This is a genomic window from Paenibacillus sp. URB8-2, assembly GCF_013393385.1.
GTDB lineage: Bacteria > Bacillota > Bacilli > Paenibacillales > Paenibacillaceae > Paenibacillus_AQ.
The window spans coordinates 3,227,410-3,458,095 of the sequence record NZ_AP023239.1; the positions used below are offsets into that span (position 1 = coordinate 3,227,410).

At 51.8% G+C, this 230,686-nt stretch carries 217 protein-coding genes, 1 tRNA gene and 4 pseudogenes; 25 read left to right on the top strand and 197 right to left on the bottom strand.

Translation table 11 applies throughout. The annotated features are described in order from the left end of the window. Positions 1–111: 111 nt before the first annotated feature. The 7 genes from PUR_RS14790 to pdhA form a co-directional block, all read right to left on the bottom strand. Complete coding sequence (locus tag PUR_RS14790; protein ID WP_179035908.1) at positions 112–1,599, bottom strand: glutamate synthase subunit beta; 1,488 nt, start codon at positions 1,597–1,599, stop codon at positions 112–114. A 253-nt stretch (positions 1,600–1,852) separates the two neighbouring features. Further along, positions 1,853–2,350 carry a dihydrofolate reductase gene (locus tag PUR_RS14795; protein WP_179035909.1) on the bottom strand — a complete coding sequence of 166 codons (498 nt, stop codon included), beginning with the start codon at positions 2,348–2,350 and terminating at the stop codon, positions 1,853–1,855. Positions 2,351–2,402: 52 nt separating this feature from the next. Further along, positions 2,403–3,197 carry a thymidylate synthase gene (gene thyA / locus PUR_RS14800; RefSeq protein ID WP_232101516.1) on the bottom strand — a complete coding sequence of 265 codons (795 nt, stop codon included), beginning with the start codon at positions 3,195–3,197 and terminating at the stop codon, positions 2,403–2,405. 261 nt (positions 3,198–3,458) lie between these two features. After that, the gene (gene lpdA / locus PUR_RS14805; RefSeq protein ID WP_179035911.1) at positions 3,459–4,874 is read right to left on the bottom strand and encodes a dihydrolipoyl dehydrogenase; all 1,416 of its coding nucleotides are present in this window, start codon (positions 4,872–4,874) and stop codon (positions 3,459–3,461) included. A 3-nt stretch (positions 4,875–4,877) separates the two neighbouring features. Further along, positions 4,878–6,209, bottom strand: a complete 1,332-nt coding sequence (locus tag PUR_RS14810) for a dihydrolipoamide acetyltransferase family protein (RefSeq protein ID WP_179035912.1) — start codon at positions 6,207–6,209, stop codon at positions 4,878–4,880. 79 nt (positions 6,210–6,288) lie between these two features. After that, complete coding sequence (locus tag PUR_RS14815) at positions 6,289–7,266, bottom strand: alpha-ketoacid dehydrogenase subunit beta (RefSeq protein ID WP_179035913.1); 978 nt, start codon at positions 7,264–7,266, stop codon at positions 6,289–6,291. A 15-nt stretch (positions 7,267–7,281) separates the two neighbouring features. Next, the gene (pdhA, locus tag PUR_RS14820; protein WP_179035914.1) at positions 7,282–8,349 is read right to left on the bottom strand and encodes a pyruvate dehydrogenase (acetyl-transferring) E1 component subunit alpha; all 1,068 of its coding nucleotides are present in this window, start codon (positions 8,347–8,349) and stop codon (positions 7,282–7,284) included. 267 nt (positions 8,350–8,616) lie between these two features. On the opposite strand from pdhA, the gene PUR_RS14825 reads away from it, so the two are divergent. Beyond that, complete coding sequence (locus PUR_RS14825; protein WP_179035915.1) at positions 8,617–9,348, top strand: alpha/beta hydrolase; 732 nt, start codon at positions 8,617–8,619, stop codon at positions 9,346–9,348. A gap of 110 nt (positions 9,349–9,458) precedes the next feature. Here the strand turns inward: PUR_RS14825 and PUR_RS14830 are convergent, their stop codons facing one another. Then, a complete protein-coding gene (locus PUR_RS14830) occupies positions 9,459–9,929 on the bottom strand; it encodes a low molecular weight protein-tyrosine-phosphatase (protein WP_179035916.1) in 471 nt (156 codons plus the stop codon). 175 nt (positions 9,930–10,104) lie between these two features. Here PUR_RS14830 and PUR_RS14835 point away from each other — a divergent pair, with 175 nt between their 5' ends. After that, positions 10,105–10,746 carry a thiamine diphosphokinase gene (locus tag PUR_RS14835; RefSeq protein WP_179035917.1) on the top strand — a complete coding sequence of 214 codons (642 nt, stop codon included), beginning with the start codon at positions 10,105–10,107 and terminating at the stop codon, positions 10,744–10,746. A 287-nt stretch (positions 10,747–11,033) separates the two neighbouring features. Next, complete coding sequence (locus tag PUR_RS14840) at positions 11,034–11,537, top strand: C40 family peptidase (protein WP_179035918.1); 504 nt, start codon at positions 11,034–11,036, stop codon at positions 11,535–11,537. A 33-nt stretch (positions 11,538–11,570) separates the two neighbouring features. Here PUR_RS14840 and PUR_RS14845 read toward each other — a convergent pair whose 3' ends face one another. From PUR_RS14845 to PUR_RS14930, 18 genes are all read right to left on the bottom strand, one after another. After that, positions 11,571–12,314, bottom strand: a complete 744-nt coding sequence (locus PUR_RS14845) for a winged helix-turn-helix domain-containing protein (RefSeq protein ID WP_179035919.1) — start codon at positions 12,312–12,314, stop codon at positions 11,571–11,573. Between the two features lie 139 nt (positions 12,315–12,453). After that, positions 12,454–13,524 (bottom strand): ThiF family adenylyltransferase, encoded by a 1,071-nt coding sequence (locus PUR_RS14850; protein ID WP_179035920.1) that lies wholly within the window; start codon positions 13,522–13,524, stop codon positions 12,454–12,456. A 165-nt stretch (positions 13,525–13,689) separates the two neighbouring features. Next, complete coding sequence (locus tag PUR_RS14855) at positions 13,690–15,243, bottom strand: ABC-F family ATP-binding cassette domain-containing protein (protein WP_124693934.1); 1,554 nt, start codon at positions 15,241–15,243, stop codon at positions 13,690–13,692. Between the two features lie 111 nt (positions 15,244–15,354). Further along, the gene (locus PUR_RS14860; protein WP_179035921.1) at positions 15,355–16,854 is read right to left on the bottom strand and encodes a serine/threonine protein kinase; all 1,500 of its coding nucleotides are present in this window, start codon (positions 16,852–16,854) and stop codon (positions 15,355–15,357) included. Positions 16,855–16,982: 128 nt separating this feature from the next. Further along, a complete protein-coding gene (locus PUR_RS14865) occupies positions 16,983–18,050 on the bottom strand; it encodes an SAM-dependent methyltransferase (protein ID WP_232101517.1) in 1,068 nt (355 codons plus the stop codon). After that, positions 18,047–18,829: an ABC transporter ATP-binding protein gene (locus PUR_RS14870; protein WP_179035922.1), complete on the bottom strand. Its 783-nt coding sequence runs from the start codon at positions 18,827–18,829 to the stop codon at positions 18,047–18,049. The genes PUR_RS14865 and PUR_RS14870 overlap by 4 nt, the downstream gene beginning before the upstream one ends. Further along, complete coding sequence (locus tag PUR_RS14875) at positions 18,829–19,152, bottom strand: thioredoxin family protein (protein WP_179035923.1); 324 nt, start codon at positions 19,150–19,152, stop codon at positions 18,829–18,831. Before PUR_RS14875 ends, PUR_RS14870 begins: the two co-directional genes overlap by 1 nt. Continuing rightward, on the bottom strand, positions 19,149–19,493 hold the full coding sequence (locus PUR_RS14880; protein ID WP_179035924.1) for a cyclic-phosphate processing receiver domain-containing protein: 345 nt from the start codon (positions 19,491–19,493) through the stop codon (positions 19,149–19,151). The genes PUR_RS14875 and PUR_RS14880 overlap by 4 nt, the downstream gene beginning before the upstream one ends. A gap of 13 nt (positions 19,494–19,506) precedes the next feature. Then, on the bottom strand, positions 19,507–20,358 hold the full coding sequence (locus PUR_RS14885) for a deoxyribonuclease IV (protein ID WP_179035925.1): 852 nt from the start codon (positions 20,356–20,358) through the stop codon (positions 19,507–19,509). Continuing rightward, entirely contained in the window at positions 20,348–21,163 is an 816-nt protein-coding gene (locus PUR_RS14890; protein ID WP_179035926.1) for an Fpg/Nei family DNA glycosylase, read from the bottom strand. Before PUR_RS14890 ends, PUR_RS14885 begins: the two co-directional genes overlap by 11 nt. Positions 21,164–21,218: 55 nt before the next feature. Beyond that, positions 21,219–22,025, bottom strand: coding sequence for an HAD-IIA family hydrolase (locus tag PUR_RS14895; RefSeq protein ID WP_179035927.1), 807 nt, complete (start codon positions 22,023–22,025; stop codon positions 21,219–21,221). Positions 22,026–22,290: 265 nt separating this feature from the next. Then, positions 22,291–23,226 carry a ribonuclease Z gene (gene rnz / locus PUR_RS14900; protein ID WP_179035928.1) on the bottom strand — a complete coding sequence of 312 codons (936 nt, stop codon included), beginning with the start codon at positions 23,224–23,226 and terminating at the stop codon, positions 22,291–22,293. Between the two features lie 129 nt (positions 23,227–23,355). Further along, positions 23,356–26,793 carry a methionine synthase gene (gene metH, locus PUR_RS14905; protein WP_179035929.1) on the bottom strand — a complete coding sequence of 1,146 codons (3,438 nt, stop codon included), beginning with the start codon at positions 26,791–26,793 and terminating at the stop codon, positions 23,356–23,358. Between the two features lie 113 nt (positions 26,794–26,906). After that, complete coding sequence (locus tag PUR_RS14910) at positions 26,907–27,329, bottom strand: FixH family protein (protein WP_179035930.1); 423 nt, start codon at positions 27,327–27,329, stop codon at positions 26,907–26,909. A 261-nt stretch (positions 27,330–27,590) separates the two neighbouring features. Beyond that, positions 27,591–28,376, bottom strand: a complete 786-nt coding sequence (locus tag PUR_RS14915; protein ID WP_179035931.1) for an HAD family hydrolase — start codon at positions 28,374–28,376, stop codon at positions 27,591–27,593. Positions 28,377–28,417: 41 nt separating this feature from the next. Continuing rightward, positions 28,418–28,942, bottom strand: a complete 525-nt coding sequence (locus PUR_RS14920) for a hypothetical protein (RefSeq protein ID WP_179035932.1) — start codon at positions 28,940–28,942, stop codon at positions 28,418–28,420. 47 nt (positions 28,943–28,989) lie between these two features. Beyond that, complete coding sequence (locus tag PUR_RS14925) at positions 28,990–29,199, bottom strand: DUF896 domain-containing protein (protein WP_179035933.1); 210 nt, start codon at positions 29,197–29,199, stop codon at positions 28,990–28,992. A gap of 174 nt (positions 29,200–29,373) precedes the next feature. Further along, positions 29,374–29,790, bottom strand: coding sequence for a LysM peptidoglycan-binding domain-containing protein (locus PUR_RS14930; protein WP_179035934.1), 417 nt, complete (start codon positions 29,788–29,790; stop codon positions 29,374–29,376). Positions 29,791–29,970: 180 nt separating this feature from the next. Between PUR_RS14930 and lexA the strand changes: the two genes are divergently transcribed. Next, on the top strand, positions 29,971–30,597 hold the full coding sequence (gene lexA, locus PUR_RS14935) for a transcriptional repressor LexA (RefSeq protein WP_179035935.1): 627 nt from the start codon (positions 29,971–29,973) through the stop codon (positions 30,595–30,597). Positions 30,598–30,757: 160 nt separating this feature from the next. Beyond that, complete coding sequence (locus PUR_RS14940; RefSeq protein ID WP_179035936.1) at positions 30,758–31,096, top strand: L,D-transpeptidase; 339 nt, start codon at positions 30,758–30,760, stop codon at positions 31,094–31,096. Positions 31,097–31,314: 218 nt separating this feature from the next. Here PUR_RS14940 and PUR_RS14945 read toward each other — a convergent pair whose 3' ends face one another. The 26 genes and pseudogenes from PUR_RS14945 to PUR_RS15065 all read right to left on the bottom strand — a co-directional run bounded on the left by PUR_RS14945 (position 31,315) and on the right by PUR_RS15065 (position 60,791). Next, positions 31,315–31,593: a holin gene (locus PUR_RS14945; protein ID WP_179037930.1), complete on the bottom strand. Its 279-nt coding sequence runs from the start codon at positions 31,591–31,593 to the stop codon at positions 31,315–31,317. After that, a complete protein-coding gene (locus PUR_RS14950) occupies positions 31,593–32,513 on the bottom strand; it encodes a glycoside hydrolase family 25 protein (protein WP_179035937.1) in 921 nt (306 codons plus the stop codon). Before PUR_RS14950 ends, PUR_RS14945 begins: the two co-directional genes overlap by 1 nt. 296 nt (positions 32,514–32,809) lie before the next feature. After that, a complete protein-coding gene (gene glnA, locus PUR_RS14955; RefSeq protein WP_179035938.1) occupies positions 32,810–34,138 on the bottom strand; it encodes a type I glutamate--ammonia ligase in 1,329 nt (442 codons plus the stop codon). A 30-nt stretch (positions 34,139–34,168) separates the two neighbouring features. Beyond that, positions 34,169–34,579: a MerR family transcriptional regulator gene (locus tag PUR_RS14960; protein ID WP_019910684.1), complete on the bottom strand. Its 411-nt coding sequence runs from the start codon at positions 34,577–34,579 to the stop codon at positions 34,169–34,171. A gap of 104 nt (positions 34,580–34,683) precedes the next feature. Further along, entirely contained in the window at positions 34,684–35,937 is a 1,254-nt protein-coding gene (locus PUR_RS14965; RefSeq protein ID WP_179035939.1) for a methionine gamma-lyase family protein, read from the bottom strand. Positions 35,938–36,089: 152 nt separating this feature from the next. After that, positions 36,090–37,388 (bottom strand): GTPase HflX, encoded by a 1,299-nt coding sequence (hflX, locus tag PUR_RS14970; protein ID WP_179035940.1) that lies wholly within the window; start codon positions 37,386–37,388, stop codon positions 36,090–36,092. A gap of 43 nt (positions 37,389–37,431) precedes the next feature. Continuing rightward, positions 37,432–38,397 carry an AAA family ATPase gene (locus tag PUR_RS14975; RefSeq protein ID WP_179035941.1) on the bottom strand — a complete coding sequence of 322 codons (966 nt, stop codon included), beginning with the start codon at positions 38,395–38,397 and terminating at the stop codon, positions 37,432–37,434. Positions 38,398–38,492: 95 nt separating this feature from the next. Next, positions 38,493–39,140, bottom strand: coding sequence for a YdcF family protein (locus tag PUR_RS14980; RefSeq protein WP_179035942.1), 648 nt, complete (start codon positions 39,138–39,140; stop codon positions 38,493–38,495). Next, complete coding sequence (locus PUR_RS14985; RefSeq protein ID WP_124693908.1) at positions 39,141–39,698, bottom strand: ribonuclease FAU-1 family protein; 558 nt, start codon at positions 39,696–39,698, stop codon at positions 39,141–39,143. Positions 39,699–39,870: 172 nt separating this feature from the next. After that, positions 39,871–41,163: a group II intron reverse transcriptase/maturase gene (gene ltrA / locus PUR_RS14990; protein WP_179035943.1), complete on the bottom strand. Its 1,293-nt coding sequence runs from the start codon at positions 41,161–41,163 to the stop codon at positions 39,871–39,873. Positions 41,164–41,784: 621 nt separating this feature from the next. After that, the gene (locus tag PUR_RS14995) at positions 41,785–44,397 is read right to left on the bottom strand and encodes a transglycosylase domain-containing protein (protein WP_179035944.1); all 2,613 of its coding nucleotides are present in this window, start codon (positions 44,395–44,397) and stop codon (positions 41,785–41,787) included. A gap of 209 nt (positions 44,398–44,606) precedes the next feature. Beyond that, positions 44,607–44,846 (bottom strand): RNA chaperone Hfq, encoded by a 240-nt coding sequence (hfq, locus tag PUR_RS15000; protein ID WP_025335243.1) that lies wholly within the window; start codon positions 44,844–44,846, stop codon positions 44,607–44,609. Positions 44,847–44,865: 19 nt separating this feature from the next. Next, the gene (gene miaA / locus PUR_RS15005; RefSeq protein ID WP_179035945.1) at positions 44,866–45,846 is read right to left on the bottom strand and encodes a tRNA (adenosine(37)-N6)-dimethylallyltransferase MiaA; all 981 of its coding nucleotides are present in this window, start codon (positions 45,844–45,846) and stop codon (positions 44,866–44,868) included. After that, positions 45,830–46,615 carry a class I SAM-dependent methyltransferase gene (locus tag PUR_RS15010; RefSeq protein WP_179035946.1) on the bottom strand — a complete coding sequence of 262 codons (786 nt, stop codon included), beginning with the start codon at positions 46,613–46,615 and terminating at the stop codon, positions 45,830–45,832. Before PUR_RS15010 ends, miaA begins: the two co-directional genes overlap by 17 nt. Before the next feature lie 66 nt (positions 46,616–46,681). Beyond that, the gene (gene mutL / locus PUR_RS15015; RefSeq protein ID WP_179035947.1) at positions 46,682–48,772 is read right to left on the bottom strand and encodes a DNA mismatch repair endonuclease MutL; all 2,091 of its coding nucleotides are present in this window, start codon (positions 48,770–48,772) and stop codon (positions 46,682–46,684) included. A 29-nt stretch (positions 48,773–48,801) separates the two neighbouring features. Continuing rightward, positions 48,802–51,648: a DNA mismatch repair protein MutS gene (gene mutS, locus PUR_RS15020; RefSeq protein WP_179035948.1), complete on the bottom strand. Its 2,847-nt coding sequence runs from the start codon at positions 51,646–51,648 to the stop codon at positions 48,802–48,804. A gap of 699 nt (positions 51,649–52,347) precedes the next feature. Then, complete coding sequence (locus PUR_RS26080; protein WP_232101518.1) at positions 52,348–52,599, bottom strand: hypothetical protein; 252 nt, start codon at positions 52,597–52,599, stop codon at positions 52,348–52,350. 29 nt (positions 52,600–52,628) lie between these two features. Continuing rightward, on the bottom strand, positions 52,629–53,369 hold the full coding sequence (locus PUR_RS15025; protein ID WP_232101519.1) for an IS110 family RNA-guided transposase: 741 nt from the start codon (positions 53,367–53,369) through the stop codon (positions 52,629–52,631). Positions 53,370–53,704: 335 nt separating this feature from the next. Beyond that, positions 53,705–53,929 carry a putative amidoligase domain-containing protein gene (locus PUR_RS15030; protein ID WP_179035949.1) on the bottom strand — a complete coding sequence of 75 codons (225 nt, stop codon included), beginning with the start codon at positions 53,927–53,929 and terminating at the stop codon, positions 53,705–53,707. 52 nt (positions 53,930–53,981) lie between these two features. After that, positions 53,982–55,009 (bottom strand): annotated as a pseudogene (locus PUR_RS26085) (putative amidoligase domain-containing protein); the annotation flags it as partial. Between the two features lie 225 nt (positions 55,010–55,234). Next, positions 55,235–55,792 carry an outer spore coat protein CotE gene (locus PUR_RS15040; RefSeq protein WP_179035950.1) on the bottom strand — a complete coding sequence of 186 codons (558 nt, stop codon included), beginning with the start codon at positions 55,790–55,792 and terminating at the stop codon, positions 55,235–55,237. A gap of 230 nt (positions 55,793–56,022) precedes the next feature. Further along, positions 56,023–57,015 carry an aromatic acid exporter family protein gene (locus PUR_RS15045; RefSeq protein WP_179035951.1) on the bottom strand — a complete coding sequence of 331 codons (993 nt, stop codon included), beginning with the start codon at positions 57,013–57,015 and terminating at the stop codon, positions 56,023–56,025. A 164-nt stretch (positions 57,016–57,179) separates the two neighbouring features. Continuing rightward, the gene (locus PUR_RS15050) at positions 57,180–57,968 is read right to left on the bottom strand and encodes an ABC transporter permease (RefSeq protein WP_179037931.1); all 789 of its coding nucleotides are present in this window, start codon (positions 57,966–57,968) and stop codon (positions 57,180–57,182) included. 75 nt (positions 57,969–58,043) lie between these two features. Then, complete coding sequence (locus PUR_RS15055) at positions 58,044–58,844, bottom strand: ABC transporter ATP-binding protein (RefSeq protein WP_179035952.1); 801 nt, start codon at positions 58,842–58,844, stop codon at positions 58,044–58,046. Between the two features lie 44 nt (positions 58,845–58,888). After that, positions 58,889–59,896, bottom strand: coding sequence for an ABC transporter substrate-binding protein (locus PUR_RS15060; RefSeq protein WP_179035953.1), 1,008 nt, complete (start codon positions 59,894–59,896; stop codon positions 58,889–58,891). Between the two features lie 226 nt (positions 59,897–60,122). Beyond that, on the bottom strand, positions 60,123–60,791 hold the full coding sequence (locus PUR_RS15065) for a hypothetical protein (RefSeq protein ID WP_232101521.1): 669 nt from the start codon (positions 60,789–60,791) through the stop codon (positions 60,123–60,125). Positions 60,792–60,953: 162 nt separating this feature from the next. On the opposite strand from PUR_RS15065, the gene PUR_RS15070 reads away from it, so the two are divergent. Beyond that, complete coding sequence (locus tag PUR_RS15070) at positions 60,954–61,193, top strand: hypothetical protein (RefSeq protein ID WP_124693894.1); 240 nt, start codon at positions 60,954–60,956, stop codon at positions 61,191–61,193. Positions 61,194–61,301: 108 nt separating this feature from the next. On the opposite strand, the gene PUR_RS26315 is transcribed toward PUR_RS15070, so the two are convergent. From PUR_RS26315 to PUR_RS15085, 4 genes are all read right to left on the bottom strand, one after another. Continuing rightward, positions 61,302–61,436, bottom strand: a complete 135-nt coding sequence (locus PUR_RS26315; protein WP_269474658.1) for a hypothetical protein — start codon at positions 61,434–61,436, stop codon at positions 61,302–61,304. Positions 61,437–61,793: 357 nt separating this feature from the next. After that, the gene (gene rsgA, locus PUR_RS15075; protein WP_179035955.1) at positions 61,794–62,885 is read right to left on the bottom strand and encodes a ribosome small subunit-dependent GTPase A; all 1,092 of its coding nucleotides are present in this window, start codon (positions 62,883–62,885) and stop codon (positions 61,794–61,796) included. A 512-nt stretch (positions 62,886–63,397) separates the two neighbouring features. Then, positions 63,398–64,069, bottom strand: coding sequence for an HAD family hydrolase (locus tag PUR_RS15080; RefSeq protein WP_179035956.1), 672 nt, complete (start codon positions 64,067–64,069; stop codon positions 63,398–63,400). Between the two features lie 124 nt (positions 64,070–64,193). Continuing rightward, positions 64,194–65,414, bottom strand: coding sequence for an MFS transporter (locus PUR_RS15085; RefSeq protein ID WP_179035957.1), 1,221 nt, complete (start codon positions 65,412–65,414; stop codon positions 64,194–64,196). Positions 65,415–65,531: 117 nt separating this feature from the next. Here PUR_RS15085 and PUR_RS15090 point away from each other — a divergent pair, with 117 nt between their 5' ends. Continuing rightward, complete coding sequence (locus tag PUR_RS15090) at positions 65,532–66,362, top strand: helix-turn-helix transcriptional regulator (protein ID WP_179035958.1); 831 nt, start codon at positions 65,532–65,534, stop codon at positions 66,360–66,362. Between the two features lie 227 nt (positions 66,363–66,589). Beyond that, the gene (locus PUR_RS15095) at positions 66,590–67,783 is read left to right on the top strand and encodes a transposase (protein ID WP_179035959.1); all 1,194 of its coding nucleotides are present in this window, start codon (positions 66,590–66,592) and stop codon (positions 67,781–67,783) included. Positions 67,784–68,011: 228 nt separating this feature from the next. On the opposite strand, the gene PUR_RS15100 is transcribed toward PUR_RS15095, so the two are convergent. After that, a complete protein-coding gene (locus PUR_RS15100; RefSeq protein WP_179035960.1) occupies positions 68,012–68,467 on the bottom strand; it encodes a DUF3939 domain-containing protein in 456 nt (151 codons plus the stop codon). 119 nt (positions 68,468–68,586) lie between these two features. After that, the gene (locus PUR_RS15105; RefSeq protein WP_179035961.1) at positions 68,587–69,183 is read right to left on the bottom strand and encodes a DUF2087 domain-containing protein; all 597 of its coding nucleotides are present in this window, start codon (positions 69,181–69,183) and stop codon (positions 68,587–68,589) included. 193 nt (positions 69,184–69,376) lie between these two features. Between PUR_RS15105 and PUR_RS15110 the strand changes: the two genes are divergently transcribed. The 3 genes from PUR_RS15110 to PUR_RS15120 all read left to right on the top strand — a co-directional run bounded on the left by PUR_RS15110 (position 69,377) and on the right by PUR_RS15120 (position 71,443). Next, on the top strand, positions 69,377–70,381 hold the full coding sequence (locus PUR_RS15110) for a YpdA family putative bacillithiol disulfide reductase (protein WP_179035962.1): 1,005 nt from the start codon (positions 69,377–69,379) through the stop codon (positions 70,379–70,381). Positions 70,382–70,383: 2 nt separating this feature from the next. Next, on the top strand, positions 70,384–70,827 hold the full coding sequence (locus tag PUR_RS15115; RefSeq protein ID WP_179035963.1) for a DUF441 domain-containing protein: 444 nt from the start codon (positions 70,384–70,386) through the stop codon (positions 70,825–70,827). Between the two features lie 100 nt (positions 70,828–70,927). Further along, positions 70,928–71,443 (top strand): ADP-heptose synthase, encoded by a 516-nt coding sequence (locus PUR_RS15120; protein ID WP_179035964.1) that lies wholly within the window; start codon positions 70,928–70,930, stop codon positions 71,441–71,443. A gap of 145 nt (positions 71,444–71,588) precedes the next feature. Here PUR_RS15120 and PUR_RS15125 read toward each other — a convergent pair whose 3' ends face one another. Beyond that, positions 71,589–71,927, bottom strand: coding sequence for a HesB/YadR/YfhF family protein (locus PUR_RS15125; protein WP_179035965.1), 339 nt, complete (start codon positions 71,925–71,927; stop codon positions 71,589–71,591). A 500-nt stretch (positions 71,928–72,427) separates the two neighbouring features. Here PUR_RS15125 and PUR_RS15130 point away from each other — a divergent pair, with 500 nt between their 5' ends. The 3 genes from PUR_RS15130 (at position 72,428) to PUR_RS15140 (ending at position 77,737) form a co-directional block, all read left to right on the top strand. Next, a complete protein-coding gene (locus PUR_RS15130) occupies positions 72,428–74,170 on the top strand; it encodes an ABC transporter ATP-binding protein (RefSeq protein WP_179035966.1) in 1,743 nt (580 codons plus the stop codon). A 62-nt stretch (positions 74,171–74,232) separates the two neighbouring features. Continuing rightward, complete coding sequence (locus PUR_RS15135) at positions 74,233–76,329, top strand: ABC transporter ATP-binding protein (protein WP_179035967.1); 2,097 nt, start codon at positions 74,233–74,235, stop codon at positions 76,327–76,329. A gap of 163 nt (positions 76,330–76,492) precedes the next feature. After that, positions 76,493–77,737: a DNA glycosylase AlkZ-like family protein gene (locus PUR_RS15140; protein WP_179035968.1), complete on the top strand. Its 1,245-nt coding sequence runs from the start codon at positions 76,493–76,495 to the stop codon at positions 77,735–77,737. A gap of 79 nt (positions 77,738–77,816) precedes the next feature. Here PUR_RS15140 and PUR_RS15145 read toward each other — a convergent pair whose 3' ends face one another. The 4 genes from PUR_RS15145 to PUR_RS15160 form a co-directional block, all read right to left on the bottom strand. Then, a complete protein-coding gene (locus PUR_RS15145) occupies positions 77,817–78,335 on the bottom strand; it encodes a hypothetical protein (RefSeq protein WP_179035969.1) in 519 nt (172 codons plus the stop codon). A gap of 248 nt (positions 78,336–78,583) precedes the next feature. Then, entirely contained in the window at positions 78,584–79,072 is a 489-nt protein-coding gene (gene tnpA / locus PUR_RS15150; RefSeq protein ID WP_179034640.1) for an IS200/IS605 family transposase, read from the bottom strand. Between the two features lie 198 nt (positions 79,073–79,270). After that, positions 79,271–79,618, bottom strand: a complete 348-nt coding sequence (locus PUR_RS15155; RefSeq protein ID WP_124693879.1) for a four-helix bundle copper-binding protein — start codon at positions 79,616–79,618, stop codon at positions 79,271–79,273. 134 nt (positions 79,619–79,752) lie between these two features. Continuing rightward, the gene (locus tag PUR_RS15160) at positions 79,753–80,802 is read right to left on the bottom strand and encodes a CobW family GTP-binding protein (protein WP_179035970.1); all 1,050 of its coding nucleotides are present in this window, start codon (positions 80,800–80,802) and stop codon (positions 79,753–79,755) included. 222 nt (positions 80,803–81,024) lie between these two features. On the opposite strand from PUR_RS15160, the gene PUR_RS15165 reads away from it, so the two are divergent. The 5 genes from PUR_RS15165 to PUR_RS15185 all read left to right on the top strand — a co-directional run bounded on the left by PUR_RS15165 (position 81,025) and on the right by PUR_RS15185 (position 85,466). Continuing rightward, complete coding sequence (locus PUR_RS15165) at positions 81,025–81,540, top strand: MogA/MoaB family molybdenum cofactor biosynthesis protein (RefSeq protein ID WP_179035971.1); 516 nt, start codon at positions 81,025–81,027, stop codon at positions 81,538–81,540. Between the two features lie 175 nt (positions 81,541–81,715). After that, positions 81,716–82,750: an ArsR/SmtB family transcription factor gene (locus PUR_RS15170; RefSeq protein WP_232101522.1), complete on the top strand. Its 1,035-nt coding sequence runs from the start codon at positions 81,716–81,718 to the stop codon at positions 82,748–82,750. A gap of 35 nt (positions 82,751–82,785) precedes the next feature. Further along, positions 82,786–83,583 (top strand): ABC transporter permease, encoded by a 798-nt coding sequence (locus tag PUR_RS15175; protein WP_179035973.1) that lies wholly within the window; start codon positions 82,786–82,788, stop codon positions 83,581–83,583. 39 nt (positions 83,584–83,622) lie between these two features. After that, entirely contained in the window at positions 83,623–84,651 is a 1,029-nt protein-coding gene (locus PUR_RS15180) for an ABC transporter ATP-binding protein (protein WP_179035974.1), read from the top strand. After that, positions 84,648–85,466 (top strand): ABC transporter permease, encoded by an 819-nt coding sequence (locus PUR_RS15185; protein WP_179035975.1) that lies wholly within the window; start codon positions 84,648–84,650, stop codon positions 85,464–85,466. Before PUR_RS15180 ends, PUR_RS15185 begins: the two co-directional genes overlap by 4 nt. An 82-nt stretch (positions 85,467–85,548) precedes the next feature. Here PUR_RS15185 and PUR_RS15190 read toward each other — a convergent pair whose 3' ends face one another. The 11 genes from PUR_RS15190 to miaB form a co-directional block, all read right to left on the bottom strand. After that, positions 85,549–86,874, bottom strand: a complete 1,326-nt coding sequence (locus PUR_RS15190; protein WP_179035976.1) for a nitrogenase component 1 — start codon at positions 86,872–86,874, stop codon at positions 85,549–85,551. Beyond that, positions 86,858–88,339 carry a nitrogenase component 1 gene (locus PUR_RS15195; protein ID WP_179035977.1) on the bottom strand — a complete coding sequence of 494 codons (1,482 nt, stop codon included), beginning with the start codon at positions 88,337–88,339 and terminating at the stop codon, positions 86,858–86,860. Before PUR_RS15195 ends, PUR_RS15190 begins: the two co-directional genes overlap by 17 nt. A gap of 57 nt (positions 88,340–88,396) precedes the next feature. Further along, a complete protein-coding gene (locus PUR_RS15200; RefSeq protein WP_179035978.1) occupies positions 88,397–89,716 on the bottom strand; it encodes an O-acetylhomoserine aminocarboxypropyltransferase/cysteine synthase family protein in 1,320 nt (439 codons plus the stop codon). 39 nt (positions 89,717–89,755) lie between these two features. Then, entirely contained in the window at positions 89,756–90,106 is a 351-nt protein-coding gene (locus PUR_RS15205; RefSeq protein ID WP_179035979.1) for a NifB/NifX family molybdenum-iron cluster-binding protein, read from the bottom strand. Between the two features lie 467 nt (positions 90,107–90,573). After that, a complete protein-coding gene (locus PUR_RS15210; protein ID WP_179035980.1) occupies positions 90,574–92,877 on the bottom strand; it encodes a thiamine pyrophosphate-dependent enzyme in 2,304 nt (767 codons plus the stop codon). Positions 92,878–92,902: 25 nt separating this feature from the next. Beyond that, on the bottom strand, positions 92,903–93,913 hold the full coding sequence (locus PUR_RS15215) for a 2-oxoacid:acceptor oxidoreductase family protein (RefSeq protein ID WP_179037932.1): 1,011 nt from the start codon (positions 93,911–93,913) through the stop codon (positions 92,903–92,905). Positions 93,914–94,424: 511 nt separating this feature from the next. Further along, positions 94,425–95,894, bottom strand: a complete 1,470-nt coding sequence (locus PUR_RS15220) for a nicotinate phosphoribosyltransferase (protein ID WP_179035981.1) — start codon at positions 95,892–95,894, stop codon at positions 94,425–94,427. Between the two features lie 75 nt (positions 95,895–95,969). Then, complete coding sequence (locus tag PUR_RS15225) at positions 95,970–96,521, bottom strand: cysteine hydrolase family protein (RefSeq protein WP_179035982.1); 552 nt, start codon at positions 96,519–96,521, stop codon at positions 95,970–95,972. A 62-nt stretch (positions 96,522–96,583) separates the two neighbouring features. Then, entirely contained in the window at positions 96,584–97,354 is a 771-nt protein-coding gene (locus PUR_RS15230) for an NUDIX domain-containing protein (protein WP_442953714.1), read from the bottom strand. Positions 97,355–97,599: 245 nt separating this feature from the next. Then, positions 97,600–98,031: a YlbF/YmcA family competence regulator gene (locus PUR_RS15235; protein WP_442953715.1), complete on the bottom strand. Its 432-nt coding sequence runs from the start codon at positions 98,029–98,031 to the stop codon at positions 97,600–97,602. A gap of 48 nt (positions 98,032–98,079) precedes the next feature. Further along, the gene (gene miaB / locus PUR_RS15240; protein WP_179035985.1) at positions 98,080–99,663 is read right to left on the bottom strand and encodes a tRNA (N6-isopentenyl adenosine(37)-C2)-methylthiotransferase MiaB; all 1,584 of its coding nucleotides are present in this window, start codon (positions 99,661–99,663) and stop codon (positions 98,080–98,082) included. A 302-nt stretch (positions 99,664–99,965) separates the two neighbouring features. Here miaB and PUR_RS15245 point away from each other — a divergent pair, with 302 nt between their 5' ends. Next, positions 99,966–101,882, top strand: coding sequence for an oxidoreductase (locus tag PUR_RS15245; RefSeq protein ID WP_179035986.1), 1,917 nt, complete (start codon positions 99,966–99,968; stop codon positions 101,880–101,882). A gap of 13 nt (positions 101,883–101,895) precedes the next feature. Here PUR_RS15245 and ybaK read toward each other — a convergent pair whose 3' ends face one another. Next, complete coding sequence (gene ybaK, locus PUR_RS15250) at positions 101,896–102,369, bottom strand: Cys-tRNA(Pro) deacylase (protein ID WP_179035987.1); 474 nt, start codon at positions 102,367–102,369, stop codon at positions 101,896–101,898. 201 nt (positions 102,370–102,570) lie between these two features. Here ybaK and PUR_RS15255 point away from each other — a divergent pair, with 201 nt between their 5' ends. Further along, entirely contained in the window at positions 102,571–103,554 is a 984-nt protein-coding gene (locus tag PUR_RS15255) for a zinc dependent phospholipase C family protein (protein ID WP_179035988.1), read from the top strand. A 168-nt stretch (positions 103,555–103,722) separates the two neighbouring features. Here the strand turns inward: PUR_RS15255 and PUR_RS15260 are convergent, their stop codons facing one another. The 102 genes and pseudogenes from PUR_RS15260 to PUR_RS15755 form a co-directional block, all read right to left on the bottom strand. After that, positions 103,723–105,042: an MFS transporter gene (locus PUR_RS15260; RefSeq protein WP_179035989.1), complete on the bottom strand. Its 1,320-nt coding sequence runs from the start codon at positions 105,040–105,042 to the stop codon at positions 103,723–103,725. 367 nt (positions 105,043–105,409) lie between these two features. Further along, positions 105,410–105,982: a phosphate propanoyltransferase gene (pduL, locus tag PUR_RS15265; protein ID WP_124693858.1), complete on the bottom strand. Its 573-nt coding sequence runs from the start codon at positions 105,980–105,982 to the stop codon at positions 105,410–105,412. Positions 105,983–106,140: 158 nt separating this feature from the next. After that, positions 106,141–107,139: a dipeptidase gene (locus PUR_RS15270; RefSeq protein ID WP_179035990.1), complete on the bottom strand. Its 999-nt coding sequence runs from the start codon at positions 107,137–107,139 to the stop codon at positions 106,141–106,143. An 80-nt stretch (positions 107,140–107,219) separates the two neighbouring features. Continuing rightward, on the bottom strand, positions 107,220–107,480 hold the full coding sequence (locus tag PUR_RS15275; RefSeq protein WP_025335291.1) for a stage V sporulation protein S: 261 nt from the start codon (positions 107,478–107,480) through the stop codon (positions 107,220–107,222). 202 nt (positions 107,481–107,682) lie between these two features. Beyond that, entirely contained in the window at positions 107,683–108,477 is a 795-nt protein-coding gene (locus PUR_RS15280) for a TIGR00282 family metallophosphoesterase (RefSeq protein WP_179037933.1), read from the bottom strand. Between the two features lie 160 nt (positions 108,478–108,637). Beyond that, on the bottom strand, positions 108,638–110,179 hold the full coding sequence (gene rny, locus PUR_RS15285) for a ribonuclease Y (RefSeq protein WP_179035991.1): 1,542 nt from the start codon (positions 110,177–110,179) through the stop codon (positions 108,638–108,640). A gap of 311 nt (positions 110,180–110,490) precedes the next feature. Beyond that, entirely contained in the window at positions 110,491–111,225 is a 735-nt protein-coding gene (locus tag PUR_RS15290; protein ID WP_179035992.1) for a regulatory protein RecX, read from the bottom strand. Positions 111,226–111,355: 130 nt separating this feature from the next. Next, positions 111,356–112,127, bottom strand: a pseudogene (gene recA / locus PUR_RS15295) (recombinase RecA). 133 nt (positions 112,128–112,260) lie between these two features. After that, positions 112,261–114,381 carry a group II intron reverse transcriptase/maturase gene (gene ltrA / locus PUR_RS15300; protein ID WP_197970092.1) on the bottom strand — a complete coding sequence of 707 codons (2,121 nt, stop codon included), beginning with the start codon at positions 114,379–114,381 and terminating at the stop codon, positions 112,261–112,263. A gap of 657 nt (positions 114,382–115,038) precedes the next feature. Then, positions 115,039–115,404 (bottom strand): annotated as a pseudogene (locus PUR_RS15305) (recombinase RecA); the annotation flags it as partial. 334 nt (positions 115,405–115,738) lie between these two features. Then, positions 115,739–117,025: a competence/damage-inducible protein A gene (locus PUR_RS15310; RefSeq protein ID WP_179035993.1), complete on the bottom strand. Its 1,287-nt coding sequence runs from the start codon at positions 117,023–117,025 to the stop codon at positions 115,739–115,741. Between the two features lie 130 nt (positions 117,026–117,155). Then, positions 117,156–117,743 carry a CDP-diacylglycerol--glycerol-3-phosphate 3-phosphatidyltransferase gene (gene pgsA / locus PUR_RS15315; protein ID WP_179035994.1) on the bottom strand — a complete coding sequence of 196 codons (588 nt, stop codon included), beginning with the start codon at positions 117,741–117,743 and terminating at the stop codon, positions 117,156–117,158. Then, the gene (rimO, locus tag PUR_RS15320) at positions 117,740–119,068 is read right to left on the bottom strand and encodes a 30S ribosomal protein S12 methylthiotransferase RimO (RefSeq protein WP_179035995.1); all 1,329 of its coding nucleotides are present in this window, start codon (positions 119,066–119,068) and stop codon (positions 117,740–117,742) included. The genes pgsA and rimO overlap by 4 nt, the downstream gene beginning before the upstream one ends. A gap of 131 nt (positions 119,069–119,199) precedes the next feature. Continuing rightward, the gene (locus PUR_RS15325) at positions 119,200–119,691 is read right to left on the bottom strand and encodes a YajQ family cyclic di-GMP-binding protein (protein WP_124693850.1); all 492 of its coding nucleotides are present in this window, start codon (positions 119,689–119,691) and stop codon (positions 119,200–119,202) included. A gap of 154 nt (positions 119,692–119,845) precedes the next feature. Beyond that, a complete protein-coding gene (locus PUR_RS15330) occupies positions 119,846–120,007 on the bottom strand; it encodes a hypothetical protein (RefSeq protein WP_179035996.1) in 162 nt (53 codons plus the stop codon). Between the two features lie 85 nt (positions 120,008–120,092). Next, positions 120,093–121,094 (bottom strand): helix-turn-helix domain-containing protein, encoded by a 1,002-nt coding sequence (locus PUR_RS15335; protein ID WP_179035997.1) that lies wholly within the window; start codon positions 121,092–121,094, stop codon positions 120,093–120,095. Positions 121,095–121,119: 25 nt separating this feature from the next. Then, entirely contained in the window at positions 121,120–121,887 is a 768-nt protein-coding gene (locus tag PUR_RS15340) for a DUF3388 domain-containing protein (protein WP_179035998.1), read from the bottom strand. Positions 121,888–122,069: 182 nt separating this feature from the next. Then, positions 122,070–122,333: a DUF3243 domain-containing protein gene (locus PUR_RS15345; protein WP_165093582.1), complete on the bottom strand. Its 264-nt coding sequence runs from the start codon at positions 122,331–122,333 to the stop codon at positions 122,070–122,072. A 90-nt stretch (positions 122,334–122,423) separates the two neighbouring features. Then, positions 122,424–123,182: an elongation factor P 5-aminopentanone reductase gene (ymfI, locus tag PUR_RS15350; RefSeq protein WP_442953840.1), complete on the bottom strand. Its 759-nt coding sequence runs from the start codon at positions 123,180–123,182 to the stop codon at positions 122,424–122,426. Positions 123,183–123,190: 8 nt separating this feature from the next. Then, positions 123,191–124,471 carry an EF-P 5-aminopentanol modification-associated protein YfmH gene (yfmH, locus tag PUR_RS15355; protein ID WP_179036000.1) on the bottom strand — a complete coding sequence of 427 codons (1,281 nt, stop codon included), beginning with the start codon at positions 124,469–124,471 and terminating at the stop codon, positions 123,191–123,193. Further along, complete coding sequence (gene yfmF, locus PUR_RS15360; RefSeq protein ID WP_232101523.1) at positions 124,471–125,754, bottom strand: EF-P 5-aminopentanol modification-associated protein YfmF; 1,284 nt, start codon at positions 125,752–125,754, stop codon at positions 124,471–124,473. Before yfmF ends, yfmH begins: the two co-directional genes overlap by 1 nt. Positions 125,755–125,925: 171 nt before the next feature. Beyond that, the gene (gene sleB, locus PUR_RS15365; protein ID WP_179036002.1) at positions 125,926–126,777 is read right to left on the bottom strand and encodes a spore cortex-lytic enzyme; all 852 of its coding nucleotides are present in this window, start codon (positions 126,775–126,777) and stop codon (positions 125,926–125,928) included. Between the two features lie 270 nt (positions 126,778–127,047). Beyond that, positions 127,048–129,690 (bottom strand): FtsK/SpoIIIE family DNA translocase, encoded by a 2,643-nt coding sequence (locus PUR_RS15370; RefSeq protein ID WP_232101524.1) that lies wholly within the window; start codon positions 129,688–129,690, stop codon positions 127,048–127,050. A 92-nt stretch (positions 129,691–129,782) separates the two neighbouring features. Then, on the bottom strand, positions 129,783–130,010 hold the full coding sequence (locus PUR_RS15375; protein ID WP_179036003.1) for a YlzJ-like family protein: 228 nt from the start codon (positions 130,008–130,010) through the stop codon (positions 129,783–129,785). Continuing rightward, positions 130,007–130,780, bottom strand: a complete 774-nt coding sequence (locus PUR_RS15380) for a ClpP family protease (RefSeq protein ID WP_179036004.1) — start codon at positions 130,778–130,780, stop codon at positions 130,007–130,009. The genes PUR_RS15375 and PUR_RS15380 overlap by 4 nt, the downstream gene beginning before the upstream one ends. 220 nt (positions 130,781–131,000) lie before the next feature. After that, positions 131,001–132,680, bottom strand: coding sequence for a ribonuclease J (locus PUR_RS15385; protein ID WP_179036005.1), 1,680 nt, complete (start codon positions 132,678–132,680; stop codon positions 131,001–131,003). 522 nt (positions 132,681–133,202) lie between these two features. Continuing rightward, entirely contained in the window at positions 133,203–134,078 is an 876-nt protein-coding gene (gene dapA / locus PUR_RS15390) for a 4-hydroxy-tetrahydrodipicolinate synthase (protein WP_179036006.1), read from the bottom strand. Positions 134,079–134,092: 14 nt separating this feature from the next. Continuing rightward, entirely contained in the window at positions 134,093–135,313 is a 1,221-nt protein-coding gene (gene dapG, locus PUR_RS15395; RefSeq protein ID WP_179036007.1) for an aspartate kinase, read from the bottom strand. Between the two features lie 200 nt (positions 135,314–135,513). Then, positions 135,514–136,110 carry a dipicolinate synthase subunit B gene (locus tag PUR_RS15400; RefSeq protein ID WP_179036008.1) on the bottom strand — a complete coding sequence of 199 codons (597 nt, stop codon included), beginning with the start codon at positions 136,108–136,110 and terminating at the stop codon, positions 135,514–135,516. Next, positions 136,107–137,006, bottom strand: coding sequence for a dipicolinate synthase subunit DpsA (gene dpsA / locus PUR_RS15405; protein WP_179036009.1), 900 nt, complete (start codon positions 137,004–137,006; stop codon positions 136,107–136,109). The genes PUR_RS15400 and dpsA overlap by 4 nt, the downstream gene beginning before the upstream one ends. A 144-nt stretch (positions 137,007–137,150) precedes the next feature. Next, the gene (gene dut, locus PUR_RS15410) at positions 137,151–137,597 is read right to left on the bottom strand and encodes a dUTP diphosphatase (protein WP_179036010.1); all 447 of its coding nucleotides are present in this window, start codon (positions 137,595–137,597) and stop codon (positions 137,151–137,153) included. After that, positions 137,557–138,840, bottom strand: a complete 1,284-nt coding sequence (locus PUR_RS15415; RefSeq protein WP_179036011.1) for a M16 family metallopeptidase — start codon at positions 138,838–138,840, stop codon at positions 137,557–137,559. The genes dut and PUR_RS15415 overlap by 41 nt, the downstream gene beginning before the upstream one ends. A gap of 81 nt (positions 138,841–138,921) precedes the next feature. Beyond that, complete coding sequence (locus PUR_RS15420) at positions 138,922–139,905, bottom strand: polysaccharide deacetylase family protein (RefSeq protein WP_179036012.1); 984 nt, start codon at positions 139,903–139,905, stop codon at positions 138,922–138,924. Between the two features lie 319 nt (positions 139,906–140,224). Next, on the bottom strand, positions 140,225–142,321 hold the full coding sequence (gene pnp / locus PUR_RS15425) for a polyribonucleotide nucleotidyltransferase (RefSeq protein WP_179036013.1): 2,097 nt from the start codon (positions 142,319–142,321) through the stop codon (positions 140,225–140,227). Positions 142,322–142,697: 376 nt separating this feature from the next. Then, positions 142,698–142,967: a 30S ribosomal protein S15 gene (rpsO, locus tag PUR_RS15430; protein ID WP_025690244.1), complete on the bottom strand. Its 270-nt coding sequence runs from the start codon at positions 142,965–142,967 to the stop codon at positions 142,698–142,700. A 205-nt stretch (positions 142,968–143,172) separates the two neighbouring features. Beyond that, entirely contained in the window at positions 143,173–144,117 is a 945-nt protein-coding gene (locus PUR_RS15435) for a bifunctional riboflavin kinase/FAD synthetase (protein ID WP_179036014.1), read from the bottom strand. A 119-nt stretch (positions 144,118–144,236) separates the two neighbouring features. Beyond that, a complete protein-coding gene (truB, locus tag PUR_RS15440; protein ID WP_179036015.1) occupies positions 144,237–145,154 on the bottom strand; it encodes a tRNA pseudouridine(55) synthase TruB in 918 nt (305 codons plus the stop codon). Next, complete coding sequence (locus PUR_RS15445; RefSeq protein WP_179036016.1) at positions 145,151–146,128, bottom strand: DHH family phosphoesterase; 978 nt, start codon at positions 146,126–146,128, stop codon at positions 145,151–145,153. The genes truB and PUR_RS15445 overlap by 4 nt, the downstream gene beginning before the upstream one ends. A 16-nt stretch (positions 146,129–146,144) precedes the next feature. After that, positions 146,145–146,504, bottom strand: a complete 360-nt coding sequence (gene rbfA / locus PUR_RS15450; RefSeq protein ID WP_179036017.1) for a 30S ribosome-binding factor RbfA — start codon at positions 146,502–146,504, stop codon at positions 146,145–146,147. A gap of 19 nt (positions 146,505–146,523) precedes the next feature. Then, positions 146,524–149,118: a translation initiation factor IF-2 gene (gene infB, locus PUR_RS15455; RefSeq protein ID WP_179036018.1), complete on the bottom strand. Its 2,595-nt coding sequence runs from the start codon at positions 149,116–149,118 to the stop codon at positions 146,524–146,526. Beyond that, a complete protein-coding gene (locus PUR_RS15460) occupies positions 149,111–149,434 on the bottom strand; it encodes a YlxQ family RNA-binding protein (RefSeq protein WP_179036019.1) in 324 nt (107 codons plus the stop codon). The genes infB and PUR_RS15460 overlap by 8 nt, the downstream gene beginning before the upstream one ends. Continuing rightward, on the bottom strand, positions 149,427–149,735 hold the full coding sequence (gene rnpM / locus PUR_RS15465; protein WP_124693825.1) for an RNase P modulator RnpM: 309 nt from the start codon (positions 149,733–149,735) through the stop codon (positions 149,427–149,429). Before rnpM ends, PUR_RS15460 begins: the two co-directional genes overlap by 8 nt. A 23-nt stretch (positions 149,736–149,758) precedes the next feature. Then, the gene (gene nusA / locus PUR_RS15470; protein ID WP_124693824.1) at positions 149,759–150,856 is read right to left on the bottom strand and encodes a transcription termination factor NusA; all 1,098 of its coding nucleotides are present in this window, start codon (positions 150,854–150,856) and stop codon (positions 149,759–149,761) included. Between the two features lie 27 nt (positions 150,857–150,883). Next, the gene (rimP, locus tag PUR_RS15475) at positions 150,884–151,345 is read right to left on the bottom strand and encodes a ribosome maturation factor RimP (RefSeq protein WP_179036020.1); all 462 of its coding nucleotides are present in this window, start codon (positions 151,343–151,345) and stop codon (positions 150,884–150,886) included. Between the two features lie 152 nt (positions 151,346–151,497). Further along, positions 151,498–151,656 (bottom strand): AraC family transcriptional regulator, encoded by a 159-nt coding sequence (locus tag PUR_RS26565; protein ID WP_442953717.1) that lies wholly within the window; start codon positions 151,654–151,656, stop codon positions 151,498–151,500. Beyond that, the gene (locus tag PUR_RS26570) at positions 151,604–151,810 is read right to left on the bottom strand and encodes an AraC family transcriptional regulator (RefSeq protein WP_442953841.1); all 207 of its coding nucleotides are present in this window, start codon (positions 151,808–151,810) and stop codon (positions 151,604–151,606) included. Before PUR_RS26570 ends, PUR_RS26565 begins: the two co-directional genes overlap by 53 nt. Positions 151,811–152,005: 195 nt before the next feature. Further along, entirely contained in the window at positions 152,006–152,245 is a 240-nt protein-coding gene (locus PUR_RS15480; protein ID WP_232101525.1) for a hypothetical protein, read from the bottom strand. A 53-nt stretch (positions 152,246–152,298) separates the two neighbouring features. After that, complete coding sequence (locus tag PUR_RS15485; protein WP_179036022.1) at positions 152,299–156,624, bottom strand: PolC-type DNA polymerase III; 4,326 nt, start codon at positions 156,622–156,624, stop codon at positions 152,299–152,301. A gap of 285 nt (positions 156,625–156,909) precedes the next feature. Then, entirely contained in the window at positions 156,910–158,358 is a 1,449-nt protein-coding gene (proS, locus tag PUR_RS15490; protein WP_179036023.1) for a proline--tRNA ligase, read from the bottom strand. A 66-nt stretch (positions 158,359–158,424) separates the two neighbouring features. After that, on the bottom strand, positions 158,425–159,699 hold the full coding sequence (gene rseP / locus PUR_RS15495) for an RIP metalloprotease RseP (RefSeq protein ID WP_179036024.1): 1,275 nt from the start codon (positions 159,697–159,699) through the stop codon (positions 158,425–158,427). A gap of 139 nt (positions 159,700–159,838) precedes the next feature. Then, on the bottom strand, positions 159,839–160,978 hold the full coding sequence (locus tag PUR_RS15500; protein WP_179036025.1) for a 1-deoxy-D-xylulose-5-phosphate reductoisomerase: 1,140 nt from the start codon (positions 160,976–160,978) through the stop codon (positions 159,839–159,841). 22 nt (positions 160,979–161,000) lie between these two features. Continuing rightward, a complete protein-coding gene (locus tag PUR_RS15505) occupies positions 161,001–161,804 on the bottom strand; it encodes a phosphatidate cytidylyltransferase (protein WP_179036026.1) in 804 nt (267 codons plus the stop codon). Positions 161,805–161,824: 20 nt separating this feature from the next. Continuing rightward, entirely contained in the window at positions 161,825–162,592 is a 768-nt protein-coding gene (locus PUR_RS15510; RefSeq protein WP_124693811.1) for an undecaprenyl pyrophosphate synthase, read from the bottom strand. Between the two features lie 78 nt (positions 162,593–162,670). Then, on the bottom strand, positions 162,671–163,225 hold the full coding sequence (gene frr / locus PUR_RS15515) for a ribosome recycling factor (protein WP_179036027.1): 555 nt from the start codon (positions 163,223–163,225) through the stop codon (positions 162,671–162,673). Further along, the gene (gene pyrH, locus PUR_RS15520) at positions 163,225–163,953 is read right to left on the bottom strand and encodes a UMP kinase (RefSeq protein WP_124693809.1); all 729 of its coding nucleotides are present in this window, start codon (positions 163,951–163,953) and stop codon (positions 163,225–163,227) included. Before pyrH ends, frr begins: the two co-directional genes overlap by 1 nt. A gap of 235 nt (positions 163,954–164,188) precedes the next feature. Next, positions 164,189–164,839, bottom strand: coding sequence for a translation elongation factor Ts (gene tsf, locus PUR_RS15525; RefSeq protein WP_179036028.1), 651 nt, complete (start codon positions 164,837–164,839; stop codon positions 164,189–164,191). Positions 164,840–165,049: 210 nt separating this feature from the next. Then, positions 165,050–165,751 (bottom strand): 30S ribosomal protein S2, encoded by a 702-nt coding sequence (rpsB, locus tag PUR_RS15530; RefSeq protein WP_124693807.1) that lies wholly within the window; start codon positions 165,749–165,751, stop codon positions 165,050–165,052. Positions 165,752–165,967: 216 nt separating this feature from the next. Next, complete coding sequence (locus PUR_RS15535; RefSeq protein WP_179036029.1) at positions 165,968–166,603, bottom strand: endolytic transglycosylase MltG; 636 nt, start codon at positions 166,601–166,603, stop codon at positions 165,968–165,970. Beyond that, positions 166,600–167,172, bottom strand: coding sequence for a hypothetical protein (locus PUR_RS15540; protein ID WP_179036030.1), 573 nt, complete (start codon positions 167,170–167,172; stop codon positions 166,600–166,602). Before PUR_RS15540 ends, PUR_RS15535 begins: the two co-directional genes overlap by 4 nt. 32 nt (positions 167,173–167,204) lie before the next feature. After that, a complete protein-coding gene (locus tag PUR_RS15545) occupies positions 167,205–167,510 on the bottom strand; it encodes a hypothetical protein (RefSeq protein ID WP_179036031.1) in 306 nt (101 codons plus the stop codon). 55 nt (positions 167,511–167,565) lie between these two features. Continuing rightward, positions 167,566–168,972 carry a flagellar assembly protein A gene (locus PUR_RS15550; RefSeq protein WP_179036032.1) on the bottom strand — a complete coding sequence of 469 codons (1,407 nt, stop codon included), beginning with the start codon at positions 168,970–168,972 and terminating at the stop codon, positions 167,566–167,568. A 27-nt stretch (positions 168,973–168,999) separates the two neighbouring features. Then, positions 169,000–169,788 (bottom strand): FliA/WhiG family RNA polymerase sigma factor, encoded by a 789-nt coding sequence (locus PUR_RS15555; RefSeq protein ID WP_179036033.1) that lies wholly within the window; start codon positions 169,786–169,788, stop codon positions 169,000–169,002. 85 nt (positions 169,789–169,873) lie between these two features. Further along, on the bottom strand, positions 169,874–170,290 hold the full coding sequence (locus tag PUR_RS15560) for a hypothetical protein (protein WP_179036034.1): 417 nt from the start codon (positions 170,288–170,290) through the stop codon (positions 169,874–169,876). Between the two features lies 1 nt (position 170,291). Beyond that, entirely contained in the window at positions 170,292–170,789 is a 498-nt protein-coding gene (locus PUR_RS15565; protein ID WP_179036035.1) for a chemotaxis protein CheD, read from the bottom strand. Beyond that, positions 170,782–171,375, bottom strand: coding sequence for a chemotaxis protein CheC (locus PUR_RS15570; RefSeq protein ID WP_442953842.1), 594 nt, complete (start codon positions 171,373–171,375; stop codon positions 170,782–170,784). The genes PUR_RS15565 and PUR_RS15570 overlap by 8 nt, the downstream gene beginning before the upstream one ends. 37 nt (positions 171,376–171,412) lie before the next feature. Then, the gene (locus tag PUR_RS15575) at positions 171,413–171,874 is read right to left on the bottom strand and encodes a chemotaxis protein CheW (protein WP_179036037.1); all 462 of its coding nucleotides are present in this window, start codon (positions 171,872–171,874) and stop codon (positions 171,413–171,415) included. 27 nt (positions 171,875–171,901) lie between these two features. After that, positions 171,902–173,962: a chemotaxis protein CheA gene (locus tag PUR_RS15580; RefSeq protein WP_179036038.1), complete on the bottom strand. Its 2,061-nt coding sequence runs from the start codon at positions 173,960–173,962 to the stop codon at positions 171,902–171,904. Between the two features lie 33 nt (positions 173,963–173,995). Next, entirely contained in the window at positions 173,996–175,399 is a 1,404-nt protein-coding gene (locus PUR_RS15585) for a protein-glutamate methylesterase/protein-glutamine glutaminase (RefSeq protein ID WP_179036039.1), read from the bottom strand. Between the two features lie 38 nt (positions 175,400–175,437). After that, the gene (locus tag PUR_RS15590; RefSeq protein WP_179036040.1) at positions 175,438–176,319 is read right to left on the bottom strand and encodes a MinD/ParA family protein; all 882 of its coding nucleotides are present in this window, start codon (positions 176,317–176,319) and stop codon (positions 175,438–175,440) included. Continuing rightward, positions 176,316–177,683, bottom strand: coding sequence for a flagellar biosynthesis GTPase FlhF (flhF, locus tag PUR_RS15595; RefSeq protein ID WP_179036041.1), 1,368 nt, complete (start codon positions 177,681–177,683; stop codon positions 176,316–176,318). The genes PUR_RS15590 and flhF overlap by 4 nt, the downstream gene beginning before the upstream one ends. Continuing rightward, entirely contained in the window at positions 177,680–179,713 is a 2,034-nt protein-coding gene (gene flhA / locus PUR_RS15600) for a flagellar biosynthesis protein FlhA (protein WP_179036042.1), read from the bottom strand. The genes flhF and flhA overlap by 4 nt, the downstream gene beginning before the upstream one ends. Positions 179,714–179,731: 18 nt before the next feature. Continuing rightward, on the bottom strand, positions 179,732–180,820 hold the full coding sequence (gene flhB, locus PUR_RS15605) for a flagellar biosynthesis protein FlhB (RefSeq protein WP_179036043.1): 1,089 nt from the start codon (positions 180,818–180,820) through the stop codon (positions 179,732–179,734). A 22-nt stretch (positions 180,821–180,842) separates the two neighbouring features. After that, positions 180,843–181,631, bottom strand: a complete 789-nt coding sequence (fliR, locus tag PUR_RS15610; RefSeq protein WP_179036044.1) for a flagellar biosynthetic protein FliR — start codon at positions 181,629–181,631, stop codon at positions 180,843–180,845. Between the two features lie 5 nt (positions 181,632–181,636). Further along, complete coding sequence (fliQ, locus tag PUR_RS15615; protein WP_179037936.1) at positions 181,637–181,906, bottom strand: flagellar biosynthesis protein FliQ; 270 nt, start codon at positions 181,904–181,906, stop codon at positions 181,637–181,639. 22 nt (positions 181,907–181,928) lie between these two features. Further along, a complete protein-coding gene (fliP, locus tag PUR_RS15620; protein ID WP_179036045.1) occupies positions 181,929–182,693 on the bottom strand; it encodes a flagellar type III secretion system pore protein FliP in 765 nt (254 codons plus the stop codon). Then, positions 182,690–183,196, bottom strand: coding sequence for a flagellar biosynthetic protein FliO (locus PUR_RS15625; protein WP_179036046.1), 507 nt, complete (start codon positions 183,194–183,196; stop codon positions 182,690–182,692). Before PUR_RS15625 ends, fliP begins: the two co-directional genes overlap by 4 nt. A 9-nt stretch (positions 183,197–183,205) precedes the next feature. Then, the gene (locus PUR_RS15630; protein WP_019910416.1) at positions 183,206–183,571 is read right to left on the bottom strand and encodes a response regulator; all 366 of its coding nucleotides are present in this window, start codon (positions 183,569–183,571) and stop codon (positions 183,206–183,208) included. 27 nt (positions 183,572–183,598) lie between these two features. Beyond that, on the bottom strand, positions 183,599–184,954 hold the full coding sequence (gene fliY / locus PUR_RS15635; protein ID WP_179036047.1) for a flagellar motor switch phosphatase FliY: 1,356 nt from the start codon (positions 184,952–184,954) through the stop codon (positions 183,599–183,601). Then, positions 184,944–185,942, bottom strand: coding sequence for a flagellar motor switch protein FliM (gene fliM, locus PUR_RS15640; RefSeq protein WP_179036048.1), 999 nt, complete (start codon positions 185,940–185,942; stop codon positions 184,944–184,946). The genes fliY and fliM overlap by 11 nt, the downstream gene beginning before the upstream one ends. A 37-nt stretch (positions 185,943–185,979) precedes the next feature. Then, positions 185,980–186,450, bottom strand: a complete 471-nt coding sequence (locus PUR_RS15645) for a flagellar basal body-associated FliL family protein (RefSeq protein WP_179036049.1) — start codon at positions 186,448–186,450, stop codon at positions 185,980–185,982. Beyond that, positions 186,447–186,671 (bottom strand): flagellar FlbD family protein, encoded by a 225-nt coding sequence (locus tag PUR_RS15650; RefSeq protein ID WP_179036050.1) that lies wholly within the window; start codon positions 186,669–186,671, stop codon positions 186,447–186,449. The genes PUR_RS15645 and PUR_RS15650 overlap by 4 nt, the downstream gene beginning before the upstream one ends. 243 nt (positions 186,672–186,914) lie before the next feature. Beyond that, entirely contained in the window at positions 186,915–187,733 is an 819-nt protein-coding gene (gene flgG / locus PUR_RS15655) for a flagellar basal body rod protein FlgG (RefSeq protein ID WP_179036051.1), read from the bottom strand. A gap of 115 nt (positions 187,734–187,848) precedes the next feature. Continuing rightward, positions 187,849–188,238 carry a TIGR02530 family flagellar biosynthesis protein gene (locus PUR_RS15660; protein WP_124693784.1) on the bottom strand — a complete coding sequence of 130 codons (390 nt, stop codon included), beginning with the start codon at positions 188,236–188,238 and terminating at the stop codon, positions 187,849–187,851. Next, entirely contained in the window at positions 188,235–188,717 is a 483-nt protein-coding gene (gene flgD, locus PUR_RS15665) for a flagellar hook assembly protein FlgD (RefSeq protein ID WP_179036052.1), read from the bottom strand. Before flgD ends, PUR_RS15660 begins: the two co-directional genes overlap by 4 nt. A 27-nt stretch (positions 188,718–188,744) precedes the next feature. Then, the gene (locus PUR_RS15670) at positions 188,745–190,217 is read right to left on the bottom strand and encodes a flagellar hook-length control protein FliK (protein ID WP_179036053.1); all 1,473 of its coding nucleotides are present in this window, start codon (positions 190,215–190,217) and stop codon (positions 188,745–188,747) included. A gap of 31 nt (positions 190,218–190,248) precedes the next feature. Then, positions 190,249–191,181: a MotE family protein gene (locus tag PUR_RS15675; RefSeq protein WP_179036054.1), complete on the bottom strand. Its 933-nt coding sequence runs from the start codon at positions 191,179–191,181 to the stop codon at positions 190,249–190,251. 20 nt (positions 191,182–191,201) lie between these two features. Further along, entirely contained in the window at positions 191,202–191,645 is a 444-nt protein-coding gene (gene fliJ / locus PUR_RS15680; RefSeq protein WP_179036055.1) for a flagellar export protein FliJ, read from the bottom strand. Positions 191,646–191,654: 9 nt separating this feature from the next. After that, entirely contained in the window at positions 191,655–192,980 is a 1,326-nt protein-coding gene (fliI, locus tag PUR_RS15685; protein ID WP_179036056.1) for a flagellar protein export ATPase FliI, read from the bottom strand. Then, positions 192,961–193,809 (bottom strand): FliH/SctL family protein, encoded by an 849-nt coding sequence (locus PUR_RS15690; protein ID WP_179036057.1) that lies wholly within the window; start codon positions 193,807–193,809, stop codon positions 192,961–192,963. Before PUR_RS15690 ends, fliI begins: the two co-directional genes overlap by 20 nt. Further along, positions 193,802–194,818, bottom strand: coding sequence for a flagellar motor switch protein FliG (fliG, locus tag PUR_RS15695; protein WP_179037937.1), 1,017 nt, complete (start codon positions 194,816–194,818; stop codon positions 193,802–193,804). The genes PUR_RS15690 and fliG overlap by 8 nt, the downstream gene beginning before the upstream one ends. Before the next feature lie 4 nt (positions 194,819–194,822). Further along, positions 194,823–196,409, bottom strand: coding sequence for a flagellar basal-body MS-ring/collar protein FliF (gene fliF, locus PUR_RS15700; protein WP_179036058.1), 1,587 nt, complete (start codon positions 196,407–196,409; stop codon positions 194,823–194,825). Between the two features lie 33 nt (positions 196,410–196,442). Then, a complete protein-coding gene (gene fliE, locus PUR_RS15705; protein ID WP_379309926.1) occupies positions 196,443–196,754 on the bottom strand; it encodes a flagellar hook-basal body complex protein FliE in 312 nt (103 codons plus the stop codon). 69 nt (positions 196,755–196,823) lie between these two features. Beyond that, positions 196,824–197,270, bottom strand: coding sequence for a flagellar basal body rod protein FlgC (gene flgC, locus PUR_RS15710; RefSeq protein WP_179036059.1), 447 nt, complete (start codon positions 197,268–197,270; stop codon positions 196,824–196,826). Between the two features lie 6 nt (positions 197,271–197,276). Further along, entirely contained in the window at positions 197,277–197,684 is a 408-nt protein-coding gene (gene flgB / locus PUR_RS15715; RefSeq protein WP_179036060.1) for a flagellar basal body rod protein FlgB, read from the bottom strand. 380 nt (positions 197,685–198,064) lie between these two features. Continuing rightward, positions 198,065–199,468 (bottom strand): ATP-dependent protease ATPase subunit HslU, encoded by a 1,404-nt coding sequence (hslU, locus tag PUR_RS15720; protein WP_179036061.1) that lies wholly within the window; start codon positions 199,466–199,468, stop codon positions 198,065–198,067. A 28-nt stretch (positions 199,469–199,496) separates the two neighbouring features. After that, positions 199,497–200,045, bottom strand: a complete 549-nt coding sequence (gene hslV, locus PUR_RS15725; RefSeq protein ID WP_124693772.1) for an ATP-dependent protease subunit HslV — start codon at positions 200,043–200,045, stop codon at positions 199,497–199,499. A 43-nt stretch (positions 200,046–200,088) separates the two neighbouring features. Next, the gene (gene trmFO / locus PUR_RS15730; protein WP_232101526.1) at positions 200,089–201,459 is read right to left on the bottom strand and encodes an FADH(2)-oxidizing methylenetetrahydrofolate--tRNA-(uracil(54)-C(5))-methyltransferase TrmFO; all 1,371 of its coding nucleotides are present in this window, start codon (positions 201,457–201,459) and stop codon (positions 200,089–200,091) included. Positions 201,460–201,566: 107 nt separating this feature from the next. Further along, positions 201,567–203,666 carry a type I DNA topoisomerase gene (gene topA / locus PUR_RS15735; protein ID WP_179036063.1) on the bottom strand — a complete coding sequence of 700 codons (2,100 nt, stop codon included), beginning with the start codon at positions 203,664–203,666 and terminating at the stop codon, positions 201,567–201,569. Positions 203,667–203,761: 95 nt separating this feature from the next. Next, on the bottom strand, positions 203,762–204,880 hold the full coding sequence (gene dprA, locus PUR_RS15740; protein ID WP_179036064.1) for a DNA-processing protein DprA: 1,119 nt from the start codon (positions 204,878–204,880) through the stop codon (positions 203,762–203,764). Between the two features lie 264 nt (positions 204,881–205,144). Further along, positions 205,145–206,074 (bottom strand): succinate--CoA ligase subunit alpha, encoded by a 930-nt coding sequence (gene sucD / locus PUR_RS15745; RefSeq protein ID WP_179036065.1) that lies wholly within the window; start codon positions 206,072–206,074, stop codon positions 205,145–205,147. Positions 206,075–206,131: 57 nt separating this feature from the next. Beyond that, entirely contained in the window at positions 206,132–207,292 is a 1,161-nt protein-coding gene (sucC, locus tag PUR_RS15750) for an ADP-forming succinate--CoA ligase subunit beta (protein ID WP_179036066.1), read from the bottom strand. A gap of 250 nt (positions 207,293–207,542) precedes the next feature. Beyond that, positions 207,543–208,004 (bottom strand): MarR family winged helix-turn-helix transcriptional regulator, encoded by a 462-nt coding sequence (locus tag PUR_RS15755; RefSeq protein WP_179036067.1) that lies wholly within the window; start codon positions 208,002–208,004, stop codon positions 207,543–207,545. A gap of 140 nt (positions 208,005–208,144) precedes the next feature. On the opposite strand from PUR_RS15755, the pseudogene PUR_RS15760 reads away from it, so the two are divergent. Further along, positions 208,145–208,483 (top strand): annotated as a pseudogene (locus PUR_RS15760) (Ohr family peroxiredoxin); the annotation flags it as partial. Between the two features lie 123 nt (positions 208,484–208,606). After that, entirely contained in the window at positions 208,607–210,349 is a 1,743-nt protein-coding gene (locus PUR_RS15765; protein WP_179036069.1) for a YifB family Mg chelatase-like AAA ATPase, read from the top strand. Positions 210,350–210,552: 203 nt separating this feature from the next. Here PUR_RS15765 and PUR_RS15770 read toward each other — a convergent pair whose 3' ends face one another. The 9 genes from PUR_RS15770 to rplS form a co-directional block, all read right to left on the bottom strand. Further along, a complete protein-coding gene (locus tag PUR_RS15770) occupies positions 210,553–211,086 on the bottom strand; it encodes a metallophosphoesterase (protein WP_179037939.1) in 534 nt (177 codons plus the stop codon). A 190-nt stretch (positions 211,087–211,276) separates the two neighbouring features. Further along, entirely contained in the window at positions 211,277–211,681 is a 405-nt protein-coding gene (locus PUR_RS15775) for a hypothetical protein (RefSeq protein WP_232101527.1), read from the bottom strand. Positions 211,682–211,824: 143 nt separating this feature from the next. Next, on the bottom strand, positions 211,825–212,250 hold the full coding sequence (locus PUR_RS15780; protein ID WP_179036070.1) for a YraN family protein: 426 nt from the start codon (positions 212,248–212,250) through the stop codon (positions 211,825–211,827). Then, complete coding sequence (locus PUR_RS15785; protein ID WP_179036071.1) at positions 212,247–212,549, bottom strand: EscU/YscU/HrcU family type III secretion system export apparatus switch protein; 303 nt, start codon at positions 212,547–212,549, stop codon at positions 212,247–212,249. Before PUR_RS15785 ends, PUR_RS15780 begins: the two co-directional genes overlap by 4 nt. Next, positions 212,546–214,804 (bottom strand): TrbL/VirB6 family protein, encoded by a 2,259-nt coding sequence (locus tag PUR_RS15790; protein WP_179036072.1) that lies wholly within the window; start codon positions 214,802–214,804, stop codon positions 212,546–212,548. Before PUR_RS15790 ends, PUR_RS15785 begins: the two co-directional genes overlap by 4 nt. Before the next feature lie 177 nt (positions 214,805–214,981). After that, complete coding sequence (locus PUR_RS15795) at positions 214,982–215,605, bottom strand: ribonuclease HII (RefSeq protein WP_179036073.1); 624 nt, start codon at positions 215,603–215,605, stop codon at positions 214,982–214,984. Between the two features lie 309 nt (positions 215,606–215,914). Next, positions 215,915–216,778, bottom strand: a complete 864-nt coding sequence (ylqF, locus tag PUR_RS15800) for a ribosome biogenesis GTPase YlqF (protein WP_179036074.1) — start codon at positions 216,776–216,778, stop codon at positions 215,915–215,917. A gap of 29 nt (positions 216,779–216,807) precedes the next feature. After that, on the bottom strand, positions 216,808–217,428 hold the full coding sequence (gene lepB / locus PUR_RS15805) for a signal peptidase I (protein ID WP_179036075.1): 621 nt from the start codon (positions 217,426–217,428) through the stop codon (positions 216,808–216,810). Between the two features lie 219 nt (positions 217,429–217,647). Next, positions 217,648–217,992 carry a 50S ribosomal protein L19 gene (gene rplS, locus PUR_RS15810; RefSeq protein ID WP_025335399.1) on the bottom strand — a complete coding sequence of 115 codons (345 nt, stop codon included), beginning with the start codon at positions 217,990–217,992 and terminating at the stop codon, positions 217,648–217,650. 703 nt (positions 217,993–218,695) lie between these two features. Between rplS and PUR_RS15815 the strand changes: the two genes are divergently transcribed. Beyond that, on the top strand, positions 218,696–219,628 hold the full coding sequence (locus tag PUR_RS15815; protein ID WP_179036076.1) for a DUF4097 family beta strand repeat-containing protein: 933 nt from the start codon (positions 218,696–218,698) through the stop codon (positions 219,626–219,628). Positions 219,629–219,702: 74 nt separating this feature from the next. Here the strand turns inward: PUR_RS15815 and PUR_RS15820 are convergent. The 10 genes from PUR_RS15820 to PUR_RS15865 all read right to left on the bottom strand — a co-directional run bounded on the left by PUR_RS15820 (position 219,703) and on the right by PUR_RS15865 (position 228,850). After that, positions 219,703–219,776: transfer RNA gene (locus PUR_RS15820), tRNA-Pro, on the bottom strand. Positions 219,777–220,287: 511 nt separating this feature from the next. Next, entirely contained in the window at positions 220,288–221,874 is a 1,587-nt protein-coding gene (locus PUR_RS15825; protein WP_232101528.1) for a copper amine oxidase N-terminal domain-containing protein, read from the bottom strand. A gap of 86 nt (positions 221,875–221,960) precedes the next feature. Then, the gene (locus PUR_RS15830) at positions 221,961–222,257 is read right to left on the bottom strand and encodes a hypothetical protein (RefSeq protein ID WP_179036078.1); all 297 of its coding nucleotides are present in this window, start codon (positions 222,255–222,257) and stop codon (positions 221,961–221,963) included. 1 nt (position 222,258) lies between these two features. After that, positions 222,259–222,570: a hypothetical protein gene (locus PUR_RS15835; RefSeq protein WP_179036079.1), complete on the bottom strand. Its 312-nt coding sequence runs from the start codon at positions 222,568–222,570 to the stop codon at positions 222,259–222,261. 235 nt (positions 222,571–222,805) lie between these two features. Next, positions 222,806–223,840, bottom strand: coding sequence for an IS630 family transposase (locus tag PUR_RS15840; protein ID WP_179034717.1), 1,035 nt, complete (start codon positions 223,838–223,840; stop codon positions 222,806–222,808). Between the two features lie 191 nt (positions 223,841–224,031). Then, positions 224,032–224,628 carry an outer membrane protein assembly factor BamE gene (locus PUR_RS15845; protein ID WP_179036080.1) on the bottom strand — a complete coding sequence of 199 codons (597 nt, stop codon included), beginning with the start codon at positions 224,626–224,628 and terminating at the stop codon, positions 224,032–224,034. Positions 224,629–224,686: 58 nt separating this feature from the next. Further along, positions 224,687–225,334 carry a hypothetical protein gene (locus PUR_RS15850; protein WP_232101529.1) on the bottom strand — a complete coding sequence of 216 codons (648 nt, stop codon included), beginning with the start codon at positions 225,332–225,334 and terminating at the stop codon, positions 224,687–224,689. A 53-nt stretch (positions 225,335–225,387) separates the two neighbouring features. Then, positions 225,388–226,917, bottom strand: a complete 1,530-nt coding sequence (locus PUR_RS15855) for an HNH endonuclease (RefSeq protein WP_179036081.1) — start codon at positions 226,915–226,917, stop codon at positions 225,388–225,390. 177 nt (positions 226,918–227,094) lie between these two features. Further along, positions 227,095–227,238, bottom strand: a complete 144-nt coding sequence (locus PUR_RS15860) for a hypothetical protein (RefSeq protein WP_179036082.1) — start codon at positions 227,236–227,238, stop codon at positions 227,095–227,097. A gap of 214 nt (positions 227,239–227,452) precedes the next feature. Beyond that, the gene (locus PUR_RS15865; protein WP_232101530.1) at positions 227,453–228,850 is read right to left on the bottom strand and encodes a hypothetical protein; all 1,398 of its coding nucleotides are present in this window, start codon (positions 228,848–228,850) and stop codon (positions 227,453–227,455) included. 335 nt (positions 228,851–229,185) lie between these two features. Between PUR_RS15865 and PUR_RS15870 the strand changes: the two genes are divergently transcribed. Beyond that, complete coding sequence (locus PUR_RS15870) at positions 229,186–229,887, top strand: helix-turn-helix domain-containing protein (protein ID WP_179036084.1); 702 nt, start codon at positions 229,186–229,188, stop codon at positions 229,885–229,887. Between the two features lie 268 nt (positions 229,888–230,155). Here the strand turns inward: PUR_RS15870 and tnpA (PUR_RS15875) are convergent, their stop codons facing one another. Next, positions 230,156–230,644 (bottom strand): IS200/IS605 family transposase, encoded by a 489-nt coding sequence (gene tnpA, locus PUR_RS15875; RefSeq protein ID WP_179034640.1) that lies wholly within the window; start codon positions 230,642–230,644, stop codon positions 230,156–230,158. Positions 230,645–230,686: the final 42 nt, after the last annotated feature.

The following is a 230,686-nucleotide window of genomic DNA, read 5'->3' on the forward strand; positions in this document are numbered from 1 at the left end:
CTCGGAGAATCTCTCAGCCGGTGGATTCTCTTTCTGTTCCAACGCGTATTCGCAATCAAGAGGGAGGAATTCGGAAATACTGGCTTCAGCGTTTCCGCCTGCTTCCATAACTTAAGGCAGAACCGTCGAACCCATCAAATATTTATCCACCTCGCGGGCGGCCGCGCGTCCTTCGTTGATCGCCCATACGACCAAGCTTTGTCCGCGGCGCATATCACCGGCGGCGAATACTTTTTCAACATTGGTATTAAATTGGTCGTACCGCGCCTTCACGTTCGTGCGGCGGTCGGTCTCCAGCTTCAATTCCTGAACCAGATCCTGCTCCGGTCCGTCGAAACCGATGGCGATCAGCGCAAGCTGCGCCGGATAAACCGCTTCGGTGCCGGGAATCGGCTGGTAAATTTTACGGCCCGTCTCATCCACCATCCGGCGAATGTTGACCGTATGCAGCTCCTTGAGGTTTCCGTTCTCGTCGCCGACGAATTTCGTCGTCATGATGGAGAACTCGCGCGGGTCGCTGCCGAATATGGCCTTCGCTTCCTGCTGGGCGTAGTCCAGCGTGTATACATTCGGGAACTGCGGCCAAGGATTCGCGATCGGATCGCGCTCCAGCGGCGCCTGCTCATGCGTACCGAACTGGGTAATGCTATTGCAGCCATGACGCAGCGACGTAGCTACGCAGTCGGAGCCGGTATCGCCGCCGCCAAGCACGATTACGTCCTTGCCTTCGGCAGATACGAAATTTCCGTCTTCAAGACCCGAAGCCAGGTAGCTCTTGATCGTGCCGTTCAAATAATCCATAGCGTACATTACGCCGTTCAGATCACTGCCTTCCGCGGTGAACTTGCGGGCTTTGGTCGCACCGCCGCACAGAACGACGGCATCGTACTCGTCAACCAGCTGCTGCGCCGGGATATCCTTGCCAATCTCCGTGCTTACGACAAAATTCACGCCTTCCGCCGCCAGCAGGTCAACCCGGCGCTGCACGACGCGCTTGTCGAGCTTCATCGTCGGAATACCGTAGGTCAGCAGTCCGCCGACCCGGTCGCTGCGCTCGTAAACGGTAACCGTATGGCCCGCTTTGTTAAGCTGCGCCGCCGCCGCGAGTCCGGCGGGTCCTGAGCCGACAATCGCGACTTTTTTGCCTGTGCGTTTCTCTGGAGGCTCCGGAACGACCCAGCCCTCTTCGAAGCCTTTGTCGATAATGGCCAGCTCGATCGTCTTGATCGTTACCGGTTGTCCGATCAGACCGACCGTACACGATCCCTCGCAGGGAGCCGGACAGATGCTGCCGGTAAACTCAGGGAAGTTGTTGGTCTTGTGCAGACGCTCCAGCGCCTCCCTCCACAGTCCGCGATATACAAGGTTGTTCCACTCGGGAATGAGGTTGTGCACCGGGCAGCCCGAAGTGCCGCCGGCCATATCGATTCCGGTATGGCAGTATGGCGTACCGCAGTCCATACAACGTGCCCCTTGCGTCCGCAGCTCCTCTTCGGACAGATGCTCATGGAACTCCTTCCAGTCCTTCACCCGCTGCTGCGGATCGCGGTCCCCCGGGAGTTGTCTTTTATATTCCATAAATCCAGTAGGTGTAGACATATCTTCGTATCCCCCATCCGTTCTCTTCATGTTGATTTCAGTACATTGGAACCTGATGCTGCAGTTCAAAAGAGCGCATACTGCGCAGTGAGGCTCCTGTACATGATGAGTCGCCCTAACGTAACTAATTTTTATTATATTAGCATTCCTAACTTTTGCACGTTAATGGACTAATTTGCTGATTGTTTGTACTTTTTTCACATGTTATGTCAGATAGTTGGGACGACAGGCTTCCGGTCGAAGAGTTTAGGGATTACAGTTTATCCGTACGTTCGTATACGACAAACCGATAATCATACGGATTCTTCTCATCGCGGATCCCCTGCGTGCTTGAAACCTCTTTCCACTTGCTCCAGTCCGTTTCAGGAAAAAAAGTATCGCCGTCAAAGGACTCATCGATTCGGGTAACGATCAGCTTGTCGGCAAAGGGAAGCGTCATCCGGTAGACTTCCGCTCCGCCGATCACCATCAGCTCGTCCTGGCCTCGGCCAAGCTCAAGAGCCTCCTCCAGACTGTGGACGGTTTCCGCTCCTTCTGGAGCGGCGCTTTCGTCCCGGGTCAGGATCACGCTCTTTCTTCCGGGAAGCGCCCTGCCTCCCAAGGAATCCCAGGTTTTGCGCCCCATCAGCATCGTCTTGCCCATCGTCTGCGACTTGAAGAACGCGAAATCCCGGGGCAGCCGCCAGGGCATGCCGCCGTCCTTGCCGATAACTCCCTTTTCGCCCATGGCCCAAATTAAGCTTATACTCATCGCTATGTCTTTCCTCCTTCCGGCATTGATAACCTCTATCGCGGGATGTCTCCTACACGGCGACAGGCGCTTTGATTCCCGGATGATAGCGGTAACCTTCGAACTCAAAATCCTCGTAAGTGTAGTCGAATATACTGTCCGGTTTTCGGCGGATGACAAGCTTTGGAAGCTCGTAGGGCTCCCTGGAAAGCTGCGTCGCAACCTGCTCCAGATGATTTGTATAAATATGCACATCCCCGCCGGACCAAATAAAATCTCCCGGCGCAAGCCCCGTCTGCTGAGCAACCATATGCGTCAGTAGGGCGTAGCTTGCAATATTGAACGGCAGCCCCAGAAACGTATCCACTGACCGCATCGTCAGCATGCAGGACAGCTTGCCGTCCGCTACATAGAACTGAAAGACGAAATGGCAAGGGGGCAGCTTCATTTGATCGATCTCGCCCACATTCCAGGCGCTTACGATATGTCTGCGGGAGTCCGGGTTCTTCTTGATCGACTCGATGACATTCGAGATCTGATCGATATGGAGTCCGTCCGCGCTTTCCCACGCTCGCCACTGCGAGCCGTATACCGGTCCCAATTCGCCGTTCTCGTCCGCCCATTCGTCCCATATTGTGACTCCGTTTTCTTTCAGATAAGCGATGTTCGTCTCGCCTTTCAGAAACCAGAGCAGCTCGTGCACCACCGATTTCAGATGAATCCGCTTGGTCGTCATCAGCGGGAATCCTTCCGACAGATCAAAACGCAGCTGGCGGCCGAATACGGATATTGTCCCCGTTCCCGTACGGTCGCTCTTGCGGGTTCCATGATCCAATACATCTTGCAGAAGATCTAAATATTTTTGCAAGCTTTCAACGCTCCTCCACTCATATTCTCTTCTAAGTTTACCATGACTAACGTCGCTATGTAACATGCCAAACTATAGAAAAGGACATGATTCGCGGCGCTCAAGAAGAAACGACTGCGCCATCCGTTAAGAGCAGCACCCGTTTCCGGAGAAATTTAAGGCAGTTTATACTTGATTATATGTTTTGAAAAAGGGCGAAAACGCCAATGCGTCTTCGCCCTATTCTGTCAGCCCGCCATAGCAGGCTTCTTGTTTGTATGATTAGCGGGTCAGAACGTGAATCGGATGTCCTTCAACCAGCTCGGCCGCTTCCATAACTACTTCGCCGAGTGTCGGATGGCCGTGAATGGTCAGAGAGATATCTTCAAGCGTAGCGCCCATTTCGATCGCAAGACCCAGCTCGGCGATCAGGTTGGAGGCTTCGATGCCGACGATTTGCGCGCCCAGCACGATATTGTTCTCTTCATTCGCGACAATCTTGATGAAGCCGTCCGCATTGTTCAGGGACAGAGCGCGTCCGTTGCCTGCAAACGGGAATTTGCCGGATTTGACTTTGTAGCCTTTGTCCTTGGCTTCTTTCTCTGTCAGACCGACGCTGGAGCATTCCGGATCGGTAAATACAACAGCCGGAATCACTTTGTAGTCGACAACGGATTTATGTCCCGCAATCGCTTCAGCGGCAATTTTGCCTTCGTAGGAAGCTTTGTGGGCCAGCGCAAGGCCAGGAACCACGTCGCCGATGGCGAAGATGTTCGAAACGTTGGTGCGCCCTTGATGGTCGACCTTGATCAGTCCGCGCTCATCCAGCTCAATGCCGATCAGATCGAGTCCCAGTTCGCCATCCGTGTTCGGACGGCGTCCTACCGTCACGAGCAGATATTCCGCCGTTACTTCCTTGGACTCGCCGCCCACGGAGTACTTCACGGTTACGTCTGTGTCGGTCTGCACTGCGCTTTCCGCTTTGGCGTTCGTTACGATATCGATGCCGGTCTTAGCCATGTTCTTCGCTACCAGACGCGTCATGTCTTTGTCAAAGCCCGGCAGCACGGTGTCCAAGCCTTCGATAATCGTTACTTTGGTGCCGAATTTGGAATACATTTGGCCGAGCTCCGCTCCGATATAGCCGCCGCCGATAACGATCAGGCTCTTCGGAATTTCCGGCAGCTCAAGCGCCTCGGTGGAGGACAGAATGCGTCCGCCGAATGGGAAAGGCTTAAGCTCGATCGGGCGGGAGCCCGTCGCGATGATGCAGTTCTTGAAGCGGTAGCGCGGCGATTCGTGATCGTTGAATACGCGGGCTTCCGTTGTGCTGATGAACATGCATTCTCCGTTGAATATCTCAACCTTGTTGCCTTTCAGCAAGCCGGCGACTCCGCCGGTCAGCTTCTTGACCACACTGGTCTTGAATTCCTGCGTCTTGGTAAAATCCACCTTCACGTTCTCGGCGGTGACGCCGAACGCTTCGCCGTGCTTAGCGGACTCATACTGGTGAGCAGCCGAGATTAGCGCTTTGGAAGGGATACAGCCGCGGTTCAGACATACGCCGCCGACTTCGGATTTGTCTACGATGAGTACCTTTTGTCCGAGCTGGGCGGCCCGGATAGCCGCAACATATCCGCCGGGACCTGCACCAATTACCAATGTATCAATATCGAGTGAAGCGTCTCCCACTACCATATGTTACACCTCCATAACCAGCAGCTCGGGATTGGCGAGCAGCGATTTAATGTAGTTCATAAAGTTCTGCGCGGTTGCGCCGTCAATCAGACGATGGTCGAAGCTGAGTGAAAGGGCCATTACCGGAGCGGCCACAATCTCGCCGTTCTTCACGACCGGCTTCTCGCTGATGCGGCCCGTACCGAGAATAGCCACTTCAGGATAGTTAATGATCGGAGTAAAGAACATGCCGCCGGCGGAACCGATGTTCGTAATCGAAATCGTGCTGCCCTTCATTTCATTCGGGCTCAGCTTGCCTTCGCGTCCGCGGGCTGCCAGATCGCTGATCGCCGATGCGATCATCCAGATGCTCTTGCGGTCGGCATCCTTAATTACCGGAACGATCAGGCCGTTGTCCGTATCAGTGGCGATACCGATGTTATAGTATTTCTTGTACACAATTTCATTCGCTTCTTCGTCAATGGTTGCATTGAGAGCCGGGAACTGACGGGAAGCCGCCACAAGCGCTTTGACGATGAACGGAAGGTAGGTTACCTTCACGCCCTTCTTCTCGGCGACAGGCTTCATTCGTGTACGGAAAGCGACCAGTTCGGTTACATCTACTTCGTCCATAATCGTCACGTGCGGAGCAGTATAAGCCGATTTTACCATGGCGTTCGCAATCGCTTTGCGGATGCCCTTGAACGGTACGCGCTCTTCTTCGAGGCTGACATTGCCCGAAGCCGCCGCTGCCGGAGCCGCAGATTTTTCTTCCGGTGCCGCTTCGGAAGCCGCTGCAGCTGCCGGAGCCGCAGCCTGCCCGCCGCTCAGGAAGGCTTCCACGTCTTCACGGGTGATTTTGCCGTTTTTACCGCTGCCGTTCACCTTGGAAATATCCACGCTGTTGTCGCGGGCGAATTTGCGCACGCTAGGCGTAGCCAGAACGTCGCGGTCCGGTGCCGGAACGGCTTCCGCGCCGCCTGCTTCGCCGGCTTTGGCGTCCGCAGGACTGGCTGCCGCCGGAGACGAAGCCGTGTCCGCGCTGCCTTTTGCCGAATCGGCTTCCTGCGCTCCCTGCTCCTCGGCGTGGCCACCTTCCTGCTCGGGAATATCTCCTTCCGCGTCGATTACCGCCACGGTTTGGCCTACGCGAAATACTTCGCCATCCTTGGCGAGCACTTCCAGAACGGTTCCGTTGACGGGACAAGGAACCTCGACGACCGCCTTGTCGTTCTGTACTTCCATAATGATGTCTTCATCGGTTACTTTATCCCCGGCCTTAATATGCATCTTGATGATTTCGCCTTCGTGCAGGCCTTCGCCCAGTTCGGGGAACGGGTAATTAAATTTTGCCACGATCGAAAACCTCCTCTTTCAAGTGTCTGGATTTAAACAAAACGCCCGTGTCTTGTGCCCGTGTCTTGTGTAAGTAGGATTAAAATTCCAAAACTTTCTTCACGCCGGCGATAATGCGGGCGGGATTTGGCAGCCAGGTATCTTCGATTTGGGCAAACGGATATACCGTATCCGGCCCTGCAATCCGCAGAACGGGAGCTTCGAGATGAAGAATGGCCTTTTCATTGATTTGCGCAATGACTTCGGCGGCAACGCCTGCGCTCTTTTGGGCTTCCTGCACCACAATGGCGCGGTTCGTTTTCTTCACGGATTCCACAATCGTGTCGATGTCAATCGGGCTGACCGTGCGCAGGTCGATAATCTCGGCCTTGATGCCGCTCTTTTCAAGCTCGTCGGCCGCCTTGGTGGCGGTATGTACCATCAGGCCGTAAGCGATGATCGTTACATCGGAACCTTCACGAACGACGTTGGCTTTGCCGATCTCGACCGTATAATCCTCTTCCGGCACTTCCGCTCGGAACGCATGGTACAAGTTCAGGTGCTCCATGAAAAATACCGGATCATTGTCGCGGATAGCCGCAATCAAAAGGCCTTTCGCATCATATGGATTGGATGGAATGACGACCTTGATGCCGGGGCTTTGGGCGATAAGTCCTTCCAGGGAGTCGGTATGCAGCTCGGCCGCTTTGACGCCGCCGCCAAACGGCGTGCGGAACACGACAGGAGACGTATATTTGCCGCCGGTGCGGTAGCGCAGACGGGCTGCCTGAATAACCATTTGGTCCAGTGCTTCAAAGATAAAGCCGACGAACTGGATCTCGGCAATCGGCCGGAAACCTTGAACGCCAAGGCCCACGGCAAGACCGCCGATAGCGGATTCCGCCAGCGGTGTATCAAATACGCGATCTTCGCCGAATTCCTTCTGAAGTCCCTCCGTCGCCCGGAACACGCCGCCGACATGGCCGACGTCTTCGCCGAAGATCAGGACGTTCGGATCGCGTTTTAATTCGACGCGCATCGCGTCGCGAATCGCTTCTTTCATATTCATTTGTGCCATAGCCAGAACTCCTCCTTATTCAAAATCCGCTTTTTGCGCTTCAAGATCCTTCGGCGTCGTTTCGAACATGCTGTCGATCAGGCCGGAGATCGTCATTTTTTCGGTTTTTTCCGCAATCTTGATTTCTTCGTTCACTTTCGCTTTCGCCTCATCCTTCACGCGCTGTGTGTCTTCATCGCTCCACAAGCCTTTCGACTCCAAATACTTGACCACGCGGGCGATCGGGTCTTTCTCATTCCATTGACCCTCTTCCTCTTTCGTGCGGTATTTGCTGGCGTCATCGGACAGGGAATGCGGACGGAACCGATACGTAACGGCTTCGATCAAGGTAGGTCCCTCTCCGTTACGGGCGCGCTCAGCGGCTTCCTTAACCGCTTGAATGACTGCAAAAATATCCATTCCGTCGACTTTCACACCGGTAATGCCCGCTGCAACCGCTTTATGGGCGATCGACTTGGCCGCAGTTTGCTTCGCGAACGGGGTCGTGATGGCGTAGCCGTTATTTTGAACAAAGAAAATAACCGGCAGCTTGAAACGGCCCGCAAAGTTAAGACCTTCGTAGAAATCGCCTTCGGAGGAACCTCCGTCACCGGTGTAGGTAATGGCGACATTCTTCTGATTCTTCAATTTAAAGCCCATTGCGATGCCGACGGCATGCAGAATTTGGGCGCCGATAATGATTTGCGGAGGCAGCACGCTTACATCCTCGGGGATTTCACCGCCGTGCTGGTGGCCGCGGGAATACAGAAACGCCTGGTGAAGAGGCAGGCCGTGCCAGACCAGCTGTGGAATGTCGCGGTAGCCCGGGCACACGAAGTCTTCCTTCTCAAGTGCAAATTCGCTGCCGACCATTGTCGCTTCCTGTCCGGAAGTCGGCGCGTAGAATCCAAGACGGCCTTGGCGGCCAAGGTTAACCGCACGGTCATCCCATGTACGGGTGAAAATCATGCGGTAAGCAATTTCTTTTAATTGATCATCAGTAAGCGCAGGCATTTTGTCCTTGTTGATCACTTCTCCAGCCGGAGAAAGAACCGTAAGAGCCTCCACGTCCTCTGTATAAACCTCATAAGGAACTTTACTCATTATCTTCACCTCAGTAAAAAAATTTGAATAACAATTTGAATATTGGCTGCCACTGTTATAGAATTATTATACACCTGTTTCGTCAATTTCGTCAAAGATATACGCATTTAATTTATAGCAGCGTATACTTTGTATGTATAACAGTCTAAATTTTTTCATATAACAGTTTTGGTGTTTTTCAAAATGTAAATGATTTTTGCCACAATGTCCATTTTAACTCATTGCCGGAAGCATTGCAAAATCCGACAAGAAAGGCGGCCGACAGCCATGAATGATTCTGTTTTTCTGAAACGTACAATTGTAAAACATACCCTGTGGAGCGATAGTCTTGGGGAGGACCGCAAGCTGCGGGTTTACCTTCCTCCTGGTTATAACGAGCTTCTCAGCTATCCTGTGGTCTATTGCCAGGACGGTGAGGAGTTCTTCAACTTTGGGCGTATCGCGACCATAGCTGGCAGGCTGATTCTCGAAGAAGGCGCCGAACCGTTCATTATTGTGGGGGTAGAAGTGAACGTTGCCGTCCGAACCCAGGAATATGCGCCTTTCGGCACCCGGTTCGATCAGTACCTGACATGCTTTGCCGAAGAAATTATCCCCTACATTGAGCAAAATTATCCGGCTCGCCGCACACCGTCCGAACGGATCATTGCCGGAGACTCGCTTGGGGGAAGCGTTTCGCTGCATCTTGCCCTCCGCTATCCTGATCTGTTCACCCGCGTGCTCAGTCTTTCCGGCGCATTCTACCCCCTTACTCTGGAATGGATTGAGGATGAGACCGATCTTTCCCGGCTGGAGATCAACATGGTCGTTGGGCTGCAGGAAAGGGATTACCAGACCGACACGGGTATTTACGACTTCGTTCAATTAAACCGTGATGCCAAGAAGCTGCTGGAAGAGCGAGGCGCCAAAGTGGATTACCGGGAAAAAGAAGGACGCCATATATGGGGCTTTTGGCAAAAGGAACTTCCCGAATCGCTCCTCTATTTCTTAAACGCTTGAACCGGGCTTGAACGCCCAAAATGGTGAACAATCTCTTACAAATGCGACTCACGGCCTATGATTGCGCTTACAAAAGAGGGGGAAAGAAAGAGAACCGCAGCCCTCTTTTTCTATTTTGACGCCAGGTCTTGTTTCAGCTTGTCCAGCAGAACCCCGCAGCCCGCATCGACCAGATCATAGACTTCCTCAAAATTCCCTGTAAAATAAGGGTCCGGCACTTCCTTATGCTCATCGTCCGGCAGCAAATCCATAAAGTACATAAGTTTCGCATCCTCGCCCCCGGGCAGTTTGCGCACATTGACTCCATTTGAGTTATCCATACAGATGATATAATCGAATTGGCCAAAGTCTTCGCCGCTTACTCTCCGCGCAGCCATGCCTTTATAACTGATTCCGTACTGGTCCAGCATACGCCTTGTTCCTTCGTGCGGCGGCTTTCCGATATGCCAGTCCCCGGTACCGGCTGAATCCACAGATATTTCTTGCCCAAGGCCTTCCTTAGCGATCTTGTCCCTAAGTACGGCTTCCGCCATTGGAGAGCGGCAAATATTCCCCAGGCACACAAACAGCACGTGCAGCACAACTTTTCCCCCTTGTTAAATCGACATTTCCCGGTGCCTCAAATCCTTGTCCCGACTGCACTTAAAGGCACCTTCCCCATTTTAGCCCGGACAATGTTAATTGTACAACATTTCATTGTGCTTTATACTAGGTCAGGATTACAAATGCTGCACCAAAACGGAAGGAGGACCCGCGATGCCAGCACGCAGATGCGTTATTTTTGCCGGCGGAGAGCTATCCGAGCTGTACTTGAAGGAACTGGATAAAGAAGATTACATTATCGGCGCCGATCGCGGAGCGCTGTTTCTCATTAAACATGGCGTTATTCCCGATATTGCCGTGGGCGATTTCGACTCGATTACTCAGGAAGAGTTCAAGTTAATAGAAGAACAATGCCCTAAGGTCATTGCCTGCGACCCCGTCGACAAGGATTTGACCGACAGCGAGCTTGCTCTGGATTTGGCAATAGAAACTCAACCGGAAGATATATTGCTCTTTGGCGTTACCGGTACCCGTATCGATCATACTCTCGCCTGCATCCAGATGATGGCCCGTGCGCTTCAGCGGCAGATCCGCTGCTCGGTGATGGATCTCAACAATTATGTTACGATTACCGGTTCCCACGCCCTTGTTCAGGAGCGCGGCTATACCTATGTATCTCTGCTGCCTGTTACTCCGGAAGTCACGGGGATTACGCTGCAGGGCTTTCAGTATCCATTATACGAAGCTACGCTTAAGCTGGGACAATCTCTGGGGATCAGCAACCGGCTGACCTCTCAGGCAGGAACCGTAACGATCCAGAGCGGTCTACTCCTGATTATTCAGAGCAAGGATTAATCGGAGTCTGATTAAATTAAGACATCTTTGTAACTTTGGTTTCATTCTCAAAAAGGCGGATTCCCCTTTATTAACAAGGGTTTATCCGTCTTTTTTTGTACCGGGTGACCTGTAAAAATTAATTTATTGTAACTTTTAATGTACTTTTAATAAAACGCATACACTCCTTGTCCGCCAAGTGTTTGAGCGTTTCCCGCCAAATTTTAGGGTGTTTCAGACCTGTTATACTACGTTCATGCCAGGACAACAACTGGACAAATATCTTACATCTTTGGAGGTTCTACAACATGAGAAAAACCACTTTCATTCATAAAGCACTGGTTGTCGGAGTATGTACTGCTATCGGCTTTGGCGGAATCATGGCAAGCGGCGAAGCGACACCGACCGCACAAGCGGCCTCGGTATCGACAACGGGCTCGAAAATTGTAAGCTTGGGCAAACATTTTTTGGGAAGACCTTATAAATTCGGTGCTTCCACATCGACAACTCGCAACTTCGACTGTTCTTCCTTTACCAAATATATTTTCAAAAAATACGGCGTAAATCTGCCACGCACTTCGGTTGCGCAATCCAAAGTGGGCAGAGCGGTATCTAAAGCCAACCTGCGTGTGGGCGATCTCGTATTCTTCTCCAGCGGCGCCCGCGCCAACGGCCGAAACGTAACCCATGTGGCAGTCTATGCCGGAGGCGGAAAAATCCTGCATACGTACGGCTCTCCGGGTGTTACGATTTCGAACCTGAACTCTGGTAACTGGAAAAGAACGTATCTGAAAGCACGCCGCGTTCTGTAATTTTTCTAGGCATCGGTTATTTACATTCCGAGCTTATGCATATGGCGCCATTTCTGGCGCCTTGACTACATAACCCGCGCCACGCACCGTGTGAATCAGCTTCTCACGGTAGCCTTTGTCCACCTTTAATCTCAGATGGCGGATGTACACATCCACCACATTGGTGCCAGCCTGAAAATGGTATCCCCATACATGACGCAAAATGTCATCGCGGGAACAAATCTCGCTGCGGTTCGCGGACAAATAATACAGCAGCGCGAATTCTTTGGGTGTAAGTTTCAGATCCCGGCCATCGCGGACAGCCCGCCTTTGGGACGGCTCCAGAACAAGGCCGTTGATCTTCAGCTTGCCGCCGGCGTGCCGACGGTGCGTCAGCGTCAGCAGATTCTCGATTCTGCATTTCAGCTCGCCGGCGTGAAGCGGATGAGTCATATAATCGTTGGCTCCCGCCTTGAAGGCGGATTCTGCCGAATCTCCGCCCTGTACGGCGGAAATAGCCAGAACCGGAAAGCTTTTACCGTTCTCCCGGGCTTCTGCCACCGCCTCCCAGCCTTCCCAAGGTTCGCCGCCCGGAATCTCCGCTACGAGCATAGCGGTGTCGTGCTGCGACAGGCCGTTCCGCAGGCTCTTTATATCCATGCTTTCCACAACCGTCAGGCCGGTCTCCCGGAGTATGCGGCCGATTGCGTCCCACCCTTTCCCCGGCTCTTCAAGACCGTTATGTAGAAGCCGGTCCTCCTTCCCTTCAGGGAAGAACCAAATTATAATCTCATCCACGGAAATCCCCCATATCCGCCGTCTGCGCAAGCAGTGTTACCGGCGCTGCATATGTGGTCTAGAGTTCCCTAAAATAAAACGGCCATTCCATAGCGGATGGCCGTTGTGCTTGAAATATCAGAAAGTATAAACTGCGCACTTATCCAAAATAACGATGATAGACGCTCCTCGCCGCCGATATGTCGTTCGTCCCGTGCACAAGGGCCCTGCCGTCCGCAAACACGACGACACGGTAATCTCCATCATTAAAGGAGACGAGATAAGGATTACTCTCGACCTTGCCCAGTCCCAGTCTGGACAGCCTGCCCGCAGTTTCAGGAAGCGATAACGAGCTGCGGACCGCCGGACGGATCTGCACTGTGTTCCGCCCGCATAGCACATCGCTGCGCTCTGTGTTCGCCGCGGTCAGATACGGATACACCGGATCTTTGCCGCATGAAGGGCAGTGCTCCTTGCGGGCGGCGCTTACGCCGATTTCCTGGTACTCGTTGCGCCAGATGTCAAACGTCATCAGCTTCCGGCGAAGCTGTTCCTTCTTCCCGCCAAGCAGCTTGAGCGCCTCAGCCGTAGCGTTCGAAGTCACCATCTGTACGGCTTGCGGCAGGATGCCCGCCGTGTCGCAGGTGTCGCCGCCCAGAGGGACGGTGCCAAGCAGACAGTTTAGACAGGGTGTTTCGCCCGGAATAAACGTATAGGTAACCCCATAGCTTGCCACGCAGGCGCCGTATATCCACGGAATGCCGTGCTTCTGCGCGATATCGTTGAGGATGAGCCGGGTATCGAAGTTATCCGTCCCATCCATAATGAGGTCGATGCCTGGTACCAGCGCCTCCAGCTCTTCCGCTCGTACGTCCATGATGTGGCTTTCAACCGCGACTTCAGAATTGATTGCCTCCAGCCTCGCTTTTGCAGCAGCTGCTTTCGGTATACGGCGCTCGGCGTCCTCCTCCGTATAGAGCTGCTGGCGCTGCAGATTGCTCCATTCCACATAGTCGCGGTCGGCAATGACAACTCGTCCGACACCGCAGCGGACCAGCGTCTCGGCGATGCCGGTTCCCAAAGCTCCCGCTCCCACGACAAGCACGCTCGATTGTCCAAGCCTGCGCTGGCCCTCCTCGCCGAACGGCCCAAACCTGACCTGACGCGAATATCGTCCGTCTCTTCCGGCGGCTGCGTAAGTCGTCTTCTCTATCTCCAGATCTTTCTCCATGCCGAAATCCCCCTCCATATTCAAAAGTCCGGGAATACGGCGCCTTTACCGCCGTCTCCCGGACTTATCTTTATATTTCTGGACCTGCACGATGTGCGCCCCCCGGGTGACCGGAGGCGTTGCTTGCGCTTATAAGCCATTATAAACGGCAAGCTCCGGTTCGCGTTATACGGATTGTGTGGACCACTGCTCAACATCCCAAGTTTTGGTCACCCAATCTTCATAAAAATCGGGTTCATGGGATACGAGCAGAACGGTGCCCTTGAACTCTTTGAGCGCCCGCTTCAACTCTTCCTTGGCCACGACGTCCAGATGGTTCGTAGGTTCGTCGAACAAGATCCAGTTGCTCTCGCGCATCAACAGCTTGCACAGCCGCACTTTCGCCTGCTCTCCCCCGCTCAGCATGTTCAGCGGACGGGTTATATGCTCGTTCTTCAGGCCGCAGCGCGCCAAATGCGCCCGGACTTCATGCTGATTCAGGCTGGAGAACTCATTCCAGACATCGTCGATCGGAGTGAGGTTGCCGGCTTTGACCTCCTGCTGAAAGTAAGCGGGGGACAGGAAGTCGCCCAGGTAAGTCTTTCCGCTGAGCGGCGGAATGGCGCCCAGAATCGTCTTCAGCAGCGTCGATTTGCCGACTCCGTTGCAGCCGACGATGGCGATCTTCTCGCCCCGCTCGATCGTCATGTTCAGCTTGGGGAGCAGCGGACGGTCGTAGCCGATCTCGAAGTCGATGCCCTCGAACACCGTCTTGCCGCTCGCCCGGCTCTCTTTGAACTGGAAAGTCGGCTTGGCGGCTTCTTCCGGCCGGTCGATCCGTTCCAAGCGATCAAGCTGCTTCTCGCGGCTCTTCGCCCGTCCCGAAGTCGAGTAACGGGCTTTGTTGCGCTGGATGAAATCTTCCTGCTTTTTAATAAATTCCTGCTGCTTCTCATACGCTTCGATGTGCTGTGTCTTATTGATGTAAGCCATGTCCAGGAACTTCTCGTAATTGGCCGTATAACGCGTCAGCTTCGCAAATTCCAAATGGTAGACGACATCCACGACCTTGTTCATAAACTCCGTATCATGGGAAATCAGCATGAACGCATACGGGTACTGCTTCAAATAATTAGTCAGCCAATCGATGTGCTCCACATCGAGATAGTTGGTCGGCTCATCGAGCAGCAGTACGTTCGGTTTCTCCAGCAGCAGCTTGGCCAGCAGAACTTTCGTACGTTGTCCGCCGCTCAGGGCGGCCACATCCCGGTCCAGTCCGATTGCGGACAGTCCGAGCCCGTTGCCCATCTCCTCCACCTTGACGTCAATCAAGTAGAAGTCGCCGAGATCAAGCTGTTCCTGGATCTCGCCCATCTGCTCAAGCAGAAGCTCGAGCTCTTCCGGCGAGGCGTCGGCCATTTTCTCGGTGATGCCCATCATTTCCTGTTCCAGCTCAAGCAGCGGCAAAAAAGCGTCCTTCAGCACATCGCGCACCGTCTTGCCCGGCGTGAGCACCGTGTGCTGGTCCAGGTAACCATAGCGGACCCTCGGAGTCCACTCCACTTTGCCGCTGTCCTTCAGCAGCTTTCCCGTCAAAATATTCATCAAGGTCGACTTGCCGACCCCGTTCGCTCCTACAAGCCCGACATGCTCTCCGGCAAGCAGCCGGAACGATACATTCTTGAACAGCTGACGGTCCCCAAAATTGTGGGAAACGTCTTCTACAGTAAGTAAACTCATAAATTCTCCGCAAGCTCCTATCTATATTTAAAATCATGGATATTCCGCAGGTTATACAACGACTAATTTTAGCATAAAAGACCCGCTTTCTGAAATAAAAAAGTTTACATTTCATCTTTTTTTTCGCTGTAGAAAGCTTCCCTTTTTCTGCCTGCTATCCTTTTTCAGTATTCCGGCGAACAAATCCCGCAGCGCCGATTCCAGGCTTCCTCCGGCTTCGAAAGGCTCAGGCTGATAGGGAAGTGTATACACTTCCCGGCTGCCCAGCGTCCCTTTCAACAATTCGGCGGCTTGGCGTCCAGCCAGCGGCAGGACAATCTTCCAGCCGCCGTCCTGCCGCCACCCGCTGCGGCGCAGCCACATTAGCGTCTCCTCCATACGCCAATCGGCCCCCGATGCCAACAGCAGGGGAATGTCGCCGCGGGCAAATTCCGCGGAAGCCCCCTCATACGCTCCAATGCCCATATCAAGGACAACGTATCGGTATTGGCCTGCCAGTTCCTCCAATCCGCCGTCCTCGGGTCGCTTCCAGCAATGAACGCCGTTAATCTCAATGGGACCACCCGTCCCCTCGGATGGAGTCCGCCTCCCGGCGGCTTCGGCCAAAACGCTGATTCTCCCGTAGACAGGCGATTCCGGCGCATAATCGACCCAGGCCGCCTTGCCATAGCGGCCCAGCACACTTGCAGCGGCCAGCGACGCATGCGTGGTGCCGATGCCGGATGCCGTACCCATCATTGTCACGATGCTTGCCTTGCCTGACGAAGGAAGGATTTCCGCCGCCGGCTCTTTCTTCCGTGTCCCGGCAGAACGGACAGCCTTCACCCCTTCCAGTATCCGAAGCACTTCTCCAGCACTCCCGAAACGGTCCTCAGGCCTGGGCCGAAGCAGCCGCCGCAGCACGGGAATGAGCGGCTCCGGAACACGGCCTTCAAGCCTGCGCTCCATCCCGGCAGACCACCAGCTGGACTTCCCGCCCGTGGCCAAGTACAGCAGCAGGGCTCCCAAACCATACAGATCGGACCGGTGATCGCTCTGGCCGCTTCCGTACTGCTCCGGGGCGGCGAATCCAACCGTTCCCAGCTTGACCGTATCTTCGCCCGCGCCGTCCCTGTGCCTGCGGGCAATCCCGAAATCGATCAGCATGAGTCCGTTCTCCGGAGTCAGCATAATATTCGAGGGTTTCAAATCGCGGTAAACGATAGGCGGGCGGTGCTCATGAAGATAATGCAGCACTTCCAGCAGCTGCCTCGCGAACAGAAGCAAAGTGTCTCCCGGAATCTTGCGGCCCACAGAATCCATATAGCGGTCCAGCGTCAACCCTTCGATATAGTCCATCACAAGATAGGAATAACCGTCTTCATCCGGTGGAAAGAAATCGGCAACCCTCGGAAGGCGCTGGTGATCCAAGGCGATCAGCAGCTCCGCCTCTGCCTGCACATTCCCGTAAAGATCCTCTGCCACGCATTCTTTAATGGCCCAGCGCTTGCCGACCAGCCGCAAATCCTCGGCCAGATGCACATGGCTGCTTCCCCCCGAACCGATGATGCCGGATACCAAGTACCTGCCGCCCAGAATTTGACCCCGTATTAGCTTTGATTTATACCGCATTCGCTTCCCCTCCTTCGTCAATTTCTCCATGAAAAAAAGCATCCCGCTGCAGGAAGCCGCATCGATTGCGGCTCGCCTTTAGCGGGATGCTTTCCGGAGCTAGTATGCCTTTGTATTCATTAATCTCTTTAATATTTAATCATATAAAGTGTTATCTCGTCCCGGTTATGGAACAGCTGCTTCGCCCGCTGGATCTGCATCCGCTCGCCTTCGAACATGGCCATTATCTCCTTGATCAGCGCAAGCGGCTTTTTGTAGAGCAGCTTTACCGTGACGACGGCGGTTCCTCCGGGCGCCAGGCTGTATAGGAGTCCAGTCACGAGCTTGGCCATCAGCTTGGGGCTCCAGCTCATGTCGCAGACGAGCAGATCAAATTCATTCTCTTTGAATTTGACTTCTCCGGCATTTTTGCGCAGCACTTTTAGGGCCGGATGATCCTTCAGCGATTCATGCATGCGCGCCGGATCAACCGCCGTCACTGCGAGGCCCCGTTCCAGCAGGAAAGACGTCCAGCCGCCGGGCGCCGCCCCGATGTCGAGAGCGCGGCGGAAGCTGCCGAACGAAACGCCGAATTCCTTCTCCGCTTCCATCAGCTTGAATTTCGCCCGCGAAATTTGGCCGTCCTCGCGCCGGAAACGGATCGCTCCGCCGTTCCAGTCGGATAAATTGTCCTCGGGCCGGGAAACGCCGGCGTACAGCGCGTTTGCGGCCGCATACACCGAGACAATCCATGCAGGGCTCTGCACGGTAAATTCGGCGGCGATGCCTTCAAGCTTGGCCTGCAGCCATTCACGTAGCTCGCCCGGACTTTCGCGCCAGAACGAATCATCGGTCTTGCGCACCTGTATGGCGATTCTCTCCCCTTGGAGCTCGCTTCTGCGGCCCAAATAGACCGCCAGCCGCTCCAGCGCTTCCTCTCCGCCTTCATCCTGCAGCTGAACCGGCTGAATATGGCGCAGAAAAATCGGCGGGTTCTCCGCCAGCCGCCTCGTTACTTCCTCCGGCTCCGCCTGAAGAGTAGCCAGAAATATCTCGCCGGGCAGCAGCAAGGAACTTTTGACCGAGCCGAACTGGCGCCGGAGCTCCTCCTGGGCGTATGGGGCAAAGCCGTGATTGGCGGTGCAAATATAACGGGAAACCGTCTCGTTCCCTTCCGGGGACGGATTTTGTTCAATGTGTGGGTTAAGCTCGTTCAAATGGATATTCCTCCACGTTTAATTTTTATCCAGGGTCGCTCTTCCTCCCATTCGATCTCAACAGGAAGCTCATAGGCAGCCAGCATCATCTCGCGGGTCAGCACCTCTTTCTTCGGACCCGCCCCGGCCAGCCTGCCTTCGCGGATCAGCGCCACATGGGTAAACAACGGCACAATCTCCTCGACATGATGGGTGACATACACGACGGTTACCTCCCGCCGGTTAAGCTTGTCCACCTCTGCCAACATTTTTTCCCGCTCGTAGAGATCCAGACCCGCGCATGGCTCGTCCATAATGAGAAGCTTCGGGTCTGCCATCAGGCAGCGCGCCAGCATCGCCTTTTTGCGTTCTCCCTGGGAGAGCGTGCCGAACGGATGATCCGCCAGCCGTCCCAAATTCATGTCCTCCAGCAGACTGATCGCCTTGGCCTTGATCTCCCCGGGAATCTGCTGATAAAAGCGCAGGTAGGCGTACGCCCCCGTGGCCACAACCTCCCAGACAGGGTCGCGCAGGGTTAGTTTCTCCATAAGCGACGGTCCGATGTAACCGATCTCCTTGCGCACTTCGCGCAAGTCGACTTGACCGTAGGTGTGCCCGAGCACATTGACCTTACCGCTGCTTGGGAACATATAGCCGGTCATCATCTCCAGCAGCGTCGTTTTGCCCGAACCGTTGCGTCCGAGGATTACCCAATTCTCGCCTGCATTGATATTAAGCGAAACATCATCCAGTATAAGATTCTGCTCTCTGCGCAGGGTAAGATGCTGTAAAGAAATCATTATGAATTCACACTCCTTATGTATTCCAGCACACGCTCCACCGAATAAAAAGCATAATGAATGTGCGGCGGCCGATTGCGTTCTGCGTCAAAAACAAGCAGTGCCGGAACGCTGGAAATACGGTACTGACTTACAATATTTGGAAGAAGATTAATATCGCCGGATATGACCTGGGCATCCTGTGGGAGCAGATGTCCGGCAACATCCAGCATCCGGCGGGCCGCTTTGCATGTGCCGCACAGCGGCGTCTCCAGGAAGACGGCAAGCGGAGCTCCGCTCCGGCCTATGGCTTCAAGCAGTTCGATTTCGTTCATTTCATTCATAAATCGGAGGCTCCCGAAACGATTTCCCGCAGCTTTTCCGGCGGCATCGGCCCGTTATGGACCATTGTTGCTTCCGGCCTCGCGGGGTATAGAAGCTCAAACATTTCTTTTCTGCCGGACGCGCTTGAGGTATGCAGATAAATTTCTCGGGGGAACAGCGCTTCAAGCACGATGCTTTTGGCAATGAACCCTCCGGTTTCGTCTTCCGGCCCCATGTCATAGTCGAGGGAAAGCACACCGACCTCGCATTCGCGAAGCAGCAGCAGACACTCCTCCGTCGTACGGGCAAGCGTAAATCCTTGCGGAACACGCCTGTAATCGTCCATATACACATGAATCATCCGCAAAGCCCCCTTACGCATCAAACCATGACCGCACCGCCGCAATTTCATTTTTATGCGTGCCGTCAGGACCCTTCTCCGTCTCCAGAACGGCTGGTTTGCCAAGAAAGGGCTCCGATGTCAGCAGCTCTTTCATACTTTTGGCGCCGATATGGCCTGTGCCGATCTGAGCATGCCTGTCCCGCTTGGAGGAAAACGGATACCGTGAATCGTTGAGATGAACGGCTGCCAAATGCGGCCAATAGTCCAGCCTATAACCCGACTCCAGCAGATCTCCGCTGCGCTCCGGATTCCATATTCCCGCGGCAAAAGCATGGCAGGTATCGAAGCAGAATCCGATTTTTTCCGGGTAACGGCTCAGTTCACGGATCTTGACCAGTTCTTCCAGGCTCGTTCCCTCGAAGCCGCCATTGCCCGCCTGGTTCTCAATCAGCAGCTTGACCGTTCCATTCCAGGACTGAAGCGTTTCATTTATACATTGTATAATATTTTGATAGCCTTGTAACGGCTGCAGCTTGTGAAAATGCCCAAAATGCACCACGATTCCCAGCGACCCGCAGGCTTCGGCGATCTCCAGGTCGTTAAGCAGCGACTTGACCATCACTTCCCTGCTAGGTACGTCCCCGTCTCCGGCGGCGAGATTCGTGGGATAGGGTGTATGGGCAATGGACAACAGTCCTTTTTCCCGGCAAAAAGACGCGCACTTTCCCGCATCCTTCGCGTTAAGTGCCTTAAGCTGGAGACTGCGCGGATTTTTCGGAAAATATTGAAAACAGCCCGCGCCGCTTTCCCGCGCCGCTCTGGCCGCCTGCGCGTATCCGCCGCGGATGCTGACATGCGCTCCGATATACGGCTCAGCGATCATGCTGGCATTCCGGACAATAGAACACTTTGCGCCCGGACAGCTCGGCCTTCACAATCGTTCCTCCGCAGCGTTCGCAGGTTTCCCCTCCGCGGTCATATACCTTGCATCTGTCATTGTAGCTGCCCGTGACCGTATCCCCCGTCATGAACGGCATCTCCATGTAACCGCCGATGTCCGCCGCCTCGCTCAGCACTTTGCAGACCGCGCGGTATAATCGGGCTATCGACTCCGGCGTTAATTCCTGTACGAGTGTTGATGGCAGCAGAGCCGCTTCGTACGCGATTTCGTCGGCATAGCAGTTCCCGATTCCGGCGAAGACTTGCTGGTTAACAAGCAAGCTTTTAAGCGCTCCCCGTCTTCCTTTCAGCAGTTCGGCAAAGCGTTTATCATTCATACGCTTGTCCAGCAGCTCGGGACCCAGCTTGGCGAGGGCCGCCTGCGTCTCCTTAACGGATAACAGATGCAGGTAGCCGAGGCGCAGACCCATAAAATACAAAATCCGGTCGCCGAAGGCAAGCTCCACCTGCGTGCTGCGGTCCGGACGCTCTTCCTCAGTCCCGAAGAACAACAGTCCGCCAAGCATCAGATGAAGCAACAGCCTGCGGCCGTCATGCAGATGGAACACCAAATGCTTCCCTCTGCGCTCCACAAAAACAACGCGCGCGCCGATTAGACTTTTTATGAATATATCCTGCTCCACATTTATTGATTTGTCCCTGTTAACCGTCACCCCGGTGATCGGTAAATTAACTATGTGCTTCGAAAGCAGCCTTCGGTAGTTTTCCATTTCCGGAAATTCCGGCATCGTTCATCGTCCTCTCCAACTGTACTCTCCTAATAATGAAAATGCAGCTCTGCCATTATACACCAAGCAGCACGCGTAAATCAGCCAAATTACGGCAAATATAATTCGGGGAAATCCCTGTCAGCTCCTTATGCCGCTCCAGATTGTCCTCCGTTGTTACTCCCGTCAGCAGCAGTACCGTACGGCAGCCCGCATTAGCTCCCGCGGAGATATCCGTCCTCATATTGTCGCCAACAACGACGGCCTCTTTGGGGTCGATGCCAAGCAGCGACGTTGCATAGTTCATCAAATGGCGGTGCGGCTTGCCTATAATCACCGGCGTCATGCCGCTGGCAGCTTCGATTGCCGCTCCCAGTGTGCCCGCACCCGGCACCATGCCATCGTCGGAGGGCAGCATCAAATCCGGATTGGTCAGCACAAAGGTCGCGCCCCCGGCGATCCAGCGCGCCGCCCTGGTCAGGGAATCATATGTAAAAGAACGGTCAATACCTTGGACGACGTACTGCGGCGAATCGGAAACGATGTTCAGGCCCGCTTCCTCGCACGCCCGGTGCAGCCCTTCTTCCCCCAGTATCGCCACGGACGCCCCGGGCGATTCCCCGGCGATATATCTTGCCGCCGCAAGTGAAGAGGTGCAAACCTCCTGCGCCTGGGCTTCAATCCCCATCGCGCGCAAATGGTCGGCAACGCTTTCCGGCGTACGAGACGAATTGTTCGTTACAAACAGAAACGGAATACCTTTTGCTCTAAGTCCCGCAATAAGCTCATCCGCTCCGGGGATCATGATGCCGCCGTGATACAGCGTACCATCCAAGTCCAAGAGCAGCCCTTTTATGTTATCGGTCAGTATGTTATCGGTCATTTTCTCCCATTTCCTCCCCATCTTATAATTAATGGCATAAATGAATAACGGGATAAATTTTAGGTTCGAAATCTATTTCCCGTGATCGCCGTTTTAAGTCTCAAAAAACGAAATTTCTCCTAAAATTTAAGACATTTTTCTCCATGCTTTTGGTGAAAGAAGCCCTCTAAAAGTCGAACGGCATCGAACGGGCAGTTGCGAAAGCATTTTTTGACGGTCGTCTGTCGCTTCCTGCGCTTTCCCGGAAAATAATTTAATTTCTCCTTCAATTTCCCGTCTTTCGTTCCACCGGATACAGCCGAAATTCCTCGGCGAGCAGCGTGTTTGAGAATATGGATCGCGCCTCTTCAAGCAGCGGAATAAGCTCGTCCAGAGAGCCGTATCTTGAACTGAAATGCGTAAGAATGAGCTGACGGGCGTGTGCTTCCTTGGCGATTTCCGCTGCCTGAACGGTCGTGCTGTGATGGTAGTCCCGAGCCATCTTGGCCAGATCATGGCTAAAGGTCGCCTCATGGACCAGCAGATCGGCTTCCCTTGCAAGCGGAATGGAATTCCCGCAAGGTCTGGTATCTCCCAGAACGGTGATGATCCGGCCGCGTTTAGGTTCGCTGAGCACATCGGCGGCGGCAATCGTTATTCCTTCGTCCGTGGTCACATTCCGGCCGCTCTTCAGCACGCCGTACAAAGGGCCGGGTTTCAGGCCGTAAGCTTTAAGCCGCTCGGTATTGAGGCTGCCAGGCCGGTCCTTTTCCGTGACACGGTAGCCGTAGCTGTCTATCCGGTGCTCCAGAAGAGCCGATTCCACTTTAAAACTTTCATCTTCAAAAATAAGCCCGCCGTTATGCTCGATCACTTCGAGCTTGTACGGAACCCTGGACTGGCTGACGGACAGCGAAATATCCAGAAACGCCTTGAGTCCGGGCGGACCGTATACGGTCAGAGGCGCGGTGCCTCCTTGATATCCCCTGCTGCTCAGCAGCCCGGGAAGTCCGAAGAGATGGTCGCCGTGAAGATGGGTAATGAACAGCTTTTCCAGCCTGCCAAGCCGCAGCGGCGAACGGAGGACCTGATGCTGTGTTCCTTCTCCGCAGTCGAACATCCATAGGCTTCGGCGCTCTTCGAGCAGCCGCAGGGCGACCGAGCTTACATTTCGCTGCAAAGTGGGAACGCCCGCATTGGTGCCCAAAAAATAGATCTCCATATCTGCCCTCCTTTCCTCCCTGTGATCTTATTCATCCCGCAAATCCTCCCGATCTTCCAGCAAAAAGCCTCCCGTAACCGGGAGGCTGGTACAACGGGAAGTTCCCTTAAGACTATTCTGTCCAAAAGCTTAGGCTTTCTCCACATTGAAATACTGCGCTTCAGGATGGGCGAAAACCATCGCAGACACGGACGCCTCAGGTTCCATCATAAAACCGTCCGTCAAGTGGACTCCGATATCCTCGGGCGACATCAGCTTGAACAGCGGCCCTTGGTCCTCCAGGTCCGGGCAAGCCGGGTAACCGAAGGATACGCGGATGCCTTGATAACGGGCGCCGTGTCTTTGTTTCATCGTCATATCCGCCGAGTCGGGGAAGCCCCAGGTGTCCCGCATCATATGATGGACGCGTTCGGCCAATCCTTCAGCGACTTCAAGAGCCAGGGCTTGCAGTGCATGGGAACGCAGGTAGTCGCCCTTGTTCTTCAGTTCCTCGGACAGTTCGCGTACTCCGTGTCCCGCTGTCACCACGAGGAAACCGACATAATCCATTACGCCGCTGTCCACAGGCTTCAGGAAGTCGGCCAGGCAAAGATACGGCTCAACCTGCTGTCTTGGGAAAGTAAAGGTATGCAGAACCTTTCCCGTATCCTCAGGATCATAGATCAGAATATCATTGCCCCTGGACTGAGCCGGGAAGAACCGGTACATCGCATGCGGGCTGATCGTTCCGTTTACCGTCGCCTCAAGCAGCAGATCGTCCACTGTCTCTTTCAATTCGACCGCGCGGGATTCTCCTGCGGCCAGCTGCGCCTCGACCGAGCCTCTTAGACCCAAATGATGGCCGAGCAGCATTTGCATGTTCACATAAGGGATTACGTGGCCAAGCGGATAATTGCGGAGCACATGCCGCTCCAGGTCCGGCGGAATATAGACCGGCGCATCCTGTGATATATTCGAGCGCACCGCTCTTGTAAGCTGGGGAAGCTCCGGTTTCTGCGGAGCAGCCGCAGCGGCCTCGTTCTCCTCCCGCATCTCCTCGGCCATCTTGGCCCGTTCCAGCGGGTTCATCAGCTTATTGGCTAGATCAAGCCCGTCCATGGCGTCCTTGGCGTACAGCACAAGTCCGTCGTATTCCGGACGGATACGTGTCTTGGTGAACTTGCGGGTCAGAGCCGCCCCGCCGACCATAATCGGCACGTCTATTCCCGCCGTACGCAAATCCTGCGCCGTCAGAACCATCTGCTGCGCCGACTTCACGAGCAGGCCGGACAAGCCGATGGCATCGGCTTTCTCCCGTCTATACGCTTCGATGATCGTCTCCGGTGGTACTTTTATACCCAAATTGACGATTTGATAACCATTGTTCGAGAGGATGATCTCGACGAGATTTTTGCCGATATCATGCACATCCCCCTTAACGGTGGCAAGCAGAATCTTGCCCTTGACCGAGCTCTCGTTCTTCTCCATGAACTGCTCAAGATGGGCTACCGACGCTTTCATCACTTCAGCGCTTTGCAGCACCTCCGCGACAATGAGCTCATTGTTGTTGAACAGCCGCCCGACCTCGGACATTCCGCTCATGAGCGGTCCGTTGATAATCTCCAGCGCGCCGTATTTCTTCAGCGCCTCGTCGAGATCAGGGATCAGCCCTTCTTTGCTGCCCTCCACCACATAGGAAGCCAGACGCTCTTCGAGAGTCAGGTTGGAGATCTTCTCCTTCTTCTCGACTTTCTTGCCACGGAAGGCGGCGACAAAGACGGCAAGCGTCTCGTCGTTCGTATTATAAATCAGATCTTCGGCCAAGCGGCGCTCTTCCTCCGGAATCGAGGCATAACGCTCCACCTTCTCCGTATTGACGATCGCATAATCCAGTCCCGCCTTGGTGCACTCGTAGAGGAACACGGAATTCAGCACTTCCCGGCCCGCTTCCGGCAGTCCGAACGATACGTTGCTGATTCCCAGCACGGTATGGACACCCGGCAGTGCTTCCTTGATCAGACGGATACCGTCGATCGTTTCCTTCGCCGAGCCGATATACTGTTCATCCCCTGTGCCGACAGGGAACACCAGCGTGTCGAAGATCAAATCTTCAGGCGACAAGCCGTACTTGCCTACGAGGAGATCATAGGAGCGTCTGGCCACCGCGAGCTTGTCTTCCGCCTTGATGGCCTGGCCGCTTTCGTCGATGGTCCCGACGACCACCGCCGCGCCGTACTTGTGAATGAGCGGCGTGACGTGCTCAAATTTTTCTTCACCATCTTCAAGATTAATGGAGTTAATTATCGCTTTGCCCTGGCAGTACTGCAGAGCAAGATCAATAACCTTGGGATCGGTCGTATCGATCATAAGCGGAACTTTGACCTTTTTCACGACCAGTTCCAGGAATTGCTCCATATCTTCCGTTTCATCCCGGTCGGGGTCCTGTACGCACACATCCACAACCTGAGCCCCGCTCTTCACCTGAGCGCGCGCGATTTCCGAAGCCTCTTCATACTTGCCTTCAACGATGAGCCGTTTGAATTTGCGGGAGCCAAGCACGTTGGTCCGCTCTCCGACCATATAAGGCCGGTTATCCTGCTCGATGTATACAGGTTCGATTCCGGACAATGCCGGCGGATGGCTTCCGTTCAAAGGGCGCGGAGGATATTCCGACAGGGTGTCCGCCATCGCGCGGATATGCTCCGGTGTAGTGCCACAGCAGCCGCCGGCGATGTTAAGCCAGCCCTTCTCAGCGAACGCCGCGACCTTGCGCGCCAGCGAATCCGGCGACTCGTGGTAGTTCCCGTTCTCGTCGGGCAGACCCGCGTTCGGATAGCAGCTGACCGCCGATTTGGCCATAGCGGACAACGAACGGATATGGTCCCGCATGAATTCCGGACCGGTCGCGCAGTTAAGGCCGATGGAGATCGGCTTCAAATGCTCCAACGAGATATAAAAGGCTTCGATGTTCTGGCCGGCCAGTGTCGTGCCCATCGGCTCGATCGTCCCGGAAATCATAACCGGCAAGGTGATGCCTGTCTTCTCGAATGCATTGCGAATGCCAATGCTGCCCGCTTTTACATTCAAGGTATCTTGAGAAGTTTCGAGCATCAGGGCGTCTACGCCGCCTTCGATCAGCGCGATCGCCTGCTCTTCGTAGCTTTCCGTCAGTTCGCTGAATGTCACGCCTCCGGTAACCGACAGCGTTTTGGTTGTCGGGCCCATTGCGCCCACAACGTAGCGCGGACGATCCGGAGTATCATATTTATTAACAGCTTCCCGGGCGATTGCAGCGGCGACAAGATTGATTTCGCGCGCTTTTTGAGGAATATCGTATTCCGCAAGCACAACCGAGGTTGCCCCGAACGTATTCGTCTCGATCAGATCGGCGCCTGCTTCCAGGTAGGCTTCATGAATATCCCGAATGACTTCGGGTCTGGTCAGCACAAGCATTTCGTTGCAGCCATCCAGCTCGTCTCCGCCAAAATCTTCCCCAGTCAAAGGAACCTGCTGAATCATGGTGCCCATAGCACCGTCTAGAATCAGTATGCGCTGCTCCAGCGCTTCTGCAAGTGTAGGTTTAGCCAACTTCCAATCCCCCCAGTAAAACATTAGAGTAAGTTTAGCAGAATAAAGGGAATTCGGAAAGTATCCCGGCCCACTCTGCAAGTCTGTCTTATTTCCAGCCGGTCTCCCGGCATTTATTGCGGCTTAACGGTCAACGATTTTGTCGGCATGGAGTGCTGCGTCCGCGCGGTTGCATGCGAGGTCACACTATAGGTTCCTGCTTCCTCCAGCGCCCCCACTGCCGTATATTTCCCCTCTCCGTCCGGCTGTCCCGTGAGCTCAAGCTTTTTTGACGGATCGGCGGTATTTACGACTTCAAATAATACTTCATTGGCATCGTCCACCACATCGCCGCCCTGGGTTATTCTGGCTTCAAAGGTTATCTCCTGATGGACTGTCGCCTCGGCTGGACTCCACGTTAGCTCGACCTTGATCGGTTCCATTGACATCTCGGACATATCCATGGCCGTGTGATTGTTCCCTCCGGTAGAGCAGCCTGTAAGCGTTGCGGCAATAACCATGGAGTACACAATCTTCTTCAGGATTAATCTCGACATACGCAGCCCCCCAGGTGGACTAAGTGTGGTATGGATGCTTGATTACATCTTGCGTTAATGCTGCGTTAAGTGTACCTATCCTATTATACATGGATTAACGTCTTTGGGGGATATCAAACGCCACCTTACCTATAAAAAAAGAGATATTTATCACACAACCGGCTTAACCATTCATATCGGCATTGTGCAAAATTCTCAAATAAAAACCGATATCCCTTATTACAGGAATACCGGTCCAAAAGAAGTAAATCACTGATAGTGTTAGAGACTCTCAACCAGCGGAAGCAGTTCCGACAAATGTTTAATTTCATAATGAGGGATAATTTCCGGGTCGGATGGTTTGCCGGTACGGTTGATCCATACCGTTGTAAGACCGGCCGCCAAACCGCCGCGGATATCTGTCGTGAGCTTGTCGCCGACCATGATTCCCTGCTCTGGAGCAATTTCCAGCCGCTTAAGCGCATGCTCGAAAATCGACGCATCCGGCTTGCCTTTTCCAAAGGTCCCTGATATGACGATGTGATCAAAAAAAGGAATCAGCTCAGGTACGCCATCCAACTTCTCCTGCTGCAGGGCCGGACAGCCGTTGGTCAGCAGCAGCAGCTTTACACGCCCGCGCAGCGCAGTCAGGATTTCCAGCGTCTCTTCATACATATAAGGACGGCCCCGCCGTTCCGAAGCAAAACGCGCAGCCAGCGTCTCAGCCAGGCTCTCATCGTCTATGCCCACAGCCGCAAGTCCGCGGCGCCAGGATTCCTTCCGGTAAATTGGGGCAAGCTGTTCCAGCTTCCGGAACTGTTCCTGTTCTCCGGCCGTAAAATTCGCCCACAGCGCTTCAAACGGGTTAATTCCGATCATCTGCGTAAAAGGAAAAGTTTCGTAAGACTCATAGAGACTTCTCGCTTCGCGTCTGACCGCAGCTTCAAGTTCCTTGGGGTCCACGGCTTCACCCGCCGCTTTACAAGCGTATTCAAAGGCTTCCTCAATGCTTCGCTCATCCCACAAAAGGGTATCATCCAAATCGAACAGTACGGCGGCAATCGGCATTCCATTACTCCCTCTCTATATTAAACTTTATAATTGCTTGTTTATTCGTTTTCCAACGGAATTTTGTTTAACTTGGCAAACTGATCCATCCGCTCTCCCATGGCCACCGTATCGTAACGGTTGATCAACCGGGAGAATATCCAATGACCCCGTTTGGCTTTGGGCTTAATGCTGACGGACTTCCGCGAAACGATAATCTTCTCGATGTCCGCCGCGTCCAGAAACTTTTGGCGGTTAAACTTAAAGGTGGATACCCGCGCCCGCTCCACTTTCAAATAAGGGCGACGGAAGAACATCATTGCCGCCAGCGCAAAATAGAGCACAACGCCAACCCAATTCATCACCAGGCTGTTTGGGCTGCCGGAAGAGGTATCAAACTGGCCGATCATCCAGTACAAAGCCCCAAGTCCCGCAAGAAGAACGGGAAATACGATATTCCGTCCTCTATACACGTCGGTTTGGCCTGCCTGGCTTGACCTATGGATCGAATCTTTACCTTCCTTTTTTCTTTTCTTATTGACCTGCTGCGAGTTACGTTGAACCATTCTTTCCCAAGAACGGGCCATTTCATTTCCCCCTAGTCTTCCTGAAATATCTATGAATAGACGGCTGATTAGTGCAAGGGTCCTTTGCCGCCTTGATCATTTCCATCGTTGTCCACAATTTCAATCGAATCCAGTTGAGCCCGGAAGTTGCGGCGGACATTGCCAAGGTATATTTCCCGGAGCTTCGCGCGTTCTGCCAGTTCTTCTTCATTAAGTCCTTCGTTCTTATGTTTGCGCGCCAGTTCATTAATGCGGTTAACCAGTTCATCTATATTCAAAATATGTTCCCTCCTAATGATGTTTGCTCTTCTTTCCGGTGGGCCTTATAGTCCTTAAACCGGTGCAACAAGCTTTAAATTCATTCTAACTTTGCCATGAGAAAAAGAGCTTGTCAAGGCAACTCCCCTGAAAGCTCTCTTGTATGTTAATAGGATAAAGAATCCACTGTTCAGTTATTTGTAAACGGGAACCGATAATACCACGCCGGCCTCAATATCCGACCCATTCATATCGTTATACCGTTTAATCGCTTCAATATATACGACGGTTCTCATATCGGAAGGTTTATTCTTGACCGCAATGCTCCACAATGTATCACCGGGCTCCACAACGACCCGTTTCTCCTGCTGCGGTGAAGATACCGAACTGGCAAAGACCTGACCCACGACGGTAAATCCGGAAATAATCAGAAGAAGGACAATAACAATTTTGAACAGATTTTGTACTGATGAAAAGGGATGGATTCTCGTACCGGCCACTTTGGAGAATTTTTCAGATGGATTCCTATGGTGAGAAACAGAACCTCGTTCCGCCGCCGCGGGTTCAGGAGTTTCATTATAAATGCTGCGGTATGTACTGTATTTTAACATAAATCATCGACCTCCAAACACTTGTTCTCGCTTGCAAAAATAATATAGCACGAACATGTGTTTCGATCAAGAGGTTTTTCGAACAATTGTTCGCTTATATCTTAGAACTTACGTTTGTGCGAACGGAGGTTCTGTGTTATAATTCTCCCAAACATTACTAGATAGATGGGGTGTATTCCAATGTCAAAAATTTCGAGTCGCCAGCTGGCGATCCTGGAATTTATACGTAACGAAGTCCGCAGCAAGGGGTATCCGCCCTCCGTCCGGGAAATTGGCGAAGCCGTCGGTCTGGCTTCCAGCTCCACCGTACACGGACATCTTGACCGGCTGGAGAAGAAAGGGCTTATCCGCCGCGATCCCACTAAACCACGAGCTATTGAGCTGCTGGGTCAGGAAGATTCCGAGAATGTTCATCAATTCGTCCAGACGATTGCACGAGTGCCGGTAGTCGGAAAAGTAACAGCGGGTGTGCCAATAACCGCGACGGAGAATATCGAGGATTATTTTCCTCTTCCCACCCATTATGTCGGAGATAACAAGGTCTTTATGCTTTCCGTCATCGGCGACAGCATGATTGAAGCCGGTATCATGAACGGCGATTACGTTATCGTCCGTCAGCAGCAGACCGCCGACAATGGTGATATCGTCGTCGCTATGACCGAAGACGATGAGGCTACCGTCAAGACTTTCTATAAGGAGCGCGATCATATTCGGCTCCAGCCCGAGAATCCGTCCTACGAGCCGCTTCGGCTTAACCGGGTGAGTATTTTGGGAAAAGTGATCGGATTATTTAGAGACATTCATTAATCATGTCACGAGAAAAAGGCGGGCTTTCGGTAAACGGAGCCGCTTTTTTTATGTTTTTCTACACATCACATTGTCCGGAGCAGCTCGGAGTTTTGCTGAAATTCTAAAGCACGGCGTATGTACTCCCCGCATACTTTATTCCGTAAAGGAGTGCTGTGATATGCCCAATTACCGGATCATTGTCGATTTGTCGGATCGCAAGCTGTATTTGTTGGATAACAATAAGGTCGTGAGGGGATTCCCCGTAGGAATCGGTAAGATGCTTACCCAGACACCCGTCGGCGAATATACGATTGTTAACAAACAGGCTAATCCGGGCGGACCGTTTGGCGTGCTCTGGATGGGTCTTTCCAAGCCCCATTATGGCATTCACGGAACCAATGATCCCAGTTCGATCGGCCATTTGGTCTCGCATGGCTGCATCCGGATGTACAATACAGACGTTCTCGCATTGTCCCGGATCGTTCCGCTGCATACGAGGGTCACGATACGGCAGTAGCCGGGTGTGCGTTTTTCAACGTTTCGGGCAGATTGAGTTGATGCGAGTCAGGAATACACCTTCGATCTAATTTGTCCCATATTAATTCGCCTCCATGGATTTATTATATGCGAACAATTGTTCTTTATTCAAAAAAAGACTCTTCCGCGAAAGAGGATTTTTATTGCTATAATCTATAGAAAGCTCCCACCGGTTACAACCGAAAGGGAGCCGATTTCTTATTCCTTCGTATTACCGGATCGATTATTAAACACCAACTCGAACAATCCTGTAGCCGACAGGCCCGCAAGCGCACCGGACCACAGCCGCAGCGCCAAATCTAGATCCGTAAACGGAAACGCCGCCCATCCGATGAGCAGGCCAATCCCGACGCCGATCAGCGGAATGGCTTTTTTCGGTAAGTTGATCGTCGTCTTGACAAGCTGCACGGCGGTCATCACAAATACGGACAAGACCGATGCAAAGGCCAGAACGTCTGTTAAGTTTTGATTATCCATCATTTGTCATCCTTCTCAATTTTGGACAGCCGCCGCTCAAGCGCTTCAATGTCGGCCACATTACCGGCAATCAACCGCAGGAAGTTGGTCCGCATCTTTTTAATTACCGCCGCCGTCTCTTCCCGCGTAATCGGCGCACCAGGGCGCGTGCCATCGAAATACCCGCTTGCCGTTGCCTCAGCCCATGCCTTTTCTGCCCAAGCGCTCACCTTGTCAATATCCCGTTCTGCCACTTTATCCTCAGTCTCCTTTGTTTTTGTGAATCTCTTTTTCAGCTCCTCAAGCGTGCCGGCATACTCGTTAAGGTCCGGGAAGCCACTGACACCGTCTACTCTGCGGCTGCCGCTCGATCGCAGCCCGCCGCTCTGCCCGTCACTGTACTGCCAGAAATCCCACCGGGACCAAGCCGTGGTTTCCATCGGCGCCGCCGTACTGTACCGGGCAATCCAGAGCGGATATTTTCCGATGGCAGCCACGAAGTTGGCCGCAAATGAATTGCCTGTATAAACAATCGGGCGCACGCCGGATAAACGCTCAATCTCCGCGAGAAACGCCGCGGCGACGGCGTTGATCTGCAGCTTGCTCAGGCTGCCGGGATTATTTTCATAATCCATCACAGGTGGCAGGTCCAATCTGCCGATACCACCGGCCGCCCGGATCGCGGCGTAGAAGTTCGCCGCCTCCGCCTTGGCATCTGCCTCACTCACCGCTCTGACAAAGTGATAAGCCCCTACCAATATGCCGGCTTGCCTTGCATTTTTGACATGATCTTCAAAAGTGTCGTCCTTATATGTCTGGCCCTCACTTGCCTTAAGAAACGCGAAGGAGATGCCATCCGCTTTGACTTTGGCCCAGTTGACGCTTCCATTATGGTGTGAAATATCGATCCCTTGGGCGTTTTTGCTGTTACGTGCTTTCATAAATTCACATCCTCTCTATCTATTAAATTCCGTTCACCGGCGTAATGCTTGGACTTCTATGCCGCCCTAAAACATAACGCACGAGTTAACCGTGTTCATCTAAATGAAAGCAATCGTCGCAAGCAGCCTGGTCATTGATGTAATTCTCAGAAAGATAGTCCCCGTGTATACAAGGGCAAAATAAAAACACGCCTGCATTCGGCGTGTTCACTTTGTCCCTCAAGTCAAGAAAAGAAAAAACATTTTCCCTCAATAGAAAAAACCCCCGGCGCTTAAAGCGCCAAGGGTTTCGTGTCTTAGTACAACGTGATGTATTGGTTTCTCTCCCAGTCATGAACCTGCGTCCGGTAGATATCCCATTCGATTTCCTTCAGCTCATAGAAATGGGCAAGGGCATGCTCGCCAAGCGCGTCGGTGATAACGGGGTTGCGGATCAGCTCGTTCAACGCTTCCTTCAGATCGGCTGGCAGACTCGGAATGCCTTCCTCGATCCGTTCTTCTTCGGACATAATGTAAATATTCCGGTCGATAGGTGCAGGAAGATCAAGCTGACGCTTGATGCCGTCGAGACCGGCTCTCAGCATAACCGCAAGCGCCAGATACGGATTGGCTGCTGGGTCCGGATTCCGGACTTCAACGCGTGTGCTCAGTCCTCTGGAAGCCGGTATGCGGATCATCGGGCTGCGGTTGCTGGCCGACCAGGCAACGTAGCAAGGCGCTTCATAGCCGGGCACCAGACGTTTGTAGGAATTCACCGTAGGGTTCGTGATTGCGGCGAACGCCCGTGCATGCTTCAGCAGACCCGCCATGTAGTTGCGCGCGGTGTCGCTGAGGCCAAGCTCATCGCTTTCATCGTAGAAGGTGTTCTCACTGCCTTTAAACAGGGACTGATGGCAGTGCATTCCCGAACCGTTCATTCCGAACAACGGCTTCGGCATAAACGTAGCATGCAGTCCGTGCTGGCGGGCAACCGTCTTCACAACCAGCTTGAAGGTTTGAATCTGGTCGGCGGCTTTGATCGCGTCTGCATATTTAAAGTCGATTTCATGCTGCCCGGAAGCGACCTCATGGTGGGAAGCTTCGATTTCAAAGCCCATTTCCTCCAGGGTCAGAACGATTTCGCGGCGGCAGTTCTCACCGAGATCCATCGGAGCCAGATCGAAATATCCACCTTGATCGTTCAGTTCCATCGTCGGATTGCCCTTCTCGTCAGTCTGGAACAGGAAAAATTCAGGTTCAGGTCCAACGTTCATAGCCGTAAAGCCCATTTCATTCGCTTCTTTAAGGCAGCGCTTCAAAATACCGCGGGGATCACCGGCAAACGGAGTTCCATCCGGCATATAGACATCACAAATAAGACGGGCTACGCGGTCTTCCGTCACCCAAGGAAAGATCACCCAAGTGTCGAGGTCGGGATATAAATACATATCGGATTCTTCGATGCGAACATAGCCTTCAATGGAAGAGCCGTCGAACATCATCTTGTTGTCCAGCGCCTTCTCCAGTTGGCTGATGGGAATTTCCACGTTCTTGATCGTACCGAGCAGGTCGGTGAACTGGAGCCGAATAAACCGGACGTTCTCTTCCTTGGCAATGCGCAAAATATCTTCTTTAGAAAAGCTCACTATACCCTCTCCCTTTCGCGCTTCTGTATGTTATTTATTGAAAAACCGGGATAACTCCCCTTGAATGAGAGATACTTGCCCCGGTCTTTTACCGGAAACCAACTCCTGCTTAAGCAGCCTGTGGAGCTGGGAATCGGACAGCTCGCGCCGCCGGACTTCCGTGTCGGGGGTAATGACGGTTGCTTCTTCGGATTCCTTGGATACCGGATTCATCACCTGTTTGATGCCGGCAATATTGACTCCTTTTTCAATCAATGCCTTGATTTCAAGCAAGCGCTCCACATCGTTAAAAGAGAATAATCGCTGGTTGCCCGAGGTGCGCGCCGGAACAATCAGACTATGCTGCTCATAATAGCGGATTTGCCGCGCGGACAAATCGGTAAGTTTCATTACAATTCCAATTGGAAATAACGCCATATTTCTGCGGATTTCATCACCCATGACTCATCCAACCTTCCAATGATCTTTTTCTCATCTCATTGTACATTTCCGGCTATGACGTGTCAATGGTATGTAAGATATACTCACAACTTATTATGATCCATTTACAGTAATTTGCGTTCGCGCATGCTCTGCAGGGCCATCAGCACACCGTACTTTACATGTGAGTAGGTCAATCCTCCCTGCATGTATCCGATGTAAGGCGCACGTATCGGGGCGTCCGCAGACAATTCCAGGCTGCCGCCCTGAATGAAGGTTCCCGCTGCCATAATGACCGGATGCTCATAGCCCGGCATATCCCACGGTTCAGGCACGGCATGGCTGTCCACAGCCGCGGCCCGCTGGATTCCCTGGACGAAAGCGATCAAATGCTCAGGTCCGTCAAAAGCGATCGCCTGGATAAGATCAGTCCGCTGCTCACGCCAAGCAGGCTTGGTGGTGAACCCGCAGCGTTCAAATACCGCTGCCGCAAAGATGCTGCCTTTAAGAGCCTGTCCTACCGTATGGGGCGCCATAAAGAGGCCCTGGTACAGCCCCCGGGTCGTCCCCAGCATTGCCCCGACTTCGCCGCCGATTCCCGGCGCAGTAAGCCGGAAGGCCGCAAGTTCGACCAGGTCTCTCTTGCCGCAAATATATCCGCCAGTCTCGGCAATGCCGCCGCCTGGATTTTTAATCAAGGAGCCGGCCATGAGATCCACGCCGGCCTGGGTCGGCTCCAGCTTCTCCGTGAATTCGCCGTAGCAGTTATCGACGAAGACGACAACGTCCGGGGCCATCTCCTTGATTTTGGCCGTCATTTCTCCGATTTGCCTAACCGTAAAGGACGAACGCCAGTCGTAGCCGCGCGACCGCTGGATGCCAATTACCTTTGTTCTTGGGGTAAGCTTCTGCGCAACCTCCGCCCAATCGATTTCCCCCTCTTCGGTCAGCGCCGCTTCCCGGTAGGTTATACCGAAATCCGCGAGGGAACCCGTACCGTCCCCAGGTTTGCCAATCACCTTGTGCAGCGTATCATAAGGCCGCCCGGTAATGTACAGCAGCTCGTCCCCCGGCCGGAGTACGCCGAACAGCGCCGTTGAAATCGTATGCGTTCCCGAAGCGAAATGGGGCCGCACCAGCGCGGCTTCCGCACCGAACACATCCGCATAGACTAGGTCCAGCACCTCCCGTCCTCTATCGTTGTATGCGTACCCAGTGGAGCCTGCAAAGTGAAAATCGCTGACCTGATGGCGCTGGAACGCCTCAATCACTTTCCATTGGTTGAAATCCACAATCCGGTCAAGAGTTCTGACCGCCTCCTGAATTTCCGCTTCGGCCGCTTCCGCCGCCTGTAAAATATCTTCTGCAAACAATGACATTTCCGCCTGTCTCTCCTTACATTCACTTCCCATAATCATAACAGGAAGCGACATATAGCTGTCACTTCCCAAATCATATAATAGGTTGCAATTGGTAAATAAGTAATACTACACCTGGTAATTTGCGCAATTTAAAAACCGCCATTCAGTCTCTAGTCCTGGTCTGTATGATTCACAAAGTCGGTCAGCATGTAGCCCCATTTTTCGTAATCGTCTTTGTTCACACGCACGCTGTATAAAGTGTCGTTCTCTTCAAAGGACTGATCCAGCACATCTCCGACTCTATACAGCAGGGAAGTCAAATCCCCCCGGCTGGAAGGGATCCGGAAGCTCAGCGTGTCTCCGGACAGCTCGTTTTGAATCGTATCGGCAATTCGGGCCAGATCCTCCGCGTTAAAAGCGCTGACCTTCAAATAGCCCGGCCCTCCGGGCAGCATTTCCAACTGCTCCGGTCGGCAAAGATCACTCTTGTTAAACAGGACAACCTGCGGCTTCCCGGCTGCGCCGAGATCCTCCAGAATAGACTGCACCACTTTCATTTGCTCTTCCCGCATTGGGGAAGAAGCATCGACCACATGAAGCACCAGATTCGCTTCGTTGACCTCCTCAAGCGTCGCGCGGAACGAAGCAACCAGATCATGCGGAAGATTCTGAATGAAACCGACCGTATCGGTCAGTACGACGCTCTTGCCGCCAGGCAGCTCAAGCAATCGCGATGTCGGATCAAGCGTAGCGAACAGCTGATTCTCGATATACACATCGGCATCGGTCAGCTGCTTGAGCAGTGTGGATTTGCCTGCATTCGTGTAGCCGACTAAAGCCACCTGCACCACCCCGCTCTTGCGCCGCCGCTCCCGGTGCAGACTCCGTGTCTTCACCACCTCGTCCAGTTGGCGCTTCAGTTCGCCGATCCGGTCCCGGATATGCCGGCGGTCCGTCTCCAGCTTGCTCTCCCCGGGGCCTCTAGTACCAATGCCGCCGCCCAGCCGGGACAGGTTCTTGCCATGTCCCGACAGGCGCGGCAGCAGGTAAGACAACTGGGCAAGCTCAACCTGGATAATGCCCTCGCGGGTCTTCGCCCGGCCGGCAAAAATATCAAGAATAAGCTGGGTGCGGTCGATGATCTTCAGGTCAAGGGCCTCCTCCAGATTTCGCACCTGTGCGCCCGACAGCTCCTGATCGAAGATTGCCGTATTGGCGCCCAGTCCATCAGCGGCCATCCGCAGTTCTTCAACCTTGCCCTTGCCGATGAACCATTTTGAATCGGGGGTTTCTTTGTTCTGGCGCAGCACTTCCAGCACTTCAACGCCGGCAGTCTCCGCCAATTGTACCAGTTCTTGAAGCGAATATTCGGGATCGATTCCCGTCCGTTTCACTTGATCGGTTACAAGACTGACCAATATGGCCCGGTCCTGTATTTCCGAATTTGTATCATGCGTCGTACTCGCCATGTTCATTCTCCTCTTGCGGTTGATCTGTTCACAGACGTCCGCCTTACAGTTTAAAATCCTCGGTCCGCAGTGTCATAAGTTCCTGCTTGCCGGGACTGTTATGCTCGTACTGATTAAGCAGCCTTACCGCCTGGCTGCGGATCGCTTTCTCGATCGAGTTGCGCACATAGCGCGCATTGCTGAAGGCATGCGGGCTTTCATCTTTCTCCAGCATCACATGCTGCTTTAATTTGAGTATCGCCTGCGGCATCAAAATGTAGTCCCGTTCCTTCGCCATCAGCTCGGCAATCTGCACAAGCTGGTCGATGGAGTAGTCGGGAAATTCGACCTGAATCGGAAAGCGGGATGGCAGACCCGGATTGCTCATGAGAAAATAATCGATTTCACTGGAATATCCGGCCAAGATCAGCACGAACTGGCTGCGGTGGTCTTCCATCGCTTTGACCAGCGTATCAATCGCTTCTTTGCCGAAGTCTTTATCTCCGCCCCGGGCAAGGCTGTACGCTTCATCAATGAACAGAATGCCGCCCAGTGCCTTTTTGACAAGATCCCGGGTCTTTTGTGCAGTATGTCCGATATATTCACCCACAAGATCGGCCCGCTCCACCTCGATAAGATGTCCTTTGGTCAGCACGCCCATACGCTGAAACAGTTTGGCTACGATCCGCGCAACCGTCGTCTTGCCGGTACCCGGATTTCCTTTAAACACCATGTGATACGCCTGGCCGCCGCTTGCCAGACCCGCTTCACTGCGCATTTGGGCAACCTGCAGCAGGGCGTATATCTCGAATACAAGCTCTTTAATATTGTCCAGACCTACCAGCGCGTCCAATTCGCTGCCGATCTCCTGAAAAAGGCCGATCTGGGCGCTATTCTTGGAAGCCGACGACTCGCTGATTGCCGATGTTCCGCTAACCGCCGGGGTATCGTGATTGCGAAGTACGATATTGATTTGCCGCGATGGTCTGCTTTCGTCCCGCCCGCTTGAAGCTGCGCTGCGTATGTTCATGGGTTCACCTCGTTACTTAGGGCTGAGTGTTCTACTCAAGTCTATTCCCATGTTCCGGGCGTTATTAGCAGATTCGCCATTTTCCCATTACAGACTCAGAATGCCTCCTGAAGCTTCCATTTGGTGTAGGCCAATATCTCCCTCGTCTTATACTTGGCCATCGACATCGTCTGTGAATCGGTCAGTCCCAATTCGGGATTAGCATATCCAAGCTCGGTGGCAATTTCCAGCGCTCTGCGCCCATGAAATGTATGAGTGATTACCACCGCAGTGGACCAGCCCTTTTGGCGCATGATTTCCCGGCTGTACAGCAAATTTTCGTAGGTGGATGTCGCTTTGTTCTCTACAGCAATCGCGCTGTCCGGAACTCCTCCGGCAAGCAGATAGTTGCGCATTCCCTGGCCTTCCGTATACGAATATCCCGGTTTATCAAGGCCGCCGGTTACGATAAAATGGGAAAATACGCCCTGTTTATACAGCTTCATCCCGTAGTCAAGCCGTTCCTTCAGCCCGGGACTTGGCTCGTCGCCCCACATCGCCATGCCAAGAATAATGCCTGTATCCGCCTTATTTATCGGAGAAGTCGTTTCGGCTCTATTGATTAGGGTCAGCACATAAGCGCTCCAGATCAGTCCGGCTGCCAGCAGTGCGACAAGCGTAAGGAGCAAAATCCGTCTGAACCGCCATTTTTGGCGGCCCGTTACTGCCCGTATCGGCGACGAGCCTCCTACATACCTTTCCATTTACGATTTCCTCCTGAATTCTCCATGATGAAACAATTCAGCGCGATGCTTCAGGGAAAGGGTGAAATAAGGAAAGGCATGGGCGTCAATCCCGCGCATAATATTTCTGGCGGTACTCCAGGCCAAATTGTAATCGCTATCCGAAATATCACCCCGTTCGAGTGCTTCCTCCAGCTCATCTTCATCCAGCAGAAACACTTCGCCGTTCCAGAGAACCACCACATCCAGATACAGATCATCGAACCAGGGAACCCCTTGATCGGTAACACCCTGAACCTTGCAGGTATCGATGTACCACTGGATAATATTTTGCCGTTCGTCAAACATCGCTGTAACAATATAATGACTGTCCTTGGGAAAATACTGCAGCCACGAATATCCCTTGTCCGCAATACGGTATGTATGCCGGCCATAGCTCTTCCACAGCGGCTCCTTCAATCCGTAAATCGTGTAAAGGGTGATGTATCCGCTGAATTCCCGGCTTTCCACATAGCGGCAGGCAAATTGGCGGCGCGTAATCCGGCGCCAGTTGGCCCGGTCTCCGAATTTACGTTTCATATAATAACCCTCTCCATTATGGTGTCTTCAGCTTACCACATTTAGGAGATGCACTCAAAATCTCATGTCTTCTAGAGTAAAAGGCTGGCTTGACCAGCCCCTCCTCATCAAACCGTACGTGAGGTTTTCCCTCATACGGCTTTCCGATGTTTGTCATTCATGGGCATGCAGATTACAATAGCGTTTTTAGTCCATATTGCTTGGCTAGGTATTTAACCTCCGGTCGTGATCCAATCCATCTCCTGCGCTGTCTCTTCTTTGCATACCACCGGGTTAATCTCTGCAAGATATACCAATCTAAAGAGGCTAATTTCTTCTGACTGTAGTTCGTGTAGTAATAATTTCTCCATCCTTGGATCTTCGGATTAAGCCATTCTACATGTTCCACGAACGATCTCGAACGCATACTCGGTGGGGACAGTCTTTCTTTGACTACCCCTCGAATACGTTCCTCCGCCTTTTTCGTTAGCCACTGCTGCGTGGTGTAATACACCTTGCCTTGAGAGGTTTCTGCCTTCATTTTCCGGTGGTGCATCCCTAAGAAGTCGAATCCTTCCTCTCCTGTCCATAGACCCACAATGCGGGTTTTAGTGGGGTGTAGGGTTAACTCCAGACGTTCCATTATTTTGCATATAAGCTCATATGCATGTTCGGCGTCCCTTTTGGTTTTACAGACCACTACAAAATCGTCTGCATACCTTGTCAGTTCTCCTACTCCATTTCCATGTCTCTCCCACAGTCGGTCAAAGTAGTTCAGATAGATATTCGCCAGAAGCGGTGAAATGACGCCTCCTTGCGGTGTCCCTAATTCGGAACGTCTTACGTTTCCTTCTTCCATAACTCCCGCGTGAAGCCACTTCCATATTAATTTCAGTATCCGTCTGTCATTGATACGCATCTGTACCAATTTCATGAGCTTCTCTTGATTAATGTTGTCGAAGTAACCTTGGATATCGACGTCGACTACCCAATTCCCTTTGCGGTTGCAGGCTTTTCGGATTCGATCTAGCGCTCCTTTCGCACTTCGTTTCGGACGGAATCCGAAGGATACCTCATTGAAATCCGCTTCAAAGATGGGTTCAATCACGAGTTTCGTTGCCATTTGTATGACTCGGTCGCGCACAGTGGGGATGCCCAGCGGCCTTGTCTTCCCATCTTTCTTTGGGATATAGTGTCGTCGCACGGACTGCGGGTGGTAGGAACCGTTTTTCAAGTCTTGCTCGCAGGACTTGAGGAACCTCATTTCTCCTTGTTCCTCGATATCTGCGAGCGTTACGGCATCTACTCCTGCAGCTCCCTTGTTCGCCTTTACTCGCTTCCAGGCTTCACACAGGATGTCCCACCGGTAGACTTTGTCATATAGTGCATGGAATTTACGCTTGTTGTTCTCCTTGGCCGCATGACCTAGCTTTTCTTGGAGTTGTTGAACTTTTTCCTTTGGTGTTGTTAGCCTTTTGGCATTCACTCACTCGTACCTCCTCCAAAAGCGTAAACAAAGCAGGGCTCCTTCCCTCCCTAAGGTTGTGTTGTCCTTAGGTTCTTCGGTACTATGAGCCCCTCGGACTCCCTTCCCACAGACCATTCATTTCATCTTCTGGATTTATAGAATGTCTCTTTACGGGTTCCTAAAAAAAAAAAAAAAATTCCCGTGTGGGGGAGGGTCTCCCCAGTTCACTGCATTATCTCTCAACCCATGCCGTTCCCTATACGCCGGAGGATTCTTCACTGCTGCTCCAAGTTCTGTACAGTTTCCTTGGCCTTCGTCTATTTTCACGAGACTCGGCACCCTCTTTTCCCCTTCGCAGGGCCTTTTTGACGGCGCGGCAGGATTCACTTGATGTTGCGGCCTGGATTGTTGCTCGCCCGCTCTCTGACCGGTACTTTCGTCGATGCGCTTTTACACACAGATTTCGCCATGCGCAAGCATCCTAGCTACAAGGGTGGCTTGGCCCCTCCCTTGGTTGGACTTTCACCAACTAGATAATGCGTGCCTCTGGGCACGCTAAAAAAGAAAAACTCCGGTGAGCCGGATCTTCCGTAGGCAACGGAAGGTCCGGCTCACCGGAGCGATTTTGCAAAAAAAGCATTAATCCGACTTGTCGTTACGCTTCTCCTTCTTATCCGATCCGGCGTCGGGGGCCGAAGCCGGTTCCGCCCCATTGTCAGGAACGACTGCACCGGCCGGGCTTATCTCCGGCAATGGAGACGATGGCGGTGTGGAGTCCTGCTGGGCCGGTGTTGGCGACGGTGCTGCCGGATTATCCTGGCCGCCCGGGTTGTCGCCTCCGTTCCCATTCCCGTTCCCATTGCCATTCCCGTTGCCGTTTCCGTTGCCCTGGCCTTGTTCACCTGGATTTCCTTCGGCGCCGTTGTCTCCGTTCCCGCCTTCGCCGGGCGAATCCGTAGGAAGACCGGGCTCAACCGATGGCGTCGGTTCGATCGAAGGCTCGGCACCCTCGATGAGCACCGATACCGTATTGGAAGGATCGCTTTCCACTCCCTGATTCGGATAGTATGCCTTCACGTAGTACTCATAGGTCAGGCCTGCCATCGCGCTAAGGTCAGCTGCGCCTGGCGTCAGCGTACTGATCAGCTGAGTGAAGTCTCCTTCCGAGGTCTCTTTGCGGTACACCCGGTATTCCGCTCCCTCAGTCTCAACAGGCGACCATGCAAGGTTGACGGTTCCGGTCGAGGAATCGTACTGGGCGGTCAGACCGCTGACAGCTTGAATCTGATTCGGCTCCTTGGAAGGCTCCGGAAGATCAATATTATCCGGTTTCGGGAACGATTTCTCCGGATAATTCTTCACGACTTCCTCCATGACCTTACCCCAAAACGCGGCGGCCAGCGGACTGCTGTTCTTCAGCAGATGCTTCCGGTCGGGATTGTCGTATCCCATCCAGACTGCTGCCGTAAGCTCCGGCGTGTAGCCGACGAACCAGACGTCCCGGTTGGAGTCGACGCCCTTGTATCCGCTCTGGGTCGTACCGGTTTTGCCGGCGACGGGACGGTCAATTCTCGCTTTTCTGCCTGTCCCGCTCTGCACGACCTCCTGCATCATCTCGGTCAATTGATAAGCGGTGCTCTCCTTCATGACGCGTTCGGGGTTCGTGTCCGCCTTATAAACCGTTTCGCCCGTGCTGTCTGTAATGGACTTGATCGCATAAGCCTGCCGTAATTCACCACCGTTGGCGAACGCGGTATAGGCCTGGGCCATCTCCAGAGTATTGGTGCCTTTGGACATGCCGCCAAGGGCGAGCGACAGGTTTTTGTCATCATCCTGGAGGCCGATGCCCATTTTTTTGGCAAAATTGAAGCCTGTGCGTATACCGATCTGGTCAAGGAGCCACACGGCCGGAATATTTTCCGATTTCGTCAGGGCTTCGGTCATGCTGATGGTTGACGAATACCCGTGTAGATTAGTCGGACAGTAATCGCCAAAGCACTGCTTTTCGTTGCTGATCTGCGAGTGAATCGAGAATTGGCCCGATTCCAGCGCCGGGGCGTACGATACGATCGGCTTGATCGACGATCCCGGCGAACGCCGGCTGCCGGTAATACGGCTGTAGCCTTTTTTCTCGTAATTACGTCCACCCATAAGAGCGACAATGCTGCCGTTCTCTTGGTTCATGATAACCATCGAACCCTGCACCGGCTCGTCGTCGACGCTTTTCTCGAAATTGTCGCTATCGGCAAAAGCGCTCTCAACCACCGTCTGCGCGTCCTTGTCCATGGTCGTGTAAATTTTGTAACCGCCTATGTTGAGATCGTCTTCGGTAAGTCCGAATTTGTCTTCGGCTTCGTCGATGGCGTAATCGATAAAAGCCTGATAGCGCTGCTTGCTTGCCGGCGGCTTGTAGTTGTAGTTGATATCCTTGGCCTCGTTCATTTCCTCCTGCGTAATATACCCCTGATCATTCATCAGCTGAAGGACAACCGCTCTGCGTTCCTTGGAAAGATCGGGATTGCGGAGAGGGTTGTAACGGGAAGGACCTTTAGGCATGGCCGCCAGCGTCGCGATCTGCCACAGTTTCAGCTTGCTCAGGTCGCTTACACCGAAATAATGCTCGGACGCGGCCTTAATGCCGTAAATTGTGCCTCCGAAGTTGATCCGGTTGAGATACAGCGTGATGATTTCATCCTTCGTATGCTGACGCTCAAGGGCCATGGCGATGGACATCTCCGTCGCTTTGCGGAAGAATGTTTTGTCCCGGGTCAAAAAAATGTTTTTGGCCAGCTGCTGCGTGATCGTGCTGCCGCCTTCGACCATACTGCGGGCGACGACGTCTTTGACGGCCGCCCGTCCGATAGACCATAGATCGACCCCTTTATGCTCATTAAACCGTTTGTCCTCCGTCGCGATAAAGGCGTCTTTGATGATTTTAGGAATCTGGTCACTGTCGACGGGTTCGCTTTTTTCCAAAGCCAGTTCCCCGATCAGGTTAGCGTTGCGGTCGTAAATCTTGGTCGTTTCGTTGACCGTCAGCTTGCCCTCGTTCTCATTAAGCAGCTTCTCTCCATTGATGGTGATAAACAGATAACCGCCCAGCGCGCAAAAGATAGCCAAAGCCGTTGTAAAAAACAGCGTCCACAGCACGCGCTTGCGGGTCAGCCTTTTCTTCTTCTTCGGCTTGGGCGGCTGGCTGCCGCCTCCCCCTTTTCTATGACGGTTCGACCGTAGTATTTCGTCATTCGACATGTTGCCTCCTGACCCCCCTGATAGCGGCCCCATTAAGCGGAGCCTTGCCTGCAAAGCGTTTTCTAAACACTTTGCGGGGACCCCATAATATATATTTTGTAATACCAATGAAAAAACAACCTTATTCAGGTTGCTCTCTCACCCTTCTATTCAAACGAATCATAAGCAAAAAAGTTTCGCTTCGAACACATTCTGGCGTATTGGCGGAATTATTCTTCGGAAGCGTTGTCCTGCATCAGGGATACGCTGCGCTGCGGCGTAAACGTTGAAATCGCATGCTTGTACACCATTTGCTGGCGTCCGTCGCTGTCGATCACGATCGTAAAGTTGTCAAACGCTTTAATAATTCCCCGGATTTGAAAGCCGTTGGTCAAATATACTGTAGCAGGGATATTTTCTTTGCGAAGTTGGTTCAAGAACGTATCTTGGATGTTAATGGACTTGTTCATATGCCGTACCCCCAATGGTTCAATTAGATTGTTCAGAAGTATATTCAAGACCTGAAAGAAACTTTCCTGCTATTATATCACGTAATTTCTCAAAATTCCCGGAAAAGTTTCCGCCGTCGCCTACATCAATCCACTGAATATCCTTCATGTGGCGAAACCACGACAGCTGTCTTTTGGCAAAACGCCGCGTATCGCGCTTAAGAAGCGTCACCGATTCTTCCAGCGTCATTTCTCCCTCGAGATAGGCGGCGATCTCCTTGTATCCGAGCCCCTGCATGGAAACGAGGTTCCGGCCAAAGCCGCGTTCCATCAGCCTCTTCACCTCTTCGATCAGCCCTTCCGCCAGCATTTCGTCGATTCGCTCTTCAATACGGTTATATAGTATTTGCCGGTCCATTGTCAAACCGATGAGGCAAAGGTCGTAGGGTGACTCCGGTTTTTGCGCTGCCGGAGACTCGGAAAGCGGCGTATCCGTCTGCCGGTAAATCTCCAAAGCCCGGATAATCCTCCGCCGGTCGTTCGGATGCAGCCGTGCGGCGCTGGCAGGGTCAACTTCGGCAAGTCTCGCGTGCAGCGCCAGCGCGCCGTGTTCCTCCGCAAACTTGTCCATCTCCGCACGGAACGCCTCGTCGGCAACGGCCTCGGAGAACCGGAAGCCGTAGCAGAGTGACTCGATATACAAGCCCGTCCCTCCCACAATGAACGGCAGCTTCCCTCTGGCGGAAATCTCGCCGATCAGTCTGCGGCCTTCAGTCTGGAATTCGGCTGCCGAGTAAGGCTCCGCAGGATCGAGGATATCGATCAGATGATGGGAGATGCCCTCCATCTCGGACGGCTTGATTTTGGCTGTGCCGATATCCATACCGCGGTATACCTGCATCGAATCGCCGGATATAATCTCCGCATGGTATGCGTCGGCTATCGAAAGGCTTAAACGGGTCTTGCCGACCGCGGTCGGACCAAGCAGCACCAGCACCTTCGGTTTAGCTTCTTTGGTCAATTGTGATCACCCCGTACGATGTTTTGGTCCCCGGGCGAAGCTGCTCCGCGAACCCGAGCCGGCTGAACTCGCCGCTGCCTCTTTTCTCTTTCAGCACCACTGCTTTACGCCCAGCCCGGACCGCTTCCGAAACGCTCTCCTGGGTCAGCGAGTCGCTGTTGGCATAGGCGCGGAGCGGAGATATGCCCGCCGAATCCTCCAGAGGCTCGCGGAACATCGGATCGAAATAGACGATATCCACGCTATTGTCCGGAAGGCTCCTCAGGTAGTCCAGGTGATTCCTGTGGACGACATTTATCCGGCGCAGCGCGGCATCTACTTCCCCGAGTCCTGAAGCATAGTGGGCCATTCCTTCCGTCAGCAGGGCATACAGCGGCAGGGAACTCTCCAGTGCGGTAACATTGGACCGCTCTCCCCCGTGGACGGCAAACAGCAGCGCATCGGCGCCAAGCCCCGCCGTGCAGTCGAGCACACTGTCGCCGGGAACCATTCCGGCAGCCTCCAGCATGGGGTCGCTTTCACCCTTTAATACCCGCTTGGCGCGGACAAATCCCATGCTGGGGTGAAACTGAAGCTGAGGCCGGTCCGGTCTCAGCAATCGCACGCCTTGAAGCAGCACAACGAGCGCCTCTTCGTCACCATAGCGCGAGAGAAGCTTGGACATAGATTGATTGCCGCGCGGCGCGTAGGGAACGCCTAAATGCTCCGCCAGACGTTCCGCACGCGCGGCAACCTCGGTTAGCGGGCGATCGCCCGTAGTTATAATCATGCTGCCTCCGTATATTTTACCAGAATACTTAAATCTGTATATTTAATTAATGGCATTTATTGTTCATCACATTACCCGCTTGAACAGCTTCTCCAAATCATAGGCTGAGAAGGAGATGACAATCGGTCGTCCGTGCGGGCAGGTATAAGGCTGGCGGCAGGCCGAAAGTCTGGACAGCAGGCTCTCGACTTCCTGCTCCGTCAGCTTCTGATTCGCCTTGATCGATGCTTTGCAAGAGCATAGAATCGACGATTTCTCGCGCAATTTGGCAAGGTCGATATTCCTCTCGCCAAGCACCCATTCCGCCATTTCCTCAACGATTTCCTTCTCCTCACCTTTCGGGAACCAGTAAGGAAGTGAACGGACCAGAAACGTCTGGCCGCCGAAATGCTCCAAATAGACGCCGGCCTGCTCAAACCATTGCAGTCGCTCGCCGAGCAGCCGGCTTTCCGAAGGGGTAAATTCCAGCGTAATCGGCAGCAGCAGCTCTTGTGAAGCTTCGGCCGGGCGGCCGAACTTCTCATAGTAATACTCGTAATTGATGCGTTCATGCGCCGCATGCTGATCGATCAAGTACAGCCCTTCATCGTTCTGGGCGATGATGTAGGTGCCGTGGTGCTGTCCGATATAGTTCAGCTCGGGGAACGGCGGCAGACCGGCCGCCTCGCTTCCGGCCGGAGCCCACAGTTCTTCGGTTCCAGGGAGAGACTGCCCCTGGCGTGCGGCTGTTCTGGCATCAGGACGGTATCCCCCGTATGCCGCGCCGTCGCGCAGCTGCGGCTGTAATGAGCCCGTATAAGATGCGCTCCGCTCTCCCCCGCGCGTCTTGCCGGGGGACCTATCATCATAAGCAGAGGAGGGTGAATATGCTCTTGAGGCGGCTGCTTCGGCCGCGCCGGTCGCGATTCCCGAAGCCGAATCCGTGCCACGGCGGGTTCCAGCTTGTCCCCCACTGTCCTCCGGTGCCGTTCGTCCTTCCCCCTTCGCTGCAAATTCGTCCTCTCCCGCTCTTGGGGCGGAAGAACCGGGAAGGCCGGTTGCGTTCTCCTTCACTCCATCTTCAGAACCCGGAAAATTCGGAGAAGCCTTTGGGAAGGCAAATTGCTCCTGAATGAAAGAGGCGCTGCCTTTCGGGCCGATCGTCTCCCTGCCGGGCCGGGGGATCAAATTTTCGCCGAGCAGAGTTTTGCGAATTTCCTGCTCCACAAGCTGATACAACTCGGGTTCCTTGCTGAACCGGACCTCCAGCTTGGCAGGATGCACATTGACGTCCACAAGCGAAGGGTGCATGTCCAGCTTCAGGACCAGCAGCGGATAGCGGTTGATCGGCAGCAGCGTATGGTATGCGCGCATAATGGCCGCGTTCAGTCCGTTGCTACGGATATACCGGCCGCCGACTATCGTTGTAATCGCGTTCCGATTGGACCGCGTCCATTCCGGACGGCTGACATAGCCTGAAATCCGGTAATCGGGATCTTCCGCCTGCACCGGCAGCATCGCTTTGGCGGCGGATGTGCCGTAAACGGCCGCAATAACCTGGAGCAGATCACCGTTGCCAAGCGTATGCAGCAGCTGGTTGCCGTTATGATGCAACGTAAAGGAAATCCCGGGATAGGCCAGCGCCATCCGGTACATGGCGTCGGAGATATGGCCGAGCTCCGTCTGGATGCTCTTCATGTATTTCAATCTGGCTGGCGTATTGTAGAACAATTCCCTGACGGACATCTCGGTTCCCCTGCCATGGGCGGTATCCTCATTCGCCGTCAATTTGCCGCCTTCAATCTCAAGCAGCCGTCCCCTGCCGTCGTCCGAGCTTGCCGTCATCAGGGACACTTTGGCTACGGCGGCGATACTGGGCAGCGCTTCACCCCGGAAGCCGAGGCTTGTGATTTGAAACAAGTCGCGGCCGTTATCGATTTTGCTCGTGGCATGGCGGTAGAAGGCGGTCTCGCAATCCTCGGGTTCGATGCCCGAACCGTTATCTTTAACCCGGATGCTCTGCAGCCCCCCCTCTTCTACGGCCACTTCGATCCGGGTGCTGCCCGCGTCGATGGCGTTCTCCACAAGCTCTTTCACCACCGAAGCCGGTCTTTCCACCACTTCCCCGGCGGCAATCTGGTTGGCAATATGCTCGTCCAGCACATGGATTTTGGCCATTTCCATTCACCTCCGATTCCGTAATAGCTCTATTTCAATTTGATCTTCATCTTCAAGTCATTCAATAATTGCATCGCCTGCAGCGGCGTCATATTCATCAAATCCGCTTCGCCGACCGCGGCCATAATATCGTCCGCCACCGAATGTTCACGCTGGCCCGCAGCCGATTTGCGTCCGCGCCGAGGCTCCTCGTCGCCGAAGATGGAGAGCTGCACTACTTCGCCGCCTTCTTCCAAGCGTTCGGCCAAATGCACTGCCGTCTCCCGGCGGGCAAGCTCGGAAGCGCCTAAGTTCCCTTCTTGATGGGATGGGGCTTCCGAGGCGGAACGGGCAACGGAGCGGGAACTCGGCTCGAAGAACGCTCCCAAGCCATCCCCGGACGCGGCGGCGACTTCTCTGACGCCTTCCGCTTTCGGGCCATCTGCCACCGGTCCGCCGCCGTGCTCTTCAGCAGTAGATACCAGTTTTGCCGGTTCATGGGCAGCAGCTGAATGCTCAATTTGCTGAAGCAGGCCGTAGGCTCGATCGATAATGCTGCCGGGCAGCCCGGCAAGGCGTGCACAGTAAATCCCGTAGCTGCTGTCCGCCGCGCCGGGGATCAGCTTACGGAGGAAATTGACCTTGTCTCCGCTCTCCTGCACTGCCATAGAATAATTGCGCAGGCCGTCCAGAGTGTCCTCCAGATGGGCCAGCTCATGAAAATGGGTGGAGACAAGCGCCTTGCAGCCAATGTGATGGTGCACATATTCGATGACCGCCTGGGCAATCGCCATGCCCTCGCCGGTCGAGGTACCCCGGCCCAGTTCATCGATGATGATCAGGCTGCGCGGCGTCGCTTTTTCGGTCATGAGCTGAATGTCGGCCATTTCGACCATAAAGGTGCTTTGGCCGCCGATCAGATCGTCAGCCGCTCCGATCCGGGTGAAAATCCGGTCGATGACCGGGATTTCGGCCTTGTCGGCCGGAACGAAGCATCCCACCTGCGCCATAATGCAGATTAAGGCTACCTGGCGCATATAGGTGCTTTTTCCCGCCATATTCGGTCCGGTTATCAGCAAGATCCTTCCGTCATCCTGAACAAGACTGCTGCCGTTGGCGATAAAGGAAGTGTCCTTCAGCACCGCCTCGACAACGGGGTGTCGCCCGCCTTCAATCTTCAGGTCATAGCCCTCGGTAAGCGTCGGTTTTACAAAACGCTGCTCCGCACTGACCGCGGCGAGGCTTTGGTATACGTCGATTTCGGCCACTTTTTCCGCCAGACTCTGAAGTCTCGGAATCTGAGAACTTAAACGGTCACGCAGCTCGCAGAACAGGCTGTATTCGAGATCGGTCATCTTGTCCTGCGCTTCCAGAATCAGGGCTTCCTTCTCCTTCAATTCGGGAGTCACGAAGCGCTCCGCGTTGGTAAGCGTCTGCTTGCGTTCATACCTTCCTTCCGGCAGAGACGCCAGATTGGAACGGGTAATCTCAATATAATAGCCGAACACCTTGTTGTATCCGATCTTCAGCGATTTGATTCCGGTAGCCAGTCGCTCCTTCGCCTCAAGCTCCGCGATCCAGCGTTTGCCGCTGCTGCTCGCTTCCCGAAGCTCGTCCAGCCGGGCGTGGCAGCCGGGCCGGATCAATCCGCCGTCGCGCACGGATATCGGAGGATCGTCGACAATCGCCGCTTCGATGTCCCCGCGGAGGTCGGCGCATTCGTCTAACGTTTCGCCGATTTCCCGCAGGGTGGACGAACCGGAAGCCTGGCACAGCTCCTTAAGCGCCGGGATCTGCGCCAGCGACAGCTTCAGGGCGTTCAGATCGCGGCCGTTCGCGCTCCCGTATGCCACCCGTCCGGTAAGCCGCTCCAGATCATAGATCTCTTTCAGAGCCAGCCGCAAATCTTCGCGCACAATGAACTGGTTGTACAAATAGTCGACGGCCTCCAGCCGCTGCTCGACTTTGGCGCGCTGCAGAAGCGGCTTGTCTATACGCCGCCGGAGGAGCCGGGCCCCCATCGATGTCTCCGTACGGTCGAGCAGCCAGAGCAGCGAGCCCTTCTTGGAGCGTTCCCGAACCGTCTCGGTCAGCTCCAGATTCCGCCGGGTGAACGGGTCCAGAATCATATAATTCCCCGGCTCATACGGGGAGATTTGACTGAGCTGTCCGAGCGACCGCCGCTGCGTTTCGCCAAGGTACGAAATCAGCAGCGCGAGGCACTGGGCCCGCTCGCTTTCCAGCCGCGTCCAGGCCGCTTCGCCGAATTGGCGCCGCGCACCGGCTTCATCCTTCTTCTCCCATGGAGTATAGACGACGGGCTTCGCTCCCGGCAGCGTCTCGGTCCGGACGCTCTCCAGCAGCGAGCCGTCCCCGATGACCTCAGCCGGCTCGTACAGGCCGATTTCGCCGCGCAGCGTATCCCCGCCCGAAGGCGATGAAGTCACATACAGCTCACCGGTCGACAGATCGCAGGCGGCAAGCGCCGTCATCCCTTTTAGTTCGGTGACACAGACCAGATAATTGTTGCTCTTGTCGGTCAGCGACTTGCCTTCCATTACCGTTCCGGGCGTCACGACGCGGACGATATCCCGCCGCACCATGCCCTTGGTTGTCGCCGGATCGTCAAGCTGCTCGCAGATCGCGACTTTGTAGCCTTTTTCAATCAGGCGCTGTATGTAGCCCTCGGCGGAATGGTAAGGGACCCCGCACATCGGAATGCGCTCATCGCCTCCGCCCTCCCGGCCGGTCAGCGTAATTTCCAGTTCCTTGGAAGCCAGCAGAGCGTCGTCAAAAAACATTTCGTAAAAATCGCCCAGCCGGAAAAAAAGGAAGGCATCCTTCGCCCCTTCCTTCACTTTCAAATATTGCTCGATCATCGGTGTATATTTTGCCATCGTAAACCTCCAGGCCTTATCATGCTTATCCTCTATTATAACAGAAACCGTCCCGGCAAGCTTAAGCCGAAAGACGGTCGCGAAACGGCGAGGTTCCGGCCGCAGCCGGTGATCCCCTGTTTGATGCGTGCAAAGTATCTTATCATAATTCCAAAGTGTTCGCCTAGAGCAAGTAGAATCGGCTCCGCCGTCTTCCTCAGAGGAGACAGACGAAAGTAGGTTCCTCAAAGTTATAGAAGTCGATTAATAAGCGTGAAACTAATAGATTCTTATCTTCCAAAAAAACATTTCAAGAGGAAACGGCTTCGCCGTCCTTTTAGGGAGCTTAAGCTTCCGAAGTAGCGATACGAGTATCGCTTTTAGGTACCGTTTCTCGTAGAAATATAAGACAAAATGATAAGCGCACAGCTTATACATTCTGCTATGAACAAATCTGTCAAGCACACAGTTACACACAGGGGCTAAATGGCTCGGCACGGGACAAAAATGCAGTCGTCGGCTTGCACACTGCTATTCGTGGGTTGGATACCACAGGGTAAGCCTTCGTATGGAGAGCTTCCGCAAACTTAGAACGCACGTCCTGGGATGAATCCCGGGTGCAAGAATGTATCGCGGATTCTCTCCAACCTTTTCTTTTGTCCCGGGCCCAGCCTTCCAGCCCGGACGTTCTGCTTCTGCCTGTTGCAGAGGGAGATGACTCTAGTGGGCCGCAGCGCTCTCCACTTCGCAGGCCACCGCCCACACAAACCCGCATAATTCACGCGCCACTGCGGCCACCGCCAGATTCTTCGCCTTACCTCGTTGTACCAGCTTCCGGTATTTCGTATGCAACCGTTCCTGGGCCTTCCATGAAATCAGCTGAATCTGCGGGTTTAATTCTTCCTGTCGCTTGGCGATTTCGCCCCGCACCGCCGGCTTGTGCCGGTAGCTCCACGCCGCTTCCACCAGCAAACGCCGCGCATGCCGGTTCCCCGTCTTTGTCAGTTTCCCCGCCGCACACTCTGCCCTGACGAATACTCCCTCGGCACCAGCCCCAGGTACGCCATCAGTTGCATCGGGCTGCGAAAACGCCGGAAACTGCCGATTTCGGCCACCAGCGACACCGCCGTCACGAATGCCACCCCTCGCAACCCTTGCAGCGCCTTGACCAACGCTCCGTTCGCGCCCTGGGCGGCCTGCTCCAAAAGTCCCGTTTCGATCCTCTTCAGCCGCTCTTCTCCTTCTTTCACGGCGTGCAAATATTCCCGAAACGTTATCGCTTGCGCTTCCTGCTCCAGCTTCAGCCCTTCCAGCCACAGCCGGTAGCGTTTCGTCCATCTACGTTTAATTCCCGCCGGCGGTGTGATTGAGTACCGCAACAGAAACTTCAGCAGCCGCTGCTTCGCCCGGTGCAGATCTTCCCGGGCGTCTTCCCGCGCCCGCACCAGGTCCCGCAGCGCTTCGTCTTCCGCGCTTGGCACGTAGACCCCGCTCAGTTCGCCGGCCCGAAGCAGCTCCGAAAGGCGCAAAGCATCCCGTCGGTCCGTCTTGACCTGATCTCCACGCCGTACCGGGATGAGCGATGGCGCCACTACCATGCAGCGCACGCCCAGGCTCGTCAGCAAACGGTGCAGTCCGTAGCCCGTCGGCCCGCCCTCGTAGCAAACCTCCAGCTCTTCCTTTTTTCCCAGTTGTTTCAGCAGTTTGCGGATCGCTCCAGCTTCGTGCTTGATCGCTCCCACATAGCGGGCGGCGTCTCTGCCGCTTTCCGCTACCGCCCCGCCACCGCTATTGTTTCTTTCGATACATCCAATCCTACATATTTTGTGGTATAATTCATTCCAACCAGCTCCTTTGCTTGTAGCTCTGAAATGGGGTTTCACGCTTCCATTTTAACCTACGTCCTGCAAACGTGAGCTGGCCTTTTTGTTCATCTTAACTTATATTTCAATAAATGCCGTTCACCCGGCATCTCAGCAGTTCGCCGGGTTGGAGCAAGCGCCGTTTCATGGCGCTTGCTCTCCGCACCACAACCCGCGGACATCGCGGGTTTCGTCCCAGGTTCGGCCCGCTTCGATCAGGCGCAGCAGCGGCTCGATGGCGTCTGCCGCGTCAGCGTAGCCCGCCAGCCCCGGAGCTGCGCCTTCAGCGGCTCGAACGCGGCGCGCAGCGGCGGCTTGTCGCCGCGGTAATACGCGGCGTGCAGGTCGTCGCGGTCGAGCGGGCGCAGCGGCAGGTCTTCGTAGCGGCTCACGATCAGGTGAGCCAGCGTGACCGCTCCCCGGGCGACGACCGGGGACACAAAGGAAGCTCGGCAGGGTCCGGTACTCGAAGCCGCCGTGCGGCTGGAGCCGGAAATCGCCGAGCACGCCGTAGCGCGGACGCCGGCCTCCGGCCCGGGCGTCCTCCAGCAGCGCGATGGGCAGCGCGAGGTAGCTGTCCAGCGCGCGCAGCAGCGGCGCCGTCAGCGTGACGCCGCTGAAGTGCAAGTGCCCGCCGAGGGCCCAGCCCCTCAGCGGCATGCCTCCCGCCCGCCAGCTTAAGGAGCGGTTGGCAATAAGCCGGTCCGCCTGCCTCGCGGCGGACCTCAGCTGCGCCAGCAGCGCGCGCGGTTCCCCGCGCGGCCGGGGGCGCAGCTCCGCCACCGGGAACGCGCCGCGCGTTCCCGGGGTCCGGCGTCGCAGCCGGCGACGCCGTCCGCGGGCAGGTACCGCGACGCGGGCACGACGCGGCCGGTGGAGGCCCGGAGCAGAAGGAACTCCGGGTCCATGCCCATGACGAGGTCCGGCCGTCCGGGCCGTTCCCTCTCCAGGGCGCGGCGCAGCGCCGCCTCGGCCGAGCGGTAGGGCTCGGGAATCCGGCCGCCGGAGCCGGCTTCCGGCGGCTGGATCCCCTCCACCGCATACCGCCGCTCTCCCCTGGCCGCAATCAGCACTTCCCCGCTGTCCAGGCCAAGGCAGTACAGCGCTTTGGCGGCCAGGCGGCCCAGCCGCTTCGGCAGGCTTCCCCGCGCGAGAAAGGGAACGGCTGCGTTTTCAGCCGGGGCTCCCGTAGGGTCGCCGTTGGTAGAGGATCGCGAGCGGGGACGGGCCGTGAGCAGCAGCGCCGCCGGCTTCATTCCAAGTCCAGCTCCAAGAGGCGTGATCTCCAGCGGAGCCAAATTATGAACCTTGACCCTGTAGCGCTGGCAATAATACTCCTCCCGGGCGTTGTCCGCCCGGGCTATAATTCCTTTGAGGCTTCCCGGCTTCCCGGAACGGGCGCCGGGCTCAACGCGGGCGTCTCCTCCGGAGGCAAGGAATGCTTCTATTCCGCTGCGCCGAAGCCGCCGTTCCCTGTCTTCGGGCGTCAACGCATGATAAACCTGGATACCCTCGTTCATATTCCGTCCTCCCGAAGCGCAAAGTAATGCAAACCGGCTTTCCCTCTTGGCGCTCACCCGGACGGCTGGCGCCTCTTTCGCCCGAAAAAAAACAAAAAAAGGAGGGCATCCGCCCTCTACGCCGCTGCCCCCGGTTCATATAATGGAACATATCCGCTCCCGCACATCCGCCAAGCCGGCGGGATCGGTGCAGCCACCCTTAAACCGGGCGGCGGCGTATCTTCCTTACAGTTCATCGTCCAGCGCGTCGGGGTCCAGGTCTTCGAAATCGAAGCCTTCGGCTTCAAAGTCGTAATCCTTGTCTTCGGGATCGCTCTCCTGATCGCTGACATATACGCGAACCTTGGTTTCAGCCACCAGCTCCGCCTCGAATTCGCGTTCGACCCGGATCGTTACGCTGCCCCCGCCCGGAGACACGCCCGCTTCCACACAGTTCGGCTCCTGCATTGCCTCCGCAGAAACCTCCACGGTGGAAGCCCGGTGTTTCGGGTCGAGATACGAAAGTGAAATCGGCTCCACATAGGAAACGGTCTCTTTCGCTACCTCCGTTTGCTTGTTTTTGTCGTACGAATACCAGATGTTGATATCGTAAGTACCGATTACCTCAATTCCGTTCCCTGCGGCAACCGCTTCGTATTGGTGGTTGATAATCCAAGCCCCCAAAATACTAGTCGGATGATGTGGCGGAGTTACGGTATGGGTTACGGTGGAGAACTTACGACCTTTGCCGCAAATCGCTTTCGTAATGATCTCCCTTGTTTGGCGTTTATGGCCTAATGACATCTTTGAACCTCCTCCATACAATCATTCACTATCAAGTGTATGCAGGGCGATGGCCCAGGGTGACAACTATTTTTGGATAAGTTAACGAATTCAAAAAATCATCAAAAATGCCTGTATTCGGCGCTTTTCGCTCGTTTAGCGCATAAAAAGAGACGGCCGTTTCCCGTAATGGGAGCACAGCCGTCTCTTTCGATTTTTCGGAAAATAGGAAATAAAGGATGAAGCGGACGCTATTCTCTTCCGGCCAGGAAAGACCGCGAAGCCATCTGCCGCCGGGCGACAATGGGCGCTTTATACTGTTTGGCGATTTTGAGATACAGTGCAAGCTCGCGGCACAGCTGGAGAATGGCCGAACGAACCTCGAACTCTTCCCTCGAAGACGGCAGCTTCATTTCCTGGAACTCCTGCTCCAGCGTGTTCAGCAGCTTCTCCGTTCTTCCCGTGTATTCTTCATTCAACACATCGTTGCTCAATTGCTCGAACAGCTCGGCGACCATTTCGCCATGGGGCAAATGCTGGTACACCTGAGAGAGGAGCTGAATCATATTCTGGATGGATTCAAGCTGCTCCTTACGCATGTAAAAGTAGACGTTCCAGGCCTCGTCCGGATGAATGACGCTGTTCTCCATCTCCCTTGCCGCGGCATTCAGGCCGCGCTGAACCGCGCTGCCCGCCTGGATCAGCTCTTTGCCGTCCCACACGTACTGCGGATCATGCAGCGTGTTTGACATTTGCTTGAAAATAATGGAGAAGAGCCCGTCCACCTCTCTGCGTATCCCGTACATCAGTTCACCGGTCTTCGGCATATAAATCAGGTTGACCAATCCGGCGGACCCGAGCCCGATCGCAAGCAGCTCCACCTGCTGGATCAGCACATGAATGCTCAGCTCGGCTTGTCCGAACACGCGAAAGACGATAACCGAGCTTGTGACGATCCCTTCCCTAAAGCCTGCACGCACGATCAGAGGGAAGCCGAACAGAACGAAGAGGCAGAGCACCCAGTAATGGAAGCCGAGCAGCCAGAACAGCCCGCAGCCAAAAAATAGGCCGACCAGCGATGCGAAAAAGCGCGCCGTGATCGTCTTGACGCTTCTTTTCCGGGTAACCTCAACCCCCAGAATGGCCAGCAGCCCGGCGCTTTGCGCATTCGGTATCCCCGCCGCGGCGGCCAGCAAAACAGACAGCAGCGTCGCCGCCGCCGTCTTGATGACGCGAAATCCCATGAAATTACCCCGCTTTAATAGTTTTGCGAAGCAAAGCTTGCCTCGAGGCTTATGCGCAAGTATTGCATAACAGCAACCTCCGAACGCTTGCGTTTGCCGATAAAATTCATGGTACTTGATTTTCTGTAAACACACAATACTTCCAGGACTTGCTTCCACGGCGTCTACCGCCGGGACAACAGCACTTTCTCAATATATACGACCAGCTGGTACATGGCTGTGGCGACAAAAGCGATAATGATCAGGCTCGACATCACGAGCGTGAAATTGAAGACCTGAAAGCCGTATATGATGAGATAACCGAGCCCCGATTTCGCGACAAGAAACTCGCCGACAATAACGCCCACCCACGACATGCCGACATTTACCTTGAGCGTGGAAACGATGGCGGGGAACGAAGAGGGAAGAATAACCTTGAAGAATACCTGTCTCCGGTTCGAGCCGAACGATCTGACCACTTTGACCAGATTGGGGTCCACCCCGCAAAAGCTGTTGTAAACGACCAGTGTCGTGACAATAATCGTTATCGACAGCGTCGTGACTACTATAGAAGTGAACCCGGCTCCGAACATGACAATAAAGATCGGGCCGAGGGCCACCTTCGGCATGCTGTTAAAAACAACCATATAAGGATCAAGCACCGCCGACAAAAAGGGAGACCACCAAATTGCGACGGCCAGCAGCGTGCCAAGCAGCGTGCCGAGCACAAAGCCGGCCGCCGTCTCTCCCAGGGTAATCCCCAAATGATGCCACAGACTGCCGTCGGCCATATTTACATAGATCTGCCGAAACACTTTGGACGGATAGCTGAACAGCAGCCGATCGATCCAGCCCAGTCTGGCGGCTGTTTCCCACGCCGCGAAGAACAGCACAAGCAGACCCCCCTGGACGGCAAAAACCGCTCTTTTCCGGAGCCGTTTCGCCCGCTTGAATTCCTCATGACGGCTGCTCAGCCATTCCGAACGGGAAGCCGCGGTTCCGGTGTTCTCCGTTCGCGCTTTATTCACAAGCCTTCCCCTCACTTTGCTCTAGCCTTCGATCTTCCCGGCTGCACCCTCAATCTTGCCCCCAAGCTCCATCTCCTTCCACAGCTCATGGAACAGTTCCGCAAATCCAGGCTGATCGCGTGCATAGAGAGGAGGGGTATTCGCGATTCGATCCGGAATCTCGAACACCCGGCGGATTCGGCCCGGGTTCCGTTCCAGCAGTATGACACGGGTGCTGACCGCGATCGCCTCCGACAGATCATGGGTAACGAGGACAGCTGTCTTTCCGCGCCTCCGCAACGTTTCGGCTACCAGATCCTCCAGCTGGAGCTTGATTTGATAGTCCAGCGCCGAGAACGGCTCATCCAGCAGCAGCAGACCCGGATCGGTTGCCAGCGTCCGCACGAGCGCGACCCGCTGGCGCATTCCGCCCGAGAGCTGGCCCGGGTAATAATGCTCCGTTCCTTTCAGCCCCATATCCGCGAGCAGCTCAAGCGTCTTCCTCCGGCCCGTTTCGTCTAGGCGGCCGGTCAGTTCGAGACCCAAAGCCGCATTGCCCAGTATGCTCCGCCAGGGTAACAGATAATCCTGCTGAAGCATATAGCCGACTTCCGGAGAAGGGCCGCTCACGGGACGGCCGTTCACATGCACTTCACCCCGGGAGGGCGGGAGCAGCCCGGCGATAATCGACAACAGCGTCGTTTTGCCGCAGCCGCTCGGTCCGACCAGACTGACGAATTCGCCGTCTCTAATCTCAAGATTCAGATCCTCCACCGCAAGGGAAGCTTCCCTGTCACCCAGATAAGCGTGCGTGACCGATTTTAATTCCACAACCGGCGGCATACAAGACCCTCCTTTAGGAATGGCGTTCAGGGTGCAAAAAACGATTATTCTCCGCTCCCCGCCTTCTCCGCAAACGTGTTATTCACAATTTTGGACGCCGGAACCCGTTCTTTCAGTTCTCCCGCGTTTTCCATCACATCAAGCAAATTATTCCATTCCTTGTCGTCGATGACCGGATTCAGTGCGTAGGTATCCTGTTCCTTATAGCGTTTAATCGCCGAGACGACGATGTCACGGTCCGTATTTTCGAAATAAGGCACGACCGCGCCGGCAATTTCCTCTGGACTGTGCTGTTTCACCCAAAGCTGGGCTTTTTGCAGCGCATTGGTGAACTTTTGCACGGTGTCGCTATTTTTCCCGATAAAGCTGCTCTTGGCCATAAATACCGTATACGGCAAATAACCGCTCTCTACCCCGAATGAAGCGATGACCTTGCCCCGGCCTTCCCGTTCAAAGATCGACGCCTGCGGTTCGAACAACTGCACGTAGTCCCCGGTTCCCGAAGCAAACGCGCTCGCAATATTCGCAAAATCGATATTCTGGATCAGCTTAAGATCGGCAGACGTATCGATCCCCTTCTTTTTAAGCGTGAACGCGCCGGCCATCTGAGGCATGCCGCCTTTTCTTTGTCCGAGGAATGTCGACCCTTTGAGTTCGCTCCAGTCGAAATTCGGATGGTCTTGGCGGGCGAACAGGAACGTGCCGTCTCTTTGCGTCAGCTGGGCGAAATTGATGACCGGATCATCCGATCCCTGCTGATACACGTAGATCGACGTTTCCGAGCCGACAAGCGCAACGTCGATTGCTCCAGAGAGCAGCGCCGTCATCGTCTTGTCTCCGCCGGGGATGGTCTGAAGCTCGACATCCAGCCCCTCCTCCTTGAAAAATCCCTGCGACAGCGCCACATATTCGGGTGCATAAAAGACGGAACGCGTGACCTCGCCAACCTTCACCTTGACCGTTTCCGATTTGCCGCCGCCGCAACCAGCAAGCAGCGAGACGGCAAGCCCGATCACCAGCAGCAGCGCTGCTGATCTTGTTGTTCTACCCATATTGCAAATCTCTCCTTTCTCCCATGGGTTACCCCTTCTTGATCTGAACCGCTTCGAAGCGAAAGCCCCGCTTGTAGTGGGATTATTTAAATATATGCGGGTGCCTATGGTTTGGTTAAAGAGGGTAAGGGAAAGGAGATCAGTAAGGAGGAAAGTTTAAGAAAAAGCATGAATATAGGGGGAGATACTGAAGCGATATTCAATCACGCCGATGTTGCTTCGCCGGTCATTTTGCGGCTACAAGCGGTTTCAATTGCAGTAACCATCGGAGAAAAGCGGCGCTGAACTGATCCTTGCCAACAGGCGCCGCCGACATCCAATCCTCTTCACTCCCGCAGCTCATGCGCAGCAGCCATCCGCATGAAAGGTCTGCAAGGAATGACGCATACTGAAAAGACCAGCCGCCGCAGCTTCTGGAGCATATCCGCAGCTCTCCTGTCAAATGCCGGCTTTTCACGCTTTGGGCAAACAGGGCGGACAGCCCGGAGTCGCCTGTCGCCGCCTCCATTTGCCGGCTCAGTTCGCTTAGGGAGCTGAAGGCCGCCTTCTTTCTGATTTCTTGGTACTCATGTCTGGACATCAGAAGGGCGGGACTGTCCCCGGAGCTTGTTTTCGGCAGGGAAATGCCGTCCAGCAGAAGGGTCCGAACGCCTTCCAGATTATCGGCTTCCTTCAGCTCATAGGAGGAGCTGGCCGATGTTTTATGGCAAACTACGAGTATTTTATCCTTGCTCACATATACAAACAGATCGTTCTCCGTACCACTGCTGATGTAATGCAGGCGGCACATCCGTTCCGTTTCTTCCGTCAGTTGGAGCAGCTCTCTTTCCCGGGGCTCCTTCCCGCCTTCAGGCATCAAAAAACGCGATAATTGCTTTGACTCATCTTCGTACACTGCGATCGGTTCCTTCCGGTTATCTGAAATAGAGACGCCAAACCTTTCAATTCCGGCGAAAATATAGCAATCTTTATGTTATCATAAGCTAATTTTAAGGTAAAATTAAGAAATAACGGGTAATATCTATATCATGAAATAACTGTAACGAGGTGATTTCAAATGAAAATGCTGATTACATTCCAGAACAAGCTCGTACCCGTATATTTTACTACGGAAAATAAGCAGCCGACACAAAAAGTGCTCAGACTGTTGACCAGCACGCTTGAACTCAAAATCAACAAAGGTAAAAATGCTCTCAAAAAATGTTTAAATTCTTTGATCAGTATCGAAATTAAAGGCTCCGAGGCCATTTTGCACAGTTATAGCGAAAACGATTCCCTGGCGCTTTCCCTCTATTAAATGGTGCTGGTCCCGGATGTTCTTTCCAGCAGCAAGAAAAGGCAACTTCCTTAAGGAAGTTGCTTTTTTATTTGGGCCCTTCGAGTCTCTGCGCGAGCACGGGCTGTATCATCCTATCTTATGGTTGTTGTTCTCCGCCTTTTCCGCCCGTTGAATCCGAAGCTGAAACAGCTTAACCAAATTGATTCTCGTCTGGTCGTGACAGTTGTCCAATTTTTTAATAATAAAACGGTCAATGGACATGTCAATCGCTCCTTTAATCGTTCTGCAGGGAGTGCAGGAGAACATTCCCTGCCCGCCTTGTATCCCCTATTTACCCGGCCTATCGCATTTTAAACGGGCCGTTTGGCGCCCAGAATGCGAATACGGCCTCCATTATACAGGTCCATTGGCCTGCTCCATTTGCCCGTCTTCTATATATTGACACCAGCCATGTCAAAAAAACGCTCACATTCAAATATGTTGAGGGGCCGATACGGAAGAAGTCAGAATGTAGGCCGGCAAAAAAAGTTTGAATTTTTTTTGTCTTTTTCTCACACTCGAACATCTGCCCCGCGATCGGTCCCAAAATGGAAAGACCCTGGGATAAACCCTATTGGGTCAATCCTCCGCTTCCCTCCGCCAACCGTATTTTCGGGAACGCGAGGAAGCCGTTTTTTGCACGGAGCCGGCCCCGCTTTTCCGCTTGGATTTGGCCTCCTTGGCGGTTTGATACTGAAGCTCGCGCTGAGTTTTGCGGTAGCTCTGCAGCCGTTTCTCCTCAAGCTCCCCGCTGCTGACCGCCTCCAGAACGGCGCAGCCCTCTTCGCGTTCATGGCGGCAGTCCGCATACCGGCAGCGCTCTGAAAGCTGCCCGATATCGGCGAATGCGAGATCCAGCCCGCCTTCGTCCTCCCACAGCTGTAGCTCCCGCATGCCGGGGGTGTCGACGATCACGCCTCCGTTCGGCAGAAGAAACAGCTCCCGGCGCGTCGTTGTATGGCGGCCTCTGCTGTCATCCTCCCTTACTTCCCGGGTAAGCTGAAGATCGGCGCCGCAGAGCCAATTGACGAGCGTCGATTTACCGCAGCCCGAAGACCCGGTCAGAGCGACCGTCCGGCCTTCCCCGACATAGGGCAGCAAGGATTCGCGCCCGCTGCCTAAATGCGCGCTAACCGCATGCACCGGAACACCGGGAGCGGTCATTTCCATCTCCGCGATTTTAGATTCCGGATCATGGCATAAATCCGCCTTGGTGAGCAGGATAACCGGCGACGCCCCGCTGTTCCAGGCCATAATGAGATACCTCTCCATGCGCCGCAGATTGTAGTCATCATTCAGCGCGCTGACCAGAAACAGCGTATCGATGTTGGCGGCAACGATCTGTTCCCGCGGCTGTGATCCTGCCGCCTTCCGGGATATGACGCTGCGGCGGGGCAGCACGCCGTGAATGATAAGATGCCCACCGTCCGCCCTTTTGACCGAGGTCCAGTCTCCGACAGCGGGGTATTCTCCGAAGGTCTCAAGGGAGTGCCGGAGCCTGCCCGAAAGTTCCCCCCACTGCTCTCCGTCATCCGTCCGTATCCGATATTTGCTCCCGAAATCTCCGACAATCCGCCCGGGAATGAGAGTTTCTCTTTCCGTTTCGTGGATTGTCATGCCGCTCCATTGATTAATCCAATATTCATTCCATCCGTATTGCCGTATCGTCATGCGATACCTCCATTGTTAGATTATTCTTCTTACACAATCTTTCATTCTTCTGAACCGGGAACCGCGCTTATTGGCTGGGATACCAGCCGCGTATAACGCAAAAAGCCCGCCGGAACTTAAATCGTTCCGGCGGGCGGAGAGAGGCAGGGTCCCTTTGCTCAAGAGACATCTTGACCTATCGTCTTGCGTATACAGCGTCGGGGTCCAATGGACGCCTAATCACTGTGAACGCGCATATGCGGTCAGACTTCTCCAAGTCAATCGGCATACGCAAAAAAGCCGCCGGAACCGATACGGTCCCCGGCGGCGCTGACAGTCAATAAAAGTGCGCGCTGACGCTGCGGCGTCTACTTACGCCCGCAGCCTGTTCCCGGAAGACACGTATCCTGAGCAGTAACAACCGACAAAACCCAAGCCGTATAAACTGTCATAATACATCCTCTCCTTCCGGTAATTTATGGTGTCATCATAAACGGGAGAGAGTCCCGCTGTCAACCCTGAGTCTGCCCATATTACAAAATACTGCGTAGCTCATGGAGCTCATCGATGGTCTTCCAGGGCTTCACATCCAGCTTGTCGTCCCACGCATGGTTGCGGCGAAGCCAGATTCCCTTCATTCCGGCGCGCCCCGCGCCCCAAATATCGTTTACGGGATGATCCCCGATGAACACGGTCGCTTCCGGACCGTAACCCAGCCTGTCCAGCGCCAGGCGATAGATGGCGGGGTCCGGCTTGCTGATTCCGGCCTCGCCGGAAATCACGATCGATTTGAAATGGCTGCGCAATCCAAGAAAATCGATTTTCCCGTGCTGGATGTCGCTTTTTCCGTTCGTTAACAGACCAAGCTCATAGCCGCGTTCCCTCAGAAACCCAAGCGATTCGACCGCATGCTTCATCAGCGCGCCATGACCTGAATAATTCAAGTCGTAAAATGCGCGGATCTCTGCAGCCGAAACGGATTCCCGCCAAGGCAGAACCTCGCTCAGTTCCCGGAAAAATCCGTCCTTGTCCCGATACCCGTCGGCATCCCTGACTATGATATCTTCCACGATTTCCAGCTGACGGTCCGACTCCAGATGGCCGAGAAAATGAGAGACAAACTGCGTGCTGAAGCTTCGAAACGTGCTATCTCTGTCCATAAGCGTATTGTCAAGATCAAACAGCAAAGCTTTAACGGTTTCCATACCTGATTCCCCTTGCTTTTCTTAATGCGTCGTCGCCCGTAAGCGGGCTTTCAGGAACCATTGTACTATGGCGCTTTACTCTAAGTGAAGACCGTTTCGCAAAAAAGGTGAATCTGGAGCGTTCTTATACTTTCCGAACAAAATCATTGGCATTTAACGGGATGCGCCGATGATTCCTTAAACTGACAAGGAAATAAACAACTGGCAAGCTCAAAAGCAAGCATCCAGCGGCAATCATTCCGCTCACTTGCCCGTATTGATAGGCGGCGCTCCCCACCCATGAGCCGAAGGAACCGCCAAGATAATATCCAACCATATAGAGTGAATTCAAACGGCTGTGATGTGCCGGATTCAGGCGGCTTAAACGTCCTTGGTTTAACGTCATGTTCATTCGGGAGCCTACATCAAGCACAAAAGTGACAGCTATGAGCACTGATAAATGAGACCAACCCATGCCTAATAGTACAAAAGAGAATATCATCGTCAGCAGCGCAGCCACATTCCAACCGCGGGCATGATTGCCGTCCGACAGCCGGCCTGCGAAACCCGCCGCCAAGGTGCCTGCGATTCCGATGACGCCGAATGTTCCGTTGATCCCGTTCCCGAAATGATAAGGCGCGCCGTTCAGAATAAATGAAAGGGGGACCCAGAAGACATTGAAGGCGGCAAAGGCGGCCGCACCGAAAAAAATCGTTTCCCTCAATACCGGCTCCTCCCTGAGCAGGGGAACCATTGACCGCATGATTTGTATGTACGAACTTTGCTTCCGGACCGAATCTTTCGGCAGCTTCATAAACAGATAACCGGCTAACAGCAATAAAATGCCTCCTGCAAGCAGATGTACAGTCCGCCAGTCATATAGTTGTCCGATCCATCCACCGGCCACACGGCCTACCAGCACACCGAGGAAGACGCCGGTCAGCAGCCTTCCCGTTACCGCTCCTTTTTTTGCCGAATCCATGTTTGAAGAAACGAACGGAATAATGAGCTGCGCCGCAACCGTGCTGAACCCCAGGCCAAACCCGGCAATCAGCAGAAGCCTGAGCGAAGGCATAATCGTCATTGCAACCAGCCAAAAAGCCGACAGGAGCAGGCTGGCAAGAACCAGCTTTCGTCTGTCAAAGCGGTCGCCAAGCGGAACGATAAATAATAAACCGAGCGTGTAGCCCACTTGAATGACCGTGAACAGTAATCCTGATTGATTCTGATGAACATTAAAACTTTTGGCGATATCCGAAAGCAAAACCTGATCATAATACAAATTGGCAACGGCAAGCATGCACACAAAGGTAAGCAGCCATTGCAGAGCTACAGGGAAAAGCTTAAGCTTTGCGCCAGATTCCATGGCAGATCATCCTCTCTACTTGAATACGACCCAGTGTATAATGAACTCTGGAGGTTAAGAAGAGACGCGTGATCCTAGGATTGGCGGACCTATGCAAGCGAAAGGGGCGGCTTTGTTGTGACACAAGACAAGCATCAGGAATTGGGGCTTTTTTTAAAGAAAAAACGCGCTTCGCTCACACCGGAGCAGGTTTGTTTACCTACGGGAAGCAAACGGCGGGTTGAGGGATTACGCCGCGAGGAAGTTGCGGAATTGGCCGGTTTAAGCATAGATTGGTATGTTCGTTTGGAGCAGGGCAGGCCTGTCCGCCCTTCAGCTGAGGTATTGCTGACCTTAAGCGATGCTCTGCAGCTAAATCGAAAAGAACAGGAATATTTGTATACTCTGGCGGCGCAGCGGCTGCCCGGTGAAACACCCGAATCAATTAAAGTCAGTTCCGGAATGCAGCAGTTTCTGGATTTGCAAAATCCTTATCCCGCTTATATCACCGACCACGAGTGGAATATCATTGCCTGGAATCAGGCCGCATTGTCGGTATTCGGGGATTATTCGGCAATGACCAGGCTGCAGCGCAATTCAATCTGGCGCTCGTTCATGGACCCATATATGGAAAAGCTGCTGGACAACTGGGAAGGTCATGCCAAACTGCGCGTGAGTCAGCTAAGAATGGTCCACAGCCAGTTTCCGGAGAATCCGGGACGGACGGAATTGATTAATCAGCTCCTTCGGCACAGCGGCAAATTTGAGAATTGGTGGAATGAACAAACCATTGCGGGGACGCCGGAAGGCAAGAAACTGATCCATCATCCTGACGTCGGCGATATTCGCCTGAGCTATCTTTCCTTTCAAGCGGAAGAGCTGCCGAATGCGACGATTACCGTCCACCTGGCAAGCGACACGGAATCAAGACAGAGGCTGGAGCGGCTGCTGGATAACAAGATTTCATGACAAGAAGAAACGCCTGACGGCGTCTTTATAAGACGCAAGTACATTTCTCGTAGAAATATAAGTCAAAATGTTAAGCCTCCGGCTTATACTTTCTTATATTTGAGCATTTTGCATTAATCTGAGCCCTTGTCACACAAAGGAATTTTGAGCATAAAAAAGGACTTCACACCAACTTGGAGAAGTTTTTTGGTAACGACACCAAAACACTCAAGAGGAGGAAGCCCCTTTTGTATATTCTCCAAGAAAGTCTATTTTCCTTTGAAGAGCTTCAAAAAATCGAATCCAAAGAACGACTGCCCATCTTTTTCAGTGCATTGGACCTGAGACCGTACGCGAGACAATTGAGAAATCCTTCACCCCGGGGAGCGGATGGGCACTGCCGTCAAGGCATTCTTCGTGCATTACTCGCGGCTCCCTTAGAGAACATGGATACGTTCACTGCCCTAGCGCGCAGACTGGAGTTTGACCTTCGTTTCCGTTACCAATGCGGACTTCGGCTGGACATTCCTGCCCCTTCGATTTCCACGTTAAGCCGGGTTTTTGCCGAGTTGACTCACAAAAGCCTTGCCAAGCAGCTGTTTGAGGATCTTGTGGCTCAGTGCCAAGAAGCTGGAATCATCGACGGCACGCATGTCGCCATCGACAGCGCAGCCATTCACGCCTATGAGAAAAAAGAACCCAAGCGAAAAAGCGAACTTACCGGCAATGCCAACTGGGGAGTTAAACTCGATACGTTTGGAAACAAAGTCAAGTGGTTTGGCTATAAGTTGCATCTGGCTGTTGATACCAAGAGTGAACTTCCGATTACACTAAAAGTTACACCTGCACATGTGAATGATGGGGACGAGGGACCCACGCTTATAAAGCAATCCGTCGACCGATGTAAGACCCGATTCTTCATGTTGGATGCGGGTTATGACCAAATGAAAAACTACGAGGCTGCCCGAAACGTTAAGGCCCAAGCGATTATTCCCATGAATCCGCGGAATGAAAAAGAACCGCCTGCAGGCATAACCGCCAAAGGAACACCTTGCTGTTCGATGGGGTTTCCGATGACGTATTGGGGACAGGAGAAAGAACGTTTGAAATTCCGCTGTCCGCACGCCACGGGAAAAGTCGAATGCCCCTTGGGCATGGCGGCTTGTTCTACCTCCAATTATGGCATGGTGGTCAAGGTCGACACGCAGCAAGACCTTCGCCGCTATGCGATGCCACACCGGGAAAGTCGGGGCTGGAAGGGACTCTACAACAAACGAACCAGTGTAGAACGATGCAATTCTCGAATGAAGACCTATTTAACCGCAGACCAATTGCATGTTTGGGGCATTCAAAAAGTTACGACTCACCAATATTTGAATGCCATTGTGTTGCTTGCTTCAGCACTTGCCATCGCGAAGCAACGAGTCCAAAACGCCGCTTGAATTTTAAGTTTCACCAAAATTCTGCCCGTCTGTCCTTTTATCGCTCAGCTCTCACAAGATTGAGATTTCGCTGTAGCCTAAGTCTGACTTTGAATCAAAATATGAATTATGCAAAATGCTCATTTTAAAAAAACAAGCCCGCCAAAGCTCTGCAGTTGCCGTCCTGCAACTAAATGTGCAGTTCGGCGTTACCGGTCAAAGCCCGGCTGCAAGCGCTGGCGGCTTGTGTCACTTAAAATGCTCACGGCGGTGGGTCAGCATCAATTCATCTTCCGTGATATACAGCGGAAATGGCGGCGTTTCCTTCAAATATCTTTGACTGGAAAGCAAGTGATAGTGAACCTCGGGAAGCGCTGCTTCTTCACGCAGAGGAAGCTTGCCTGTATCGCTGATATAGTTATCGACCGCTGACTGCACCATATCGAGAAAATAGGGAATGTCCTTATCCCCTTCCTCAAAAATTTCAAACGTTTCCCTAGACATATAGAACTTTTGCTCGGATCTTCCGCCCAAATAACGGGCCAGCCGGGACAAATCGATACTTTTGTCGTCCTTCATCAGGACGGTACGGTTGATTTTGGCGGGCATATCCAATTCGAATTGGCGAACGGCCTGTTTAACATCCGGCAACGTTACGGTGATCTGGCTTGGGACGGGTTCTTTCTTAAACTTTTTAAAAAGCATTTCGAAAGACTCCTTTCTAGCTGCCATAGATAACGCTTACAATTCTATTTTATGCCAAACTCTAAATTTTAATCAACTAAAATTCTTACTGTCACAGAACCGTACGATTTATAAGACGATTATTTGACAGATTCCCAATGCGTCCATATTTCTCGCGGATTCAACTCATACTTGTCGTTCTCCCTGTACATGAACTGATGCATGATAAACTCGCGGCGGATAGTGGCAAAGTCGTCATGGTACTGTTTGATGAAGGCGTTGATTTCTTTCTCGCTGTAGACCACGCCCGGCTTCAACTGTTCGACAATATGCTGCAGGGCGATCAGTTTCTTCTTGTATTGCGCCGGAATCTGCCGCAGACGGCCGTCCTTGGCGAAGAAATTGCGGATCACCGATTCCTTCAGATTCTGTTCCTTGCTCTCCTCTTCCATCTCACTTGCCCCCTTGTCAAAAATAAACCGCAGCGACGCCTCCCCGCCATTCCGGATAAACTCCGGATTCAGCGTAAAGTAAACGGTGTTCTTGTCGCGGCGTTCCTTGATAAGCGCTGCCGAGCGCAGTTTGGCCGCATGATGCGTTACCGTAGGCTGCGACAGATTCAGCTTCTCCGCCAACGCCTGGCCGTGCATTTCCCCCTTCGACAGCAGCAGAAGTATGCGAAGACGGGTGGGATCGGCGAGAGCTTTATGATAACCAACGATTTTATCGAGCTGCAATGCGGACACTCTCCTCTTTGGACGAAACTCATTAGATATATATCTAATTATATTCAAAGAACGACCTTTAAGCAAATGAAAAAGCGCTAGCCCGTCTCCCCTGGAAAAAAGGCGAAAATTGAGGTAGGATTTAGTTTACACGTTTCAGACGTAGACAGAAAGTGCGAGGAAACTACGGGAGGTTGTCCGCTTTATGCATGATGTGATTATTATCGGAGCCGGGCCTTGCGGCTTGTCCGCCGCTATCGAATGCCGCCGGCAGGGCCTCTCCGCAATTATTGTGGAGAAGAACTTTATTGTCCATTCCATCTACTTGTACCCTACTCATATGCAGTTCTTCAGCACCCCGGAGCTGCTGGAAATCGGTGATGTACCCTTTACGACACCGAATGAGAAGCCGTTCCGCCACGAGGCGCTCGTCTACTACCGCAAGGCTGCCGAGAAGCACGGCCTGGAGATTGCCGCATATGAAGAAGCGACCGCTATCGAGCGGCTCGAAGACGGGAAATTCGGCGTACATACGGTGAACCGGCGCGGCGAGCGCCAGACCCGGCGGGCGGCCTCCGTCGTGATATCTACCGGCTACTTCGACCAGCCGAACTGGATCGGCATTCCCGGAGAGGATTTGTCCAAAGTGACTCATTATTTCGGAGAAGCGCATCCGTACACCGGCATGAAAGTCGCGATTATCGGAGGCAGCAATTCGGCGGTCGACGCAGCCCTGGAATTGATGCGGGTCGGAGCGGAAGTCGACATGATCTACCGCGGGGACAGCATCTCCGGCAATATCAAGCCTTGGGTGCGTCCGATCTTTGAAAGCATGGTGCAGAAGGAAAGAATCCGGCTCCATCTTTCCTCCAGAGTTACCGAAATTACGGCGGACACGGTAGTGGTATCCTCCGGTTCCCTGCAAGAAACCTGCACAGTGGACAATGATTTTGTTCTGGCGATGACCGGCTTCAGGCCGGACCGCAGGCTGCTGTCCTCGATAGGTGTCTTTATGGACGACGATATGGATAAGCCCGTGTTCGATCCGGCGACGATGGAGACGAACATTCCGGGCGTATACGTGGCGGGTGTGATCGCCTCCGGGCGCAACGCCAATGAAATCTTCATCGAGACGGGACGCCGGCACGGGACGCTGATCGCAGGGCATCTTGCCGGGAAGCAGCCGGCCAGAGACAAGGAGCTGAACTGACAATGGATTATACTTCCCTGCTTCTTCTGGGGCTGGCTGGCCTCGGCATCATCAGCAGCAACTCGACTGTGACCATCGCCATGGTAGCTCTGCTGCTTGTGCGTCTGCTCGGTCTTCACCAGGCTTTTCCGTGGCTCGAAAAATATGGACTGACCGCCGGTATCATCATCCTGCTGGTCGGCGTCATGGCGCCGCTGGCAAGCGGGCGGATTTCGCTGCAAACTATAGGCCAGGCATTCCTCCACTGGAAATCGCTGACGGCCATCGGCGTCGGCATCCTTGTCGCCTATCTTGGAGGCCGGGGAACGACGCTGATCGGTAGCCAGCCGACGATTGTCGCAGGTCTGCTGATCGGAACCGTCATCGGGGTAGCCGTCTTCAAAGGGGTGCCGGTCGGACCGCTTATCGCCGCGGGCATACTGTCGCTCATTATCGGGAGAATGTAATGGAATACACGCTTATTGACTTTTGTTCTGTACAGTGTTTTGATATTTTTAAAACGTATCTAAGGATTATTGCTGCACCCCGAACTTCAGGAGGATAAAGATGTCTAGACAATTTATAACGGAAGCCGTGATGATGGCCATTTACGGCCAGCTGCTGATGCCGAAAACGCCGGTGGAATATATCGTTCCTTACACAACCATACTGGAACTGTACGAGCTCCGGGAGAGCGGCGAGCCGCTGATGAATATTCCCGACGACGACCAGCACGTCAAAGTCAAGATCGGCGAGCTGATCGCCTATTTCGAAGAACCGCTCAACCAGAAAAAAATCCGCCGCTGCCTGAACGTACCCTGGGCCAAAAGTCCGGCCATTCTGCTTGGAGAGCGGTCGCAAATAACGATTATCAACAGTGTGGACAATGCCAGCTACGGCGAGACGTTCGACCCGATTGAAACCGAGCTTCTCCTGACTTCGCAGCGGGAAAAGATTCCGATCCTGACCGACCAGTTCGAGATGATCCACCGGATCATCGACGGCGGCATTCCCGTGACAGTATACGATATCGACGACTTTGAATTCGCCATGGAAGAAGAAACGTTTAGAAGGTCCCACTGACGGGGCTTTCCATTCTTCCGCCGGGCACTGAAATGAAAAGCGGGACCGGGCAAGAGAATCTCCTTGCCCCGGTCCCGTTTGTTTGTTGTTTGGTGTTCCCCTGACATCCGGCATCCCTGGCCGCTTAAGAGAGAGACAGCCCCTCTTACTTATTTGCGCTTGCGGCTGCTGTGGGCGCTTCTTCCCCGCCTGGCGTAGGCTCATACCGGTACTCGATGTCATCTTCTTCCGTAGAATAGACAATGGATAGATTATACCCATCCATATACCACAGGTCCTGCTCCTCCATGTAAAATACGACACCTTCGCAGGCAGCTTCAAGCCCCGGACGCCCCGCAGGCTCCACGGCAATGCCCAGCGAGAATCCGGGATGAAGTCCGCCGCCCGAGCTGTACCGGGGAAACAGGCGGATGCTGACGCCGTCCGTCAAACCGAGTTCCCGCTTGAACCAGGAGGCGGCTTCAGGACTGACAGAAATACTCATAAAGCTTCAACTCCTTTGTCTATTACTTTTATCATACCTTAATCCAAGCTCTATTCCAAACGCCTGCAGAATATAGCGAATCGTTAAAATTCTTTTTTTGTTCGAAAATATGTTTGACAAATTTGCAGAGCCGGTGATAAACTCTGAGGTAGCGAAACGTTGCAAATTATTACCAATCTTAACGAAAGGGTGATCTCGGTGTTTAAATTTACGGATATTCATCACACTATTGTCGGCAGCCTTATCCAACCGAATACCGAAGCAGCCCTGCAGGTGAATCTTTCCCGGAAGCGCGCGTTCTAGCCGCTTTTGTTTCGGGAAGCCGAACATTTTCCTCGCCGGTGCTGTTACGCGCCGTGCGCATGATACGTTTGAGAACCAGGCATATCGTCCGTTAACGGATGATATGCCTTTTTTGCTGCCTACCGAAGCTGATCGATCCGGCTTGACCCTGATCTTATTGCCGACGCAAGTCCACCCTCGAAAGGAAGGGATTTTTCATGTTTTCCGTGTTAAAAGATCTCGGCTGGTTCTTCCGCCGGGAGAAACGGCGCTATACGATCGGCCTGTTCGTGCTGATTATAGCGGGCATCATTGAACTGCTGCCCCCGCGCCTCTTGGGTTCCGCTATCGACGAAATCGTACGCGGCTCCATTACCGCAGGTTCTCTGATCAAGTATATCGCTATGATTATCGCTCTGCTTCTGATCATCTACTGGATTACCTACATATGGATGCGGAGCCTGTTTGGAGGATCGAACCTGGTCGAACGCCTGCTGCGTTCCCGCTTTATGAACCACCTGCTTACGATGACGCCCTCGTTCTTCGAGCGAAACCGCACCGGCGATCTGATGGCCCGGGCCACCAACGACATTCGGGCGGTATCCGTTACCGTGGGCTTCGGCATGCTGACGCTCGTCGACTCCACCATTTTTTTCGCTGTTGTACTCTTTGCCATGGGCTTTCTGGTGAGCTGGAAGCTGACACTGGCGGCCGTTCTGCCGCTGCCGCTGATCGCAGTGGCCATGGTCATCTACGGCAAAGCGATTCATGACCGTTACACCTTGGCGCAGGACGCCTTCGGCGATATGAACGACCAGGTGCTGGAATCCGTTTCCGGCGTGCGGGTCATTCGCGCCTATGTGCAGGAGCGCTTGGATGAGAAGCGCTTCGCAGCTATAACGGATGACGTCTACCGCAAAAATATGGCCGTAGCCAGGGTCGACTCTTTTTTCGAACCGACGATCCGGTTCTGCGTGGGCCTGAGCTACATTATCGGCTTGACGTACGGTATTTATCTCGTTCTCCGCAATCAGATCACGCTGGGCGACCTCGTATCATTCAATATGTACCTCGGCATGATCGTATGGCCGATGTTCGCCATCGGCGAGCTGATCAATGTGATGCAGCGCGGCGGCGCTTCGCTCGAACGGATCGATGAGACGCTGAATGCCGTGCCGGATGTGCAGGACGTTGCTAATCCGGCCGCCGTATCCGATCCGGGCTTAATTGAATTCAATAATGTGACGTTTCGCTACCCATCGTCCACTATCGATAATCTGACCGGCGTCAGCCTGTCGCTGTCCAAAGGCGAGACGCTGGGCGTTGTCGGCCGCACTGGCAGCGGCAAATCGACGCTGCTCAAACAGCTGCTTCATGAATACCCGACCGGAACCGGCAGCATTCTCATTTCGGACGTTCCAATACAGAACATAGCGCTTGACCGTCTTCACAGCTGGATGGGCTATGTGCCGCAGGAACAAATTTTGTTCTCCAAAACCGTGCGCGAGAATATCCAGTTCGGACTTGTGAACGCAAGCGACGACAAGATTCTGGAGGCGATTTCCACCGCAGCCTTCAGCAGCGATCTGGATACGCTGGAAAGCGGCCTGGATACGCTTGTCGGAGAGCGCGGCGTCTCTCTTTCCGGAGGCCAGAAGCAGCGGGTATCGCTGTCCCGCGCTTTTATCGCCGAGCCCGAAATCCTGCTTCTCGACGATGCGCTGTCGGCGGTGGACGCCCGGACCGAAGCGCGGATTGTCGATAACATCCGGTCTCAGAGAGCCGGCAAGACGACTCTGATTTCCACCCACCGCCTGTCCGCCGTCGAACATGCCGACCAGATCGTTGTGCTGGATAACGGGCGGATTATCGAGCGCGGAACCCACGCGGAGCTGCTCGGGCTGAACGGCTGGTACCGGGAGCAGTACGAACGCCAGCAGGTGGAGAATAATCTTAACTAAGAAAAACGAATTTTCACGTGATAAGCAAAGGTCTACCATTCACCAGGGAGGTGCCATCCATCTTGAAACAAAATACGGGCAGACGCCTGCTGCAATATGCGCTGCATGCGAGGACAACATTTATCGCAGCGCTCCTCCTGCTCTCCATCGGAGTCGCAGCGGAGCTGGCGGGCCCTTTTATAGCCAGAAGCATGATCGACAACCATATGCTTGCCATTGAACAGCCTTACTACCAGACCTCGTCGCCAGACGATGCCGCTCTGTACAACAACGCCTATTATAAGCACGGAGACAGGTTCAATCCGGGAGAGGAAAAGGGCGGCGAGGTCCGCCTGCTCCAGGTTGGACGAAGCTTCTATTTCATCGGCCAGCCCGTCGAAGCGGCAAACGGCGAACGCAGCTTTGATGCAGGCCAAGTCACAATCAACAGCGGCGGGGACAAGTTGAGCTATCCGGCCGTTAAACTTACGACGGATGAATTGTTCGCTTTTTACAAACCGGAGCTCCCGGGCATTACCAAGCTGGTCGGACTGTACGGAATGTTCCTGGTCATCTCAATCTTCGCCGAATTCGGCAAGACCTATTGGCTGCAATCATCCGCCAACCAAGTCGTCCGCCGGCTGCGTACGGATGTGTACGCACATATTCAGCGGCTGCCGGTCTATTTTTTCGATAATCTGCCTGCGGGCAAAGTGGTGTCCCGTGTTACCAACGATACCGAAGCGGTCAAAGAACTGTTCATCGCCGTATTGTCGAACTTCGCCAGTGGAATTATCAACATTATCGGCGTCTATACCGCCCTGTTCCTGCTGGATGCCCGACTCGGACTGGTCAGTCTGTTCATCGCCCCGGTCATCGTGGTGTGGGTCATTTTGTACCGCAAGGTAGCAACCAAATACAACACGATCATCCGCTCCCGCCTCAGTGAGATTAACGCCATCATTAACGAGTCGATTCAGGGGATGTCGATTATCCGCATCTTCCGCCGCCAGAAGCAGAGGCTGGACGAATTCGAGACGCTCAACGAAGATTATTTGAAGTACCAGAACAAAATGCTGAATCTCAACTCGCTTACCTCGCATAATCTGGTCGGTTCGCTCCGCAGTCTTTCCTTCGCACTCGTACTCTGGTATTTCGGGTTCGGGAGTCTGAGCGGAGGAACGATCGTTTCGCTGGGCGTGCTCTACGCCTTCGTCGACGTGCTGGGACGGATGTTCCAGCCGATCATCGGCATGGTCAACCAGCTGGCCAACCTCGATACCTCGATGGTGTCGGCGGGGCGGGTCTTCAAGCTCATGGACGAACCGGGCGAGAAGGTGACCGATGGCGGAATGCCCCGTTACAAAGGTGATGTGGTGTTCAAGGATGTCTCCTTTGCCTACAAAAAAGACTTTGTCCTCCGCGACATTTCCTTCGAGGCGCGCTCCGGCGAGACGGTCGCCCTGGTGGGTCATACGGGCTCCGGCAAAAGCTCGATCATCAATCTGCTATTCCGTTTCTACGACCCGCAGCGCGGCTCGATCTCCATTGACGGACAACAGACGACGGACATTCCGAAGCAGTGGCTGCGGAAGCATATGGGCATCGTCCTTCAGGATCCTTATCTATTCACCGGAACGATCGCTTCGAACGTCAGCCTGGAAGACGAGAGCATAACGAGGGAAAAAGTGGAATGGGCGCTCAGAGAAGTCGGCGCGGACCGGCTGCTTGCCCATCTGCCGCAGGGCTTCGACGAGCCGGTCGTGGAAAAAGGCAGCACGCTGTCCGCAGGGCAGCGCCAACTGATCTCATTCGCCCGCGCGCTCGCCTTCGACCCCGCGATCCTGATTCTCGATGAGGCCACATCCAATATCGACACCGAGACGGAGAGCCTCATCCAGCAGGCGCTGGAAGTCCTTAAGAAGGGGCGGACGACATTCATCATCGCCCACCGGCTGTCGACAATCCGCAGCGCTGACAAAATCCTCGTCCTGCACCGCGGGGAAATCGTAGAACGAGGCAGCCACGATGAGCTGATGGCGCTTGGCGGCCGCTATTACCGCATGTATCAGCTTCAAACCGGTTCTGCCGTCCATAAGGATGATACCGCTCAAACTGCCAAGACCGCCCCGGCTGTCCATATTCCGGCCAGTATGCAATCGGCGGGCCGTCAAGGATAAGCCATTCCGCCTTGCCGATGAAACTTTTGATGTCTGCTCTTTATATCTGCCGGCCCCTGTCCCAACGGACAGGGGTCTTCTGCATTTAGGAACTTTCATTGCGAAAGGAACGCATGTTCGTTATAATGGGGTAATCATCCAACGGAACGGAGTGAAGACGCTTTTGATAAGCTACAAAGTATCCAAACGCCAGGCTGCGCAGTTTCTTCTTAAGCATCAGCGTCTCGGCCCTTATCGGCTGCCGAGCGGTAAAGAGAGCGTTTACCGCTATATCCGGCATGCCAACTGCATCCAGTACGACCCGTTGAATATAGCCGGCCATAACCATGAGCTTGTGCTTCAAGCGCGAATCCCCGGCTTTACACCCGGGATGGCGCAAGAACTGCTGTATCAAGACCGGCTGCTGCTCGACGGCTGGGACAAGAATATGTCGATCTATTGCACGGAAGATTGGCCTTACTTCCGCAGACTTCGAGACAGCGCAGCCGCCCGTTACGGTTCCAATGAAGCCGTGATGGCGATGGTCCACAACGTTCGGGCTGAGATTGCGGAGCGCGGCCCGCTCTCCTCTCTTGATATGGGCTGGAAGGACAAAGTCGACTGGTCCTGGGCTCCCGCCAGACTGTCCCGCGCCGCGCTGGAGAGCATGTATTTTTGGGGTGAGCTGTCCGTCCATCACCGGGTTCACACCCGCCGCTATTATGATTTCGCGGATAATCTTCTGCCGAAAGACCTCCTTGCAGCGCCGGAACCCAATCCGTCTGAGGAGTCGTTTCAGGAATGGTACGTACTGCGGAGAATCGGCGCGATCGGTCTGCTGTGGAACAGGGCCGGCGACGGCTGGCTGGGCATAAGCAACCTTAAGAGCGCGGATCGTGACGGAGCGATCCAGCGGCTGCTGCTGGCGGACTCCATCAGGGAAGTGAGGGTGGAAGGAATCAAGCCTCCGCTCTTTATCCGAACTGCTGATGCCCCTGATCTGGAGACGATTCTGAAGTGCAAAACCGGCGAGAGTCCGTTCGATAGCGGACATTACGCCGCTGCTTTGGCTCCCCTCGATAACCTGATCTGGGACAGAGAGCTTATCCGCCAGCTGTTCGGATTTCAGTACCGCTGGGAAGTATATAAGCCTGCGGGAGAACGCCAATACGGATATTACGTGCTGCCGCTGCTGTATGGAGACCGCTTTGCCGCAAGATTCGAGCCTGTTATGGACAAAGCAACCGGAGACCTGATTCTGCGCAACTGGTGGTGGGAAGCCGGAGAGGGACTGCATATTTCCGGCTTAATGGCGGCGGCGAAGTCCGCAGTCTCCACGCTCGCCCGTTCATTAGGCGCACTAAGGATTACGGTGCCTCCGGCAGTAGCCGCGCAGAGCGGCATCGGCGAATGGGATGGAGATCTTTAACTTTCATTATCACAAGAACAAAGCCTCTGCCGGCGTTCCCGCCGGACAGAGGCTTTGTTCTTTCGGTTACATGACTTTCTCATTGATTGCGCCGTTTTAAATTGGCCGGAGGATAACCTCCGAGCATATCTTCCTCTTCCAACTTGCCTTCCAATCCCAGCTTATGGTACAGCTCCGTACAATATCCCTGCAGCTTCAGTTCCAGAGCGCCTGCTTTATTCTTGAACCTCTTCAGTTCCCTGATGATACGGGTTCTGCCGGAAGGAGTAAACGTATCCTGAATGCGTTCCTTGAAATAATCATGGACGATATAATTTCTCTGCTTCCAAACATGGTGCAGCTGCGCCGTTTCTTCCTCTGAGAACGGAAAATGATGTTGGATTTCCTTGATGAGCTGGCCGAGTGAATTGCCAAGCTTACGTTGATATAAATCCGACAAATCCGCCTCGGATGGCAGGGTGCCCTGGGAAAGCTTTGTCAGCAGTAGCAGATTGGTGAGCTGCTGCTCCAACGCCTGGCAGTAGTACACGGCCAGTCCGAAATAGGCGAACAGTTCTTTGGAATGTTCACTCTCCGGTAATTGTGTATCCTCCTTCATCTGTCCTCCGTTGTCATGTTTCGTAATTGATTTGATATTAATTCGGTGCTTATGTATGAACAATAATTCGCCAAGCTCCCTTTGATTCCCTCTTCCTATTGTAATATGAGCGTTCTAAAAAAATCAAAACCACCCGTATAACGGGTGGTTTGTTCTGCGGCTGAAAGCCTTTATTACTGGCCAGCCCTAAAGGGCACTGAATGGTTCGCCAACCGCACTACTTTTACTGCTACCCCTAAAGGGGTTTTCTATTTCTTCTTCTTTCGATTATCTTTGATCTCTTCTCCTGTAAATGGATCAATGTATTCCATGATTGTTATTTGTTCCGCGACGATATCCTCCTGCAGTTGATTTTGGATATATTCTTGTATCACTTTCTTGTTCCTTCCGACGGTATCCACGTAAAACCCTTTACACCAAAATTTCCGATTTCCATACCGATACTTTAGGTTGGCATGTCGGTCAAAGATCATCAAGCTGCTCTTTCCTTTTAAATATCCTATAAACGCCGATACACTGAGCTTTGGTGGAATACTCACCAGCATATGAATATGATCTTTACACGCTTCTGCTTCGATAATTTCTACATTCTTTCTTTCACATAGTTGTCTCAGTATTTTCCCAATATCTTGTTTCAATTTCCCATAGATTACTTGGCGTCTATACTTTGGGGCGAACACGATATGGTACTTACAATTCCATTTTGTATGTGCTAAACTGTTCACATCAGATGACATCTGTATTCCTCCTATTGTGCGATAAATTCGGTTGGCGAACCAAATTTATTGTAACATTAGGAGGAATTTTTTTTGATACATCGCTGGAAGCTCTCCCGAACCATACGCATAGCGTATGGTTTTCTTTTGCCAATCAAAGGCCAGCTTCCGCAGAAGCTGGCCCGTTAGCTATTTATAAGATTGGTTGTCCCTTTATACTCAGATCAATACAGCGACGGCTTCGCTTATTTCGCGGCAGGCCTTCGCACAGTCCAGACAAGCGTCGATGCAATTCCGGCAGTGCGTCTGCTCATACCTACCGCATTCCTTGGCAGTGGCTTCGCAAATATCCGCGCATAGGCTGCAAATATCGGCAACGTACGGACTTTGGCGGGTCATGGCCTGGATCGCATAAGCGCAAATATCGGCGCATTCCCGGTCCATCCGGATGCAATCCCGCAGCAGTGCAAGGTCATATTCTTTCAGGCTTGAGACATAGCTTGAGTTACAGGCGTTCATACATTTAAGACAAGCGTCAATGCAGTCCTGGTATTGAATTCGGGTCATAGCCTTAAACCTCCTGCAATCTGATGTTGTATGCCTTAGTATTAACCTCCGGCCGCATAGACGAATCAGCGGTGCCCCTCCCGTTCCCCCGCCCATCCCTTTTTAAAAGCCGTATGATCCCTGATGCCATGATGCTACAAACTTCGTTTTACAGACGCCGGCCGGCTGAACAATCGCCCTTCCAAATGCAGCAGTTTCTTGCGCAGATCCCCTGACGAGAAATGCTCTCCGATAAATACCGCCACGTCCCGAACATCTCCCTGCGGGGTGATTTTTATAAAATCCGACTCTTGATAAGCGTATTGAAAGAGGAATCGACCCGAAGTATCATTAAAGGTCAGCACTCCCTTAGCTCGGTATACGTCGGCCGGTAATTCCTTGATAAAGGCTTCGAATTCCACGCTATTAATCGGATTCGTGAAAAAATGCGTGTACGCCATAACATGGTCATGAGCAGCACGGCCCGTATCTGCGGCGACAGTCTCTTCCTCTTCCGTGAAGCCTTCGCCGCCAGCTTTGGAGCCTGGAGATTGGTCGTCAATCGCCCCGTCCGAGGTTCCCGCAAGCGATGCGTTATCCGAGGAATCAAGCAGATTATCCAAGTCTACCTCGCACCGTACGGCCGGAATAATCTCCGCATAAGCATTCCATTTTCGGAGTACCCCGCTCACTTCTACTGCCTCTTCCGGAGACACGCGGTCCGTTTTGTTCAGAATGAGCGCGGAAGCGCTGCGGATTTGCTCCTGCATTAGCCGGTAAGTGGCGCCCTTCTGCTCTCTGTACAGTTGGAGAAGATGGGCTGCGTCGACTACGGTAATCAAGCCCTTCAGCTCGACTTTGCTGTATAGCGACGTTTCGGTAACGTTATCGATGATATCCAGAGGATTAGCCGCACCCGTAGCTTCGATCACGATCACATCGGGCGATTCTCTCTTCATAAGTGTAGTAAGCTCCATGCTGAGATCGGCGCTTGCCGAGCAGCAAATACATCCCGACAGAAGCTCGGCCATCGGCACGGATTCGTCGACCAGCATGCCGTCAAAGTTAACATCTCCGAGTTCGTTCATGACAACGGCCGGACGCATGCCCTTGTTCTTCCAAAACTCCAGCAGCCTATACAGCAGAGTCGTCTTTCCGCTGCCCAGAAATCCCGACAAAATATATACAGGAACAGCATTTTCCATTAATTTGATCTCCCCCCGGGTTCTCTTCTGTAAGCGAGTGTACTACATTCCTTGGCAGTGAAGCAACCTCATAAATAACAATGTAAGCGATTTTTAGGTAATTGTTAACATTATATTGCGTCAGCACATATCTTCGTTTTCTTGCGGCCGGTGTTCTATTCCACTATGATAGGGGCATGCGAATTTCCACGAAAAAAAAGCGTCAAGGAGTGATAATCACCGATGAGTTCAGTCGAACAGCACCGGATGGAAGCGCCGGATTCGGTCAATTGTTATGTAATTACAGTCTCGGACACCCGGACGATGGATACGGATAAGAGCGGCCTGCTTATCGAGACTTTGCTTGAAGAGTCCGGCTATAAAGTTGCCGGGCGGACCATTGTGAAGGATAACTATGACGATATCCGCGAGCTGATTCACATTTGCGCAGCAGACAGCGCCATCGAAGCTGTGCTGCTTACGGGCGGCACCGGAATTGCTCCTCGCGATTCCACCTATGAGGCCGTAGAGTCGCTGCTTGACAAGACGATGCCCGGATTTGGAGAGATTTTCCGATACTTGAGCTATGCCGAAGACATCGGAACCGCGGCCATCTTGAGCCGGGCGGTTGCCGGAACGATCGGGAACACCGCCGTGTTCTCCATGCCCGGATCGACAGGTGCGGTCAGGCTTGCGATGACCCGGCTGATCATTCCCGAGCTTCGGCATGTGATGCGGGAGATTTATAAGTCTTCCTGAAGCTCCGCTTCACCTTTTATCACCGGCCTCCGCTCTTGCCGGACCCCTCTTTGCCGGATCTATTATGGGGTCCGGTTTTTTGCATTGACATTTCCAAATCCATCCTATAAAATGTTGAACACTTTTCGCGAAAGTGGTTTTTGATTAACCATTTGGTTAATCGGAAAGGAACATAATGAGCTCATTGCCATCCTTGCATCATAAAATCAAAACCGTCGTCAGTCCCTTCCATGAAATGCTGTGCAGCCTGCATGTACTGTTCCAACCCGAGCATCATCCAAGGCGGCTTCAGTGGTCACAGGAGCTGCTCAAAGAAATGCCGCCGCATCTTCGGGATGGTATCCGCCAAATTGGCGGATTAACCGACTGCTGGACCGCATTAATGGATCTGGCAGACCATTCGGGACTGCCTATGACCTGCCGTAAAGGCATAGATGCGCTGAACAGCCTTCCGGATGCGGAACTGGTCCATCTTGCGTTAAACAATGAAGTGCCGATCGGCAGCGTCATCCAATGGATGAACGGCACAAGAGGGCTGGAAGCGGAGGAATTGGAGGAAGCAGGGCTGTCCCTGCTCGACTCGCTGGTTGAATTCCGCAAGCTGCTAGCAGACACGTTAACACTTTACGAGGAATCCTTTTTCCGCCGGGAATGGCAGGTTGTTGAACCCTGGCTGCAGACGGCCGCCGCCGCCTTTCAGCAGGAGGCCGAAAAATCCGCTGAAAAAGCCGTCGCATCCCTGCATCCGCGGCTTTTTGCGGAGAAAGGGGCGATTACCGCCCAAAAAGCGAAAACGTACCATTTTGCCTATGACAGCCTGGAGCATATTTATGTGTTTCCCAGCACCTTCATGTTCCCGCATCTCTTAATCGGCTGGTGCGGAAAAGATCTCTATCTGCCGCTTGCCGTCGACATTCCGGAGCTGCCGTACAACGATTCTCCGCCGGCCGATCTGCTTCTGCGTTTCAAGGCGCTTGGCGACGAAACACGGCTCAAGATCGTGAAGCTGCTGTGGAAAGGACCGCACTGCACGAAGCAGCTTGCTCCCGTTCTCGGCATTTCCGAAGCAGCCGTTTCCAAGAATCTGAAGCTGCTGTCCGAAGCCGGTCTGATCAGGGCCAAACGCCGGGGAAGCTACCAATTCTACTCCGCCGACAAAGAGGAATTTGAAATGACTCTTGTGCTGCAAAGACAATTTCTGGAACAGTAACCTAAAGCAAGAGCCGTAAAAAGGAGCGCTTGAAAATGTGGCACACCGCCGTCGCGACATTGGTCAGGAACCAAAGGTCCAATCTCAGAGCTTATCCCTGGACGTTTACATTCGGCCATATTATTGATGGAACGTATCTCGTTCTCGTCTCTTATTTTTCCTATGTTTATTTAATTAAAGGCGATATTCAATCCCAGTTTGCCGCCTACACAGGCACCTCCGATTATTTGACGTATGTGATTATCGGCGGGGCGCTGAATCTTTTTTCGGTCAGCATGATGATGAATGTTTCGAGAGCGCTGATTACGGAGTGGCGGGAAGGGACACTGGAAGCGCTGCTGCTCTCCCCTTCCAGCCGTTTCGGTTATTTTGCGGGCACTGCCGTTCAGCAGCTGTTCCGCAGTCTGTTCGAGCTTGCCGTCGTACTGATTTTCGGAATTGCGGCAGGTTTGAGGCTGCCTCATTTCGATGCTTTTTCGGTGCTGATCGGCATCTTCGCCTATTTGTTGTCCTGCTTTACGATGGGACTTCTGCTGGGCTGCGTGATGCTGTATTCGCGGGATACTTTTTTTGTGCAAAATACGCTGTTCGCGTTCACCGCACTGCTGTGCGGGTTTCAGTTCCCCCGGGAGTACCTTCCCGAAGCTCTTCGGATCGCAGGGGAAGTGTTTCCTTTAACCGATGCGCTGGGGCTGCTGCGCGGCAGTCTGATGACAGGCGGGGTTATCCGGTTTGGCGATATTATCCCCGTCCTGCTGCTGTGCGCTGTCTATATCACGCTTGCGCTATGGAGCGGCAGAAGAATTGAACGGAGAATGTTCGAGCGGTATTGAGAGGGAAAATGCCCGATTAAGAAGAAAGGTTGTGAAGGTATGATCGCTATGAACGAGGTTACCAAAATATACGAAACCAAGAACAGACTTGGCTGGTTCCGATCGGAACGGGTAAAGACCGAGGCGGTTAAATCATTGTCGCTTACCCTTGAGCCAGGACAAATAACCGGCCTGCTGGGGCTTAACGGAGCCGGCAAAACGACGACCATCCGCATGCTGTCCACCCTGCTTGATCCGACGGAAGGCAACATTGAGGTGGACGGTCTAGAGATGGACCGCAACCGCACCGCTATTCAGCAAAAAGTGAATATGATCGCCGGCGGCGAAAGGATGCTGTATTGGCGGCTCACGGGCAGGGAAAATCTCCAATATTTCGGGTCTTTATACGGTCTGGACTCTGGCCGTCTCCGGCTGGAAAGCGACCGGCTGCTGACCGAGGTAGGTCTTTCCGAGGCGGCTGACCGTCCGGTGGAGCAGTATTCCAAAGGCATGAAGCAGCGGCTGCAAATCGCAAGAGGACTCATCAATGACCCGAAATATCTGTTTCTGGATGAGCCGACGCTTGGCCTTGACGCGCCCATAGCCAGACAGCTGCGCGGGATGGTCCGCAGTCTTGCGAAAGAACGGGGAAAAGGCATTCTGCTGACCAGCCACTACTTGCAGGAAGTAGAAGAGCTGTGCGACACCGTATATGTGCTAAACCGCGGGGAGCTGCTGATGTGCGACACTCCGGACCGCATTGTGGCAAGAGTGGCGGGCATGCAAACGGCTCATTTTGAATTGACGGGCTGGAGGGATGAGCTGAATCCTCTGCTGATGGAGTACCTGCACACCGAATTCGGGCTAAACCGGAAGGAATGGACGGAGCTACATGCGCCTTCTGCCGATTCCAGCTCTTCCCTCGGGGAACCCGTCCGATTGACCTTAAAAAGCCGCTCGGCCGACAAGCTCATCACCAAGCTTTTGCCCTGGACAGCCGAAAATGGACTAAAGGTCGTTTCCTTTTCCGCCGAAAAGCCCAATCTTGAGGATGCCATCATTCTGCTGTCGGAAGGAAAAGTGTCATGAAGCTGCGCGGCTATATGATCTCGCTCCGGGCGGAAATTCTGAAACAGCACAGAAGCCGCACTCGGGGAAAAGCCGTATTTTTCTCGATGCTGCTCTGGCCTGGCTTTGCTTTTCTGACCTCCTACTACGCGATGCAGCCCTATCGGACGGGTGAAGGCTCGGCGTTATCCATGGTAATTCCGCCAGGCGGAATTCCGCTATTCCTGCTAAGCGGCTATCTGGTGTTTCAGCTGTTCTGGACCACCGTCCATTCAGCTTGGCTGTTTGAGCAGGAGCGCAAACAGAGCACATTGGAAATCATTTTTTTGACATCCTCACCCAAAATGGCCTTTCTATTCGGCCGCTCCCTATATTCCCTGTTCAACGGAATTTGGATGTTCGCGGCGTTCTCCTTCCTGACCTTTTGGTTTGTCGCCGATCCCGGACAGGTGAAATGGGCCGTTCTGCTGCCGGTGCTGGCGCTTATCGTATGCTCTGCGGTCATCTGGGGAGCGATGCTCAGCGCCGTCTCCCTGTTCTCCCGTGACTCCGGCCTGCTGTATTACATTTTTCAGGCTCCGATGGAGCTGTTCGGGGGTGTGCGCATCCCCCCTTCCGTCTTTCCGGTGTGGGCAAAAGGACTTTCTCTGCTCTTTCCGGTTACCTACAGCCTGATCCTCGTTCGAGGGGCACTGTACGGAAATACCGGCGGACAATGGATGTGGGCGCTTGTCGTGCTGATTGCTGCCGATGCCGCGCTTGTATGGCTGACGGGGTACCTATTGGCAAGGGCTGAGAGGCATGCAAGACTCAAGGGAAACTGGAGTTTGTTCTGAATTAAAGCGTGGAAAAAGGGGCTCCCAACCGTTCGTCATCTTCTACGGTATCGGGAAAGCCCCTTCTCTTGTGTTCAATCGTTTAACGATACGTGCCCAGCACTCGGTCATAAATGTCCTCGATCAGCCGCAATCCGCCGTTATAACCTGCATAGCCGCAGTTTAATACCAGCCTGTAAGTGATCGGCACGCTGACTGGAAGCAGATCAGCCCCGATATCGACAGCCAGATCACGTTCCCAGCCGCTTCCGAGAATCAGCGCCCGCTGCTTCGGACTGCTCTTCCTGATGTTTTCCTGGATTTCCCCGCCATCCACCGAGAATTCCACCTTCGCCGACCTTCTGTCGGAGATACGGCGGAACTGCTCACGGATTCCTTCGCGGTACTGTTCTGGAGTATCATCGACAATGTATTGAACGTCCGCCGGAATAATGCCCAGCTCATTCAATAAATATTTGGAAAAGCCTACGGCGTAAGTTGCGTCGAGGATCGTGTAAAATAAACGCGGAATTCCGTAACGGAACTCCAGCATGAAATCGGCCGTACGTTCGATATGCGTATAGAATTTACGTTCTTCATCCGCGATGAATTTCTCAGCCTTTTCACGGTCCACGCTGGCGCCGAATGCCGCAACCTCCCTCAGGAAACGGCCAGTCTCCAACCCTCCAACCGGCAAATAGGGAAAATGATAAAACGGCGTTCCGTATTTCCGCTTGAGCAGCTTGGCGCTTTTCAGTCCCGGCCATGCGGAAACGACAATATTAAATTCGGCCTGAGGTACGGTAAGCCACTCGGATACGCCGCCCGATTCGGGACCGAAAAGGATATTCGGTGTGAGACCTATGCCTGTCAGCAGCCGTTTGATCTCCTGCAAGTTGCCGATCCAATATGGGTCCTGGTACGGAATGGAGGCAAATACATTGACCAGTCCTGGTATGACTTGATCTTTGGCAGGCGCATACCGGTCGACGTACTGCTCGATAATCGCCTTGATGATAAGGTCATGGCTGACATAGTTATTGCTCTTGAAGCCGCCAGTCTCCGCGAACACAATCGGCTTACCGAGATTTTGAAATTCACGGGTCACCTGGCCGACATCATCTCCGACAATATCGGAGGTGCAGCCGGTGAGCACGACGAACAGGTCGGCGTCAATGACCTTGAACGCTCCGTCAATGACACCCTTCAGTTTCTTCTCGCCGCCAAATACCACCTCAGATTCGCTGGCATTGGTGCAGGGGATCGTACTGCCTCCCGCATAGCCTTCACCTTGCCCGAGCAGGCCGTGGATTTTGGTGCTGCAGCCCGGTCCGGCATGAACGATGGGCACGGCCCGCTGGATTGCGATGACCGTCTGCTGAACGCCCAGCGCGCAGGAATACCTCGGCTGTTCAATAAGCTTTGACATGAGTGTTGCCTCCCAAAAAAGTGTATGGATCTTGCTCCAGCCACCATTTGGTGTAAGGCATGGAACTGTGTTTCGCCAGGTTGGTCACAAACTCCCGGTTGTCGAGCGTCTCTAAAATGCGTTCCGCATAATTAAGCAGCCCCTGATAACCCCAGCTGAAATGTTCATCCCCGATCAGCAGCGTAGGAATGCCAAGCTTCGCACCCCAGAGCGTCATTCCCCCATGACGGGCGATCATCAGGTCCGGACGGATGCGATTCAGAATATTGACCAGTTCGTAAGCCTGCTTGTTGCAGACGTTGTATCCCTTTATATCCCCGTATGTCTTGACCGTGTGATCCAGCATATCCGCCGCGGAACTCTCATTGTCATAAATGGGATCATGATGGAAAATAGCTGCGCCCTGCACATCGATCCCGAGTTCACGAAGCAAGGCGATCAGAGCATGGCCGTGGGCCGACCCCGCCGTTAAATAGCAGGTTGTACCTGTAAGCTTAGCCCGGTACTCTTCCAACTTCGGCAGTACAGCGGCTCGCTCCTCAAGTATAATTTCCTCGATCTCGTCTTCACGGTCCAGAACGCGTCCCAGCTCGCGCATCCAGGCATCCGTTCCCGCCAAACCGTAAGCCATTGGAGCCTTGATCTCCGGCACTCCGTATACTTGCTCCAGCGCGGCTCCCATATAGGTTCCAAGCGTAGGACAAATCTGAATCGTTGCGGCAGCCTCGGAAATGGTTTCCAGCTGACTTACTGTGGAGAAGGGAACGACGTAGTTCGCTTCGTAGCCCAAGCGGTTCAGCAGCTTCGAGAATACATCACTGCCCCAGAAATTGATGATATTCACTTTATTCGTCCGCTTCTGCGGAGGCTTTACAATCTTGCGCACGATAGAGTGGTAGGCGGCGTCAAAGCCGGAGGTCCAGATTTTGGATCTGAAACCCTCGCAGACACAGTTGACAACCGGTATGCCGAGCTCTTTCGTCATCCGGTCTGTGACACTTTCCACATCTTCTCCTATGATCCCCGAGGCGCAGGACGTAGTGACGAAAATCGCATTCGGCTTTACCCTGTCATACGCGAGGCGTATCGTCTTCTCCAGCTTGGATAGGGCACCGAAGACCGTATCCATTTCCTCGATATTTGTATTGAAATATCTGCCAATGGCCGGCGGAAGATCACGCTCCATCTGTCCGACCCGGTAAACAAAATTAAAGCCGAAGAAATCCCCGGCACAGCCGACGGGCGCATGGTTAACCATCGCCGCATCCCGAATCATGGATAATTGGCAAAAAGCGTTCCCTGAGCTGCAGCCCATGCATTGGCTGAAAGAACGGGTGCCGTCCTTGAGACAGCCGTTGCTGGAGCAGTCGACCAGTTCTCCCGCGGTGCCGGCAAAGCCCGTTATCGAACCCAGACGCTTCTCGCGCACCGGGACCTCGGTTAAATTCAAGTTCACTTTCGGCATGTCCTCTCCTCCTTTGCGTTATAAAATATTCCTGCTGAATTGAAGGCACCAGAAACGCTACACCAGTGTCTCCACAAAAGCTTTCTCGAACGCCTGCTCCAAATCGGCGATCAAATCGTCGGCATTCTCCAAACCAATGGAAAGACGGATCGTTTCCGGCTTGATTCCGGCTAAAATCTGTTCTTCCGCGTTCAGTTCGCCATGCGTCGTCTTCGGCGAATTGATAATCAGCGACCGGGCATCTCCCACATTGGCATGATAACTGAACAGTTCCACCGAATTGAGGAAGATCTTGAGCTGCTCATCGTTTCCTGTGAAGCCAAAGGAGAAGATCGAACCGGCGCCTTTCGGGAAATACTTGTCGGCCAGTGTTTTGTACGGATTGCCTTCGGCGGCGGGATGGTTAACCCAGCTTACTTTGTCGTTTCCTTGAAGATACTGTACAATTTTCAGCGCGTTCGACACCTGCTTGTCAATCCGCTCCGACAGCGTAACAATGCCTTGAATCAGCAGGAAAGCATCGAACGGGCTGAGCGAAGCTCCAAAATAAGCCAGATAACTGAGCCGTATTCTTGTCGTAAACGGGGCATCCGGGAACACCTCAAGAATGCTGCGTTCGCGCCCTGTATTCTGATCTCTCAGCAAGAACTGTGGCTCTTGAAAGTGCGGGAATTTTCCGTTGTCCCAGTTAAATTGGCCGTTCTCCACGATGACCCCGCCGAGTGTCGTTCCATGGCCCCCGATCGCTTTGGTCGCCGAGTAAATGATAATGTCCGCTCCATGAGCAAAAGAGTCGAATAAATACGGAGTACCGAACGTATTGTCGATAACCAGCGGAATCCCGTTGTCATGCGCAACCTTGGCGATGGCTTCAACGTCCAGGATCGTCGCATTCGGGTTGCTGATGCTCTCAATCAGCACCGCTTTGGTATCCGGTCCGATGGCTTGGCGGAAGGATTCCGGATCATCCGAGTTCTCTACAAAATCGACTTGGACGCCGAATTTAGGGAATAGGCGCTTGATGGCGTCAAAGGTTCCTCCGTACAGCTGAGGCGTTGTTAAGATTCGCCCGCCCCCCTCTGCCAGGTTCAGCAAAGTATAAGCAATCGCGGCCATTCCTGACGCGACGGCAACAGCACCGGTTCCTTTATCCAGAGCAGTCAACCGCTGCTCCAGCACATCTACGGTCGGATTCCCGATCCGTGTGTACAGGAAGCCCGCTTCCTCAAGACCGAACAATTTCTCGGCCCGTTCCACGCTGCCCAAATCGTATGAAGCCGTCTGATAAATCGGTACGGCAACCGCATAATTATGATCGCTGGATTGGTAGCCCGCTCTTACCTTTAATGTGTCAAAGCCCAATTGTTTCTCGCTCATACAGGTCCCTCTTTTCGATTAATGTATTTGGATCAAGCCCTATTGTAAAATGGCTCCTCGGCCCGAATGAAGAAAGGCTAACAATCTGTCCAAAGCCTTTTCAATTGGGGCCTCGACGGCAAGAGCCGTAGTTCCCAGATTGTGGAGCACCGCCGCAGCGCCTGGACCGATCCGCCCGACAAGGACATATGAACAGTCAGCCAATGACTCGGCCACAGCCTGCAACCGGCTTTGCTCATGTCCGTTTTGACTGGCAGGATTGCCTATTTTCCGGTTTTCGCTCAGTACATACAAACCTTCTTCATCGACGTCGTAGATCATAAATCGGTCGCACTGGCCGAAGTGCTGGTCTACGGCATAACCGTCTGAACTGCCTACTGCCACTTTCATTCGTATCCCGTCTCCTTCAAAAAGATAAGTTCGTACATTCCCCTCCTCGGTAAAACAAAGAGGCCCGCTCGTAAACAAAGCAGGCCTCCAATGGTTTTGGTCGGCGTGTGACAAATTTCACAACAATAGCCAAAATATTAAGAAGAAACGGCTTAGCCGTCCTCCGTAAAGGAGACATCCGTTTCTCGTAGAAATATAAGGCAATTTATAAGCGTGAAACTTAAAAATTTTTATAATTAAAAAAGGCCGGAGCAATCCTGTCTGTCAGGAAGCATCCGGCCTGCGGTTAACCGCTCGGCTAAAAACTCTTTAATACCAATTGCTTTACTTTGTTTTAATATACCGATTAATATTGCATAATTCAATCCCTTAATCGTGAATTAAATGTGATCTTTTGCAGAAAATAAATGAAAAACAGCAAGCCTCATAACGAGACTTGCTGTTCGGATTAAGCGGTATAATGGTTCTTACAGTTCCGGATGCTCATGCTTCGCTTTGAGACGGCTCCAGCGGCGCTGAACCTCTTCCTTGAAGTTGTTCAGGGCTGCTTCGTTCTCTTCCTTGAGAAGATGCTTGGTTTTCCCCATGCCTTTGAGCCATTCGGTAACGTCGACGCGCTTCTCTTTCTCTTCCGGATTGTACGTAATCGTGGTAACGCCTTGTTCCACTTCATACAGCGGGAAGAAGCAGGAATCAACTGCGAGAGATACCAGCTTAGTGCCAACATTGTCCTCGGTCATCCAGTTCAGCGGGCAGGCAGACAAGATTTTGCCATATACAAGCCCTTCGTTCTGAGCGTACCATTGAGCTTTGGCGGCTTTCTTCACCAAATCCTGCGGGAATGCTTCGCTGCCTGTGAACACATAAGGAATATTGGTGGCAGCCATAATTTGCGGAGTATCTTTATGCTGCGTCACTTTACCTTTTTGCGTCTTGCCGATGCTGGATGTCGATGTGCGGTGACCGATTGGCGTCGAGTACGATTGCTGTGCGCCTGTATTCATATAACCTTCGTTATCATATTCCAATACGATCATTTTGTGTCCGCGAAGCGCGGCGCCGATTGCCGGTCCCATACCGATATCCATGCCGCCGTCGCCGGTAACCATTACAAAGGTAAAGTCGTCTTTCAAATTAAGGCTGTCAAGCTCGCCGCGGCGTTTGCGTTCCCAGAACATTTCAACCACGCCGGACATTGTCGCGGCCCCGCTTTGGAACAGGTTGTGGATGAAAGTCGATTTATGGGAAGAGTAAGGATAGCCGGTCGTTGTAACATAGGCGCAGCCTGTGTGGTACAGAGCAACAATATCTCCTTCAATACCTTTGAAGAACAGCTCCAGACCGGAGAAAATACCGCAACCCGGGCAAGTGCCGTGACCTGGGGACAAACGTTTCGGTTTAACGGTCAAGCTGCGCATTGGCGGAATCTTAACCTTGAGTTTGCCTGTCTCTTCATCCTTGTCCACAGTAATCAAGCCAGTCTTGAGAGACTCGAATTTAAGCGGTTTGAGCACACGCTTCGGCGCGCTTTCAGCAGCGCCCGGGTTGTGGCCATAGTAGTCGAAAGGAACCTTTACTTCACCGGATTCCGCTGCTTCAATAGCCAGTTCGAACAGGCTGTGGCCATCTTCGGCGAAGAAGTCCTTGCCGCCGACACCGTAAATCCGGCTGATGACCTTCGTTGTGGTGTTGCCGTAGGTGAACAGGGCTGCTTTGATTTCGTTAACCATGTTGCCGCCATGCGCTCCGAAAGAATCCGCGCGGTCGCCAACGGTAATGGCTTTGACGTTCTTCAGCGCTTCGGCGATTTGCTTCTGCGGGAACGGACGGATAATGTTCGGCGAAATAGCGCCGGCTTTCACGCCTTTCTCGCGCAGTTGGTCGACAACGTCCTTGATGATCTCGGAAGCGGAGTTCATCAGGAATACCGCAACCTCGGCATCCTCCATGCGATACTGCGACAGGATTGGGTAATAGCGGCCTGTCAGATCGCCATATTCCTTAGCGATTTCTTCAAATACTTCCCCGGCATTGTACATCGCCACGGATTGTTGGTATTTGTTGTTAATATAGTCCGGTTCATTCATGTAAGGGCCGACAGAAATCGGATTCTCGCGGTCCAGGGTATCGTCATAACCGGTCGGTTGAGGACCTACGAATTTCTGAACATCTTCGCGGTTCGCAATAGCTTGGACACGGCGTTTTTGGTGAGAAGTGAAATATCCGTCCATGGCCACAAGCACGGGAAGGCGAACCTTGGCATGCTCGGCAAGTTTGATTGCCATGATGTTCATATCATATACGGACTGCGGATCCGGACACATCAGGATCGGCCAGCCGGTGTTCAGCGCAAAATACAGATCGGAGTGATCGCCGTGAATGTTCAGAGGTCCGGAAATGGAGCGGCAGATGAGGTTCATGACCATCGGCATCCGCGTACCGGATTGAACCGGAAGCTGCTCCAGCATGTACAGGTAGCCTTGTGCGCTTGTCGCGTTAAATACGCGGCCGCCCGCGGTGGACGCGCCATAGCATATGCCTGCGGAGCTGTGTTCGCCGTCGGAAGGCACCAGCATGATGTCATGCTGTCCGCTGGCTTTCATGGAATCGAGGAACTGCGCAACCTCCGTGGACGGGGAGATCGGGAAATAGCCCATCACATGGTAGTTGATTTGATGTGCAGCGTAAGCCGCCATTTCATTGCCGGATTCATATAAAAACTTCTGCTCCACCTTGGCGGAGCCGACTTCCTTTTCGTAATCGATAGCCATTAGTGTTCCACCTTTCTCTCGGGATTTAGATCTGGTTTACAAGATCAAAAGTATGTCGGACCGTATTGGCTTCCGCAAAGCCTTCCTTCTCACGCGCACGGGAGAGTGCGGATGTCGGGCAGGCTTCCACGCATTTGAGGCAGCCTTTACAGTATTGATAATCGATCCCTTTCAGGAACATCATCGATTTGCCTTTTTTATTGATCTTCTCTTCCCAAACGAAGCACATATCCGGACAAACCGTGTCGCACTCCGCGCAGTTGATGCAGGACTCATTGTCATATACCGGCACAAGCCCGGAACGGGAAATGCTGAGATCCTTCAGGAAGGTTGTTCCCGGATTGATGATGGTGCCGCCAATCGGCTGGGTTTCATATCCGAGCGGCGAAGTGTCGGACCGTACAAACTCCGGCATGCTTTCGCCTTCTGGCAGTTCAAATGTATGGAACTTCACTTCATTATAGCCACGGTCGAAAGTCGTAATGGCCGATTGGACCGCTTGAGGATATTTCTTGCCGAGCGACTTCTCGATAACGCTCTTCATTGTATTGGGATCAAGGAACGGGCAGAGGCGGAACAGACCACCCAGCATTGCCATGTTAACGCGGTTCTTCTCTTCCAGTGCGATAATGGTAGCATCGACAACGGCGATTGTGCCCGCGGTTACACCAAGCAGCTCCTTCAGTTCTTCGGGAGATTTCGCCGAGTTGATCAGCACCGTACTCTCTGCGGTAATGCCGCTTGTTACATTAACAATCTTGCCCATTGCTTCGTGGAATACGGCAACGACATGCGGCCGTTCAACCGGAGAGGTATCGCGGATCGGCGTATTCAAATCGCAGAAACGGATATGCGCCTTAACCGGCGAACCTTTCTTCTCCGAACCGTAAGACGAGAAGCTTACGCCGTTCATGTTCGCGCCCACTACTCCAGCTTCAGCAAGCATTTTACCGGCCAGGTTCGCGCCGAGACCTCCTATGGATTCGAGACGGATCTCGAAAAACCCGAGTTCGTTCACTTTCGGTAATTGTACCACCGACATAACCCCTTTCTTCTGTGTCAGCTAGAATAACATCCTGAATGACTTTTTCAAAATTGTACCTTGATTCTACAACAAGTGAAGTGATAAATCTTGCATGCGGCAGCTCAAGAGAATCATAATAATTTATAAAATACCAATAATTCTCTTATAAGCGACAAAGCGGCGTAACAGCGAGAGGAAGAAATCTCCCATGAAAATCATTGAATGTGTACAAAATATGTCTTTCGCTCGCCTGTGACATTTGTTACCTTTAATCTAACAAAAAAATTAAAAATTAAGATGTTAAATTTGTCACATTAATAATGATTAAAATCACCTTATATGAAAGAAAAAATTGATGACCGACATAGCCGCTGCTTTGTACAGCAAAAAAACTTCCCCCGGAGCCGCTTAATTGCCCGAAGGAAGTCTCTTAAATCCCGCTTTTCGGTTGTCTTCGAAAAATGAATGTAATGCAAAATGATTTTCACAAAATAATCAAAAATAAAACGGTGAATTTCCTGCGCTATTCCCGGTCTGCCAGCATATGCGCCTTGATCAGCTCCTGCTTTCGGTTCCAGACCGTCTCGCTGAGGCTGACCCGGTAGACCTCCGGATTCAGCTTGCGCAGGTATTCCGGCCAGAACAGGTCCATCTGCTCACGATGATAGCGGCGAATCTCTTCAAGTCCCGGAAGATTGTATACCTGAAAACCGTTAACAAAGATAGGTTCCAGCATCGCCAGCGCCTCATAACGTTCCACGTTCTTCTGCAAATAGGGATGCAGCGGGTTGAACAGCTTCAGCGGACGGCCGTTTCTTGGACGGTCCTCATCCGGGAAGCTGATATAATCGGACATCGCTTTTCCGTTCGTGCCGATAATGCGGTAAACTTCCTTTTTGCCGGGTGTGGACACCTTCTCCGGATTGGAGGAGATCTTGATGGTAGGCACCATCTCTCCGTCCTTCGATTCAATCTCCACCAGCTTGTATACGCCCCCAAGCGCAGGCTGGTCGGATGCGGTAATCAACTGTGTGCCGACGCCCCAGGTGTCGATTGCCGCACCCTGCAGTTTCAGGTTGGAAATCGTGTTCTCATCCAGATCATTGCTGGCGACGATTTTGACATAATCCAGCCCCGCGTCGTCAAGCAGCTTGCGCGCCTGAATGGACAGATACGCCAAGTCGCCGCTGTCAAGCCGGATCGCATTCATCCGCTTGCCTATGGCTTCCAGCTTCTTCGCTGTGGCAATCGCGTGCGGCACGCCGCTGCGAAGTGTATCAAACGTGTCGACAAGCAGCGTGACTCCGTCCGGCAGCACCTTCGCGTAGGTGTCGAACGCTTCCTGCTCGCTGCCGAAGCTCTGCACCCAGGAATGGGCGTGAGTTCCCTTGGCGGGAATGCCGAACATCCGGCCTGCCAGCATATTGGATGTGGCGTCGAAGCCGCCGATATAAGCCGCACGAGTGCCCCAAATGGCCGCATCGGCTTCCTGGGCTCTGCGGGTGCCGAATTCAAGCAGAATGTCGTTCCCCGCCACCTGCTTGATCCGCGACGCCTTGGTTGCGATTAGTGTCTGGAAGTTCATAAAATTAAGAATCGCCGTCTCCACCAGCTGGGCTTCCATAATCGTGCCCTCCACCCGGACCAGCGGCTCTTCCGGAAACACTAGAGCGCCTTCTTTCATCGAATGAATCGTGCCCTGAAAATGGAATTGCAGCAGTTCTTCCAGGAAAGCCGGCGCGTAATTCTCTTCCTGTTCCGACAGGTAGCGGATATCTTCCTCCGTAAACCGGAGAGAACCGATATAACCCACAATCCGTTCCAGACCGGCAAATACGGCAAAGCCGTTGCCAAAGGGCAGCTGGCGGAAATAAGCCTCAAACACGGCGCGGCGCTTATGGGTGCCGTTCACCCAATGGGCGTACATCATATTGATCTGGTATTTATCCGTATGCAGAGCAAGCTCTCTGTTCAACTCATCATCTCCTGTCATTGCTGCCCACTTATCCGTTCTCAGGCAGAAAAAGCGGCTGTTCGCCGCTTCCCTTCCGTTTACCGTCTATATTTTTTAAACCTTATTTGCGTCTTTGACCACCTTCGCGCCCAGGCTTCCGGCAAAATGCCCGAGCGCCCATGCATGTCCTTCGGGATTAAAGCTGGCTACGGCGTCCTCATGCACAACGATGGAGAAGCCTTTATTGTAAGCATCCACGGCCGTATGCAGGACGCATATATCCGTGCAAACGCCGATCAGGTGCAGCTCGTTGATCCCGCGTTCCCGCAGCTTCAGTTCCAAATTCGTTCCGCAAAAAGCGCTGTAGCGGGTCTTATCCATCCAGTAGATGTCATTCCGGCGGGCTTCATACACATCCTTCAGCCTTCCGTAAAGCTCCCTGCCTTCGCTCTCCCGGAGGTTATGCGGCGGAAACAGCTTGCTCTCCGGATGAAAGGCATCATCCTTGTCGTGCAAATCGACGGCCATGACCACAAAGTCGCCGTTCTCCGCAAAATCCCCGGTTAACCGGCAGATCCGGGCCTCGATCTCGATCCCCGGCTGTCCCACCGGCAGGCTGCCGTCGACAAAATCCTTCGTGTAATCGATTACGATCAGCGCTCGCATCCAAGCGGCCTCCTCCCGTATACTCCCCAGCTTCTCCCCATCTGACTAACTTAAACCGTAAATCAGGTATAAATGGATAAGAGCGGCTGATGATCGGTAAACATGTACAGCTGCGCCGGCCGCTGCGAGTATTGATTGGAGCTCAGCGGATTGCCGTCCGAGTCCCGCACTTCCTGTAAAATGCCTTGGCGGCTGCGTGTGGAAGTGATTTTGCGGATAAAGTTCGGTTCCTTAAATTCCGGAACTACCGTCTGAATCACCTGATACAGCTCGCTGAGTGTAAAATGAGGCGGCAGGAACTGCTTCGCAATCGTTGTCTGCAGCATCTGCTGCTGAATCCGCAGGTAAGCGTCCGTAATAATATTGTGGTGGTCGAAGGCCAGCTCCAGCTCCTCCAGCGCCTCCTGAAGGGTAAACAGGCCGACCTCCCCCGCATCGTCAGAAGCCTGCCTTTGCTCAAGCATCCATTCCTCGACCAGCGCGAAAAAAGCGTGGCTGATGATCCAACCGCGGGGGTCACGCCCCGGCGTGCTGTATACCCCCAAGTATTCCAGGTGGCCGCCGTCGACTCCCGTCTCTTCCTTTAACTCCCGTGTAGCCGCATCATATATCGATTCGTTTTCCTGACAGAAACCCCCGGGTAGAGCCCACATTCCTTCACAAGGCCATTTCTTCCGCCGGATCAGCATCACCTTCAGTTCACGCAGCGGAAGCGTCTTCGTAACAGTCTTCCGTTCGCGTTTGGTCAACGTGAACATGACGATATCGGCCGGAACGCCGTCCGGAGTGCGGTATTTTTTGGCGTTGTAGTGTTGTTCCCCGTTCTCGCTCACCATAGATCCATCCTTTGCCGCAGCTAAATTGCGTTATTGTATCCTTAAATGTACCAAACCTAAACTTCGAAAATCAACAACCTTGTTACGTAAAGTTACATATTCTTTTCATCATAAAGCCTTGTAGCGGATAATTTCAGTTTGATTCGCACACCGGCACGATAATGACCCTGCCGCTTACCGTAAGCGCAGGGTCATTTCTCTATTACCGGAGTGCCGCCCTGACCGGGCGCTTGCCGGTTATGCTATTCGCCGCATTTAGATGGCGGGGCTTCGGTTCCGGCCTCGACATTGATTTTCTCCGAGACGGTGTCCCGAATGACAGATACGACCAATTGCAGCAGGTAATTGATGTCGGTTTGGCTTTGCTGAAATTCGGTAACAAGCGGAATGTCGTCGATTTCGCCTTGAAGCTCGTTGATCTCGCGTTCGATTTTGGCCACCATTTCGTTATTCCCGAAGCTCTCGAAGGCGACGATCTCCTTCTGCTTCTTCTTCATTCTGGAAATCAATTCCTGAACGCGTTCATGATTCCGGATTTTCTCCTCTGCCTGCTGAAACTGCCTGACTTCCTCACTGGTCGAAATCAACGACGCGAGTTCCTTGGCTTTTGCCAGGATATCGTCACGCACAATCAGATCGCGGGTATCATAGGTCATCATCCCGTATTTGTTCATACGGCCTTTTTCCTCTGTCATACCGGGTCGCTCACTTTCGTTATGGAGTTAATGGACGGCGGCAGCTTCGGTAACGCAGACGCCTTTGATATACCAGGTCTTCGTATCGGTGATGCGTACGTTCACAAAGCTTCCTACAAGCTCCTTCGGCCCTTCAAAATGAACCAGCTTGTTGCTCCGGGTCCGTCCGGACAGCACGGCGGCGTTATTCTTGCTCTCGCCTTCGACCAGCACTTCCACCGTTTGTCCGAGCATCCGCTCGTTGCCGATCCGGCTCTGTTCGCTGATCAGCCCGTTCAACCGACGCAGCCGGTCGCTCTTGACCTCTGCCGGCACATTGTCCTCCATAGCGGCCGCCGGGGTTCCTTCACGGGGAGAATAAATGAACGTGTAGGCCATGTCGAAACCGACTTCGCGCACCAGCGACATCGTTTCCTCGAACTGCTCCTCCGTCTCGCCTGGGAAGCCAACGATAATATCCGTGGTCAGCACAAGGTCCTTGACCGATGCTTTCAACTTGCCGAAGAGCGTCAGGTAGGTCTCCCGGCTGTACTTGCGGCTCATTTTCTTCAGAATGGCGTTACTTCCGGATTGAACGGGCAGATGGATGCTCTCCATCAGGTTGCCGCCCTTGCCCAGCACCTCCACAAGCTTATCGTCAAAATCGCGCGGGTGAGAGGTCATGAACCGGATGCGCGGGATGTCGATCTTCCGCAGATCGTCCATCAAATCGCCAAACGTGTAATCGATATCGGCAAAATCCTTGCCGTAAGCGTTCACGTTCTGCCCGAGCAGCGTCACTTCTTTGAAGCCCTGGCGGGCCAGTTCGCGAAGCTCCGCGATCACATCCTCGGGACGGCGGCTTCGTTCCTTGCCCCGGGTGTACGGGACGATGCAGTACGTACAGAACTTGTCGCAGCCGTACATGATGTTGACCCAGGCGCGCATGCCCTCCCTTTTTTTCGGCAGGTTCTCGATAATGTCGCCTTCCTTGGACCAGACTTCCACCACCAGCTCTTTGCTGAACACCGCTTCCTTGATCAATGCCGGAAGACGGTGGATATTATGTGTGCCGAAGATCATATCGACAAACCCGTGCTTCGCCATGATCCGGCTTACGACTCCCTCTTCCTGGGACATGCATCCGCTGACGCCGAGCAGCAGGCCCGGTTTCTCCGTCTTCAGATGCTTGAGATGGCCGAGTTCCCCGAATACCTTGTCTTCGGCGTTCTCCCGGATGGCGCAAGTATTGAGCAATATGATATCCGCCTCGTTCCGGTCCTCGGTGCTCCGGTAGCCCATCTGCTCCAGCATGCCCTTCATTGTCTCGGTATCATGCTCGTTCATTAGACAGCCGTAAGTCGTGATGTGGTACAGCTTGCCTTCGCCAAAAGCTCTCATGTCCTCGGGAATGGCAAAATCGTAGTGGACTTCTATATCTTCCTTGCCGCGCCGTTTGCCTTCCTTATAGTCGGGCTGGCTGTTTACCTGAATGGTTCGTCCCTTGATGCGGTAGGTGGTCTTTCCCTCTTGTTCGCTGATCACCTTGGCTCCGCTAAAATCGAAGTATTTGGAGTAATCCTTGGCACCCTTGCCGGATTTTAAGTCCGGTGAGTTACTCTCCTTGGTCATGCTGTCACATCCTCTATTCGAAAACGATGATTTTTAGGTTCGCTTGCAATTAAAAATTATAACATAGTGCCGCGGGATATATCCATATGCTCAAATTTTAGGTGTTTTCGAATGCTGCAATTTCAGTATGGGAGTTTTAAGTGCCTTAGGTACTAAAAAGTACGTACTATTCGTAATGTGCGTTTGAACATACAATGATTTTGCCGGTGGTGCTTCGAGATTTCAAATGGATTTCAATGAAAGTGTAAGGATGTAAGTGTAAAATTTCACAATCTAAAACAGGAATAAGGAGAGGATTCATCATGTTTACCAAGATTTTTGAACCGGGCAAAATAGGTAATTTAGAAATTAAAAACCGGCTGATTGTACCGCCGATGCTGTCCGAATATGCCGCAGAAGACGGCAGACTGACTGAACGTTATATAAGGTACTACGAGGAAAAAGCCAAAGGTGGCTGGGGCCTGATCATCGCCGAGGATAATGCAATAGAGCCCAGAGGCGCCGGATTCAAAAATATAGCCGGGTTATGGTCCGATGAACTCATGGAAGAACATAAGGAATTGGTTGAACGGGTTCATAACGCAGGAGCTAAAATAGCGGTCCAAGTGTATCATGCGGGCAGAGAAGCCAGCAGTGAAATTATGGGGATGAGACCGGTTGCCCCTTCAGCCATTCAAGACCCGACTCAATCTGAAACCCCTGATGAATTGACCACTGAGGAAGTGAAGGAATTGGTGGAGAAGTTCGCACAGGCCATCAGAAGATGTAAAGAAGCAGGCTATGATGCCATCGAGCTTCATGGAGCGCATGGATATTTAATCAATCAATTCGTCTCCCCTTTCTCCAACAAGAGAACCGACGCCTATGGCGGAAACCTGATGAACCGGCTGCGGTTCCCGCTTGAAATCATAGCCAGAGCCAAAGAATTGGTCGGCGATGAGTTCCCGATTATTTACCGGATTTCTGCCGATGAGCTGGTGGAAGGCGGACTGACCATCGAAGATACGAAAGTGATCAGTCAGGTGTTGGAGCAAAGTGGCGTGGCGGCAATTCATGCTTCTGCCGGGGTATACAAGAGCGGAGCAATCGTATCTGCGCCCACAGCGATCAGAACGGCCGTATTCTCCGACTATGCCAAAGAAATTAGAAAAGTGGTCAACATACCGGTATTCGCCGTAAACAAAATCATTTATCCCCATGTGGCGGAGTCGATTCTAAAAGAAGGCAAGGCGGATTTTGTGGCCATGGGCCGGGCTTCTACAGCAGATCCTCAATTCCCGAACAAGGTGAAGGAAGGACGGCTGGATGAAATCATTTTCTGCATCGGCTGCAGACAGGGCTGTCAATGGAGAATCGCTCAGCAAAACCCTGTTTCCTGCTTGGTCAACCCGTTGACGGGCAAAGAAGGTGAGTATGAGCTTAAGGAAGCTGAAGTTAAAAAGAAAGTCATGGTAATCGGCGGCGGTCCCGTTGGGATGGAAGCAGCCATTATCGCCGCAAAACGCGGTCATGATGTAACTTTGTACGATAAGAGCGATAAGCTTGGCGGACAGTGGCTCCTTGCCGCAATCCCTCCCGGAAAAGAACTATTGAATACCTTTACCGTATGGCAAAAGGGCGAGCTTGACCGGTTAGGGGTAAAAGTCGTGTTAAATACAGAGGTAACTAAAGAATTCGTAGAACAAGTGAACCCGGATGAAATCATACTCTCCTCGGGCGCCGCTCCAATCATTCCCGGAATACCGGGCGCGGGTAAATCTCATGTATTTACGGCAAATGATGTATTGTTAGGAAAAGTGGATCTGGTGGATCATGTAGTCGTCATTGGCGGCGGGTTGGTAGGAGCGGAAACGGCAGAACATATTGCGGTTCACAATCGGAAAACCTCCATCGTTGAGATGCGTCCGGAAATTGCAGCAGACATGGAGCCGGCATCCAAGCAGTTCCTGATGGAATCCTTAAAGCGTAATGAAGTGACCGCGTATGTAAATTCAAAGGTTCTGGAAATAACGGATACTCAAGTAATCATTGAAACGGAAAAAGGACGACAATCGCTGCCTGCTTCTTTGGTCGTTTTGGCCATAGGATCAAAGTCCAATAACGCATTAGCTTCGGAACTTGAAGATAAGTACAAAGTTAAAGTGATCGGCGATGCTGCAGTTGTCGGCAAAGCTTTGGAAGGCATCAACCTTGCTTACAAGACGGCTTTGGCAATATAACGGAAGCGCCTGATTATTTGACCAGCTCCGTAAACGTCCCAGAAACCGCCTCGGCCAGCCTGCCGGGAGGGAGTTCCACCTGCATGCCTATTTTACCGGCGCTTACCGCCATTTTTTCTAGCGTTTCCGCGCTTTGGTCGATGAAAGTTGGGTAATGTTTTTTCATACCGACCGGAGAACAGCCACCCCGGATGTATCCGGTCCATTTTTGCAGATCCTTCATGGGGAGCATTTCGATTTTCTTCTCACCAGCGGCCTTGGCCGCTTTTTTCAAGTCCAACTCTTCCGCAACCGGGATGACAAAGACATACAGATTGGACCCGCTGTGCGAGACCAGTGTCTTGAACACGCTCTCCGGCGGTCTTCCGACCTTCTCCGCAACGGCCGTTCCGTGAATTTGACCGTCCTCGTTGTTATAGGCAAGGACTTCATAGGGTACTTTTTGGGCGTCTAATATTCTCATCGCGTTCGTTTTACTAACCTGCATAGCTGATTCAAAAGCCTCCGTTCGCCATAATCTCATACTTTCATTATACTTTTTAGTTTAGAGAATTCCCAAGCCCGTGAAACGGACCGGAAATTTCGGTAAAATTGACAATCGCATCGAACTTTTAGGAAACGATTAACACGCGTCTAACGTTCCGGATTTATACTGTAACCAAACCGGCATTTGAAAGGAGTGTAGTCAATGCCTAATCTATGGATGCATATCGAATATGGACGGCGCTTAAAGGATGATCTGAAATCTTACCCACCTTTTAGGGACAGCTTATCCGACTATACTCTCCTCTACCAGCTAGGCTGTCAGGGTCCGGATCTCCTGTATTATCACGGCTTTCTTCCTTGGAGCAAAGATGTCGGAGCGTCCCGGCTTGGCGATTTCATGCACAGCCGCAGCTGCGGCGGGGTGTTGATGGAATTCTGGGACAAGGTCCTTCTGCTTCCGCTGCAAGAGCGCAGACCTGCTGCAGCTTATTTTGCGGGCTTCATGACTCATCACTTGCTGGACCGAACTCTCCATCCTTATATCAATTGGAAATCCGGCTACAAACATAGGGACCATCAACGGTTCGAGATCGCCCTCGACACAGTGTTTATCAAATGGCTGAACGGCCGGAATACATGGACAATGCCCGGATGGAAGGAGATTCACGCCGGACGGTCTCTCCCCTCAGATGTTGTGGATATTCTGCATGCCACCGCGTGCGCTTTTTATCCCGAAATGGCAAACTTCCCAAGATCATGCTGGCAGGAAGCTTACCGTGATATGGTTCTTGCGCAAAGATTGCTGTTCGACCCGCACGGCTGGAAGAAAAAAATCGTTCACGGACCAAACGCCGGATTATTCTACCGCAAACTCTCTGCCGCCGAGGAAAAGCTGGATTATCTAAATGAACGGAATACCCCCTGGAGACATTCGGCGCTGTATTCGGAGGTCAGAACGGACAGTGTGCCGCAGCTGTGGGAACAGGCGCTTACAGAAGGTCGGTTGGTGATGACGGCGCTGTCTGACTGGATTCAAGCGGAGTCCCGAATAGAGGCTGAAGTGAAGCGTGAGCAGTTCCGGGTGAAGCTCGGCGACCGCTCCTACGATACAGGCAAAGAGTGCGGTTCGAATCTGGTCAACCAGTATGCCGAGCCGATCTGGGAGACGGCTTCAGGAAGCTGGTAAAGTGAAGAGCGATGCACTTATGTAAGTTAAGTTTATGACGCTAAAGATAGCTGAAGGATATAGATAAACCGCGAGGCAGCGTTCCGTTAAGGACGGGCTTCGCGGTTTTTGTTACGCTTGGAGGCTCCCTGCATCATCGATAACACCATGGCAACCCAACGAACCCCATTAAGAAACGATGCCTTCCGTTCCTCCGGCTGCCGGCTGTCCATCCGGCGGTCTGCCCTGTTGTCTGCTGTCGCTCTTTCCCTTCTCCACATCCACCTTTGCCGCAATCGCGATGCCAAGTCCAAAGAACAGCAGCAGCGAGAGTATACCCATTCGGGAACTGCCGGTAAGCTGGCCGATCAATCCGAAAGCGAAAGGCCCGAAGATTGAGGAAAACTTGCTTGTAATGTTGACAAAGCCGAACAGTTCTCCCGTACGGCCCCTGGGCATCAAATCGCTCAGCATCGAACGCGAGATGGATTGGCTTCCTCCCTGAACAAGCCCGACCATGATCGCGAGCGCGTAAAAATGCGAGGCGCGGGTCATTAAGTAACCGAGTGCCACGATCAGCACATACATGAACAGCGAGGCCAGCAGAGTCCGTTTCGCTCCGAATTTCACCGCCGCTTTTCCGAGCAAAAGTGTGCTTGGGAAGCCCACAAACTGCGTAATGAGCAGCGCCAGTATTAGGTCGCTCGTGCCGATGCCAAGCGTCGTTCCATAAATGGTCGCCATCAATATAATGGTGTTGATCCCGTCGTTGTAAAACCAGAAAGCGGCAATCAACTTGAACAGCTGGGGATAACGCCGGATGTCCCGGTAAGCCCCCGCGATGCGCTTAATACCGGCTCGTACATACCCCGACGCGCTGAGCCCTTCGGTCTGGCGCTCCAAGTTCGGCACCCGGCGCATGATGGGCAGCGAGAACAGCAGCCACCACACTCCCACTGTCACAAAAGACCAGCGTGTGCCCGTCAGCCCGTCGCTCATGCCGAACAACGAGGGCTTCTGGATCATAAGGAGGTTTAACGCGAGCAGAAGACCTCCGCCCACATATCCGGCTGCGTAGCCTTTAGCCGAGATTTCGTCCCTTCGTCCGGGAGGCACCAGGTCGGGCAGCATCGAGTCGTAGAACGCGTTGCTTCCTGCGAATCCGAGCGTCGACAGTACAAGCAGAGCCGAAGCCGTCAGCCAATCGCCTCTTTCAACCAAAGCGAAGCAGGTTGTGGATGCGACACCAATCAGCGCAAAGCCTGTTAAAAAGGTCGTCTTCCGGCCCGAAAGATCCGAAATCGCGCCAAGCAGTGGCGACAACAAGGCGACCAGAGCCATTCCAACGGCATGGGTATAAGCCAAGTAGGATGCCGCTGTTGTCTTATCCAATCCTTCACCCGCAACCGAACTGTAAAATACGGGAAGCACAGCTGCCAACACCGTTGTCGCATAAGCGGAGTTGGCCCAGTCATACATAATCCAAGCCCGAACAGCAGATTTATTCACGCTTTCACCCTTCCTCTCCATAGCCCGCTGCCCTGTCAAGCGGCTGAGAGCCCGGTATCTTTGCATCTATTATACCGAATATACAGCAAAGGAATATTCAATAAGTGTTCACTCAGTATAAAAATTCGGTAGATATCCAATATAGAAAGTGCGGGAAAGGCCTTCGCAAAACATGCTGCTGTCAGCCGCGGGGCGGAAACGGATCGTTGCCGTAGCTGTGGGATTCGGAGATTTTACTGCCGCCGGGTCAACCAGATTAAGCAGTCAGGAGCACGAAGAGAGTTTAAGCGCATGAAAAAAGCGGAGGATCGCTCCCCCGCTTTCTTAAACAAGATATAAATAAAGTTCAGTTCTGGCAACGACGGAATTAGTCGACGATTTCAGCCGTATCCCCGTTGTTTGCTCCTGCAGCATTTGCTTCGTCCGTGTCAATATGCATATCAAGCGCGAAATTGTCGGATACGCGGGCAATGACGTTCTCAAGAACAAGACCGCGATCGCCGCCGAGGCGCACTTTCAACAGCTGCTTGTCTGCAATGCCCCATTTCTCGGCATCGGATGTATGGAAATGAATATGACGGGCCGCAACAATTACGCCCTTTTCCAGTTCAACTTCGCCTGCCGGTCCTTTCAGTGTAAGGCCGGGTGTTCCTTCGATGCTGCCGGATTCGCGAACAGGCGCCTTAACACCGATTGCGAATGCGTCCGTGCGGGAAATTTCAACCTGCGATGCTGGACGCGCCGGTCCCAAAATTCTAACTTTGTCGAACTTGCCTTTGCTGCCGATTACCGCAACGGTTTCATTTGCAGCGAATTGTCCGGGTTGGGAGAGCGGTTTGAATTCGGTCAGCTGGTAGCCGGGTCCGAAGAGCGCCTCCACATGTTCTTGCGTAAGGTGAATATGTCTGGCCGACACACCTACGGGTACTGTCTTACTCATACGTCAAGTCACTCCTTGTTTTTCTCTATAATCTGTACAAGCCAAGAAACATTATACAATGATTTAACCAAAAATAAAAAGGAACCTGCTCATTTCAGGCCCCTTTTTAGGAATAGTTCGCATTTTCGTCAATTCATCCGTCCTAGAAACGGTCTATCTTATTCCACCTTCGGCTCAGATGGCAGGTTGCTTGCCAAATAAATGACAGCATTCCCGTGCAGCCATCCTTTTACCGATTCCTCGGAATAATGACGCAGCAGCAGCTCCGCGAAGGCCGGATAATGGCCAGGATGCTCCAGCCCCTTGATCCAGGAATCGATGCCGTCAAAATCGGAGCCGAACATTAAATGCTTCTCGCCCCCTAGCGTACATACATGCTCGATATGCCTCAGCAAGTCCTCCGGGACAACCTCTTTCCTATCGGTCACGAACCACGGGACAAAGGTAAGCCCCATGCGTCCGTCCATGCCGATTACCGCTCTGATTTGATCGTCAGTCAAGTTTCGCGGATGACCACAGATGGATTTCGCATTCGAATGGGAAGCGATAAAAGGACGCTTTGACAAATCCGCCAGCTCCCAAAAACCGGCTTCCGACAAATGCGAGACATCCAGGAGCATACCGCTGCCGTTGCACCATTCAACAAGCTCACGGCCTTTTTCCGTAAATCCGCCGTTTCGCTTCTCGAGCACCCCGTCTGCCGCCCAGTTGGCATAATTCCAGGTCAGCCCGAGAAAACGCACTCCGAGCTCAAAGATCAATTCTGCATAGAAAAGATTCCCCTCCAGCCCGTCGACTCCTTCAAGCGACAACATTCCCCAACCGGGACCGTCATTCAGCACGCCGGCCAATCCGGTTGCCTCTTCCCTCCAGCGCAGCGGCCGCAGCCCTCCCGTGTTCGCCACGCTGCCGCGAAATTTTTCGATTTGTCTGAGCACCTGCTCAAATCGGGGCTTGCCCCATTTTTGCGATAAATAAATGGCAAAGCACTGCAGCCCCACTCCGCCCTCAAGCAGTCTCTCTCCGGTTACATCCAGCCGATGATCGGCCTTAAAATGAATTGAGGGTTCCTCCACCATCTTGCTCAGCGCATCGCAATGAAAATCCACTACCGGGAAATGATTTTGCCCTTGTTCCTGCAACTTCCCTGGATTCATCGTTCCTGTCCTCCTTTTCCGCTCAAAGCAAAAAGCCCGTCTACTTGCGTAAACAGGCTTAGGCATTATACTTCTATCTATTATCTGGGCTCAACGATTAATTTAATGGCTGTGCGATCTTCTCCATCAATGACAATGTCGGTAAAGGCTGGGATACAAATCAGGTCGACGCCGCTTGGAGCGACAAATCCCCGGGCAATAGCTACAGCTTTGATCGCTTGATTCAGAGCTCCTGCTCCAATGGCCTGAAGCTCGGCCGCCCCACGTTCGCGAAGAACACCTGCTAATGCGCCGGCAACGGAATTCGGATTGGATTTAGCTGATACTTTTAATACATCCATAGTAAGTACCTCCCCTGGGATAAAGAATGGTGTTCTTCCACTACTTTGATGTTATTCGCGTACAAAAGAAAAATTCCTTCTTTTTGCGAACCCCTATGCAGAAATTGGTACAAAAGATGCTAGTTAATGATATAAAAAAGATCACACTTTATTTCCAATCGATGCTTTTATCCCGAAATGCCTATGCCCCACCCCTTCTGACCTAGTCCATTACCCACTCGTCTTCCCGCATCCTGATCTTTTCAAGACGTTTGGCCTTGCCCGTATCCTCATCCAGCTCCGCAAATAATCCGTGAAGCATCCATTTTCCCTCATCCACCACAAAACGGGACGGAAGCTGGGTGGTAAACTTATAGAGTACCGCATCTTTTTCCATACCCAAAATTCCTTCTCTTGAACCAACCATGCCCGCATCGGTCAAATAAGCTGTCCCACCGGGCAAAATCGTATCGTCATTACTCTGGACATGGGTATGAGTGCCTACGACAATCGATGCACGTCCATCCATAAACCAGCCCATCGCTATTTTCTCAGAAGTGGCTTCCGCATGAAAATCAACCAAAATGCACTTATGCTGTCTGCGCAGTTCTTCCACAATCTCTTCACCAATCCGGAAAGGACAATCAATAGCCGGTAAAAAAGTTCGCCCCTGCAAGTTGACGATTGCCAGCTGCTTGCCGTTTCCTTTGACAACCGTGTAGCCTTGACCCGGCGTGCCCGGAGGGAAATTGGCCGGACGCACCATGCGCGGCTCGTCATCGATAAACTCGAAAATATTCTTGTTATCCCAAGTGTGGTTGCCCATTGTGATGCCGTGGACACCCCAGTTGAAAAATTCATTCGCAATCGCAGAGGTGATGCCTCTTCCTGCCGCGGCGTTCTCTCCGTTAACGATGATGATATGCGGCTGGTATTTGCTCTTCAGGGAAGGCAGCATTTCCCGCAGTGCTTTGCGGCCGGTATTGCCTACAATGTCGCCGATAAACAAAACTTTAATATAAATCTCCTCCTAACAGTACGCGTTCAACGCTATAAGCGCGGTTAACATTCCTCTATTTCCGATTAAAAACGCCGCTGTCTATGCCATGGCTTAAGAACTGCAGGCGTATTAGTAAAGAAAAGTGGCACCGTCAAAGGCGCCACTTTTCTGATTATGCCTATTTAGCGTACTCAACCGCCCGTGTCTCGCGAATAACGGTGACCTTGATATGTCCCGGGTAGTCCAGTTCATTTTCAATCGTCTTCGTAATATCGCGCGCCAGACGGAAAGCTTCGGCATCGTCGATTTTGTCAGGCTGCACCATTACGCGGACCTCGCGGCCGGCTTGAATCGCATACGACTTCTCGACGCCTTCGAAGGATTCGGAAATCTCCTCCAGCTTCTCCAGACGCTTGATATACGTTTCCAGCGTTTCCCGGCGTGCTCCCGGTCTTGCCGCCGACAATGCGTCAGCCGCACCGACCAGCATGGCGATAACCGAGGTCGCTTCGGCGTCCCCGTGATGGGAAGCGATGCTGTTGATGACAACCGGATGCTCTTTATATTTCTTCGCAAGCTCTACGCCGATCTCGACGTGAGAGCCTTCCACTTCATGATCCAGCGCTTTGCCGATATCATGCAGCAGTCCCGCGCGTTTGGCAAGCACGATGTCTTCCCCAAGCTCACCGGCCATTAACCCGGTCAGATAAGCAACCTCCATGGAGTGCTTCAATACGTTCTGACCGTAACTTGTGCGGAATTTCAGACGACCGAGAATCTTAATCAAATCCGGATGCAGACCGTGAACGCCAACCTCGAAGGTGGCCTGTTCCCCGTATTCACGAATCCGTTCATCCACTTCCTTACGCGATTTCTCGACCATTTCTTCGATTCGCGCAGGATGAATGCGTCCGTCCGCCACCAGCTTCTCCAGTGCGGTACGGGCCACTTCCCGGCGAATTGGATCAAATCCCGACAAAATAACCGCTTCCGGCGTGTCGTCGATAATAAGGTCGATACCGGTAAGGGTCTCCAGAGCACGGATATTTCGGCCTTCGCGTCCGATAATCCGGCCTTTCATTTCCTCATTAGGAAGTGTAACAACAGATACCGTCGTTTCCGCCACATGATCGGCGGCGCAGCGCTGAATGGCAAGGGTTATAATCTCGCGGGATTTCTTGTCCGCTTCTTCCTTGGCCTGCTGCTCGATGTCCTTGATCATTTGGGCCGTTTCATGCCGAACTTCCTGTTCTACATTGGAAAGAATAATGCTTCTGGCGTCTTCCATACTCAAATTGGAAATGCGCTCCAATTCGGTAACCTGATTCTTGTAAATCACATCGATTTGCTGCTGGGTTTCATCAATTCGTTTCTCTTTGTTAGCCACTTGTTCTTCTTTTCGTTCAAGCGATTCCATTTTTTTATCCAGCGATTCTTCCTTTTGCAGCAACCGTCGTTCCTGACGTTGGATTTCATTCCGACGTTCACGAGTTTCTTTCTCAGCTTCGGTACGGATTCTGTGGACCTCATCCTTCGCTTCCAATACCGTTTCCTTCTTCAGCGCCTCCGCTTCCTTCTTCGCGTTCTCCACGATTACGGTAGCAGCCTCTTCCGCGCTGGAAATTTTAGCTTCTGCAAGGGATTTCCGAATAAAATAACCGAACCCAAAGAATAATGTCGCTACAACGAGAACGATAATGATCCAGATCCAGAAAGCCATCTGTTTCACCTCCTCGTTGGTTCTTCCAAGGCATTCCTTGGGATTTGTGCAGTTGTCAAACTATCCGTTCATCACCATACAAAAAACCGGTAAATTCACCGATTGCCGAACTGCACATGCTTCACATGCACACTGCCCGCCGCATCCGGCGATTACATTTCATATGAGTTGATACGCGAATCGTTTAGAAAAAAAGAGGCCCTTTTTGGGAAGGAAAAAGGATTCTTATTTTATGCCGATTCATGTTATATTTTATTATTTATAAAAAGACATTGTCAAGAGAGTCAATCCCGGGAACAAAGTCAAGCGAGTCAGTCGAACTCATAAAAATCGTCCTCCGCTCCGCCCATATCCTCGTCCTGCCGGAGCGAGTTAAGAACGCTTCGGACAATCTCGCCTGAAAAACCGCGTCTCATCAGATAAGCGCCTGTCTTCCTTCTCTTATCGGAGGTCTCGCCCTTGATCGCATTCCATTTCCTGCGTCCGAGTTCAAGCGCGCTCTGCCGCTCCTGCTCCAAGCTGATTCCATCCAGCGCCTCGGCAATCACCGATTTGTCGACTCCTTTGCCGCGCAGTTCGTGGCGAACCCACAGCTTGCCCTTGCGGTGTCCGGTCACCCGCTGCTCCACCCACTGCTTCGCATACTGGGTATCGTCAATCAGCCGTTCGCGCCGCAGCCGTTCCAGCACTTCGGCAATTATAGCTTCTCCGATTTCCTTCTGCCGCAAACGTCTTGCCATCTCCATTCCCGTCCGCGGCTTACGTTCCAAATAACGCAGTCCTTCGACATAGGCCCGCTGCCGTTCATCGGCTACTACAATCTCCTGAAGGTCTTCCTTCGTAAAGATATTTCCGGAAATCATCCGGTATTTGATCATAATATCCTCATGGATGCTCAAATTGTATGCCCCGAAATGCAGGATATAGCGGTGATCGGATTTTTTTTGACGTTCCACCTTGGTAATCGTTAGCGGCTCATTGTCTGGAAACTGCGAGAGCACGCCTTCTTCCGGCTGCTCGGCTTCAGAATCAAGCTGTATAGTCATTAGTGTGCATTCCTCCATCCTTCTCGCATATCCCGGCTTGACGCAGCAGGGCGGTATCATTCTTGTTTCTATTCTTCCATAATAAAAGACGCCCTATATAGTTATAAAGGGCGCCTTACTTTTCAAGAGATTATTCGATTTCGAGCAGTGCCTGTTCTTCCTGCTTCTCGGCCTCGATCTCCGCTTCGGAAGGAGCGGCGACGATTGTAGAGAGATTGCTCGCTTCACGAATCTTGTTCTCGATGACAAGCGCCACATCCGGATGCTCCTTCAGGAACTGCTTCGCATTCTCGCGGCCTTGACCCAGCCGTTCACCTTCGTAGGAGTACCATGCGCCGCTCTTGTTGACGATATCCAATTCCGTACCGATATCAACAAGACTGCCTTCTCTGGAAATACCCTCGCCGTACATAATATCGATGTCCGCTTGTTTAAACGGTGGCGCTACCTTGTTCTTCACAACTTTGATCCGTGTGCGGTTACCCACCATATCATTGCCCATCTTAATGCTCTCTACACGCCGTACATCAAGGCGAACCGTAGAGTAGAATTTCAATGCGCGGCCGCCGGGAGTCGTCTCCGGATTACCGAACATGACGCCGATTTTCTCGCGAAGCTGGTTGATGAAAATGGCAATCGTCTTGGATTTGTTAATGGAGCCGGACAGTTTGCGCAGAGCCTGGGACATCAGCCGCGCCTGCAGACCCACATGGGAGTCGCCCATCTCACCTTCGATTTCAGCTTTAGGCACCAATGCCGCAACCGAGTCCACTACAATAATGTCCACCGCGCCGCTGCGAACAAGCGCTTCCGCAATCTCCAGAGATGTAATGCATCCTCTCCCTTGGGAGAGGGTAGCATTTCCTCCTTACGGAGTACGATAGGTAAGAATTTGATGTAATCTCCTTCTTTTCCCCCGTCCCACACCGTGCATGCGACTTTCACCGCACACGGCGTTCCATCAAGCCGAAATGCAAGGTAGCAAACCTTACATCATCAGTCACACATCACTATGTTCAACCAATGTGGATTAACTTACTCTTTTATTATTGAACGTGTTACATCCTTACCTGCTTGGTATTTCAGTCTGTATCTGTGAATCTTTTTGCCCCTCTTGTCATCCCCGAGAACCGCATCATTATGAATAAGTTCATGACAGTCGTTGCACAGACTTGCAAGGTTAGGAACTTTATTGACCTTGTTTAAAGGAAGTTGAGCATCAATATGATGGCATCTATAATTGCCCTGGTAGAGGGGTGTTTCACACGCTTTGCATTGACCTTTGTCTCTATTGTAGGCGTATTCTCTGTTTAGGAAGTATTCAAGATTGTATCTCTTGTTACTGTGTACAGAGGTTACATAGATGAACAAATCATCTGTGTCAATAAGCATAGGTCTCGCAATTAATCGCGCTCTGTGACCAGATTTATTCTCATACAGTTTTCGACCTTCCTCAGAGTATGGGGTTAAATCTTGTTTGAAAACTTTTGCATACTCAATTCTGGTGATTTTGCCGAAAGTTAATCCTACTAATAATCCCTCTGCTTCGACCGAAAAGTGTTTCATTAAATACGGTCTCCCGTTGGGAGGATTGTGTCTATCGACTCTGTTTGAAAATTCTGAAACTGGTCTTTTCCTCTTTGGAGCATTATTTTTACCATACATTTCAACCCACGTATGATAAGCAGTTGTTTCAAAGATGAAGTCGAGTTTTCCAAGTGCTTGTTTGGCTATTCCAATTTTGTAGTAGTTACTCAGTCCTACTATTTTACTATTGACTTTTTCAATATCAAGGGCTTTTTCAAGTTCAGTCTTTCGCGTTCGTATCATTCTTATGTCCCGTTTAATTTCTTTTGCCTTTTCATATAGCTTAGGCATATTGGGGAGTAATCGTGCTACGAATTTGTCCATCTGAACTCTTTGACCTGCTTTGATGTCAAACCCTAGAAAGTGTGCTCTGCTTACTCGTACATCTGTAACAAGAGTTTTCTCATTTGATAGTTCTAAATGAAGTGACTCTCTGAGGTACTGTTCGGCTTCTGCTTTGAGCTGTTCGGCATGTTCCTTAGTATCAGTCATAATAACCCAATCGTCAGCATATCGGACAAAGAATATTGGCGTGATTCCTTCTCGTCTTCTTGCAACGAGCGCATTCTTTTTCTGATTATAATCAGAATTTAGAACGTGGAATTCATATTGCTTACCAATTTTCCAGTCAAAGCTGTTTAGGTATATATTGGCTAATAATGGACTAATAATTCCACCTTGAGGTGTTCCCTTTTCAGTTGGGAAAAGCTTTCCATTGTCCATATACCCGGCTTTGAGCATTTTCTTTATTAAGAAAATTATTCTTTTGTCCTTAATTCCCATGCTCCACATAATCTGTATAAGCTTGTTGTGGTTTATGTTATCGAAGTACCCTTTAATATCGCCTTCTACAAGCCAGTATAGGCCGCTATTACTGACGATTTTTGCTATCCATGCTAAGGCATGTTCTGTGCTTCGATAGGGTCTAAAACCATAGCTATGTGGAAAGAATTGTGCTTCAAAGATTGGTTCCAATACTATTCTGACCATTTCTTGAATGGTTCTGTCAATCATGGCTGGAATGCCTAAAGGTCTAACTTTCTTTTGTAAGAGCAGTTTGTATCCGTCTTTTTGATTTACTTTCCCTTTAAAGTTACCTTTAGGAATGTAAACCCTTCGAGCAGGTAGCGGTTGATAATTGTCAAGAGCATCAGTAGTCATTTTGTAACATTCCATAAATGGCATTTGTAGATACTCGTCCACAATCTTTTTGTCAATTCCTGCTGTTTTACTTCCTCTATTGGATTTGATGTTGTGTATTGCCGTGAAGAATACTTCTCTATTTTTGACTAATTCGAGAAGCCCATAAAAAGGTTCTCCCTCTTTAGCTTTACTGTACATCTCGTCCAATAGGTCTCGTAAACTACGTTCATTTTCTATTGTGAGCCTGTTTACCTTCAATGTTTTATCAACCCTCATAATGATTTCGAGATGATTAACCCTCTTAATTATTATAACATCGGATTGGTAAAAATTGAGTTTGCTGTTTTTACTTTTTAGGCTCACAAGTTCAGTTATCCAATTCGACCTGACTGCTTCCCTTGGCTCCTCTTGGTTTTGTCCTCTCAATTCCCCTTCAATATATAGAGAATGTCATCGAGCCAAGTCTCATAGCTACTACGGAAGCGCTGACTTCCTATAAGCTTCATTGAATCCGACTTCTCCACTTATAGGCTCTCCCACGTTCCATCCCATCTATCCCTGATTTTGCACGACTTTAGGTGCCCACTCTACACCGTAGGTATCTCATAAGGAAAGTCCAGTAACCAAATGAGTCGGACCACATACTCACTCTTTATACGGAAGAACCGCGGCTATTGCCCTTGCGGTTAAAGAGTATGTGCGCAGCTATCGCAAACAAGACACTTTAGCTGTACCTAATTATCTCCCTTTCGGAAGGCCACTGGTATCGGTGCTTCACACATGGGTTCCTTGCGTCACCATGGTCGTGCTTTTAAGGAATCCCGCACCACTTTCGCCATAGTTATTGTTATTAATAACCGTAGGTTACTTGGGTTACGACTTCGCCTAACTTCATACCTTCTGATTATCGGAAATCAAAACGCATGTAGGAGTCTTAGACATAAAGTGTCGGACTAACACTTTAAGAAGGGTTTTCACCTTCCAAATTGATGGAATAGTTAGACTATTCTGTATGGTATTAGCTACCTAGAACCGTCTTCCGATTTCACGCTTTCAGGCGCTTATACGGAAACGTGGCGTACCCTGTTCACCGGTATCCGGCTGGGACAGCAGCAGTTCGTCAATGTTAACGCCCAGCTTGCTTGCATAGCTTGGGTCCAGCGCATGCTCTGCGTCAATAAAAGCAGCTTGTCCGCCCGCCTTCTGAACTTCCGCAATCGCATGCAGGGCAACCGTTGTCTTACCGGAAGATTCCGGTCCGTAAACTTCTATAATGCGGCCTTTAGGAAGTCCGCCGATTCCCAAAGCAATATCTAAAGCCAACGATCCGCTGGGTACGATCTCAACCTGCATATGGGTGGATTCGCCAAGCTTCATGATGGAGCCTTTACCGAATTGTTTTTCTATTTGACGGAGCGCCATTTCAAGCGCCGCACGACGATCTGACAATCAGATCACATCCTTTTCACGGTTTATAATATCAAGAAAATATAACTGAATGAGCTTTCATCAGGACCTGCAAGAAAAGCAACAGCTGTTCTTATATTTATATTGTACCTTGTTTTGGAGCGTTTGCCAAGCATTTTTTCGAACATACATTCGTTTTTTTCGACCTTCAAACAATCATTCCCTTTTATTGTAAGCCTCCTTTACAGAGTCAATGCCGTGCACAAATCGCCTATATAAAGCACTTACCCTCCACAAAAAAACAAAAACCGCGGCAAAGAGAATTCAATGCCACGGTTCTTCCGTATGCCATCATTATATAGAAATAAAGCCCATCTTACAAGCCCGAGCCTTCAGTCGGCGTATCGACATTTCGCTCCACCAGTCTGCGCCACAGCTGATACAGTATCGCTTTAACGGAACGTATACGGATATTCTCACGGTTGCCTTTCAGCTTCAGTTCAAACACTTCCGTCTTTCCATTTCTCTCCGCGAGCCCGATATAGACCAGACCCGCCGGTTTGCGCTCCGAGTAACCCGGGCCCGCCACGCCGGTAATCGACAGCCCATAGTCCGTGTCGGCGGTCAGCCTGACCTGCTCGGCCAGAACTTCGGCCACCTCGCGGCTGACCGCGCCGGGGGCGTCGACTCCTTCCAGATACTCCTTGGGAACATTCAGCAGCTTGTGCTTCATCTCATTGGAGTAGCATACAATCCCTCCCAAAAACGCTGAAGAACTGCCGGGGATGCTCGTGATGCTCTCCATAAGAAGTCCTCCGGTACAGCTCTCGGCACAGCTCACGGTTAGTCCCGCATCCGCCATCCAGTCCACGATTACCTTTTCCAGCGGGACATCGATATTGGCATACAAATGGTTGGGAAGAATGTCTTGGATTTGCTCTTCCAGCGAATCCAGCTTCTCCATCGCTTCGCTGTAGGAAGGCGCTTTTGTGGAAATACGCACCGTTACCTCTCCTTCTTTGGCATAAGGAGCGATCGTCGGATCGTTTTGACCGTGGATAAGATCGATCAGCTTGTCTTCAAGCAGGGATTCCCCGATGCCGGCAAATTTAAGCATTTTGGAATAAAGGGGCATCTCATCCGTTAACGCATGCTGCTGCAGCCAAGGCTTGGCTTTCTCCGTGAACATCGGTTTCATTTCTCTGGGAGGTCCGGGCAGTACGATATAATATTTGCCCTCATGACTGATTGCGAGACCTACAGCCAGTCCCGTCTCATTCGGAAGCGGTGTCGAATCGTCGATCACAAGCGCCTGCTTGCGGTTGTTCTCGGTCATTTGGACGCCCCGGTCGCTGAAGAACTGGTCCACATGATCCATCGCCATCCGGTCGATATGCAATCCTCTGCCCAGCGAAACCGCCAGAGCGTCCTTCGTCAAGTCATCCTCCGTCGGTCCGATGCCTCCTGTGAACAGGATAAGATCGGCGCGTCCCTTTGCGATTTCTATAGCCTCCTGCAGCCGGATGCTGTTATCGCCTACCACCGTCTGAAAATATACGTCGATACCCAGAGCGGCAAGCTCTACAGACAAAAACTGGGCGTTGCTGTTCACGATTTGCCCGAGCAGCAGCTCGGTGCCGACCGCAATAATCTCTGCTTTCACTATTGGTTTCGCCTCCTGATATATGCGCCTGACGGCTTCAGACAGAAACAGGGCAATAGGTTAAGAGTTCCTACTGCCCCGCTGAAGTTGACGTAAAGACGTATTGGATGTTGAGGTTCGGTTAGATTTCTTATGCGTTATGGGCCAGCAGCAATTCCTTATTCTTCACGAAATAATCGATTCCCGAGTAAATGGTAATCAGAGCGGCCGCCCAAATGGCTATATCGTCAAAAGGGATGCCGACGAACTGGAACGGAAAATTGTTGAGCAGCAGCAGGGAAATCGCTACGATCTGAACTACCGTTTTGATCTTCCCCCATTTGCTGGCGGCCACGACCTTGCCATCCAGCAGTGCTACCTGGCGAAGGCCGGTCACCGCAAATTCCCGGCTGATAATGATCACGGCGATCAAAGAATCGCATCTCCCTAACTCTACCAATGAAATCAGAACAGCCGAGATAAGCAGCTTGTCCGCCAGAGGATCAAGAAGCTTGCCGAGGTTGGTCACCATATTATATTTGCGGGCAATATATCCGTCGATCCCGTCCGTGCTTGCCGCCAGGAGAAAAATAATAGCCGCTATAAGATGATTGACGGAAAGCTGGAAAGAGCCCCAATGTAACGGCTCCGGGTAAAAGCTGAAATTAACAAGCAGGAACAGCATCATAATCGGGATTAGGCATATTCGGGCAATCGTAATGCGGTTGGGCAAATTCACTGAAGTTCCTCCCCTGACAAATCGTATTCAAAAGCGTGGGTGATCCGGACCTTCGTGATTTCCCCGATGCAAACGTCTTTGCCTCTCACGAACACTTCGCCGTCGATTTCAGGAGCGTCATACTGCGAACGGCCGATGTATACGTCGCTGCGGCCGTCGTACCGCTCCACCAGCACATCCAGGACTTGACCGACATACTGGCTGCCTCTGTCGCGGGTAAGCTGGCGCTGAAGCTCCATCAGCGTGTTGGCCCGCCATTCCTTAACCTCATCCGGCACCTGATCAGGCAGGCGCGAAGCCGGCGTTCCTTCTTCGTTGGAATAGGTAAATACCCCCAGCCGGTCGAAGCCGATTTCACTCACAAAATCGCAGAGCCGCTGAAAATCCTCCTCGGTCTCCCCTGGAAAGCCGACAATTATCGAGGTGCGCAGCGATACGCCAGGAATCATTTCCCGGATACGTTTCACCAAACTGCGGATGTCCTGCTGCCGTCCCGGTCTGCGCATGCGCTTAAGAATGCCGTCTTCGCTATGCTGCAGAGGCATGTCCACATACTTGCAAATTTTTGGATTGTCCGCCATGGCCCGGATCAGTTCGTCGGTAAAAAAACCGGGGTATGCATAATGCAATCTGACCCATTCGATCCCTTCCACTTCGCTCACCCGGTTCAGCAGCTCGGGCAGCTTGAATCCATCATATAGATCGGTTCCATAATTGGTGGAATCCTGAGCAATCAGGCTGATTTCTTTTACCCCCTGCGCCGCCAGCGTTTTGACCTCGCCCACGATCGATTCCATCGATCGGCTGCGGAACGCTCCGCGCATAATCGGAATGCTGCAGAAAGTACAATTATTGTCACAGCCTTCGGCGATTTTGACATAGGTCGTGTAGCGGGGCGTGGATACCTTGCGGGGCAGCGCCTCCTCATAATTAAAGATCGGATTTCCGACCCACACCGGCCTGCTTCCCCTCACGGCTTCATCGACAATCTGAACGATATTGTGAAAATCCCCCGTACCGACAATACCGTCGATTTCCGGCATCTCTTCCATTAATTCCGCTTTGTATCGTTGAGTCAAACAACCCGATACAATCAATGCTTTCAGGCTGCCGGTCTCCTTTAACTCCGCAAGCTCAAGAATCGTATTCACGGACTGCTCCTTGGCTTCATCGATAAATCCGCAAGTATTTACAATAATAACGGTTGCTTCTTCCTTCTCGTCCACAAGCGTATATCCCCGTTCATGAACAAGGCCGGACATAATCTCCGAATCGACCAGATTTTTCTCGCAGCCGAGCGTAACGATGTTAATTTTTTCTGTCATCGGTCATCCCCCAATAATCAAGCACGTATCCACATTTTCTCAACAAGTATAATATAGCCATAATTCAGCTGTCAAAAACAGAAAGCACCCCGCAGGGCTGCGTTTAACGGACCGCTGCGGGGTATAAAATGTCATTTCAAGTTCGTGTACTGCAAGTCCAGCGGCAAATCCGCTTTGTTGAGAAGCTGGATAATCTGCTGCAGATCGTCCCTGCTCTTACCCGTGACGCGAATCTGGTCTCCCTGGATCTGGCTCTTGACCTTCAGCTTGGAGTCACGAATCAGCACATTGATCTTCTTGGCGTTGTCCTGGTCGATTCCCTGCTTAAGGCCGAGCCGCTGACGTACCGTCCCGAGGGAGGCTGGCTCGATCTTGCCGAAATCGAGGTTCTTCAGCGATATGCCTCTTTTGACCATCTTGGACTGTAAAATATCGATAACCGCGTTTAGCTTGTACTCGTCATCGGATACGATGATCAAAGCGTCCTTTTCCAGCTTAAGACTACTCTTGCTTCCTTTGAAATCAAATCGGTTCTGAATCTCTTTCTCAGTCTGGTGAATTGCATTGGTTAATTCCTGAACGTCCATTTTGGACACAATATCAAATGAACTTTCCGAAGCCATGGTTCCACGTCCTTTATAAGCGTTATTCAGCTACAATTATATGAAAAAGAAGAGGCCAAGTCTAACTGCCGATTGCCTTGGGCCCTCGAACGCAAAAAAACACGCCCCCCTCGAAGGGAATTCCCCTCTTGCGGGAGGCGCTTCTGAGCGCCCGTTATCTGCTTCTGGAAGGACTGCGGAACATGTCCAAAATCCCCAGTACGATATGCGCCAAACCGAAGCCCAGGATACCATAGCCCCAGGCGTTCGGCATTAAGTAGTAACCAAGCAGGCTAACAATAATGCCCAATCCGGTTACAATCCAGCTGACCGTCATCGATTGCACACCTCGCTTTGATGGATGAACTGTTAAGCCTTTTTAGATTCTCCAAAAAAGCGAGGTATATACGAATATTGGATTCTTATTCGCCTGTGACGGTCGTTTCACCACTGTCAGCCGTTTGTCCATCGGTGGTGCCGGCCGCCGTTTCGCCTTCGGCCGAAGATCCCGAGCCATCGTCGAGCTCCAGCAAAATACGTGACGTAGACTTTCCGTCCGTCACAGCCTGCCCATTCACTGTGATCTGCGTAGCAGGGGAGTAGCCAGATTTTATATATATGCCTTCGCTATCCAAAGTGAAGGTCATCGTATCTCCCGCAGTCGTTTTTCCAAAAGTGAGCTTCTCTCCTTTGGAATTTTCACCCTTATATACCTCCAGCCAACTTTCGCCTGTCGCCGTTATGACCACCTGCGGATTGGCGCCCGTCACTTTAAAGACGGTTGTCTTGCCCGACTTCCGGTCCTGAACGACCGTTCCGCCTTCCGGGGATACCGAAGGAGACGGGGATGGAGACGCAGACGGTGAAGGGGATGGAGAAGCGCTAGCTTCCGTGCCTGCCCCGACATCGGCACCCGTTGAAGCGGCCGGGGTCGCACCGCCCCCAACCGCGGAAGCCGTTCCTACCGGCTGTGTAGCTGCGGGAGCTTGAGTGCTGTCGGTAATCGGATTAGCGTCGGTCTGCTGGTTATCCGATTTCCCCCAGTTTGAAGCATACATGTAGATAACCGCAATAATCAGTACCGGAAAAATCCACATTAAAAGCGTTGGCAGCCATTTGGCATTCCGTTCAGGCTCGGGTCTGCGGCTGCGCTTCTGAAGCACCGACTCCATGGTGGACGGCTCTTCCTTGGACACCGGAACGCTTCCGGGCTCCTGTATGAGTTCATCGGGATTAACACCAACCGCTTCCGCATAAGTCTTGATAAACGCGCGGACATAAAAACTGCCGGGAAGTACCTTATAGTCCCCCGCCTCGATGGCTTCCAAATATTTTTTGCGGATCTTCGTTACTTCCTGCACATCATCCAGACTCATTCCCTTCTGCAGACGAGCCTCTTTCAACTGCCGGCCTAGTTCCGACATGCCATCACCTCCTTATTCTCTCTATTTACAAATCGTCGCTGTAGCTGTTCGTAAATGTATCGTAAAGAATCTCTTCGCTCGGCGTATTGCGCAGCTCGATTAGAATATCGAAATCGTCATACGTGTACTCCGACTCGCGGACAAAAATATCCGGGTGCTCGATAACCTTTGTACTCGGCATACTCATGATGTCTTTGAGGAGATTGTAATGCTTCTCATTGGACCGGATCGTGCTGACAATGCCGTCGATAATAAAAACGTTATTCGGATTCATTTCATCCTCGGCGAGCTGGCTGCGAACGGTCTGCCGAAGCATGGTCGAGGATACAAAGGTCCAGCGCTTCATCGCGCATACGCTTCCCGCGATAATCGATTCCGTCTTGCCGACGCGCGGCATTCCGCGAAGACCGATTACCTGGTTGCCTTCCCGCTTAAAGAGCTCTCCCAGAAAATCAACGAGGAGGCCAAGCTCATCCCGCGTAAAGCGAAATGTTTTGCGGTCATCTGAATCCCGGTCAATATACCTTCCGTGGCGAACAGCCAGCTTGTCGACAAGACGCGGTGAACGCAGCGCGGTCACCGTTATATTTTCAACCTTTTTGAGCATCTCGCCCATCAGCCGGATTTTCTCATCATCATTCGTTTCAAGCAGCATGCCGCGCGTTTTGTCCTCCACCCCGTTGATGGTCAGTATGTTGACCTCCAGCATACCGAGCATCGAGGCGATATCGCCGAGCAATCCGGGTCTATTCTTATGTATCTTGTATTCCATATACCACTGTTTGTATTCCAACTTCTACACCTCGTAATGTAAATTCCCTTTTCCCGAGCCTTGATTCGTCAAAAAACACCAAGATACGACAATCTTTCAGGTTTACGGGTCATGTTAATGATATATAAAATGAAATTGAAAGGCAAGACGAAAGGCCGGACAATTGCAGAAAAGCTCCCGCGAGGGGAGCTTGTTCCGCTGGACTATGCGTTTTGCTTCGCCAGCTTGACCATAAGGGAAGCGATGGTATGGCGCTGACTTTCGTCGCCCACATCCCACAGCTCTTTGATCGCCCGGTTCGAGGCGTTTTGCGGATCGACCTTTTTATCGAGGAATTCCCCGATTTCAAAAGCCAGCTTGGCGATGGTATCTTCGCTCATGCCCACTTTTTCGGCCTGAATGACCCGTTCGCCCAGAAATTTCTTCCAGGTATCATAGTTTTTGATCACTGAAGACTCTGTTGACATCTTAAATCCTCCTTCATGTTTAAGATTTAAAAGCAACAGTACTAATATGTCCTCGAAGAAAATCCGTTATTCCATATAATATTTCTACTTTCAGGTAATCCAGCCGCCATTCGGACTAATAATTTGTCCATTTATATAACCAGACTCCGGCAGTGCCAAGAAATATACGAGCGAGGCAACTTCTTCCGGCGCAGCCAATCTGCCCGCGGGAATTTCTTCCTCGAGCATACGAATCTCGTCCTCAGCCAGGTTATCCAGCATCGCGGTTCGCACCGCTCCCGGAGCTACCGCGTTCACCGTAACGCCCGATGGAGCCAATTCTTTGGCCAGCGCCTTGGTAAAAGCATTGACTCCGCCCTTGCTCGCGGAATAGGCGACCTCGCAGGATGCGCCGGAGATTCCCCACACCGAAGAGACATTGATGATCCGGCCATAGCGCTGCGAAACCATATAAGGCATAAAAATCTGGCTGCACAGAAAGGTCCCTTTCAGATTGATGTCCATCACGTCGTCCCAATCTTCTTCGGTAAGATCGGCAAGCATGCCATAATGCGATTTACCGGCATTGTTCACCAGAATGTCCGGCTGCATGCCGCTGGCCTCCAGACGTTCGGCCATGCGCTGCAGCTGGCTCCGGTCTCTCAAATCGGCGGCCACAGTCATCACCTGGGAACCGGCGTTCATACAGCGCCGAGCCACCTCGTTGGCCGCCTCGTGTGAATTCATATAGTGAATGACAACCTTCATCCGGGCGGAGGCAAAACGTTCCGCTATGGCGCCGCCGATTCCGCCGCTCCCCCCGGTAACAAGCACCGTCGTTTCTCCGAGCGGCTTGCCGCTCTCTCCCAATATTTGCACTATGGATTCACCACGACAGACACGGCCAATTGACTCCAGTCAATATGCTCGCGCAGCCGCTGATTCACTTCTTCCAGTGTAATGGACTCGTATTCCGGAAGGACGCCGAACAGGTCGCCGCCGCGGAACTCATAACGCGTAAATTCATGGGCAATGCTTTCCGGAGAATTCAGCATGCGCAAATAGCCTCCGATTTTTTTGTTGCGGGCCCGGATGAAATCGCGTTCCGCGAAACCTGACTCCAGAAGGGGATCAATCTCCTCCCTGATCCGTTTCAGTAGCAGTTCAGGGTCCTTCGTATCGCCGCCGATCGCGGAGAAGGCATACTGCGGCGAGCTGTTGAACTCATGGCCGAAGCTGTCTGAAATCAGCCCTTCATCGTACAGCTTCTGGTACAGGGCCGTACTGCTGCCCAGCAGCAGGTCGAGCATCAGCTTGGTCGACAAGTCGCGGCGCACGGCTGCCTTGCCGGACAGTCCGATCTCTTTTTCCTTGAAGCCGAACAGGCATTTGGGCATGGAGACGGCCAGCTTATTCTCCAGACGCTGCACGCCTACTTGTTCCGGTTCTTGTTCAAAAATCCGTTCAATCTCACCCTGCCGTTCGTATGATTTCCGTGCCTGATTGCTGCGTACCAGCTCAAAGACAGATTCCGGGTCAACGCCGCCGACAATAAAGAGCAGCATATTGCTCGGGTGATAAAAAGCGTTATAGCACGTATAAAGCGTTTCTTTGGAAATTGTCGAGATGGATTCCACCGTGCCGGCGATGTCGATCCGCACCGGATTTTTCTGATACATCGCTTCGATCAAGCCGAAGTAGACGCGCCAGTCCGGATTGTCAGCGTACATGTTGATTTCCTGTCCGATGATGCCTTTTTCCTTTTCCACATTCTGATCCGTAAAATAGGGACGCTGCACGAAATCGATCAACGTTTCGATATTCGTTTCGATTTTTTCCGTGGCGGAGAACAAATAAACCGTCTGCTCGAAGCTTGTGAAGGCGTTGGCCGATGCTCCATTCGACGCAAAAGTGGCAAAGATATCCCCTTCCGGCTCCTCGAACATTTTATGCTCCAAAAAATGGGCGATACCGTCCGGGACCGACGTTTCCTCTCCTCCGGCTACCCGAAAGTGATTGTCCACCGAACCGTATTTGGTCGCAAAAGTGGCATAAGTCTTTTTGAACCCCGGCTTCGGCAGTACATAAACCTTCAGCCCGTTATCCAAAACTTCGTGGTACAGTGTTTCCTGTAGCCTGTCATAATGGATTTGTTCCATTAGCTTTCCTCCTTCTGCCCTGTCAGGAAATAAATCGTATCCAGCGCTACGGTATCGGCGGCCCGCTTCACATCTTCCGCGCCGGAAGCTTCCACCTGGCTCATTAGTTCTTCCGTGGAACGGTCTTTGCCGGACAGCACCCGGTTAAAGTCAAATGCAATCATCTCAAAGGCGGAATCCTGGATTTCCGAAAGCAGATTGCGGATCATCGCCTTGGTCTGACTCTGCTCCAGATCGCTGATGTTTCCTTTTTTCATTTCATCCAGCTGCTTGCGGATAATGTCCACGGCTTTGCTGTAGTTTTGAATTTCAATGCCCGATTGAATCGTAGCGATTCCCTTATGTCCGTCATAGCGGGAAGAAGCGTAATAAGCAAGACTCTCCTTCTCCCGGACGTTCACGAACAGCTTCGAGTGCGGATAGCCGCCCAAAATGCCGTTATACATCAGAGCGTGCGCGTAAGCGTCGTCCTTGTAGGTAATGGATGTGCGCAGGCCCATGTTCAGCTTGCCTTGGCCAACTTCCAGCCGCTCTTCCACTGTTCGAACTTCAGTAACGGTCTTGGGGGAAAATTGTGATTGATAAGGGGAATCCGACCGGTTGGCGAGGCTGAAATGCCGCTCAACAAGCTTCTGGACTTCCTCGGGGCTAGTGTCGCCGACGACATACAAATCGAGAATCGCTCCATCCAGCCAAGAAAGATAGGATTGATGCAGCGAATCAGGAGTAATGGCATCCAAATCCGCCCTCTGTCCGAGCGGATGCAGCCGGTACGGTTCTTCGCGGCACATTTCCTCGATACAGCGTTCGGCCGCGTAACGTATTTTATCGTTGACAATGGCCTCCAGCTTCTTGCGTACGGTCTCTCGCTCCGTACTGACATAAGAGGCCCGGAAACTGCTGCCTTCAAGCACAGGACGGGTCAATACCTCGCCCAGAAAAGCGAAGGACTCGCCAAGCAGGCTTTCCTTGCTCTGAACAAACGAGTCATTGATTGTATCCATGCGGAACTGGATGATCTGGTAATCTCCGCGCTTATAAACGTCGAATCCGAAACCGGCTCCATACAGCTCTTCTAGCCGTTCGCGGAACTGGGTTGTTTCCGGATAGGAAGCCGTGCCCCGGCGAAGCACGAACGGAATCAGCGCGGTGGGGGTAACGGTCTCTTCGGCGAGGGGAACGCCGGCATACAGCGAAATCGCATAGGTCTTGAACGTCTTCGTGGGCAGCACATGAATCCGGATGCCGCCTACGTTGCCATGCTGGAACACGTGATTTGTCAAGTCCAAAACTCCTTTACGGCTTGGATAGAAGCACATTTACCATGTTTATGAAGTAATATTCATTCTAAACCATTCCAAACTAAGGAAGCAACCGGAAGACAGGTCTTCCGATTGCTTCCATGGAACAGCCGCCAAAGAACGTGTTCAATGGCGGACAGTGTGGTTCATATTTTACATACAAAATATATGCTCACCAATCGTCTTCACCTGCTCACGCGTCCAGATCCATTTGGAGGTTGCGGTCTTCGGATTGAAATAATACAGACAGCCTCCCGTCGGGTCCCAGCCATTCAGAGCCTGCTGAACTGCCTTGCGTGCCTGCTCATTGGGCTCCAGATAAATCTGCCCGTCAGCGACGGCTGTAAATGCTCCGGGCTGGAAGATTACGCCCGAAGGCGTGTTCGGAAAACTCGGGGATTTTGTCCGGTTCAGAATGACTGCGGCAACAGCGACCTGTCCTTCAAACGGTTCGCCCCGCGATTCCCCGAAAACGGCATTCGCCATGATCTTCAAATCGTTCTCCGACAAGCCCATCGTATTTCCCGACGCCAGCTCCGCCTTATTATTTGTGTTATTGGCTTTGTTGGTTTTGTTCGTATTTTTAGCGGTTTTCACTCCAGCAGAAGGTTCCGTCGGACGCCAGTTCTTGGTGGCATTGTACAACTTCAGCTTTGTTTTGGCCCCAACGACGCCGTCAGCCTTCATTCCGAACTTCCACTGAAACCATTTGACCGAGTTCAAGGTTTTGCTGCCGAACTGACTGTCTATTTTGTCCGAGAAGTACCCCAGGTGCTTTAATCGCCCTTGCAGTTCGTAAACATCCGGCCCCGAAGCGCCGTATTTAATGGGCGTGGTGCCGAAAGCGGGCAGCGCCTCATCATTTCCCTCGGCACTAGAAGAACTTGCAGCGGAGGTCTGTGGCACTTTTGCCGATGATTTCTCTCCGGAGAAATGTTCAATCAGCGGGACTGACGCAAGCGTAAGGGACAGTACGGCAATGATCCATAGCTTCTGATTCTTCATTTGGCTTCGCTCTACCTTTCTCTTGTAAGTTCTGCATGGATGGCTAACGTTATTATGACGACCGCGAGGGAATCCTATGCACCTTAGGAACGAAAAGAAAGGTTGATAAAAAGCAAAAAACCAATCAAGAAGAAACGGCTTCGCCGTCCTTTTAAGGACGGCACCGTTTCTCGTAGAAATATAAGACCCAATGATAAGCGCACAGCTTATACATGCTTATATTTAAAAAAAGCGCTCCTTTTCCAAAGAAAAAGAACGCTATTTCATAAATTATGAGCTGATACGGCTCTGCTGATACTGTTCCAGCGAAATCAGCACCTCGCGCGGCTTGCTGCCCTCGTATGGTCCGATGACGCCTCTGGCCTCCATCGAATCGATCAGCCTCGCGGCCCGGGTATAGCCTACCCGCATCCGGCGCTGGAGCAGCGATACCGATGCCTGCTTGGCCTCTAGCACGATCTGCACCGCCTGCTCGTACAACTCGTCCTGCGGTTCTTCGGTTTCCCCCGCCGCCTCATCCACTTCCGGAACGATGGACTCGTCATACTCCGCCTCACCTTGGCTGCTGACGTAGTGGACGATTGCTTCCACCTCGGCATCGCTCATGAAAGCCCCTTGAACCCGAATCGGCTTGGAAGAGCCCATCGGCATAAACAGCATATCGCCGCGGCCCAGCAGCTTCTCCGCTCCCGCCATATCCAGGATGGTCCGCGAATCAACCTGCGACGAGACGCCAAAGGCGATCCGTGAAGGAATGTTCGCCTTGATCACGCCGGTGATGACGTCCACTGAAGGACGCTGGGTAGCGATGATCAAATGGATACCGGCCGCCCGCGCCATCTGGGCCAGACGGCAAATGGCGTCCTCCACATCGCCTGCGGCGACCATCATCAGGTCGGCAAGCTCGTCCACAATAACGACGATATACGGAAGGACGGCTGCCGGGTTATCCTTCATCAGCAGATTATAGCCTTCCACATTCCGGGTCCCGGATTTTGAGAATAGCTCGTATCTTTTCTCCATCTCGACCACGATTTTCTTGAGCGCCAGGCTGGCGCGTTTCGGGTCGGTGACGACAGGAGCCATTAAATGGGGAATGCCATTGTACACATTGAGCTCAACCATCTTGGGGTCGACCATTAAAAATTTGACTTCGTCCGGTTTAGCCTTGTACAAAATGCTTGTAATAATGCCGTTGATGCAGACCGATTTGCCTGAGCCGGTTGCCCCGGCGACGAGCAAATGGGGCATCTTGGCAAGGTTGCCGATAATGGTCTGTCCGGAAATATCCCTGCCAAAAGCTATGGTCAGTTTGGCTTCGGCTTCCTGGAAGATTTGAGTTTCCATTACTTCTCGCATGGTAACCAACGATACTTCGGGATTCGGCACTTCTATGCCGATGGCCGATTTGCCGGGGATCGGCGCTTCCATCCGGATATCCTTGGCGGCAAGCGCCAAAGCAATATCGTCGGTCAAATTGACGATCCGGCTGACCTTCACGCCGATATCAGGCTGAATCTCGTACCGGGTAACCGCCGGGCCCCGGACAACCTCCAACACCTTCGCCCGGACGCCGAAGCTTTCCAGCGTTGCCTCCAGCTTGCGTGCGGTCTGCATATAATCGTTCTGGTCGCCTGCCTTGCCCCCGTTGCTCGGCTTCGTCAGCAGCCGGAAAGGCGGAAGCTTGTAAGGCTTCGGCGGCGGGACAGGCTTGGGAGCCGCAGCCGCGGGAAGTTCTTCGCCCGTCTCCTCCAGATCGCTGGCGGCTGCCGGCGTAGCGCCGCTGTTCTCTTCCGGGACGGCAGCTTCCGTCTGTTCCGCGAAACCGGGGCTGTCGTCCGGCTTAATACTGTTCCGCGCAGCCGGGGAGAAGCCGCTCCAGTCCTCCCGGTCCTCGTCGCTTAAGCCTTCCGAACGAATATGCTCAAAGAAATCGCGTATGATAGGAGTCACAGGCTCCAGATTTTCACTTTCGAATTCATAATCGTTGTCTTCGTCCGAATCGGACCAATCCGAACGGGAAGAAACGCCTGAAATGATCGGAACATTCTCCCGTTCCGCTTCCCCCCCGTGTTCGTCATCAGGCAACGAAGAAGCCTCAGATCGGGAACGCGTTGATTTGCGCTGCATGAGCTTTTCGAAGAACTGCGGCGCTTTTCGATTGGGGAGAGATGTTTCTTCCTCATCCTCCTCGTCATCATCCTCTCGGGAAGAACGCGAACCCGCATTAGTCCTGTCTCCGTTCCGGCCCGTTACCGGCACCGCCTGCGGGCGGCTCGCAACCCGGAGACGGATGCCTTCTGCAAGCTTGACCGCCCGGATTTTAAGCAGGCCGAACAGCTCGATATAGGAAAGATTCGTCACCAGCATAAAGCTGATGGAAAGCATGACGATCATAAGCAGCTTGGCGCCAAGCGTTCCGAACAGCCACAGCAAAACCGCGAATTCCAGCCCGCCGACATAGCCGCCGCTGATATCTTTGCCCAGCATGTACACGCTGCTGCCGTTCGCGGCGGGAGACAAAGCGCCGGCCAGATCCTTCCCGGTCTGGGACAGCACATTGCCGGGATGAAGCATGGACAGCGGTCCAAGCTTCTGCTCCATGGCCGAAATGCTGCTCATCAGACACATCGACAGCACCAGCAGCAGAATGCCGCTGTGCCGGCTGTTCCAGTTTGAAGGCCATTTCCGGTAAATCATCACCATTAATCCGTAATAGATGCCGGCAAGCGGCAAAACGAAATAGAACCGGCCAAGCAAGTAACCGGCCAAGCTCGATAATGAGCGTCCTACAGCCGCCTCGCCGGATAATGCAATAACCGAGAAGGTAATCAGCAGAATACCGTAGATTTCATATTTTAAAACGCTGCCCAGCAGCGCCTTCTTTTTTTTCCGTTTTTTCCGTTTTGCCACGCCAGTCACCCCCGAAACAGTATTATACCATATAATGGCGTGGCGTACCTATGTTCTCTTTTGTCGGAAAATGCGGCTCTTACTGCGAACGGTTATCGGCCAGCCCCTGGCGAAAATGAAATGATTTGACCCGGCGCAAGACCGGGTTCCAGATAACGATGCAGCGGACAGTTCAGCAGCCTTACGATTCTTGCCCTGCCTTCGTCTAGCGGCTCAACCTGCATGAGAATGCCCTGTACAGTGACTTCAACGTATGAAGGCGGCGCCTGTATCGCTCCCTCCCATACCTGATCAGCGGAAATAACGGAATATAGGATCATTGGGTCAATCCTCCCGTATCGGCAGGCACGCCTCTTAGCGAAATCAGCTCGTTCAATTTGGCCATTGCGGTGCCGATTCCGCCCACTTCGTCCATGAGGCCGAATTTGACGGCATCGTTCCCGCCGACCGCCGTGCCGATGTCCCTGTTGAGTTCTCCCGTCTTAAACATCAGATCCTTGAAGCAATCCACGGAGATCCGGGAATGAGACGTGACGAACCGTACAACCCGCTCCTGCATTTTCTCCATATACTCAAAAGTCTGCGGAACACCGATGACAAGGCCATTCATACGGATGGGATGAATCGTCATCGTGGCGCTTTCCGCTATGATCGAATAGCTGGAGGATACAGCGATAGGCACACCGATGCTGTGGCCTCCCCCCACGACAACCGTTACTGTCGGCTTGGAGATCGAAGCGATCATTTCGGCAATGGCAAGCCCGGCTTCCACATCTCCGCCCACGGTATTCAAAATAATAAGCACACCCTTGACCGCCTTGCTCTGCTCAGCCGCGACCAACTGGGGGATAATGTGTTCATATTTGGTTGTTTTGTTATGCGGTGGCATGACGATATGCCCTTCGATCTGACCAATAATCGTCATGCAATAAATCTCCGGTTCGACAGCCGGGGCGGCCGTTTGTCCGAATTCTTTCACCATGCCGATCGCGGCAGCGGCTTGCTGATTCTCCTGTCCGCCCGGTTCCTCTCCCGCAGGATCCTGCTCTTCATTATAGTTTGATGTCTCGTTAGGTTTATTGCTCTCCATGCTCAGCGCTCCCTTTTTCGCCTGCACTCCAGCTCTGCAGCAAGCGTATGGTAATAAATCACCCGGTTAGTATGACTAAACGCACCCTGGCATTATACAGCCACCCATGAAAGCATGAAGCAAGTCCGAAAAATGCAAAAAAGCCCCTCTCCGCCGGAAACCGTCCAATATTTCCGGCAAGAGAGAGGCTTTATGGAGTTCAACTTCAATTTACAATTAATTACACTTCCATGATGATCGGCAGGATCATCGGTCTGCGGCGGGTTTGCTCATACAGGAAGCGTCCGAGCGCATCCTTGACGCTAGTCTTGAGCGATGCCCATTCGTTGACCTTCTCGCTCATCAGACGCTGCAGCGTGCTTGAAACAATCCGGTTGGCTTCGTCAAGCAGACCTTCCGATTCACGGACATACACGAAGCCGCGCGAAATAATGTCAGGTCCCGAGACAATGGCTCCATTCTGCTTGCTCAGCGTAACGACGACAACGAGAATGCCGTCCTGCGACAGCAGCTTGCGGTCGCGAAGAACGATATTGCCTACATCGCCGACGCCAAGTCCGTCGATCAGCACATTGCCGGAAGTAACCTTTCCGGCTTTGCGGGCCGAACCGCCCAGAATCTCAACGACTTCGCCAAGCTCGGTGATGAAGATGTTGTCCGGGTCGACGCCAACGGATTGCGCCAGCAAAGCGTGTCTGCGCTGCATGCGGTACTCCCCGTGAATCGGAATGAAGAATTTCGGCTTCATCAGGTTGAGCATCAGCTTGAGCTCTTCCTGGCTGCCGTGTCCCGATACGTGCACTCCGGAATTCGAACCGCTATAAATGACGTCCGCTCCAAGACGGAACAGCTCATCTATCGTGCGGCCGATGTACTTCTCATTGCCGGGCACCGGCGTTGCCGCGATGATAACGGTGTCGCCAGGAAGAATGTCCACTTTGCGGTGGCTGGAACGCGCCATCCGTGTCAACGCCGACATCGGTTCGCCTTGGCTACCCGTGCAGAGAACGACTACCCGGTTGGCCGCCATCCGGTTCATTTCTTCCGGCTCAATCAGCATGCCGTCGGGCAGATTCAGATAACCGAGCTCGGAAGCGATGGATACGACGTTAACCATGCTGCGGCCGATTACGGTGATTTTGCGTCCCGTCTGTTCAGCAGCGTTGACGACCTGCTGAATACGGTGCACATTGGATGCAAATGTCGCTACCACCACGCGCTGTTCGGCTTTGCGGAAAATATCCTCAAGTACAATCCCGACATTTTTCTCCGATGGAGTAAAGCCCGGTTTCTCGGCGTTGGTGCTGTCGGACAAGAGCGCGAGAACGCCCCGTTGCCCGATTTCAGCCATCCGGTGCAGATTCGCGAATTGACCATTGACTGGGGTATGGTCAAACTTGAAGTCGCCCGTATGAACCACGTTTCCTTCCGGGGTCTCGATGCATACGCCGACAGAGTCGGGAATGCTGTGGTTGGTTCTGAAGAAAGTAACGACCAGCGAGCTGCCCAGCTTGATCTCCGAATCTTCGTTGATCAGAATGCGCTTCGTTTCGCCGAGCAGGTTCGCTTCTTTCAGCTTATTCTCCACCAGACCGAGCGTCAGCTTCGTTCCGTACACCGGAACGTTCAAATGCTTGAGGACATATGGCAATCCGCCGATATGGTCCTCGTGGCCGTGCGTAAGCACAATGCCTCTTACCTTGTCGCGATTCTCCGTCAAATAGGAAATATCAGGAATAACGATATCAATACCGAGCATATCCTCTTCAGGGAACTTCAGTCCCGAGTCAACGACCACAATGTCGTTGCCGTATTGTACCACGTACATGTTCTTCCCGATTTCCCCGACTCCGCCCAATGCGAAAATCATCAGTTTATCGTTGTTGTTTTTTTTGGACAAATGAATCTAACCCTCCTATTAATGTTGGACGTCATATGTTATTTAAATCAAGAACTTCAATTCTTTAGCGGCACTGAACATATTCAAAAAGCAGAAAATCCCCCCGCTAAGAAGACAAAGGGCGTAAAGGCGCAGAAAATAACCCTAATGAGAGCTTCCCGCCCGCGGGTAGCACATTCCTGTAAGCGAAACAATGCCGTCAAACGTTCAGCCGCGCCCCTCGCGGGTAACGCCTTTATCGATAAAGCACATCCAGATCTGGAAAAATAACCCCATGGCTTCAGACAGACCTTTAGTGCCAACCATGACGGAAGAAATTGCCGCATATTCAATTTTAACCGCACCCAGTCACTTAACAACATTATACATGATATTTTTGTCAAAAGACAAGTCGCGGGTTTAGATAACCGTATTCTTTCCGCAAAACCGGGGCATTATTTCAGGCCGGCTAAAAAACAATACAAAAAACCGGCGCTCATCACGAGAACCGGTTCAATATAGCCTAACAGAATACTCCAATTTCTATAGTACCAACTTTCTGATAAATTCCGCTTCCGCCTCATTCGGCGGGGTCAAGGGAAGTCTGACGGAACCCACTTTGATCCCCCGTAGCTCCAGCGCGTATTTGACGGCGGACGGATTCGGGAGCGGCTGCGGACATTCAAACAATCCCTTAAAAATCGGGAGCAGTTCCCGGTGGTACTGACCGGCGAGATGTACGTTACCCGAGAGATAAGCGGAGATCATATCCGCCATTCTTGTGCCCTCGAGATGGCTTGCCACACTTATAATCCCGTGCCCTCCGACAGCCAAAGCCGGCAGAGCCGAAGCGTCGTCTCCGGAGTAGACATGGAAATCATCCGGACAACCAGCCGCGATCAAGGCGACCTGATCAAGAGACGCGCATTCCTTCGTAGCAACGATATTCGGAATTTCCGCCAGCCTGATCGTTGTATTCGCGCTCATACAAATTCCGGTTCGGCTCGGAACGTTGTACAAAATGAGGGGGAGCTTGGTCTCGGCGGCGATCGCCGAGAAATGGAGGTAAAGTCCCTCCTGGTTTGGCTTGTTGTAATAAGGGACGACCAGCAGCGCGCCGTCGACGCCGATTTTCTCCGCTTTTTGTGTCAGTTCGATCGAGTGCTTAGTGTTATAGGAGCCAGTTCCTGCAATGACCTTGCAGCGTCCGGCGGCTTTTTCAAGAACAAAGGAAAACATTTGCAGCTTCTCTTCATCGCTCAGTGTAGGCGACTCTCCCGTTGTTCCACAGACGACGAGCCCCTCCGACTTCTGCTCTTCAATCAGGTAGTCGACCAGGCGCGAAGCGGCCTCCCAGTCGATCTCCCCCTCCTTGTCATAAGGAGTTACCATGGCTGTTATTAGTCTTCCGAAATCCACCTATATTCCTCCTGTTAACGGTGTAATTCAAACTTGGAATGCAGCGCGCGAAGCGATTGCACCATATCTTCCTTCTTAACCAGTACCCAGATCGTTGTGTTGGAGTCAGCGGATTGCAGGATTTGAATGTTATGAACGCTGAGTGCCTCCACGATGCGGGCCATGATCCCCGGAACGCCATTGATACCGCCACCGATTACGGATACCTTGACGCAGCCGGAAAGGCTCTTTGGACGAAGTCCGATTTCTTGAAGCGCCGCTATTGCTTTTTCCGAATGATTGTCAAAAACAGTATAGACGGCGCTGGTCGGCGTAACATTAATAAAGTCTACACTGATGCCCGCATCTGCCATACTCTTGAATATTTGCAGCTGTACGCCGGTTCCGTTGCCGTCCGGGCAGTCCACGGAAATTTGTGTGATATTGCTGACATAGGCGATGCCGGTAACGAATCGGTCGACAATTCCCGCCTGGACATCCTGAAAGCCTTCCGGATGCGTGACTAGTGTGCCTTCATTCTCCGAAAAGGTGGAGCGGACGCGGACCGGAATCTGCGCCTGCATAGCGATTTCCACAGCACGGGGATGTATAACCTTGGCTCCCTGATAAGCCATGTTGCAAATCTCGGTATAGCTGACATAAGTCAGCGGCTTCGCATCCTCGACGATGCGGGGATCGGCGGTCAGAATGCCGTTGACATCCGTATAGATGTCGACCATATCCGCCCGAAGCGCCGCTCCGAGCGCCGTTGCCGACGTGTCGCTCCCTCCCCGCCCCAGCGTAGTGAAGTCCCCATCTTCCGTCTGACCCTGAAATCCGGTTACGATGACTACCTTCTGCGCGCGCAGCTCACGCAGAATCCGTTCCGGACGGACATCCAGGATTCGCGCGTTGCCGTAGCTGCTATCCGTCAGGAACCCCGCCTGGGCCCCTGTAAGGACTGTCGAAGGAATGCCTTCTCCTTCCAGCAGGCTGCACAGGGTGGTAGCCGAAATAATTTCACCGCAGCACAGCAGTAAATCCTTTTCGCGCTGAGGGAGAGCGTCGCCGTTCTGGGAGACCCAGTCCAGCAGCGTATCCGTCGCATAGGGCTCCCCCTTGCGGCCCATAGCCGAGACTACGATGACCAGGCTGTATCCGCGTTCAAGCTCCCGTTTGACATGGCGGATTACATGTTCCCTGGCCTGCGGGGTGGAAAGCGAGGTCCCGCCGAATTTTTGTATCAAAATGCCCATTCTTAATTCCCCCATTAGTTAACGACAGGCTGCACTATTTCTCAAGAAGAATCCCGGGCACTGCCGGAACTTCGTTCAAAAATTTAGGGAATAAACACGATTGTACCGCCCTCATGCGGAGGACGGCAGCGGTTTAGCCTATTTATGTTCCGAAGCTGCTTACGTATCAACAAGTTGTCGTCATCTGATGCGTATGCAGCTTATGCTGAATGAAACCGTTCGATAATCATCGGCTGCAGCTGGGAGCCTTGAAGCGCCGCATAGCAGGCCTCCGGTATAAGTTCCATACGGGCTACCAATGAATTCGGCTTCTGCACGGGATTATCCTGGCCGAAGGGAACAAAATAAATATTTTTGGTTACCAGGAGCTTCGCAATATTCGCCGCGTTCAAGCCGAGTCCGTCATTGGTCGAAATGGCCAGAACGAGCGGCCGGCCGTTGCGCATTTGAGATTTGGCCGCCATCAGAACCGGTCCGTCCGTCATAGCGTTGGCCAACTTGCTGGTGGTATTGCCTGTGCAGGGTGCTATCGTCAGCACATCCAGCAGCTTCGATGGACCCAGCGGTTCCGCTTCAACAATTGTAGAAATGATATCATTACCCGTTATATCTTTCAACTGTTTTAGCCAATTTTCCGATGTGCCGAACCGGGTGTCCGTTCCAAGCACCGTCGCGGATACGATGGGCACCACGTTTGCCCCCCCTTCGACAAAACGCTTGATCTGGGGCATCACCTCCGCAAAGGTGCAGTGGGAACCGGTGATTGCATAGCCTACCGTTATTCCTTGCCAGTTCATTGTTTATCCCCCTTCACCAAAATCCGTTCCGAAATCGACTGCAGCAGCGCGCCCGCCATAATCATTCCCGCGCTTTTGGGAGCGACGATTCCCGGCAGCCCCGGTGCCAGCATTGCCTTAATACCCCGTTTTTCCGCGTAGCGAAAATCCACTCCGCCGGGCGCTGAAGCCAAATCGACAATGCAGGTGTGCCGGGACATCCGCGAAAGCACCTTTGCGGTAAGAATAAGGCTCGGTATCGTATTGAAAATATAATCGACGTCCATTACATGCTCCAAAAGCTGATCCGTCAAAAACGGACTCCAGCCCATAACCTCCGCCCGGGCGAAATGATCCTGCTTCCTGACGCCCATCGTAACATTAGCGCCAAGACCTTGAAGGCTCTTAGCCATCGTAAACCCGGTCCTGCCCATACCGAGCACCATCGCCCTGGAGCCGTGAATAGTAAAATCGGTATTCTGAATGGCCATAACGAGCGCGCCTTCGGCGGTTGGGATCGAGTTGTAAATGGCGACGTCATCGCGGTCCAGAAGCTCCACTAGCTCCAGTCCGCGCTGCGCGCACAGCCTCTTCAAATATTCTTTAGCCATGCCTGTATAAACCGTGCAGTGCCCTGGCAGCGCCTCAATATGTTCCGCCAGAAGCTGCAGCGGCTCCGTTGAGTACTTTGCGCTGATATTCCCTTCGTCGTCGCAGCCGACGGTCGGCAGCACAAGAACGTCTGCACCACCCAGAAGATCGGCGGACATTTCCCCCAGGCTAACCCCTTCGGTAGGGGAATCCCATTTATCAAATCCGGCAGCGCTCACCGTCGCATCCATTTCCACACATTTGCGAATGACTTCAATTTGTCTTGCGTCCCCGCCCAGGAACACGATCCTGACGCCAGTCAGCATAGGGATGACGCTCCTTTCAACATTACACTGTCGACTATAAGGCATCTTATGCGGGCAAACGCGGATGGGTGAAAGCAAAAAAAGAGCCTGCGCTGGCCGTATAAACGGCCTTCCCGCAAGCTCTATAACTATAAGGTTATGTATCTATCTCCCGGTATGGCCGAAGCCTCCCGCTCCCCGCTCGGTGTCTGTCAGTTCTTCCACTTCCACCATCGTTACGGACGGTACCGCCTGGAAGACCATTTGGGCAATCCGCTCATTTCGGGCGATGACAAAGGGCTCCTGGCCCAGATTGATGAGCAGCACCTTGATCTCCCCACGGTAATCGGCGTCGATTGTGCCCGGCGTGTTCAGGCAGGTGATGCCGTGCTTCAGCGCCAGTCCGCTGCGCGGACGAATCTGCGCCTCCAGCCCGTCCGGCATGGCGAGCGCGATTCCCGTGGGAACAAGCGCCCGCGCCCCGGGCTCAAGCGTCAAATCGCTGCTGACAGCGGCGAAAAGATCGTAGCCCGAGGCCTGCTCCGACATTTTGCGGGGAAGATTTACATCCTCATTGCCCTGAAGCTTGAGAATTTGTACGTAGTAAGACAAGATCATCTCTCCTAACATTGGCTATAGCTTTATCGGAAGACCCGACCATCGCCGCCGCAAGCGGCTCGGCGAACATCCGATCAAGAACCTTATTAACATCATCCATCGTGACTTTCTGAATCTTGGCTATCATTTCGTCCAGCGTGATATGCCGGCCAAGCATTAATTCGTTCTTTCCAAGCCGGTTCATCCGGCTGCTTGTGCTTTCCAGGCTAAGGATCAGACTGCCTTTGAGCTGTTCCTTGCCCTTGTGGATCTCATCTTCGTCCATTCCCTTGACGGCAAGCTCATACAGCATTTCTTTGGTCAGTTCCATTACGTCCTTTGTCTGCTTAGGAGCAGTTCCGGCATAAACGGTAAACAAGCCGCTGTCCGCCTGCGAGCTGTGATAGGAATATACGGAGTAGGCCAGTCCGCGTTTTTCACGGATTTCCTGGAACAACCGTGAGCTCATGCCGCCGCCGACGGCGTTATTGATCAGCACCATTGCATACTGCAGCGGATCGTCATTAGCACAGCCGGGCAGAGACAGGCAAATGTGGTTCTGCTCCGTTTTTTTGCGCCGGAACAATAAATCCCCATGGAAATCGGGCGGGTCCAGCGGACCAGCGTCGCCGTGATCGGCAAACGATCCGAAATACCGCTCCAGCAAATCGCCCACGCTGTCGTCGAAATTGCCGGCAAGGCTGATCACCGTATTCTCGATCGTATATTTTTTCTTCATATAGGCCCTTAGATCATCCGGGGTCATGGCTTCCAGCCGTTCCTTGAGTCCAAGAATGGAGTAGGCTAGCGGATGACTGCCGTAGGCGGCCATCGACATCAGATCATGCACAAGATCGTCCGGTGTATCTTCGTACATGGAGATTTCCTCAAGAATGACGTTCTTTTCTTTTGCCAATTCCTCCGCATCCATCTTCGAACGGAAGAACATGTCGGCCAGCACATCGACGGCGATCGGCAGATGCTCATCCAGCACTTTAGCGTAATAACAGGTGTATTCTTTCGAGGTGAACGCATTGACATTCCCGCCGATGGAGTCGAACCGCTCCGCGATAGCCTTTGCGTCGAACCGGTCGGTACCCTTGAACAGCATATGTTCGATAAAATGGGAAATCCCGTTGTTCTCCTGCGTTTCGTTCCTGGAACCCGTCTTTACCCAGATTCCGAAGGAAACGGACCGGCCTGTCGGGATTTTCTCCATGACTACCCGCAACCCGTTTGATAATACCATTTTTTCCACGTAAAAAGTCCTCCTGCCCTAGCCTTTCGTTTGCCATTTCTATTTACCTGGGCGCCTTATATCCTAACAGAAACGGGAGCTTCACTCAACATCGCTAGGCAGCACGCGTTCCGGCGACAGCGTCTGGCTGACTGTTCCGAGCACCAGTCCCTTGGCCTTGATGCCGCGGATCATTCCGCGCAGCGCCTTGGATGACGAAGAGGTGGGATGCATGAGCACGAGTGTTCCCGGCTCCGCCTTCGCGGTAATTTTGGCAACGACCGATTCCGGAGAGGGATGGCGCCAGTCAACCGTATCAACCGTCCACAGCACCGTCTTCAGCCCCAATTCGCGGGCAATCTCCACGGTCTCCTGGTCAAAATCTCCCGAAGGTGGCGCAAACCACCGGTTATCGACTCCAAGGCTAGATTTCAGGAGCTTCTTCGTTTTGTCGATCTCCATAACAGCGCGCGCCCTGCTGAGCGTACTCATGTTCGGATGCGAATAAGCATGGTTCTCAATTTCATGCCCGCGCTTCTGAATCTCCCTGGCAAGTTCGTTGTTCTTACTCAGCCAACTGCCGTCCAGAAAAAACGTCGCCTTCACATGCTCCTCATCCAAAATGTTCAGCATCGGCACTATGTACTCATTCCCCCATGCGACGTTGATCATCAGCGAGACCATCGGCTTGGCGGGATTGCCCCGGTAAATCGGCTGTGCCCCGAGATCGTCCAGCGAGACGGCAGGCGCGGTCTGTCTGTAAATATATTTAATCGCACTGCCCGCAGGAAGCAGCAGAGCCCGCTTATAGGTCGATTCCACGTCGATCTCCAATCCGTTATAGCCGGGAATGGCCTTCCACACTCGATCCACTCTTGCATTCACCGGCGGGCCGCTGATCTGCGCAGCTTTGGATTCAATGACACTGCGCAGTTCGTTCTCCGTATCTCCGAACGGCTTCAGAACGGCCAGTCCGTCGGAGGTATGCAGTTGCTCCAGCATGTTTTTTACCGGCCCGGCGCTGCTGCCGATTCCAATCACTACAGCCATGCAGGCCAGCACAGCCGCCGTTTTTTCAAGTCTCATCACGACTTCCTCCTACGCGCTTCGCCGACATATGGCCTTCGCTTTTAGCCAAACCGCCGGCCTCTCCAGAGGCCCGGCAGACACTTTCAGCCCTTTGTCCCAGCCTATGAGACAAGACGCCTTATTATGCCTCTGAGCTGCCAGGAACGGATATCCGCCGCGCTGCAGGAGCTGTCTGATGAGAAGGAAAGCTGCTTTAAGCAAAATAACTCCACAAAAGTGGAGTTACAGCTCAAAAAAAGAGCCAGAATTTAAGCTTCTGCCTCTTTTCAAATTTAATGTAACAAATGAGCGTCGATTCCTGTCAAGATCCTAGGCCTTACGCCTTGGCTTCCGCGGTCAATACGGCTTTGCGCGACAGATTCACGCGGCCCTGCTGGTCGATTTCGGTAACTTTTACGGTGATGGTATCGCCGATTGCAACTACGTCTTCCACTTTGCCTACACGATCGGTTGACAGCTGCGAAATATGCACCAAACCGTCTTTGCCTGGTAAAATTTCCACAAAAGCTCCGAATTTCTCGATTCGCTTAACGGTGCCGACATAAATTTCGCCGACTTCAACCTCGCGTACGATGCCTTCGATAATGGAACGCGCCTTTTTAATCATCTCCTCATCCGAAGAAGCGATGAATACGCGGCCGTCCTGCTCGATGTCAATCTTCACGCCGGTCTCTTCGATGATTTTGTTGATGATTTTGCCGCCTGCGCCGATAACGTCGCGGATTTTGTCCGGGTTGATCTGAATGATGATAATTTTGGGCGCATATTGAGAAAGGCTCTCTCTCGGTTTGGAAATGGCCTCCATCATTTTGCTCAAAATAAACATCCGGCCTTCTTTGGCCTGCCCAAGCGCTTCTTGCAGAATTTGACGGTCGATGCCATCGATTTTGATGTCCATTTGAATCGCGGTTACGCCTTCCGCCGTACCTGCCACTTTGAAGTCCATGTCGCCGAGATGGTCTTCCATGCCTTGAATATCGGTCAGGATGGATACATGCTCACCATCTTTGATTAGACCCATCGCCACACCGGCAACCGGGGCTTTAATCGGAACGCCCGCATCCATCATCGCCAGGGTACTAGCGCAAATGCTCGCCTGTGAAGTCGATCCGTTCGATTCCAGCACCTCGGATACGAGGCGGATCGTGTACGGGAATTCGGTTTCGCTTGGAATAACTTTGGACAAGGCGCGTTCACCTAGCGCTCCGTGACCGATTTCGCGGCGCCCAGGCGCTCTCAGCGGACGGGCTTCCCCTACGCTGAACGGCGGGAAGTTATAGTGATGCATGAACCGTTTCGTTTCGGTCAAATCGATGCCGTCGAGAATCTGCACATCGCCGAGCGCGCCGAGCGTACATACGCTGAGGGCCTGCGTCTGGCCGCGGGTGAACAATCCCGAACCGTGGGTGCGCGGCAGCAGCGACGTATCGCAATCAATCGGGCGGATCTCGTTCAGCTTCCGGCCGTCCGGACGAACCTTGTCATGGGTAATCAGACGTCTGACTTCTTCCTTGACGATATCGTGCAGTACTTCCTTCACATCGCCAATCAGCTCAGGCGTTTCGATATACTTCTCCATGAAATATTCTACCGTCTCGTTGCTGATTGCGTCGATTGCATCCTGACGGGCATGCTTCTCGGCAATCTTAACCGCCTCTACCAGCCGCTCCTGAGCATAAGCGCGGACCTCGGCATTCACTTCGGCGTTAACGGCGTGCAGCTTCACGGTCATTTTTTCCTTGCCGGCAATCTGCACCAGCTCTTCAATCTTCGCTACAATGCCACGGATTTCTTCATGCCCGAACATGATCGCTTCCAGCATGATTTCTTCCGGCACTTCATTCGCTTCCGCTTCCACCATCATGATGGCGTCTTTCGTTCCGGCTACAACCAGAAAGATTTCGCTCTCTGCCTGCTGCGCGATCGTCGGGTTGACGATAAACTGACCGTTAATGCGGCCAACCACTACACCGCCGATTGGACCGCTAAACGGCACATCGGAAATGCTGAGCGCAGCGGACGTTCCAATCATAGCCGCGATTTCAGGAGAGCAGTCCTGATCGACGCTCATTACCAGGTTCAGCACCTGCACGTCGTTGCGGAAGCCTTCGGGGAACAACGGACGAATCGGACGGTCTGTCAGACGGCTGGACAAAATCGCTTTTTCACTCGGTCTGCCTTCGCGTTTGATGAAGCCGCCCGGAATTTTACCGACTGCATACAAGCGTTCTTCATAGTTCACGGTAAGCGGAAAAAAGTCCAAATCCTTCGGCTCGCTTGAAGCCGTTACCGTACAGAGTACCGACGTATCGCCGTAACGGACCATAACGGCGGCGTTCGCCTGCTTGGCAAGCCGTCCCGTTTCCAGCACCAGGGTTCTGCCCCCGAGCTGCATTTCTACATGCTTTTCCATAAAGTCCCTCCTTGGATGGCAGCAGACCCGCTCAACCTGTAGCAGGTTCATCTGATCTGCTCAAAATAAAACGGCGTATACTATGATGGGGCTATACGCGCGTTCTCTATGCAATACAAGATAACCCCACAAAGTGAAGCCCTGGGAGTTGAATCACACTCAGGTACTTTGCGGGGACCTCAAAATCTTCAATTGTTAATCAAGGTCCGCATGACCTTTCGCATAGGGGAAAAGAGCTGTTTTTAACGTTCTTAGTGTTCGATCACTGCTAAATTTTTCCCCAATTTTCAAAAAGCAACCCAGTTGTCCCGTTGACGCTTCTTGGAAGCACATACGGTATACAACCAGGCTGCTTTAAGGGTAAACTTATGGATTATTAACGACGCAATCCCAGTTTCTCGATCAAAGCACTGTAACGCTGCACGTCTTTGTTCTTCAAATACGCGAGCAGTTTACGGCGTTGACCTACCATCTTCAGCAATCCGCGGCGGGAATGATGATCCTTCTTGTGCGTACGCAAATGGTCGGTCAGATTAACGATATTCTCCGTGAGGATAGCAATTTGCACCTCTGGAGATCCGGTATCGGATTCATGAGTTTTGTGCTCGTCGATCAGTTGGTGCTTGCGTTCTTGAGTCAATGCCATCCTGTTCACCTCCTTCATTATAATCGCCAGTGGCCTCGTCACCGTCGGTGACACTCGAATGACCAAGCCAAGGTTATGGATGCTGACAATCCAGCAACGTTAATCAGTATAGCACTATATAAAGTAAAAGTAAACGTCGCCGCCGGAAAGATCCGGCAATGCAACAGGTAAGATTTATAAATGCCAAATGCAGAAATAACAAAGATCAATATTCTTGCAAAATCTTCCCGGCTGTCTTCGCATCCTCGCGGATTTGCGCGATCAAGGACTCCACCGAATCGAACCTGTGCTCCGGACGGATAAAAGAAACCAGTTCCACCATCATTTCTTGGCCGTACAAATCTCCGGAAAAATCCAACAGATGAACCTCAAACGTTGGCGTGGTAACTCCTTCGTGAAAGGTCGGTTTCACACCTACATTCATGACTCCGGGCATCGCCTTTCCATTATGGAAAGCACGAACGGCATACACGCCTCTGGACGGTATGACATACCGGTCCTCAAGCTCCAGATTCGCGGTCGGAAACCCGATGGTGCGTCCGCGCTTCTCGCCGTGAGCCACCGTTCCCCGCAGATGGTAGCGCCGGCCGAACCAAAAGTTGACCAGCTCTACTTCCCCACTCTGCAGGCCTTTTCGGATACCGGAGCTGCTCACCTTCACGCCATTCAGCAAGAACGGCGGAACAGTCTCCACTCTCATGGACCCGTTCCCAAGCAAACGCAGCATATCGGCGTCTCCTTCGCCCATATAGCCGAAGCGGAAGTCGAATCCGACAACGGCCGTAGTAATCTTCAGGGGCAGAAGCATTCCGAGCACAAAGTCCCGCGGGCTCACCCGGGAGAGTTCCTCATTAAATTCGATGACGAATAAAATATCGACGCCCATCCCTGCAAGCAGTTCGCTCTTATCGCGGGGGGGAGTCAAATATCCTTCGTAATCCCCTTTTCCCATAACATCTTTAGGGTGAGGATAGAAAGTCATGACCGCTGCCGGCACGCCTTCTTTGCGGGCCAGAGCCACGGCGGAGGAGATGACGCTGACATGCCCTCGGTGCAGGCCGTCGAATTGACCCAAGGCGGCAATCTGGGGCTGCGCCCACTCTGCTGCAGTCTCCGGCGGCATCGGATAGGTTAACGTTACGGTTCTCACGCTGTTTCTCACCTGCACTTCACTTAGTTAAGAAGAAACGGCGGCGCCGCCCTTTAAAGGCGGCGTTCGTTTCTCGAAAAATAAGACAAAAGATATTACCAAGCTTAAACTCATATATTTTAATCCGCTTGGGCAAATACTTTCACGGGAGCGATCGAACCGGTGTCTTCGCATTCGTAAATCCCGAGAAAGCCTCCATGCAGGTCATAGAGCCGAAAGGGACCTTTTTCTTGGACTTCGGGCGTCACAAACCGGGCTGAAAGCCGCTGTCCCTGCAGAGCGGCTGTCTTCTTCTCATCCGCCACTTTATGGGCAGGAAGATGGCGGATGGCCTCATCAGCCGGAATAAGATATTCCTGAAGAGTCCCGTTCGCCCGGCGCTCGCCGATTTCTTCAAGAGACAGGCAGCGGTCCGCCCGGATTCCCGCCGACATCGTGCGTTCGAGCTTGACCATTACGCCGGGCAGCCCCAGCGCACGCCCAATATCGACGCAGAGCGTACGGATATAGGTGCCTTTGGAGCATAGTACCCGGAAAGTAATATCCGGGAATCTGCCGTTCCAGACCATATCCGACATCTCGATCTCGTAAATCTCAACCTGCCGGCTTTTGCGCTCTACCGTTTTGCCCTCGCGGGCCAACTCGTAGAGACGCTTGCCGCCCACCTTGACGGCTGAATACATCGGAGGCGTCTGAGAAATGATCCTCCTGAAAGATTCCAGCGTTCGCTTTACCTCTTCTTCAGTCACCCGTATATCATCCGCCGTTTCCGTCACTGTCCCGGTCAGGTCTTCCGTATCGCTGGACATGCCAAGACGCAATGTGGCGATATATTCTTTAGGAAGCTCTTGAATATATTCGACAATTCGCGTGGCCCGTCCAAGGCAAAGCGGAAGAACGCCGGTAACCTGGGGATCCAGCGTGCCGGCATGTCCGATTCTTTTCATACCGAGCAGGCGCCGTGTCTTGGCAACGACATCATGCGAGGTAAAGCCGGCCGGCTTGTACACCGCCAGAACACCTTCGAGCTCACTCATAGCACCCGTTTGACCTCCTTAAGCACAAGCGAAACCGCTTGGTCCAGAGGCAAATCCAGCTTGGCACCGGCTGCGCGGGTATGCCCCCCGCCTCCGAAAATTTGAGCCAGGGCGGCCACATCCACTTTACCGGCGGAACGAAAACTGACCTTAACCGCCCCGTCGTGAATAACCTTGAACAGCATGCCGACTTCAACTCCCTGGATGTTCCGGGGATAATTGACGATCCCTTCCAAATCCTCGTTGGCAGCGCCGCAGTCAACCATATCCTGATTCGTGATAGAGACCCAGGCGATGTCGCCTTCCGGCGTCAATTGCAGTCCTTCAAGCGCTCTGCTAAGGATTTTCAGCTGTGGCAGCGTCATTTCCTCCAGTAGCGTCTCTGCCAGCTCCGGTCCGTTCACTCCAAGCGATAACAGCTCCGAAGCAATCTCCATCACTTTGGGAGAAGTATTGGCATACCGGAAACCGCCGGTATCGGTCAAAAGGCCGGTATAAACGGCCGTCGCGATATCGGCGTCCCAACGGATGTCGAACTGCTTCAGCAGATCAAATAAAATTTCGGCCGTGGCCGCTGCGTCCGGCTTGATCAGTTGTACCGTCCCGTAGCCGTTGTTCGTCGGATGATGATCGATATTAACAATAGACGCATCCGGCTCAAAATGCCGCTGAGTCTGGCCGACGCGCTGAAAATCGGCACAGTCAACGCATATGACATTGCTGTACATACGCTCTGGAGGGTTTGCCGACATATCGGCAATTTCCCCAGCCTTCCAGAGATACTTCATACGGGTCGGGATTGGCCCTTCGTTCAGCATAGTGTATTTCTTGCCCAGACATGAGAGAAGCCAGCCCACCGCTAGGGTCGAGCTGACTGCATCTCCGTCCGGCTGAATATGCGACACTACAAGATAATCATCGTGATCCAGCAGATACTGACGTGTCTGCCGAAGACTTTGTTCATAGCTCTGCATTCGCCGTCTCCTTTGGTTATTCCTGACTCTCGTCCTGCTTGCCGATTTCGCCAAGCAGCTTCTCAATCCGGCTGCCATAGGCTACGGATTCGTCGAATTTGAAGATCAGCTCCGGCGTATGCCGGAGGCGGATCGCCTTGCCAAGCTCGGAACGCAGAAAGCCGTTCGCTTTCTCGATCGCCTTAAGCGATGCGCTCTTCTGCTCATCGTCTCCGAAAACGCTAAGGTATACTTTCGCTTGGGAAAGGTCATTGGTAACATCGACGCCGGTAACCGTAACGAACCCGACCCGGGGGTCTTTAAGCTCGCCTTGAATCAATCGGCTGAGTTCCTTCTTGATCTGTTCTCCTACGCGTCCGGCTCTTATTTTAGACATGTTCATTCACCTCTTTAGGTTAGCGCTCTACGGTTTCCATGATAAACGCTTCGATGGTGTCGCCTTCCTGGAGATCATTGTAACGTTCCAAAGTAATACCGCACTCATAACCCTGCGCTACTTCCTTGGCATCGTCCTTAAAGCGTTTCAGGGAGTCGATCTTGCCTTCGAACACGACGATGCCGCCGCGGATCAGGCGAGTCTCCGCATTGCGGGCGATTTTGCCGTCGGTAACCATACAGCCGGCAACTGCACCCACTTTGCTGATTTTGAACACACTGCGCACCTCGGCATGGCCGATAACGTTCTCCTTGAATATCGGGTCCAGCATTCCCTTCATTGCCTGTTCGATTTCCTCGATCACGTTGTAAATGATGTTGTGCAGACGCACATCGACCTTCTCCTGCTCGGCGGCAGCCTTCGTCTGGGCATCCGGGCGAACGTTAAAACCGATGACAATCGCGTTGGAAGCAGCTGCAAGCGTAATATCGGATTCCGTAATCGCGCCTGCTCCGCTGTGGATAATCTTAACGCGCACGCCTTCCACTTCGATCTTGGCCAGGGACCCTTTAAGAGCCTCGACCGAGCCTTGAACGTCGGCCTTGATAATGACGTTGAGGTCTTTGATCTCGCCTTCTTTGATGTGCTTGAACAGATCGTCCAGCGTTACGCGGCTGTTCGTGTTCAGCTCCGATTGGCGCTGGGTAATCGCCCGTCTGTCGGCGATGTGACGCGCTTTCCGCTCGTCTTCGAATACCATGAACGGATCGCCCGCCTGCGGAACTTCCGTCAGACCTGTAATCTCGATCGGCGTGGAAGGACCGGCTTCCTTCAGACGGCGGCCCTTGTCGCTCACCATGACCCGTACGCGTCCGAAGCAGTTGCCCACTACAAAGGCGTCTCCCACCTTCAACGTTCCGTTCTGAACGAGAATGCGGGCTACCGGACCGCGGCTCTTGTCCAGCTCGGCTTCAATCACGGTACCGCGTGCCCGTTTATCAGGGTTCGCCTTGTACTCGTTCACTTCCGCGACGAGCAGGATCATTTCAAGCAGATCCTCAAGACCGATGCGCTGCTTGGCGGAAACATTAACGAAAATGGTATCGCCGCCCCACTCTTCAGGGACAAGCTCATAATTGGTCAGTTCCTGCTTCACTCTGTCCGGGTCCGCGCCCGGCTTGTCGATCTTGTTAACAGCGACGATGATTGGCAGACCCGCAGCCTTGGCATGGTTGATGGCCTCAACCGTTTGCGGCATGACGCCGTCGTCAGCCGCTACGACGATAATCGTAATATCGGTAACCTGCGCTCCGCGGGCACGCATCGCCGTAAACGCTTCGTGACCCGGAGTATCGAGGAACGTAATTTTCTTATGGTTGATTTCGACCTGGTAAGCGCCGATATGCTGTGTAATGCCGCCTGCTTCGCCGCCGGTTACGTTCGTTGAACGAATGGCGTCAAGCAGCGTTGTCTTACCGTGGTCGACGTGACCCATAATGGTAACGACCGGAGGACGTGTCTGCAGATCTTCGGGAGCATCGTTCTCTTCGACGGTTTCAAAGCGGTCTTCCTCGACCGGTATCTTCACTTCGACTTCAACGCCGAATTCACCGGCAAGCAATTGAATAGTCTCGATATCCAGTTCCTGGTTGATCGTAGCCATAACGCCCATCAGAATCAACTTCTTGATTACTTCTGAAGCGTCCTTGTGAAGCAGCTTTGCTGTTTCTCCGACGGTCATGTTGCCGCGGACGATAATTTTCTTCGGCGTGTTGTCGATTTTCTCGCGGCGCTCAACCGGCTGCTGGTTTCTGCCTCCACGGTGGTTCTTGCCGCCGCGTCCGTTGTTCCGGAAATTGCCGCCTTTGCCATCCTCGAACCGTCTCTGGTTGCCGCCCTGCCGATTCTTGGAGTTCCGGTCTCCGCCGCGGGAGGAATCTCCGCCTTGCCCTTGCGGACGGGATTGTGGTGCTCCGCCCTGGCCTTGCGGACGATTCCCGCCGCTGCCGAATCCGCCTGGCCGCTGGCCGCCTTGGCCCTGCGGGCGAGCTTCACCCTGACGGGGAGCTCCGCCTTGACCTTGCGGACGGGATTGTGGTGCTCCTCCCTGACCTTGCGGACGGGATTGAGATGCTCCCCCCTGACCTTGCGGGCGGGATTGAGATGTTCCTCCCTGACCTTGCGGACGTCCACCTGGTCGCGGCGCTCCACCTTGACCCTGCGGGCGCTGTTGCCCGGAGCCGGTCTGATTTCTGCGGGAATCCTGCCCGCTTTGTGGTCTTGACGACATTGTCGATGAGTTATTATTTGGTTTGTTCATACCTACCTGCTTTTCCGTTTGATTTTTATTTGCGCTGTGCGCTTCTATCGTTGCCGTAGCTGTCTGGGCAGGGCGGCTTGCGCCGTCATTTTCCCGTTTGGCCGCGGCATTTGACTTAATATCCTTAAAGAACTGCTCCACCTTCGATACGGAGTCATTTTCCATAACGCTCATATGATTATTCACCGGAACGTTCAGGCGTTTCAAAATCGTGATAATCTCTTTGCTGCTCATATTAAGCGATTTGGCGTATTCGTAAACCCGCAGTTTATCTTTGCTGTCTTGTTTAGTCAATAATACCACCTCCGACATTATCCCCCAGTTGCTTGGAGATCATTTCTGCGAATCCTTTGTCCGTAATGGCCAGCACGACGCGTCCATCCTTACCGATAGAAGCGCCCAGGCTGTCACGGCTGAATTCGACCACCAGCGGAATATTGTAACTTCCGCATTTGTCGCGGAATTTCTTCTGCGTATTGTCCGAAGCGTCTCCCGCCAAGAGAACCAGCTTCGCCTCTGCCGAACGGACCGCTTTCAGCACAGACTCTTCGCCGGTAACCACTTTCCCCGCACGCATGGCCAGCCCAAGATTTGAGAGAGCCTTACTCATCGTCCGAAGCTTCCTTTGCCGCAAGGAACTGCTCTTCCACGGATACGAAATCCCTGGCGAGTTGCTCGTATATTTCCTGACTCACCGGAACCTTCAATGCCCGGTCCAGGGCCTTGGTCTTCTGAGCCAGCTTGAAGCATTCCAGCTTGCCGCAAATATACGCTCCGCGTCCCGACTTCTTCCCGGTAAGATCAATCAAGACCTCGCCTCCGGGCGTCCTTACAATGCGGATAAGTTCCTTCTTGGGCATCATTTCCTGACTGGCGACGCATTTGCGCAGCGGCACTTTTTTCTGTTTCATCGTTAGCCACCCGCCCCTCGTTATTAATCTATGGAGACGGAATCCTGATGCATTTCGTCGCTGGACGTTCTAGGTCTGCCGAATTCCTGCTCCGCCTGGCTTTCGCTCTTGATATCGATTTTCCATCCGGTCAGCTTCGCGGCCAAGCGGGCGTTCTGCCCTTTAATGCCGATGGCCAGCGACAACTGATAGTCGGGAACGATGACACGCGCCATTTTTTCCGCTTCGAACACTTGAACTTCAAGTACTTTGGAAGGACTGAGCGCATTGGCTACATATTCTTCCACCGATTCGGAAAAACGCACGATGTCAATTTTCTCGCCGCGCAGCTCGGTGACGATCGTCTGCACGCGCATCCCTCTCGGGCCTACGCAGGAGCCGACGGGATCGACTTCCGGATTACGCGAGTATACCGCAATTTTGGAACGGAACCCCGCTTCACGGGCTACGGAGCGGATCTCAACGACGCCGTCGAAAATTTCCGGCACCTCAAGCTCGAACAGTCGTTTCAAAAGCCCCGGATGACTGCGGGAAAGCAAAATTTGCGGCCCCTTGGTTGTATTCTCCACCTTGGTAATATAGGCCTTGATACGCTCACCGTGCTTGAACTTTTCGCCCGGCATCAGCTCGTTCAGCGGAAGCACCGCTTCTATTTTTCCCAGATCGATGTAAACGTTGCGAAGGTCCTGACGCTGCACGATTCCGGTAACGATATCTTCTTCCTTGTCGATAAAAGCGTTGTAAATCAGTCCCCGCTCGGCTTCGCGGATGCGTTGGGTGACGACCTGCTTGGCCGTCTGGGCGGCGATGCGTCCGAAGTCTCTCGGCGTAACTTCAAGCTCGGCCACATCCTCCAGTTGAAAATGCGGGTTGATCTCGCGCGCTGCAGGCAGTGAAATCTCAGTGCGGGAATCGAGCACCTCTTCCACGATCAGCTTGCGGGCAAACACTTTGATAACTCCCGTGTTGCGGTTCATATCCACCCGAACATTCTGCGCCGCGTTGAAATTGCGTTTATAGCTGGAGATCAGCGCAGCCTCAATGGCTTCAAACAGCACATCCTTGCTGATGCCTTTCTCTCTCTCCAGTTCATTCATAGCTTCAATAAAATCCATACTCATGAAAAATCCGGTCCCCCTTTCAAAACCTTAAAAAATAATGGCCAATCTCGCGCTTGCGACTTTGGCATATGGAACGACATGCTGTTTTTTGCCCACGGAGATGAGCATTTCCCCGTTCTCGAACGAGAGCAGCCGGCCTTCGAATTCCTTGAGTCCGTCGATCGGCTCGTAAGTCGTGACGAACACGTCCTTGCCGACCGCTTTGGCCACTTCTTCTGCTTTTTTAAGCGGCCGTTCCGCACCCGGAGAAGATACCTCCAAAAAATAAGCGCCGGTAATAGGATCGTTCTCGTCCAGCTTGGCGCTTAAGAACTCGCTGACGCTTCCGCAATCATCGATGTCGATTCCGCCTTCCTTATCCACGAATACTCGCAAAAAATAATTGGAGCCTTCCTTCACGTATTCCACGTCCACCAGTTCGAATCCATTGTCGTCAAGGTAGGGTTTCAGCATCTCTTCCACCATACCTTTAATTTTGGGTGTGCTCAAATAAAACTAACCTCCACGAACTTGTCTTTTGCTATATACCAAAGATAAAGAGTGGGTTTCCCCACTCTTTACACAACGGACTTATCTCATTATTTCCAAAAAAATTATACCATAGCATGGGAGTACTGACAAGTGTCGGCCCTTGACTGCCATTAACCCTCCCAGGACGGAGGCAATGGAGAAGCGTTTCTTTTACGATATTCATCAGGTGTAAAACCGTATTTTGCTTTAGATATCCGATAAAAATATTTCTCGTCCCTATATCCGACCTTGCCGGCAATCCGACAGATATTTCGTAAAGGAAACGCCAAGACGGCTTTTGAAAATGATGCTCAAGTAATTAGGACTGAAAAACAGCAGGTTGGCTGCATGCTCCAGAGAGATATCCTCGCTGAAGTGTGTTTCGATATAACCCAAGCATTTATCAGTCACCTCGGCGTGCTTGTTACCCCGGCTGTTTTGCACAATGGCCAAGAACTCTCTCAGGATTCCCAAGACTTCCCTCGGCAGTTTGCAAGACGCGGTGGTACGCCTCTTCGCCGAGAAATCCCTGAACTGCCGGAGCGATATGAAACACTAGCTGAACCAAGGATTTAATCCATTGCTCCCGGTAAGGTAGTCCATTCTCGAGGAACCGGCGGAAAAGATCATCCGTATGTTTTAGCAATAAATCGGCTTTATCCGTTCTGATGTATTCTCTGAACTGCTGTCCAACGATTGATTGCCCATCCGCACAAGTCCCAGCGAAGTTTCACTGGCATTCTTTAGAATCACATCGGAGCTTTTTACCGTATACCCCACTGCCATAACCGTCAGAGACAAAAAAGTCATGGCAATGAAGGAGAGCGTCAGCCTTGTTCGTAGGCTCATATGAAAGAGAAATGCTTTAACTCTCCGCACAAGACCGACCTCCGAAATCGATATAGCTTGCTGATAACAGAGGTCTCAAGACCTCAGAACAAGGATAACTGATTGCTCTCCGGCAGTCCCCGGAAGCAGCCGAGCCCGGTAAGCAGCTCGACGATTGTTTTGCTGGCCTTGGATTTCTGCTGAAAATCCTCGATGGACAAAAACTCTCCGGCGTCTTTGGCCGCCGCGATATTCTTCGCAGCATTCTCGCCAATGCCAGCCATCGCGGAGAAAGGAGGAATAAGGCTGTCTCCGTCGACGGTAAACTTGGTGGCGTCGGAGCGGTACAGATCAATGCTCTTGAACGTGAAGCCCCTGGCCGTCATTTCGAGCGCCATTTCGAGGATCGGCAGCATCGCCTTTTCCTTCGGCAGCGCCTGGAAGCCTTTCGCCTCAATCTCAACAATCTGCCGGAGAATGGCGTCGTACCCCTGGCAGCACAGTTCGATGTCGAAATCCTCCGCACGGACCGAGAAATACGTCGCGTAGTAATAAATCGGATAATACAGTTTGAAGTACGCGGTGCGCACGGCGGAGATAACATAAGCCGCGGCGTGCGCCTTCGGGAACATGTACTGGATTTTGAGGCAGGAATCAATGTACCAAGCAGGCACCTTGCATTTCTTCATTTCCTCAATCCACTCCGGACTCAGACCCTTGCCTTTCCGCACGCTTTCGGTAATCTTAAACGCAAGTCCGGCGTCCATGCCCGCTTTGTAGATCAGATAGAGCATAATATCATCGCGGCAGCCGATTACCGTCTTGATATTGCAGGTATTGTTCTTGATGAGATCCTGAGCGTTTCCGAGCCATACGCCCGTTCCGTGGGACAGTCCGGAAATCTGCAGCAGGTCGGCAAAGCTTGACGGCTTTGATTCGATAAGCATTTGACGAACGAATTTCGTCCCCATTTCTGGGACCCCGTAGGTGGCGACAGGCGTCCGGATTTTCTCCGGCGACACGCCGAGCGATTCGGTGGAGTTGAACATGCTCATCACCTTCGGATCGTTCATCGGAATACTCGTCGGATCGACACCGGTCAGATCCTGCAGCATCCGCATCATGGTCGGATCGTCATGGCCCAGAATATCGAGCTTGAGAAGGTTGGCGTCAAAGGCGTGATAGTCAAAATGCGTCGTCTTCCATTCGGAATTCACATCATCGGCCGGATACTGTACCGGTGTAATGTCTTCAACCTCGATGTAATCCGGTACGACGACTATGCCGCCGGGATGCTGCCCTGTGTTCCGCTTGACGCCGGTACAGCCGGCCGCCAGACGGCCTAGCTCGGCCCCGCGCCAGCGCTTGTGATGGTCTTCTTCGTATTTCTTGGTGAAGCCGAAGGCTGTCTTCTCCGCGACGGTACCGATGGTGCCCGCCCGGAAGACGCTTTTTTCACCGAACAGCACCTTTGTATAATTATGCGCATGCGGCTGATATTCCCCGGAAAAGTTAAGGTCGATATCGGGCACCTTGTCGCCCTTGAAGCCGAGAAACGTCTCGAACGGAATGTCCTGGCCTTCGCCTTTCAGCTTCCCGCTACAGTTCGGGCATGTCTTATCCGGTAAGTCGAATCCGCTCGGCACGCTGCCGTCGAGGAACCACTCGCTGTGGCGGCATTCCGAATTGAGGCAAATGTAATGTGCCGGGAGCGGGTTAACCTCGGAGATGCCGAGGAAGGTCGCAACAACAGAAGAGCCTACCGAACCCCGGGAGCCGACGAGGTACCCGTCCTGGTTCGATTTTTTAACCAGCCGCTCGGAAATCAGGTAGTTGGCGGAGAAGCCGTACTTAATGATCGGCTCCAGTTCTTTTTCAAGGCGGGCAACAACCACTTCGGGCAAATCCTCCCCATAAATGGATCTTGCCGTCGAGTAGCAGGTTTCACGAATTTCCTCGTCCGCTCCGTCGATGATCGGCGTGAACAGCTTGTCGGGGAACAGCTCGAACGACTCAAAGCGCTCGGCCAGCTCCACCGTATTGGTGACAACGACTTCCATCGCTTTATCCTCGCCCAGAAAATCAAATTCCTGCAGCATTTCTTCCGTTGTCCTGAAGTGGGCGTCCGGCTTGCGCTGATCCTTCAGCGGACTAAATCCCGTAATGCCGTGGATCGTAATATCGCGAAACAGCTTGTAACGGGGCTCCAGATAATGCACGTTGCCAGTCGCGATTACCGGCTTATTGAGTTTCTCCCCGATCTCGCAGATCCGGCGGACAACGTCGCGCAGCTCATCTGGGCTTGCCACGAAGCCTTTGTCCACAAGATGCATGTACATGGTCAGCGGCTGGATTTCCAGCACGTCGTAGAACTGGGCGACCTCCATCGCTTCCTCGGCCGTTTTGTTCAATACGGCTTCGAAGAACTCTCCCCGCTCACAGCCGGAAATAACCAGCAATCCGTCCCGCATGGTCTCCAGCTTGGACTTTGGAATGCAGGGCACCCGCTTGAAATAATCGGTGTGAGATAAGGATACCAGCTTGTACAGGTTCTTCTTTCCGGTCATATTCAGGGCGTAAATACAGCAGTGAAACGGACGCGTATTGGACAGATCTTTGCCGACCTCGTCATTCAGACGGTCCAGCATCGTCAGCCCTTTCAGCTTCTCAGCATCGGCCAAAAGTCCGTTCAGGACTCCACCCAACGCCACCGTATCGTCAACCGCCCGGTGATGGCTTTCCAGCAAAACTTTATATTTGTCAGCCAGCGTATTGAGCCGGTGATTTTTCATATTCGGATGCAGCAGCCGCGCCAGTTCCAACGTATCAAGCGAAGGATTAGGCAGAAGCGGCAGCCCAAACTTGGCCAGCGATGCCTGGATAAACCCCATATCGAACCGAGCGTTATGCGCAACGAGAACACTGTCCCCGATAAAAGCAACAAATTCATGCAGCACAGGCTCAAGATCGGGGGCATCCTTTACCATATCGTCAGTAATATTGGTCAGCTGCTGAATATGGTAAGGGATTTTTTCATGCGGGTTGACAAAAGTGGTGTATCTGTCGATTTCCTGACCGCCCTGCATTTTGACGGCGGCAAGCTCGGTGATATTGTTGCGCGTAATGGACAGGCCGGTGGTCTCGATATCAAAAACGACATAGGTTGCAGTTCTAAGCTCCAGCGGCTGAGGATTCTCCACTACATTAACCGCATCGTTTACCACATTCGCTTCTACGCCGTACAGCATTTTGATGCCGTTCTTCTTCGCCGCCTTGGCGGCATCGGGATAGCACTGCACACCGCCGTGGTCGGTGACGGCAATCGCCGGATGTCCCCACTTGGCTGCGGTCTTGACATAATCGCCGATCGGCGTTACCGCGTCCATCGTACTCATGGTGCTGTGAAGATGAAACTCTACCCGCTTCTGCGGCGCATTGTCCTTGCGGGCCGGCGGAGCCGACACCTCGGACAGGTCCGATGGAATCATCACCAGTTCCGGGGTCTGCATGAAACGGTCGTACTCTACACGTCCGCGCGCTTTTACCCATTTACCGTTCGCCAACTGGCTCATTACTTTCAGATCATCTTTCGTTTTGGAAAACATCTTCATTTGCAGTGAATCCGTAAAGTCGGTCAAACTGAACGTGAACAGCGTGCTTCCGTTGCGCAGCTCCTTGCGGTCAAGTCCGAAAATCGTCCCTTGGATCGCTATTCTTTTCTCTTCATCCTGGATCTCCACAATCGGCACGGGTTGATCCTTGATATCATATCCGACTTGAAGAGGGACGGTTTCCTCCCCGCCGCTGTCCTCGGAGGAAACCTCCGACTCTATAGCCGTCATCATCTGCTCGATAATTTCCCGCTGCTCCTGCTGGAGCTTCTGCTGGAATTCCTCGAAAGCCTCGACCTTGTTTTCTTTCTCCGCAATCTGCACTTTTACGCGCAGGGAAAGACCAAAATACGTATCGTAAAACCGGATGATCGCCCCATCGATGCCTTTTTTCCGGGCCAGCTCCAGTGACATTTGATCACTCATGTTCAGCATCAGCGTATCGTCCTGAAGCGTCTGTTCCGAACGCGTCAGCCAACCGTTGACGGAAGGAATCTCCCGGTGAACCCACTCCAGGAACAGCCCCCAATATTCATGAAAAATATCACTTGGGGTGACCGGTTCCTCATAAAGAAACAAAAAGCTGACCTTAGCGATATGCTGAAGCCGCTCCCGCATTCTTAGACAAAAAGTCCGATAGGCCTGTGCCGGAACCAGGCTCTGCTTCGCAACGACAATCCGCCAGTCGCGGTTGCCACGGCTGATCTCCACCCGGTCGATATAGCCATCCAAAAAATAGGGATCAATCAAAGCAGGCGGAATCTCTCCCTGCTTCATCAGCAGCTCGAACCGTTTTCTTCTCTCCTCGCTAAAAGCCATGCTTCCCCCACCTTTACATTCCCCGATAAAGCGAGGTCTTTGCTGTCATTCTTGTCATTCTATCGCTATGAATCTACCAAATAAACAAGCTTCCGGTGAGAAGAAACGGCGGGGCCGTCCTCTAAAGACGGTTCCCCGTCTCTCGTAGGCATACAGGCAAGAAATAGCGTGAGGCTAAACCCTACCTATATGTTCAAAAAGCGCCCGGGCTTTCCGCCCGCCGTCTCCTGATCGCCAGAAGCTTACATTCCTTTATCCAATGCTTATGAAAAATACTGTACAGCCTTAGTACGCTTTGGCGAACACGACCGTATGCTGTGCCGGTTTGCCGCAGCAGATACATGTCTTCTTCGTTTCGCCGGGTTCAAAAGGAATATTGCGGCTCGTTGCTCCCGTCTCTTCCTTCACTTGTGCTTCACACGCATCGTCGCCGCACCAGCCGGCCAGCGCAAAGCCGCGTTTCTCTTCCATTGCCGCTTTCATTTCATCCAGCGTCTCGACGGAATAGAAATGTTCCTCTCGGAACTTGAGCGCACGTTCGAACATTTCGTTATGAACCTGCAGCAGCATGGTCTCTACTTCTTCTACTAAGCGGTCCTGCTGAACGATTTTCTTCTCTCCGCTGATCCGGGAGACGAGCACGCAGACACCGTTCTCCATGTCACGAGGCCCAAGCTCCAGTCTGACCGGCACACCGCGCATTTCATATTCATTAAATTTCCAGCCTGGCGTTACATCGGAGCGGTCATCAACGCGCACTCGGATGCCTGCCGATTTCAATTCCTTAAACAGCTCGTCCGTCCGGGCAATGACCGCTTCCCGCGTCTTCGGAGGACCAATTGGAATCATAATCACCTGCGTCGGCGCCACTTTAGGCGGCAGGGCGAGACCGCGGTCATCACCGTGCACCATAATCATCGAACCGATCATACGCGTGCTTGTCCCCCACGAAGTCGTATGCACATATTCCAGATTGTTATCGCGACTGAGGTACTGAATCTCGAATGCCACAGCAAACTTGGTGCCGAGGTAATGGGAGGTTCCCGCCTGAACGGCGCGTCCATCCTTCATCATCGCCTCGATCGAGTACGTATCCACCGCTCCGGCAAAGCGCTCGGAAGGCGTCTTCTGTCCGGTAATGACCGGAATCGCCAAATAGCCTTCTACAAAATCGCGGTAGATTTCAAGCATCTGCATCGTTTCTTCACGCGCTTCAGCCTCGTTCTCATGCGCTGTATGTCCTTCCTGCCACAAGAATTCGCTTGTGCGGATGAAGGGCAGCGTCCGCTTTTCCCAACGGACGACGTTCGCCCACTGATTAATGAGAACCGGCAGGTCACGGTATGACTGAATCCACTTGGAATACATATGTCCAATCATCGTTTCGGAGGTCGGCCGGATAGCCAGCCGCTCTTCCAGCTTATCGCCGCCAGCTTCCGTTACCCACGGCAGCTCCGGGTTGAAGCCCTCGACATGCTCTTTCTCCTTTTGGAAAAAGCTTTCCGGGATAAACAATGGGAAATAGGCGTTGCGATGCCCCGTTTCCTTGAATCGGCGGTTCATCTCTTCCTGGATGTGCTCCCAAATTTCGAAGCCGTCCGGCTTGAACACGATGCAGCCGCGCACCGGGGAGTAATCCATCAGATCGGCTTTCTTGATGACATCGATATACCAACGCGAGAAATCTTCGCCCTGCGGCGTTATTTCCGTAACAAACTGCTTATCTTTTGACATATAATGGAGTTCCTCCCGTAAATGGGCCCGGGCGGCAGCGGATTGCCGCATAGGGCCTAAACAAAATTAACCGCTAATCAGGCGCAAAATATCGTTATAGGTAACGGCGATCATCAGCAGAAACAGCATCGCGAAGCCGACGAAATGAACCATGCCTTCCCGGTTGGGATCAACCGGTTTGCCGCGCAGCGCCTCCACGCCAAGGAACACGAGCCGGCTTCCATCAAGCGCCGGTATCGGGAGCAAATTGAAGATGCCGAGATACAGGCTGAGTATGGCCGTCCAGTGGGTCAAGTACACGATACCCTGCTGGGCAATTTGGCCGGTCAGCTTGAAGGTGCCGACGGGCCCGCTGAGATCGTCCATATTAAACTGGTTAATAATCTGTTTGAATCCGATGAAAATCTGTTCTGTCGTGGTGACCATCATTTTGCCCGAAAGGCTGAGTGTTTCGCCTATTGTTGCATGACGGGTCGGAAGCTCCGGTGTAATCCCAACTTTGCCGCCCTCCTGCCCTTCCATGCCGCGAGGCGTCATCGTTACATTGATCAACTGATCGTCGCGTTTAATGGTCCATTCCATTGCTTTTCCTTCGGATGCGGAAGTCAGGCTGATCATCTTCTTATAATCCGCCCCTATGTTCTCGCCATTAATCGAATAGACGATATCGCCTTTCTGAAGTCCCGCAGTTTCCGCAGGCATGCCCTCAGAGACCTCGCCGATCAGCACATAGGATGGGTTCTCTACCGCAACGCCGGCCATCTGAATGAAAACGCCGAAAAGGATGAAGGCCAGCAGAAAGTTCATTACGGGTCCTGCCACAATAGCAAGCGCACGCTGTCCGACGGTTTTGCTGCCGAACTGCCGATTTTTAGGAGCGATCTGAATTTGCTGGCTGCCCTTGACTATCATGGCTTGAGGATGTACGGAATAGGTCGTAACTTCCCCATCCACATCCAGCTTAATCTGAAGATCGTTCTCAAGGTCCGCATGCTGCGCCTCGCCGCGGATGACGTTTCTGCGAGTATCCAGCTGGTCGAGATAAATGTTCTTCACGACATTGCCGCTGCCTATCCGCACCGCTATGGTCTGCCCGGCTGCAATTTCGATTACTTCGGGATCTTCTCCGGCCATCCGCGCGTATCCTCCGAACGGAAGCAAGCGGAGTGTAAACTGGGTTTCATTGCGTTTATAGGAAAACAGTTTCGGACCGAAACCGATAGCAAATTCTCTTACAAGAATCCCGGCGCGTTTGGCAAAATAATAATGTCCCCATTCATGTACCGTAACCAGTACGAAGAACATAAGCACCGTCAAAAAAACGACTTGAACCATTTCCAAGTTTGGCAGCCCCCTTTAGGTGTAAGACCGAAGTATGTCCTCTTAATTTATCATTATTCTCCGATCCGGCACAAGAGAATCAGCCCTTCAAACCAATTTTTCCGGTTATTGGCGGCTCTTGCCTTTGATTTTAAGCATCTTACAGGCTTTGCGCCAGTGTGCGTGCCGCACGGTCGCAATCCTCGATCTGCTCCAGGCTCGGATGGCTCTCGGCCGTATGACGTTCGAGAACTTCCTCCAATATCTCTTCAATCCGCACAAAAGGGATATCGCGCCGCAAAAAACGGGCGACGGCAACTTCGTTCGCTGCATTGAAGGCAGTTGTCGCCGTCCCGCCGATCTTGCCGCATTCAATGGCAAGTCTTAACGCAGGATAGCGCGCAAAATCCATTTCGCGGAATGTCAGCTGTCCTGCCTGCGCAAGCGACAACCGCTGCGCCGGCGAATGCCACCGCTGAGGATAGGTTAACGCATATTGAATCGGTACCCGCATATCGGGATTGCCGAGCTGGGCGATGATGCTGCTGTCGCGAAACTCTACAAAAGAGTGAATTATGCTCTCCGGGTGAAGCAATACGCCTATTTGTTCGTAAGGCAGACCGAACAGCCAATGGGCCTCGATAACTTCCAGCCCTTTATTGACCATCGTAGCAGAGTCGATTGTAATCTTCGCGCCCATCGCCCAATTGGGATGGCGTAGCGCGTCTTCGACCGTTACGTTTCGAAGCTGCTCCCTGGTCAAATCCCGAAAGGAGCCGCCCGAAGCGGTTAAGTTAATTGAAGCGATATCCTCAATACTCTCTCCATTCAGGCATTGAAAGATTGCCGAATGCTCGCTGTCGATTGGCAGCAAATTGACCCCTTTGCGACGGGCCAGCTCTGTGACAAGATGTCCTGCCGTCACAAGCGTTTCCTTGTTGGCCAGTCCGATGTCCCTTCCCGCCTCGATGGCGGCAAGCGTTGAGCGCAGACCGACGCTGCCCATAACTGCGGTCACTACATAATCGGCATCTCCACCGGCCGCTATCTGTACAAGTCCCTCATCCCCGCTGAACAGCTCAACCCCGGCGGGAAGCTGCGGCCGAATGTCGTCGGCAAGCTCCTTGCTGGCAACCGATACCCGCCGCGGTCTGAAGCGGCGGACCTGCTCCAGCAGAAGCGCCGTGTTGCTGCCCGCAGCGAGACCGTCAATTTCAAAGCTGTCCGGATGCATGGCCGCAACGTCGAGCGTTTGCGTCCCGATTGAACCGGTGGAGCCGAGAATGCTGATCTTTTTCAAGCGACACATACCTTCCTTCAAGTTAGTGATAGGGAATCAGCATCAATATATGTACGAACGGGAACACGATAATCCAGCTGTCGCATCGGTCTAGAATGCCTCCGTGACCGGGCAGCAGCGATCCCGAATCCTTGATGCCGTATGTCCTTTTATAAGCGGATTGAACAAGGTCCCCAAGCTGCCCCACAACGGCGGTGGCGAGACCGATAATCATCGCCCGCCCGAAAGTCAGCAAGTCGGGGGAAATTAAAGCAAACACAAAAGCAATTGCCATTGCGATGATCACACCGCCCACTGCGCCTTCGACCGTCTTATTGGGGCTGATTGCCGGCCACAGCTTTGCCTTCCCCCAAGCTCTGCCTACAAAGTAAGCTCCGGCATCACTGCCCCAAATGCAGCAAAGGAGCAAGAAGGTCCAGAACAGCCCATGGCCATCCGGCGCGGAGCGGGAAACCGCCATATAGGAAAATCCGGTTCCTATGTATAAAGCGCCGATGAACAGCAGCGCGGTTATGCGAATATCCAATTTATTCTTGGTAAAGACTGTAATGAAAAGGAACAGCAGCATCAAAAGCCATACCCCTTGCTGCCAGGACAAAGGCGCGGAAACGCCCAGCAAATCCCAGGGCATCATAAAGCAAAGCACTGCGGCATAACCTGCAATCACACTGCCGCCCGCAGGTGAACAGCCGATCATTTTGGCGAATTCATAGAAGCCGATCAAAGCCATAATGGTTAACAGAAGGTGAAACCACCAGCCGCCAAGCAGGCACAAACCTAAAAATAAAGCTCCGGCTGCCACTCCGGTTATCAGTCGCTGCTTCAAGCGTTCTCAACTCCTATCGGCTACTTAAGCCCGCCATAACGGCGGGTGCGCCGCTGGTACTCGGCTACGGCCTGAAGCAGATGCTCCTTGCCGAAATCCGGCCAGTAAATATCGGTAAACCAAAATTCGCTGTAGGCCAGTTGCCAGAGCATGAAGTTGCTGAGACGCATTTCTCCGCTCGTCCGGATGAGCAGATCCGGGTCGGGAAGGCCTCCGGAAAGCAGCCGGCTGTCGATCATCTCCGCCGTAATTTGTTCCGGTGACAAGCGTCCCTCCGCGATATCTTTTCCCAAACTGCGCATGCAGTCCTCAATTTCCTTGCGTCCTCCGTAATTCAGCGCGAAATTCAATATAAGTCCGGTATTATGCTTCGTGCGAAGCACCGCTTCTTCCATCGCTCTGCGGGTATGCGAAGGCAGCGCCTCGCTGTCTCCCATAACTCGCACACGGACGTTCTTCTCAATCAGTTCGTCCAACTCGATGGCCAAAAATTCTTGCGGCAAACGCATCAGAAAGTCGACTTCCTCTTTAGGCCGTGTCCAGTTTTCCGTCGAGAAGGCGTACATCGTCAAGTATTCAATCCCCAGCTCGTCGGCGGCAATCGCAGCCCGTTTAACTGCCTTCATGCCATTCTGATGACCGACTACGCGTGGTAATCCGAGCCGTTTGGCCCAGCGTCCGTTGCCGTCCATGATGATAGCCACATGCCGGGGAATATTGTCCGGTGAAATATCGACCGGCTGCTGCCGCTCTTCCCGGCCCAGCCAAGATTGAACCCGTTTGATCATTAACGATTCCTCCATGTTTCCTGCGAGAAAGAGACAAACCCCACCGTATGAGGAGGGGCCTTGATCTCTGCGCTATCTTTATACTTCCATGATCTCTTTTTCTTTGGCCAAAAGCACTTTGTCGACTTCGGCTACGAACTTATCCGTGGACTTCTGGATGTTATCCTGATGTCCGCGGGATTCGTCTTCCGAAATGCCGTTTTTCTCCAGCTTCTTAATCTCGTCGTTTGCGTCGCGGCGGATGTTGCGGATCGCCACCTTGGCTTCTTCACCAAACTTTTTCGTCAGCTTCACGAGCTCGCCGCGTCGTTCTTCCGTAAGCGCAGGAATCGTGAGGCGAATCGTGCTGCCGTCGTTGGCCGGCGTAAGTCCGAGATCGGATTTCATAATCGCCCGTTCAATATCGGCGAGCGAGGATTTATCCCACGGCTGGATAAGCAGTGTACGCGAATCCGGGGTGTTGATATTGGCAAGTTGGTTGACCGGAGTCGGCGCTCCGTAATATTCAACTTGGATACGGTCGAGCAGCGAAGGCGTCGCGCGGCCCGCGCGCAGCGTTGACAAATCGCGTTTGAGCGACAAAATGGCTTTCTCCATGCGCTCTTCGGCATTCTTTTTAACCGATTGCGGCATTATTCTACACTCCCTTTAACAATCGTTCCGATACGCTCGCCCAGAACGACGCGTTTAATGTTGCCCTGTTCCGTAATGGCAAACACAATAAGCGGTATATTGTTATCCATGCAGAGAGAGGAGGCGGTGGAATCCATAACCCCGAGGTTCTTGTTCAGCACGTCCAGGTAAGTGAGCTGCTCATACTTCTCGGCGGTGCTGTCTTTGAACGGATCAGCGGAATAGACGCCATCGACTTTGTTCTTCGCCATCAGAATGACTTCCGCTTCGATTTCAGCCGCACGCAGAGCCGCAGTCGTGTCCGTGGAAAAGAACGGATTACCCGTACCTGCCGCGAAGATAACAACGCGTCCCTTTTCCAGATGGCGGATGGCCCGGCGGCGGATGTAAGGTTCTGCGATCTGCTGCATCGAGATCGAGGTCTGAACCCGAGTCGGCACGCCGCTCTGTTCCAGAGAGTCCTGCAAAGCCAGCGAGTTCATGACCGTAGCCAGCATGCCCATATAATCCGCAGTCGCCCGGTCGATGCCGCTTGCGCTGCCCGCGATGCCGCGCCAGATGTTGCCTCCACCGCATACGATGGCGACTTGGACGCCAAGCTCGACAACTTCCTTAACCTGCTCGGCAATAGAGCTAATCGTATCCGCATCGATACCGTAACCGTTTTGTCCCGCCAGCGATTCGCCGCTGACTTTCAAGACTACCCTTTTAAATACCGGCTGTTCCAAATTGAATTCCCTCACTTTGCAATGGTGCCTTAACGGGCCCCAGGTTAATCGTGCTTTCCTGCCGATGCACGGCGAGGATGAATCGGTGGTCAAGCGGTCTGATGCCGAACCTGCATCCCCAAAAGAATCACATTCGGCTTCTTCCGCTTGCAAAAGACGGAACACCATTTAACGTGTTCCGCTCTTGAAATCCCAGACTTATATTGGGTTCTTGGCCCTATGCCGCGAACGCTGATTATTGCTTCACTTGCGCCATTACTTCTTCTACGAAGTTGTCGACTTTCTTCTCAAGTCCTTCGCCCAGTTCGTAACGGACAAAGCGGCGGATGGAGATGTTCTCACCGATGGTGCTGATTTTTTCGTTGAGCAGATTGGAGATCGTCTTGTCGGGGTCTTTGATGAAGGATTGCTCAAGCAGTACATGCTCTTCATAGAACTTGTTGATGCGTCCTTCAACCATTTTATCAACGATTTTCTCAGGCTTGCCTTCGTTCAGCGCCTGTGCTTTCAGAATTTCCTTTTCCTTCTCGATTTCATCCGCAGGAACTTCTTCGCGGCGAACGAAACGCGGAGCGGCAGCGGCGATTTGCATAGCGATATCACGCGCGAACTCCTTGAATTGGTCGGTTTTACCGACAAAGTCGGTTTCGCAGTTAATTTCTACCAGAACACCGATACGGCCGCCGGCATGAATGTAAGATTCAACAACGCCCTCGGTCGCTGCGCGTCCAGCTTTGTTGGCTGCCGCGGAAAGGCCTTTTTCACGGAGAAGTTCTACTGCTTTGTTCAGGTCGCCGTTTGCTTCTTCCAGCGCTTTTTTGCAATCCAGCATGCCGGCGCCGGTTCTTTCACGAAGCTCTTTTACGGATTTTGCGTCTACTGCCATTGTTTAATCCCTCCAAATAAATTAAATAACCCACTAATTTAAAACGCCCCCACAAAGAGCAGCCATGGCCTTGGAACAATAGTCAGGTTCTTTGCGGGGACCCCGGAAACTTACACTCTCTTCTTTTGGTAAAAAAAGGGCAGTGAGAGGTTATCCACCTGCCAACCACCCTTTTCATTTTAATTTCATATCGTATGCAATCGGAGAGACTTAAGCAGACGTTGTGTCTTCGCCTTGGTGAGCTTCAACAACGGCGTCAGCCATTTTACCGGTCAGCAGCTTAACGGCGCGAATAGCGTCGTCATTGCCCGGAATAACGTAGTCGATTTCGTCCGGATCGCAGTTCGTGTCAACGATAGCGACAATCGGAATGCCCAATTTGCGTGCTTCGGCAACGGCGATGCGCTCTTTACGAGGATCGATGATGAACAGCGCGCTTGGCAGACCTTTCATGTTCTTGATGCCGCCCAGGAATTTTTCAAGACGATCTTTCTCTTTGCGGAGAAGGATAACTTCTTTCTTAGGCAGAACGGAGAACGTTCCGTCCTCTTCCCAAGCTTCCAGTTTTTTAAGACGGTCGATACGCTTTTGGATCGTTTGGAAGTTCGTCAGCGTGCCGCCGAGCCAACGTTGGTTGATGTAGTACATGCCCGAACGTTCAGCTTCTTCTTTCACAGAGTCTTGAGCTTGTTTTTTTGTACCCACGAACAGGATCGTACCATTGTCGCCTGCTACGCTTTTTACAAAGTTGTAAGCTTCTTCTACTTTCTTGACCGTCTTTTGCAGGTCAATAATGTAGATTCCGTTTCTTTCAGTGAAGATATAACGATCCATTTTCGGGTTCCAACGACGAGTCTGGTGACCGAAGTGTACCCCAGCTTCGAGAAGCTGCTTCATGGAGATTACTGCCATCTTCACACACCTCCTAGATTTGGTTTATTGTGTGTCCCTCCGCCGGAGTCATCTTGCAGCAAGACTTTCTTCAGAAGAAAGCACCGCTTGCTGTAATCAACCGGCGTGTGTTTTAACACCGTCAATTAATATATCATAAGACTACATGGGATGCAACGTCTGACGCACGATTTTTGTCATAAAACGCGATATTTCGGATTCAGCAGAAACCGGCGGTCATTCTTTTACCGTAATCAGTTCGTCGATGATCGATTCGTTGCTTTGCCCTGCTGTGAAGCGGTAAAGACCGTATTGAATCCGGGTCTGCACTTTGCGGCCGGTGCCTTCAATTAAAAAAAGGTTCTTATCCTGGATTACGCCGGCTTCGGCCAATAAATCTGCGACTTCGGTAAGCGTGACCCCGCTCGGAATTCGAACGACAATACTGGAGCTTGCCGGTGAGTCGGCTGCGGGTGCAGTCGGCGGAACGGCCGTGGCAGACTGCTCCTGTATCTCCGCCGCAGACGGCTGCGACGGCGAAGACGGTCCCGTAGGGGATACCGCCTTGCCCGGTGGCGATGCGGGCTGCTTATTTGCCCCAGGAGATCCCGAAGCAGCTGCGTCGCCATTGGCTGCACCCGCTGCATTTTGTTCCTGTGAGGAGGAATTTTGCTGTGCCAGCTTCTGCCACTCCTCGGCGGTCAGCAGCTTGTCCTCCGCCCCGCTTACCTTCAGGTTCAGCTTTGTGGCTTCTCTGATTATCTGCGCCTTCGTAGGCGTAGCCATCCCGGCCGAAATCATAAGCTGGAGAAGAAGCGCGCCGCCCGCAAGCCCGCATCCGAGTCCGATCATAAAGGAACGATTCTTGATCACACCGATTCCTCCTGTTTGGCGAGCTGCAGAATCAGTTGAATTTCTCCCCGCTGCATTCCGGTTTTCTTGGCTATAATGTCAATGGATTTCCCTTGGCTGTCCAGTTCGAACAGCTGCGGATAGCGAAGCTTGATCGTACTGACCGGTTTGGCCTTGATCTCAGCCTCAGGCTTGTCAATCCCATCTTCGGAGCCCTCTCCCCGCTTCGCGCTTTCTGCTGTGCCGGCGGTAATAGCCATTTGAAGAAGCCCGTTCTCATTTGCGGCAACACGGGTCTCAAGCTGCGATGTTCTATGCTGAAGCGCGTCAAGCTGTCCCTTCAATTCGCCAAGCTGCTCCTGAATAACGGCCTGATTGCTCTGAGACTGGGTCTTGATCGTACCGAGCAGCTCCAGCAGCTCTCGGTTCTCTCGTTCGACATCCGACATATACAGTTCAAGCGCCGCTTCCACCTCTTTCAGGCTCTGCTTGTCTCCGGGGCTGTCCTTGCCGCGGACGCGTGCCGGCATAAGCAGCGCATAGGCCAAAGCAATTCCGCCAAGCAGTACAATATACGCCCATGGTTGCACGTGTCCTGTCTCCTTTATTTCATATAAGTGTCTTAAAGCGACACATCAAAACGGCGTCCCTTATACGGGTGCTCCGCATTGTGTTCTTTGCTTTTCTTTTGTTCCTGTGAACGGCCGTTGCTGGAAGAGCCTCCTCGGCGGCCATCCTCCCTTACGGCGGACTTTGACGACTCGTCGATCTCCGCACTGCGCTGGGCCTGCTCACGCGAATCTTTGATATTCTCCCCGGCCAACACTTGCTGATTCAGTGCTGACCGGTGCTGAAGTTCTTGCTGCAGCTTGCCGGCTTCTGTTGTACGGGGCAATGCTATTTGCAGTTCCACTGGCTTCAGGCTCACGGCAATCCCCTTCTTCGAGGCAATATTGTCCGGCGGCGAAAGCTATTCCACCGGTTCAGACGTTGGGCATTATAGATATCTCGCCTTCCGAATAGTAGTACGTAATCCGCTCCGCCATATCCTTGACGAATTTGGTATATCTGCCGATGACAATTTTGGAACCCCCGTAAATGGTCTTGACAACCGTGACCTTGGCCCTGTCTGTATCCTCCAGCATTTTTTCAATTTCAAGAATCCGCTCTTTGATGTGGGCTTCTTCCCTTTGCTGGGAGTGCTTCGTGGTATTGAGCTTGATTCGCAGAGCTACCTTGTCCGGAGACAGGGTGCCGCTAATCGCGAGCTGATCAAGCAAATGGAGCGCCTTCGTCGTTTTATCACCAGTTTCCATAAATTGGCGGAGCTGCTGCCTAAGCTCATTAAGTTCGTTTCTCAATTCGGGCAGTACCCCAACCTCGATTACTGTCGCCGTCGACATTGTATTCCCAATCGTGCGGGCCACTACCTTCTCCCCAGCCTGCACCGTTCCGCCAACGATTAAACCCTTGGTACCGTTGCAGAGCACGTTCCTGCCGGCGCGAACATTGGAATGCATAATACTTTGCGAGACAATGACATCCTCGGAAGCCGTAATGTTTCCATCCTGAATAAAGGACACCTTCACATTGGCTCCGGCGCTGACAAGCCCCTTGTTGTAGCCAATAATGCCGCCGGTAATTTCAATGGAACCTCCAGCGACCAGTTCCGCACCTTCCACACCGCCAACCACCCGGATATCTCCTGCGGATTTCACCGAAAATCCGGTGAGTACATTGCCGCGGATAACAACGGTGCCGACAAAATCAATATTACCGGTGTTGTAATCGACGTCGCCATTCACTTCATAAACCGGAAAGACATTGATTTTTCCTTTGTCCGTCAGGGACACCAAGCCGTCGATCGCGGCATACATTGAGGTTTGCTCTTTATCTAACAAGACGTTCTTACCGACTTTAAAGCGGGCGTTTTTCCCCATCTTGCAGGGGATTGGATCGCCGGTGACGGCCATGCCCAGTTGTCCCGTTTCAGGGGGAATCAACGTCGCGATCAATTCACCCTTGCGGACATTGCTCAACCGGACCAGTTCCTTGTAATCGACCTTGCCGTCGTCTTTTTCCAAGGGGCGGCGGTCATCGTCATCCATCCTAACACTTAACTCCACGCGCCCGTCTAAACCGTGGACAGGAGCTTTCCCCGAAGCTATTGCAACCTTGCCGGAACGGTACTCCTCCGGATGGTTTGCGATACGAGTAACGACATCCCACTGTACGCCATAGCGGACATTGTTTTTTTGTAAAAAAGCGCCTAACTCATCGACCCCACAAGCAAATTCTTCATCCCGCCGATAGAACTCCAGGTAAGCGACTTCCTTATTATCTGAAAAGCTGATACTCAAGTAATCGCTCAGTGCAGAGTGGACGACCATTGTCTCCCTCCTTGTTGCCGATTCCGGCTAATCATTTTGCATCAGAAGATCCCGATTCTTCTCTAGTGTCCCCCGCAGCCTCAGTATCGCCTTGGAATGCAGCTGCGATATACGGGAAGGGGACAACGACATAACCTCTGCAATTTCACTCAAAGATAAATCTTCATAATATAAAAGGGACACAACGGTCCGTTCTTTCACTGTTAGTTTCTCGATGCCCTTGGTAAGCGTTTCACGAAGATAGAACTCATTCACTTTACGGTCCGGGTTCTTGGCTTTGTCGTCCACCAGTACGGACATTCGAGTCTCAGAATCTTCTTCCCGGATCGGATCCTCCAAAGAACACAGCGTCATTACCGCCACATCCTGCAGCATGCCTTGAAACTCCCGCTCGGTTATATTTAAATAGCTGCTCATTTCTTCGTCGCTGACCGATCTTAAATACTTTTGTTCCAGTTGCTGGTAGGCATCCTCAATTTTCTTCGCCTTTTCACGGACCGAGCGGGGAACCCAATCGCCTTGGCGGAGAGAATCAAGAATGGCTCCACGGACTCGCCAGGAGGCGTAAGTTTGAAATTGCAATCCCCGTTTATAGTCAAACTTCTCAACCGCATCGATTAGTCCCATAACCCCATTGCTCGCCAAATCTTCCTTCGAGACATTTTTGGGCAGACCCACAGCCAAACGGCCGGAGACATAATCCACTATGGGCAGATATTTCTCGATCAGCCTTTTTTTGGCTTCCGGGTCTCCCTGTTCTTTCCACTGTTCCCAGAGTCCCTGATGATCCAAATGAGAAGCTTTATGCTCGTTCAACGGCTTTCACCCCTCCCAAAGTGTAATCGGCGAGTATACGGGCCGGGTTCATCGAATTCCACAGATCATTTCCCATTTCACTCGCTTATTCTTTTTTTAGGTGACGAACGGCCTTGGCCAATTCTTCAGGATCTTTCATCGAGACCAATTGGGGAGGCTGAAGAGGTTTGAATTCTTCATTTCCTTGGTTCCCTTGTCCGGCCTTTGGTTTGAGCAAATCCTTCAATTCCTCATCCTCGTCCGGAGTCGAAATATCCAGCCTGGCGCCCAACGTCTCCTTGTTATCATCCGAAACGTCGTCCGGCCTGTCGGAATTTGCGGTTTGCTTAACAATAAGACCCAATACCCATCTAAGGGCAAAAGCAAGCACAAACCAGAGAATAAATCCGGTCAATCCGCGGAAAAGGCTGGTAAGCGGCAGATTGTTCCGCATTGAAAACAAAAAGGTAAAGACAAAGCCGACCAGACCGCAAATCAAGTTTATCAAAATGGTTCCGATCATATTATAATTCCTTGACGCCTTTTTGCACACTGCGGATGTTCAGCAACCCGGTGCTGCATGCGATCTCGATCGTGCGCCCGTAACTGCCTCCCGTATCTTCGGCCACCAGCGGAATGCTCAATTTCTCCAAAGCCAGCTTGCAGGATTCCACATTCCGCGGACCAATTCTCATCGTATCGTTTCCGCCGGCAAAAGCAAACATCTGGGAGCCGCCAGCCATTTTTGCGATAATCCGGCTGCGTATGGCTCCGAGCTCCAGCAGACGGGATAGAAGCTCGGGAATTGCCGTATCCGCGAATTTGGCGATGTTGAGCTTTCCCTCACGAGCGATTTCTGATGACGGCAGCATGACGTGAGCCATTCCCCCCAGCTTTTTGCCGGGATCGTACATCGTAAGGCCGACGCATGAGCCAAGGCCCGTCGTACGGATCACATTGTTCTGGCTGCCTACATTGAGATCGGCCATTCCTACTTTTATTAAGCTCTGCTCCTCAATCATCTTCAAAAGGCACTCCCAGGGATTTGAAAATCTTAGGGAAAGATTCCGGATCGGGAATCAGAAAGAACTGGCCTTCGATCTCATCCTTTCCTTCCAGGAAAGTTGTATCGATCAACAATGCGTCATCTCCCATCTGACCGAACTGAAGCAGGCCGTAACTTAAAATCGCTCCTGCCATATCCATCGCCAAAGCCGGTACCGTTGGATACATAGATAATGAGGTGAAATCAGCCAGAGACGAGAGATAGGAACCCGCCAAAATATTGCCGATCTCACTGAGTGCGGACATTTCCATTTCACTTAATTCTTCTACCGAGACTGTGGATATGCCCGCGACACGGCTCAGCAAACTGCGGGCCGCTTCCGGCGTCAGGATGAAAAAAAGATTCCCCGGCGCCTCGCCTTCAACACGTAGAAACACCGCGTAGACAAGCTCCTCGGCACCGCCCACTTTTTCCGCGATCTCCTCAAATCCGAGCAATTGGACTTTGGGAACGGCCATGTCAATCGGTTTGTTCAGCAGCTGGGATAATGCGGTGGCAGCGTTCCCGGCTCCGATGTTTCCGACTTCCTTGAGCACATCCATTTTGAAATCCTTCTGATGCTTAAACAGTTCCACGGTGTTAGCCCTCTAAGCTTTCCAGCTGCACAATTTCACTCTTGTTGAGAACCTCTGACAAATTAAGCATGATCAGCAGACGGTCCTCTCCGATTTTGGCCACCCCGTCAAGATACTTGGCTTTAATACCCCCAACAACTTCGGGAGGAGTATCGATGGACTCTCTGTTCAAGTCAATAACATCGTTGGCCGAATCCACAATAAAGCCAACCTCCATCTCATTAACGACAACGATAATGACGCGGGTCTGATCGGTATGCTCCGCTTCTTCCAGACCGAATCTTCCGCGAAGATCGATCACTGGAATAACGACGCCGCGCAGGTTGATAACGCCCTTGATAAAAGCGTACGTCTTCGGCACCCGCGTAATGGGCATCAGACGTTCGATCGTTTGGACTTTATCCACTTCGATGCCGTATTCTTCGGTACCCAATTTAAAGACAATTACTTTAATATCTTCCGCCATGGATTAAACCTCCCTGTATGGTTTCTCTTATTTGATAAATGCGTTGGGATCAATAATTAACGCCACTTGTCCGTCGCCAAGGATTGTGCCACCCGAAATTCCCTGGATTTCCGGCAAGTATTTGCCCAAATTTTTGATGACAATCTCGTTCTGGCCGATAAAATCCTGCACAGTGAGCGCAGCGAGCTTGTCTCCCTTGCGGATAACAACGATCTCCGTTTCTTCTTCTTCGCTCTCGTCGTAATCCGCCACATCGAAGATGGCCCCTAGGGATACGACCGGAATATGGGAGCCCCGGAATTCCACCATCTTAGCGCCGTGAACGCTTCGGATCTGCGAACGATTCACAATTCCGGTCTCCACTATGGAAGAAAGCGGAATCGCGTACTTCTCCGAGCCAAGTCGGATCAGCATAGCAGCGATAATGGACAGGGTGAGCGGAAGCTGCACCGAGAAATTCGTTCCTTTTCCGGGAGTGGAATAAATGGTGACATTGCCCCCGAGCGATGAGATCTTGGCTTTTACGACATCGAGTCCGACTCCCCTACCAGAGATATCAGAAATGACCTCAGCCGTGCTGAAACCCGCCGCGAACAGCAGTTGATGGGCTTCGTTGTCTGTCATCGCTGCCGCTTGCTCAGCGGTAACGATTCCTTTCTTTATCGCCGATTTCAGCACTTTCTCGCGGGAAATGCCGGCGCCGTCGTCCTGAATTTCAATGAAGACATGATTGCCACTGTGGAATGCCCGCAAATGGATGGTGCCGGTCTCCGATTTGCCAGCGGCGATCCGGTCGGATACCGATTCGACCCCATGGTCGAGCGCATTGCGGAGCAGATGGACGAGCGGATCGCCGATTTCATCGACGACAGTCCGGTCGAGCTCTGTTTCGGCGCCTGTAATAATAAGATCCACCTTTTTGTCGAGCGACTTGGCCAAATCGCGAATCATACGCGGGAATCGGTTGAACACCGTATCTACCGGCACCATACGCAGCTTCATGACGATGTCCTGCAGGTCCCCGCTGACGCGGCTCATATGCTCGACTGTCTCGGTCAACTCGGTGCTCTGTATATCCGAAGCGAGCTGCTCCAGCCTCACACGGTCAATCAAGAGCTCACTGAGCAGGTTCATCAGCACATCCAAACGGTCGATGTCGACGCGTATTGTGCGCGAAGGAGCGCCGCCGCTTTTGGCGGGAGCTTTCTTGGCTTCCTCCTTAGGGGCGGCTGCCGGCGTCGCTTGGGGAGCCGGAGTATCCCCCCGCTTCGGCTCGGTGGCCGGAGCCTCAGCCGTGGCGGCGACCGCCGCCTGTCCAAGCTGACTCAGCGACTCCACATCAAGCGCAAGCGACGTTACTTTGTCGATCTCGGAGACGCCCATAATCAGAGCCTGCATTTCCTCCGCTGTCTTCTGGGTTATGTAGTAAAGCGAAAAGCTGTAATCGAATTTCTCCTGCTCGATATCCTGAACCGGCGGGAAGGTTTTCACGACTTCGCCGTAGCGCTCCAGCAGTTCAAAGACCATATAAGCTCTGACTGCGCGGAGTTGACAATCCTTGCGGAGCGAAACTTCGATGAACAGCACCTGGTTCCCTTCCTGAATCGATTGTTCAAGAACCGAAAATTGGAATTGATCGAGCAGTGCGGGCGTTTCCGCTTCTATTGGAGCGGCTGCTGACGGCGCGTCTCCTGCTGCAGAAGGCACTTCGCCGCGAACGATAGCCTGAAGGGAGGCTACGATGGAAGAAACGTCCGCCTTGCCTTCGCCACCGGCAGTTATGTCCTGAACCATGGCTTCAAGCGCGTCAAGGCTCTTGAACAGAGTATCAAAAATAAATTCCTGCATAACCAGCTTACCGTTGCGCACCAGATCAAGCACGTTCTCCATTTGGTGCGTCAAAGAAGCCAGATCTTCAAACCCCATTGTCGCCGCCATGCCTTTTAAAGTATGCGCGGAGCGGAAGATCACCTGCACGATGCTAAGATCGTCCGGACTTGCCTCCAGCCCCATCATATTTTCGTTCAAAGACTGCAGATGATCGTTCGACTCATCAATAAACATGGATAAATACTGATTCATGTCCATGCCTAGACACCTACCCTTCACGTTCGCTTTTCGTTATTTAACGACCTGAACCAGCCTTGGAGCAATGTCTTGCAACGGTAAAATATAACTGACGCACTGCAGTTCAACCGCAGAACGCGGCATTCCGTAAACGACGCAAGTTTCCTCGCTCTCGGCAAAAGTCGACCTGACGCCGGCGTCGTATAATGACTTCATCATCTTGGCGCCATCGCTTCCCATCCCAGTCATGATAACCGCATGGCGCTCCAGGGAATCGAGCGGCAGCAGGGATTCGAACAGCGTGTCCACCGATGGCCGATGCCCGTTCCGGGCTTCCTCCTTCGTCAAGCTGATGGCAAACTGACCGCTTGCTGTCTCCGTCACCTTCATGTGATAGCCTCCCGGCGCGATATATGCCGCTCCCTTCCTCAGAATCATTCCTTGCTCTGCCTCCACGACATCCAGCGGGCTGAATGTATTCAACCTCTGGGCAAGCGATTTGGTAAAATTGGGGGGCATATGCTGAACAATAACGATCGGTGCGGGAAAATCGGCTGGAATCTTCTCCAAAAAAGCCTTCAGCGCACGGGGTCCGCCCGTTGAACATCCGACGGCCACAAGCTTATCCAGACCTTTCACGCCCGATTTTCGTTCTCTGCCGGTTACTGAAGGAGTGCCCGGGACCCCTCCATTGGCTGCTGCCCTCTTAGGTCTGGAAGCATCAGGTGCACGGGTTTCCGCCTTTGGCTCCGAGGATGCCTTGGAAGGTCCGTCGGCCCGATTCGCCTCCGGCGGAATGACCTTGAATCGGTCCCCGCGCCGAGCAGGCTTATTCAAGCTCTTGATATCAACCGGTTTTGCGGTATCCGACGTGACCGAAGCTTGGGAGATTCTCGTCTCCCGGTGGAGCAATCGGTTCGTTGTGCCCTCAAAGCCTTCGGCGGGCTTGTCCGCCGGCTTGGTAGGAGGCTGAGAAGGAGCAGACTCGGGCTTCGGTGGCACGGAAGGGGCTTCGGCGGCCAAAAGCGCAGAAGCGGACCTGGCCTCCCGGCGTTCGCGTTCCAGCATGGCTTCCTTCATTTGCTCCCTTAACGATTCCCCGACGCTGTTGATATCATGGGCGCTGGAAATCGAAGGTTTGCGGATAAAGTCAAAAGCTCCGCCTTCCAATGCCAATATCGTCTCTTTCATCCCTTCTTCATTAATGCCGGATAGCATAATGACGGGAAGAGGATGGTCAAGCATTATTCTTTTCAGTGCCTCCAAGCCGTTCATTTCCGGCATCTCCACGTCCATGGTGACAAGATCAGGCTGCAGCTCCTTTACCTTGTCAACCGCTTCCCGGCCGTTTACCGCCGTTGCCGTTACCTGGAACTCGGCATCCTTTTCAATTAAATCGGAAATGATTTTGCGCATAAATGCCGAATCATCCACAACCAAAACTTGATATGGCTTCATGTCATTTCCACCTTTGTCCCTCGAATTCAGAACATTTCTTATTTTCGGCGAAGCCACTTACTGATAAAGCCCTTTATTCCTTGAGGTCCCGCCATGGCAGGAGGCCGGTCGGATCTCAAATATTGCAGCGTCAGTCTATGTATATCCTTCGCAGCGGTGCTGTTCGGGTACGCCATCGAGAAAGGGACCTGGCGCTTTACGGCTTGAACCACATGGGTATCGCTAGTTATATATCCCAGGAACGGGATATCCAACTGTAGGAAACGCTGGGCGGCCATCCGGATTTTGTCGCTTGTCGCATTTGCTTCCCTGAAGTCAAAAGCTTGATTGACAATCAGTTTGAATGAGACATGCGGATGGCTCTTGTGCACCACTTTCATCAATGCGTAGGCATCGGTGATAGCTGTCGGCTCGGGCGTGGTGACAACAAGGCAATCGTCGGCGGAAGCGATGAATTTCATCGTTTCCTTGGACAGACCGGCACCGGTATCGAAGAGAATATAGTCCATATCATCGGCAATTGCGGCAATCTGGGAAGTGAAGTAATTCAGATCGCTTTCCGACAGCGAGAACAGCTCTTCCATTCCGGAACCTCCGGCAATAAAAGGGAGACGGTTAGGGCCGATTTGAATAATCTGCTCGATTCCGGCTTCCCTGCCCAACAAATGATAAAGATTGTATGTTGGGGTAACGCCCATCAGTACATCCAGATTCGCCATACCGATGTCGGCGTCGAACAGAAGCACTTTTTTCCCTAGACTCTTTAGAGTGAGCGCGAAGTTGAGAGTGAAATTCGACTTGCCTACTCCGCCCTTTCCGCTGCAAACGGTGATAATTCGCGCCGAATGTTCTCCACCTTCGTCAAGCATTCGGTTCTGTCCGGCGACAAGCTGTCTTAACGATTGCGCTTGGTCCATCATTGCTCACCCGTTCCGAGCAGTAAATCGCACAGCAGTTCTTCGGACGGCACAAGCAAATCGTCTGGAACGTTCTGGCCGTTCGTCATATAAGAAAGCGAAAGCGGGTAATCGTTCAGCAAATTAAACATGGGCCCGAAGCTTCCCGTTTCGTCCAGCTTGGTGACGATGATCTTATCCAGCCGGTATTTGCTGAAATGCTCCGTAATGAGCTTCATATCCCTGCTCTTCGAAGTCAGACTGAGGACCAGATACGTCTCGCTCTTCAATGTCGGCGCCAGCAGGCTCTGCAATTCCGCAACGAGCAGCTCGTTTCGGAAGTTTCTTCCCGCAGTGTCCATCAATACAAGATCGCAGCCCTCAAGCCGGGACAATGCCCGCTGCAAATCACCCGGCGACTGAATGACTTCAAGAGGCACATTCAATATCGATGCATATGTGCGAAGCTGCTCCACCGCTGAGATGCGGTACGTATCGGAAGTAATCATTCCTACCTTTCGGCCATGCCGGAAAAGCTGGTCGGCCGCAAGCTTGGCCAAGGTGGTGGTCTTTCCTACTCCGGTCGGACCGGCGACGTGCAGGAGCTTTGTGTCAGGGGCGATCCCCCCTCCAATTCTGGTAGACAGGAAATTGACAACCTGTTCTTTGATAGCCTCATTAAACTTCTCTTGCGGCCACTGCCTTCCGGCATTATTCCAGGCATCCAGCACATTGCCGATCCATTCCTCCACAAGTGAACTGTCCGTTTCCTGTTCGATCAGCCGATCCCGCAACTGATTCAGCCGATCCGGCAGTTCTCTTGATTCGGCGGACTGGCGGGCAATCCGTTCGATCCACTGCTTCATTTCTTTAATTTCATTAAGAATGCCGTCGTCAGTAGGACGTTCTGGACTAGCGGAAGCCATGGACGAAGCCGCCGCAGGCTGCTCGGAATCGGCTTCTTCTTGAGAGACATGAACCGGTGCTTCTTGCTTCGTTTCCGGGACCGTCTTCTCCGTCAACACGGCTACCGCGCCTTGTTTCTCGACTGCTCCTTGCAGCGCGGCGGCAATCTCGGCAAAGCTTCGGGGTGGCTCCGTACCGCCAGGGGCGGTATTGATCGAAGACGAGGCGTACGCCTGCCGGTATGCGTTTGGAACACCTGCCCTTGGAACAGAGGGCGAGGTATCCCGGCTGCCGCCAGCCGTCTTTTTCTGTTCTTTTTCGACCGCGGCAACTACTTCAATCTTCTTTTTTCTGAACATTCCCATGAATCCGCCGGTCTTGATCTCCTTCGTGCTCAGGATAACGGCGTCGCTTCCAAGCTCGCTGCGAATGGAATGCATGGCGTCCGGCATCGTATCGACAACGTAACGCTTCACTCTCATAAATTCACCACTCCAACACTTTGAATTTCAATATTGGGCTCCAGCTCGCTGTAAGACAGCACCGGAATATCCTGCATCGTCCGCTCTATGACCTGCCGCAAATACATGCGGATGGTAGGCGAAGTCAGCACTATTGGCTGCTGCCCCGATTGCAAAAGGCGGTTGATTTGCTCCATGAGACGCTGATACACCGTCTGGGTTGACACGGGATCAAGCGCCAAGTAACTGCCGTGCTCCGATTGCTGGACGCTTTCGGCGATTTTTTTCTCAAGCGATGGTCCCACCGTAATCACCTTAAGCGTTTCTCCCGATTGAGAGAACTGCTGGGTTATTTGCCTCGACAGGGCCTGCCTTACATACTCTGTGAGAACGTCGGGATCTTTCGTATAAGTGCCGTAATCGGCAAGTGTTTCAAAAATAGTAACCAAGTCCCGGATCGAGATCTTTTCGCGCAGCAGCTTTGCCAGCACTTTCTGCAAATCCCCGATGGAGAGGACGGATGGAATCAGTTCATCCGCCAGCACAGGATAATTTTCGCGAATATTGTCGACCAGCATTTTCGTTTCCTGCCGCCCGAGCAGTTCAAAGCCATGACGCTTGATCAGCTCGGTCAAGTGAGTAGCAACAACGGACGGTGGATCGACCACTGTATAGCCTGCCAGTTCAGCCCGTTCCTTTACCGATTCATCGATCCACAAAGCGGGCAATCCGAACGACGGTTCCACCGTTTCAATGCCGGTAATCGACTCATCATCATACCCGGGACTCATTGCCAAATAGTGATTAAGTAATAATTCACCACCGCCAACCTGATTTCCTTTAATTTTTATGACATATTCATTCGGTTTTAGTTGAATATTGTCGCGAATGCGAATAACCGGTACGACAAGTCCCATTTCAAGTGCACACTGCCGTCGAATCATGATGATTCGATCCAACAAATCGCCCCCTTGCTGAGTATCGGCCAGTGGAATCAGACCGTAGCCGAATTCGAACTCAATCGGGTCCACGCTCAGCAGGCTGATCACGCTCTCCGGACTGCGCACCTCCTCAATCTGCTTTTCTTCGACAAGCTGCTCTTCGGCGATCGCCTTGCGGCTCAGGTTCTGCGTCATCCGATAGGCGGCAAAGGCCAAAAGTCCTGCAAGCGGCAGTGTGGTTATGGCATGAATTGGTGTAAAAAGTCCCAAGAAGGCGACCGTAATGGCAACGATGTACAAAAGCTTCGGATAAGACAGCAATTGCCCTGTCAAATCTTCCGCCAGATTGCCATCCGAAGAAGCCCGGGTAACGATGAGGCCGGCTGCGGTCGAAATGAGCAGAGCAGGTATTTGGCTGACCAGACCGTCCCCGATCGTCAGCACGGAGTAAGTTGACAGCGCATCTTGGAAGGTCATGCCGTGTATGGCAATCCCGATAATGAAGCCGCCGATCAAATTGATCAACAGAATGATAATGCTGGCGATGGCATCTCCCTTGACGAATTTGCTCGCCCCGTCCATCGCTCCGTAGAAATCCGCTTCACGCTCAACATTTTGCCGGCGCTCACGGGCTTGCTGCTCGTTGATCATGCCCGCGTTCAAATCGGCGTCGATGCTCATCTGCTTACCAGGCATCGCGTCCAGCGTAAATCTCGCGCCCACCTCGGCGACGCGTTCCGAACCCTTGGTAATGACGATAAACTGCACAACGACGAGAATCAAAAATACGATGAACCCGATGGCGATTTGTCCCCGTGCAATCCAGCTGCCGAACGTCGCTACAACCGAACCGGCCTCACCCTCAGACAATATCAGCTTGGTTGTAGAGATGTTCAGCGCCAAGCGAAACAGGGTCGTAATGAGCAGCAGCGACGGAAAGATGGAGAACTGAAGGGGCTCTTTCGTATTCATCGCCACCAGAATAATCGTAAGCGCAATCGAAATATTAACGACAAGCAGAAAGTCGAGAAGCCCCTCGGGAATAGGCAGGATCATCATCAGCACGATGCCGATAATGCCGATCAATACCGTTAAATCCTTAGCTTTCAATGCATTCTTCCTCCCCTGCTATCTCTTTCTGCCTTTTAGCTTATATACGTAGGCCAGCACTTCGGCAACCGCCTGGAACAGATCCGCGGGAACCGAATCCCCAATCTCCGCTCTTTGAAACAGCGCCCGTGCAAGCGGCTTGTTTTCCATCGTCATCACGCCGTGTTCCTTGGCAAGCTCACGGATGCGGAGTGCGACGTAATCCTGGCCTTTGGCCACAATCTGCGGCGCCTCCATTTTGGAGCCGTCATATTTCAGAGCGACCGCGAAATGAGTAGGGTTCGTAATGATGACATCGGCTTTGGGAACTTCCTGCATCATCCGCTGCATCGCCATCCGGCGTTGGCGCTCCCTGATTTTACCTTTAATCAGCGGATCGCCTTCCATTTTTTTGTACTCGTCCTTAATCTCCTGTTTGGACATTCTCAGACTCTTCTCATGTTCATAACGCTGGTACATATAATCAAGCACAGCCATAATCAGCAAGGCCGCACCGATTTTGATGCCGAGAACTATGGTCAACTTGGCTGTAAAGTGAAAAATGCTTTCCGTGCCAACAAGGGCAAGAGATGCAAAATCTTTTTTCTGCCCCCATAATGTGCTGTATACCAGATAAGCGATAATCAGCAGCTTAAAGATTGATTTCAACATTTCGACAAACGACCGCATGGAAAAAATATTCTTGAGGCCTTTAAGCGGATTAATCTTGCTGAACTTCGGGGTAACGCCCTCTCCGTTTACCATAAAACCAACCTGTGCTACGCTGGAAACCAATGCAAGGATGAAAGTAATTCCCATTACCGGTGCAAGCATAATCAGAATCTGCATTCCGTATTCGTTCATCATCTGCTGCACATTGGACGAGGTGACCTCCATCGTGATTCGGTTGATAAAGACATCGGTAAACAGCGTCATAACCCGTTCCTTCAAAAATCCCCCGAACATCGTCAGACTCAGCACCCCGGACAGCAGGACGATTGCGCCCGAAAGCTCGGCGCTTTTGGCAATTTGGCCTTTTTTGCGGGCATCCTGCCGTTTCTTCGGTGTCGCCTTTTCCGTCTTCTCTCCGCCAAAAAGCTGGAGGTCGAGTTTATATCGATAGGCCAAATCCGGCCCTCCTTACCTTCATTTACGGACTGTTCCCCATCATGGTAAGCAAATTGCGCATGGATTCGAACATAATGTTGAACAGGCTCTGAAAAAGCGCGGCCAAGGTAGGCATTAACACAAGCAGCAGCACCAGGCCGACAATAATTTTCAGCGGAACACCGATAACGAACACATTATACTGCGGTGCCGTTCTGGCCAAATAAGCAAGTCCGATATCCGTCAGAAACAGCGCGGTCACCAATGGGGCGGACATTTGAAAAGCAAGCACAAACGACTGCGCGAATGATCGGACCAAGAAATCCGACAGACTTCCGTCCATCATTTTCACCAGAAGCTGATTGTCCAAAGGCACCCAGTTGTAACTGTTGATAATGGCGTCGAGCAAATAATGATGGCCGTTCATCCCAAGGAACATCAGCAACGCGATCATATACTTAAAGTTGCCGAGCAAGGGCGACGAAGCCCCCGTCATCGGATCGATGACATTCGCAATCCCGAAGCCGATCTGGATGTCGATGAACGAACCGGCCGTTTGGATCGCCATGAACATCAGATAACCCATATAGCCTAGCAGCAGTCCGATCAGGGATTCCCTGATGATCAGCAGAATAATGCCGAGATCTTCCGGAGCCGTGACGCCTGTCCCTCTCGCGCTGAATACAATTAGGGAAACGAAAAAAGAGATTCCGATTTTGAATGTCGTAGGTAAGCTTCGAGAAGAAAAGACAGGAACGACAACAAAAAAAGCTGTAATTCGACAAAAAATAAGCAAAAAGACAGGAAAACCTTTCAAGATGGAATCAACCATGGTGTTCATCCGATATACAGATGAAGATTGCCTAAAATTTGGGATGTGAAGTCGGTAAGCTTCGTAACAATCCAGGGACCGAACAGAAGCAGGGCCAGCAGCACGGCGACGATTTTGGGGACAAAGGCCAGCGTTTGTTCTTGAATCTGGGTCGTTGCCTGAAAAACACTGATAATCAGTCCGACAACCAAACCGAAAATCAGCATAGGCGCGCTGACCTCAAGCATCAAATATACCGCCTGACCCGCAAGACCGATAATAAATTCCGTATTGATATCCTTCGCCTCCTATTCTCCGTCAGGTGCCGTAGCTGAGCAGCAGCGATTTGACCACCAGATACCAACCGTCCACCAGCACGAACAGCATGATTTTAAAAGGCAGCGAGATCATAACCGGCGGCAGCATCATCATCCCCATGGCCATTAGCGTGCTGGCAACCACAATATCGATTATCAAAAAAGGGATGAAAATCATAAAGCCCATTTGAAAAGCCGTTTTCATTTCACTCATTGCAAAAGAAGGCACGAGCACCGTCATCGGAATATCGGTGTGAGTGGCTGGCTTGTTGTTCCCCGTATAGCCGTTGTAATTCATAAACAGCAGCAAGTCCTTCTCATGCGTATATTTAAACATAAACTTTTTCATCGGATCGGCGGCTTTATTCAAAGCTTCCGTCTGAGTAATCTGGCCTTTGATATAAGGCTGTAGCGCCGTCTGGTTCACCGTCGACAAGGTTGGCGCCATTACGAACAGCGTCAGAAAAAGAGCAAGTCCCACGAGCACCTGGTTTGGCGGCATCTGCTGCGTTCCGAGTGAAGTGCGGATGAAGCCCAGCACGATGACAATCCGGGTAAAGCTGGTCATCAAAACCAAAAACGCCGGAGCCACGCTCAGAACCGTAACCAGCAGCAAAATGGAAATGGAACTGGTGCCGCTCTGACCACCGCTACCTCCAACCTGAATGTCGATATTCGGAATCGGCTCGGCGGCATAGATCGGTCGGAGAGCCAGGAAACTGACAACGCCTATCAGCAGGAAGGCAAACAAAAACTTTTTTTTCATGATTCCCCCTGCCTGTCCTTTTGGTCTTCGCCGCCAAGGAGCTCCTCTATCTTCTTGTTCCGGTCCGGAGAGCGAAGTTTGGACTGCAGCATCTCATAGAAAGAAGAAGTTTCGTTCAGATCCATTTCCTGAGACGGAACTTCCCCGCGCAGCCTTTCCCTTACCTTGGAAATTAGCGGAATGAGGAAATTGCCGCCTGAGGCGGATTGCTCCTCGAAGGCCGATACGATAATCGCCACTTCATCGGGATCGGTGATCTTATCCAGAATCGATACATTATCGCCAACTCCGATCAAATAGAGGCTACCTCCGACTTCGATGACCTGCATCGACTTGCCCGGACCTAGCCCTACCGCACCCAGGGTGCGCATGGAACGGCCGCTCATCCAAGTCTGATTGCGCCGTCCCAGAAACCGGATTAACAGAACAATGATTACGATAATGACCGCCAGCACAAAAATAACATTGAGCAAATTCAGCAAGTAGTTGCCTGTGCCGGACATGGGCTATTCCTACACGCCGAGCGTCTTGTTGATGGCTTCAATAACGCGGTCAGCTTGGAATGGCTTAACAATAAAGTCCTTCGCTCCCGCTTGGATTGCGTCAATAACCATAGCCTGCTGACCCATAGCGGAGCACATAATAACCTTGGCGTTGGCATCCACTTTTTTGATTTCTTTCAGGGCCGCGATTCCGTCCATTTCCGGCATGGTAATGTCCATGGTGATCAGGTCTGGGCGCAGTTCCTTGAATTTTTCAATCGCCTGGGAGCCGTCCTGGGCTTCTCCTACCACTTCAAAACCATTTTTCGATAAAATATCGCGAATCATCATTCTCATAAATGCTGCATCGTCCACGATCAGAATTCGGTTAGCCATTTTTACAAAATCCTCCCTAAATTATGCTTATTGTAATTTTTGAATTCGGTCCCATTGGCTGACAATATCCGTTACGCGAACGCCGAAGTTTTCGTCGATTACCACAACTTCCCCCTTGGCAATCAGCTTGTTGTTCACCAGAATATCGACGGGCTCGCCGGCAAGCTTGTCCAGCTCTATAATCGATCCCTGCGACATTTCAAGAATATCTTTGATCTGCTTCTGGGTCCTTCCTAATTCTACGGTTACTTTCAGGGGTATGTCCATCAGTAAGTTCAAATTATTTTCGTCAATATTTCCAAAGGCGTTGTTGCTGAGATTGGCGAACTGTACCGGCTGGACATTGACGTTTCGATTCGGCGGGGAAGACGGCGGCGGGGACTGTGAATAAGGCGTTCCCTGCGGCGGAATCCCCTGTTGTCCGGGCATTCCCTGCGGCGGCATGCCGTATGGAGGCATACCTGGCATTCCATAAGGCGGCATACCGTACGGCGGATAATAATATCCTCCTTCAGGCATTCCCGGATACGGCTGCTGCCCTGGAGGAATCTGCTGCTGCTGCGCCTGCTGCTCGGGTGGTGCCGACTGCGGCGGCTGTTGAGCCGACGGAGCGGGCTGCTGTGCAGCAGGCGCGGACTGGGCCGCTTCCGGCTTCGCCGGTGCTTCTACAGCTGCAGCCGGCTCTTCGCTTGGAGCGGCAACGTCTCCCAGCAGCATCGTTACCATATCCTTTGCAAACTGCACAGGCAGGAGCTGCATGATAGTAGAATCGATCAAATCGCCGATGATTAGGCGGAACGATATTCGAATCAGCGTCTCGTCTTCCGGCAGGCTTCCTACCCCCTCACCGCTCGACATATTGAGAATATCGATATCAGGCGGCGATATGTTGACGAACCGGTTAAAGATGGTTGACATCGATGTGGCGGAGGAGCCCATCATTTGATTCATGGCTTCCTGTACGGCGCTGACGTGAATCTCATTCAGCTCTTCGTCTTTCGGCTCTCCGTTTCCGCCAAGCATCAGATCGGCAATAACCTGCGCGTCCCGAATCTTGATCACGAGCGAGTTAATGCCCTGAAACCCGTCCACATACTGCACATGAACAGCAACATGAGGCTTGGGAAAAGCTTCTTCAAATTCGCTGCGCTTAATAATGGAAACTTGCGGAGTCGTAATGTCCACTTTTTTGCCCAGCAGAGTCGAAAGCGCCGTAGCGGCGCTGCCAAATGTTATATTCCCTATTTCCCCCAACGCATCCTGCTCAAATGGTGTCAGATAATCATCCACCGTCTTCTCGGAAGATGCGCTTGCTTCGCTTTCTGCCGATTGTCTCAAAAGGGCGTCGATTTCTTCCTGGGATAAATAATCTTTACTCGTCACGTTCTTCAACTCCTTCGCTGACAATCTCGTCAATTTGCACGGCTACCCGGTCCTTGACCATGCCCGGACTACCGATGAACTTCAGCCTGTCTCCCACCCTGATCGACAGTCCGGTATCAACGGTCCTGTTCAGCGAGATGACGTCTCCTACGTTCAGGCCGAGGAATTCGGATATGGAAATCATGGATTGCCCGAGTTCAGCAACGATTGGAAGCTGAGCCCGGTTCACGCTGGCTTTGATCGTCTCCACTTCCTGTTCGTCCCGCATCTTTTTCTCCGAGACAAACCATTGGTGAACGGACAGCCTGGACATAATCGGTTCAAGGACGACATGCGGAATGCAAAGATTGATCATGCCCGTCGTGTCGCCGATCTTGGTGCTAAGCGAGATAAGCGCAATCGTCTCGTTGGGGGATACTATCTGCATAAACTGCGGATTTGTCTCCAGCGCTTCCATTCGGGGTTCAATGTCGAGCACCGTCTTCCATGCCTCCTGCAGGCTTTCGAAGCATCTGCTGAATATGCGCTCCATAATGGTTGTCTCAATCTCGGTCAGAGATGTAATTTTGGAAGGCGCCGTTCCGACTCCTCCGAGCAGCCGGTCTAACATGGCAAAGCCGATATTCGGATGCACCTCCATTACCATTCTGCCTTCCAAGGGTTCGGCTTCAAAAATATTCAAAATGGTCATCTTGGGGATGGAACGGATGAATTCATCATACGGCAGCTGCTCCACCTGAACGACGCTGATCTGGACAAATGTTCGCAATTGCGCCGAAAAGTACGTTGTAAGGTAACGCGCAAAGTTTTCATGAATCCGGGTCAGGCTTCGGATATGATCCTTCGAGAAACGTACGGCCCGTTTGAAGTCATAAGAACGTATTTTACGCTGGGTTTCTTCTTTTTTTAGTTCGTCGGCGTCCATCTCGCCGGATGAAAGAGCGGCAAGCAGGGCATCAATCTCATTTTGCGACAGTACATCAACCATTCAATCACCCCCCTAAGTAAACTTGGAATCCGGCAGTTTATATCGTAGCCAAAATATAATTGGTAATCTCCACCTGAGTCAGCTTTCCTTCTGTTAACGTGTTGTTGATCAAGTTGACAAGCTTGCTGCACAACCGGTCCTTCCCAGCCGCTCCGTTCAGTTCCTGCGGCTTGACATCAGCCAGTGCTTTGATTATGAGCGGTTTGATCTTGATTTCCTTGATTTTTTCGAACTCTTCCTTAGCCGTTTCGGTATCCAATTGGAAGGCGAAATTTATAGAAACGATATAATCGGGATCGGCGAGATTGGTTTTAATATCGGTAATTTCCGAAGTCATGGCCACAATTTCGTCCGCGGTCAGCTTTTTGGTTTCCACCTGCTGCGCCGTATCGTTTACCGCGTTTCCGGTGTCGTCGGAAAACCATTTATTCATCAGCAAAAAGGCGGCAACCACGATCAAAGTAATCGCAAGCAAAATCGTGATGAGCCAAGGCAGCATCTTTTTCATGAAGGCTCCTCCAGTGTATGGACTTTAATGGTGGCTGAATAGGCGCCGATTTCCTTATTGTAGTCCCTTATTTTCGCAATAACTTCATCGGCTTTTTCAAGAACGATCAGCCTTTTGCCCGTTACGAGCGTGATATAGGTATCCGGGCTTTCTTCCACCATTTCCACCAGCAGGGCATTCAGCCACATTGGCGATCCGTTTAATCGTGTTACCGAGATCATGCGAGGCCTCCTAATAAGGAGAAACGGCTGCGCCATCCTTTTACTAGGCGGCACTCGTTTCTCAAAAATATTAAGTGAATGATAAGAGCAAAGCTTAAAATCATATATTTCAAAAAGTTGGGAGAGATGAGCCTCTCCCGGCTTGAAGCCCGTTTCCTTGATGGAAAAAGCGAAACGAATCTATTATACTGCAAGACCGGCAGCCGAGTATATTGAAAATGCGACTGCCGGCATATTCTAAAATTAGCGTTTCAGATTAACAACTTCCTGAAGCACCTCATCCGATGTCGTAATAATCCGGGAGTTCGCTTGGAAGCCGCGCTGAGCGACAATCATTTCCGTAAACTCGCCCGTCAGATCGACATTGGACATTTCCAATTGTCCCGCGACAATCGCTCCGGTTCCCGCTTCCGTATTATTGGCGGTTGTAGGCTCCAAAGCGCCGCCCGCGTTCGCATTCAAGGTCATGCGATACAGGTTACCTCCGATTTTCTCCAGGCCCTGCGGGTTGCTTACTTTGGCGACGCCGATCAGGACTCCTGGTTCGGTCGTTCCGTCGGCCATCGTCTGAATAATAGTTCCGTCATTGGAAATGGAGAAGGAGGTAACATCCTCTCCAATCACTATCGGCTCGCCGCCTGAATCAAGCACATGAAGACCGTCGGAGGTAACCAGATTGCGGTTAGCATCAACGTGGAAGTCGCCGGCGCGCGTCAGAAAGGGAGTCTCTTGATCTCCGGACAGATTCACCATAAAAAAGCCGTCTCCGTCGATCCGCAGATCGGTCGGATTATTCGTCGTTTGGGCGCTTCCGGCCAGATGCAGCGTATCAACGGAACCGATACTCACACCCAGTCCGATTTGCTTGGCGTTGACGCCGCCCTGCGCGTCGTCGCTCGGAGCAGAAACACCGGAAATCGTCTGGCTCATAATATCTTTGAACATAACGCGCCCGGACTTAAAGCCGATTGTATTAACATTCGCGATATTGTTGCCGATAACATCCAACTTGGTTTGAAAACCGCGCATGCCGGAAACACCGGAATACATGGATCTTAACATGATATTACCTCCCAGAAATGGAGCTTAGAAGCTCTTTAAATTTGATTGAATTCGTTGAGTTGGACCGCGTCAGTCGGTCGGCGGTCGCTCCGGCTCTCCGTTAGGACCGGCCGGGTTAAGAAATGATAACTGCACTATCGATTTGGGTGAACACGTTGTCTTTCATAGAATCGCCGTCCATTGCCGTCACTACGGTTCTGTTCGCTACACTTACAATCAGCGCCACATCTTTCATCAAAATCAGCGATTCCTTGCTTCCTTTGGCCGCCGCTTTATCTACGGCTGAAGAAATCTGATCAAGCTGCTTGTTTCCGAGCTGAATGCCGCGCTGCTCCAAACGTTTTGCCGCATGATTGCTGAATTTCAGCAGTTTCCGCTGCAGTACGCTCTCGAAGGTCCCTTCCGATGATGGAAGTACGGTGTTCTTGCCTGCATTTGGGCGCTGCAGCAAGCCGGGATGATGAACTCCTGTATACATCTGGCCTACGGTCATTTTATCGTTCATGACTCCGCCCCGCTTCCTCCGCCGCCTACTGTTTCCGCACCAGATTCGCTGCTGCCGTTCTGAATTCTAGTAATGTCCGTAAGCGCGATTTTCTCCTTGCCGACGAGCGCGTATTGAACGCCTCCGCTCACCACAATAGAGTCCACCGCTCCCGATTTCTCCTGTGAAGTGGAGCTGTCGAGCCAGCTGACATTTTTTCCGATTAAACCGGAAACCGAACCGAGCGATTGATTAAGCGCCGTAAGCTGATTGGAAATGTTCATAAGCTGTTCAACAGATGAGAATTGAGCCATTTGGGCGATAAATTCCTTGTCTTCCATAGGCTGCATCGGGTCCTGATTTTGAAGCTGCGTAATTAAAATTTTCAGGAATTGATCTTTACCGAGCGATGTGCTGCCAGTACTGCTGCTTGTACTGTTGGCTGCCGAATAATTCGGCCATACACTGCCCGTGGATATAATGCTGTCTGAGGTTGCCATTACCTTTCACCTCCCTTTCCATTCCCCTTATGCTTCGGCAGAGAATTGGCTTGCCGGATTTCGGGTAATCTGTCGTTCGTTAGCCAGCCAATCTTTCCATTCTCCATCCAGTTCGGCTGCCAGGACGGCATCGTCCGAAGAATCCTTGCGCTCCTTGGAACGCCTGTCCGACCCTTGACTTCCCGCTCCCGAATGGCGCCCATCCTGAAAGAGCTGGGACTGAAGCGGAGTGTTGTTTTGCGAAACTTCGAGCTTCTCTACCTGCAGACCTTGCAATTGAAGCGCTGCACGCAGTTGAGACATTTGATTCTCCAGCAAATCTCTGGCTCCGGAATGCTCGGCTAAGAACTGAGCGACAACATGTCCGTTATGCATTGTAATCTTGACATCCACCTGCCCCAGATTTTCCGGGAACAATGATAGGGTCGCTTCGGCGACTCCGCCCTTCTTGACTATTTCCAGTTTACCGGTAATAAAGCCGGTCATCTCTTCAGCGAACTTATGAACCGGTACCTGCGAAATCTCCGCCTTTGGAGTAGTTGTAATTCCGTCCCTTAGCGAGAGCTGGCCTGCGGAAATGACATTGCTGTCCCCTTGGGAAGAATCCTGCTCAGCAGCCATATCAGTCAGCGTGCCTTCGTTTGCTGTGGAATGCTCTTTATTGATTTCTGCAGATGCTAAAGGCAATTTGAGTGACAGTGCATTTCCGGAAGCCGCTTGGGAATCGAGAGAGGCTGTGTCGGTCTGTCCCGATGCATCCAGTTTATTCGATACCGTGTCGGCAGCCTTGGAAAGCCCTACTCCCACGTTAGCATCACCGGTCTTCGGAGTCCTGTGTCCTTGAAGCTTATCGACGCCTTCAATCCCGGATGCCAATGCCGTTGCAGCAGTCCCCGAAACGGACGTGTCTACAGTTCCAGTGTATGGTTCAATCATAGAAGCAAAGCTGTTCAACAGTGCTAGTGCTTTGCCTGCTGAGGCTTCATCGCCGCTTCCTGAAGCCTGCTGAATCAATGCTGCGAGGTTGTTGAGTTCATCCTGAACGGCAAACCTTGCAGTTGCTGGATTCTGCGCAAGCGGCGTCAGTCCCGTCTGATCCGGAGACTCCTTCATATCATTGCCAGACAATAGCGCCGAGACCTGAACCAGCCAGCCTTGAAGCGCCGCCAGCAGCGCGGGATCACTTTCAATCTGCTCGTCCAGTTTGGACAGTTCGGGAAGCAGTTCATCCAAGAGTTTCTTACCGGTAAGATCCGCCGATTCTCCATCTTCGCCGGTGTGATTGGATAACGCCGTTTTTAGAAGATTCTGCAATGTAGCAGCCGCTGCATCACCTTGAGGTGCCGCTGCCAGTTCCGACGTTGAGCCTGCCATCGACTGTATCAGCGTACTGGAGAACATTCCGTTCCCCGCTCCGGCAGCACCAGCAGTCCCCAGGGAAGCCGTTGTTTTAGCATTTAGACCTTTGCCTGAAGAGATCATTTGAAATACGAGACTCATCTTTGTTTCACCTCCTTTCACAGTGCAATGGTCACTTGCCGCCCATCAGACGGTTCACAATTTTGGCGGTGACGCCGTTCGTATCGCTCTTGGTCATTTCCGATAAAATGGAAGACCGCACGTTGTCATCAACTGTGCTTAAAATTGTAATCACCTTATCCGGACTGATGGCGTACATTTCACTAAGCAGCTTTGCCGCCTCCACCGCAGGCATCGAAGAGAACGTCTGGCTTAGCTTTTGCTTGTCTAAATTTGCGCCGCTGCCGGTTGAGGCTGTCGTACCCGCCGAGTCTTGTTTCAGTCTGGATTGAAGGGCTGCAATAGCCATATCGGAAGAATTGGCCGATTCTTTTAGCTTAACGGATACATCCGCAGCAACTTTCGGGTCCATTTTTTCCAAGATCCCCGTCTTGCTGTCGTTGTTCATCCCGCTAAGCAGTTGAACGACCTCATCGGTCGTCATATTCTGCATGATCGCCGCCGCTTTGGATGCCTGCATTCCCGCATAAAGCTTGGTCATTGCCGCAATTTCCTTTTGGTGGTCATCCTCTGTTTCAACCGGTTGCTGGGTGCTTGCGGCCTGCTGCATCTCGTCAATCTGCGACTTTAAAGCCTGAACCTGTTTATCCTGCTCGGTTTTTTGCTCATTCAGCTTCTTTACTGTTTCCTCCTGCTGGGAGAGCTGAGCCTTAAGCTCCTTAATGGTCGACTCCGAGCTTGCCGCCTGCTCCTCCGCTTGCTGACTGTCCTCGGAGGTCTCACCTTCCGGGTCGGGTATCCATTTATTCACAATCGGGATTTTGTTCGCAATCTGCAGCATGTCGTTTCGGTAATCCATATTAAAGAGAGTCAGCAGAACCCCAATCAGGACAAGGGTAAAAATAATCGGTATCATCAGAAAAAGAAACCGCTCGAACTTGCCTGCCGACCCTTCGTTTTCAAGTTCCATATCGTTCTGTGCCACTGCCGAATAACCTCCAAACGTCAGAGGGACTTCATCGCGAAGCGGACGGTAGCCATCTCATCCAATTCGTTTTGCTCCCGCAAATTCAAATTTTGCTGGAAAATACCCAGCGCCTTGTCTCTTGCTTTCAGCCAGACCTTTTCATCCAACGCCTTTGAATTCAAATTTTCCTGTTTTCTCGAAACTTCCTGATGCGCCTGGCTGATTTCGCCTTGTTTACGCGTAATGCAGTTATCCAAATAGTCCACGTAATCCTGCATCTCCCGGATCGCTGCCATTGGCGTTCTCCGTTCTGCCGCAGCCTGAAGCGCGAGCAAAGTCTCATTTCGCAGTTCCATAAGTTCAACCAGATCTTTCTCCTGTGTCTGCAGTTCTCCAAGCGCACTTGAGAGCATCCATTCCGCCTGCGTTTTTTCATTCCCCTTCAAGTCGACGACTTTTTGGAAATTATAGTGAAACTTCATTAATTAAAATCAACTCCTCGAGAACTGGGAAATTAAGGTCTGTTGAACTTCGGCCAACGTTGTCTTCTCGTCTACCTTCTGCTTCGTAAAATTCCAGATGCTGTCGATGTAGTGCATCGACTCGTCAATCTGGGCATTGGACCCTCTTTGATAAGCCCCGATATTGATCAAATCTTCGGATTCCTTATATACCGCCATCAGGCGTTTTACATTCTCGGCCGCCTCGATTTGATCCTTCGGCGCGATATCCTTCATCACCCTGCTGATGCTCGCCAGTACGTCGATTGCCGGAAAATGTCCCTTGTTCGCAATGCTCCGGTTTAGCACAATATGTCCATCCAAAATCCCGCGGACAGCATCGGCAATCGGCTCGTTCATATCGTCGCCATCGACCAGTACGGTATAAAAAGCCGTGATCGAGCCAGTCGGCCCCGTACCCGCGCGTTCCAGCAGCTTCGGCAGACTGGCGAACACCGAAGGCGTATATCCCCTCATCGCCGGAGGCTCTCCGACGGCAAGGCCTACTTCGCGCTGGGCCATTGCATACCGTGTAACGGAGTCCATCATCAGCATGACGTTGAGTCCGCGATCACGGAAATATTCGGCGATGGTCGTCGCAATCAGCGCCCCTTTAATTCGGATCAGCGCCGGCTGGTCAGAGGTCGCCACGATCACAACCGAACGCTGCAATCCTTCCGGGCCGAGGTCGCGCTCAATAAAATCAAGCACTTCCCTTCCCCGCTCGCCAATAAGCGCGATCACGTTGACATCGGCTGATGTATTTCGGGCAATCATACCCATCAGCGTGCTTTTCCCTACGCCCGATCCGGCAAAAATGCCGACCCGCTGTCCCTTTCCGATCGTCAGAAGGCCGTCTATCGCCCGCACTCCGATGCTGATGGGCTCCTGTACCCTGGGTCTATTCAGCGGATTGGATGGAATATTGAAGGTTGAACTATACGGCATTCGCGCCGGAATAAGCGAACCGTCAAGCGGCTGCCCAAGGCCGTCGAGCACCTTGCCGAGCAGTTCCGAACCAACCTGCACGTTGAGCGGCTTGCCTGTGCCAACCACATCGCAGCCCGGACCGATCGCCTGCAATTCTCCCAGCGGCATCAACAGCACTTTGTTGTCGCGGAAACCGACGACCTCAGCCTTGAGCGGCTTGCTGCCTTTGGCCGGATAGATATTGCATACGTCGCCTATACTCGCGTCCGGTCCTTCCGATTCAACCATTAACCCAATAACCTGGGTGACCTTGCCGTTAATTCTGATGGGATCGATACCGCGAAGCTGCTCTTTGTATCTCCGGGTGTCAAGCATCTTGTTCCCCATTTCTATGTTCCTCGTTGTCCAATGCCACCCTGATCAGTTCCTTCTTGATTTCCTGAAGCTGGGTGTCAATTCTGGCATCGACGCTTCCAAATGAAGAGCGGATCACGCAGCCGTGGTCCTTTACCGTTGAGTCCGGCAAAATCTGAAGTTCCGCCTGCGAATCGATCGCCAGAGCAAGCTCCTCGCGAGCCGCATTTACGAAGGAGAACTGGCTAGGAGCTACACACAGGGAAATGATTCCCTGCTCCCGCTTGCGTGCCAGGTTCCTCTTGATCAGGTCGATTGTAAACGCAGGCTCGACTGTAAGCTGTTTCTCTACGATTTTCTCGGCGATATCGCAGCTCAGCTCCACGAGAAAAGGCTCTGCTTCCTGAATAATAACATCACGCGCTTTATAGGCTTCGGTCAATACGGCTTGGGCCTCTTCCATAATCTCCGCCAGCTTGGCCTTCATTTCTTTTTCGGCCTGCAGCAGACCCTCATCGTAGCCCTGCCTGTAAGCTTCGGCTTTAACCGCTTCTGCCAGGTGTTCATCCTGCTCCCTCCGGCTCCGCCACCAATCCTCGGCTTCGCTTCGTGCCGTCTCGATAATGCGCTCCGCCTCAAGCGAAGCGTTACGGACCTGCCCTTCGGCGAATTCCTTCGCATCGCGCAGCATCTCTTTGCGCGCCTGCTCGGCCGCTTCACGCGCGGGATCTTCATGATGCTTCTCGGCGCTTTCCTCCGACTGAGTTTCCTCTTCGGCAAGACCGGCGTGCTGCCGGGCCAGCTCCAATCTTTTGAGCACATCAACGGGAACATATTGGGAGTGTTTGATCAACCTAGACAATGATGTCATCTCCTCCGCCGCGGGCTATGATAATCTCTCCCGATTCTTCCAGTCTGCGAATAGTCCCTACAATACGGGTCTGGGCTTCTTCCACATCACGCAGCCGAACCGGACCCATGTACTCCATTTCTTCCCGGAAGGTCTCCGCCATGCGTTTGGACATATTTCGGAAAATGACGTCGCGGACCTCTTCGCTAGCGACTTTAAGCGCAAGCTGCAAATCCGCATTTTCGATGTCACGTATAATGCGCTGGATGGAACGGTTGTCCACGTTGACAATATCTTCGAATACGAACATCCGCTTCTTGATCTCTTCCGCCAGCTCGGGATCCTGAATTTCGAGCGAATCCAGAATGGTGCGTTCCGTCCCCCGGTCTACACCGTTCAGAATTTGTACAATCGACTCGATGCCGCCGGCGTTCGTGTAATCCTGGGTAACAGTTGCGGAAAGCTTTTGCTCCAATACCCGTTCGATCTGGGAAATGACCTCCGGAGAGGTGCTGTCCATAACGGCGATTCTTCTTGCCACCTCCGCCTGTTTATCCTGCGGCAGAGAAGAAAGAATCGCGGCGGCCTGTTCGAACTTTAAATAGGAAAGAACAAGGGCGATTGTCTGCACATTTTCGTTCTGAATAAAGTTCAAAATCTGATTGGGATCAGCCTTCCGCGCAAAGTCGAACGGTCTGACCTGCAGCGTTGCCGTCAGGCGGTTGATAACTTCCAGCGCCTTCTGCTGCCCCAGCGCCTTCTCCAGAATTTCCTTGGCATAATTGATGCCGCCCTGCGAAATATACTCCTGAGCCAGACAGATTTGATGAAACTCAGACATGATCATATCTTTTTCATTGTTGTCAATCTTGCGAACGTTGGCGATCTCCAGCGTAAGCTGTTCAATCTCCTCGTCTCTTAAATGCTTGAAAATCTGCGCCGAAACTTCCGGTCCAAGTGTAATGAGCAGGATAGCGGCTTTCTGCCGGCCGCTAAGTCCCTGCTGTGCGGCCTTTGCCATGCGTTCACCTCTGTTCGTCTGCAAGCCAGGTGCGCAGCAGATTTACGAACTCGTCCGGCTTTTTCTTGGCCAGGCTTTCCAGCTGCTTGCGCACTTGACTCTCGTTCGTTACGCTGTCCAGGTTAATGGACGGATACTCGGTAGGCGCCTGAAGCGGCACCTCTTCATCTTCTTCCTCCGCATTATTGCGGCGGCGCCGATAGATAAGATATCCAACTCCGCCGCCAACGAGTGCCGCCCCCGCTGCGATAGCCCATATCATCCATGATGCCAGTCCTCCCGAAGCCTCGGCAGGCGTTTGTGTGCCGAAAGGCTGCGAGTAGACGGAAACTTTTTTACTTAAATCAGCGTCAGTATAGTTAATCCCCGAATCGGCAAGGGAAGCTCTGACAATATTAACCAGAATGTTGCGAATGGCGTCCGAAGTGGGTTGATCCAAAGAATTTTGCCCGTTGGGTGGTTCAACCGCTACATTAATGGTTAAGTCTTTAACAGTATATGGACTTGCAATGATATCTTTGGTGATTCTGTTCACTTCATAATTCCTTGTCTCTGAAGACTCCTCGGATGAAGTGTTTCCGGAGTTCGTACTGCTTGGATACCCCTGCACGTCACCCTCTCCGGTTCCCGCAACCCCACCGTTCGTACTGCCTTGTCCCGAGTACGTATTGCTTATTATTTGGGAACTGATTTCGATCCCTCTCATATTTTCGGTATCAACAGGTGTGACAATGTCTTCTTTCCGGTTCTCTTTATCAAAGTTCAGCTTGGAAAAGACGAGCACATCAACTTTATCGGGTCCTGTAAGAGTACTAAGAAACGCCTTGACGTTCTTTTTCACTTCATCTTCAAATTTCTTTTGAAGGGCGAAGTTTTCTTCAATTTGGCTGGATACTCCGCCTTGTCCGCCTTTTGCCGTAGGGTATAGCTCGGTCTCGTTATTCGTGATCGTAATATTGTCAACAGGCAAATTCGGAACAGCCGTCTTCACCAGATTGAAATAGCCGTCAATATTATCCTGACTCGGTCTGAAGCCCGGCTTGAAGCTCAGCACCACGGATGCCGAGGCTTTCTCCTGATCATCCTGGGTGGCGAACACGGTCTCCTTAGGCAAATTGACGAGAACTTTAGCGTCCTTGACACCCTGCATTCTGCGCAAAAGCTGTTCTACTTCCCCGTTCAGAGCGTTATTGTACTTAACGTTAAATTCATTCTCCGTCGTGCCGATCATGGATGAGCTCTGATCAAATACTTTAAAGCCGATCGAGCCGTCCTGAACAATCCCCTGCGAACCGATATCCACCTTAACACGGGCCGCATCGGTGCTTGGTACGGATATACTGTGACCGTCGGGACTTAACCGGTAGCTGACTCCAGATGTCTCCAAATAGTTTATGACTCCGGCGGCATCCGTACTGTCCAAATCTTGAAATGCAACCTCATATTGGGTCTTGCTAAGCTGCATCGTCACAGCAACAATAATTATTATAATGATAAACAGCGTCGAAAAGAATAATATCTTCTGTCGGACGCTGAATCTGTTCCAATACTGGACAAGCCTGTCCCTGTACTGGACGAATCTTTCATTCACAGTGTCACCCCATCCGAAACTAAGCTAGATTGTTTAGATTTGAGTTCTCATAATTTCCTGATAGGCTTCAATCACTTTGTTCCGGACTTGGGTGGTCAGCTGTAAGCTCAGCAAAGCCTGCTGTGAAGAGATCATCGCTTCGTCCACATTCACTTCTCCCAGGACAAACTTATTATTCATATCTTTCGCATTTTGTTCCTGAGCAGCCACTTGATTCAGCGCATCCTCAAGATACGAGCCAAAGCCTTTTACGCTATCCGAGAGACCTGCGGAAGATTGGGCCTCCGTAGTCTTCATTGCAAGCGGCTGAATACTTTGCGCGCCAATTGTGAAATTTTGTATCAACGTTTCTCCTCCTTGAAAATAACCCTAGAGTAAGCCGGATTGATCAAGCTCTTGAAGTATGTTTATAGATTATTTACCGATCTCAAGCGCCTTGGATACCATCGATTTGCTTGCGTTAAGCATAGTTACATTAGCTTCATAGGAACGGGATGCGGAAAGCATATCTACCATTTCCTTCGTAATATCCACATTAGGCATATACACATATCCGTTAGCGTCCGCATCGGGGTGGGTTGGATTATAAACTGGCTTGAGCGGCGAGGAATCTTCTATGATCGCTTGAACGCGAACACCTTCCGATCCTCCGTTCATTTTGGAATTCAGAATATTAGAAAAACTGTCATTCCGCGCAGATTCGAGCATCACAAGCTTGCGCCGGTACGGCACCGCTTTGCCGTCAACAACCGACGCCCTTGTCGTTTCCGCATTCGCTATATTAGATGAAATTACATCCATTCTAAGCCGCTGTGCGGTCAGTGCCGAAGCGCTGATTCCAAAACTGCTGCCAAAATTCATACCTCTTTATCTCCCTTCGGTCGCCGTCCGCATCATCGAAATCTGGCTGCTCAGCAGTTGAACATAAGAACTGTAACGAAGCTGGTTCTCGGCGCTGAGCGCCATCTCGCGGTCAATATCGACATTGTTTCTGTTGTTGTTCATAGATGTGTTCTCGTCGGTCTGAATGACCGGGGCGGGAATAGAACCTGCCGATCCGAACTGAATATGACGTGGGTTCGTCACTTTGGCGCCAAGCGAAGGTTGGAGTCCGTTCTCCTGTTCGCGCAGAAAGCTCTCGAAAGAGACATCGGAGCGCTTGAATCCCGGCGTATCCACATTAGCCACGTTATTGGCCAGCGCGTTTTGTCGCATGGTGGCGGCATCAATGCCCTTTTGCAATCTTTGGAAACTGATACTGTTAAGCAATCCCATGATTTTCCCCCTTCCAAAGCTATCATAATGAAAAGAATTCCACAACTTTTTCTGAAATCCTTCTCCAGTCGACAAATTTTGATAAAAAAAGCGATCTTTCCCGTAAAAATAACCGGGACTTTATGATCGACAGATTGAGACATAAAAGAGGTAATTATTACATATATTGATTCTCTTAGAATCTGAATATTATTACAATAAGAAAATAGCCCTATCTTTTTAAAAAAGAGAGGACTTTTCGTGTTTTTTATGCATATTTTTACATTTTACCATCCATTTTTTTCTTTCGCCTTCAGATTGTCCCGTAATTTTCCTTATTTTAGGTTAATTCGGGCAGGTAACTGTTACTTCTTACCTAGAAATTTTCCATTCAAAGGAAGTTACAAGATGTATTGACTCAGATCCCGATCTTGGGCAATGCTTGCCAGCTTCTCACGGACGTACTCAGGCGTGATGACCATTTTATCCAGTGTCAGCTCGGGGGCTTCAAACGATAAATCTTCCAGCAGCTTCTCCAAAATAGTGTGCAGGCGTCTCGCCCCAATATTCTCCATATTTTGGTTGACTGTCGCGGCAATTTTCGCAATTTCGTAAATGGCGTCGTTTGTAAACTCTACCTCAATATCTTCGGTTGCGAGTAGATGGATATACTGTTTGGTCAGCGCATTTTTCGGTTCCTTCAATATCGATACGAAATCTTCAAGGGACAGGCTGCTTAATTCAACCCGAATGGGGAAGCGCCCCTGAAGTTCAGGGATCAGATCGGACGGTTTGGCGACGTGAAATGCACCAGCGGCCACGAACAGTACATAATCGGTCTTCACGGGGCCGTATTTCGTCATTACGGTAGATCCTTCGACGATCGGCAAAATATCCCTTTGCACACCCTCCCGGGATACATCCGGACCAGCCCCTTTGCCTTGGCTTGCCACTTTGTCGATCTCATCGATAAAAATAATGCCGGATTGTTCCGCGCGCGCGACGGATTCCTGAATAACGTCGTCCATATCGATCAGCTTGTTCGCCTCATCCTGAATCAGCACTTTACGGGCCTCCCGGATTGGAAGCTTGCGCTTCTTGGTCCGCTTCGGCAGAAGGCTTCCGAACATCTCCTGCATATTCATACCCATCTGGTCGTTGCCCTGTCCTGCGAACATATCCAGCATGGTCGGAGTGGTATCTTCGACATCGACCTCAATAATATCGTCTTCCAGTTGTCCTGCCAGCAGCTTGAACCGGATTCCCCGGCGGCGTTCACTTAAAGAGGCGTCTCCGTCCGTATCTTCGGATTTCTCTTCCTCCTGGCCGCCATTTCCGCCAAACAGCATCTCGAACGGATTGCGCTGGGCTTTATTCTTGGAGCCGGAAGGAGCGAGGATGCGCACAATCCGCTCATTGGCCAGCTCTTCCGCCCGGTCCTTTACCTTCTCTGTGCGCTCAAGCTTAACCATCCGGATCGCGGTTTCTACGAGATCGCGCACCATGGATTCCACATCGCGTCCCACATATCCGACTTCGGTAAATTTAGTCGCTTCCACTTTGACGAACGGAGCATTCACCAGCTTCGCAAGGCGTCTGGCAATTTCGGTCTTGCCCACACCGGTAGGCCCGATCATCAAGATATTCTTCGGCACGATTTCGTCGCGCAGTTCTTCGGACAGCTTGCCGCGCCGGTAACGGTTCCGCAGTGCGACCGCCATTGATTTCTTGGCCTGCTTCTGTCCGACGATATACTTATCCAGTTCGGCTACGATTTGCCGGGGCGTAAGCGATTGATTCGCCATCTCCATTCCTCCACTTCTCTGGCGGGCATTAAGCCTGCAATTGTTCAACGATAATATTGGAATTGGTATAGACACAAATCTCTGAAGCGATAGTAAGCGCTTCCTTTGCGATATCCGCCGCACCGAGATCTTTGGCATGTCGTTTCAGTGCCCGGGCGGAAGCCAGGGCAAAATTCCCTCCGGAGCCGATCGCAAGCACATCGTCGTCCGGCTCGATAATCTCGCCGCCGCCGGATATGAGCAGCATGCCGTTCTTATCCATGACGATCATCAGCGCCTCCAGCTTGCGCAGGACGCGGTCCTGGCGCCAATCCTTGGCCAGCTCTACCGCCGCGCGCTGCAAATTGCCGTGATGTTCTTCCAGCTTGCCTTCAAACTTCTCAAACAGGGTAATCGCGTCAGCAACCGATCCGGCGAATCCGGCGATGACCTGCCCTCTGTATAATCTCCGCACTTTTTTGGCGGTTGTCTTCATGATGACATTTTCTCCAAAGGTAACCTGTCCGTCGCCTGCGATGGCCGCTTCGCCATTATGCCGCACGGCGCAGATGGTCGTTGCGTGAAAGCTCGGAATCATGCTCTCGCCTCCTTTAATCATGCTCTCAAAAATGTTCGGGCCTCTACAGAGACCCGGAACCGATGTTGTGGGTCAGATCCATGCGTTCTGCGAATCCGGCAAGACTGTCCAATGCACGATGGGCAAGAAGCTCATTTTTTTCCTTTTTGTTGCGGATTCTGCGTTCAGGCTTCGGCAACAGACCGAAATTTGCGTTCATCGGCTGAAAATGCTTGGGATCGGCAGATGTAATGTACGCAGGCATACTTCCCAGAACGGTATCCTCCGGAAAAACAAGAGGTTCTTCGCCCAGAGCGATTCTGGCGGCATTCATGCCGGCTATCATTCCCGAGGCCGCAGATTCGACATAGCCTTCCACACCCGTCATCTGGCCCGCGAAAAGCAGTCGCTCGCGCCCTTTCATCTGATAGGTCGGATGCAGCAGCTTCGGCGAATTGATAAACGTATTGCGATGCATGACGCCGTAACGGACGTATTCCGAATTCTCAAGACCCGGAATCAGTGAAAAGACCCGCTTTTGCTCTCCCCACTTCAAATGGGTTTGAAACCCTACCAGATTATATAGCGTTCCGGCTGCATTGTCCTGACGAAGCTGAACGACGGCAAAAGGTAGCTTGCCCGTATGGGGATTGACAAGGCCGACCGGCTTCATCGGGCCAAACAGGGCCGTCTGCTTGCCGCGTTTCATCATAATCTCGATCGGCATGCAGCCTTCAAAGTAAATCTCCTTCTCAAAATCTTTGAGCGCCGCCGTTTCCGCAGAAATAAGCGCATCGTAGAAGACGTCGAATTCCTCTTCCGTCATCGGGCAGTTGAGATAGGCCGCTTCGCCTTTATCATACCTGGAAGCCAGGTATACCTTGCTCATATCGATCGAATCCTTCTCGACAATCGGAGCCGCCGCATCGTAGAAGTAAAAATACTCTTCACCCAGCAGCGCTTTGATCTCGGAAGATAGCGCCGGAGACGTTAGCGGTCCGCTCGCGATCACGACAATCCCTTCCTCCGGTATATGCGCCAATTCTTCATTTATAACCTCAACAAGCGGATGTCCGTGCAGCGCCGCCGTAATTTCGCCGGAGAATCCGTCGCGGTCTACGGCAAGCGCGCCTCCAGCCGGTACGGCATGCTTATCGGCCGATCCGAGGACCAGTGAGCCGAGCCGCCGCATCTCCTCTTTCAGGACGCCGACCGCATTGCCAAGTCCGTTGGCCCGCAGCGAGTTGCTGCATACGAGTTCGGCGAACTTATCCGTATGATGGGCCGGCGTCTTAACGACCGGACGCATTTCATATAATTTTACCGGCACTCCTCGCGATGCAATCTGCCAGGCCGCCTCGCTCCCCGCAAGCCCCGCTCCGATTACCGTTACCGGCTGGGGACCGCCCGCTGTCTGTTTTACTGTATCCGTCAACTTCATACAACCTCCATAAGTCTTTCTTGCTGAATTCATACACTATTCGGTACACATGATGTAACCTTACCAGGCTTCGATGACAAGCCTTAATTTATTGGGTGGGATTATTCCGCAGCTTCTTCTTCATTGTCTTCCAGATTCTCGGTATGATCGCATGACGTACACTGCAGCCGAACACCTTGCTTATTCCGTTTCTCGATCATCCAGGTACCGCACTCCGGACACGGTTTGGAAGACGGTTTATCCCAAGAGACAAAATCGCACTCGGGATAACGGTCGCAGCCGTAAAAAACGCGTCCCTTCTTACTGCGCCGTTCAACGACTTTTCCTTCATGGCATTTCGGACAGCCAACGCCAATGTCTTTGATAATCGGCTTCGTATTGCGGCAGTCGGGGAATCCGGAACAGGCCAGGAATTTGCCGAAACGCCCCAGCTTGTAAACGAGCGGCTTTCCGCATTTCTCGCAAATCTCGTCGGAAACCTCATCCACGATCTCGATCTCTTTCATTTCCTCTTCGGCCACTTCAAGACGCTTCTCGAAGGAATTGTAAAATTCGGCAAGAACTTTTACCCAATCTTCTGCGCCTTCTTCCACATGGTCAAGATCGCCTTCCATATGCGCCGTAAATTCCACATCCAGAATTTCCGGGAAGAACTGCTCCATTTGTTCGATAACCAGTTCTCCTAGCTCGGTGGGCATGAATTTTTTCTCTTCAATGGCTACATAGCCGCGCTTCTGGATCGTTTCCAGCGTCGGAGCATAAGTGCTTGGACGCCCGATCCCCAGCTCCTCAAGCGTCTTGACAAGACGCGCCTCCGTATAACGCGGCGGGGGCTGAGTAAAATGCTGCTTCGGGTCGATTTCCTGCTTGACCAGCTTATCGCCCGCCTGAAGCTGCGGCAAATATTTCTCTTCCTCCGTCGTACCGTCATCGTTGCCTTCCACATAGACCTTCATAAAGCCGGGGAAAGACACCTTTGAACCGACGGCGCGGAACATGGCTTTGCCAACCGCAATGTCAACGGACAGCGTATCCAGCAGTGCCGAAGCCATTTGGCTCGACACGAAGCGTTCCCAGATCAGCTTATACAGCCGGAACTGGTCGCGGCTTGTAAATTCCTTGACGGTGTCAGGCTCGCGCAGTGCCGAGGTTGGCCGGATCGCTTCATGCGCATCCTGGGCTCCAGCGGCCTTCTTGGAGTATTGACGCGGTGTTTCCGGCAAAAAGTTCTCCCCGTACTTTCCGGATATCAGTTCCTTCGCTTCTTCCTGCGCAGTCGCGGAAATCCGGGTGGAGTCGGTACGCATATACGTAATCAGACCGACAGTGCCTTCTTTTCCAAGCTCCACACCCTCATACAGCTGCTGGGCGACGGACATGGTCTTGGCTGCCCGGAATCCGAGCTTGCGCGCCGCCTCCTGCTGAAGGGAGCTCGTTGTGAATGGCGCCGACGGATGGCGCTGTCTTTCTTTTTCCTTCACTTCGTTGACAATAAAATCTGCGCCTTCAATCGCCTTTAATACTTCTTGTACGTCGCTTTCGCGTCCAAGTTCCTTTTTCTCACCATTTAATCTGTGAAACTTGGCGTCGAATATGGAATCCCGGATACCGAGTTTAGCCGTAATGGTCCAGTATTCCTCAGGCACGAACGCTGAGATTTCATTCTCACGGTCCATAATGATTTTAACGGCAACTGACTGAACGCGTCCGGCCGACAACCCCTTTTTGACTTTCTTCCATAATAAAGGGCTGATTTTATAACCGACGAGCCTGTCTAGTATTCGCCGCGCCTGCTGGGCGTTGACCAGATCCATATTGATTTTGCGCGGGGATTTGAAAGCATCCTTCACGGCCTGCTTCGTAATTTCGTTGAACACGACACGGCAGTCCTGCGTATTGTCCAGATCCAGCGCATGCGCCAAATGCCAGGCGATTGCCTCTCCTTCGCGGTCCGGGTCAGCCGCCAGATAGACTTTTTTCACTTTTTTGCTCGCGTCTTTCAGCTCTTTGAGCACCGAGCCTTTGCCGCGGATGGTAATATATTTGGGATTAAAGTCATTCTCGACCTCCACACCAATCTGGCTTTTGGGCAGGTCGCGAACATGTCCCATAGATGCCTTTACAATATATTTGCTGCCCAAATATTTGCCGATGGTCTTCGCCTTTGCAGGCGACTCGACAATGACCAAAGAATCAGCCACAGAATCGTCCTCCTAAAAGTTTTGTAGCATACTCTTCATGAATTCCTTAACAAAACTCGCTCGGAAGAATACGCTAAAACCTTATACTTCTATTGTTATATAATCTTATATACTGCTCCAGGTAAGGATGTTACCGCTTTTTTTATGATTAAAGATAACAGAACGGAATGCAAATGTCCAAAATCCAAACCGCTTTTCTCCAGTAGCTCATCCAGGGAACATGGGCCCTGATGCAGTATATGGTATAGGCGGGACTCGTCACTTGTCAAATTCTTTTCGACGCATAGGCCGCCGTAACCTTCGTTGTTAACCTCTAGATTTGACGGTGTATTCCCACTTTGAGGAAGAAAAGAGGCATATTCCGCTTTAATATCGGCTGCACTCGTTACAAGAGCCGCTCCCTGTTTAATCAGTTCCAGCGCTCCTCTGCTTTTGGGGGAAGTAATCGGTCCGGGAACGGCAAAAACATCTCTGCCTGCTTCAAGGGCGGCATCCGCCGTAATCAGGGAACCACTCCGGCTGTCGGCTTCAACGACTACCGTGCCGAGGGCAAGTCCGGCGATAATCCGGTTGCGCTGGGGAAACAGGCCGGGATGGCTTTTGGTGCCGATCGGATATTCGGTGACCACCAAACCTTCGCGTGAAATGCGCCCCAGCAGTTCGCGATTTTCCGGAGGATATATTTTGTCCATGCCGGTGGCCATGACGGCTACGGTTCCGCCGGATTGACCCACCGCGGCTTCATGACAGATACTGTCGATCCCCCGGGCCAATCCGCTGATAACGGTTAAGCCGCTTGCGGCCAACTCTTCGGCGAGAACGGTTCCGACCTTGCGGCCGTACGCCGTTGGAACGCGCGTCCCAACCATCGCAATGCCGGGTCCTTGCAGCAGATCAACCCGCCCCCGGTAGTACAAAACCCATGGAGGCTGGGGAGTTTCTCTTAGCAAATCGGGATACCGGTCGTCGAACACGGTAATCATCGATACACGGGCTGATTCCATTATGGATCGCCGAAGCTTTACCCAATCCCGGGTCAAAACATCCGCCAGCTTAGTTGACATTCCTGGTGTCAGACCGATCCTTTCCCAATCCTCCGGCTTACAATCAAACGCCTTTTCCGACAAAAATCCCGCCTTGCATATTTTGTCGATACTCTTCCAGCCGATGCCTTCCACTTCATGCAAACCGAATAATACATCCCGATTATTCATAAATAGGCTCTCCCTTTTAATAGAAGGCACACGCCTTCCTATTTTGTGTCATGCGCAGCGCAATTGCAAGCTGTTCCGGGCGAAGCCCAAAAGAGTATCTCCTAGAACATGCTGCAGCAGAGGGCGCAAACGCAAAAAAGCAACCCTTTATTCCCGCGAGAGAATAAAAGGTTGCTTACCTTTGTTATTATTATACACAATCGGGCGGCTGCCGGAAGTCCTGTTTTGCCCTGAAATCAAATGACTGTGTACACCTTAAAATTACTAATGCGTCGTGCAAGTGTGGAGGATGCCCTGTTCTTCCAGCACGCTCACCAGCGTAGAACCCATCTCGGCAGGCGTCGGAGCAACCTTGATGCCGCAAGCTTCCAGTACGGCGATCTTCTCGCCTGCCGTTCCTTTTCCGCCCGAAATGATCGCGCCGGCATGGCCCATGCGCTTGCCCGGAGGAGCGGTCGTTCCGCCAATAAATCCGACGACCGGCTTGGTCATATGATCGCGAATCCATCTGGCGGCTTCCTCTTCGGCGGTCCCGCCGATTTCGCCGATCATGATGACCGCCTTCGTACGTGGATCTTCATTGAACCGTTTCAGGATATCGATAAATTCCGAACCCTTGACCGGATCACCTCCGATTCCGACCGCCGTTGACTGCCCTATGCCGCGGGTTGTTAGCTGATGAACCGCTTCATACGTAAGCGTTCCGCTGCGTGATACGACCCCGACATACCCCGGCATATGAATATAGCCCGGCATTATGCCGATTTTGCACTCTCCCGGCGTGATGACACCTGGACAGTTCGGACCAATCAGCACGGTGGAGCGGCCTTCCATGTAACGCTTCACCTTGACCATGTCGAGGACAGGAATGCCTTCCGTAATGCAGATGACGAGCTCCAGCTCGGCTTCCACCGCCTCCATAATCGAATCAGCGGCAAAAGCGGGCGGCACATAAATAACACTGGCGGTCGCGCCTGTCGCCTTTTTGGCGTCTGCAACCGTGTTAAAGATGGGCAGACTTACGGTTTTGCCGTCTTCCAGGGTTATGTCAATCGACGTGCCTCCCTTGCCCGGCGTAACGCCGCCAACCATTTGCGTGCCGTATTCCAGCGCACCTTTGGTGTGGAACAAGCCCGTCGAGCCCGTGATTCCCTGTGTGATGACCTTCGTATTTTTATCGACAAGAATGCTCATGCGCGTTCACATCCTATTCCTAATTGTAAAATACGGGTAACCGCGGCCGATCCGCCGTTACTGCACAAGAGAAACAATTTTACGGGCTCCGTCTGCCATCGAATCCGCCGAAACGATGTTCAAACCGGACCCGGACAAAGTCTTTTTGCCAAGCTCCACGTTGGTGCCTTCAAGACGGACAACGAGCGGTTTGGTCAAACCGAGCTGACTCGCCGCTTCCACAACTCCGCTGGCAATCACATCGCAGCGCATGATACCGCCGAAGATATTAATGAGAATCCCCTTTACCTTGGCGTCGGACAAAATGATTTTAAACGCTTCCGTCACTTTCTCCGCTGTTGCGCCGCCCCCGACATCAAGAAAGTTCGCCGGCTCGCCTCCGTAATATTTGATAATATCCATCGTAGCCATCGCCAGCCCTGCGCCGTTAACCATACACCCGATATTACCATCAAGCGCAATGTAGCTAAGATCGTATTTGGAGGCTTCGATTTCCTTCTCGTCCTCCTCGTCCAGATCGCGCAATGCCTGAATATCCTTGTGCCGAAACAGCGCATTGGAGTCGAAATTCAGCTTGGCGTCCAGCGCCAGCACGTTACCGTCCGCCGTAACAACCAGCGGATTGATTTCGGCAATCGAACAATCTTTATCCATAAAAGCCGAATATAGCGCTTGCATAAACTTGACCGATTTACCGATCAGCTCATTAGGTATGGAAATATGGTAGGCCAGCCTGCGCGCCTGAAAGACCTGAAGTCCTACCGCAGGATCAATAATCTCTTTGAAAATCTTCTCGGGATGCCGAGCCGCCACCTCTTCGATTTCGGTTCCGCCCTCTTCGGAGCCCATCAGCACGACACGTCCCGACCCGCGGTCGACAACAAGCCCGATATAATACTCCTTGACGATCTGACAGCCTTCTTCAATAAGCAGCCGTCTCACCAGCTTACCTTCCGGACCCGTCTGGTGCGTCACCAGTGTCTTGCCAAGAATCTCTCCGGCAAATGCGCGGACTTCATCCACATCCTTCGCAACCTTGACGCCTCCGGCTTTTCCTCTGCCGCCTGCATGAATCTGGGCTTTAACAACGGCGACGGAACCTTTCAGCTCCTCGGCCGCGGCTACCGCTTCATCCACTGTAAAAGCCACTTTTCCGTTCGGTACGGCGACGCCGTAACTTTTGAGCACTTCTTTTCCCTGATACTCGTGGATATTCATTCCGGAAGCCTCCTAAAGTGAGCGGAATTTGCAGGCAGCCTGCAGAATTTCCGCTTCCATTTTGATTGAAGCTGGGCCCGGGTTCGGATCGGTATTGTACTCTGTATTCCCGAATGAGGAAACCCAGAATATTGTACCATGTTTTTGTAGCGCTTTCCTCAAAATCTTTCATGATTTATACATACATTTTCGCATGATTCCATGCCGGAATGCGAACGATTGCGTTGACAAGCTTTACATTTTAAAAAAATTAACTACGCAAATTAGCTTGATGCACCCTGTTTAACAGACTGCGGAACTGTTGCAGAAGATCTCCAAATTCCTCTTTCGTCATCGTCATTCCCTTTGTCATCACGCCGGGAATCGTCTTCGCTTTGTCCTGAAGCGCCCAGCCTTCATCCGTCGGAGAGATCAGCACCTTGCGCTCATCCTCTTGCGAACGCTCGCGAATAATCAGACCGGCTGCCTGCAGGCGCTTCAACAGCGGAGTCAGCGTACCCGAATCGAGATACAAATCGGCGCCTAGCTCTTTGACTGTACACTGTCCTTTTTCCCAAAGAACGAGCATTACAAGGTATTGGGAATATGTAACGCCCAGCTCGTCAAGAAAAGGCTGATACAATTTCGTTATTTCGCGCGAACAGGCATATACCGTGAAACAAAGCTGATTTTCCAGCAGCAGTTCGGGGATAGGGGTTGGCTTTTGTGTCATAGCTTATGTTCACCTGCTTTCTTCCTTCGATTTTATCATAATTTATAATTCAATTCATGTTAATAGCAAAAAACATTTTGACATTTTTTATATTTGTGTTAAATTAAATTGTGTAAAATATACATTCGAGTTAGGAGATGATGGGTGGTCCCGGAGGAGAAGGCACCAACCCGGAGCAGTTGTTCGCGGCCGGTTATTCCGCCTGTTTTGACAGCGCGCTGAACTTGGTGGCCCGGCAGAAGCGAATCAAGATCGAAGGCAGTGAAGTTACCGCTACCGTATCCTTCGGCAAAACCGAAGACGGCGGTTTCGGCATTGCGGTCGTCCTGAGTGTCCATGTAAAAGGCGTGGATTATGAAACGGCGGTCTCTCTCGCCGAAGGCGCCCATGCGGCATGTCCTTATTCCCGCGCTACACGCGGCAATATCGCCGTAGACATTAACGTCATTAAAAAACATTCGATTGGCGGAGGGTATTGATTTACACCCCGTCAGATTTATATAATAAACGAGAAGCCATATTTTTCGGAAAATGAGGAAGCACCTCTTTACTGAAGCCAAGCGCATGAGATGCGCCGACTTTAGAAGAAGAGGTGTTTTGTTATGTATGGAAAAATGCACAGCGCCTGCCTTTACGGCATTGAGGGCGTCATGATCGGTGTGGAAGTGGACCTCGCGAACGGTTTGCCGCAGACAAATATTATCGGGCTTCCCGACTCCGCCATCCGTGAAGCGGCCCTGCGGGTACGATCCGCCGTAAGAAATTGCGGCTACCGCTACCCCCAGCAGCGGGTTACCATCAATCTTGCGCCGGCCGATCTGCGCAAGGAAGGCTCCGCCTTCGATCTCGCGATCGCCGTCGGCATTCTGACGACAAGCGGACAGCTTGTTATGCCATCCGCCGGAGAGACACTGATGATCGGCGAGCTCGCGCTTGACGGCAGCCTCCGGCCGGTGACCGGAGTGCTGCCCATGGTCGAAGCCGCCCGAAAGGCAGGCTTTGAAGCCGTTCTGCTGCCTCGCGGTAACGCTGCGGAAGCTGCGCTGATCGGCGGCATGCGTGTCTACGCAGTTGATCATTTGCATGAGCTGCGTGGACCAGAGCAGCCGACCTCATCCCCCGCCGATGTTGAATCGTTAGGAGAACCGGGAACCCCCGGTGAAATTGCCGAAGCGGCAGATGCAGGTGAACATCATACGGCAGAAGATTTGGGCGGCGGAATGGACAGTCTGCCGTTTCCGGTTACAACGGACAGCGGAGCCGGCATTGTGCAGCCGATCTTGGCACTGTCGCTGGAGCATCTCCGTTATACCGCCCCCGTCAGCTTCCCCGCTTCTTCAGAAGCCATAGAAACAATGAAGGAGGATTACAGCGACGTACTGGGCCAGCACCACGTCAAACGCGCGTTGACCATCGCCGCCGCGGGCATGCATAACATTCTTCTTATCGGTCCGCCAGGCACGGGCAAGACGATGATGATCAAACGCCTGCCCGGTATACTGCCGGACTTAACCGACAGTGAAGCGCTGGAGGTCACGCAAATATTCAGTGCCGCAGGCAAGCTGAAAGATGCTCACCGGGGACTCATTCGGGAAAGGCCCTTCCGTTCGCCGCACCATACCATTTCTGGAGCGGGATTGATCGGCGGGGGAGGCGTTCCGAAGCCCGGGGAGGTCAGTCTCGCTCACCGAGGCATTTTGTTCCTCGACGAGATGCCCGAATTCTCGCGCAGCGTGCTGGAAGTGCTCCGCCAGCCAATGGAAGATCATGTCGTTACGATCAGCCGAGCAAGGGCCGCTTTTACGTTTCCAGCCAGGGTAATGCTCGCTGCTTCTATGAATCCGTGCCACTGCGGCTTTCTCGGAAGCAGTCACCCCCAGCAGCGCTGCACATGCAGCCCTGCACGCATCGCCCAGTACCGCGGACGGATATCGGGGCCCCTGCTTGACCGGATCGATCTTCAGGTTGATGTTCCACGGCCAAGAGAATGGGATATGAACGGCGGCAGCGCCGGCCTGTCGACGGCGGAAATGCGCTCCCGGGTCGCAGAGGCTCAAGCTGTTCAGTCCGAACGCTATAGGCGGCTGCCGATCTCCTGGAACAGCGAACTTTACGGCACATCTCTCCGCCGTTATGCGAATCCCGGTCCCGAAGGTGCCCGGATGCTGCACTCACTGCTGGAGAACCTTGGACTTAGCATGCGGTCTTACGACCGCATTCTGAAACTGTCCCGCACCATCGCCGACCTTGACGGCGCGGACCGGATATCATCTGCACATATCGCGGAGGCGCTGCAGTACCGGAATTTGGACAAAGCGCCTATGGAAGAGGAACAAGAGATTTGACCGGTTTCACTGATCGATTGGAAAGGGTGGAACCAGCAGTTAAAGGAGCGCCGGGCAATTTCTCATTGGCCCGGCGCTCTTTTTAACCCCTTATATTATAGAAGAAAAAATTGTCGGAAACGCTCGAACGGCCCCGAAAACACGCAATTGAGAGAAGCGTCCTTTAGAATGAGGCTTAGGCTGGGCAGGTTGGCTAAACCCAATCAGCTTTCGGACAGCGAATCATCCCTTTGATTCTCTTGTGAGGCCAAAGCATCCATAAGGGCTTCAAACGACACCGGCCTATAGTTCCAGTGCTCCACGCAAACATTGAAATGGTTGTTCCCTGCGTATTTCTGGCCGTGGATATGACCATGCACATTTACGTAAGGCATATGCTGATTCATATACAGCGGCTCGTGAGTGAGCAGAAAAAACTCCTTATAAATAATGCCATTCTCGCTCACTTCCTGAAATCCGGCATCCAGCCACCAGCTGCGGGAACGGCCGCGGTCATGATTACCCAATATCAGCGTTTTGTAGCCGTTCAGCCTGCTCAATATTCGGCCTGTCTCCTCCTTGTCCAGGAAGGAAAAATCACCCAGATGGAATACTCGGTCCTCTTGACCAACCGCTTCATTCCAGCCGGCGATCATCGACTCGTTCATCTGTTCTGTATCGGCGAACGGCCGGGATTCATAATCAATAATCGCTCTGTGGCCAAAATGATGATCTGACGTAAAGAATACTTTTGTCATCTTCTCTCTCCCCATCTGCTGAAATTTCATTATGTATGAAAAATAAAGACACAAACCTGCCGATTCCGCAAATAAGGCAAAAAGGCTCCACAGCCGGTTTTTGCCGATTCTGTAAGAAGCCCAGTTGCCGCGTTCTCTTTTAAGGAAGTATCAATTGCGAACTCCATACTTTCCTTTTAGTACCTGTTCGTCAATTGCGTTTATGCATTCGACGGTTATCGCATGCCTGGATCAGCTCGGCAAGCGTTGGCGGACCCTCATTTTCAATCAGCCATTGGCGCATCGCCTTAATCGCTTCAACCTGTCCGTCACCATTATCCCGCCAGGTTAGCAATTCAATCACATTAATAATCAGCGTCATCAAACTCGCATTGCTACTCTGCGACTTGTCTGCGCGTATTTTTTGGAACAGCGCCTCGTTTTCCCAATCGAATAATATTTCTTCGGCGATGGCCGGCCTCATGACGGTGAAAGTCTGATGGCATGAGCTGCAACTGACGGACGTTACCGGTTCCGTAGTGAATACCACGCCAATTTCCAGTCCGCAATGTTGGCAAGCAAATTTCACATGTATATCAAATGGTTGTTGTTTCACTCGGACAGCCTCCTCTTGGAATATTAAACGGTTACACTAATGTATACCCAATTCCGCTCAGAACTGACCCAAAGCTGTTCACTATTGAGACTCGAATTCCATTGGAAGGAATTTATATTTTTCCATATAAATCTCAGTTCTGTTTAAAAGGCCTCACGGATGTGGTTGAGCGATACGATGCTTAAATCCCGGCTCATCAACACAGTAATCACGTCAAAAGATACGGGGCGCTCGCTTTGCCGGCTGTTGTGCAGATAAACCCGGGCCGTTCGCCGAACCCGGTCAATTTTGCGGGCATCCACCGATTCTTCCGGCGTTCCTTGCATCAGACTGCCGCTGCGGCTCCGTACCTCGACGATGACGAGACGGCCGTCTTGCTTGGCGATAATGTCGATCTCCCCCGCCCGGCAGCTCCAATTGCGATCCACAATGGCATATCCTTTGGAGCTGAGGTAAAGAACGGCCGCATCTTCAGCCGCTTTTCCCTTTTGCTTGCGGTTATATCGGACCTCTTCGCTGAGATTGGAGGAATGCACTGGATTCTTGCCCTTATGAAATGGACCGTTCATTCCTGTCTCCTGGAGCCTGCGGAAGCATCGCTGCGGTATACATAGCTCAAAATTTCGGCTACCAGTTGATACAGCTCCGGTGGAATTTGCTGGTCGAGATCCAGCTTGGAGAGAACCTCGACCAGAGCGGCATCCTCCTGGATAGCGATCCCGTTTTCTTTAGCCTTTTGCAAAATTGCTTCGGCAATGTTGCCCTTTCCCTTCGCGACAACGACCGGCGCCTCGGTCTTCCCCGGCACGTATTTTAGCGCAACGGCTTTTTTCATGTTATTTAGAAATTCCCCGGTGGAATCATTCATATGCGGTAATCCACCCCTCTGTAAGAATCGGGAACGTAATCGGCCGGACTCCCCGGCCCTTTCCCCGTCTTCTCCGGACTTTGGGCGGGAAAAGACTCCGCTTTAAACGAAGAAAGCTGGTAGCCGATCGTTTCCATCGCGGACTTAATATCGTCTCTCGACGATTCAAGCAGTTCTTGAGCCCACGGTTCATTATTGTGCAGCTTCAAGCTGACAATCCGGTCCACCACCTGAACATCGACAAGAGTCTGGCCCAAGGCCTTCATATCCAGATCGAACCACAGCCGGCAGTTAGAAGCGTCGAGTTCGCCCTTATGTCCCCGTCTCGACTGAATATGGACGGAAGCCGTCTCCGTTCCATCCGGACCCTTGAGCGGCAGAAACAGAGTTACCTGCGCGAACGGGGCCGTGCGGTCCGTGTTCAGCAGCAGCTGCTGGCCGGTCAAATGCTGCACCAGCTGCCCCGCGGCTTCTTTTACCGCCGCGGGAACGTCGCTGCTGGCCATCGCCTGCAGCAGCACGCCCTTGACCGTGTCGCCGGTTTGCTCACCGGCGACTGCTCCCGGCTCCGCGCCGGCTTGTACCGCGCCGCCGCGGAGCGCCAGCTGCTCGTGCTCCGCACCGAGCAGCTTGAGCACCCGAGCCACCCAGGCTCCGCCCGGGGTGGCGTCCGGCTGCGGCCCCGCCGCAGCCGCGGGGTTCCCGCTCGCGGCATCCGCGCGGGCAGGGTCTCCCGCCGCGTCCGACGGCGGGAGGGCGGCGAGCTGCGGCAGCGCGTCCCGCAGCTCGACGAGCACGCCCTGCAGCTTCGCGAGCAGGGCTCCAGCCTTCGTCTCGCCCGCCGCCAGTCCTGCCGCTTGCGATCCTCCAGCCTGCGTTCCTCCGGCCCTTGTTTCACCCGCCGCCAGTCCTGCCGCTTGCGTTCCCCCAGCCTGCGTCTCGCCTGCCGCCAGTCCTGCCGCTTGCGATCCTCCAGCCTGCGTCTCGCCCGCCGCCAGTCCTGCCACTTGCGCTCCACTAGTCCGCGTCCCGCCTTCCGCCAGTCCACCAGCCTGCGCTCCCCCAGGCCGCGTCTCGCCTGCCTGCACTCCTCCGGCCCTTGTTTCACCCGCTGCAGGTCCGCCTGCCCGCGCTCCCTCAGCATCTGCGGCCGATCCAGTTCCGGCCGCAGCCTGTCCACCGCCGGCTGCCGTCTGCTCACTGTCAATCGACACGCCAGCACCGCCGGTCATTATTGGGCCTTGGCCGCCCGCCGTCACAGCGGTCATTCCTTTAGCCGCAACGGCCTCATTACCTGACGGAAGTACACCATTTCTGCCTCCCGCTCCGGCATCCGTATTCGCCGTTCCGCGTCCGGCCGCGGCTTCGCCGCCTTCCGGTTCAATTGAAGTGGTTCCGCCGTCGCCCTGTCGACCTGGAATTCCGTTTGCGCCTTCTTTACCCAGCTTCAGGGTGAATGGGCCGGAAACTGCCGCGGTTCTTTCGCCCCTAGCCTCGGCATTCCCCGCTTGCTTCCCGCCGCTTGAGCCTTCCACAGCTGCGCCGGTCGAACCGGCTGTCCCCGCCTGATTGACAGTGTTCCCGCCAGAGTTCACATTATCGGCAGGCAAAGCGCCTGTATTGGAACCAGGCAACTGAGCGGCTCCACCGCCGCCAGCTTCCTGCTGCCCAATCCACAGAGTCAACTGCTCTTCCAACGCGGATAGCAGCTGGTGAAGCTGCGGACCGAATATCGCCTGCTGAAGGCCTCTGATACTCTGGGGGGTAATGGGCAGGCCCCGTTTTTCCGAAATAACGGCTGCTTCAAGCCACTCCTTGACAGGCACATTCGCCGGCTTGGCCTCCATTACCGCATTCAGCTTGGCGGCGGTTTCCTTGGTCAGTGGAAGCCCTCCCGACTGCATGGCCTGTATGATTTCACGCCCCGCTTTAGAATCGCTCAGACCGAGCGCATTGAGCGCCTCTCCCATCGTCTGCGGCGAAGCGGCGATTCCCGCCGGGGCCGGTTTCAGCACCGGGAGACCCTGATCGCCAGGAGGCCCTACCTGCAGATTCAGCGTTTGTCCCTGCTGCAGCGGCGTCTCCAGCTCTGCGCGTACAGGGGTACCCTGAATTTGCACTACTGCTTCTTTTCCCGATTCCGATATGCTGAGGACGACGCCGCGGACGACCTGCCCTTCTTTGAGTTCCAACGTTTTCGCTTCTCCGGGCTTGCTGTCTCCCAGCAGACCGCGAATCAAAGACCCGATGTTCACGCCGCTTGCTCCTCTCTGCTCATCTTCTTGTTTTTATATCGGCATCTGCTGCCGTTTTTGCAACCCAAGGGGTTTAGTCGTCTATTTTTACGATAACGTCCGGTTATAAAAACAGCCCGGCTCAACAACGATCGCCGGACTGCTCCAAATCTATAATTTTTCATATTCATAAATGCTCTAAAATAAAGTGGTCTGATCCGCCAGGATTCTCCCCAGGAAGCTGCGCCGATGCATCGGCGTCGGCCCTAGTGTTACAATTCGCTCGCGGTGAAGCTTCGTCGCATAGCCCTTATGTATGGCAATTCCGTAATCCGGATACAAGTCCTCCCATAACCCTTCGCAGAGCCTGTCGCGCGTCACTTTGGCTACGATGGACGCCGCTGCAATCGACTGACTATTGGCATCCCCTTTAATGATCGCCCGCTGCGGCAGAGGGAGATCGATCTTTTCAGCATCAATCAGCATATAATCGGGCAGGATGCCCAGCCCTTCAACCGCTTTTTTCATGGCCAGCCTTGAGGCTTGCTTAATGTTAATTTCATCGATCCGGGAAGAGTCCACATGCCCTACCCCGACAGCCAGGGCCTGCTCCATAATCAGCTCGAACAGGGTTTCCCGTTTCTTGGCCGTCAGCTTCTTGGAGTCATCCACACCCTCGATAATCAGACCTTCCGGCAAAATGACCGCTGCCGCCACCACGTCGCCGAACAGGCAGCCTCTGCCCACCTCGTCCACTCCGGCAATACGGAAGTAAGATTGCTCCCAGACCTCTTTTTCATAGAACAGCATATCATTATCCATTTCCTTACCCACCCGCCAAACTGTAATTTCCGCTTCCGCCCGCTTTTAAATTTAGCTTACCACAGCAGCACCGGCAAGGTCATCCACAAAATGTCCTGTTTTGATATCCAATATCCGGCGTATGAGAACCATATAAAGTCCTTGAATTCTCAGCAAAAAAAAAAGAGCCGCCGAGAATTCGGCCGACTCTTCCTAACCCGCATTATTATCCGCGAGCGTCTAACTTGACGCTATTTAAGTCACTTTCAAACGGACAGGAATCCTGTTCCAGAAGGCGTTAACTCACTGCTTCCAGGGAGCATTTCCCCTTTACTTTGGAGCCTCCAGCGTGAACCGGCCAAGCTTGCCGGCGCGCAGCTCATGCAGCAGGGTTCGGGAGGCTTTTTCAAGATCCACTCTTCCGCCGCTGACCAGACAGCCTCGCTTTCGCCCTACCGCTTCCATGACAGCCACGATTTCGTCCGGGTTCTCCAAATCTTCCGGAAGCTTGTCAATCCCGTACCTCTCCCGGAATCTGTCACCGTAACCCTGCAGCAGATACTTTATCGCATAGAATGCGATGTCCTCCACATTGAGAATCTCTTCCTTGATTGCTCCGGTAATCGCCAGCCGGTAACCGACTTGCTGATCCTCGAACTTCGGCCACAAAATCCCCGGGGTATCGAGCAATTCAAGTCCGCCCCCGGTCTTGATCCACTGCTGGCCTTTCGTAACGCCCGGACGGTCGCCCGTTGCCGCGATGTTGCGGCCGGCCATCCGGTTGATCAACGTCGATTTACCCACATTGGGAATGCCGACGATCAGCGCCCGCATCGCGCGGGGATTCATCCCTTTAGCGATCTGCTTATCAATTTTTTCTTTCAGCAGAAGCTTGACCTGATCCGGAATTTCCTTGACCCCGCTGCCGGTGGAAGCATCCACGGGATGCGCGACATGGCCTTCCTGCTTGAAGTAAGCCAACCACTGCCGGGTCGTTTCGGGATCGGCCAGATCGCTTTTGTTCAAAATAATAAGCCGCGGTTTCCCCCGCAAAATATCGTCAATCATCGGATTGCGGCTGGACAGCGGAAGACGGGCGTCGAGCAATTCTATGGCAACGTCTATTAGCTTCAGCTTATCCTCGATTTGCCGCCTGGCCTTCGTCATATGACCCGGAAACCATTGTATGGTCACTGCCCATCGCCTCCTTTGTGCTGGTTATTCTAATGCTTGATCCATTCCATATCGGACACCGGCCAGAAAATGACATCCGCCCGGCCCACAATATCGCCCAGCGGCACATAGCCGATCATCCGGCTGTCCGTACTGTCCGAACGGTTATCGCCCATTACGAATACGTGTCCTTCAGGTACTTTACCGTCCTTAAAGTCCTCGTTGGGAAAGTTCTTGTCATTGTACAGCTGATTGTTCGCATGCGCCTGGTCGATCGCTTTTTGAAGGTAGGTTTCGTTCACCTTTTGGCCATTCACCGTTACCACGTCGCCTTCAACCTTCACGGTATCTCCCGCAACGGCGATTACCCGTTTGATAAAATCCCTGCCTTCGGAAGGCACATGAAAGACGATCACCTCACCGCGCTGCGGAGACCGGATATCATACAAAATTTCATTAACGATGACTCGCTCTCCGGTATGGAAGTTCGGCTGCATGGAAGGTCCGTCCACAATAAACGGCTTAAACAACAGCCAGCGAATCAGAATAACGAGGATCAAAGCGATTGCAATCGCCTTTACCCACTCCAATACTTCATTCTTTTGCTTGGGCGGAGCTTGACCGGCCTGATTCTCAGTTTCATCTTGCCCCTGATGCACATCCTGCTGCATAGTTCACCGTCCTCTTCTTAACCTTGACTGAACAAGGATCTTTTATGAACACTCTCTCCTCACAAATCAAAAAAACTTCAACCAAAAAAACCTCTGCTGAAATGATCAGAAGGCTTTTTCGAAAGAAGCCACCCCAGCTCTATATATCGGTAAGTGATGCGCAATGGTTGATAAAACGAAAGGGGCTTGAAATCAAGCCCCCTTCCTTTGCCGCTTGGATTAGCGACGGATCTCTTTAATTCTTGCAGCTTTACCGCGCAGTTCACGCAGGTAGTACAGCTTGGCGCGACGAACTTTACCATAGCGAATTACTTCGATTTTGTCAATCTTAGGCGAGTTGATCGGGAATGTTCTTTCCACACCAACGCCGTAAGAAATTTTACGAACCGTAAAAGTCGCACTGATTCCGCCGCCGCGGCGTTTGATTACAACGCCTTCGAACAGCTGGATACGTTCGCGGGTTCCCTCGATAACCTTAACGTGCACTTTCAAAGTGTCGCCAGGGCGAAAGCTCGGGATATCCTTGCGGAGCTGTTCTTGTGTAATTTCTTGTAAAATATTCATTAAGGACTTCCTCCTTCCGTACAGGTGTTCATGCCTCTTCAGGAGAAGCCTCTGTTCCCCATCATCATCCGCAGCGGACCACCGTATTCCACACAACAGAATTAATGATATCATATCAGGCGAATGAATACAACTATTTATTAGATTACAAAGGGAGCATATCCCGCTTTTTTGCCTTTGCTTGACAATCCCTGCATAACCCGACTACCGAGCCGTCATCCTGCGCATAAAACATCAGCTTGCCGTTTTTCTTCTTGCAGCTGGAACAGGGCTGTTCATTCGTATTTCCCCGGGCTCTGCGGTGCGCGTCCAGCGGAATTACATTGTTCTTTGAAGAATTTCCTTTGTTCAGTTTTCTTGTGCTCATAAGCCGGGTTACAGCATATATGACACCTACCGCCAACAAAATCACTAGGAATACAACATATCGCATCGCAAGTATCCTTTCTTTTGGGGGCTTTAGTTATTATTATACGGGAAGTTATTTTTATGAAACAAGTTTTTAAGCATGACGCCCAATTGTTGCATATTGTCCAGTTTGAGCGGCCATCATTTTTCGTGACTTCCCCAACTTTGGTCTAGTTAAGCGCCAGCCTCCAGCCCCTGTTTCAATAAATTTCCATAAGATATAATATTGGAAGTACATACATACGTCGTTTTGCATCAAAAGAGAAGGGATTAATTTTAAAGGGGGATTTTTAATATGATAAGTAAATTTGGAAAAATGACGGTAGCTGCTGCCCTTGCGGCCTTGCTTCTGGCGGGATGTACTGAGCTGCCCGGCAAAACGGCAAGCGGCGCGGACAGCGATTTGGACAAGTCCATAGAGGCTATCGGCGAAACCGTGCAGCAGGAAGCGGGCAAGGCGGCAGATTCCGCCCGGCAAGCCGTTGAGAATACCGCAAGCGATGTGGCGGATCGGATAAAAACCGGAAGCATTGTCAAGGAATTATCGATCACCCAGCCTGCCGGAAACGCCGATACGCTTCGTCTTGATAATTCGGTCGGCGAAATCGAGGTGAAAGCCGGAACAGTGTCCGATGTTAAGGTAACTGCAACTATACGCTCCTACGGCAAACTGATCAGAAAGGCGGACCGGCAGCAGATTCTGGATAACGCTGAAGTCTCTCTTCAGTCAAGCGGCGGCGAACTGCAGCTGTCCACTCATCCCAAAGACAAACCGGACACCGATTTATGGACCTGGGCCGAGAAAAGATACGGCTTCGCCGACTTCAGCATCTCCTACGCCATTGAAGTGCCCGATAGCTTGAGCCAGTATGAGATTACAGGCGATGTGGGAAAAATCAAACTGCGCGGTTTAGCAGGCACCTTCCATGTGTCCAGCGATGTCGGGGGGATCGAAATCGAGGATGCGCATATTACGGGAAAATCCACGGTAAGCACAGATACCGGCAGTATCTCACTACATTTTAACGCCATCGACGCCGACCTTACGGCGAAAACCGATGTTGGCAGCATTAGCGCGGCCCTGGATCAGTCGGTGAAATGCACCCTTGAGGCGAACAGTGAACTCGGCCGAATCTCCGGCGCGCCTTCCGACAAGAGCGACGTCAACGGCGGCGGACCTCTGCTCTCGCTGTCCTCCTCCGTCGGATCAATCAATATAACGAAGTAAACTCTGGGTAATTAAAGTTCAAAAGCAAACGGGCCAATCCAGGATAAATATCCGGATTGGCCCGTTTAATGGAATCGGAGTAGCGGGATTCGAACCCACGGCCTCACCCACCCCAAGGGTGCGCGCTACCAGGCTGCGCTATACCCCGATGTATGTATATCTTCTGCAGGTTGAATCGCGTTAGCGACAAATATTATTATACGACTTACCAATCCACTCTTGCAAGCAAAATCTGAGGTTAAGGCACACTAAATGCTTGCGAGAATCAACGTTCTACATATATTAAATTTCAGCTATAAACCATCGCTCAACATCAATTTACCGTATAGGCGCTCACCTGTGCAAATTTTCGCCGCGCACCTATGTATTCTATTTAAAGACAAAAAAAGGGCATATGCTTGATCTCGATTGCAAGAGCTTTAGGCTTGACCATAGAGGATTTATTTTAAATCGAGGAAATTGATACATGAGCGTGTGTACTCTTATGGTATACTCCGTAATATTATTCCATGTTTGTACTCCTGAAAAATAATAACTATTTATTTTGCATGAGTGTACTTATTAAATACACTCATGCAAAAAAACCTGAGATCCCGGTCTCAAGGCTTTTTTACTCTATTATATGATACAAATATATGTTGTAGTTTCAAGCGTACAATTTATGGAGTGCTGATCAAATCAAGATCTCCTCGATAAGACCCCGGTTTATCTTTATATCCTAATTTCTCTACAAAATCTTTTGCTGGGGCAAACACTTCCCCATTGGCTTGTATAATTCGATTATCTGCTAGACTAATCTCAACTGACTTGGAATTTTTGCTTAGCAACAACTTATTGGGCTGCTCTAATACCTCAATTCCAGCTGCATGAGAGAAATCTCTGACCGGGACATAGACTGTATCATTTAATTCAAATGCCCCTTGTCCTGTATACTTTACATATTCACCATCAATCGTAATATAGTAGGGGTCTTGCATCGTAATTAAATTACTTGTATCTGCTGTCATATAACTCTGATTACTAATAAATTTTTGAGGCATATATCTCGCATAGTCATATTGTTCACGACCTTGATATGTCAATAACCCTGTAGGAAGATGCAAATAAAAAATATTTTGAGAATCAGGATTACTTGATCCGAAAGAGAAACGGGCTAGCGAATTTGAATACCACTGTGTATATGTAACGCTAATGTTAAGGCGCTTTGGAGATTGAAAAGATTTTATTAGCTTATTATTTACAAGATCATAGATACTGTAAATTACTTTCTCGGGGTTACCAAAGATCCACTTTTCTTTAGTGGGATATGCTTCAACTATTAATGCATATTTATTGTCAGGGGAAAGGATAAGTTCACTATTTAAAACCTTGTTTTTATTCAATAAGGTTCGCGTTTTGCCTTGAACCCGATAAAAGTAATTAGGAGCTTGCTCATTCAGACGAGTTTTGGGGTTAACCGGTCTGCCGCCTATTATCCCTTCAACTTTAATATTATTTGTAACATTAATAACGAAGTTTCCAGCCCCATAGGTTTGCTTCCACATGTTTTTAATAGGTGTATAAGAGCCATCAGGTTTTATTTTTACGTATGACTCGTTATCATTAGGTTTAAGAGGAATTATATAGTCTCTTGGAGTTACAGATAAACTGTATTTATCCCAATAATTAGGGTTTAGGTGAGTAGGATATGTATATCCTATTTTTTGATTGGTAAATATAGAATATATTCCCGTCTCCCCCGGATATACCCTGAATACTTCGTAAGTATAATTCTTATCTAGATGAACAAATGCGTTCTTATAGGTAATTACTTTTGTTAAGGTTTTTTTTGTATAATTAAATATTAAAATGTACGAGTCGTGATTAGTACCTTTTGATGCAGCATTAATTGATAAAATATCACCTGATTTGTCTTTATAAGTATAAGTGTCGCTTGACTCACCAGAAATTCCGAAAGATGGTGAGTCAGTTGTCATGCTAAGTTTTACATCTACTGTTTCACCATCGTTAATCTGTTCAAGTTTCTTTGGGAAACTATATACTTCTAGTTGTCTTTCGCCAGTTGTAAAGTCAACCAGCTTAACTTTCACCGATTCACCAAACCCATTTCCCAAACTAAATCCAACTGTCATCTTTACATTTTGAAGCTTACTGAAATTTTCATTCTCCCCAAAGACCGAGCTAGGCAAAGCTATAATTCCGCATAATAAAAAAATCAAAAACAGATAATTTCTCTTTCTCAACACAATAATACACCCCAGTTTAATATAAAATTAAAGATTTTAATAGTTGGAGCAGGATCTCAGAGCTTTTCTTTTTTTCAGAAATTAAGTTAACTCCCATACTTCTCTATGTACTCGTTAAACTTCTCCTCCATCTTCTTGTCGGAGAGCGATTTGAACAAGGTAATAATTTTATCGGTGGTACCATTAACAAAAGTAAGTTCGTTGTACAATATGTAATCCCAAATTAAAAATCCTTTATCTCCATTAATGATCACTGGAGCAGACTTATGGATGATACCATGTTGTCTCCCTAGTCGATCAAAAATGGCTTTAATAGTATCTCCAACAATGATTTCTTTTGTAGATTTGGTAAGCTTTTGTTCCTGCTCATTTTTCTGATCCATCCTATTTTTCCTCCTTTGATTTTCTGGAAGAAATAACTTTTAGAACTATATCCTGAACCGTCGAGGAATTAAGCCAGTCAATTTTTTGGTCCAATTGAGGGACAGCGTTATCAAGTAGATAATCCCAATCGTAATTAATCTCAACTAGATCATTCGAGTTGGCGATTTCCATTCTATTTTCGCGCATTAAGATTCGGTATTTATAAGGCCAAAAACCAGTTTTGTGTTTTTGCATAATAAAGTGTTTGTTTTGATTAATATTTTCCCAGAAGTTTAAACCACCCAATGTTGAAATAGGTTTTCTAAATCCCATTTATACTCCCCCCATTATTAAATGTTGTGTCTTACTTTTAGATCCGCTATCGCTGCCATTACTTTGTCATAATCTTTTGTGCCATCTGGATTAACATCCGTTGTTATATGCGCTGGGGTTCCGTAGGCAGGATATCCATTGTACTCCATTAAAACATATATTGCCGGTCTTAATGATCCATCTTTTTTCCAGTCTACGTATCCATATGTAACTATATAAGTTGAACTGAAAATCTTTATACCTGAAGAAGTAAGCGGTCAATTACGGCTTGAGGAGTTCGGTTGATGCTTTTCATAAAAGCGGCCACATGGGAACGAATGACGTAGAACTTTTGGAAAAACACATTGTTCACGACATCGTGCTTTAGCCATTTCCACAAACCTTCCGTGGGATTGAGTTCCGGGCTGTACTTGGGTAAATAAACCAACTGCAATCGGGCGTGCTCCCTGAGAAAAGGCTGAATTTCATCGGCATGATGAATGTGGGCATTATCCAGTACAACCACGACCTTGCCGGAATACGTCTGTAAAATATCGGTCAAGAAGCGTTGGAACGCTTTCGCATCCAGTTTTTCTTCTTCCCGGTGAAGGACATGGCCGGTTTCGTAATCGATCGCTGCAAACAGCTTGGCACCCTGATGCTGGCCATACGTCTTGATTTTTCGCTGTTGTCCTCTCGGAAACCAATTGTACTGTAAGGCTAGATAGGCCCGAATAGCCGATTCGTCTTCAAACAGCAGATGATCCACTTTTCCTTGATCTAACTGGTCTTTGAGCTCAGGTAGCGTGACTTGGCGAAACTGCTCTTGCTCCTCTGGATTGGCCTTTGCCAAAGTATAGGTGGCCTTCGTGTAGCTGAAGCCAAGGCGGTTCAGCATTTTGGAGACGCCTTTGAGCGTGTAGTCTTCGCTATACTCCCGAAGAATCCAGGCACGAATGAGTTTTAACGTCCAGGTATACTTCGCTTCAAAGCCAACATCGACAGGGCGTTTCTCAGCGATGACTTGCTTCAGCCGTTCCTCTTGCTCATTCGAAAGTCGCTTGGAACCACCCGGATATTCACCCAATTCAAGACCTTGCAGTCCGTTCTTACGGTAGTTCTTCCAGTATCCGCTGATGGCCGGAAAGGATCTGCCCAAAATATCGGCAATTTCGGTGAGGGTCCGGCCCTCTAGATGCAGCCTTATCGCCAAATATCTTTCATACATCCGGGTACTTTCCGTTTCCTTCATGGCTTCTGTCAGTTTTCCGATCTCTTGTTCTGTAGTCATTTAAATCTCCGCCTTTTCAGGTTCTTTCTTACCTTTTACCCGATTCTGGCGGTCCTTAATATTACGAGTTCAATTTATATAAGTGATTAATATTACTGCCATGGCTAGCGGGGGATTTTTATTTGCTCAACATGAGTTTAAACCTTATTGTTGTTAGGCATCGTAAATTCCCTCCTTCTGGAAAGTCACAACTATTTGAGGTGAAGATTATTACCAAAGTCACGCCATTCATTGACCTTACCATTTACGAACGTAACACTAGATAAGCCATAGTACCAAACTTCTCTATCCAATAATTTGTTAACTGTATCTGGTGTTCCCATAATAGCTTTTACCGTTTCTTTAGTATCTCCTTCACCAAAATTATCCCCATTGTCTGATGTTGATGAAGGTGTAAGGTCCTGATCCGAACTGTCAGAAGCAGGAACATAAGCAGAACTTGCTCTCGCCTCAGCAATTACATCGTCTTTGGCTTTCTCTAATTCATCCTTGATGTCTGACAATATACTGTTTTTGATATCATCATTTTGTGTTTCTAATCTTGCATAAACTTGCTCTTTGTACTCCTCGAATTTACTTAGCTGTGCATCTGCGTTGCCAACTGTCTCCCATGTGTTTCCCTTTAACACTTTAGTCTCACCTGTGATCCGGTTAATCATCACTGGATATTTTTGATTCAGCTTATCGTATTTGTACAGACCGGGATAAATAAAAAGACCAAATGCAGCAATACAAAAAGCAACAGCTAAATAGTTTAATCCATCCTTGACGTTGAAATATTTATTCATTTAATAAACCATCCCCCACGATTTACATTTTAATCTTGACAAATAATGTATAAATCTCTCATTTCCAAAAATAATCTAATTCACTTTCTCGATACTCTTCATAAGCGTCGTCTTCCATCATACTTCTATGCATTTCTGCTAATTCATTTGAATAGTCATCAATTGTAATTTCATATCTGGCATCTTCAAATAGGTCTCTTAATTCATCTATGTATACAACAAAGAAATCATAACTCATTTCATAACCTATCTTTAATTTTAATAATAACTCCTGCATTTCATCATCAGACAAGCTTATTTCAAAGTGCATAAATTGATTTCTTATTTTGTTTAGATATTGTACAACTGTCTCAAAATCATCGGATATATCATAGTTACATAAGTATTTGGCTCTTTTAACTGCTTCATTAAGTGTTACCGTCTTGAGGGAGGGATTCGCTTCTAATACATTAGGATAACCCTTGGTAATCATTATCTTCTTCGCTGACATATATTTATCAAGATCAGCAAAAATAAGGTATTCATCATAATTTTTTAGTACAAGCTTAAATAGAATTTCGATTCCGTGATTCAAGGAAATCACAGCATCTTTTATATTATGTGCTAATCCGTCTTCTAGGGTTTCTATTTTTTCCATTATCAGATAAGCTGCTTTGAATGAATCTGCCCCGTTCTCCGCTAACCCCATTCTTATCATTACTTTCATCTCACTTTGCCTATGTATGCTTCGTATAAAATGTTGTTATTCAAAAGGAATTGTTATAACTCTCTAGATTTATAATTGTCTCTCCATACAAACTTTTTTATCTGTTCTTTCATTGATTTAAAAATTTCATCATGGTGATATTGGACACACTTATCAGACAAAGAATGCTTAAGCAAACTCAATTTTGATTTGTGGAGAGCGTTATTCTCGTCCACATGTAATATAGTCTTTCTGTCCCTTGGGTCAATTGAAATAATCCCCATATCCATCAATGTATGATGGTTCGGGCAAAGTACAATCATGTTCACTTCTTTATCCACTCCCTGTTCAGACAAGGGTTGAATATGATTTACTTCGGAATATCCGATGCCATTTATGTCTACCAGTGCTTCCCCGCAGATTTGACAGCAATTTCTGTATAGTACCTTTAACGCTCTAACCCTCTTCGTATCCCGCTTTCTTCTTTTTAAATTTATAAACTCAATAATTAAAATATCTTCATCAGCCCCAGAGTTATCAACCGATGAAGATTTGGAAAAAAAATCATTTGATTCCTCGTTTTCCGTATCGTGGTCAGCAGTAATATCATTCGGAGAGCCTGAATCGAAAGGGTGAAACCCTATGGACTCTTTTTGTTCTCGATACTGAGTGTACTGGTAAAAAGACTCTCGCACAAATGCCCGCTCCCACCCAAAAGTACGAATAATAGATTCTAATGCCTTACCATCGGTTTGTAACAGTTGATGAAGTATAGTATTGATGTGTAGGTGAGTTGGATATAGGATTGGCTCAATATCCATTTTAATTGAGATGCACCTTAAAACGTATGTCATTAAAGGAATAATGCTAGCAGGCTTGTTTGTTATGCCTTTCGTATTTACACCTGCTATGTATGGATCAATCTTCAACTCTCTACCATTCCAATACTTCTGGAAGAATGGTTGAGACGTATCTTCAAATGAAGTGACATGCTTCATTCGCAGGTCATAGTAGTCCTTAATGAATTGCGCTAGTTCACCTTTCAATAATATCCAAGGAACGCTTTGAGTCTCATACAGATTCTTCACTCGAACGGTATCATCATCCACTTGAAGGTCCCCTATAGACATACCGCTAATGTCCCCTGTATTGTAGCCAGCCCCCAGCCCTACTGCTATACATGCTTTAATCGTTAGGCTGGCGGTTTCATTATGTAGTTCATTGTAGATATCGTGATGAAACAGTCTGTAAAAATCAAAGCCTTTCGTTAGGTAATTAGCTTTTGGTTTTTTTCCGTTTTCATCCAAATAAATATCTTTAGGTATCTCTAGAGGAAACACTTTTCTTTCGCTCATCGGTAAAGCTAAGACTTTTTCCTGTACAAAAGCATAGAACTTTTTCAATGTATAAAAATATCCGTTTAGATTTTTATCAAGTGTGCCGAAGAAACCAACAATATTGCTTTCACTTATTGCTTCCTGTGCATCTGTGTTCCTCCCAACCAATTCAACGAATCGGTTGATTTTATGCCTATCCTGTATCCATGTACTGTTATTTTCATCGATAGTCTCTCTAAATAATTCAAATGCTTCTTGTATATCCAACGCCCTCTCACTCTCCTACAAGTGATCATTGTTGATGTACTTCTATATATTCCATGCTCTTATCTTCATTTGGCCGACAATCTCCACGTCACTTATACATACTCCACGCCCGCCAAATAGCCGTTTGCCCACAACAGCCCGCAAGCTGTAAATGTGCCCCTCTTCAAGATCAGAAGGCTACTCAGTCTGCCAAATAAAACGTTCTCCGTGCCCCTCGAAGACATAGTTGTGGACTGATGCCGGACTCATATATCTGTCATTAAAGTTTACTCCGTAATGATCCATTATGTACGCCGCGATGATGTCAATCTTGGTGTCCATATTTAACACCACCTATCAAAATATAGGATTATTTTACCATCGTACATTAGTAATGTCTGTGTCGAATTTGTTCATAGCTTTTATTCCTTTGGATAAACAAAAAAGGCGCTGAGAGTAGATCTCAGGGCTCTAGTTTTGTCGAGCTATAAACTCTTCTGTCGGCTCGGTTTATTCATTTCTCTTAAAATATAATAAATACGAAGAAAATTTTATCTTAGTCTAGTCTATATTTGGTTATTGTAGACCCTTTCTCTCCATGTCTATTAATATAAAAATCATTTAAATTCGTGAAAAATATACTCATTGCTTCATCATCCGAGCCCCAATACTCTTCAACATTTTTATTAGTTTTATATTTATTGTACGAATAATATGAATCCGTCCACTGTAACGAGTCAACAACGCTTAATGTATCCGCATCTAAAATATAATATTTATTTGTACATTTAACAGGAATATTTGATGCGTGTTTAAATGTGATAGTAGGTTGAAATTCGTCAAAATCTCCAAGAACATTTCTCTCTGTTATTCCACCAACAATGATATGTTTATCATCACTATATACAATAGAGAGTTTGCTTTGAAGTGGATTGGGTGATTGATTTTTCGGATATAAAAACACCCCCATTTTCTGAGAGTAATCTCCAAATTCTTTTGAAGCTAACAACTTGTGATTACTGTCATAGGTATATAATGTATTACCTTTTTGAACAATTAGTTTATTTCCTATAACTCTTATTATTTGATACAAATCACTATCTATATCAAATCCATACTTCTCTTCATAATCTTTGTAACTAATTCTTTCTGACCACTTCTCCTTTCCTGTTGGAGAAAAAGCTTTTAGCAAAAAGTCCTGACTCTTTTTAAATTCAAATGCCGTCAAAATAGTTCCATCTTTAAACACGCCAGCGAAAAAGTAAGGCCCCTTAAAATCTGGATCGACAACTAAATATGCGTGTGAACGGTCCGATGGTAATTTATATGAAAATAATTCATGAAATGTATTTAAATCATAGACAGTAATTCTAGTTCTAGCTTTGTTAATCACTGCAAAATAATCATAATTGATATCAATTTGTTCTCCTTCGATAACTTTAGACTTCTTAACCTTTCCCTTGTTACTATATATAACGATTTTTGTTTTGTACTGTGAGAGATCCCATTCTGTCGCTGCTAAATCTCCATTTTTCAATACATAATAATTGTATCCTGAGGCGAACTTTGGCATCGCTTTATTTAATATAGTTTTTCCAGTAGGATCAATAATAGTAAGAATATTGTTATTACCAGTAAAACGTTCATCAATTGCTAAATAAGTTGTTCCATCCTTTGAATAATAATTTTTTGCTGTTCCTGTTGTTCTTACCCAATTTTGCTTACCTGTTAAGACATTTATAGAGCTTATTCTAGATAGGTTCTTTTCATTTACACCTTCATATATCCTTGTATATGCTATAAGATTATTTCCATATGTTAGAATAGGGGTTCCCCATGTGCTGGGTTTTGACCATTGTGCTTTTGGCAGATCAGTGTATTCCTTCGCTTCAACTAGTGCTGTTCCTAATAATGAAAGAGCTAAAACCAATAATAGAAAAATCAACTTCTTCATTCCATATCCTCCAATGATAATAGACATTAATATTCTCTCTATCGTTTTTAGAAGTATATTCATCATTATTTGATGATAAATAATCACGATATACTTCCCTTCAAACCCAAAACCAACTTTTATGTACATAGCGATGATGTCACTTTTATGGTCCATATTAACATCGCTCTATCCTTGTATAGGATGACTTTACCATAATAAATAGTTCAAGAGTAGGAGAAAATTGGTAGTAATCAATAATCGAAAAAAAATGAATCCGAATTATCATATTACTAGTATTATTTATTACTAGTAATATGATAATATTAGTGTATAAAATATTGGGAGTGGTAAAGATGATTCCTTGGTTTAGAAACTTATTTGCGGACTATAGAAGGACAAATGGTCTAACCAGAAAACAGGTAGCAATTGAAACTGGATTCTCCGAAAGTTTTATACAAAAATTTGAAAATGAGGAAATACTGACAAACACAAGAATGGAGAATATTTTTAGATTAGGCGATTATATGCGCATGAGTAAGTATAATACTCTTATTTCCTTGCGCGACAAAACATATGTACTTGGGATAGACTTATCTGGAGATCCCGTACCAGAAGACATTATGTTTCAAGAACTGAATAACAAGTATGCTATTAATGCTCTCGGGAATCTAATTGACATTTTGAGTGTAGATATGGCGGCTGTATCAGTTAAAACGAATATAAGCGAGGTTCGATTGAATGAAATCAAAAAAAGTCGGCTAGAAAATTTCTCTGTTAGTGTTAACGAAGCTATTTTGATATGTAAAGCTCTTAATAAAAAATTTAGTGAGATATTTGCATTAGTAGCAGAAGATTTTAGGGGAGACCAGAATGCCATCAATATTGCTCAAACACTCCAAAATTATATTGAAAACCAACGCATCCCTGAAACAACTTTTGGTTCTGAAATTGCAATTGATATTTCAAACGATGAAAAAGAATTTCTTATCGAGATGCTAACGGCTTTCAGAAAATTACGGCTGAGTCCCCAAAAACCAGACCACAACAAGCAATAAATACATACGTGGTTATAGTCTATTATAAATATCATCGGTCTGCCCGACTCCGCCATCCGTGAAGCGGCCCTGCGGGTACGCTCCGCCGTGAGGAATTGCGTTTAGACATCATCGGCTTTTATTGCTTACTTTCTATCTAAAAATCAAAACCACCCGTATAACGGGTGGTTTGTTCTGCGGCTGAAAGCCTTTATTACTGGCCAGCCCTAAAGGGCACTGAATGGTTCGCCAACCGCACTACTTTTACTGCTACCCCTAAAGGGGTTTTCTATTTCTTCTTCTTTCGATTATCTTTGATCTCTTCTCCTGTAAATGGATCAATGTATTCCATGATTGTTATTTGTTCCGCGACGATATCCTCCTGCAGTTGATTTTGGATATATTCTTGTATCACTTTCTTGTTCCTTCCGACGGTATCCACGTAAAACCCTTTACACCAAAATTTCCGATTTCCATACCGATACTTTAGGTTGGCATGTCGGTCAAAGATCATCAAGCTGCTCTTTCCTTTTAAATATCCTATAAACGCCGATACACTGAGCTTTGGTGGAATACTCACCAGCATATGAATATGATCTTTACACGCTTCTGCTTCGATAATTTCTACATTCTTTCTTTCACATAGTTGTCTCAGTATTTTCCCAATATCTTGTTTCAATTTCCCATAGATTACTTGGCGTCTATACTTTGGGGCGAACACGATATGGTACTTACAATTCCATTTTGTATGTGCTAAACTGTTCACATCAGATGACATCTGTATTCCTCCTATTGTGCGATAAATTCGGTTGGCGAACCA

Bases quoted from the DNA above. Each gene is read 5' to 3' on its own strand.
- PUR_RS14790 (WP_179035908.1), bottom strand. From the start codon at position 1,599: ATGTCTACACCTACTGGATTTATGGAATATAAAAGACAACTCCCGGGG.
- PUR_RS14795 (WP_179035909.1), bottom strand. From the start codon at position 2,350: ATGAGTATAAGCTTAATTTGGGCCATGGGCGAAAAGGGAGTTATCGGC.
- lpdA (WP_179035911.1), bottom strand. From the start codon at position 4,874: ATGGTAGTGGGAGACGCTTCACTCGATATTGATACATTGGTAATTGGT.
- PUR_RS14815 (WP_179035913.1), bottom strand. From the start codon at position 7,266: ATGGCACAAATGAATATGAAAGAAGCGATTCGCGACGCGATGCGCGTC.
- pdhA (WP_179035914.1), bottom strand. From the start codon at position 8,349: ATGAGTAAAGTTCCTTATGAGGTTTATACAGAGGACGTGGAGGCTCTT.
- PUR_RS14825 (WP_179035915.1), top strand. From the start codon at position 8,617: ATGAATGATTCTGTTTTTCTGAAACGTACAATTGTAAAACATACCCTG.
- PUR_RS14835 (WP_179035917.1), top strand. From the start codon at position 10,105: ATGCCAGCACGCAGATGCGTTATTTTTGCCGGCGGAGAGCTATCCGAG.
- PUR_RS14840 (WP_179035918.1), top strand. From the start codon at position 11,034: ATGAGAAAAACCACTTTCATTCATAAAGCACTGGTTGTCGGAGTATGT.
- PUR_RS14850 (WP_179035920.1), bottom strand. From the start codon at position 13,524: ATGGAGAAAGATCTGGAGATAGAGAAGACGACTTACGCAGCCGCCGGA.
- PUR_RS14855 (WP_124693934.1), bottom strand. From the start codon at position 15,243: ATGAGTTTACTTACTGTAGAAGACGTTTCCCACAATTTTGGGGACCGT.
- PUR_RS14860 (WP_179035921.1), bottom strand. From the start codon at position 16,854: ATGCGGTATAAATCAAAGCTAATACGGGGTCAAATTCTGGGCGGCAGG.
- PUR_RS14870 (WP_179035922.1), bottom strand. From the start codon at position 18,829: ATGATTTCTTTACAGCATCTTACCCTGCGCAGAGAGCAGAATCTTATA.
- PUR_RS14875 (WP_179035923.1), bottom strand. From the start codon at position 19,152: ATGAATGAAATGAACGAAATCGAACTGCTTGAAGCCATAGGCCGGAGC.
- PUR_RS14880 (WP_179035924.1), bottom strand. From the start codon at position 19,493: ATGATTCATGTGTATATGGACGATTACAGGCGTGTTCCGCAAGGATTT.
- PUR_RS14885 (WP_179035925.1), bottom strand. From the start codon at position 20,358: ATGATCGCTGAGCCGTATATCGGAGCGCATGTCAGCATCCGCGGCGGA.
- PUR_RS14890 (WP_179035926.1), bottom strand. From the start codon at position 21,163: ATGCCGGAATTTCCGGAAATGGAAAACTACCGAAGGCTGCTTTCGAAG.
- PUR_RS14895 (WP_179035927.1), bottom strand. From the start codon at position 22,025: ATGACCGATAACATACTGACCGATAACATAAAAGGGCTGCTCTTGGAC.
- rnz (WP_179035928.1), bottom strand. From the start codon at position 23,226: ATGGAGATCTATTTTTTGGGCACCAATGCGGGCGTTCCCACTTTGCAG.
- PUR_RS14910 (WP_179035930.1), bottom strand. From the start codon at position 27,329: ATGTCGAGATTAATCCTGAAGAAGATTGTGTACTCCATGGTTATTGCC.
- PUR_RS14915 (WP_179035931.1), bottom strand. From the start codon at position 28,376: ATGCCGATTGCCGCCGTACTGTTCGATTTGGATGATACCCTTTTGTGG.
- PUR_RS14920 (WP_179035932.1), bottom strand. From the start codon at position 28,942: ATGGCCCGTTCTTGGGAAAGAATGGTTCAACGTAACTCGCAGCAGGTC.
- PUR_RS14930 (WP_179035934.1), bottom strand. From the start codon at position 29,790: ATGTTAAAATACAGTACATACCGCAGCATTTATAATGAAACTCCTGAA.
- lexA (WP_179035935.1), top strand. From the start codon at position 29,971: ATGTCAAAAATTTCGAGTCGCCAGCTGGCGATCCTGGAATTTATACGT.
- PUR_RS14940 (WP_179035936.1), top strand. From the start codon at position 30,758: ATGCCCAATTACCGGATCATTGTCGATTTGTCGGATCGCAAGCTGTAT.
- PUR_RS14945 (WP_179037930.1), bottom strand. From the start codon at position 31,593: ATGGATAATCAAAACTTAACAGACGTTCTGGCCTTTGCATCGGTCTTG.
- PUR_RS14950 (WP_179035937.1), bottom strand. From the start codon at position 32,513: ATGAAAGCACGTAACAGCAAAAACGCCCAAGGGATCGATATTTCACAC.
- PUR_RS14960 (WP_019910684.1), bottom strand. From the start codon at position 34,579: ATGGGTGATGAAATCCGCAGAAATATGGCGTTATTTCCAATTGGAATT.
- PUR_RS14965 (WP_179035939.1), bottom strand. From the start codon at position 35,937: ATGTCATTGTTTGCAGAAGATATTTTACAGGCGGCGGAAGCGGCCGAA.
- hflX (WP_179035940.1), bottom strand. From the start codon at position 37,388: ATGGCGAGTACGACGCATGATACAAATTCGGAAATACAGGACCGGGCC.
- PUR_RS14975 (WP_179035941.1), bottom strand. From the start codon at position 38,397: ATGAACATACGCAGCGCAGCTTCAAGCGGGCGGGACGAAAGCAGACCA.
- PUR_RS14980 (WP_179035942.1), bottom strand. From the start codon at position 39,140: ATGGAAAGGTATGTAGGAGGCTCGTCGCCGATACGGGCAGTAACGGGC.
- PUR_RS14985 (WP_124693908.1), bottom strand. From the start codon at position 39,698: ATGAAACGTAAATTCGGAGACCGGGCCAACTGGCGCCGGATTACGCGC.
- PUR_RS14995 (WP_179035944.1), bottom strand. From the start codon at position 44,397: ATGTCGAATGACGAAATACTACGGTCGAACCGTCATAGAAAAGGGGGA.
- hfq (WP_025335243.1), bottom strand. From the start codon at position 44,846: ATGAACAAGTCCATTAACATCCAAGATACGTTCTTGAACCAACTTCGC.
- PUR_RS15010 (WP_179035946.1), bottom strand. From the start codon at position 46,615: ATGATTATAACTACGGGCGATCGCCCGCTAACCGAGGTTGCCGCGCGT.
- mutL (WP_179035947.1), bottom strand. From the start codon at position 48,772: ATGGCCAAAATCCATGTGCTGGACGAGCATATTGCCAACCAGATTGCC.
- mutS (WP_179035948.1), bottom strand. From the start codon at position 51,648: ATGGCAAAATATACACCGATGATCGAGCAATATTTGAAAGTGAAGGAA.
- PUR_RS15040 (WP_179035950.1), bottom strand. From the start codon at position 55,792: ATGTCATTAGGCCATAAACGCCAAACAAGGGAGATCATTACGAAAGCG.
- PUR_RS15045 (WP_179035951.1), bottom strand. From the start codon at position 57,015: ATGGGATTTCGCGTCATCAAGACGGCGGCGGCGACGCTGCTGTCTGTT.
- PUR_RS15055 (WP_179035952.1), bottom strand. From the start codon at position 58,844: ATGCCGCCGGTTGTGGAATTAAAATCGGTCACGCACGCTTATCTGGGT.
- PUR_RS15060 (WP_179035953.1), bottom strand. From the start codon at position 59,896: ATGGGTAGAACAACAAGATCAGCAGCGCTGCTGCTGGTGATCGGGCTT.
- PUR_RS15070 (WP_124693894.1), top strand. From the start codon at position 60,954: ATGAAAATGCTGATTACATTCCAGAACAAGCTCGTACCCGTATATTTT.
- PUR_RS26315 (WP_269474658.1), bottom strand. From the start codon at position 61,436: ATGTCCATTGACCGTTTTATTATTAAAAAATTGGACAACTGTCACGAC.
- rsgA (WP_179035955.1), bottom strand. From the start codon at position 62,885: ATGACGATACGGCAATACGGATGGAATGAATATTGGATTAATCAATGG.
- PUR_RS15080 (WP_179035956.1), bottom strand. From the start codon at position 64,069: ATGGAAACCGTTAAAGCTTTGCTGTTTGATCTTGACAATACGCTTATG.
- PUR_RS15085 (WP_179035957.1), bottom strand. From the start codon at position 65,414: ATGGAATCTGGCGCAAAGCTTAAGCTTTTCCCTGTAGCTCTGCAATGG.
- PUR_RS15100 (WP_179035960.1), bottom strand. From the start codon at position 68,467: ATGCTTTTTAAAAAGTTTAAGAAAGAACCCGTCCCAAGCCAGATCACC.
- PUR_RS15110 (WP_179035962.1), top strand. From the start codon at position 69,377: ATGCATGATGTGATTATTATCGGAGCCGGGCCTTGCGGCTTGTCCGCC.
- PUR_RS15115 (WP_179035963.1), top strand. From the start codon at position 70,384: ATGGATTATACTTCCCTGCTTCTTCTGGGGCTGGCTGGCCTCGGCATC.
- PUR_RS15120 (WP_179035964.1), top strand. From the start codon at position 70,928: ATGTCTAGACAATTTATAACGGAAGCCGTGATGATGGCCATTTACGGC.
- PUR_RS15125 (WP_179035965.1), bottom strand. From the start codon at position 71,927: ATGAGTATTTCTGTCAGTCCTGAAGCCGCCTCCTGGTTCAAGCGGGAA.
- PUR_RS15130 (WP_179035966.1), top strand. From the start codon at position 72,428: ATGTTTTCCGTGTTAAAAGATCTCGGCTGGTTCTTCCGCCGGGAGAAA.
- PUR_RS15145 (WP_179035969.1), bottom strand. From the start codon at position 78,335: ATGAAGGAGGATACACAATTACCGGAGAGTGAACATTCCAAAGAACTG.
- tnpA (WP_179034640.1), bottom strand. From the start codon at position 79,072: ATGTCATCTGATGTGAACAGTTTAGCACATACAAAATGGAATTGTAAG.
- PUR_RS15155 (WP_124693879.1), bottom strand. From the start codon at position 79,618: ATGACCCGAATTCAATACCAGGACTGCATTGACGCTTGTCTTAAATGT.
- PUR_RS15160 (WP_179035970.1), bottom strand. From the start codon at position 80,802: ATGGAAAATGCTGTTCCTGTATATATTTTGTCGGGATTTCTGGGCAGC.
- PUR_RS15165 (WP_179035971.1), top strand. From the start codon at position 81,025: ATGAGTTCAGTCGAACAGCACCGGATGGAAGCGCCGGATTCGGTCAAT.
- PUR_RS15170 (WP_232101522.1), top strand. From the start codon at position 81,716: ATGAGCTCATTGCCATCCTTGCATCATAAAATCAAAACCGTCGTCAGT.
- PUR_RS15175 (WP_179035973.1), top strand. From the start codon at position 82,786: ATGTGGCACACCGCCGTCGCGACATTGGTCAGGAACCAAAGGTCCAAT.
- PUR_RS15180 (WP_179035974.1), top strand. From the start codon at position 83,623: ATGATCGCTATGAACGAGGTTACCAAAATATACGAAACCAAGAACAGA.
- PUR_RS15185 (WP_179035975.1), top strand. From the start codon at position 84,648: ATGAAGCTGCGCGGCTATATGATCTCGCTCCGGGCGGAAATTCTGAAA.
- PUR_RS15190 (WP_179035976.1), bottom strand. From the start codon at position 86,874: ATGTCAAAGCTTATTGAACAGCCGAGGTATTCCTGCGCGCTGGGCGTT.
- PUR_RS15195 (WP_179035977.1), bottom strand. From the start codon at position 88,339: ATGCCGAAAGTGAACTTGAATTTAACCGAGGTCCCGGTGCGCGAGAAG.
- PUR_RS15200 (WP_179035978.1), bottom strand. From the start codon at position 89,716: ATGAGCGAGAAACAATTGGGCTTTGACACATTAAAGGTAAGAGCGGGC.
- PUR_RS15205 (WP_179035979.1), bottom strand. From the start codon at position 90,106: ATGAAAGTGGCAGTAGGCAGTTCAGACGGTTATGCCGTAGACCAGCAC.
- PUR_RS15210 (WP_179035980.1), bottom strand. From the start codon at position 92,877: ATGGCTATCGATTACGAAAAGGAAGTCGGCTCCGCCAAGGTGGAGCAG.
- PUR_RS15220 (WP_179035981.1), bottom strand. From the start codon at position 95,894: ATGACAGGAGATGATGAGTTGAACAGAGAGCTTGCTCTGCATACGGAT.
- PUR_RS15225 (WP_179035982.1), bottom strand. From the start codon at position 96,521: ATGCGAGCGCTGATCGTAATCGATTACACGAAGGATTTTGTCGACGGC.
- PUR_RS15235 (WP_442953715.1), bottom strand. From the start codon at position 98,031: ATGAACAAATACGGGATGATGACCTATGATACCCGCGATCTGATTGTG.
- miaB (WP_179035985.1), bottom strand. From the start codon at position 99,663: ATGACCAAGGAGAGTAACTCACCGGACTTAAAATCCGGCAAGGGTGCC.
- PUR_RS15245 (WP_179035986.1), top strand. From the start codon at position 99,966: ATGTTTACCAAGATTTTTGAACCGGGCAAAATAGGTAATTTAGAAATT.
- ybaK (WP_179035987.1), bottom strand. From the start codon at position 102,369: ATGCAGGTTAGTAAAACGAACGCGATGAGAATATTAGACGCCCAAAAA.
- PUR_RS15255 (WP_179035988.1), top strand. From the start codon at position 102,571: ATGCCTAATCTATGGATGCATATCGAATATGGACGGCGCTTAAAGGAT.
- pduL (WP_124693858.1), bottom strand. From the start codon at position 105,982: ATGAGTAAGACAGTACCCGTAGGTGTGTCGGCCAGACATATTCACCTT.
- PUR_RS15270 (WP_179035990.1), bottom strand. From the start codon at position 107,139: ATGAATCCAGGGAAGTTGCAGGAACAAGGGCAAAATCATTTCCCGGTA.
- PUR_RS15275 (WP_025335291.1), bottom strand. From the start codon at position 107,480: ATGGATGTATTAAAAGTATCAGCTAAATCCAATCCGAATTCCGTTGCC.
- rny (WP_179035991.1), bottom strand. From the start codon at position 110,179: ATGGCTTTCTGGATCTGGATCATTATCGTTCTCGTTGTAGCGACATTA.
- PUR_RS15290 (WP_179035992.1), bottom strand. From the start codon at position 111,225: ATGACTATACAGCTTGATTCTGAAGCCGAGCAGCCGGAAGAAGGCGTG.
- rimO (WP_179035995.1), bottom strand. From the start codon at position 119,068: ATGACAGAAAAAATTAACATCGTTACGCTCGGCTGCGAGAAAAATCTG.
- PUR_RS15325 (WP_124693850.1), bottom strand. From the start codon at position 119,691: ATGGCTTCGGAAAGTTCATTTGATATTGTGTCCAAAATGGACGTTCAG.
- PUR_RS15330 (WP_179035996.1), bottom strand. From the start codon at position 120,007: ATGACGGTCAGCTGGATTGTAACCGGATTGGGCATTATTGTTAGCCTG.
- PUR_RS15335 (WP_179035997.1), bottom strand. From the start codon at position 121,094: ATGTCGGAACTAGGCCGGCAGTTGAAAGAGGCTCGTCTGCAGAAGGGA.
- PUR_RS15345 (WP_165093582.1), bottom strand. From the start codon at position 122,333: ATGTCAACAGAGTCTTCAGTGATCAAAAACTATGATACCTGGAAGAAA.
- yfmH (WP_179036000.1), bottom strand. From the start codon at position 124,471: ATGGAACAAATCCATTATGACAGGCTACAGGAAACACTGTACCACGAA.
- sleB (WP_179036002.1), bottom strand. From the start codon at position 126,777: ATGAAGAATCAGAAGCTATGGATCATTGCCGTACTGTCCCTTACGCTT.
- PUR_RS15375 (WP_179036003.1), bottom strand. From the start codon at position 130,010: ATGATCCTATATTCCGTTATTTCCGCTGATCAGGTATGGGAGGGAGCG.
- PUR_RS15380 (WP_179036004.1), bottom strand. From the start codon at position 130,780: ATGGAGAGCAATAAACCTAACGAGACATCAAACTATAATGAAGAGCAG.
- dapG (WP_179036007.1), bottom strand. From the start codon at position 135,313: ATGGGCATTTTGATACAAAAATTCGGCGGGACCTCGCTTTCCACCCCG.
- PUR_RS15400 (WP_179036008.1), bottom strand. From the start codon at position 136,110: ATGAACTGGCAAGGAATAACGGTAGGCTATGCAATCACCGGTTCCCAC.
- dpsA (WP_179036009.1), bottom strand. From the start codon at position 137,006: ATGCTGACTGGCGTCAGGATCGTGTTCCTGGGCGGGGACGCAAGACAA.
- PUR_RS15420 (WP_179036012.1), bottom strand. From the start codon at position 139,905: ATGAGACTTGAAAAAACGGCGGCTGTGCTGGCCTGCATGGCTGTAGTG.
- pnp (WP_179036013.1), bottom strand. From the start codon at position 142,321: ATGGAAAAGCATGTAGAAATGCAGCTCGGGGGCAGAACCCTGGTGCTG.
- rpsO (WP_025690244.1), bottom strand. From the start codon at position 142,967: ATGGCATTGACTCAAGAACGCAAGCACCAACTGATCGACGAGCACAAA.
- truB (WP_179036015.1), bottom strand. From the start codon at position 145,154: ATGAGTGAGCTCGAAGGTGTTCTGGCGGTGTACAAGCCGGCCGGCTTT.
- PUR_RS15445 (WP_179036016.1), bottom strand. From the start codon at position 146,128: ATGCAGAGCTATGAACAAAGTCTTCGGCAGACACGTCAGTATCTGCTG.
- rbfA (WP_179036017.1), bottom strand. From the start codon at position 146,504: ATGTCTAAAATAAGAGCCGGACGCGTAGGAGAACAGATCAAGAAGGAA.
- PUR_RS15460 (WP_179036019.1), bottom strand. From the start codon at position 149,434: ATGAGTAAGGCTCTCTCAAATCTTGGGCTGGCCATGCGTGCGGGGAAA.
- rnpM (WP_124693825.1), bottom strand. From the start codon at position 149,735: ATGAAACAGAAAAAAGTGCCGCTGCGCAAATGCGTCGCCAGTCAGGAA.
- nusA (WP_124693824.1), bottom strand. From the start codon at position 150,856: ATGAGTATGGATTTTATTGAAGCTATGAATGAACTGGAGAGAGAGAAA.
- PUR_RS15485 (WP_179036022.1), bottom strand. From the start codon at position 156,624: ATGGCTTTTAGCGAGGAGAGAAGAAAACGGTTCGAGCTGCTGATGAAG.
- proS (WP_179036023.1), bottom strand. From the start codon at position 158,358: ATGTCAAAAGATAAGCAGTTTGTTACGGAAATAACGCCGCAGGGCGAA.
- PUR_RS15510 (WP_124693811.1), bottom strand. From the start codon at position 162,592: ATGATCAAACGGGTTCAATCTTGGCTGGGCCGGGAAGAGCGGCAGCAG.
- frr (WP_179036027.1), bottom strand. From the start codon at position 163,225: ATGCCGCAATCGGTTAAAAAGAATGCCGAAGAGCGCATGGAGAAAGCC.
- tsf (WP_179036028.1), bottom strand. From the start codon at position 164,839: ATGGCAGTAGACGCAAAATCCGTAAAAGAGCTTCGTGAAAGAACCGGC.
- rpsB (WP_124693807.1), bottom strand. From the start codon at position 165,751: ATGGCAGTAATCTCCATGAAGCAGCTTCTCGAAGCTGGGGTACACTTC.
- PUR_RS15550 (WP_179036032.1), bottom strand. From the start codon at position 168,972: ATGGTCGTCCACTCTGCACTGAGCGATTACTTGAGTATCAGCTTTTCA.
- PUR_RS15560 (WP_179036034.1), bottom strand. From the start codon at position 170,290: ATGATCGGAACCATTTTGATAAACTTGATTTGCGGTCTGGTCGGCTTT.
- PUR_RS15565 (WP_179036035.1), bottom strand. From the start codon at position 170,789: ATGATTGAGGAGCAGAGCTTAATAAAAGTAGGAATGGCCGATCTCAAT.
- PUR_RS15570 (WP_442953842.1), bottom strand. From the start codon at position 171,375: ATGGATGTGCTCAAGGAAGTCGGAAACATCGGAGCCGGGAACGCTGCC.
- PUR_RS15575 (WP_179036037.1), bottom strand. From the start codon at position 171,874: ATGGCGGAAGATATTAAAGTAATTGTCTTTAAATTGGGTACCGAAGAA.
- PUR_RS15580 (WP_179036038.1), bottom strand. From the start codon at position 173,962: ATGGACATGAATCAGTATTTATCCATGTTTATTGATGAGTCGAACGAT.
- PUR_RS15585 (WP_179036039.1), bottom strand. From the start codon at position 175,399: ATGAAGCCATATCAAGTTTTGGTTGTGGATGATTCGGCATTTATGCGC.
- PUR_RS15590 (WP_179036040.1), bottom strand. From the start codon at position 176,319: ATGATGGACCAAGCGCAATCGTTAAGACAGCTTGTCGCCGGACAGAAC.
- flhF (WP_179036041.1), bottom strand. From the start codon at position 177,683: ATGAGAGTGAAGCGTTACGTTGTCGATACGATGCCGGACGCCATGCAT.
- fliR (WP_179036044.1), bottom strand. From the start codon at position 181,631: ATGGTTGATTCCATCTTGAAAGGTTTTCCTGTCTTTTTGCTTATTTTT.
- fliP (WP_179036045.1), bottom strand. From the start codon at position 182,693: ATGAAAAAAAAGTTTTTGTTTGCCTTCCTGCTGATAGGCGTTGTCAGT.
- PUR_RS15625 (WP_179036046.1), bottom strand. From the start codon at position 183,196: ATGTCCGGCACAGGCAACTACTTGCTGAATTTGCTCAATGTTATTTTT.
- PUR_RS15630 (WP_019910416.1), bottom strand. From the start codon at position 183,571: ATGGCTAACCGAATTCTGATCGTGGACGATGCAGCATTTATGAGAATG.
- fliM (WP_179036048.1), bottom strand. From the start codon at position 185,942: ATGGTTGATGTACTGTCGCAAAATGAGATTGATGCCCTGCTTGCCGCT.
- PUR_RS15645 (WP_179036049.1), bottom strand. From the start codon at position 186,450: ATGAAAAAGATGCTGCCTTGGCTCATCACGATTTTGCTTGCGATTACT.
- PUR_RS15650 (WP_179036050.1), bottom strand. From the start codon at position 186,671: ATGATCTCGGTAACACGATTAAACGGATCGCCAATGTGGCTGAATGCC.
- flgG (WP_179036051.1), bottom strand. From the start codon at position 187,733: ATGTTAAGATCCATGTATTCCGGTGTTTCCGGCATGCGCGGTTTTCAA.
- PUR_RS15660 (WP_124693784.1), bottom strand. From the start codon at position 188,238: ATGAACGATAAAATGACCGTAGGCCAGATGTATACAGGAGTTCATCAT.
- flgD (WP_179036052.1), bottom strand. From the start codon at position 188,717: ATGGCAACCTCAGACAGCATTATATCCACGGGCAGTGTATGGCCGAAT.
- PUR_RS15670 (WP_179036053.1), bottom strand. From the start codon at position 190,217: ATGAGTCTCGTATTTCAAATGATCTCTTCAGGCAAAGGTCTAAATGCT.
- fliJ (WP_179036055.1), bottom strand. From the start codon at position 191,645: ATGAAGTTTCACTATAATTTCCAAAAAGTCGTCGACTTGAAGGGGAAT.
- fliI (WP_179036056.1), bottom strand. From the start codon at position 192,980: ATGGGGAACAAGATGCTTGACACCCGGAGATACAAAGAGCAGCTTCGC.
- fliG (WP_179037937.1), bottom strand. From the start codon at position 194,818: ATGGCAAAGGCCGCACAGCAGGGACTTAGCGGCCGGCAGAAAGCCGCT.
- flgC (WP_179036059.1), bottom strand. From the start codon at position 197,270: ATGAATTTTGGCAGCAGTTTTGGAATCAGCGCTTCGGCACTGACCGCA.
- flgB (WP_179036060.1), bottom strand. From the start codon at position 197,684: ATGGGATTGCTTAACAGTATCAGTTTCCAAAGATTGCAAAAGGGCATT.
- hslU (WP_179036061.1), bottom strand. From the start codon at position 199,468: ATGGCGAATCAATCGCTTACGCCCCGGCAAATCGTAGCCGAACTGGAT.
- hslV (WP_124693772.1), bottom strand. From the start codon at position 200,045: ATGATTCCGAGCTTTCACGCAACGACCATCTGCGCCGTGCGGCATAAT.
- dprA (WP_179036064.1), bottom strand. From the start codon at position 204,880: ATGAATAATCGGGATGTATTATTCGGTTTGCATGAAGTGGAAGGCATC.
- sucD (WP_179036065.1), bottom strand. From the start codon at position 206,074: ATGAGCATTCTTGTCGATAAAAATACGAAGGTCATCACACAGGGAATC.
- sucC (WP_179036066.1), bottom strand. From the start codon at position 207,292: ATGAATATCCACGAGTATCAGGGAAAAGAAGTGCTCAAAAGTTACGGC.
- PUR_RS15755 (WP_179036067.1), bottom strand. From the start codon at position 208,004: ATGACACAAAAGCCAACCCCTATCCCCGAACTGCTGCTGGAAAATCAG.
- PUR_RS15765 (WP_179036069.1), top strand. From the start codon at position 208,607: ATGTATGGAAAAATGCACAGCGCCTGCCTTTACGGCATTGAGGGCGTC.
- PUR_RS15770 (WP_179037939.1), bottom strand. From the start codon at position 211,086: ATGACAAAAGTATTCTTTACGTCAGATCATCATTTTGGCCACAGAGCG.
- PUR_RS15780 (WP_179036070.1), bottom strand. From the start codon at position 212,250: ATGAACGGTCCATTTCATAAGGGCAAGAATCCAGTGCATTCCTCCAAT.
- PUR_RS15785 (WP_179036071.1), bottom strand. From the start codon at position 212,549: ATGAATGATTCCACCGGGGAATTTCTAAATAACATGAAAAAAGCCGTT.
- PUR_RS15795 (WP_179036073.1), bottom strand. From the start codon at position 215,605: ATGGATAATGATATGCTGTTCTATGAAAAAGAGGTCTGGGAGCAATCT.
- lepB (WP_179036075.1), bottom strand. From the start codon at position 217,428: ATGCAGCAGGATGTGCATCAGGGGCAAGATGAAACTGAGAATCAGGCC.
- rplS (WP_025335399.1), bottom strand. From the start codon at position 217,992: ATGAATATTTTACAAGAAATTACACAAGAACAGCTCCGCAAGGATATC.
- PUR_RS15815 (WP_179036076.1), top strand. From the start codon at position 218,696: ATGATAAGTAAATTTGGAAAAATGACGGTAGCTGCTGCCCTTGCGGCC.
- PUR_RS15830 (WP_179036078.1), bottom strand. From the start codon at position 222,257: ATGGATCAGAAAAATGAGCAGGAACAAAAGCTTACCAAATCTACAAAA.
- PUR_RS15835 (WP_179036079.1), bottom strand. From the start codon at position 222,570: ATGGGATTTAGAAAACCTATTTCAACATTGGGTGGTTTAAACTTCTGG.
- PUR_RS15840 (WP_179034717.1), bottom strand. From the start codon at position 223,840: ATGACTACAGAACAAGAGATCGGAAAACTGACAGAAGCCATGAAGGAA.
- PUR_RS15845 (WP_179036080.1), bottom strand. From the start codon at position 224,628: ATGAATAAATATTTCAACGTCAAGGATGGATTAAACTATTTAGCTGTT.
- PUR_RS15850 (WP_232101529.1), bottom strand. From the start codon at position 225,334: ATGAAAGTAATGATAAGAATGGGGTTAGCGGAGAACGGGGCAGATTCA.
- PUR_RS15860 (WP_179036082.1), bottom strand. From the start codon at position 227,238: ATGGACACCAAGATTGACATCATCGCGGCGTACATAATGGATCATTAC.
- PUR_RS15865 (WP_232101530.1), bottom strand. From the start codon at position 228,850: ATGAAGAAGTTGATTTTTCTATTATTGGTTTTAGCTCTTTCATTATTA.
- PUR_RS15870 (WP_179036084.1), top strand. From the start codon at position 229,186: ATGATTCCTTGGTTTAGAAACTTATTTGCGGACTATAGAAGGACAAAT.
- tnpA (WP_179034640.1), bottom strand. From the start codon at position 230,644: ATGTCATCTGATGTGAACAGTTTAGCACATACAAAATGGAATTGTAAG.